Genomic DNA, 230,686 nt, shown 5'->3' with positions numbered 1-230,686 from the left:
AGTTGAGCAGCTGGGCGAAGCCGTGCGTAAAAGCGGCAAGGTTTTGCAAGTCGGCCACATGAAGCGCTTCGACCCCGGCATTGAAGCCGCGAAGGCTTTCATAGATCAGGAGATGGGGCAGCACCTGGCATTTAAGGCTTGGTACTGCGACAGCACTCATCGCTACACAATGACGGACGCCGTGCAGCCGCTGATCGTGACGAGCAAGAATGCGCGCAAGCCGGCCATCAATCCGAAGTCGGATCTGCGGCGCTATTACATGCTGGCGCATGGGAGCCATTTGCTCGATACGGCGCGGCATCTTTTCGGGCCGATCGAAGCTGTCGATGCGAGGCTGACCGAAAGGTTCGGCGCTTATTGCTGGTTCATGACCATTCATTTTGCCGACGGTGTTGTCGGCCATCTCGACCTGACTGTTTCGGTGCGCATGGACTGGCACGAAGGTTTTCAGATTTACGGCGAAAAGGGCAGCATCCTCGGGAAGACCTACAATCCTTGGTATTACAAATCGAGCGAGGTCGATATTTTCCGCGAGGCCGATGCGAGCTGGCATCGCGTGCTGGGCGCAGACGGTCATTTCTATCGCCGCCAGCTTGAGGGGCTGGCCAATGTCGTGCTCGACAACAAGCCTATGATTGGCGCGAATATCGATGATGGTATTGCGTCTGTTCGCGGCATGGTCGCGGTTGCGCGCTCCGTCGATAGTGGAAAGCCGGTTCGGTTGGACGAGGTTTCCGGGGCGTTGTGATGCAAGTCGGGATTTTCGCAAAGACCTTTCCGGAAATGGGTGCAGAACAGTCACTGCGTGCCGTGGCTGATGCGGGCTATGAGGTCGCCCAGTTCAATTTGGCCTGTTTGGGCCTTCCATCGATGCCGGACGCGCTGGACGAAAACATCGCCGCGCAGGTCGGCCAGGCGGCGAAGCGAATTGGCGTAGGCATCGCGGCAGTTTCTGCGACCTACAATATGATCCACCCGGATGTAGCGGTACGCAAGAAAGGAATGCAGCGTCTGGAAGTCATCATGCAGCGATGCGCTGCCATGGGTACATCGATGGTGTCGCTTTGCACGGGCACCCGAGACGCGGAAGATCAGTGGCGCTGGCACCCGGACAACGCATCAGAATCCGCGTGGTTCGATCTACGCAAAGAGATGGACTCGGCGGTGGTGCTGGCTGACCGCTATGACGTTGTACTGGGCGTCGAACCTGAATTGGCGAACGTAGTTTCTGATGCTCAATCCGCCCGGCGGTTGCTTGATGAAGTTGGCAGCGCGCGCATAAAGATAATCGTTGATCCAGCCAATCTGTTCGAGCGCGCAGATCGCGACGAACGGCGCAAGATCATAGAGCAGGCGGTGGATCTGCTCGCACAAGAAATTGCCATGGCACACGCGAAGGATCGCGACACGCAAGGCGGCTTTGTTGCCGCGGGCAAGGGCGTTGTCGAGTTCGATCATTTCCTGACCCGGCTGAAACGCGCAAACTTCAATGGTCCGCTGGTCACGCACGGCCTTGATGCCTCTGACGCGGCGGCCGTCGGAAGCTTCCTCCGCAAAACATTGAGCAAGGTGGAACAGTCGTGACGACTAGCGCGACCGTTTTTAGCGAAGGCGTGAACCTTGCCTACGATGACGAGGGAATCGGGCAGGCGTTTATTTTCCAGCACGGCCTTGGCGGCGACCGCAAGCAGGTAGCCGAGGCGTTCGGAGAACAACCTGGAACGCGGCGCATAACGCTTGAATGCCGCGGGCACGCTACATCGGATTACGGCCCGGCAAACGCACTTTCACTGGCGACATTTGCGCGGGACATCGAGCGGATGGCGACCAAACTGAAGGTAGATGCGCCCATTTTGGGCGGCATTTCAATGGGTGCGGCGCTGGCGCTCCGGCTCGCCGTCAAGGGAAATCTCCGCCCAAGCGCGCTTGTGCTTGCTCGTCCCGCATGGTTGTTCGAACCCGCGCCGCCAAACATGGCGGTGTATGCCGAAGTCGGTGAACTGCTGCTGTCGTACGAACCAGAAATTGCGCGAGAAATCTTCCTGCAAGGTCAAAGCGCAGGGCAGCTTCGTCGCGAGGCCCCCGACAATCTCGCCAGCCTTGTGGGCTTTTTCGAGCGTTCGAAACCGCGCGAGTTCGGCAATCTTCTGATGCGCATCGCGAATGACGACCCCGGCGTTAGTCGAGAGGAAGCCCAGCGTATCAATTGCCCGGTGCTGGTAATCGGACACGGGCACGACCTCGTCCATCCGCTTGCCTATGCGCGAGAACTGGCAGGCGTTTTCCCCAACGCAACTTTCTGCGAGATTACGGCGAAGGCGGTTGATCGCACGCGATATGTTAATGAGTTCCGCGCAGCACTCCATGATTTTCTGGAACGGCTGGCATGACATCGCCATCTGATCCCAGAACAATCGCGGTCGCAGAGATTGGCGGCACATCAGTCAAGGTCGGCTTCGCCCAAGGCGGATTGGTCGCGCCTTACAGCCGTACATTTTCAACCGAGCGACTGCGGCAAGCATTCCCGGTTAGCGAACTGGCATCGATCCTGCGCGAAGCGTGCGCGGAAGCTGGATTTAGTCCGAAGACGGTCGTGGCGACTGTTCCCGGCTTCCTTGCGGAAGATCAGGACACGGTGCTTAACACGGCAAACATTCCCGAGTTGAACGGCTTGCGGCTCGCATCGCTGCTCTCGAAGGAACTCGACGTCGATGTGAAGCTGGAACGGGACACGGTATTGCAACTGCTCGGCGAAAGCCATGCTGGCGCTGTTGTCGGTGCGCATGACGTTCTCGCCATTTATTTTGGCACTGGCATAGGCGCGGCATATCTAGGCACTGATGGCATATTTCGTGGCGGCGGCTGGGCGCTTGAGATCGGCCACATGCCGGTACATCGACCGGATATGCATCCAACGCCGCAGCGCGTGGAAGCGTTTGCGTCTGGCAAAGCGCTCGCACAACTTGCAGATCATCACCGTGTGAAGGTGTCAGACCTTTTCCGCAGTGACGCGACGTCCGCAGTGCGCGCGAGCATCGATGAATTTATCTGGACTCAAGCCTGCATTGCCGCTTCTGCGGTTGCCTTGCTTTCGCCGCGCATTTTGCTGTTGGGCGGTGGGGTGGTGGATGTTGGCGATTATCCGAGAGAGCTTTTGCAAGAGCGCATAGCGCAAGTGCTGCCGATCATTAGTGGCGTATACGCGCTCGACATTCGCTGGGCGAGTTTGGGCTGGCAGGCGGCGATTCATGGTGCGATGAGCCTGAGCGACGATGTTGCCCTAGCCGGAGTCTGATATGGCAAGACGATTGCGCCTTGGAATGGTCGGCGGCGGTATTGGCGGTTTCTTTGGAGCCGCGCATCGCATTGCCGCCCGCATAGACGACCGCTTTGAACTTGTCGCAGCGGCACTTTCCTCCTCGCCGGAGCGAGCCAAAGAAAGCGCCGCACAGGTGAACATTGCATCGTATCGCAGCTACGTTGATTTCGAAGAGATGGCGCAACAGGAGGCCGCGCGCAGCGATGGCATCGAAGCAGTTGGCATCGTGTTGCCGAACCATCTTCATTACAGCGCCGCGCGCGCCTTTGTGGAGGCGGGCATTCATGTGATGTGCGAAAAGCCGTTGGCAACGTCGCTTGCAGATGCCGAAGCGCTTGCAACGCTGGTCGCAAAGCAGTCCGTGGTGTTTGCTGTCGCGTATACCAATGCTGGTTTCGCAATGGTGCGCGAGGCGCGACGGCTGGTGAAGGCTGGCGCGATTGGCAAGGTCAGGGTCGTTCAGGTCGAATTTCCGCAAGAATGGCTGGCAAGCGATGTGGAAAGCACAGGCAACAAGCAGGCAACTTGGCGCACCGACCCACTACGTTCCGGCCGCGCCGGGTCGTTGGGCGATATTGGAACCCATGCGTTCCACCTTGCCGAATATGTGAGCGGACAGCATGTGGAATCGGTCGCGGCACAGCTCTCCACTTTTGTGAACGGCAGGCGCGTCGACGATGATGTCCAGATGCTGCTGCAATTTGAGGATGGCGCGAAGGGCATGCTGTGGGCAAGTCAGGTTGCAATCGGCCATAGCAATGGTCTTGCGCTTCGCGTCTATGGCGACGAAGGCTCGCTTTCATGGAGTGTTGTCGAGCCAAATCTGCTGAAGCTGGCAAGACCGGGCGAAGTCCGCATTATAGAGCGAGGGTCGGCTTCAACTGCGACGCCGGTTCGATTGCCTCCCGGACACCCCGAAGGATTTCTCGAAGCGCTCGCACAGCTCTACGCGGATTTTGCGGATGCCATTTCCGCGTATAAAAAGGGTACGCCGCAAAGCGCGAGCTTTCTGCCCGGTATCGCCGATGGTGTGAGGGGTATGCGCTTTATCGAGGCTGCGCTGAAATCGACCGCCGCGAACGCATCGATGCAAAAATTGGACTGACTTTAGCGGGGAAACAATCCTCTCAATCCTGTCTCGGATGCCTCCGCAATGCCGCGCTCCGTAATCAGCCCAGTGACGAGCCTAGCAGGTGTAACGTCAAAGGCTGGATTGGCCGCTTCAGTTGCATCCGGCGAAATCCGCACCTGCATGACCTTGCCGTCAGCGGTGCGACCCCAGACGAGCGAAACCTCGTCGCTGGAGCGTTCCTCGATTGGAATTTCCGCAACGCCGTCGCCCACGGTCCAATCGATGGTTGGTGAGGGCAGCGCGACATAAAAAGGCACCCCATTGTCGCGTGCAGCGAGCGCCTTCAGATAGGTGCCGATCTTGTTGCACACGTCGCCATTGCGCGTAGTACGATCCGTGCCGACAATGACCATATCGATCAGCCCGTGCTGCATCAAATGGCCGCCGGCATTGTCGACCACGAGCGTGTGGGGAACTTCCTGCCCCACCATCTCCCATGCGGTAAGTTGCGCACCCTGATTGCGGGGGCGCGTTTCATCCACATACACGTGAACCGGGATGCCCTCTTCGAGTGCCAGATATATCGGTGCAGTCGCGGTGCCGTAGTCGACCGTCGCCAGCCAGCCGGCGTTGCAGTGCGTCAGTATCCGCACAGGCTCGCCCTCCGGCTTGGAGGCTGCGATCTGGCGTATGATTGTCAGGCCGTGGCGGCCAATGCTGCGGTTTAATTCGACATCTTCTTCAGCAATTTCTGCGGCACGGGCGAAGGCGGCATCAGCGCGTTCTGCCGGGGGCAGAGGTCGCAAAAGATTGCGCATATCGTCAAGCGCCCAGCGCAGGTTGATGGCTGTGGGGCGCGTTTCGTGAAGATAATCCCAAGTGGAATCGAGCGCGGCGTCAGATGGGTCGCCAAGCATCGCGATGGCCACGCCATAGGCGGCGGTGACGCCAATCAGCGGCGCGCCACGCACCCACATGTCGCGGATCGCGGTTGCGACTTCATCGACTGTGGACAAAGGAACGACGCGAAATTCATGCGGCAGCCAGCGCTGATCGATGATTTCTATGGCGCGACCATCACTCGTTGGCCAAATGGTGCGGTAGTGGCGGTCCCCAACCTTCACGCGATAACTCCTGACTGCAGCCGCTCCGCGAGAGCGCGCACCTGTGAGAGCCCCTGAACAGCGGCCCGGTTGACGGCTATGTGGCGGCCGAATTTGAGTGCCTTGGTTTCGCAGGCAGCGCGCGTCGCGCGATCCTCGATCGTCTCGAAATCGGCATTGTGAGCGAGGCCAAGTATGCGCCGATGCACCTCAACGCCAGCGAAGCCGAGCAAGTCCACCCAAATATCGTGCAGCACTTCGTCAAGCGCCTGCTCCGCTCCGAGCGCGTCACCACGATCTTCAAACAGGCTGCGCTGATAGAGAATGCCGGTGCGTTCGGTGTGCCAAAGCCGCGAAAACTCCGCGCAGAAAACGCTCCAGCATTCTTCCACCGTATCCAGCAGGAAAGTGCGCATCAAATCGCGCTCTCCGTCTGCCTCGTGCCCATCCTGCGAGAAGAAGGCCATCCAGAAATTGGCGAACAACATGCCCACGTCGAACGCCATCGGGCCATAGAAGGCGAATTCGGGATCGATAACGCGCGTGTCATCGTCCGTGACCATGATCGAACCGGTGTGCAGGTCGCCATGAACCAAGGTTTCTGCCTTGGTCGCGAACAAGTGCTTCATGCGCTGTGCTGTCACTTTCATGTCGCGGTCGGCGCGCAGTTCGGCGACGATTGGATCAAGCTCCGGCGAGGTGTGAGCGTTCAGTTCAGCCTCGAAATAAGGATCGGAGAAGACGAGATTTTCAGTGATGTCGCACAGTTCTACATTGTCCGCGAACAGGGCGAGGTCGGCCTTGCGCTGCCGCGCTTCCATAGCAAGATCAGACCCACGAAAGAGAGTGCGCGCTACGAACAGCCCAAGATCCTTGCCGATCTTCGGCAGGATGCGACCTTGTATCAGCGCGCGCCGCAGAATGAGGTGCGGCGTCAGAAATTCCATAACGATGACCGATTGAGCCTCATCGAAATGCAGCACTTCCGGCACTCGGCCCGGATCGCGAGCGGCCTGCCGGATAAGCGTGTGATACTCAAAAAAGCTACGCTTGAGCGGCAATGGCCAGCTCTCGCCAACCAGTCGCACATAGGGAAGCGCCTGCTTTACGACGAGGCCGCTTTTGTCCGACTCGACGATAAACACAAGGTTCAAATTGCCGTCGCCCACCTCGCGCACGCGCCAACCTTTCGGGTCGCCCAGCACATCGCGCAGCGCAGCAACATCGCCGAGGCGCGCGGCAAGCGTTTCGATCTTGAGAGCCTCGTAAGCGGCACCTTTCATGATTCCTCCATTGGCGCGATGCCTCGCGCCAAACATCCCTCGTACAAAAGGCTAGTCCACCCTTTTGGCAAATGTCAATCGAGTTGACATTTGCGCATTGCCAGTCTTAGCTTTCGCCACTGGGAGGAGTTTGCCATCCATGGCTACCATGTTCCGCATTGACGGACTGGGGAAGTCGTTCGGCCCGAACAAGGTTCTGGACGGCGTTTCGCTCGACCTTTTCCCTGGTCAGATCACGGTGCTGATGGGTGCCAACGGAGCCGGCAAATCTACCCTCGTCAAAATTATGAGCGGCGTGCACGCACCAAGCGCGGGGGCCATGTCGCTCGCCGATCAGCCCTACGCGCCTTCCACACCGGCCGAGGCGATAAGGGCTGGCGTGGTCACGGTTCACCAGAACATCAATGATGGTGTGGTTAGTTCGCTCGATGTTGCGACCAATCTCACGCTCGACCGGCTGACAGGGAGGGGCGCGCACCTTTTTTTCAACCGCCGCCGCAACCGGAGAGAAGCCGCCGAGGTTGCCGCAGGGCTGGGCCTCGATGTTGACCTCAAGGCGGACATCGCCTCGCTGTCGCTCGCCGATCGCCAGATGGTTGGGATTGCGCGCGCAATGGCACACGCGCCGAAGGTGATGATCCTCGATGAGCCTACCTCGTCGCTTTCGAGCAGTGAGGCCGAGCGGCTTTTCGCCATCATTTCGAGATTGCGGGATGAGGGCGTTGCCATCCTCTATATATCGCACCGCATGTCCGACATTCGGCGTCTGGCAGACCGCATCGTGTCGCTCCGCGATGGACGGATCACTGGAACCTTCGAGCAAAAGCCGCTGGATTACGAAGGCGCAGTCAACGCCATGCTCGGCCGATCCGCCGAAGCGACAGCCGTTTCGGTGAGAGACGGCGGCAAGCCAATCCTTACCGTGAGCGATGTGCGGCTGAAGCCCCAAGCTGCCCCGTTTTCGTTGAAACTGCATGATGGCGAGGTTGTTGCGATCACAGGGCTGGTCGGCGTCGGCAAAACACAGTTTGCGGAGACACTGTTTGGCGCAAGGCGCGCGGTTTCCGGGGAAATGACGCTCGATGGGCAACGCTTTGCGCCGTCCAGTCCTGCAGACGCAATCCGGGCAGGGGTCTTCCTTGTTGCCAAGGATCGGGCTGAAAGCGGCATCGTGGCCGACTTCAATCTTGCCCGAAACATTTCTCTGCCGTTCCTCGACCGCTTCTCCTTTCTATCAGTGGTGCGCAAGCGCGCAGAACGCGAGGCGGCGCGCCGCCAGATTCAGAACCTCGCCATCGTCTGCCGCGGCGAACGCGATATGATGACCACGCTTTCCGGCGGCAATCAGCAGAAGGTGATGGTTGGGCGCTGGATGTCTCAACCTTCGCGCCTCTTCATTCTTGATGAGCCATTTCAGGGTGTGGACATAGCTGCGCGGCGCGATATTGCCGCCAAGCTGCGAGCCAATGCACAGGGCAGGGCGACGCTCGTTTTCTTGACCGAACTGGACGAGGCGCTGGAAACCGCCGACCGCATTCTGGTCATGTCCGAGCACACAATCGTCGGTGAACACCGCAATGAGCGGCTGGATATCGACCGCCTGCTGGCCGAAGTGGCGGCAGGCGCAATGAAAGGCGCTGCCTGATGGCAAACATTCTCATCCGCTACGGCTTTCTCGCGCTCCTCGTTGCGCTCGTCGTGTTCTTTTCTGTCGCAACGAGCGGCTTTGCGAGTCCGCAGGCAGCGGTGTTCATTTTTCAGTCCGTCGCCATCACCGGCATTCTTGCGCTGGGCGTAACGGCGACACTTGTGGTGGGCGGCTTCGATCTCTCGATCGGCTCGGTCGCGACGAGCGCGATGATGGCTGCTGCCTATGCGATGATCGTGCTGCAACAGAACGCGTTCGTTGCCGTTATTTTCTGCCTCGCCATCGGCGCGCTGGTCGGTCTCGTTAATGGACTTATCATCGTCTACATGCGCGTGCCGGACCTGCTCGCAACGCTTGGCATGATGTTTCTGCTGCTTGGTTTGCAGCGCATTCCAACGGAAGGACGCTCCATCGCGGCGGGCATGACAATGCCGGACGGATCAACCGCGCAAGGCACTTTCTCACCGGCGTTCATGGCCATCGGGCGCCATCGCTTCGACTTCTTTTTGCCAGACCTCGTGCCGGTTTCTGTGGTCGTGCTGCTTATCCTGGCAGTCCTGATCTGGTTCTTTCTGGAATATACGCGTTTTGGCCGCATGATGTACGCTGTAGGCTCAAATCCGCGTGCTGCTGAATTGGCTGGCGCGCCAGTAAAAGCCTACAAAATCTGGGCCTATATCATCTCCGGCGTGTTTGCCTCCATCGGCGGCATTCTGCTTGCGGCGCGCTTGGGGCGCGGAGACATCGCGTCAGGAAACAACCTTCTGCTCGACGCTGTCGCTGCGGCGCTGATCGGCTATGCCGTGCTTGGCGCTTCGAAGCCGAACGCGTTCGGCACCGCGATTGGTGCGCTTTTCGTCGGTGTGCTGTTGCAGGGCCTGACCATGATGAACGTACCTTATTACACGCAGGATTTCGTCAAGGGTGCGGTGCTTGTCATCGCTCTCATCTTTACGTTTTCGCTTTCGGGTCGGACCGCCCGATAGCCTCACCTCAACAACGGTTCCAGTCGGAGGAAATGGCATGATCACGCGCAGGACGTTAGGCAAATTCGGGTTGGCGCTTGCCGCCGGGACTGTCCTTTTTGCAGGGCCAGCTCTCGCGCAGGACAAGCCTGCTCCGTTCGATAAGCCCGGCGACGTCAAGATCGCGCTGGTGCGCTATCTGTCGACGGGTGACTTCTTCCAGGCCTATCTCGCGGGCGTTGAAGCGCAGGCAAAAGCACTTGGCGTGCAGCTTCAGGTTTTCGACAGCCGTCAGGATGCGGCCCTGCAGGCCGATATGGTGGATCAGGCCATCGCGCTTGGTGTGAAAGGTATCATTATCCAGCATGGCTTGACCGAATCCATGAAAGAAGCCGCGCAGCGCGCAGTGGACGCTGGCATCAAGGTCGTCGCGTTCGACGTCAATGTCGAAAACGATAAAATCCCGCAAGTCGAGCAGTCCGACCGCGACCTTGCTCGTCTGGCTCTGGAGCAGGCAATCAAGGATAATGGCGAGAGCTGGAAAGCGGGTTATGTTTACGTGGCCGGTATTGCGCCACTCGACCGTCGCGACGAAACCTGGCGCGAATTCAAGAAAAAATATCCGGGCATCGACGAAGTCGCCATGTTTGGCACGCTCGACAACCCGATTGCGAACTCGGTCGCCAACCAGGCGCGCTCCGTCGTGTCCGCGCATCCCGACATTCAGGTGATGTTTGCTCCCTACGATGAGTTCGCAAAGGGCGTGAAGATCGCCGTCGACGAGGCAGGTCTCTCCTCATCGATAAAGATCTATTCGGCCGACATTTCGACCGCCGATATTGCCGCAATGCGTGAGCCCGGCAGTGCTTGGGCCGCGACGGCCGCGACCAACCCGGCCGTGGTGGGTCAGGTATCGGTGCGTGCGCTCGCGCAATTGCTGGCAGGTGAAGATCCGGGCCACAATGTTATCGTTCCGCCGACGCTGATTACACAAAAAGATCTCAACGACAACGACATCAAGAACATGGAAGAACTGTCTGCAAAGATGCCTCAGTTTGCCCATGCCGACGTTGCCATGCCGGCCTGGATGCCGAACCCGAATAAATAAATGTGGTTGAGTTGCGGGGCGGCTGGTCCGTCCCGCATTCAAATTATCAAAGCATTGTCTTATAAATTGACATTTTCCAGTTGACCTGAATATTGTCAGATCAGGAGGATTGTCATGTCTTTGCGTCCCGGCGACCAGATCGTACACAAGGCCGCTTGGCTCTATTATACGCACGGGCTGCGGCAGGACGAGATCGCCAAACGGCTTGATATTTCGCGAGCGTCGGTTGCTATGTATTTGCGCCGCGCGCGGGAAACCGGCATCGTAACGATCACCGCCTCAACCGAGCTTTTCGCCTCGGATGTGCTGGCGCGCCAGCTGGAGGATCATTTTGGCCTCGAAGGCGTGTGGATCGCGGATGGTGATGCTTACCGCGAAGCGGAAGACGAAATACCGGTGCTTGCGGCTAATGTCTTTCAGGGAATGGTCAGTAATGGCCAGCGTGTAGGTATTGCCTGGGGCCGCACCGTATACGCTATCGCCGATGCGATGAGTTTCGCCGATTTGCGAGACGTTACGGTCGTTCAGCTTTGCGGCAACCTCGGAGCGCCATACTCGTATCGCCCAGACCAATGCACGATGGAGATCGCTCGCCGGTTGAACGCCAGGGGCCTTAATTTCTATGCTCCGCTCATCCTCTCGACAGAAGCGCTCGCCAGCGCGCTGCGCGCAGAGCCAGTTATCCGCGAGCAGTTGGCAGGCGTTGCAGAATGCGATGTGGCGCTGTTTTCAGCGGGTGTTGCGGATGAGGACGCGCATGTCGTGCGCTGCGGTGCGATAACGGCTGCCGAGGTGCGCGCGCTGCGTCGCAGCGGGGCCGCTGGTGTGATAGCTGGGCAGATGATCGATGCGGCAGGTGCGGCACTCGACTGCGATTATAATCGCCGCTGCATATCCGCCGACCTTGCAGATCTAAAGTCCATCCCGCGACGTTTGATGGTGGTGCAGGAGTCGGCAAAGCTGGAGCCGCTGCAAGCAGCACTTGCGGGGCGCTTTGCAACCCACCTGGTGCTGACGCGAGCAATGGCGCTGTCTCTCTCCGACCTCATGAGCATGGGGTCTGCATAGCCCATTAGACCAGCTATTGGCCTTCATCTGCTCAAGCTGCAATTTGCTATATCAAAATGTCGTTCGGATGAGCATCTGGGCTTGATAAAATCTGAAATTAAGTTCCATATATTCGCAGCGAGAGTTTTCGGTCGCTGGATTGTGCGAGACGGAATGTTGCTCCGGCGACCAATCCCGACCCAGTGAGGTCCGGACTACGGGTCAATCAATACGACGGACAAGAGAAGCCGTGACAACCCACCAGAGGAGAAGCATATGACTATACTATCCCGAATGTTCAGGCCGCGCGGCATACTGGTGTCGGCGGCTCTTGTTGCAGCGCTTGGCGGAGCGGCACATGCTGAAAGCCGCACGCTCGTTATCGCCCGCGACATGGACATTAATTCGCTCGATCCGCATCGCGCATGGTGCGATACCTGCCAGATTTTCAACTCTTCAGCTTATGAGTCCCTCGTCACGCTCGACAAGGACAACAAAATTATTCCGCTTCTGGCTAAAAGCTGGGAGGTAAACCCCGAGCAAACACAGATCACGCTGCATCTCGACCCGGCGGCCAAGTTCTCGGACGGTTCCGCTGTTGAGTCCAAGGACGTCAAATGGACCTTCGAGCGCTTGAAGAACATCAAGACCAGCTCGTCTTTCATGGCCGATCCTATCACCTCAATTGAGATACCGGATGCGCAGACTGTAGTGCTGAAGCTGGCATCGCCAAACTCGGAATATATTCAAATACTTGCAGCTTCATATATGGCTGTTATGAATAGCGATGTTGTTGCCGAGCACGGTGGTCTTGCAGATGCGACGGCAGTCGATAAGGACACTGCCGAAACATGGCTGTTGGCAAATTCCGCAGGCTCGGGAACGTTTGTGCTTTCAGGGTATGAGCCAAATGCCGAACTGCGGCTGAAGCGCAACGACACTTATTGGGGTGCCAACAAGGCGAAAGTGCCTGAAGTTGTGTTCCGTCAGGTGAAAGACGCCGTGGCTCAGGCGCAGATGCTGCAATCCGGCACGGTCGACATCGCCCAGCAGATCGATCCTGAAACGGCAAAGAGCCTCCAGGGTTCGGCCGCGAAGGTTGAAGAATTGCCTTCGCTGAACTTTGTCTATGTTGTTCTTTCGCCGGGTGCGAAAGGCAACAAGGTGCCGTTGACGCCACAAGTTCGCGAGGCGATTTCGAGCGCAATCGACCGCAAGGGGTTGATCGATCTTGTCGTTGGTGGTGCGGGCAGTGAGATCGCCGTTCCTGTTCCTCCCGGTTTTCCGGGTGCTGAGGGGCACAAGGTTCCAGAATACAACCCGGAACATGCGAAGAAGCTTTTGGCTGATGCAGGACATCCAGACGGGTTTGAGATTGAATCGATCTACCCTGACATGAATACCTATGGCGTCGATTTCAACCTCATGATGCAGAAGGTTCAGCAGGATCTGGCGCAGGTCGGCATCAAGGTAAAGCTGTCGCCGGTACCATTCTCGAACTGGCGCGATGCGGTGAATGGTGACGGCATCCCATTGAGCATGGTCTTCTATGCGCCGGACTTCTTCGGTACGTCGCAGTACATCGACTATTTCGGCCTTGCACCCGGAACGGTGTGGGCTAAGCGCGCTGGCGGGGAACGTGATCCGTCCATCGTAAACCACGAAATCCGTGGCGTTATGGATGCTGCGCTGGCTGCAAAAACGCCGGAAGAAGCTGCGAAAAAGTGGTTCGATGCGGCGGAAATGATCAAGAAGGCGGACATCATTCTACCGATGATCAATCCGTCCCTGGTTCTCGCCTACGGTCCAAACGTCAAGGGTGTGCGGTTCAGCCCGTGCTGCAACACGCCGCTCGCTGAAATATCAAACGACAATTGATCTGATACGCAGGGCGAAGCCAGCAACGGCTTCGCCCTTGATTTCAAGGAAATGCGATATGAATGTCAGTCTGCTCAACAGCCGGGATGCCGCTCTTCTTGGTCGTGCGCAACGCGTCGTACCCGGAGGCGTCTGGGGTCATATGGCAACGCGTGCAATCGGGCCGGGCTATCCGCAGTTTTTCGCGCGCTCGGAAGGCTGCCGCGTCTGGGATGTGGACGGAAATGAATATGTTGACTTCATGTGTGCATGGGGTCCCAATCTTCTTGGCTATCACCATCCGGTCGTGGACGCCGCAGCGCTTGAGCAAATGAAGGCGGCGGACATCGGCAACGGTCCCACTGAGAAGATGGTGGAACTGGCTGAGCTGATGGTCGACACAGTCGATGGCGCAGACTGGGCGCTCTTTCAGAAAAACGGCACCGACGCGACAACGGTCTGCGTGATGATTGCGCGTGCGCAAGCCGGAAAGCGGAAAATTCTAGTCGCTCGTGGCGCTTATCATGGCGCCGTGCCTTGGTGCACGCCGTCGGTCGTCGGTGTTACGGCGGAAGACAAGGCGCATCTGATACATTTTGATTTCAACGACGCAGCCAGCTTGCGCGCGGCTGCCGATCAGGCCGGAGATGATCTCGCCGGTATCATGATTACCGCATACCGGCATGATGTGCAGCGCGACCAGGAGATGACGGACCCGGCTTTTCTCGCTGAGGCGCGGGCAATCTGTGACCGCACCGGCGCAGCACTCATATTGGATGATGTGCGCGCCAGCTTCCGAATCCACTTGCGTGGAAGCTGGTTCCCGCACGGGGTCAAGCCAGACCTCGCAGCCATGTCAAAGTCGATAGCAAATGGCTGGCCCATCTCAGCGGTTGTTGGTGGCAATGCGTTTCGCGAGGCCGCAGCCAAGATTTTCACGACCGGGTCGTTTTGGTACGGCGGGGCGGCGATGGCCGCGGCGGTAGCTACGATCGGCATTTTGAAAGAGAGCAACGCAATCAGCCATACGATCGCGATGGGTGAGCGGTTGCGCGCGGGGCTTGATGAAGCGGCGCGCCGCAATGGCTTCCGTCTGCGCCAGACCGGACCTGCGCAGATGCCTATGCTGCTTTTTGACGACGACGCTGACCTGCGGATCGGCAATGCATTCGGTCTGGCTGCGTTGCGCCACGGAGCATACTTCCATCCGCGTCACAACATGTTCCTCTGCGCTGCGCATACCCCTGCCGATGTTGATCGCGGCATCGAAGCAGCAGACAACGCGATGAAGGATATTGCAGCCGCTGGCTACGTTCAGTCCTAAGGTGGTCGATGCAAGGAGCGGTGCTTATTCTTCGGCGCGCCGCTCAATTGCTATAGGCAGGCTACGCAATTGCGACATGAAATAGCCCGGTATCCATTCGGCAGCCGATTGTCCCGGACGCAAGCGCATGTTTCGCGCTTCTAAGCCTTCGAGCAGTATGCGCGTCAGCATTATTCCGACATATCTGCCGGGGCAAATATGGATGCCATTGCCAAAAACGGTCATTCCCTGATGGCGTCGATGCAGGTCGAACTCGTATGGTTCGGGAAACGCTTTCGGGTCCAGATTGCCCGCAGCCCACATCATAACAACTTGCGTTCCGCGCGGCACGATCATGCCGTCATACTCGAAATCTTCCAGCACATAGCGCCTGAGCAATAGAACTGGAGGTTCAAGCCTTAGAGATTCCGAGATTGCCTTTGCAAGCAATTGCGAAGAGCCGCGGACTTCATCCAGAACATGCGGATGGCGCGAAAGCGTGTAGCAGGTGTTGGCCGAAGCAAGTGCTGCCGTATGAAATCCGTCAATCAGGTTGCCGGAAAGCACCTCGCTGACGGTCCGCGGGTAAACACCAACCGAATTTATATCCTCCTCGAAATTCAACTCTTGAAGCTGTCGCTGAATTTCGAGCAGGTCCGCATTTCCATTTTCCAGCCCGCGCTTCGCGGCGTCATCGAGAACCTTGGCGTAGTCGTCAAAAGCGCGGTCAAGCGCTCTCAGGTCTTCCTCTGTTCGGTCGATGATAAACAGCCGGTTCATTTCTCTTGTTGCTTGGGTAATCCGCGCGATTTCGTCGGCGGTTAGATCAAGCAACTTGGACCAGAAGCCAATCGTCAAAGCCTCTGAAACGCTCGGCACGAAATCTACTTCTGTGCCGTTATCCATCGCATCGAGAATATTGTCGACGAGGTCACGAACAATCCCCTCCATGCCGGTAACTTGCTTCGGCCCGATCCAATTCAACAGGATTCGCCGGCTTGCGCCATGTATGGGCGGATTGGTTGTGAAGACCTGAGCCGACAGCACTTCGGCGATGCGTTTCCCCGGCGCGGCTTCGGCATCTGGCGGTGCATCCATAGTGCCGGGAAATAAAATTCCGGGAGGCACATTTCCTATCTGCGGCGCTGTGCCGAACGCCATGAGATCGGCGTGATTGAAAACTACAAGCGCGTCTGCCTTGGTTCGAAAATAGCGCGGCTGGCGGTCCGAAAAGATCGCTTTGCAGAATGCGTGAAAATTGTCTCGCCCGCCCGCGAAGCCAGCTTCGCTTAGCAAGGGCAGGTCGGATATTTTGATGATTTCCGGCATGTTTTTCCCTCTGACCGAAGTCGATCGACAGCACGGATGAAATATAATTTCACTTTCGAGACTATGTTGCAAGCTGTCGCCAGGCAAGACAATAGCTAAGACAAAAGCCGTGTCAGAAACAAATATGGAAATAAATTCCAATTTCTATTGTGCGAACAAAGCTCTGATGTAATTTGGAGTTGGCATCTCAATCAGCCACGGAGGAGGCGACATGATAAGAGACAGCCAATTGCTCGACCAATTGGTCACGACTGTGCGCCGCTTTGTGCGTGAACGCCTCATTCCGGCGGAGCCGGGCGTCGAACAGGAAAACGCCATTCCGGGGGCGATAATCGATGAGATGCGCGATCTGGGCTTGTTCGGGCTAACGATTCCCGAAGCTTATGGCGGGCTTGGTCTGACCATGGAAGAGGAGGTGATGGTTGCGCTGGAGCTTGGCTATACATCGCCAGCTTTTCGCTCGGTGATCGGCACCAATAATGGCATCGGCTCGCAAGGAATCATCGCGGACGGCACTGATGAGCAGAAGCAATATTGGCTTCCGCGTCTGGCCCGCGGCGAAGTTATTGGCTCATTTGCTCTTACCGAACCGGATGTGGGTTCGGACGCCGCTGCGATAAAGACCGCCGCACGGCGGCAGGGGAAAAACTATATCCTCAACGGCACCAAACGGTTCATCACAAACGCGCCGATTGCGGATGTTTTCACATTGATGGCGCGCACGGGAGGGGAGGGCGCGTCCGGCATCACGGCGTTTCTGGTTCCTCGCAACAGCCCCGGCCTTTCGCTCGGCAAAATAGATGAGAAAATGGGTCAGCGAGGCACCCGCACATGCGACGTAATTCTCGAAGATTGCGTGGTGCCTGCCGACGCGATTATCGGAGGCGTGGAAGGGCAGGGTTTCAAAACGGCGATGAAGGTTTTGAATCGCGGGCGACTGCACATCGCCGCCGTTTGCGTGGGTGCCGCACAGCGCCTTTGCGACGAGTCGGTTTCCTACGCGCGCGAGCGCAAGCAGTTCGGCAAGGCGATTGGTGAGCACCAACTCGTGCAGGCGATGCTTGCGGAAAGTGGTACGGAATGTTTTGCCGGACGCTGCATGGTCATAGAGGCGGCGCGGCGCATGGATAGCGGTGCGCGCATCATTCAGGAGGCGGCCAGTTGCAAGCTCTATTGCTCGGAAATGGTCGGGCGCGTAGCGGACCGCGCCGTGCAGATACATGGCGGATCGGGCTACATGCGCGACAGCGCGGTGGAGCATTTCTATCGTGACGTGCGCTTGTTCCGGCTCTACGAAGGCACGAGCCAAATTCAGCAGATCATTATCGCGCGCGAAATGCTCAACGCTTGAGGAGGGTGCATGACGGTCCGTCTGGGTATCATCGCCGATGACTTTACCGGGGCGCTGCTCGTTGCCGGAAAGTTGGAAGCGGCCGGACTTCGCTCGCCCGTCTTTTTCGACCCTCAAGCCATCACGGATGATCCGCATGGTGATGTTCTGATTTTTGCATCGCGAACACGCGTCATCCCTGTTGACGAGGCTGAGGCCATCATCGCGAGCGGTTCAACCGCGCTCGAAGCCGCTGGCTGCGCCCGGATCGCCTATAAGGCGTGCGCGAGTTTTGACTCCACGGAAAAGGGCAACATCGGGCTGGCTGCGGATTATCTCTCAGACCGCGCGGGTGGCGCGCCCGTGCTGATGAGCGCAGGCTTTCCGATCTACAATGTCACCGTGCATCAAGGATATATGTTCTACCGCTCGCGTCTCGTTTCGGAGTCCATCAAGCGCCTCGATCCGCTGACACCGATGACGGATCCCGATCTGGTGCGGTTCCTCTCGCATCAAACGCGCACGCCTGTCGCACTGCTCCCGCACAGCGTTCTGATACGAGGAATTGATCCCGCACGGCAGGAGTGGGAAAAGCTCGTGCAGTCGGGCGTGCGCCACGTTCTGGCAGATGCAAGCGATGATGGCGACGTTGACGTAACCGTCCAGCTTGCGGCCGAAAGTTCGGCGGTTGTCGTTGCCAGCGATCCGCTGATTATCGGCTTCGCTATTGCGCTTGCAGGGGAACGCGCAGACCATAAAGTGCATAAGGTCAAGCTGCCGGAAGGGCCGGGCGCGGTGCTTGTCGGCAGTGTAGGGCCTGTCGCAACAGAACAATTCGCGCAATTTTCCGCCCATTACCCCGGATTGACGCTTAACCCGCTGGACGAACGCGACGAGGCGGCAATCATCGCCTCGGCACTTGAATGGGCGTCCCCGCTGATTGGCTCGCAACCGGTCGGGATTTCAACGGACACGAGCGCGGCAGGAGTTGAGCAAGCGCAGAAAGCTATGGGCATCATTGGTGCTGCCCGCCGGGCAGAACGTTTGATCGCGGGAGTTGCGGCAGGATTGCGCGATCGCGGCGTACGCAGGATGGTTGTTTCCGGCGGTGAAACATCGGGGGCCGTGGTTGCAGCCTTGGGCATTCGCCGCGTGCATGCCTTGCCGGATGGTCCATTGGGCAGTGGATTCTGCGTCGCTGACGAGCCTGTACCGATGTCGCTGTTTCTGAAATCCGGCAAGCTTGGCACGCCAGACATTCTGCTCAAATCGCTGGAAGCGCTCAAGCCTTAGCAGCCGCGTTGGTTCTAAATTGCGTCAGGCCCGCAAACATGCGATTCGCCATAGACAATGGAGAAAGCGCAGAGCTTGGATCAAGAACCACAACCCGTCGAGATTGATCTTTCGCGCGACAGCCTGTCGGACCGCATCTATGCGCATTTGCGGCTCGAGTTGATGACGGGGCTGCACACACCCGGTTCACGCATCAGCATCCGCGGACTCGCTGCTTCGTTGAATACGTCCGCAACGCCGGTTCGCGAAGCGGTGTTCCAGCTGGTGCGCGAAGGCGCGCTGGAACTAAAACCCGGATACCAACCGCGCGTTCCAACGCTGGAAATTCCGGTTTATCTCAACATTCGCGAGACGCGCGTACCGCTTGAACGCCTGGCTGGCGAACTCGCCGCGGTACACATTACGCCCGACGAGATTGGAGCGCTGCGCGACCACCATCAAGGTTTTCAGGCAGGCGAAGCCAACGAAGATTGGCGCGCCGCGCTCTCCGCAAACCAGGCATTTCACTTCACTATCTATCGAGCTTCGAAAAACGACACGCTTGTGCGCGTCATTGAAAATCTTTGGTTGCTCGCCGGCCCATTTGTAAGTTCGCAATATCCTCACATTCGACAGGCGTCGTCGGAGGTGCATCCGCATCTTCTGATTATCGACGCGCTGGAGCGGCGGTCGCCTTCAGAAACAGGCGACTTACTTGTTCGCGATTTGCGCGAGGGCTCATATCGCATTCTTCGCCACCTCGAAGAAAAAGGCACCGAGAAGAAAAAGTCCAAGCGCTCGGCCCGCAAGCGCTAGGCCGTTTTCATCTGCGCCCGGCGCGCCTTCAATTTTTCCAGCCCTATCGGTTCATTGGCTTCCACATAAGCTCTCAACTGAACCGGATCGATCCCGAGTCTTTTGACGGCTTCTCCGCGTTCTGGCGGAATAAAAACTTCAACCGGCTTGCTGACCATCGCATCAAGAATCTGCTGCGCCACCAAATTGGCAGATACCGGCGTGCCGGAGAACGCCAGTGCGAGCGCATCGTCATTTGCCTCCTTGTCCAGCATCGGGGTTTCAGTCGCAGTTGGGTAGATCAGCGTAAAGTCGATTGGACCTGCTCGCTCCTCAAGTGCGACAGCCGCGTGAAACGCGCGCAGCGCATGCTTGGCGGCGGCGTAACTCGCGATGCCAGGATAGGGGATGAATGCATTCATCGACGAGACGGAAATCAGGTGCCCGGAACCTTGCACCTTCATGCGCGGCAGAGCAGTCATCATGCCGATCACTGCGCCGAAGAAGTTAGTGTCCATTGTTTGGCGATGTGCATCGAGTGTCAGGTCGCGCGCCCAGCCAGTATGCACGATGGCGGCATTGTTGATCAGAATGTCCAGCTTGCCTTCGCGCTGCCAAACCTGATCAAGCGCGGCGGTCCATTCCGTTTCTGAGCAGATATCAAGCTTTAGCGACCAGGCACCATTGCCAATTTTCTCGGCCATTTGGCGGCCTCGGTCCGCATCAATATCAGCGATCACAACGCGGTAGCCGGCATTGGCCGCGAGCTGCGCCGTTGCAGCACCAATGCCACTGGCAGCGCCGGTTATCATCACGATTTTGCTGTGTTGCATGCGCCAGTTCCCGTGTTGGAAAAAGCTTTCGGCCTGTCAGAAATAGGTGCGGAAGGACGCCGTGACCTGATAGTTCTCGTCGACCAGATGCATGACCCGCCACTTGTCAAAGGTGAGACAGGGGTGGGAAATGCCAAAGCCGATCATGTCACCCACCACGAGCGGAGAGTTTTCCGGTATTTCCAGATGGCAGTGCTGGTCGTTCAGCCTCAGCACTGTATGGCCGGTAGGCACTGTTGACGGTGCGGCCATACCCGGACGAAACCATTTCAGCGCTAAGGGCAAATCGTCATACGAGATGTCACGCTTGCCAAACCCGATTATCGCCTTGCCGGGCTCCGGTCTGGATTGAACATACGCCCAGATTTCCAGCGCCGCCTGCAATCCACCGCCAGCATTTGCCAGCGCAGGTTCGCGCACGCGCAGCGCCTCTTGAGCGCGTGCATAAAGCACGGAGTCGTGAGTGATGTAGCAGCCCGAACGGATCAGAACGCGCTTGGCGCGCGCAAGCTTCGCCGCGCCCAACTTACGCGCCACAACGTCATAATAGGCCGAGCCTCCCGCAGACAGCAGCACCTCATCGGCGCTGAAAAGTCCTTCGTTGTCTGCAGTTTCCGCCAGCGTCACCATGCCGTCGAGCAATTGGCCAACTTGAGCCAGCGCTTCCGGCGAGCCATCATTCTTGATGAGCCCTTCAAAGCCCTCAATGCCAGCGAGATCGAGCGCGTCGCGCATCGCATGAACCTTGCGCGCCAGCGCCAGAGCGCGCTCCACGGTGCGGCAACCGGTTCGTCCGCCAGCATATCCAAGTTCGACCAGCACATTGAGCGGACGTTTCGCATTTCCGGAGCGCACAGCTTGCGCGAGCGCCTCGGCATTGGACAGGTCATCCACAAGACAAAAGAACTCGATATCAGGATGGGCATTCAGCGTTTCAACGATGTCGGCCATAGCGCGGCGACCGATCACCTGATTGGCCATAAAGATGCGCTTGTAGCCAAACGCTGCCGCCACCTGAAACTGATGCGGCGTAGCAACGGTGATTCCCCATGCGCCATCGGCGATTTGGAGATCAAAAAGCGCCGGTGCCATTGTGGTCTTGCCGTGCGGTGCGATGAAGGCGCGGCTGTCATCAAGGAAATTGCGCATCCACTGGCTGTTGTGAAGCAATGCGTCCTGCCGGATCACCGCGGCGGGCAAAGGCAGATCCTCCGCAAGCACGTTCCATTTCTGTGCTGCGATTTCTGAGAGTGGCACAGGCGCAGCAAGCGCGGGTGCGCCCTTGTCGATAGACGTGAGCGGCGCTTCCCAGGGGCGGGGTGCGTGAACCGCATTGGCCTGTGGTTTTGTCATGATTGTCGTGCCGATAAGGTTGGATGGGATAGCCGGGCGAGCAAACTACAACTAGACGAAATTTCGATTTTTGATACATCAAAAATAGCACAAACTTGGAAATCGACCTAGGCCGAGTGGCTCCATTTGAGCGAAATAAACGAATGGCGGATGAAACGCTGACCTTTACCCGATGCATCGATTTTGAAACCCGCATCGGCGAAGGGCCGGTGTGGGATGAGCAACGCGGCGTTCTGTGGTTCGTGGACATATTGGCACCGGCCCTGTTTTCCTACGATCCCGCGCAGGGGCGTGTTCAGCGGTTCGATATGCCCGATCTGGTCACGAGCGTCGGCGTGACAATCGACGGTCGCTTGATCCTTTCGCTTCGCACATCAGTTCAATTTTTCGATCCGCTGAACGGCTCGCTGGAATTATTCGTTTCGCCCGATATGGGCGATCCCCTCAATCGCTTGAACGATGGAAAAGTCGGCCCGGATGGATGTTTTTGGGTTGGTTCGATGCATGACAAGCGCCCCGCCAAGCCGACTGGCGCACTCTACAGAATAACGCCAGCGGGTAAGTGTTCCGTGATTTTGCAGGGCATTCACGTGTCGAATGGCTTGGCCTGGGCCCCGGATGGTCGAACGATGTATCACGCCGATTCACGCGGGCCGTTCATCAAGAAATATGATTTCGATCCGACCACGGGCGCGATGTCCAATGCGCGCATAATCGCCGAGCCAGACGAAAGCACGGGCTTGCCGGACGGCGCGGCGGTGGATTGCGATGGCAATTATTGGAGCGCCGGCGTGACCTCAGGTCGCCTCAATGTATTCTCGCCAAACGGAGATTTGCTGCGAAAGATCGCAGTGCCGATGGCGGCTCCCACGATGCCCTGTTTTGGCGGGGCCGATTTGCGAACACTGTTTCTGACTGGACTCACGAAAGAGGTAGACGGAAAGATACTCTCGCGGGGGACATTGGTGTCGTGTCTCTCGCCGGTAAAGGGCATCGGGGTAAGCAAATTCGGACGACGCGATTCCCGTATTTGATATATGGTTTTTGCGCTTATTGATGCAGGTGCGTGTTTAGCGATAGTCTATCGCGAAGCTGAGCGCGGGATCGTAATGCGCGTCCCAATAGGCCTTCCAGAGCGTCTGGGTGATGGGGCCGACCTTCCCATCGCCGATCGGCTTGCCGTCCAGGTAGGTGATCGGCATTACGCCGCCAGCGGTCGTGACCATAAACAGTTCGTCGCAATCATAGACCATTTGCACCGGCACATCGTCCACCGTGCAGGGGAAGCCCAGTTGCTCCGCCAACTCCATCACGGTTTTTCGAGTGACGCCCTCAAGCACACCCTTGCGCGGCGTGTAAATCTTGCGGTCTTTGACCAGCATGACGTTGAAGCCGGAGCCTTCCGTGATGTTGGTGTCGCCGTCGGTCAGGATCGGATACACCGCGCCACGGTCGCGCGCCTCCAGTAGACCTCGCGTGAAATCACCCCATTGCAGGTTCTTCACAGTCGGGTCGATTGCTCCCGGCGGGGTGCGCCGTACGGTTCGAGCGATGATCGCCTGTCCTCCCGCCTTCTGCATTTCCAGGTCCATAACCCAGACATAGGGCGTGAGCATCAGATAGCAGAAATTCGTGCAGTCCTCCGGCGCATACTGACGCAAATAACGCAGGCCGCGCGTAACGACGATCATCACATAACCATCGCGAATGCCGCTCAATGCGGCCATTTCCACGAGCCGATTTTTGATCTCCTCCCGTGGCATCGGACTTTTGAGGCGCAGCAGCTCACAGCCTCGCTCAAGACGGTCGAGGTGATCGTCCAGCCTGAAGAACCGCCCATCCCAGATGGCAGGCACGTCATAGGTCAGGTCGGATTTCAGAAAGCCTTGATCGAGCAGCGGTATGCGCGCTTCGTAAACGGGCAGATATTCGCCGTCGACACAAGCAATGCCATCCGCAAGCGGGTTGTTACTCGCACGCAATTCATCGAACCGCCGACGATAGCCATTAGCGATATGATCGGTAAATGACATGCAGACCTCTCAATTCGTTGCGATTGTATGCCCGGCGATTTCCACCAGAGCGCTGCGAATATTCCCAACCGAGCCGAGTGCGGCGCGGTTCAGTACGGCGGAGACAGTTGGAGACGCCAACCCCCCGGTCACACGCAATATTTCATGGTCGAGATAGTCAAACAGCCGTTCCTGAATTTCAGCGGCCCACGTTCCACCCATCGAAAGGCGGCGCGCTGTCTGCTCCGCTATGATCACACGGTTTGTTTTCCTGATGGATTTGCCGATGGTTTCCCAGTCGATGCCAAAATGATCGAGACTGCGCAGGTCGATCACCTCCGCATCAATGCCCGCTTCTTCGGCGGCTGTAATCGCGTTCTGAACCATCACTGAAGTGGCCAGAACCGTGCAGGCGCGACCGGGTCGAACAACCCGCGCTTTGCCAAGTGGAATGCAGAAATCGCGGTCGCCTTTCGGCACTTCATAGCTGCGCTGGTAAAACTCGGAGTGCTCCAACAGCAGAACCGGATCATTGCAGATGAGTGCCGAATTCAGCAGGCCGATATAATCCATCGCTGTGGTGGGCGAAACGATGCGCCAACCGGGAAACATACCGAACAGCGCAGAAGGGTCGCATGAGTGCTGTGACCCATATCCGGTGTGCGGGGAAACGCGCACGCGCAGAACAATAGGCACCGGAAAGCCGTCGCCAAACATGTGGCGAATTTTGCCGACGCCATTGCCGATCTGATCGGCAGCGACAAAGCAAAAGTCCCCGAACATGATTTCAGCCACGGGGCGTAATCCGTTCAGCGCCGCGCCAAGCGCAACGCCTGTAAATCCGTTCTCCGAGATTGGCATTGGCAGAACGCGGTTAGCCGCCGCTTCCAGCGCACCGCGCGTGAACCCGCTCACACCGCCGCGCATCTGATGCGCGTCCTCGCCAAGCACGATGATCGTGGGATCACGCCGCATGGCCGCTCCCAGCGCGTCAGATGCGGCGGTTACGAATTTCGTTTCTTCCAGTTCAACTCCGTCGAGTTGATCATGATCGAGAAAGCGGCAACCGGCGAATTCCGACATGTCGCCGACAATGCCGTCATCGACAGTTGCGGGGTCGGGCCAGAGATTTGCAGGAATACGCAGATTGTTGCCGCCCGGCACCGGCTCGGTCAGGCGAGTTGCTGCAGAGGCAACGGCCTCGGTCACGGTCGAGTCGATGCGGGCAAAATCGGCGGCAGAAAGCAGCTTCATGGATTTCAGGCGCACCTGCGCTTGCGCTATGGGATCGCGCTTCATCCACTCGGCTTCTTCCTCCTTGGTGCGGTAGCCAAACTCACTGCCGGGGCGGCTGCCGGACTGGTGGAGATAGCGATAGCACATGGCCTCCACCACCACCGGCCCGCCGGTTTCGGCTATGATGCGCCGCGCTTCGAGCATCGCGCGATGAACCGCCACCACATCCATCCCATCGCATTCGATTGACGGAATGGCGAGCATTGCGCCACGCGAGGACATGCGTGTTTCCCGCGTGATCTCGCGAACATGCGTCGAGACGCCGTAGAGATTGTTTTCGATAAAGAAGATCACCGGCAGCGACTGCACAGCGGCGATGTTCATGGCCTCGTATGTGGCGCCGGCTTGCGTCGCGCCGTCGCCGAAGAAGGTGACGGATATGGCGTCACGCCCAAGCAACTTGTCCGCAAGCGCATAGCCAACAGCGTGAGGCGGATTGCCGCCAACAATGGCTGAACTGCCAACCACGCCAGCCTCATTGGCGCGCATATGCATCGATCCGCCGCGCCCGCCACAATAACCCGGCGCAAGGCCCATGATCTCGGCCATGAAGCGATAGATTGCATCGTTCATACCGGGATTGAACGCATCGGCGCGAATGTCAAAATTTTCCGGAACTTCCGGGTTGATCAGCTTCATCAAAACCTGATGGTGCGCGCGATGCGTGCCGTTGATCTTGTCGGCTGTGCCGAGAACAGACATTGCGCCGACAGCACCTGCTTCCTGGCCGATGCTGGCATGAGCCGGGCCGTGAATGAGTCCGGCTTTTTCGAGGTCAAGGAGCTTTTCCTCGAAGCGCCGGATGAGCAGCATTTGACCATACCAGTGGATGAGGTCACGCGCTTTTTCTGCGCGCCAATCTTCATCGGTAACGCTCAATCGGAACCAGGGAGCTGCGGGCGAAAGTGAAATCTTCTCAATCATTTTGCTTCCCCAATCCGCTCGCCATGAACATCGGGCCACCTCGCCAGCGCGGAAATCCGTAGCCATGCACTTCTACCAGGTCGATCTGCTCCGGCCCGGAGGCGATGCCTTCGCTCAAAATGCTTTTGCCTTCGTCTGCCATGGTCGAGACGAGGCGGGCAGATATTTCACGCGAATTCATGTCGCGAGGTGTGCCGAGCATCGGTGCGATTACGCGTAAAGCTTCGTCGGAGGGCCGGGGAGTTCTGTCTCCCACGGCATAGTCGTACCACCCGCCGCCGGTCTTCTGGCCTTTGCGGCCAGCCCGCACGAGAAGATCGCCGGGCATTTCTGGGATGTCCTGTCCATTCGCCCGCGCAGCTTCGCGGCGCATATATGAGATATCGAGCCCAGCCATATCCTGCATTTCGAATGGCCCCATCGCGAAGCCAAATTCGCGCATCGCAGCATCGATGGCGGAAATCGACACGCCATCAGCGAGCAACGCTATGGCCTCAGCGATGTAGCGACGAAGTATCCGATTGCCGATAAAGCCATCACAGATGCCGGAGCGTACCGGCAGCTTTTCAAGCTTGCGAGCAAGCGCAAAAGCTGTTGAGAGCACGTCCGGCTTTGTCTCCGGCAAGGGCACGATCTCGAGCAGTTTCATCACATGTGCGGGGCTGAAAAAGTGCATCCCAACGAAGCGACTGGTGTCGGCAATGCCCTCAGAAATCTGGCGTGGGTCCGTGTAGGATGTGTTGGTGGCAAGGATCGCGTCTGGCCGGCAGACACGCGCAATTTCCGCAAACGCCGCCTGTTTTACGGCCAGGTCTTCATACACGGCCTCGATCACCAGATCGCAATCGGCGAGCGCTCTGTAATCGGTGCCGCCTTCGATGCCCGCCATCCGCTCTTGCGCTTCGTCTTGCGTCAGCCTGCCCTTGGCGGCTGCGCCGCCGAAGATTTTTTCCAGATTGGAGAAACCGCGCGCAAGGCTGGCGTCATCGCGCTCAACCAGAACGACCGGAAGATGGGCGTTGCGAAGTGCAGCAGTGATGCCGACCCCCATTGTTCCGGCGCCTACCACCCCGATCTTTCGCAGTGGACGTGGAGCGATGTCGCGCAGGTCTTGCGGGCGCGGCGCTGCTCGCTCTGCAAAAAACAGATAGCGCAGCGCGGCGGATTCGCGAGATGCGCGCGCTTTCAGGAATACGGCTCGTTCGTTGGCCAGACCGGCCTCGATCCCGTTTTCGATTCCGAACCGCAGCGATCCCAACGCCAGAAGTTGGGCGGCCGCCCCTTTGGCAGCGCGCTTTGTTGAAGCTTCCGCGTCATGCCAGACTTCCGTTGCGGGCGCGATTACGGCGCGCTGTGAGGCGGGCACGGGCAATGGCGCGCCCGCAGCCTCATGCGCAAATGCGACAGCATCTGTAATCAGCTCATTCGTTGATATCCGATCAATCAAGCCAAGCTTTAGGGCCTTATCCACGCCGACGCGCTCCTGTGCGGTCACTATCGGGATAGATGCTTCCACTCCGATCAGGCGCGGCAGTCTTTGCGTTCCGCCTGCGCCGGGAATGAGGCCGAGCCCGGCTTCGGGTAGACCAAGCGTGGTTCCAGGCGCCGCAATTCGCAGATGGCATCCAAGCGCGAGTTCCAATCCGCCGCCGAGCGCAACACCATGTATCGCCGCGATCCAAGGCTTGTGCGCGCGCTCAATGGCGGTGATGACTTCAGGTAAACCCGGCTGCTCCACTGGCCGGTCGAACTCGGTGATGTCTGCACCACCGACGAAAAGCTTGCCCGCTCCATGCACAACGATAGCGGCGACGTTCGCATCCGCATCGAGCGACTGCACTGCATCAAGAAGCGCAATCCGCACGCCATGGCTGAGCGCATTGACAGGTGGGTTGTCGATCGTGACGACCGCAATTCCATTCAGCATTTCTGTCTTGATGGCCATTAACTTTCCTACGAACCGTCAGGCGGGCAGGGGGCTGGTAATTTCGCTGCAGGCGATTGCGCCTGCAGCGGCGAGTTCCGCGATACGCCGGTCATCCAGACCGAGCACGCGGCTCAAGACAGCGCGCGTATCCTCGCCGAGCAGCGGCGGAGCCTTCGGCGTATGGTTCGCCTGCGCGGCAAGACCGTGTGCAGAACGGATCAGGGAAACGGGTCCGAGTTGCGGATGTTGAAGTTTTTGAACGACGCCACGCTCGATAACACTGGGGCTTTGCAGCCCCTCGGCAACTGTTTTGACGCGACCCGCCGGAACAGCGGCGCGAAGACAGGCGTCAATCCAATGCTCGCAGGTTTGGCCGCTCAGGCAATCGGCAAGCAGCGGCAGGAGTTCGTCCCGGTTCAGCGCGCGCTCACGCGAGGTCGTAAACCTCGGATCGCGCGCAAGATCAGGTCGCTTGATCACCTGTTCGCAAAAGTCCACGAACATGCGGTCATTGCCTACTGCGAGCGCGAATGAACCGTTTGATGTCTCAAATACTTGATACGGCACCACCGTGGGGTGCGCGTTTCCATAACGTGTGGGTTCAACACCTCCATTCAAATAGCCGGTGCCGACATTGATGAGCAGGTTCAGTGTCGATTCCAGCAGGGAGATGTCCACAAACTGCCCAAGGCCAGTTTCTCGCCGCTCGTAAAGTGCAGCCAGAATGGATTGGGTCGCGACCATGCCGGCGACCACATCGGTAAAGGCCACGCCAAGCCGGTTCGGTGGGCCATCCTCCTCCCCGGTGATCGACATCAGACCGCTTTCGGCCTGCATGATGAAGTCGTAGCCGGGCCGGTCCCGCTCTGGGCCAGTCTGCCCATAGCCCGAAATGGAACAATAGATTATGCCCGGATTGCCCTCGCGCACTGTGTCGTATCCAAGGCCAAGCCGATCCGCCGTGCCGGGTCGGAAATTCTCGACGACAATGTCAGCGCGCTGCGCGAGTTGCTGCACAATGGCGCGGCCCTCCGGCGTCTTGAGGTCTACGGCGATACTTTCCTTGCCGCGATTGGCGCACAGATAGTAGGTGCTGACGCCTTTGTAGTTTGGCACCGACCACGCGCGCGTATCATCGCCGCCAATGACGTGCTCAATCTTCCAAACCTCAGCGCCCAGGTCCGCCAGGCTCATTGTCGCCCACGGTCCCGCCAGCACCCGCGAGAGGTCGAGAACGCGGATTCCTTCCAGCGGCAGCTTCGTTCGGCTCACGGTTTCCTCCCGGCCAATTTCAGGCGTGTCCAGCTAATCCCGTCGCTACTGCTCGCGGAAAATGGCAAGCGACGGAATGCCCTCCAGATTGTTCGACAAGCGGCGGCTCCACCTCGGCACAAATAGGCTGGGCGATGGGACAGCGCGTGCGGAAATGACAACCGGAAGGCGGGTTCAGTGGGCTGGGCACCTCACCTTTCAGCACGATCCTCGTGCGCGTTCGTTCGCGCTGCGGATCGGCAAGCGGCACCGCTGACATCAGCGCCTGCGTGTAGGGGTGCATCGGCATGCGATAGAGCTTGGCTTTGGGGGCGATCTCGACGACCTTGCCGAGATACATCACCGCTATTCGATCGCTTATGTGCTGTACCACTGAAAGATCGTGGGCAATAAAAATGTAGGCGGTGCCGTAGTCGCGCTGAATGTCTTTCAGCAGATTGAGTACGCCCGCCTGAACCGAGACATCAAGCGCCGAAACGGGCTCGTCCAATACGAGAAGCTCCGGCTTCAGTGCCAATGCGCGCGCGATCACCACACGCTGCCGTTGTCCACCCGAAAGCTCATGGGGGTAGCGCTTGCCATGCTCAGGATTGAGACGAACGAGGTCCAGCATCTCGGCAACGCGCGCTTTGCGCTGCGCGGGCGTCAGGTCGCTGATGCGTAGAGGTTCGGCGATATTTTCCGCAACTCGCATACGCGGATGCAAGGAGGCGTAGGGGTCTTGAAACACGATCTGGATGCTGCGCCGCAGCTTGCGCATTTCCTCAGGCGAAGCTTCATTTATATCGCGCCCACGGAATAGCGTCTGACCACTGGTCGGTTCGATCAACCGCAGGATACAGCGGCCGAGTGTTGACTTGCCGCAGCCGGATTCGCCCACAAGCCCAAGCGTCTCGCCCGGACCAACCTCGAACGATACGCCCGAAACTGCGTTCACATGAGCGACCGGCCTCTGGACCAGCAAGCCGCCCATAACGGGAAAACGCTTGACGATGTCGCGGACGGACAGAACCGCTGCGCTTTCGCTCATCGAGTGTCCTCCACGGTTCCGGCTGCAAAATGGCAAGCGGCTGTGTGATCGCCGAGGCGGTGGATTGGCGGAGCAAGCTGTCGACAAATATCCTGCGCTTCCACACAACGCGGATTGAAAGCGCAACCGCGTGGAAACTGACCGAGTGCTGGTGGCGTGCCCTCGATTGAAAAGAGACGCTCTTTCTCTTCCGCCATATTCGGGATGGAGGCGATCAGACCGCGTGTGTAGGGGTGGTTCGGGCGCGCGAAAAGATCATCCACCCCGGCCTGTTCGATAACCTGCCCCGAATAGACAACCGCCACCCTGTCTGCATGACCGGCCAACACGCCCAGATCGTGCGTTATCAGGATAAGCCCCAGCTTTAACCGCTCCTGCAGCTCGGCCAGAACCTCCATGATCTGCGCCTGCACGGTAACGTCCAACGCCGTTGTCGGCTCATCGGCAATGAGCAGGTCCGGATCGTTCGCCACTGCCATTGCGATCATTACGCGCTGACGCATACCGCCTGAAAACTCATGCGGATATTGCTGCAATCGACGGTCGGGCTGCGGAATCGCAACGAGCGCAAGCAAATCCTCTGCGCGGCGCATCGCCGCTTTCTTCGAGAGATCTTTGTTGTGCAGGAGTATGGCTTCAGAGAGTTGATTGCCAACGGTCATAACCGGATTGAGCGAAGACAGCGGGTCTTGAAAAATCATGGCGATGCGAGAACCCCGCAGCTTGCGCAACTCGCTGTTGGGAAGGCCGATCAATTCTCGGCCGCGAAAGCGTACAGAGCCGCTAACTCTCGCATTGCCGGATTGCAGGCCAATAGCAGCCAGCATCCCGACCGACTTGCCTGAGCCGGACTCGCCGACAATGCCAAGCACCTCGCCGGGATTGACCGACAGGCTGATGCCGCGCACCGCCTCGTGAAAATTCCCGTGCTTCCCGAAGGCGACACGCAAGTCGCGGACCTCAAAGAGCGGTTCGTCTTGCATCGTCCCGCTCATTTCGACCTCGGGTCAAAATAGTCGTGAAGGCCGTCACCGATGAAGTTGAAGCCGAGAACGATAGTGAGGATGGCGAGGCCGGGCCCAAACGCGACCCACCATGAATAGAACTGCGTTGCGCCATCTGAGATCATCGAGCCCCATTCCGGGGTTGGCGGCGTTGCGCCCAGTCCGATGAACGACAGCGATGCCGCCAGCAGAATGACCTGACCGAGGTCCATGGTTGCGCTGATAAGCACCGGCGTCCAACACAGGGGCAGAATGTGCTTGAACAAAATGCGCCCGCGACCAGCGCCCGCAGCAATTGCCGCTTCGACATGCTCGCGCTCGCGCACCTCCAGAACCTGCGCCCGCATCAGTCGGGCATAGATCGGCCACCACACGATCACCATTGCTATTGCTGCATTTTCAAGGCCGGGGCCCAGGGACGCGGCGACCGCCATCGCTAGCAGCATTGGCGGAAAGGAAAGCGTCACGTCCACCAGCCGCATGATGCCAGCGCCGGCAAATCCGCCGACATAGCCTGAGATCGCGCCAAGCAGCGATCCGATACTGACTGAGAGCGCAACGACGATAACCGCAATTGGCAACGAGTGGCGCGCGCCGTAAATCGTGCGGCTCAATACATCCCGGCCAAGCGCGTCTGTACCCAGCCAATGGCTCCAGCTTGGCGCCTGCAACCTTCGCGCTACAAGCTGCAGCGGATCATATGGCGCGATGAAATGCGCGAAAAGCGTAGCAATGATCCAGAACACCGCGATTGCGATTCCCAGAGCCAAAGGCAGTGACAACCAATGCAGCCGCGGAATTCGAAGCGTTGTTGCTACGCTCATCTCCCTATCCCAACCTCACGCGTGGATTGGCCACGACATAGGCAATGTCGGTCGCAAGATTGGTTAGAAGGAAGATCACGCCACCAACGATGGTCACGCCGATAATGGCAGGAAAATCGAGACCTCGCGCCGCATCCACGGCGTAAGATCCCATTCCGGGCCATGAGAAAATGGTCTCGGTCAGCACTGCACCAGTGAGTAGGTAGGCGAAGGAATAACCTATTACGGTAAGTGTAGGCACAAGCGTGTTGCGCAGCGCATGGCGGATCACGACGCGTAGCTCACCAGCACCTTTGGCGCGCGCGGTGAGAATGAATTCGCGGCCCATAACCTCGAGCATATTTGCGCGCACAAGGCGCGAAATCGTGCCCGCAACCGTCCAGCCCAACACGAGCGACGGCAGGATCAGATGCCAAAGTGCATCGACAAATATTTTGAAATTACCCGCCAGAAGCGCATCGATGGTAATAAACCCGGTAACAACGGGCGGAAGCGCCGCGCGCGCATCAACTCGGCCGGAACCCGGCAAAATTCCCCATTTCACTGAAGTCAGATAGAGCAGCGCGAGCCCCAGCCAGAAAACCGGGATTGAAGAACCGAACAGAGCGAAAAACCGTGCGGAATGGTCGATTGCAGTGTCTCGGAAATAGGCGGCTGTTACGCCGAGTGTGATTCCCACAACGGAGCCGATGAGCATCGCCGAAAGCACGAGTTCCATCGTTGCGGGCAAGCGATACATGACATCCTGCGCAACCGGGCGGCGCGTGATGAACGAGGTGCCCATATCGCCTTTGAGCAGGTTCGTGACATAGATCGCATAGCGTTCGGGCAGACTTTTATCCAACCCCCAGCGGGCCTTGGCGGCAGCAACGACCTCTGGATTATTCATCTGCCGCTCGGAAACGATGGCGCTGAGCGGGTCGCCCTTCACCACTGTTGTCAGCAGAAAAGCGAGCGTTACGATACCGAGGATGAGAAACGGCATCGCAATTAGTCGTCGCAGGATATAACTGAGCACCTGGGCTTGACCTTGGTTGTTCAAACAGCCTCAAAACCGATTATTGACAAGCGGCTTGGCTGACGTCAACAAAAATGAAATTATATTTCAGTTGCGCTTGGACGGGGACAAACGAGCGCGGCCGAGGGAGAGGATACATAGATGCGCAAGCGAACGAAGCGCGCCGAGGGTCACGACAATTCAGGAGCGGGAAACTCCGCCGCTACACTGACGCGCGGGCTGGAAATCCTGCGTGCGTTCAAAGCTGAAGATGCCACACTCGGCAATCAGGATCTCATTGAGCGCACGAGGCTGCCGAAGGCGACCATCTCCCGGCTGACCGCTACGCTCGTCAGTCTCGGTTATCTACATTACGACGACGATCTTGGTCGTTACAGCATCGGCCCCGCAACGGTTTCGCTGGGCTATTCCGCGTTGAGTTCAAGCGCGGTTGTCCATATGGCTCGCCCGCTGATGCAGGAGCTTGCTAACGAAACGGGGGCCGCCGTGGCGCTTGGCATGCGTGATGGCGCGGAGATGGTCTACGCTGCGAACTGCCGGTCGATGGCGCCGGTTTCTCTGCAACTCAACGTAGGTTCGCGGCTGCCGATCTGGCGAACGGCGATGGGCTTGGCCTATGTTGCGGACAGCGACCCCGCAACGCGCAAGCAACTGGTTGCGCAGATGGTGGCCGCCGAGCCTGCCAGGAAAGGCAAGATCATCGAGCTGGTAGATCAGGCAGTCGTCGACTTGGCCGAGCGCGGCTTTGTTTCGATTTTCGGTACCTGGTATAGCTACATCAATGCAGTCGGAGTTACCTTCAAGCCAACCGATGGCTCACCGCGCGTGGCGCTCACTTGCGGCGGCATCGTCGATATTGTGCCGCGAGAAGCTTGTCTCGAAGTCGTTGGTCCCAAACTCGTCAAGTTGGTCACGCGTCTCGGCGCAGTGCTCGAAGGTCGCCCGGCACCTTGAGGCGGAACTCGTTAAGCGCGAGCAATCGCTCCTATAAGGCATCGTTTGCGATGTACCTCAGCAGTGGGGCGTTTGTAGAATATTTCTCTACGTTCTATCGTACCGATCAGTCGCGGCTGCATTTCGCCATCAAGCCTGACGTCACCATACAAGGCAGCCTGGCGACCGGCTCTGAAACTTGACCCTCAATCGACAGCGGTCCCAAGCCTGCCTCAATATCTCAGTTTGACGCACCTCAAGATTGGGGGCAAATGTTTGACGGGAGAAAGCCCTGTCTGCGCTCCACGTTAATCCGGTGCAAACGACACGCGCCTCGTTCAAGGAGCCTGACATGCCGCATTTCACAAATTCCCGCGAGACACTCGTCACCGAGGCGATTGACGGCCTGCTGAGAGGCGCTGGCGGACGGCTCGCGAGGCTGGATGGCTATCCACACATCAAGGTCGTCGTGCGCACCGATTGGGACAAGTCGAAGGTCGCGCTCGTGTCAGGCGGCGGCTCCGGCCATGAGCCCGCGCACGCAGGCTTCGTCGGGCAGGGCATGCTCACCGCCGCCGTCTGCGGAGACGTGTTTGCCTCGCCTTCGGTGGATGCGGTGCTGGCCGCGATCCTGTCCGTTACGGGCGAGGCGGGATGTCTGCTCATCGTGAAAAACTACACCGGCGACCGTCTGAACTTCGGCCTCGCCGCAGAGCGTGCGCGCACCTTTGGGCTCAATGTCAGCATGGTGATCGTGGATGACGACATCGCCCTGCCTGATCTTCCGCAGGCGCGGGGTTTGGCTGGCGCGCTGTTTGTGCACAAGATCGCAGGCGCGGTCGCGGAAGCCGGTCAAGACCTTGAAAGCGTTACCGCCGTCGCAAAGCGTGTCATCGATGGCGCGGTGTCCATAGGAATGTCGCTCGACACCTGCACGATCCCCGGTTCGCCGAGAGAAACCCGCATTCCGCCGGGCTACGCCGAGCTTGGCCTGGGCGTACATGGCGAACCCGGTATTGAGCAGGTTGAGTTTAGAGGCGCGCGGCGGGCGGTGGAAATGATGATCGGCAAACTTGTGCCGCACATCAAGTCTGGTCCTCACGCCTTGCTGCTCAACAATCTCGGCGGCGCAAGCCAGCTTGAAATGGCGATATTGGCCGAAGACATCGCGCACAGCGAAATCGCGAGCCAGATCAAATGGATCGTTGGACCCGCAGCGATGATGACCTCGCTTAGCATGCAGGGCTTTTCCATCTCGCTGCTGCCATTAGCGAAAGACATTGAGCACGCGCTGCTTGCGCCTGCCGCGCCTGCTGCATGGTCGGGAACGAATCCCTTCGGTTCGGTCGAGATTTATCCCCTGCCGAATGGGCTCGCGCATATCCTGCCAATCCCTTCTGAAAACACAGAGCGCCGCGCGCTGATCGAACGCTGCTGCAATATTCTCATCGGGGCAGAGCAGCAACTGAACCTGCTCGATTCGAAATCTGGCGATGGCGACACGGGAACAACGCTGGCGACCGCAGCACGAGCGCTGAAATCCGCGCTCGACAGGTTACCGCTTGCGGACATGACGCAATTGTATCGCGCAATTGGAATGGAGCTTTCGCAAACTATGGGCGGATCCTCTGGCGTGCTGCTGGCGATCTTCTTCGCTGCGGCAGGCGATGCCTCCGCAAGCGGCAGCGACTGGGTTGATGGCCTGTCGGCCGGGCTCGACAGGATCCGTCAGGTCGGAGGTGCAAATCCCGGCGACCGAACGATGATCGACGCGCTCGTCCCGGCGCTGGCCAATCTGCGCAATGGGCTCGACGCTGCCGCCAAAGCCGCGCGGCAAGGCGCGAACCACACAGCGACAATCGGGCAGGCGAAAGCAGGGCGCGCGACCTATGTCGCCGAAGAAAAAATCCTTGGGCACAATGATCCGGGAGCTGAGGCTGTTGCGATCCTGTTTGAAAAGCTTAGCGCCAGCCGTCAGAACGGATGAAAAATGTTTGAGGATTTTCGCTGGCTTAACGAGCCGCCACACTGGAAGTCGTCAAACGACAGGCTTTCGCTGACAAGCGGCGACAAGACCGATTTCTGGCAAGAAACATTCTATGGTTTCCATCGCGATGATGGCCACGCCTTCTTGCGCTCGGTGGAATGTGATTTCACGATAGAAGCCACCATCATCGGCAAATATCAGGAACTATACGATCAGGCCGGTGTCATGCTGCGTCTGGACGAACGCAACTGGATCAAGACTGGAATAGAATTCACCGATGGCTTGATGCATTTCAGCGTCGTGGTCACGCGAGGAGTTTCAGATTGGTCGGTCATTCCTTTGCCGTACGCCAGCCCATCCGACGAAGTCAAAGTACGTGTAACCCGTCATGGCACCGCGGTCAGAGTTCAATATTCGATAGCCGGGCAGGCATGGCAGATGGCGCGGCTGGCGCCATTTTCTGATGCGCCTATAAATACTGGCGTCATGGCTTGCTCACCGCAGCGGGCGGGCTTTGAAGCGCAATTTCGCAATGTTGCAATCGGTCCGGCCATTTCTCGTCAGCTTCACGCGGACTGACTCTGCGGCTCGCTGCTGGCCGCAGGAACCGCAACACAGGAACTTCTGATCATCAGTCTCCCGCGCAACGTCAGGCGGCGTGGATCGGTGGGCGCATTGCCATTGATGCGATCCAGCAGCATCGCCACAGCCTGTTCGCCAATCGCTTCGACTGGCTGGCGCACCGTTGTCATTTGCGGCTGAAAAACATCCGCGAATGGAAAATCGTCAAAGCAGATCACAGACACGTCTTCGGGGCAGCGAAGGCCGAGATCGCGGATTGCCTTCATTGCGCCAACCACCATCGGATTGTTCGCGGAAAAAATCGCTGTTGGTCTATCAGGCAGGGTCATCAGCTGCATCGCTGCCGAGTAGCCGTCCTTCTCGTGAAAATCGCCGCGCCGCACCAGCAGCGGATCAAATGCGATACCGCGTGCCGCCAGCGCCGCGCGATAGCCCGCATCGCGCTCGCGCATCGTGGCAATATCCGTCTCGCCCGTAATATAGCCAATCCGTTTGTGGCCGAGCCGCGCCAGATATTCGATTGCCTCGAATACCGCCGCCTTATTGTCGAGAACGACCGCGTCGAGATCGATCCCGTCGCAAAGCCGGTCGATCAGCACGATGGGAACTTTAGCGGTGCGCACGATGTTGCCAAACGCCTCATCGTCACCCACTCGCGCGACAATCAACCCGTCCACCATGCGATCCAGCAATAGCCTGATCTGCTCATCCTGGTTGCTGAGATTTTCGTCCGTGCAGAACAGCATCACGGCATAGCCCGCGCGGTCGAACGCCTGCGTGATAACCGCCACCACCTCGGTGAAAAACGGGTTGGTGATATGCGGAACCGTAAGGCCGATCGTGTGGGTCTTGCCGAGCTTCAGGCTGCGCGCAACAGCGTTGCGCTGATAGCCCACCCGGCGGATAGCCGTTTCAATGCGGCCAGTGGTTCCGGGGCTCACGCGCGCCGTATTGTTTATGAACGCGGATACGGTCGCGACTGAAACGCCGGCCTCTCGCGCGACATCCAGCATGGTCGGCGCGCCAGACCTTCCAACTCCCTTCATTTCGCACCTTCAATGAAACGTTTCGACAGGTCGACTTCCGCATTTGCGCAAATAAAAGCCTTTTATTTAAGCGATATAGCAGATTTGCGAGGCAGTCACGGTAAATTTCATTCGCCTTGTGATTGACAGTTTCGAAACGTTTAGATTACCTAGAATTGTATCACCGACGGGGAAGGGAGGCCGCGTCACGATGCCTGCCCATGCCCCTGAAACTTCCACTGCTTATGTTCTTGAGGCCGTCAAGGTCAGCAAGAGTTTCGGCGGCATTGCGGCGCTGACGGATGTCGACTTCGCGCTTCGGCCCGGCGAAATTCATGCGTTGATGGGTGAAAACGGCGCGGGCAAATCCACGCTGATGAAGATCCTGTCGGGCGTTCACACATCGTATGAGGGTGAGATACGCATCAATGGTAGGCCGATGCAGTTTGCCAGCATTCGACAGGCCGAGCAGGCTGGCATCGCGATCATCCATCAAGAACTGAATCTCGTTCCCGAGCTCAGCGTTGCAGACAACATCTTTCTGGGTCGCGAGCCGCGCATTGCGGGTCTGATTGTCGATAAGCGCGCGGCGCGAAAAGCGGCCCGCGAATTGCTTGGCCGGCTTGGCATTGAGCTTGACCCCGACGCGCGCGTTGGCGGATTGCGAATGGGTGAGCAGCAACTCGTCGAAATCGCGAAGGCGCTATCGCTCTCCGCGCGCATCCTCATCATGGATGAGCCAACGTCCGCGCTTTCCCCTTCCGAATGTGAGCGGCTTTTCCGCATCGTCCGCCAGTTGGCTTCGCAGGGCGTGGCCATCGTCTACATTTCGCACCGACTGGACGAGGTGATGGAACTCGCGGATCGCGTGACGGTGTTTCGCGATGGTCGCCATGTGCTCACCCGCGACATGTCGGGAATGACGCAAGACGACATCATTGCCGCGATGGTCGGGCGCAATCTGCTCTCCGCCAACATAGGCAAAGCAGAGATTCACAAATCGCCCGTGCTTTCCGTGCGCGACCTCACGCTTTCAATCCCGCACCGGCGCGAATGGCGCGAAGTGCTGAAAGGCGTGAGCTTTGATCTGCACCCCGGCGAAATTCTGGGCATAGGCGGGTTGCTTGGTTCGGGCCGTACGGAAATTCTCGAATCCATTTTTGGCTCGACGGAAGGCCGTGTTGGCGGCGAGATTTTCGTTGACGGTGAACGCGTGCATTTTGCATCGCCGCGAGACGCCCGCCGCAAGGGACTAGCGCTGGTCACAGAGGACCGCAAATCCGAAGGCCTCCATCTGCATGCTTCGATCAAGGACAACGTCGCACTACCGGTTCTGGCCCGCTTATCGAAATTCGGACTGCGCGCTTTCGGCGAAGAGGCAAAGCTTGCGTCCGGCGCAGTCAAGTCGTTGGGTATTCGCTGCGCGGGAACGGATCAGCCTGCGGGCAGTTTGTCAGGCGGCAATCAGCAGAAGGTCGTGATCGGCAAATGGTTGGCAACCCGGCCGAGAATCCTTCTGTTGGATGAGCCAACCCGAGGCATAGATGTTGGCGCCAAACGCGAGATTTACGATTTGATCTTCCGCCTTGCCCGAGATGAGAAAATCGCAGTTGCGGTCGTCAGTTCGGAAATGCCCGAACTCCTGCTTTTGTCCGACAGGATATTGGTCATGGCGGAGGGGCGGCAGCGCGGCACGCTCACACGAGAAGACGCAACGGAACAACGTGTAATGCAGCTTGCCGCCCCTCACGCGTCGGGGAGGGCCGCGGCGTGAGCGCATTGCGCATGATCTCCCGCACCAAGCTCTATTGGGGGCTGATCGCGATATTCCTTGTCGGCGTGTTTCTGTCGCCGGTCAGTTCCAAGGGGAACAACATCTTCCTGTCCTCCGGTAACTTGCTGGACGTTCTCCGGCAGGTTTCAACCACGGGCCTCATCGCGACAGGCATGACTGCGGTCATCATAACGGGCGGCATAGACCTTTCCGTGGGTTCGATCATGGCGATTTGCTCGGTGGTCTGCGCAATGTTGCTGACCGTGCCGGGCGATACGCCTGCTGTCGCTTTCGGCCTGCCGATGGCGGGCATTGTCGCGCTCACCATTGGCTTCGCCATTACGCGCTTTGTGTTCACCAACCTTGAAAAGCAGCACATCGGCATTGATCCCGGTCGTGACGTCACGCTGGACCGCACGCGCGGCCTTATTGTCCCGCTTGTCGTCGGCTTGATTCTCGCGGCTCTGCTGCTTTGGTATTTGATACCGCAGATCCCCACGAAATTCGGCGTGCTCGGCGTATTGATCGTCGCGCCCTGCGTTGGTTTCTGCTTTGGCGCGATTAACGGCATCATCATCGTCGGCGGCAGGTTGCAGCCGTTCATCGTGACCCTGGCGATGATGGTAACCGCGCTCGGTATCGCGCGTCTAACCGCCGGGCAAAACAACGCCGTCCTGCCCGTTTACACGGGCAGCAACGCAGTTGCGGAATTCGACGTTCTGCGTTCGCTGGTGTTCGGTGTGGTGCCGATGCCGGGCCTGTTCTTCATCGCGGCCATCACGATTTATGCCGCCGCGCTGCGGTTCACGCCCTTTGGCCGATATGTCTATGCGATAGGTGGCAATGAGGAGGCTGCGCGGCTTTCCGGCATTGATGCAGGCAAGGTGAAAATCGCGACCTATGCCTTTTCCGGCCTGCTGGCTGGCATCGCCGCTGTCCTTTATGTCGCGCAATACCGGCAGGGTAAGCCCGATGCCGGCGCTGGCCTCGAACTGGACGCCATCGCGGCAGTTGTCATCGGCGGCACAAGCCTGATGGGTGGGCGCGGCTCGATGGCTGGCACGTTTTGCGGTGTGCTCATTTTCGGCCTGCTGTCGAACATCCTGCAACTGCACAACATCAATTCCAATCTTCAGCTCGTGCTGAAGGGCTTGATCATCGTGGGCACTGTCCTCGTTCAGGAGCGCAACGCCCTCGATATGCTCAGCTTCCTGCGCCCGGCACTCGGTTCGCCTGCGCGGAAAGACGTGTCCACAGACAGGGGCACGCAAGAACAAATACTTGCCCAAAAAACCGGAGGAAATGTCAAATGAAACGTCGTGACCTTATCGGACTTGCAGCCATTGCCGCATTGACGGCCACCACCGCGCTGACCGCCAGCCAGAACGCATTTGCGCAGGACAAGAAATTCAAGATCGGCTTCAGTCAGGCAACCACGATCGAGCCATGGCGCGCCCAATTCAACAAGGACATCATCGCAGAAGCGGCGAAGCACCCAGAGGTCGAGCTCATCATCACCGACGGCGAAGACAAGACAGAAAAGCAGGTTGCCGATGTCGAAAATCTCATTCGCCAAGAGGTCGACGCGCTGCTGATTTCGCCGAAGGAATCCGCTGGCCTCACGGGCGTGGTGCTTCAGGCAATCGACGCGAAAATCCCCGTATTCGTTCTCGACCGCAACGTCGAGACAGACAAGTACACGCAGTTCGTCGGCGGCGATAACAAGCTGATCGGTCGCGCGGCTGGCGAATATGCTGTCGAGCTTCTGGGTGGAGCCGGCAAGGCGCAGGGCAATGTCGTCGAAATCTGGGGTGGCATGGGCACGCAACCCGCGCATGACCGTCATGACGGCTTCCACGAATTTACCGACAAGGAACCCGGCATCAAGAATCTGCTTGACCAGCAGTCCGGCGACTGGAAGCAGGACCAAGCCTACAACATCATGGCCAACGCTCTGCGCAGCAATGAGAAGATCGACCTCGTCTATGGTCACAACGACCCGATGGCCTATGGCGCTTATCTGGCAGCGAAGGACGCCGGCCGTGAGAAGGAAATCAAGTTCATCGGTATTGATGCGCTTCCGGCCGAGGGCGTTACCTGGGTGAAGAATGGCGAGCTTACCGCCACCTTCCTCTATGCGACGCCGGGTGCTGAGGGCCTTCGTCAGGCCATCAAGTTCCTGAATGGCGAAAAGGTCGAAAAGACCATCACCTTGCCGACAGAGAAGGTGACTTCTGAAAACGCTGAAGCAATCCTGAAATCAAAGGGCATGTAGGCCTTTGCCGCGGGGCGCTCGAAAGGGCGCTCCGCTGCGCGGAGGGCAGGCAGGCACAACCGTTGGCGGGCGGGTGCCTGCCTGATTCCGGGAGGCGATATCGAACATGAACCCTGCCGAGTTGGTTCAATTAAGCAGCAAGCGACCTGTGCCGCTGACCCGTCTTGGGTTCGGCGGCGCGCCGCTCGGCAATCTCTATCGCAAGATAGATGATGCGGATGCGCACGCTGCCCTGCAAGCGGCGTGGGTGTCCGGCATCCGCTATTTCGATACGTCGCCCCAATATGGTCTGGGTCGCTCGGAAATGCGTATGGGCGAAGCATTCAAGCATTTTGAACGTTCAGAGCTTACGGTTTCGACGAAGGTTGGCCGGTTGCTGGAAGATTGCGACCCACAGGACGTTACGCCCGAAGCCTTTGTCGACGTGCCGCAAAAACGCATCGTCTACGACTATTCATACGACGGCGTCATGCGCAGCCACGCAGCAAGCCTCGAACGGCTGGGCCTTGAAGCGGTAGATATCCTGTTCGTTCACGATGTCGATTCCTTTACGCATGGTTCCCGCGCAGCCAGTGATGCGCGCGTTCGCGAACTCTTTGACCGCGGTGGCTATCGCGCGCTTGTCGAGCTTAGAGATTCAGGTGCCATCAAGGCGTTCGGAGCAGGGGTGAACGAGTGGCAGGTTTGTCAAACCCTGCTCGGCATGGGCGATTTCGACTGCTTCCTGCTGGCAGGTCGCTACACTCTGCTCGAACAGGATGCGCTCGAAAGTTTTCTGCCGGAATGCGTCAAGCGCGATGTCGGCATCATGCTTGGCGGGCCTTACAATTCGGGGATTTTGGCAACAGGTCCAGTCGAAGGCGCGCGCTATAATTATGCTCCCGCATCGCCTGAAATTCTGGAGCGCGTGCGCAGGCTGGAAACCGTGTGTAGGGAACACGGCGTGCGTCTCATCGAGGCTGCTCTACAATTCCCGGCGGGACATCCGGCGATCAAAACCATCATCCCCGGCGCCGCGAGCCGTGCGGAAGTATTCGCCAATGTCGAGCTATTTTCGCGCGAACTGCCGACAGGTCTTTGGGACGATCTCAAGCTGGCCGGGCTGATACGCAAGAACGCTCCGGTTCCGGGAGAAACCTGATGCTGCGTGGTATTGATCCGGTTCTTTCGCCCGAGTTGCTGCGCATTTTGCGCGCGATGGGCCATGGCGACGACATCGTCATCGCCGATGCAAATTTCCCCGCCGAATCCTGCGCTGCCGAACTTGTACGGCTCGATGGTTTGAGCGCGCCGCAAGTCACGCGTGCAATATTGAGCGTCATGCCGCTCGACGATTTCGTGGACGATCCCGTGTGCAGCATGGCGATTGTGGGCGACGCAAATACGCTGCCGCCCGTTGTTGCGCTTATGCAGAGCGTCATCGACGAAGTCGCGGACAAGCCTGCCGCCATCAAGCCGTTGGAACGCTTCGCGTTCTACGAGCGCGCGCGAGCCGCATTCGCTATCGTCCAGACCGGCGAAACGCGACATTACGGCAATTTGCTTCTCAAGAAGGGCGTTATCGCTTCGCCCGAGTAAGCGTTAAACCGCAACCGAATGGCGCGCGCCGCCCTTCGCGAAATAGGGATCGAAATGCGAAGCAACCAGACGTGTCATGGTCTGGTCCGTAATGGTGAAAAGGTCGCCATCCTGCCTCAACCCCGACATTGGCGATTGCGCTAAAATCGTCGCTTCTGCCAATAACGCCTGAGCAGGAGGGCCGAAGCGGTCGAGCAGCCCGCGCGTGCTGAGTGCAAAATCGCACATCAGTCGCTCGATTGCCCACCCACGCATCCGGTCATCGTCGGAAAATGCGATCCCGCGCGCCGCCGCCAACTCGCCATCTGAAACGACGCGGCAATAGTCTGCGGTGGCTACGATGTTCTGCGCATATCCATCGCGATAGCGGCTCACGGAGGAAGGTCCAAGACCGATCAGCGTCTCGCAACGATCGTCGGTATAACCCTGGAAATTGCGCCGCAGCCGCCCCTGGCGTGCGGCGATAGCGAGGCTGTCGCCGGGCAGGGCAAAGTGGTCGATGCCAATGGCCTCATATCCTTCAGCGACAACGCGCTGCGCGGCGGCGCGCGCCTGCGCCAGACGTTCAAGTCCCTTCGGCAAGGCCTCTTCATCAATCATCGTCTGGTGCTTTTTGAACCACGGCACATGTGCATAGCCGAACAGCGCAATCCTGTCTGGCCGTAGTGAAAGCGCCTGATCCAGAGTTGCAGCCAGCGTGTTCAGGGTCTGGTGCGGCAAGCCGTAAAGCAGATCGAGATTGACGGACCGCACGCCGCGTTCGCGCAATCCTTCCACAATTCCGGCCGTGAGTTCAAAGCTTTGGTCGCGATTGATTGCCTTCTGCACGCGTTCGTCAAAATCCTGCACGCCAAGGCTGGCGCGGTTCATCCCGATTTCGGCCAGCATATCCAGCCGCTCGTCCCCCATATCGTTGGGGTCGATCTCGATGCTGAATTCGACGTCCGGCGCAACAGCGAAGGCCTTGTCTATTTCCGCCCGCAGCGCCTTCATATCCTCCGGCTTCAGCATGGTTGGCGAACCGCCGCCCCAGTGGATCGCGCGCACGGCTGCACGTCCAGCAATGCGCGCACCGACCGTACGAATTTCTGCATGTAGTGCTTGCAGATATTCGCTCACCGGATCATAGCGCAGTGTCTGCTTCGTATGACACGCGCAAAACCAGCAGAGCCGGTCGCAATACGGAATGTGCAGGTAAAGCGAGAGCGCGTCGCCTTGCGGGATTGCATCCAGCCAGCCCGCAACTGTCCCTGCACCCACCCCCTTGTGAAAATGCGGTGCGGTTGGGTAACTCGTATAGCGCGGAACGTTGGTTTCAATCGCGCGGTGTGACGAAGCGGTCATGGCATTCCTCTGCGTTGCAGATGCCAGTCTTTGCCATGCGCGCTGCGTCTTGACGTTGATTCAGGTCAATCAATCGCCAGCACGTATAACGAGACGATTGAAGTCTTCGATAATGACGTGCCGATTGTTCTCGATGCGAATTATGTGCTCTGTGCGCAAACGCGTCATTTGTCGGCTAACGGTTTCGATGGTGAGCCCAAGAAAGTCTGCGATGTCGGCGCGCGAGAGCGGCAGATCGAAAGATGCGCTGTGGGCATCCGGGTCGGTACTGGGGCGGATATTGCGCGCGATCATCAGAAGAAAGCTGGCGACCTTCTCTGCAGCCGTCTTGCGCCCCAGCATCACCATCCAGTCGCGCGCCTGATCGAGTTCTTTCAGCGTTTGGTCGAGCAGGCGACGCTGCAGATCCGGCTGGTCGGCCATCATTTTTTCAACGACCCGACGTGGAAATGAGCACAGATCAACCTCTGTCGCCGCTTCTGCCGTAAGCACGCTTTCCGTCTTGAACGGCCTGCCGACGAAATCCGGTGCGAATTGCAGACCAACAATCTGCTGCCGACCGTCAGACAGGGTCTTGGTCAGCTTCACCACGCCGCCGAGAACATTGGAGTAGCGTTCGACGTCCTGAGCGTCGCCCACCAGCACTTCGCCCTCAGCCGTGCGGTGTATCGAAGAGGACTTCGCGAGTGTCAGAAGCTGCTCAGGGTTGAGCGCGCCGCAAACACCACGGTGGCGCGCTTCGCATGAAACGCAAAGCACCGGGATACCCGCCGTATGAACATCTTTCCGCACATTGCTCATATGGCGGGCGTATCACCACAGGCAAAATTGCGCCACTGCGCATTTTGTCCGCTTTTTTAGTCGCGATTATTCTCCAGAAGATGCCTGCGTTGGCGCAAATAATATCCGCGCAACTCTGGAATCTGTTCTTCCAGCCAATGCAGCCGCGCAATCGCCTTTTGAACCCGCCCTGCATAATTGTCCGACAAAAAGGCTTCATGCGCCTTTTTTACCTCTGCGGAAGGCGCAGCCGAAAGCACGGTCGAGACTGTAGCGAGTTCGGTTTTGCCCTTCACCGCGACGCGATCCAATTCGATTACCGGCATTTTTGCGCCGGCCAGTCTTGCCGTCTCTGAACCCAGCAATATGGAAACGCCGTAATTCTTGGTCTGGCCCTCCAGCCGCGAAGCCAGATTTACGGCATCCCCCAGCGCTGAATAATCGAAGCGTTTTTCTGAGCCCATATTCCCGACGACACAGTCGCCGGTGTTGATCCCGACGCCGATCTTCAGCGCCAGTGCTTGCTCTCCGCGTTCGGCAGCCTCGGCAGCCAGTTCGGCGTTCAACCTGTCCAGCGCCGTCAGCATCGCCAAAGCAGCCTGCACGGCGTGTGCGGCATGGTCGGGATCGTCGAGCGGCGCGTTCCAGAACGCCATGATGCAGTCACCAATATACTTGTCGATTGTGCCGCCCGCGTTCACCACCGCGTCGGAAAGCGGGTTCAAAAGTCGATTGACGAGCGCCGTCAGGCGCTCTGGGCTATCCTTCATCTGCTCGGAAATAGTTGTGAAGCCGCGCACGTCACAGAACAAAATGCTCAGCGTCCGCCGCTCGCCACCAAGCTTAAGCTTGCTCGGATCATGTGTAAGCTGCCTCACAAGTTCTGGCGAAAGATATTGCGAAAACGCGCGCGTGATCTCTCGGCGCAAGCGGCGTTCGGCGGCATAATCGCGGGCACCCTGCGCAAGCGATACCGCCGCAAAAGCAAATGCCGGTGCGGCCGGTGGCACGAAGATTCTGCCGAACCTGAGTAATATGAATGACCCGGCGATGAGGCCCGCAAATCCAGCTAACGCCACCACAAAGGTCCGCCAGCTTGTTCCTGGCCACGCCATCAATGCGGCGAGCGCAGCTGAGGCGAATGTAGCCGCGATTGCCGCCCACAACGGCGCGCTGCGGATGAACTGACCGCTCGCCAGATTGTCGAAAACCGTTGCCTGTATTTCCGCGCCCGAAACCAGCGTTCCGGTTCGGGCGCTCCACGAAGTTGCGTAGGCGTCGGCCCCGCCTGCATCCATCTTCGGAGCAGCCTGCATCGAAAGGCCAACTACAACCGTGCGTCCTCGAAAGAAATCCGGCGGCAGGAAAGATGCGGGGTCCAGCGCTTGATAATAGGAGACGGTGGGGTAGGTGCGCGCCGGACCATAGGTTTGAATCAGAGACGTGTCCGGCACGGTCCGATTTTGCCCCAGCAGCGTGTTCGCGAAACTATGGTCATAAGTCGGAATGCGCCGTATCGCGCCGTCGCGGTCGAGCACGATGGAGGCAACACCGGATCGCGCTCCGCCAGCGGTCAGCTCGGGCAGAGGTTCCGTTCGCAGCATCTGGCTGGCCTGCGGCGTTTCAAGAATTGTAATGTCCGACGCCAGCACCACATCTGGCCCCATTGCTGCAGCCAGTGCGCCATCAGCCTCCGGTGTGGAAGGCTCTGCGAAAATTATGTCCAGCCCAATCGCCTTTGCGCCCGCGCTTCGCAGCGCCGTCACCAGCTTGGCGTGAAGGTCGCGCGGCCACGGCCACTGCTTTCCGATTTCAGCCAGTGACGGCTCGTCAATCGCTACGATGATTGGTCCGTTGTCGGGCCGCTTGGGCGCAAGCGTCGTGGAAAGATAGTCGAAGCTGCGCTCATCAAGCAGCCGCCACGGACCGGTCTGCGAAACCAGCGCAATAATCAGTCCAGCCAGCAGTGCCGTCAGCCCCAGGCCGCGGCCCCGATTCTGTGCGGAAGGGCGGCCAGTCCGAAATCCGGCAAGCCGCGTCCACCAGGGGCGCGCTTCCATCAGAACCTGACCTTGAGTGTTCCCGTAAAGGTCTGTCCCCAGCCTGGCGTGTTGGGAGCGACAAGAAATTCCTCATCGAGCAAATTGTAACCCGCAAGTTGAAGCTCGAAGCGCTTGTCGAAAGGCTCCCACGTCAGGAACGCGTCCGCCGTCCAATAGCCGTCGAGATTATCGCCAGCCACCTGCGTTTCGCGCTCACCCACATAGCTTGCCGCGAGCGTTACCTTTACGTTGGCGGGATTGACCCATGTCACGCCTGCGCGCGCGGTCGTTTCAGGCACATAGGCCAGCCCGTCGCCATATCCGGCACTGTCGGGGTCTTCATTCTCCGAATCCGCATAAGACGCGGTGGCGAACACGCCAAAACCATGGCCGAGCCACAGATTTGCAGTCCCGCTCACGCGATCTATTCGTCCTTCCGTCACCGATAATGTTTGGATTGAACCTGGTATCGGGATCAGCAGGTCATGCATCGACTGATGCTGATAATCGACCGAAGTGAAAAATCTGCTGGTCCACTCCGCATCCCATCTGGCAGCGATCGTGTCCGAATAGCCACCAATGGCAAGCGGCGTCTGGTTGGATTGCAGCCCGACGACACCGATCGGCGCCAGCGTCATATTGTTGGCGGCCTCCGTCTCGCGGATATAACCGACGCGCAGCGAATGACCCGGCATGAAATCCCATGCGAATCCCGCGCGCGGCTCAAACCGCTCCACGTCCACAGAGCCGTTGGAAAACGTTCCGAATGCGCCACCTTCGAGCTTGAGATCAGGCGTGATCTGCATTGCCGCGTCGGCATAGATGCGTCCGAATGTTACGTCCGTATCGTCGCTGCGCGTGTCCGTCACGTTGCCTATGCCAAACGCTGGAAAGCCAACAGTTGTCGTGTAGGTCTGGGCCAGATTGAGCTGGCCGACATCCGCACCGTAGCGCCAGACAATGTCGTCTGCTTCAACGGTATGATTGATCGCACCGACATATGTGCGCTGATCTGTGGTCGTCACATCCTGTTGTGCTATCAGTGGTATAGTAGGCAGCAACGGCAGCAGGAAACCTTCGCTCAGCGTATCGCTGGTTTGCTTCACGTCATTGACGAAAAACGCTGTGTTCAGAACATTGTGGTAGCCGAATGTGTGGCTCCAGCCGACGCCGCCCGTGGTGGAGCGCGTTTTGACATCCCGATTGTAATCCGCCGCGTTGTAGAGCAGCGTCGGAATGGTGAAGTCGGCATGCCCGTCAGCATATTTTTCATCGACATTCTGAATATCGAGATAGGTGACAACCCGGTCATTCGGTGTGGGCCGCGCCGTCACATAAGCCGTGCCGGCAATGGTTTCGAAATCCAGCGTGAAATCCGTATAGGGAACCGTCGTGCCGGGAGCCAGATACTGCCGATATTCTTCTGAAGGCAGCCATTTGAAATTGCCGTAGAAGCTCCATGGGAAGGGTCCATGTTGAAACGATTGCAGTTCAGCTTCGCCTGTCGCTTTCCAGTCGGTGCCGGACTTTACAAACCCGCCGCCGATAGACCCCTCCACAAATGGGCGGCGAATTAGGTTGGCCGTGCGCGAGCGGCCGGAAATCATTTCCGGCGAGAACATCAACCCCTGAAACAGTGCGGAAAACCCTGCGTCATTGGTCGTCGGAACCACAACATTGCCGCCATAGGTAATGTCGCCAGCAAAGGGATCGGCACTACCGGTCACAGCCTGATCGACATAGGCAGCGCCAGAGAAGGCATCGAATGCGCTGTCCGAATAAAAGCGCCCCCATGCATCCAGTCCCTGCAAGCGGAAGGCTTCATTCAGCGTCGAGCCAGCATCGGTGTTTGCGCTCACCGGCGCATAGTCTCCACCCCGAGCGCGACTGCGGCGCAGCGCGTCCTGCGCACTCGCAATTGCGCGGTCGGAATCATAGGCGTCAATCGCAATTGCCGTCTCGAAATCGGCCGTCACCGGGTCGTTGGGATCAAGTCGGTTGGCGTTTTCAAGAGCCTGCTCGGCTGGCTCGCGCTGGCCGCTTTCATAATATCCTGCCGCCAGCAACAGCAGGCCCTGCGAATATGCGGGGCTGACGGTCGAGGCTGCCAGCAGATCGTTAACGGCCTTATCGAGTTCGCCCGTCTGCATATAGTAGCGACCGCGCGCTGTAAGCGCGATTTCAAAAGCGGGGTCGAGTTCAAGTGCCTTGTCGATCAATACTTTTGCTTCCGCCGCGCGGTCCTGATCGAGATATAGAATCGCGAGATTGGCATAGGATACCGGGTCCGTCGGCTCCAGCTCGATTGAGCGCTTGAAAGCGGCTTCCGCTTCGCGCGTTCCGCCGCGCGCACTGTGAATGTTGCCCATTGAATTCCAGGCCGAGGCGGAGCCAGGCGCGAGAGCAGTCGCGCGCTCGGTATCGGCCAGCGCGCCCTTCATGTCGCTTTGAATACCCGACCTGAAATAGGAGCGTGCTTCCAGCGCCGTCGGATTGTCCGGATCGATGGAAAGCGCGCGCGCAATCGCTTCTTCGACCTGTGCACGATCGTCGATCAGGATCGAAAGCTGTGCTCGATAAGCAGGTAATGAGGGATCGTCTGGATATTCCTTTTCCGCTTGGCGGATAACCTCGATGGCAGCCGGAATGTCCTTCAGGAAACCGGTCGTCCAGGCCTTTGCAAGCGCACCGTAAGGCCCGCTATGCGGCACATTCGGTTCGCGCTCCACCCGGTCGGGATCGGTGAGCGAGCGAGCGAAATAGCCACCATAAAGGGCGATTGCCCGGCGTTGCGGATCAAGGCCCCGTGACGCGCGTGCAAAAAGCTTCGCCGCGGCCTCGAAATCATGATTGGCGCCTACCGCCATTGCGTCGAGCAAATCGAGGCGCGCTTGTTGTGAGCGGGTCAAACGCTTGCCGCGGACGTTTTCCGCCGCAGCCATCGCAACGGCCTTCCCATCGTAATTGAGCGACGTCTCCGCCAGTGTCAGCCAATCGTCAACGCTGCGCGAGGCCGGTGGCTTTGCGTTCAGAACCTCGCGCTCCCGCCGCATTTCAGGGGAGGAGAGGGGAGATGCCGGCATCCAACCAAACGAGTTGCGCAGCGACAGATAATAAAGCATCTGCTGGCGGTCTTTCGGGGCGACGATCACAATCTTGGACGGCTTTTGGCCAATCGTCGCAACCGCAGCTTCACCTTCCGCAACATGCACGGAACCTTGCGGGTTGTAGAATTCGACCAGCCCTTCCAGAACGATGATGGAGGTCTTGTCGCCATCCACTGTCATCGTCCAATCCGTCCCGCGTATCGCCGCCGCTGCGGCTGGCGTCTCAACCGTCAGCCCTTGCCCGCCACGTTCTGCACGCGCCCAGATCGTACCGGATTCGAGGCTGAACTTCGTCTCGGAGGGCGTGCCAATTTGCTTGACCACCAGCGTCGTATTGCGGCCAAGGCGCACCTGTGTGCGGTCCGAAAACAGAACCGCGAGATTTCCGAGCGCATTCGTGCGCAGAATATCCCCCGGCAGCAAGTCTTGATTAACGTCTATACCGCGCCAGTTACTGACATCTATGAAACGAACTTCTTCGCCAACCTTACGCGCAATAACAGTTCCGGCAGCAGGCTGGCTGCGCGGCAAGACCTCAGCATTGGACGGCCACACGCAGCCAGAAACGGCCAGCGCGAGCAATACTCGCCTCAGTGCAGACATCGCTAAATATCGATGTTATTTCCCTCAATAAATCACACGTATACAAACGATTGATACTGTCAAGTTTTCGTTGCTGTGGAGCGATTGTTAGGGCATTGATCTCAAAAAGTTAGTTGCAGAAAATCGACAAATATAGAGCTTAATTCTTATGAGAGCGCCTAAGAAAGAAGCAAGTTCGGATAAAAAGGCAACCGACACACCGGCAATGGATCAGGAATATATAAAACATCTAATAAAGGTGAATGATATATTCTATGATCAGATATCGACCGCTGACCAGAAGGCCGCCTTCATATTCACTTTCATGATCGCGTTCCTCATCAGCTCGACCGAGGGCAAACAGGTTTTCAGTCTCGCGCGCTATCAGTCGGGCGAACCGGTCGCCATCATCCTGTCAGGCTTTATGGCCTTGGCGGTATTGGTTTCCGTTATCGCTGCGATACTTGTCGTGCTGCCGCGCCACGTCAAAACTTCTACATCGCTTTATTGGGCGGGCTGGTCGTCCAACCGCAAAAAAATTGCCGCTGCCTATGAAGGCAAGGACGAAGCCTTTCTGTTCAATGAATATCTGACAAATGCGGACACGCTCGCCATCATTGCGCGTGCAAAATATCGCTACGTATGGGTGGCCTTCCGCGGCCTGATGGTCAGCGTCATCGGTTATGTCCTGCTGTTGATTTGGCAGGTCGGCGCCACGTCGTCGCTCATCTCCCGTTGAGCGTGGTTTGAAAAGAAAAAGGCCCGCTCCTTGGGGAACGGGCCGACCGCTTGCGGGCTTGGGGCTTGGGGGGCAAGCGGGATGGGAGGCATATAACACCGTATGTTAATGTGCGCTAGCAAAATGTTTACTTTTTTGCCTCCCTCGCGTCACTTTCTATCTCAAACCCACTGTTGATTGTGCCAATAGTGTTTCTGGACCATTGAAAGGGCTTTTCGCAGCCTTGCGCCATCGAATTTCGCAGTCTACCCGCAACCTATGATCGCTGTTTCAAGCTCAACTTTGCGTCTGGCTTTTTCCGGAATGATTGGAATGGCTGTGGCGATGGGCATCGGGCGATTTGTTTTCACGCCGATTTTGCCCCTGATGATGGAAGGGCTTGGTCTTTCGCCAACCGATGCTGGCTGGATCGCCTCCGCAAATTATCTCGGATACCTGGTTGGCGCGTTCGCTGCTGCGGGTGCTTGGGGCGGTCAGCGTGAAAGGCAACTCATGCTGGCCGCGCTTGCGTCGAGTGCTGTGCTTGCTGCCGCCATGGGGTTGACCAACAGCCTGGCCATTTTTCTCATCGTGCGCTTTCTCGCGGGTGTCGCAAGCGCTTTCGTTATGGTTTTCCTTGCCTCTATTGTCTTTTCGCATCTCGCGGCAGCAGGGCAGACGCACCTTCAATCCATCCATTTCGCGGGCGTCGGTGTGGGCATTGCCGCGTCGTCACTCATGATGGCGTGGCTCTTGTCGATACAGGCTCCGTGGCAGGATGCTTGGTTTGGCGCGGCACTTCTTTCTGTTGCCGGGTTCTGCTTCGTGGGGTTGACGATCAAGTCCGGGCCCGTGCAGCAGGCGGGTGACAGCAGCGCGGAACCGCCGTTGCCGCGCGATCCGGCTCTGGTTCGCCTGATCATTGCCTATGGCCTGTTCGGCTTCGGCTATATCGTCACTGCCACTTTCCTCGTTGCGATCGTGCGTCAGGGCGATGGCGGCAGAATCTTTGAGGCGGTCGTGTGGTTGGTAACCGGCCTCGCAATTATTCCATCCATCCATTTATGGGGAAGGCTCGCCAGAACGAGAGGCGTAATCAGCGCCTATATTATTGGTTGCCTGGTCGAAGCGGTCGGGGTCGCGGCTAGCGTTTCGCTCGGTGGCCGGGTTGGGCCGATTCTCTCCGGTCTGTTGCTGGGCGGAACCTTCGTTGCAGTCACGGCCTATGGGTTGCAAGCTGGACGCTTGCTTGCGCCTCGCTCGCCTCGCCGCGCCCTGGCATTGATGACGGCGGCATTCGGTGTCGGGCAGATAATTGGGCCGATCGTGGCTGGCCGACTCGCGTATTCGACAGGCAGTTATCTGGCGCCATCCCTAATGGCTGCTTTCGTGCTTCTGGTCAGCGCGGCATTCGTCTGGCCCGACCGTCACGCAACTTCGTGACAATAATGTAATGCGGTAAAGCCAGCCCCAACCATTCCTTTGCCGCAAATTCTGTGACTTTATGCCGGCGATTTTTCACGCCCCGCGTCGCGGGGAGCAAGTCAAGGAAGCGCGGTCTTGTTCGTATCCTTCTTTCCGAAACCGAAATTGTTTTTCATTTCCGCCGTCGCATGGGCGCTTTTCGGCATATTGCTCTGGTTCTTTGGAGGAAGAGATCTTGGAGCTGTTTTTGGTTTGCCGCCTGCGCCAGCCGATCAGCCGCCGATACTTGGAGTTGCCGTTTTTATTTCGCCGCCCTTCTTGTGGTTTTACATATATTTTTGGGCATTTGTCCTGGCATTCTATTTTTTCTGGCTGCTTTACGCACCGCATCGCTGGCAAAATTGGTCAATACTCGGTTCGGCGCTCATTTTGTTTTCAACTTATATTTCAGTTGAAATATACGTAGCGGTAAACAATTGGCGTGGTCCGTTCTTCGATCTTTTCCAAAAGGCACTTACACCACCGCATTCTGTAACAGCTGCAGAGTTGTACAGTATGTTCTGGTACTACGTGTGGATTGGAACGATGTTCGTTACGAACTTTGTAGTCACTCGCTTTTTTGTTAGCCACTACATCTTCCGTTGGCGAACAGCGATGAATGATTTTTACATGACGCAGTGGCCGCGTTTACGTCAAATTGAGGGTGCTTCGCAGCGCGTTCAGGAAGACACAATGCGCTTTTCCAGCACAATGGAAGGGCTTGGTGTTGCGTTTGCCGACGCTATTCTAACGCTGATCGCCTTTCTACCGGTCTTGGCCAAATTGTCTGGGCACATCACGGAATTGCCGTTCGTCGGTGCGATTCCTTACTCACTTGTTGTCGCTTCGCTTGTGTGGGCAGTGTTCGGAACAGGACTTTTGGCTATAGTTGGTATAAAGCTACCCGGACTGGAATTCAGGAACCAGCGCGTCGAAGCGGCATATCGAAAAGAACTGGTCTACGGCGAAGATGACCCGAACCGAGCGCAGCCGCCAACCACGCGTGAATTGTTCGAAAATGTTCGAGAGAACTACTTCCGGCTTTATTTTCACTACGCTTATTTCAATGTGTTCCGCTCAGGCTTCGGGCAAGCAGACGCCATTTTTTCGAGTTTGATCCTTATTCCTACCATCGCGGCAGGGAAGATTACGCTCGGTATCTGGCAACAGATTTCGACAGCCTTTAATCAGGTATCGAGTTCATTTCAGTACCTTGTCAACGCGTGGCCAACGATTGTGGAACTGCTTTCAATTTACAAGCGTCTACGCGCATTCGAAGCAACGCTTGATGGGCAGGAACTGCCTGAGATCGATCGGCGCTATCTGGCACGCGGCGCCTCGAGTGATGCGCCAGCCTAACCTTGGCGGTCTGGCGCGCGTTTAAGGCCGAATCCTGCGCGCGCCAGATAGTCACGATAGCTGATGCAGGCGACATCGGGTTTCGTGCAAACCTCGGATGCAAAGCGCTCAAGCGCGCGCCAATACGCGCCGCCATTCATCAAAACAAAGTGAAAGCCAAGCTGTAGCGGCACACGCTCGCCATCATATTGCTTGTCGAATGCCGCCCGAAACGCGGCATAGCTCCGGTCTTCGAATTCCTTGGAGCGGGCGAGATTATCCTTGCCCGCAGAATGCCGGACATAAAGATTATAGTCCATTCCAAGCACACGCGCGCCCTTCGGCCCCTCTGGTATCAGCGGCAGGGAAAAACGCGCAATCGCGCCATCGAGATTGGGCTTTTCTGGTCCGCGCGAAATGCCGCTCGCATCATAGCTCAGCCCGGCATCCGCAATTGCCCTGTAGAGCGAAGGTCCGGTTGAAAGGTATGGCGCGCGTGCACCATCCACGCGTGCCGCAACGTTTTTCCAATCATCCGGCTCGGGTGCGATCTGATTGATGGAATAGGCGTTGCGCAAAATGTCGGCGAACGATGCGAATTCCTGTTTCCAGTCTGCGGCAGTCCAGTGGCCACCGTCAAAATGGCCGCAGGCATGGCTGGCTAGATCATGGCCTTCCGAAACGGCGAGCCTGATCTGGTATAGTCGCTGCTCGACTTCGGCGCGTGATTGCGCAAAACCGACATTCGAGCGCCCGGCTTTCATATGCGGCGGCTGATATGTCCCCTTCGTTTCGGGCGAAAGCAGAAAAACGCAGGACAGAAAATAGGTGAAATGTGCGCCGGTCTGCGCGGCCAGTGCGCGGCTGCGTCGCCATTGATTGAGATCGTGCGCACCGTCGAACGAAATGATCACAGTCTGCATCGGCTTTCGCGCCGCCATCGGCGGATCGGCCCGCACCGGAGAAACGCTCAGGCCCGCAGCCAGCAACACAAAGATACGCAAACGCAACATCATCACTCAATGCACGAGGGATTGTGAACAGGCGGTTGAGTGTTGCCGAACTCCGGCGCGAATATGGCGATTGCGAATTGATTTTTGCAAATGCCGGTCAAGAACCGTGCCTTTCCCCCTTCCCACGCCGCGAATAATCGCTAAAAGGCGCGCAACGGCCCTGCATGTGGGGCGCTCGGATCTGTTTCATGACGGACGACAGTTTCTTTCGAGAGGTTCAGGAAGAGATTCGCCAGGATAAGGCGAAGGCTCTGTGGGACCGCTATGGCGCTTTGATTATCGCGCTTGCCGTGGCCATCGTTCTAGGAACGGCTGCCTTCGGCGGGTATAAATATTGGGACGAGATGCGCTCCGGCACCGCTGGTGATGCGTTTGCCCAGGCGCTGCAATTGGCGCGCGATGGCAAGACCGACGAAGCGCTCGCCGCCTTCAAGCAGGTCGAAGACAATGCCCACGGCGCTTATCCCGTTCTGGCGCGCCTGCGTGGTGCGACGGTTCTGTCCGACAAGGGCGATGCCGCCGGCGCTGTAGCCGCGTTCGATGCGATCGCCGCAGACAGTTCTGCCGATATGTCGCTGCGCGATATCGCGCGCCTGCGCGCTGGCTATATTCTCGTCGATTCCGGTTCTTATAAAGACGTCGCTGATCGCGTTGAGCAGCTCGCCGCCGACACCAATCCAATGCGCGTTGCTGCGCGCGAAGCGCTCGGGCTTTCCGCTTGGAAAGAGGGCAAGGGTGATGACGCCATGAAGCTCTTCAAGCAAATCGCGGATGATGATGCAGCGCCGCAAGACGCCCAGCAGCGCGCAACGCTCATGATCGAGCTTCTGCGCGGCTCGGGCGTGAAGTCGTAAGCGTGCGATGGCTCTCACCATTGCCATCATAGGCCGACCCAATGTCGGCAAATCAACGCTTTTCAACCGGCTCGTTGGCCGCAAGTTGGCTCTTGTTGACGATACGCCGGGCGTAACGCGCGACCGGCGCATTCATGCCGCCCGCCTCTATGACCTTAATTTCGATGTGGTGGATACCGCTGGCTTCGAAGACGCTGCTGCGGCCACGCTGCAAGGCCGTATGCGTCAGCAGACGGAAATCGCGATTCGCGAGGCCGATCTGATCTTTTTCGTCGTCGATGCCAAATCGGGCATTCTGCCGGATGACCGCACCTTTGCCGAAATCGTCCGCCGTGCTGGCAAGCCCGTCATTCTCGTCGCAAACAAATCCGAGGCTCGCGGCTCGGACGCAGGCTATCTGGAATCGTTTGAGCTTGGCCTCGGCGAGCCTGTTCCGATTTCGGCGGAACACGGGCAGGGCATGCCGGATCTGCGCGACGCGATCATCGCTGCTGTCGGCGAGGAACGCGCCTTCGAAGATGACGAAGACGAAGCAGCAGAAGCCGAACCGCTGATCGGTGAAGACATCACCGATGCGGATGAAGAACCGGCATATGACGACACCAAGCCGCTGCGGATCGCTGTGGTTGGTCGCCCGAACGCTGGCAAATCCACGCTCATCAACGCCTTGATTGGCGAAGAGCGCCTTCTCACCGGGCCGGAAGCGGGCATCACTCGTGATTCGATTTCCGTGGATTGGAATTGGAAAGGCCGCCGCATCAAGCTGTTCGACACGGCTGGCATGCGCCGCAAGGCCAGAGTTCAGGAAAAGCTGGAAAAGCTTTCCGTTTCGGACGGCCTTCGCGCCATCCGCTTTGCTGAAGTCGTCATAATTGTACTCGACGCAACAATTCCCTTCGAGAAGCAGGATTTGCAAATCGCAGATCTCATCATCCGCGAGGGTCGCGCTCCGGTAATCGCCTTTTCCAAATGGGACCTGATCGAAAACCGTCAGGAAACGCTTGCGGAGCTCTATGAGAAAACCGCGCGGCTCCTGCCGCAAGTGCGCGGCCTGCTGGCGATTCCGCTCAGCGCGGAAACTGGGCGCGGGCTTGATCGCCTGATGGACGCGGTCCTGAAGGTGCATCAGGTCTGGAACCGCCGTGTTTCGACCGGTCGACTCAATCGGTGGCTCGAAGGCGTACTCGCGCACCATCCGCCTCCGGCGGTCGCCGGGCGGCGTCTCAAGATCAAATACATCACGCAGGCCAAAACGCGCCCGCCGGGCTTTGTGCTCTCGACGTCGCGGCCCGATGCGTTGCCGCAATCATACGTCCGCTATTTGGTGAACAGCCTGCGCGAAAGCTTTGACATGCCGGGCGTGCCGATTCGCATGGCGCTTCGCACGTCGGATAATCCGTTCGCGGATAAGGCAAAGAAGAAGCGCTAGAGCGTTTTCCGGTTAACAAGAACAAGCGCTAAGGCGGTCACGTTAACCGACCATCAAGGTTAATGCTTCATTTTTCCGAACCGTACAACTGTAGCGTGCGGTGAGGGTTTGTCGGTTGCGTCTGCGTGTCGATTCTTTGTTGCGGCTTGGCGCGTGCGCTTTAAAGCGCCGCATTCCTCTCAAAACGCCAGCACTCGTCGCGGTCGCCGTTCTGCTTGCTTTTCCGACTGTTGGCGGACGGCAGGACATTGCAGGCCTCATCGCGGGTGATGATTCTGGAACGGATAGCTGGGGCGGTTATGTTCAGAAGGCGGCGGCGGGCTCCGTGCATCAGGCCGAAATGCCATTTGGCGATTCGGGCCTGCTTTCGGGTGGTGGCGTAAAAGCGCCGGGTTTGGGTAAGGTCGCTTTTCGCGGCCACACCAAAGGCACCGAGAAAACGCCAGACGAAGTGCGCGTGAATAGCACGGAGAAAAAGGGCCGCATTGTGGGAATTGAGCGCGTTGCGCCGCCCAAGGCATTCAATGCGGGCACGGTTTTTGAGCGCACCTCCATGCTGCGCCCCAGCCTTGACACCAAAGAAAAGCTAACCTTCGCCAAGCCCGCCATCAAGGGCAAGGAGGTCGAGATTGCCTCTGCTTTCCATACCCGTGAGGTCGAGCAGAATGACCCCGGCATTCCGCGCTACCTCGCCGAACTGGTCAATAATCACCAGTCCGACATTCTCGCGACGGCATACGCATCCGCAGCGCCTGACTATGCTCAATCCTCGCCGTTTGAGAGCTTGCTCAACGAAGATCCCGATGGTGGTCGCTTCATTCCCCCTATGGGCCAGGGCGATCACGCGTGGCTTCAGCAACCGCTTCCGGCTTCCGTATTTTCGGGCGACGAGCAGGCGTGTCTCGCCAACGCGGTTTATTTCGAGGCGCGGGGCGAATCGCTGCGGGGGCAGGCAGCCGTCGCGCAGGTCGTGCTGAACCGCGTGCGCAATCCGGCCTATCCGAAAACGATTTGCGGCGTCGTATACCAGAATCGCAATTGGCGAAATGCCTGCCAATTTTCCTTTGCGTGCGATGGTCGCAAGGACGTCGTGACCAGCCCCGGTGTCTATCGAAAGGCGCAGGACGTCGCTCTGGCAGTCACGGCGGGCAAGATATTCATTCCCGAAGTCGGCTCGTCGACGCACTATTATGCGCAATATGTCAGCCCCGGCTGGGCGCGCTATATGAAGAAGATGACGAAGATCGGACTCCACATTTTCTACCGGACGAAAAATGGCGGCTGGAGCTGATTGTGTACCGGTCGGCGCATGATTCTTGCGCGGGACGTGCAGGGCACGATGTCGCATCAACGTAAGCAATTGAATATATTAATTAAATGAGCTTTGTGCAGAAGCCCTTACGCCGCTTGACGTGTGGAGCGCCCCTAACTATGTTGCGCGCGACTTTGGAGCGGCAATCCGATTGCGGATTTGCCGGGCAGGGAGGTCGCTATGGTACGAGGGAGCAAGCCGGGAAATACCGGAAAATCCGCTCCGCAAATGCCAGAGCAACCGGACCCGCGCGACCAAGAGCTGGAGCGCCGGCGGCGCGAACTTGATGCCTCACTTGCATCGAGACGCACCGAGGAGCAGGCCAGCGAGCAGGCAGCGAAGTCGAGCAGTGTTTCCGGGTTCGGCAACGCGCTGAAACTGTCCAGCGAGTTTATCGCGGGGGTGGTCGTCGGAGCGGGACTTGGTTGGTTGATAGACAGTTGGGCGGGAACCTCGCCCTGGGGACTGATTGTCTTCCTGCTGCTTGGGTTTGGTGCTGGTGTGTTGAATGTTATGCGTTCGGCTGGACTTGTTGCCAATGCTGGCATAAGGCAGCCAGACGAAACCGGGAAACCGGAATAAGCAATGACTGCGCTTCGGCGCGTGTTTAACGAGGGGTCACAGCGTGGCGAACGATCCGATCCATCAGTTCCAGATTTCTAAGTGGATTCCGATCGAAATCGGCGGCTATGATTTCTCTTTCACCAATTCTTCCGCCTTCATGGTGGCAACAGCGGTTGTCGCTGGCGCTTTTCTTTTCCTGACAACGTCGAGCCGCGGCATCGTCCCGGGCCGTCTGCAGTCGGTTGCAGAAATGTCGTATGAATTCGTCGCAAATATGTTGCGAGATGCTGCGGGTACGCAGGGCATGCGATTTTTCCCGTTTGTCTTTTCCCTGTTCATGTTTGTTCTGGTCGCAAACCTCATCGGACTGTTCCCTTATTTCTTCACCGTCACCAGCCACATCATTGTCACCTTCGCATTGGCGATTCTGGTTATTGGCACGGTCATCATCTACGGGTTCATGAAGCACGGGTTTGGCTTCCTGAAGCTTTTTGTTCCGCAAGGTGTACCGGGAATTCTGGTGCCGCTGGTGGTGCTGATCGAGGTTATTTCCTTCCTGTCGCGTCCCATCAGCCTCTCCGTTCGTCTCTTTGCGAACATGCTGGCCGGCCACATCACGCTTAAGGTCTTTGCAGGCTTTGTTACCTCGCTCACGGCGCTTGGCGCTGCTGGTGTTGCCGGTTCCATCCTGCCGCTCGGCATGGCTGTGGCCATCACCGCATTGGAATTCCTCGTCGCATTCCTGCAGGCCTATGTGTTTGCAGTGTTGACCTGCATGTATCTAAACGACGCAATTCATCCGGGTCACTAACCAAGACGCAGTTCCTGGAATTGCATCCCAAAAACGCATTTCGAATTTGAATCCAAAAGGAGTTGGACAATGGAAGTAGAAGCAGCAAAGGCAATCGGCGCTGGCATCGCATGCCTCGGCATGGGTGGCGCTGGCATCGGCCTCGGCACCATTTTCGGTAACTACCTGGCGGGCGCTCTGCGCAACCCGTCGGCTGCTGACGGTCAGTTCGGCCGCCTGATTTTCGGCTTCGCCGTTACCGAAGCTCTGGGCATTTTCTCCCTGCTCGTCGCGCTGCTCCTCCTCTTCGCATAAGAGCAGGCATAGTTCGCCCGGCCGCAATTTTGGCGGCCGGTCTGCAAGGGATTAGGGGATCGAGATGTTCGTGACATCGGCTTACGCCCAGGAGGCCCAACCGGCCGAAGGGGAATCGCACGCACCGGCAGGGGAAACCCATGCCGCACCGGCTGACGCTCAAGCGGGCGAGACGCATACCGAAACGGGCATTGAGCATGGCGGCGGTGCTTTCCCGCCCTTCGATCCCAGCAACTACCCGTCACAGCTCCTTTGGCTGGCGATCACTTTCGGCCTTTTCTACCTCTTCCTGAAGAAGGTCATCGTTCCGCGTATTGGCGGGATCCTTGAGGTGCGGCATGACCGCATCGCACAGGATCTCGATCAGGCGGCGCGCATGAAGGAAGATGCCGACGCAGCGGTCGCCGCCTACGAACAGGAACTTGCGGAAGCGCGGGCAAACGCCAACACGATCGGCCAGACCGCTCGTGATTCAGCCAAGGCCGATGCCGAAGTCGAGCGCAAGAAGGTCGAGGCCGAACTTGATGGCAAGATGGCCGAGGCAGAAAAGCGCATCGGTGGCATTAAGTCGAAGGCAATGGCCGAAGTTAGCAACATTGCCGAAGAAACAGCTACAGCGATTGTTCAGCAGCTGACTGGCACCAAGGTTGATAAACCGACCGTCGCCGCTGCCGTCAAAGCAGTGCGGAACTAGGAGGGACCGATGGACGCCACATTCTGGGCATTTGTCGCCCTCGTCATTTTCATCGCAATATCGATCTATTTCAAAGTGCCCGGTGCGCTTGGCTCTGCGCTGGATAAGCGCGCGGCCAAGATTGCAGGCGATCTTGAAGATGCGCGCCGGCTGCGCGAAGAAGCCCAGCAATTGCTGGCTGAATATCAGCGCAAGCGCAAGGAAGCCGAAAGCGAAGCCGCGAGCATCATTGAGGCTGCGAAGAATGAAGCGAGCCAGCTCGTTACCGAAGCGCGCCAGAAGACCGAGGAATTCGTCACCCGCCGCAGCGCAATGGCCGAGCAGAAAATTGCTCAGGCCGAGCGCGAAGCAGTCAATGAAGTCCGGTCGACCGCCGTTGACATCGCCACCGAAGCTGCCCGCAAGCTTATCGAGCTTAAGGTAGACGCGAAGGCAGGTGCCGATCTTTTCAAGGCATCGCTGAGCGATCTCAAGGCCAAGCTCAACTAATTTCCGGTCAATCAAAAATCTAAGGGCCGTCCGAAAATCGGGCGGCCTTTTTCTTTTGCGCGAATAGCAGTTTGATGGCGTGTCAGCTTACCGCCTGTTCGTAAGCATCCTGCTTGAAGCCGAAAAGCAATATCCTGCCGGTGTCCAACACCGGGCGCTTGATGAGATTTGTTTCCGCCAGAATCATTGTGCGTGCCTTGCCTGCATCCAGATGCGCTTTCTCGCTCTCGGGCAATTCCTTGAATGTGGTGCTGTTCTTGTTCAGAACCGCCTCCCAGCCCGCCCTCGCGAACCAGTCATCGAGGGTTTTCGGTTCAAGCTTCTCGACGCGGTAGTCGAAATACCGATAAGGCACGCCGCGATCATCCAGCCATTTGCGCGCCTTTTTCACTGTGTCGCAGGATTTGAAACCGTAAAGCGTAGTCATCAAACGTCCAATCTTCTGCCTCCGAAAAGCTTTATCACAAATGCAAACGGCATTGCGCATTGTGAGGAACTATCCCAAGCATTTCGTGCCCCTTGCGGCACTGTCACGCGGTCGCATAAAGAGACATTGCAACCGCGTGCTTCGGCAAGGAACAGCCAAATGGCGGAGAGATATGACGTGTTGGTGGTGGGGGCAGGGCACAATGGTCTTGTCTGCGCTTATTACCTCGCCGCGGCCGGCCTGCGCGTCAAAGTCATAGAACGTCGCGGCGTGGTTGGCGGTGCTGCCGTAACGGAGGAGTTCCACCCCGGCTTCCGCAACTCAGTCGCATCCTACACGGTCAGCCTCCTCAATCCCAAAATCATCCGCGATCTGAACCTGCCCGCCCACGGCCTGAAAATCGTCGAGCGGCGGCTTGGGAATTTCCTGCCCTTGCCTGATGGCAACTATCTCAAGGCAGGCGAGGGCCTAACGCACGGCGAAATAGCCCGGTACAGCGCGCGCGATGCCGAGCGCTATGACGCATATAACGCCGAGATCGACGCGATTGCCGATGTTTTGCGCGACCTGGTGCTACAGCAACCGCCAAATATGGTCAGCGGCGGCTGGCGCGAAACCATCGCGGAGGCTTGGCGCGCGCTGTCGAGTGGCAATCGCCTGCGCGGACTTGCGCCGGAGCGACGTCGCGCGCTGCTCGATCTGTTCACCAAATCCGCCGCTGATTACCTCGACGGCTGGTTCGAGACTGATGGCGTCAAGGCGCTGTTCGGATTTGATTCCATCGTCGGTAATTTTGCCAGCCCATACACGCCGAACACGGCCTATGTGTTGTTGCACCATGTGTTTGGCGAGGTGAACGGAAAGAAGGGTGCTTGGGGTCATGCTATCGGCGGCATGGGTGCCATCACGCAGGCGATGGCTAGTGCCTGCCGTGCGCGCGGTGTCGAAATCGAAACGGATGCGCCTGCGCAGGAAATTATCATCGAAAAAGGCCGTGCAGCGGGCGTTGTTCTCGAAGATGGACGCGCCATTCGTGCGGGCGCGGTTGTCAGCAATTTGAACCCACGCCTGCTGTTCGAGCGGCTCGTTCCGGCGGATGCCATGCCTGCTGAATTTCTGGAGCGCATGCGGCGCTGGAAATGCGGCTCAGGCACGTTCCGCATGAATGTTGCGCTGTCCGAGTTGCCAAGCTTTTCCTGCCTGCCGGGCCGCGAGCTTGCGGATCATCATACGTCTGGCATCGTGATCGCCCCTTCGCTTGCCTATATGGACCGTGCCTATCAGGACGCGCGCCAGCACGGCTGGAGCCGCGAGCCCATCGTCGAAATGCTTATTCCATCGACGCTGGATGATAGTCTTGCGCCCAAGGATGCGCATGTCGCCAGCCTGTTCTGTCAGCATGTGCAACCGGAGCTTTCTGGCGGTCGCTCATGGGATGACCACCGCGAGGAAGTCGCGGATTTGATGATCGCAACCGTGGACCGCTATGCGCCCGGCTTCAAGTCCAGCGTCGTCGGGCGCCAGATCATGAGCCCTCTCGATCTGGAGCGCACCTTCGGCCTCGTTGGCGGTGATATTTTCCACGGTGCGCTCAGCCTCGACCAGCTGTTCAGCGCGCGCCCCATGCTCGGTTACGCGGATTATCGCTCCCCGATTAGAGCGCTTTATCTTTGCGGCTCTGGCACGCACCCCGGTGGCGGCGTAACGGGCGCGCCGGGTCACAATGCCGCCCGCACGATGATTGCCGACCGTCGCACGATCTTCGCCGCCTGAAAGCGACTGGCTCAGCCATCAGCGCGTGACAATCGGGTGCTCAGCGCATTATGTGTGCGCCAAAGAATGAAAGGTTCGCCATGTCCGCTTCAAACAAAGCCCTTGTTGATCCCGAAAAGCTCGACCGTCTTGCGCAGGTTGCCGTCTCGGTCGGTCTCGGTCTTCAGGAGGGGCAAGATCTCGTCATGACCGCGCCCATTGTGGCCGCGCCGCTGGCGCGCCGCATTGCGGAGCACGCGTATAAGGCCGGGGCGGGCATCGTGACGACGCTTTTCTCGGATGAGGAATTGACGCTCGCCCGCTATCGTTATGCGCCGGATTTCAGTTTCGACCGCGCGACCGGCTGGCTTTATGACGGCATCGCAAAGGCGTTCAGCGAAAACGCAGCGCGCCTGGCCATCTATGCCGAAGACCCGATGCTGCTTGCGAATGAAGATCCGGACAAGGTTGGTCGCGCCAACAAGGCCAATTCGATTGCCTATACGCCTGTGCGCGAAAAGATCACGGGCTTTGATATCAACTGGACGATTCTTTCCTATCCAAATCCAACCTGGGCGAAAAAAATCTTCCCCAACGACGACGAGGACACGGCGGTCAAGAAGCTCGCGGATGCTATTTTTGCAGCCACGCGCGTCGATCAGGCTGATCCCGTCGCGGCGTGGAAAACCCACAACGCAAATCTGCACCGCAAGACCGCACAGCTTAACGGCCAGCGCTTCCATGCCTTGCATTTCACGGGACCGGGAACGGACTTGACGGTCGGCCTCGCAGACGGGCACGAGTGGAAGGGCGGGGCATCGCTCGCAAAGAACGGCACGACGTGCAATCCCAATCTGCCCAGCGAGGAAGTATTCACGACCCCGCACGCGATGCGCGTGGACGGCTATGTTCGCTCAACCAAGCCGCTATCACATCAGGGCACGTTGATTGACGGCATCGAGATGCGATTCAAGGCGGGCAAGATCATCGAAGCGCGCGCCACGCGCGGCGAGCAGGTGCTGCTCAAGGTGCTCGACACGGATGAGGGCTCGCGGCGGTTGGGCGAGGTGGCTCTGGTGCCGCATTCGTCGCCGATCTCAAAGAGCGGGCTGCTTTTCTACAACACGCTCTATGATGAAAATGCTGCCTGCCACATCGCGCTCGGCCAATGCTATTCGGATTGCTTCATCGACGGCGCGAAGCTGACTGTCGAAGAAATTACCGCGCGCGGCGGCAATCGCAGTTTCATCCATATCGATTGGATGATTGGCTCCGGCGAAATCGACGTCGATGGTTTGGATGCCAGCGGCAATCGCACGGCTGTCATGCGCAAGGGTGAATGGGTTTAAGAATACCGCCGGCAGGCGGATGAGGGGTAATTCCCCCTTGAGGGGTGAGGAATGGTCCGCGAAGCGGACGAAAAGCCCTGGAATGGGCTTTTCGAGCGATGATCTAGGGCCAAATGCCGGCAAGCAGGTTAGGGACAACGCGAACACTGCAAGGTCAGCTATGCCCCTCATCTGGCCCTTAGGGTCACCTTCTCCCCGCAGGCGTGTAGAAGAAAGAATGCTCCGACGTGGGCGTAAATCGCAGGCGTCACAGAAAGTGCGAGACGTCGCCCCATCTACCTTCTCCCCTTGAGGGAGAAGGGGGCGGCAGGCGGATGAGGGGTATTGTTAAACCTCCACCCTAACCCAGCGTCACGATTTCCGCCTCAAGCCGGAACGGCGCAAAGCTCATGCGGTGAAGTCGTGCCGCGGGGCCATGCATCTCGATTGCGGCGCGGTGGCGCTCGGTCGCATAACCCGCATGAACATGGAAGCCGTAGCGCTCGTTGCGATCCGCGCAGCACGACATCATTCTGTCGCGCATGACCTTGGCAATAATCGAGGCGGCGGCAATCGACTGTGAGCGCTGATCACCCTTAATCAAAGCGCGACCCTCGCAGGGCAGACCAGGCGGAATATCCCGCCCGTCAGCCAGCGCAAGCAGCGGCCGCAGCGGCAGCGCGCAAAGCGCGCGGCGCATGGCCTCCAAACTCGCGCGCAAAATGTTGATCCGGTCAATGCCTTCAGCCGCGACGGATGCAAAGGCGATGCCCGGCGCGGTCGCCACGATCTGCTCGAACAGCACCTCGCGCGCGTCGCGGCTCAAGCGCTTCGAATCGTCAAGCCCATCGGGAATATTGTCTGGGTCCAGAATAACCGCAGCGGCGACGACCGGCCCCGCGAGCGGTCCGCGTCCTGCTTCGTCCAGCCCGCAAACCGGCCAAACCCCGTTTGCCCGCGCCTTCGCCTCAATAGCGAAATCGGGCTTTTCGAGAATCTCAAACAAGGGCGGAGAATCGGTACGCGGTCGAGCCATAATCGGCGAGACTCGCACCCGTACTGATTCTCCGCAAGACCTTCCCGCTGAGGGGAACCGCGGGAAGGAAACAGCCGCTCGGGGGAGGAGCGCGCTGCATCTTGGCAAATTCGGCGACGCTTTGCCCGAACCTGATCTCAAATAAGCAGGGCCTCACTTCAAATAAGAATGAGCTGTTCGCCGCCCTTTTGGGTTTGCACGAAAAGGTCTGTGCGCAGCCTTTTACGCTCCAGATTCAGGCCCAACTTCTTCGAAGCAATCTCAAAGCGGCGACCGATCTGCCAGGCATATGGACCCGAACCACGCATGCGCTTGCCCCATTCGGCGTCGTAATCCTTGCCGTCGCGCATGGAGCGCACCAGAGACAGCACATGCCGGTAGCGGTCTGGATAGTGCCGCAGCAGCCACTCCTTAAAGATCGGCGCGACCTCCAGCGGCAGCCGCAGGATAACGTAACCGGCCTCACGAGCCCCTGCCGCCTGCGCGGAATCAAGTATGCGCTCGATCTCGCTGTCGTTCAGGCCGGGAATGATCGGAGCAACCATCACCGACACGGGAATGCCCGCCTCGCTCAACTGCTTCAGCGTTTCGAGACGCTTTGGCGGCGTCGCTGCGCGCGGCTCCATGCTGCGCGCCAGCTTGCGGTCCAGCGTGGTAATCGACATTGCCACCTTCGCCAGTCCGCGCTCGGCCATGCGCGAAAGAATGTCAACGTCCCGCGCTACCAGCGCTGATTTTGTAACGATCCCAACGGGATGGTTGCGCGCCTCCAGCACCTCCAGCACCTCGCGCATGATGCGATAGTGCTTTTCAATCGGCTGATACGGGTCCGTATTCGTGCCGATTGCAATCGTGCGCGGCTCGTAGCCCGACTTGGACAATTCCTTGTCGAGCAGCTTGGCGGCATCCGGCTTTGCAAACAGCTTGGACTCGAAATCCAGCCCCGGCGAAAGCCCCATATAGGCGTGGGTAGGGCGCGCGAAGCAGTAGATGCAGCCGTGCTCGCAGCCGCGATATGGATTGATCGAACGGTCGAACGAAATATCCGGCGACTCATTGCGCGTGATGATCTGGCGCGGCCTCTCGACCTGCACTTCCGTCTTGAACGGCGGCAGTTCGTCGATGGAATTCCACCCGTCATCAAACACATCGCGGCTGGTCGGCTCATAACGCCCGCTGGGGTTAACACCTGCACCGCGCCCGCGCCGACGCTCATGATTGATACGCAGACCACTTTCTTCAACAATGGCATTGGCCATGGATGAGCCTCCTTGGCTAAAGGCTGCAACATCCGCGCGTGAAATCTGTTCCATTTCCGTCGTCTCCGCTTGCCGCCCTGCAAACACGGGGCTTGTGCGACTCAGGTGAAAGATGAAACTATTCCTATGATCTTGATGCGAACAAAGCAAGAACAATTTGAACGCATGGATGTCTGGCCAATGCGTGCGCTTTCGGCTATTTGCCGAATATGCTTTCCGTTGTGATCGAAACCAAAAATGACGAGGAAGATTTGGCTCGCACGCTGGCGTCGCTGGTCAGCGCTGCGGTTGAGGGGATGGTCCGCGAGGTGATCGTTTGCGATCTCGGGTCCACGGATCGCACGCACCAGATTGCGGACGAAGCCGGCTGCGTCTGGCTTCCGAGCGGCGGCGCGGCAGAGGGTGTGCGTCGTGCCAAATCCGATTGGCTGCTTTTTCTTGAGCCCGGCGCCACGCTTGTAGACGGCTGGATGGATTCGGTCGCGCGTCATATTTCGCGCGTCACCATGGCAGGGCGCTTCTCGCGCGCCAGCAAGGCACGCACGCCGTTCAAGAAACGCATCTTCGCGGGAAATCGCGCGCTCGTCGAAGGTCTGCTTATAACCAGGCGTCAGGCGTCATCGCTCTCACGAAACGGGCAGGACGGTGAAGCAATTGCGCGTGGGCTGGCCACCAAGCGCCTTGATGGCGAGATCGTGCCCGCGTCCAGAAAGTAGCGCTGTCAGTCGCTCTTGCGACGTAGATGTTCATCGAGCCTCGGCATGATCTCCACGAAATTGCAGGGCATATGCCGGTAATCGAACTGCGCCTTGAGAATTCCATCCCAGGCATCGCGACATGCTCCGGGCGAGCCCGGCAGCACAAACACGTAGGTGGCGTTCAGCACGCCGCCGGTTGCCCGCGACTGGATGGTCGAAGTCCCGATCTTGTCATAGGAAATGCGATGAAAAACCGCTGAAAAGCCGTCCATACGCTTTTCGAAAATCGGCTCCAGCGCTTCGGGCGTCACGTCGCGCCCCGTAAAGCCGGTGCCGCCTGTCGTGATGACAACGTCCACACCTTCGTCGCGCGACCATTCCCGAACCTTCGCGCGGATTTTTTCCACGTCGTCGGTCACGATGTCTCGCGCGGCGAGAATATGCCCCGCAGCCTCGATGCGCTCGGCCAGCGTTTGCCCGGATTTGTCATCCGCAAGGCTGCGCGTATCGGAAACGGTTAGAACCGCGATGCGGACGGGAATGAACTGGCGCTCGGTCATGGCCGAAACATTAAGTCATTGTCGGTGTCGCGGCAACGAACCAGCCGGGTTGGCTCAATCGAATAGTCCGCGCGGCATTTTCTGCCGTCGATGCGCTCTCATAGATGCCGAAGCAGGTCGCCCCCGAGCCGGACATACGCGCAAAAGCCGGGCCGGTGTGCTGCAGCGCAGCCATCGTTTCGGTAATAGCCGGTGCAAGCCTTTCAGCAGTCGCTTGCAGGTCGTTGCGGCTTTCGCGCAACCATGCCACCAGCCGCGGCAAATCCAGCCGGTTCGGCAGCGGAGCCAGCGAAGCGTTTTGAATGGTTGCCAATCCGCGAAACACGTCAGGCGTTGCGACATGAACGCCGGGATTTACCAGGACCATCGCCAGTTCGGGCATGCCGGAAACGGGTGCCAGCATTTCGCCCACACCCTTTGCGATCAGCGGTTTTGCCGCGAGACACATGGGCACATCAGCGCCCAGCTTCGCGCCAATGCCAAACAAGTCGCCCGCAAAGCCAGACAGTCGTGCCAGCGCGCGCAATGTCGCCGACGCGTCACTTGAACCGCCACCAATGCCGGAAGCCAGCGGCAGGTTTTTCTCCAGCATAAGCTTCACCGAGGGTCTGGCCGGAAACGCATCCCGCGCCTTGATAACCAGATTGGACTCGTCGGCCCTCAGCCCGTGGCCAAACGGCCCGGAAATCTCGAAACAATCATGTCCGGGCGTCGCAGTCAGCCGGTCGCCGAGCCGCGTAAACACCACGAGGCTTTCGAGCAAATGATAGCCGTCCGGGCGTTTGCCGGTCACATGCAGGGCGAGGTTGATCTTGGCCGGTGCGTCCTCGACGACCGGAGAGGCTGTCTCAGGCAAGGATTGGGATCAATCCTTTGCCAGACGATATTCGCCCGTCGCCGGGTCCTTCACGAGCGTGCCATGCGTGCCGTCGGCGGCTTGCTGGCGTTCGCGCTTGATCTTTGCCGTGACGCGCTCTGCCTCACGAACGAAGGACCGGTATCCATAATAGGCCGCGATGCCAACGATGGCAAAAAAGAGAAGCTGCGGCATCTCCAAGTTTCCTTTCCCGGCTGAACCGCTCAGCCTCAAGGCGCACATGACTTTTTTATGGCAAAGTCAGTGTAAAGCCATTCACAAAACTTTCAAAGTCCGAACCTGCCCCAAATTGCACGTTCTTCGGCAGCATCCAGCGCGGCGTGAACCGCTTCGCCCGCCAATCCAGAAGCATTGCGTGATCCGAACAGGCCAAATCCGCGACTGAGCAGGCCGCGCGGCTGTGTGACGAGCTTCAGCTGGGTCTTTTCGCCGTAGCGCGCTTTGAGGAACGAGCGCATATCGCCGAGCGAGTCGATCAGGCCGAGTTCCAGCCCCTTTTTGCCGCTCCAGAACAGCCCGGTGAACAGTTCGCCATCGTCCTTCAGCTTGGCCCCGCGCCGTTCCTTCACCATGTCGATAAAGGTGTCATGCACTTCCAGTTGCAGCTCTTTCAGCCGTTCCACATCTTCCTTGCGCTCAGGGCGGAAGGGATCGAGCACGGCCTTGTTGTTGCCAGCCGTGTGTACGCGCCGCTCAACACCGATCTTCTTGATCAGTTCGGTGAAGCCGAAACCGGCGGAAACAACGCCGATGGAGCCAACAATCGACGACGGATCGGCGACAATCTCATCGCCCGCCAGCGAGATCATATAGCCGCCGGATGCAGCTACATCTTCCACGAACACGTAAACGTGTTTGTTCTTTTCGCGCGCGAGGTCGCGAATGCGCTTGTAGATGAGGCGTGACTGCACGGGCGAGCCGCCCGGCGAATTGATCGAAAACGCCACGGCAGGCGCGTCCTTCATCGCGAACGCCTTTTCGATCAACCCCGCCGTCGATGCCAACGAAAGCGTCGGGCGCAGGGAGCTTCCGCCGGAAGCAATCATGCCTTGCAGCCGCACCACGGGTATCGTCACGACGTTCGACCGCATTGATTTAGGCAAAAGGCGTGAAAGGGCTTGCTTGATGGCCACTCGTATCTCCGTGTTTTCCCCGCAGATGTAGGCGTTTGGCGCGCCTGCACAATCCCATTAGTCGCCGAAAAGTGACACCAGACCATTGTTGATTGCATCGGCCTTCGCGCAAAAGCGGTCCGATCCATGCTCGTGCAGAAACAGCGGTGGGCTAAGTTTCAACGCCGCGCGCGAGCCGCGAACCGCTCGCACGATGATGCGGATGGCCGCTTTGTCGTCGCGTGGATGGATCGGCATGATTTCCGCACCGCCAAATCGCCCGCTCATCGCGGAAAGCAGGTCTGGCAGCGCTTCGGGCCGAACGATGATGACTATCCCGCCTCTTGGGCGCACCACTGCCGCCGCGCTTCGTATCCAGCTTTCCAGCAAGCCGTCATGGCCAACATGCGCCGCGCGTTTGAGCGTGTCCGGCGTCGCCCGATCGTTCGCCGCGTTGAATGGCGGGTTCATCACAACATGGTCGAAGCTATTGTCCTCAAGACCGGCGGTATTGCGCGCGGCGCCGGTCAAGGAAACATCTGCATCGAGAATTGAAACGCGCCCTGCAACCTCTGCATTGCCAGCGTCAGCAAGCGTGCGCTCTGCGCAATCCAGCATTTCTGGCGCATTTTCGATCAATACGACTTGCGCGCCCCGAACGCGTGAGGCAACCGCCAGCCCGGCTGCACCTGCGCCAGCGCCGAAATCCGCCAGTCTCCCGCTAAAGCGGGCAGGCACCGCCGCCGCCAGCATCATGGCATCCATTCCGGCGCGATGGCCGGATTGCGTGGGCTGCACGAGCCAAAACCGCCCGCGATGAAACGCATCGCGAGAGAAATTGTGCAATTCCAGATGATTTGTATCAGCCTTCGCGGATTTCATTTCCGATTCCGGCGTCGGAAAGAATCTTTCGCGCTTCGTCAGCGTCGCCTTCCGGCACCATGATGCGGCGCGGCAGTACGCCGATTGAGCCGTCCAGCACGCTCATATTCTGGTCTGCCAGCAAACATTCTATTCCCGCGTCCTTCAAAAGTGACTGAACGAAGGAAAGAACGACGGCATCGTTTGTTCTGATGAGTTCGATCATTGCAAACAATTGGCACCTCGTGGCATGGCTGTAAACAGTGCCGCGCCAATTCGCCGCCTGTAATGGCGCGTGCACAGGTCATAAATTGCCGCAAGGCAGCGTGGAGAATAGACAGTGGGTGTTGTCGTCAATCTGGATAGCGGCAAGCGCGAAGCGACGATCAAGCCGTTGATCGACTTGACCAAGGCCGATATGGGCCGGGTCAACGAGCTTATTTTGTCGAAAGCCGGCTCAGATGTGGAAATGATCCCGGAAGTCGCGAACCATCTGATTTCGTCGGGTGGCAAGCGATTGCGCCCCATGATCACGCTCGCAGCTGCAACCATGTTCGGCTATGAGGGCGACGGCCACGTCAAACTCGCGACCAGCGTTGAGTTCATGCACACGGCAACCCTGCTGCATGATGATGTGGTTGACGAAAGCGACCTTCGGCGCGGCAAGAAAACCGCACGCATGATCTGGGGCAATCAGGCCAGCGTGCTGGTTGGCGATTTCCTGCTTGGGCAAGCTTTCCGCATGATGGTCGAAGTCGGCTCGCTGGAAGCGCTCGACATTCTCTCCTCTGCGGCTGCGATCATTGCTGAAGGCGAGGTTATGCAGCTTGCTGCCGCCAACAACCTCGAAACTACCGAAGATGAACATTTCGCCGTCATAAAGGCCAAGACCGCAGCGCTGTTTTCTGCGGCGGCCGAGGTCGGCCCAGTAATCGCAAACGCGACGCGCGCAGACCGCGCCGCCTTGAGATCCTACGGGATCAATCTCGGCCTTGCCTTCCAGCTTATCGACGATGCACTGGATTATGGCGGGTCGAGCGCTGACATGGGCAAAAATGTTGGTGACGATTTCCGCGAAGGCAAAATCACGCTGCCTGTCATTCTGAGCTATCGGCGCGGCACGCTGGACGAGCGCGAATTCTGGAAAAGTGCTATCGAGCAGGGCGCGAATGACGATGCGGCCCTTGAGCGCGCGATCAGCATCATGACGCGGCACGGTGCCGTTGCGGATACGATTTCGCGTGCGCGCCATTTTGGTGAAATCGCGCGCGATGCATTGGCTCCGCTGCCAAATACCCCGCAAAAGTCGGCGCTTATCGACGTCATAGATTTCTGTATTCGTCGGATTAATTAATCTATATTTCTTTTAGTATTTTGTACTATTCTTTAGCAGAAGAGATGCATATTGACATTATTTTTTGAAATTAAGGGTTCTGGAATTGCCGCGCATTTCGGTTGTGCTGCCTGTCTATAATGCAGAGAAATATATTCGAGAATGCATTGATTCTGTTTTAAATCAGACATTTACAGACATTGAACTGTTGGTGATCGACGATGGCTCGTTCGATGCAACGCCCTCCATCGTCCAGTCGGTAAGCGATCCGCGCCTTCGGTATTTTCGCTCGGAAAGAAACGCGGGAACCGCCTCGGCGGCCAGGTTCGGTTACGGGGTCGCGTCTGGCGAGTTCATAGCCAATATCGATGCTGATGATGTGGCACTGCCGGACCGGCTGGATCTGCAATATGCGTTTATGAAAAACTTCCCCGACATCACGGTCGTGGGTGGCGTATTGGAGCTATTTGGCGACGAAACCGGCTTTGCAGCGGCTCCCGCGGTCGATTCTCAAATCAAAATGCAACTGCTGCCGGGCACGGCGAACATTTACAACCCTACAGCGTTGATTCGTAAGGCGTTTTTGGACGAACACGCCATCGCCTGCGAGCCGGAACTGAAAGGCGCGTTTGATTGGGGCTTCTGGGTGAAAATCATGCTGCATGGCGGCAAGTTTGCAAATCTTGAACGTCCGCTTTTGAAATACAGATCTCATCCAGAGCAGCAATCTCGAAATGCCGAAATAATGCGGAGCGAGTTTGCTCAAGTTCGGTGTCGAGTTCTGGAAATATTCTATCCAGACCTGTCGGCAGCCGAGCGGGTGCTGGTCGAACCTTTGTTGCAATGGTTGGACCCACCGCCGATTTCCGTACATCAACTGATTGGCGGCGTCGAAATTCTGGACAAGATTCTCCGGTTCAAGGAAGTGTCGTTTGCAGGGGAAGATCGTGGTATGCTCCGTCGATACGTCACAAAGTGCAAAGCCGAATATGATGATGTGCTGGAACAAGTGCGTTCAGGAACAATTGTCGCGGCGAGCTAGGTAAAATCCGTTTGCTTTGGCCGGATAAATTGAGCCGGATTGAAGTTGCTTCGCAAAAAGGCCATGCTTTCCTGAAATATCGCCTGCGCGATTCTGGCCGGATGGGCGTTTCCGGCTTTTGTTGAAAGGACGAAGATGCAGCAGAAACGAGCCAGCTGGCTACTGGGCCTGGCGGCAATTGCGGCATTCGTGCCGGCGGGTGCGCCCGCTTTTGCAAAACAATCCGAGCCTCCCGTGGAAGTGCGGTCCTTCTCCGGTTCCTATCTGGCGGCGCGTGTAGCGGAGTCAGACGACGATCTGGACGATGCGATTGCCTATTATAAGCGCGCACTGTCGTTCCAGCCGGATGATGCTGAAATCAAGCAGAACCTGCTTCTCGCGCTGATTTCTACCGGTCGCTTCGATGAGGCGTTGCCTTACGCAAAGGCGCTCAAGACCGTGCCCGAGGCCGAGCGCTTTTCTCGTCTCGCATTGGCCATTGACGACATTCGCAAGAAGGATTTCGCCGGCGCGCAGAACATGATGAAGCTTGCGCTTCAGTCGGATGTGGATGCTCTTATCGCCGGGCTGATCACGGCGTGGTCGAAATACGGCGCGGGAGATGCGAAAGGCGCGGTCAGCTATCTCGAAACCTTGCAGGGCCCGGATTGGTACGCGCTTTTCACGTCCTATCATCAAGCTCTGATCGAAGAAGCGGCTGGCATGAAGCCGAAGGCCGACGAGACGTTCGGCCTGACTTTGGACAATGTGGAGCAGGGGCCGATTGCGCCCGGCACCTATTTGCGCGCAGCTGAGGCCTATGCGGGCTTTCTGGCCCGCGAAGGTCGCAAGGATGATGCGCTTGCCGCTCTTGACAAGGCAGACGCATTTGCGCCCGGTCGCCTCCCGATTGAGGCACTTCGCACGCAGATCAAGGAAGGCAAGGAAATCAGGCCGTTAGCGCCTACTGCCGCTGCGGGCATATCGGAAGCGCTGCTGAACATCGGCGCTGCGCTCGAGCGTGATGGAGGCGAGCCGCTTGTCCGACTTTATCTCCAATATGCGCTGGCGCTTTCGCCGGACAATGATCTGATCCTGATGCAGCTTGCTGAAGGTGCGGAGCAGAAGCAGGACGCGCAGGCGGCGATTGATCTCTATACCCGCGTTCCTGCAACCTCGCCGTTCAAGAAGCTGGCCGAAACGCAGGTCGCGCTGAACCTTGCCGATCTGGACAAGCAGGATGAGGCCGTTTCGCATCTCAAAAAGATTCTTGCGGATGATCCGAATGACATGCGCACCTATCTCGCGCTTGGCAGCGTTTACGCGTCGAAGGAAAATTTCCGCGATGCAGCCACGCTTTACGATCAGGCGGTCGAGCATCTGAAGAACCCGACGCGTGACGACTGGAGCATTTTCTATCAGCGCGGCATTGCCTATGAGCGCATCAAGGAATGGCCGAAGGCCGAGCCGAATTTCCGCAAGGCATTGGAATTATATCCAAATCAGCCGCAGGTGCTGAACTATCTCGGCTATTCCTGGATCGATATGGACATGAACCTTGAGGAAGGGCTGAACCTCATCCGCAAGGCGGTCGATCTGCGTCCAAGCGACGGTTACATCGTGGATTCGCTCGGCTGGGCTTATTACAAGCTTGGCCGTTATGAAGAGGCCGTAAACGAGCTTGAACGCGCCGTTTCGCTCAAGCCGGAAGATCCGGTCTTGAACGATCATCTCGGCGATGCCTATTGGCGTGCGGGTCGCCAGCTTGAGGCAACCTTCCAGTGGCGTCATGCACGCGACATGAAGCCGGAGCCGGATGTGCTCGCTTCGGTCGAAAAGAAGTTGCGCGAGGGCTTGCCGCCCATTGAAAACAAGGCTGCCGCAAACTCCAAGGATGCGCCGAAGCCTGTGGAGCAACCGGCCCCTGCGCCCGTGCCCGACAAGAAAACGGAAGCACCGGCGGCTCAACCGACTTTTCCTGCCACCAGCGCGCAATATGTCGTGCAGCCCGGCCAGTCACTTTGGTCAATTGCCGTGGACAAGCTTGGCAATGGTGAGCGCTATCGCGAGATTCTCAATCTCAACCCACAACTGCGCAATCCAGGTCAACTGACGCCGGGCCAGCAATTGATCCTGCCGATCGCCGACTGACGCTTTGGATGGCTGACTGATGCTGGTTGCGGTGGGTGAAATTACCCCCCAATACGCTTCGCGGACCATTCCGCACCTCACAGGTGGTAAGGGGACAGTTTAAACGCCTCGCTCGCTTTGCAACGCTTGCGATTGAAGTCAACGTAGACACTTTCCCATTCTCCCCTTGAGGGAGAAGGTGCCGTCAGGCGGATGAGGGGGCTCGCTCAGCGCCCAAAACACCCTAGGCCGCCCTCAGCTTTCGCGCTATTTTGCACGACCAATGGCGCGTGCTGAAAACCCAAGCCTGCATCCGGCGCTGCGGATATTTTCCGCAGGCGTCATCATTGTGCTTCTCGTCGGGGCGGGGCTTTTCTTCACGCCCGCTCTCGTGCGTCCGCGCTGGCCGTGGGATGTCGCGCCGTTCAACGCGCGCTTCCTCGGCAGTTTTTACACTGCAGAAATCGCAGTAATGCTGTTTCTGCTGGTCTGGAACCGCTGGTCGCCGGGGCGGTTGATCCTTTTCATGGCGTTCACCTTCACGCTCGTCGTCACCGCGACGTCGCTGGTGCACCACGGCATGTTTAATTTCGCGCGCAAGGCGCCGTGGATCTGGTACGCGGTCTATATCCTCTCGGTGATCGTATCCGGCTATGTTCTGTTCGCCAGCCGCAGCAAGCCCGTTGTGCACGGCCCCAGGCTCGCGCCATCCTTGCTCACCTGGCTCAATCTCGAATGGATGCTGCTCGCTTTATATGGCGCAGCGCTGCTTGCCTTGCCGTTGCAAAGCACCGCTTTCTGGCCGTGGCACATCGATATTTTCCATGCACAAACCTACAGCGCGATTTTCCTCAGTGGCGCGGCAGGCGTTTGGCTCCTCGCGCGCAATGGCACGCGCGAGGACTTCCTCGTCGTTGCCACTGCGGAAATCATGGTGGGCGCGCTCGCCATACTCGGCCTCGTACTCACAGACCTCGCCGTTCATCGCGTGACATGGGCCGCCCCCGGCACAATCGCATGGATTGCGCTCTTTGCGCTGATTGCAGCGAGCGGCATTCAGAAGCTTCTTCATGCGCGCCGGATGGCCACCATCGCTTGACGCATGGGAGCGCGCTCACTAGGACAAGCGCCACGAGTGCGACCTAGCGCGAGGCTTCCGTGTCCAACGCCATGAATCCGGCCCGTTCTTTTCAGGGCCTAATCCTGACCTTGCACGCCTATTGGGCGGCGCGCGGTTGCGCGATTCTGCAACCTTACGACATGGAAGTTGGCGCGGGCACGTTTCACCCGGCTACCACCCTGCGCGCGCTTGGCCCGAAACCGTGGAACGCAGCCTATGTGCAGCCGTCACGCCGTCCCAAGGATGGGCGTTATGGCGAAAATCCGAACCGCCTTCAGCACTATTATCAGTATCAGGTGATCCTGAAGCCGAATCCGTCAAACTTGCAGGAGCTTTATCTCGGCTCGTTGGAAGCAATTGGCATTGATCCGCTGCTGCACGACATCCGTTTCGTCGAGGACGATTGGGAAAGCCCGACGCTCGGCGCGTGGGGGCTCGGTTGGGAGTGCTGGTGCGACGGCATGGAAGTGTCGCAGTTCACCTATTTCCAGCAGGTCTGTGGCATTGAATGCGCGCCTGTCTCCGGCGAATTGACCTACGGCCTTGAGCGCCTCGCAATGTATGTGCAGGGCGTGGACAATGTTTACGACCTGAATTTCAACGGCGTCGAGGGCGAGGGCAAGGTCACTTACGGCGACGTGTTCCTGCAGGCTGAGCAGGAATATTCGCGGCACAATTTCGAGTTCGCCAACACGCAAGCGCTGCTGCGCCACTTTGTCGACGCGGAGGCGGAATGCCGCGCTCTGCTGGCCGCAGGCGCACCGCTGGCCGATGGCGAGCGTCACCGCATGGTGTTCCCGGCCTATGATCAGTGCATCAAGGCCAGCCACATCTTCAATCTGCTGGATGCGCGCGGCGTTATCTCCGTCACCGAGCGGCAAAGTTACATTCTGAAGGTGCGCGAACTGGCGAAAGCCTGCGGCGAAGCCTTCCTGCAAACCGAAGCGGGCGGTGCGCTGCTTCGCGCCGCTTGACCTGCACAAAGACATCAAGAGCCAGTCATGCCTGATCTTCTTCTTGAACTCCGCTCCGAGGAAATTCCCGCCCGCATGCAGCGCAAGGCGGCGGGCGACCTGCGGAAGATGGTCACTGATGGCCTTGTTGATGCCGGTCTGACCTACGAAGCCGCGCGCGAATACTGGACCCCGCGCCGTTTGACGCTGGACCTCCGCGGCGTGACGGCGCGCTCGCGCGACGTGCACGAGGAAATCAAAGGCCCGTCCACCACCGCGCCAGAGCAGGCCGTGCAAGGTTTTTTGCGCAAGGCGGGCCTGTTCGACATTTCGCAGGCCCATATCCACAACGATCCGAAGAAGGGCGATTTTTACGTCGCACACCTCTCCAGGCCTGGTCGTTCGGCGGAAGAAATCATCGCGGAGTTGATCCCCGCCATCATCCGCAGCTTCCCGTGGCCGAAGTCGATGCGTTGGGGCAAGGCGTCAGCCAAGCCGGGTGCGCTGCGTTGGGTGCGCCCGCTGCAATCCATCGTTTGCACCTTCGGCCCGGAAACCGAAGAGCCTGTCGTGGTGGATTTCGAGGTCGATGGCATCCGCTCCGGCAACATCACTTACGGCCACCGTTTTCATGCACCGGAAGACATCGTCGTGCGCCGCTTCGATGATTATGTCTCCAAGCTCGAAGCCGCGAAGGTCATTCTCGACGCCGAGCGCCGCAAGGAAATCATCCGCGCGGACGCTGTCAATCTCGCCTTCGCAAACGGTCTTGAGATGGTCGAGGACGAGGGCCTGCTGGAAGAAGTCTCCGGCCTTGTCGAATGGCCTGTCGTGCTGATGGGAACCTTCGAGAAGGAATTTCTCGCCATCCCCGCCGAGGTCATCCGGCTCACCATCCGAGCCAACCAGAAATGCTTTGTCACGCGTCCGGGCGATGCCGCAGGCGACGAAGCGAAGCTGTCGAACCATTTCCTTCTTACGTCGAACATCGACGCAAAGGACGGCGGCGTTGAAATCGCGCGTGGCAATGGCAAGGTCGTGCGCGCGCGCCTCTCCGATGCGCTCTATTTCTGGCAGACCGACCAGCACGATCTTCCCGATCTCGACACGCTGCAAGAATCCGCCGCAAGGTTCGATCTGGATCTTTCCAAGCCGCTGGATCAGCGCATGGCGCGGCTGGACAGGCTCGGCGTAACCTTCCACGCCAAAATCGGCACGCAGGGCGAACGGGTCGCGCGCATCGCGGCGCTTGCGGAAGAACTGGCTCTGCTCGTAGGTGCCGATCCAAAGCTCGCGCGCCGCGCTGCTGTGCTGGCGAAGGCCGATCTGCAAACCGAAGTCGTTGGCGAGTTTCCCGAACTGCAGGGCGCGATGGGCCGCAAATATGCGCTGCTGCAAGGCGAAAACGAATCCGTCGCCGCCGCGCTTGAGGATCACTATAAGCCGCAAGGCCCATCCGACCACATTCCGTCGGATACGGTCGCCATCGCCGTTGCGCTGGCCGACAAGCTGGACACGCTTGTCGGCTTCTGGGCCATCGACGAAAAGCCGACCGGCTCAAAAGACCCTTACGCGCTTCGCCGCGCCGCCCTCGGCGTCATTCGAACTTTGTTGGAAAGCGATCTACGCATACCAATCATCGAAGTCGCTTACCGTCAACGAAATCGTTGGGTTGACCAGCTTTTGGAACATGATGCTGGGAGTGGTGCTGGGGACCGTTTAAGTTCGAGTGACCACACTGATGACGGCAGAAGCGTTGCTCGCGACCTCCTCTCCTTCTTCCATGACCGTCTAAAGGTCTATCTCCGCGATCAGGGTGCGCGGCATGATCTTATCGACGCGGTGATCACGCCGCAGTCTGACGATCTGCTTGCAATCGTTCGCCGTGTGGAAGCGCTGGGCGCTTTCCTCGATAGCGAGGACGGCAAGAATCTGCTGGCTGGAACCAAGCGTGCGGCAAACATTCTTGCGGCGGAAGAGAAGAAAGGCACGCGCGTTGCGGATGCGGTCGATGCCTCGCTACTCAAGCAAGATGCCGAGAAAAAGCTGGCTGCGGCGGTGAATCAAGCTGAGAAGGATGCGGGCCAAGCGATTCAGAATGAAGACTTTTCCGGTGCCATGCGCGCGCTTAGCGTGTTGCGTGAACCAGTTGATTCATTCTTTGAAGCAGTGCTCGTAAACGATCCTGACGAGAATGTCCGCGCGAACCGTCTGGCGCTGCTGTCCCGCATTCGCGCGGCAACGGGTCAGGTGGCCGATTTCTCGAAAATCGCCGGTTAGCTGCCGGACTGCTGCGTTTCGGCTGGCTGGTCGACTGCGGGTTCCTGCGTCTCTGCCTGCGCGGGCAAAGGCTCGCCAAATTCAATCGCCTCGCGAACGGCGCGACGCTCATCGCGATCCTTTTTGCGCTGTTCGGGGCGGCTCAGCGGCTTCGGCTGTTCTTCCTCAACAACCGGCGCTGGCGTAGCGTCCCCGAACACGCCTCCGCGCAGCACTGTCGGTGCATTTCCAGAACTGATCGCTGCAACACGTTCGTTGCTTACGGCCGGTGGCTCGCCTATCGCGATGACGGACCGGCTCAACGGCGCCATGCCATTTGCTGAAAGCACATCGACGGATGTTGAATTTTGTGCTGGCTGGATGACCATCACAGAGCGCGAGGAATGCGCGCCACCGCTTTCGACCTCCAAGATTGAAGATGCCGCCGCCTCGCCAGCAAACAGACTGCCGACGACAATTATCGCAACTTGAATACGCATAGTTCCGCTCCGCTCACGCGGCTCTATTAATCAATGGCTCTTTCAGCCCGATTGAAGAAATAGACAGCAATTGAGCGATTGGCTTGCAGCCGGTCGCGCGCGGCGATAGCAAGCGCAGCATGGAAACACGCATCGCAAACGCAGTTTCGGCAACAGATGAGGCACTGGCCGTGCTTTCGCGCGGCGGCTTGGTCGCGCTGCCCACGGAAACGGTTTACGGGCTGGCGGCTGATGCCAGCAACGGCGCTGCGGTGGCGCGCATATTCGAGGCCAAGGGCAGGCCGCGTTTCAATCCGCTGATCGCTCATGTTTCGGATATGGATATGGCGCGCCGCATGGCCGCCTTCGACCCGCTTTCCGAAAAGCTCGCTGCTGCGTTTTGGCCCGGCCCGCTCACCATCGTTCTGCCCCTGCTTTCTGGCGCGCCGGTGCATGATCTGGTCACGGCAGGTCTGGATACGATTGCACTTAGAATGCCGAGAGGCTTTGCTTCTGGCCTTATTGCGCGGCTCGGCCGCCCCATCGCTGCCCCCAGCGCGAATAGTTCGGGCCGCATCAGCTCCACCACCGCGCAGGCTGTCGCGAATGATCTCGGCGGCAAGGTCGAATTGATCGTCGATGGCGGTCAAACACCCGTTGGCGTGGAATCCACCATCGTCAAGGTGGATAGCGGGCGCGTCTATCTGCTTCGCCCCGGTGGAGCATCTGCCGAAGACATCGAACGCATTGCCGGTATGCCGCTCACGCGCGAACATTCCGGTAAGGTTCAGGCGCCGGGCATGTTGCTGTCGCATTACGCACCCAATGCGCATATGCGCCTCAGTGTCAGTCGTTTGGAACCCGGCGAAGCGCTGCTCGCCTTCGGTCCCACCCGCGTCGAAAATACAGCCCACGCGTCGGCCATGCTCAACCTGTCGCCGTCCGGCGATCTGCGGCAGGCCGCGGCCAATCTCTTTGAATATATGCGGCAACTGGATGCCTCGGGCGCATCGGTGATTGCCGTCGAGCCTGTTCCGCTGGAAGGTCTGGGCGAGGCTATTAATGACCGCCTGAAGCGCGCTGCTGCGCCCCGCAATGGAGTTTGATGCATGGATGATGCTCTCATTGGCCGTTTCGCCGCCATTGTCGGTGAAAAATATGCCGTGCGCGCCGGGGCAGACATCGTGCCTTTCGTGTCGGAACCACGCGGCCTTTATGGTGGCGTAACGCCGCTCGTTCTGCGCCCCGGTTCGGTTGATGAAGTCAGCCGCATCATGGCGCTTGCCACCGAAACGCGCACGCCGGTCGTGCCACAGGGGGGCAACACCGGGCTGGTTGGCGGCCAGATGCCCGACAAATCCGGCGGCCAGATTGTGCTGTCGCTGTCGCGCCTTAACCGCATCCGCGAAATCGACACGCATTCCAACACCGCAACCGTCGATGCGGGTGTCATCCTCGAAACGCTGCAACAGGCGGCGGATCAGGCAGATCGGCTTTATCCCTTGGCGCTGGCCTCGCAGGGTTCGTGCGAAATCGGCGGCAATTTGTCTTCCAATGCGGGCGGTGTCGGCGCGTTGGCTTATGGCGTCGCGCGCGATTTGTGCCTTGGCCTCGAAGTCGTCTTGCCCACCGGGGAGGTGCTGGACGATCTGCGCAAGCTCAAGAAGGACAATACGGGTTATGACCTCAAAGACCTGTTCATCGGAGCGGAAGGCACGCTCGGTGTCATCACGGCGGCAGTGGTAAAGCTTTTTCCAAAGCCCAAAGGCCGCGAGATGGCCTGGATCGGCCTCGCCTCACCGGAAGCAGCGCTTGCCCTGTTTGGTCGCGCAAACGAGGCGGCGGGGGCAGGGCTCACAATGTTCGAACTGGCGCACCGCACACCGCTGGAGTTTGCCGCGCTGCACCTGCCATCGCCGCCATGCCCCATTCCGCTGGATTACGAATGGTATGTGCTGATGGAAATTTCCTCCGGTCGCTCCGGCGAAGATGCACGCGCGCTCATCGAATCCATCTTGGAATCCGCGCTGGAGGATGGCGTTATTGAAGACGCCGCCATTGCGGCAAACCTCTCGCAGGCGCGTGACTTCTGGCAGTTGCGCGAAAATCTGCCGGAAGCGCAGAAGCCGGAGGGTGCTTCCATCAAGCACGATATTTCCGTGCCGGTCGCGGCTATTCCTGCATTTATTGTCCGCGCGGCAAAGGCTGTGGAAAGCGTCAGCCCCGGCGCGCGCGTCTGTTGCTTCGGCCACATGGGCGACGGCAATCTGCACTACAATGTCAGCCAGCCTGTGGGGGCTAACCCCGAGGCGTTTCTGGCGCTCTACAAGCCGATGAACCACGCCGTGCATGATGTTGTGCGCGCGATGGATGGTTCCATTTCCGCCGAGCATGGCATCGGCGTTCTCAAGCGGGATGAGTTGATTGCCACCGCGCCGCCGGTCGCCATTGATCTCATGCGTCGCATCAAATCCTCGTTCGATCCGGCGGGCATCATGAACCCCGGCAAAGTCATATGAGACTGGACTAATTAACCTGAAAGCAATGTTTCCTTGGGGTTTCGCTAACCATCGAGCCCGATCAGACAAATTTAACCGAACTTGTTAAGCGGTCAGATAAGACCACCGCGATAGCCTTCCAGACATAAGAGGCCGGGAACACCGGCCCAGAGAAGACCGGAAAACCGGCTCTCAGGACTAACAGGAAGGCAACACTGATGAATACCAGACTGAAGCCGGTCTGGGCGGGGCGAACCATGCGCCTCGACCCGTTCCGTTTGGGCCAAACTGTCAGCTTCGAAACTGAAGACGAAGCCGGCGGGATTACCTATTCGATCAATTACAAGGGCGCGGTCATCCGCCGTGCGCTGGAACGCAGTGGTCTGCCAATGACGATTGCGCTGCCGGTGCGCGCATTCCTCGGCGTCGCTGCGCGAGCGCTTGAGGATGGCGAGGGCAATCTCACCGTCACGCTCGAACTCATGCACGAAGACCCGGCGCTGTCGGTGCCGCTGCTTGTTGCCCGCGATCTCGATGATGTCGCTGCTGATTGGCGCGCATGGGCCGTGGAATACAAGCTTCCCATGCTGCTCGTGGAGGCCGATGGCACGCCGCGCACGCTGGAGGAGTCGCTTGGCGGCGGCATTGTTGCCCGCACGCCGATCGAGCGCCGCAAGCGCCGCAGTCGCACGGCAAAACGCCGTCCGCGTTTCCTCATGCGCCGCAAGGCCGGATCACTGGGCGTGCGCCTCGTCGTCCGCGGCGAGGAAATCATCGCACGGGCTTGACCAAACCTTTCGACGTTCACGCTGCCTCTCACTTGCCAGTCGGCAGTCAGGGGCAGCGCAACCATGCGAATTATTGGCTAAAACGACCCCTCTTTTATTTTAGCATATTGTAGAATAAAGTCCCGCTCGAATCGGTCGTCTGGCCGGTTCTGGGGCTTAGAAACCCCATTTACAGCGGTCGATGTTGACCGTAACGACATCTCCTCGTCCTTATGGTCGGGGGAGCCTTGGCTATGTCCAGAGCCTTGCGGCTTAAAGGCCAAGGCGGTCGTCTGTAAACGGCTTTCTAATCCCCCGGTCACCAGAGGGGCGAACGAGAAAATACAGCCCCTCGGTGACTGTTTGCCCTGTTGCTCAAAACAGCGGCTTCACCGCCACCCATATGCCGCCGCCGACAAGGCCGAGGAAAATCAGCCAGCCCACGACACTGTTTGATTTGAACAGTTTCAGGCACTGGTCGGGATCATCAATATCGAGCGTACGGATCTGGCGATGCATATGCGCGCCCGCGGCCAACAGCCCTGCCAGCGCGGGCATTGGCACGATCGCATTCGCAAACGCTCCTGCAAAACAAGCGAGCGCCCCGCCATACAGGCCATACAGCCAAAGCTCAGTGTTCTTTCCAAACAGCCGCGCGGTAGAGCGTACACCGACAATTGCGTCGTCTTCCTTGTCCTGATGCGCGTAGATGGTGTCGTAGCCGATCACCCACAGGATCGAGCCCGCGTAGAGCAGCAGCGCGGGCACGTCCAGCGAGCCATATGTCGCCGCCCAACCCATCAACGCACCCCAGGAAAACGCAAGTCCCAGAACGAATTGGGGCCAGTTGGTGATTCTTTTCATAAACGGATAAATCGCCACCACGGCGAGCGACGCCAGGCCCAGCACCACCGTAAACCAGTTGAACTGCAGCAGCACGGCCAGCCCGACCAGCGCCTGCGCAACCAGAAAGCCCCACGCCTGTTTGCGCGTAACCTGGCCGGAGGGCAGGGGGCGCGAGCGGGTGCGTTCCACCTGGGCGTCAATGCCTTCGTCAATGAGATCGTTGTAGGTGCAGCCAGCGCCGCGCATCGCAATCGCGCCCACGAGAAACAGCGCGAGATGCCAAGGGTTCGGCAGCAATTCCAAAAGCGGTCGGCCCACAGTCGCGTGAGCGGTCGCGGCCAGCGCTGTTGACCACCAGCACGGCCAAAGCAGCAATATCCAGCCGATTGGCCTGTCCCATCGCGCCAGTTGCGCATAAGGCCAAAGGCCGCGCGGCAGGGCGCGGTAAACCCAGTGGCCGCTTGGCGCGTCGGCAACGCGACCTTGGCCGGATCGGGATTGTATCGTTTCCATGCCTAGGCCAGTGGCAGGGTGTGCATTGCGCGTCAAGACCTTGACCCGACGCGGCACGCACAATACCGGAACAGGGACAAACTGACTCAGGGATTAGCGATGAACGTCCTTCTTCTCGGCTCCGGCGGGCGCGAACATGCGCTTGCGTGGAAACTGGCGGCATCGCCCTTGCTGGGCAAGCTTTATGCTGCGCCGGGCAATCCGGGCATTGCCGATGAGGCCGAACTCGTCGCGCTCAACATCGACGACCACGCCGCCATTATCGCATTCTGCAAAGAACATGACATCGGCCTCGTTGTTGTCGGGCCGGAAGCGCCGCTCGTTGCGGGCATCGCCGACGCTCTGAGTGGCGCGGGCATCCGCGTCTTCGGTCCGTCGCAAAAAGCAGCGCAACTGGAAGGTTCAAAAGCCTTCACGAAAGAGCTCTGCGCGCGTTTCAACATCCCGACCGGCGCATTTGGTCGGTTCGACAATGCCGAGGCCGCCAAGGCTTACATCCGCCAGCACGGCGCGCCGATTGTCGTGAAGGCAGACGGTCTGGCCGCTGGCAAGGGCGTTACCGTCGCCATGATCGAATCCGAAGCGCTGGACGCCATTGACGCCTGTTTTTCTGGCGCATTCGGCGGGGCAGGGGCCGAAGTCGTTGTCGAGGAGTTCCTTGACGGCGAGGAAGCCAGCTTCTTTTGCCTCTGCGACGGCAAAACAGCGCTGCCGTTCGGCACGGCGCAGGATCACAAGCGCGTCGGCGATGGCGACACCGGCCCGAACACTGGCGGCATGGGCGCTTATTCGCCTGCGCCGGTCATGGATGCTGCAATGGTCGAGCGCACCATGCGCGAAATCATCGAGCCGACCATGCGCGGCATGGTCGAAATCGGCGCGCCCTTTGCGGGCATTCTGTTTGCCGGGCTGATGATAACGAAGGATGGCCCGAAGCTCATCGAATACAATGTGCGCTTTGGCGATCCCGAATGTCAGGTGCTGATGATGCGCCTCAAGGATGATCTTCTGGTGCTGCTGAACGCTGCAACCGACGGCCAGCTTGAACATACAAGCGTGCGCTGGCGCGACGATCCGGCGCTGACGGTGGTCATGGCCGCTAAGGGTTATCCCGGCACTCCGGAAAAAGGCAGCGTCATTCGTGGGCTGGATGCGGCAGGCAAAACCGGCGCGCAGATTTTCCATGCGGGCACTGCACTTCGGGACGGCCAAATCATCGCCAATGGCGGCCGCGTGCTCAACGTTACGGCCACCGGCAAAACGGTTGGCGAGGCGCAGGCTGCCGCCTACCGCGCCGTCGATGTTATCGACTGGCCGGGTGGCTTCTGCCGCCGGGACATTGGCTGGCGCGCTGTGGAGCGCGAAAAAGCGTAAAGTTATCCCTCATCCGCCTGCCGGATGAGGGGTACTTTTGAGGCTACAAGAGCGGATTAGAAAGCTGATTTCTTGGCCTGCGGCACGAGCAACTCCGAAAAATCGCTGCCGTCCGTCAACAAAAACACCGGCATGTCGCTGCGCCTGATCGACTCGGGCGCAATGGCAGCCGTTGCGGTCATATCCACGCCCGGCGCTCTCTTTCCCAGCCACCGCTCGATCGCGGCTTGCCCAGCGCTCACGGCCGTACCGAGATACGCCGCCGCAAAAGTAAACATCGTTTCTGGGTTTGGCGTCAGTTGCGCGACGGACACCTCGGCGGGCCAGTTCTCGCTCGCCGCCGGCAAATTCGATACCGCCGCGTAAATAATCTCCACCTCACCGGTCAGCGCCTTTTCGCGCGGAAATGGCACCGGCACGCTCGCCACCAACTCAACACGCTGCTGCACCAGCCCTCCAAACGGCCAGGCATCACGCAGTTCATCGGGCGACATGGTGGACACGTTCACGTCAATATCATTGCCCGCGCCTTTCACCCGGTATGGGCAAGCGCGCTTGTTGCAATTTACCTGTGAGGCAAATTGCCAGAGCGCGTAGCTATCCCAGTTCCCCTTGGGAAAATGCATTCCGATTTCGGGCTTGTAGCGCGCATACCAAAGCGGCAACCGCGAAAGCAGGCGATAGCGCCACGCATTGTCGGCGATATGTTTGGCGGTCGTCCCATTCGTGTAAAGCATCGGAAACCGCCCGGTGCGCCGGTTGATCTCGCGCACGAAAATCTCGGCATCGTCCAGCGACATCCATTGGGATGGATCGTTGTCCTCAATGTCCAGCGCCATCAAATCATCTGGTTCCGGCTCTGCAAAATCGAGAAAATTGCGCGCCTGCTCCAGCGGATTGCCGGGTCGCGCAAGATGATATGCGCCCCATTTCAGCCCTAACGCCTTTGCCAATGTTCGGCGCGTTTGGAATAATTCGCGCGCAACCGCGTGGCGTTTCCACAGTGCTTTGCACAGCTTATATTCCGTCTCCTGACCCGTGCAGAAATAGGGCGGCGGCAGGCCGTCTGACGCCTTGTTGATGAAGGCGACAATGCGCTTGTCCTGCGCCAGTTCGCGCCAATCCAGCTCATTATATTCGTAGGCATCCAGCACGAGCGCCCGGTCCGGCCGCGTCCAGGGCTTGGAAAATTCAGACGCGACTGCTGGCAAACTGACGCAGATCACCGCCAGAATTCCAATCACCCCGGCAATGACGCGCCTTGTTCCCACCACGCATTTTTCCTTCAATGCGGGATGGTGGCTCAAACATGGTTAACGAATTGACTCTGCCGCCAGCTTCGTGCGCCTTATACCAATCTCCATTTGACGCTTACGTAAGTGAGATGTAGGCCGTGACTACACAGGAGAACATCAATGACCTATCGCGCCCCCGTTGAGGAAATTGCATTCACGCTGAAGAATGTGGCTGGCCTTGATGCGGCGATGCATGATGGCCGCTTGGGCCACCTTTCCGGCGATCTGGTCGATGCGATCATCGAGGAAGCCGGGCGCTTTGCCACAGATGAAGTCGCGCCGCTCGCGGTCAATGGCGACAGGCAGGGCGCAGTTTATAAGGATGGCGCGGTCAAGACGCCGGATGGCTGGCGCGATCTTTATGCCCGTTGGCGCGAGGGCGGCTGGAACGCGCTGTCCGGCCCGGAAGAGTTTGGCGGGCAGGGCTTGCCCACCATGCTTGCCGTCGCCGCAACCGAAATGTGGAACTCTGCATCGATGGCCTTCGGCCTTGGCCCGATGCTGACGATGGGTGCCGTCGAGGCCATCGAAAAGCACGCTTCCGACGACCTCAAGCAGAAGTTTCTGGAAAAGCTGGTGTCCGGCGAATGGATGGGCACCATGAACCTGACCGAGCCGCAGGCCGGGTCAGACCTCAATGCACTTCGCTCCCGCGCCGAACGCGCTGGCGATGGCACATATCGCATCTTCGGCCAGAAGATTTTCATCACCTATGGCGAGCATGATTTTACCGAAAACATCGCCCATCTCGTGCTTGCGCGCCTGCCGGATGCGCCAGCGGGAACGCGCGGCATTTCCCTCTTTCTGGTGCCGAAATTCCTGGTGAATGAGGATGGGTCGCTCGGCGCGCGCAATGATGCGTTTTGCTCATCCATCGAACACAAGCTCGGCATTCACGGCTCGCCCACCTGCACGATGATCTTCGGTGATGGCTTCGTGAAAGATCGCGAGCCCGGCGCGGTCGGCTACCTCATTGGCGAGGAAAATCGCGGGCTGGCCTGCATGTTCACCATGATGAACAACGCCCGCCTGATGGTTGGCATGCAGGGTGTGGCTGTTGCCGAAGCTGCGTTCCAGAAAGCGATCTCCTACGCAAATGAGCGCCGTCAGGGCAAAGCCGCCGGCTATAAGGGCGAGGGCATGGCCCCCATCGCTTACCACCCGGACGTCCAGAGAAATCTTCTCACCATGCAGGTGCTCACCCGCGTTGCGCGCTCGATCAGCTATTGCTGCGCACATGCTGCTGATCTGTCGCGCGCAGGCGGCGATGACGCCGGGCATTGGCAGGAGCGCGTCAATCTTCTCACGCCGGTCGCCAAGGCTTTCTCCACCGATGTCGGCGTTGATGTCGCTTCCATCGGCGTGCAAATTCACGGCGGCATGGGCTTCATTGAGGAAACCGGCGCTGCCGCGTTTTATCGTGATGCCCGCATCGCGCCCATCTATGAGGGCACGAATGGCATTCAGGCCATCGATCTCGTAAACCGCAAGCTCCCGCAAAGCGGCGGCGCTCATGTTCGAGGTTACATTGATGAGCTTCGCGTTGAGGTTTCGCGGCTAAGGGATTCCAACCGCGACGGTTTTGGCGCTAGCGCTGACTTTATCGAGAATGCGTTGAACGATCTGCAAGAGGCGACCGACTTCCTGCTCGCGGCGCAGAAGGATGGTCGCATGGACGATGCGCTGTCTGGCGCAACACCCTATCTGCGCCTGTTCGCGCTGGCCGCTGGCGGCGCATATCTTGCCCGTGCCGCGCTGGCGAATGACAATGTCGCCCGCACTGCGCTCTGCCGCTTCTTTGCCGAAAATCTTATCGGCGAAACCGGAGCGTTAAAGTCGCGCGTCTTGTTGGGTTCGGCCAGTCTTCAGGCCGCGGCGTCAACGCTGATTTCGGCGTGAGATTTGCACATGAGTGAAAATATCCAGATCACACGTCAGGGTGCCGTTCAGATCATCCGCATCAGTCGTCCCGAGAAAAAGAACGCGCTCACGCGCTCCATGTATGCCGCCATGGCGGGCGCATTGCGCAGCGGCGATGCCGATCCAGACATTCGCTGCCATGTTTTTCTAGGGGTGCCCGGTGCGTTTTCAGCCGGAAACGATCTTGCCGACTTTCTGGTCATCGCCACCGGCGGTGAAGGGGGCTCCGAGGTATGGGATTTCCTCATGGCTCTGGCTTCCAGCGAAAAGCCGATGGTTTCAGGCGCGGATGGCATTGCTGTCGGCATAGGCACCACGCTGCATCTTCATTGCGACCTCACCTTCGCAACGCCGCGCACAAGCTTCCACACGCCTTTTACCGATCTCGGCCTCGTGCCGGAAGCAGGTTCCAGCCTCATTGCCCCGGCGCTTATTGGCCGTCAGCAGGCATTTGCCTTGCTTGCAATGGGCGAGCCCTTCCCGGCGCAAAAAGCGCTTGAGCTTGGCATTATCTATCGCGTCGTTGATGAAGCCGACCTTGAAACCGAAGTGCTTGCCGCCGCGCAGCGCATTGCGGCCAAGCCGCCGCAGGCGCTCAAAATCGCTCGCGACCTCATGCGCGCGCCGCAATCATCATTGCTGGAGCGTATTCAGGAAGAAAGCGCGCATTTCCGCGACCGCCTAAAGTCTGACGAGGCGCGGACGGCTCTCATGACTTTCATGAGCCGCAAAAAGTAAGGCCGGTCTCGAAAGACCGGCCTTGGCTGAGAGGTCCGCCAACACTAGCTCAGCTTATTGGCTCACCGATAAGGCGAGTAGCACTGCTGGCGCGGGCCATTATATGGCTGGAACGTATTGTCGTAGGCGCGATACGAACGATAGCGGTTGTAGCACCACTGAACGTGGGCATCGCTTCCGTATACGCGGCGTACAGGCTCACGATAGACCGGTGCCGGTGCTGGCGCTGCCAGCGCTCCGCCAAGCAGCGCACCTGCTACAAAAGCGCCAGCCGGGAACCAGAAGTCATTGTACCGGCGATAGCCCGGACGATAATCGCGATAGCCGCGATGGCCGTTGTAATAATAGCGTCCACGATCATGATAAAATCCCGGACGACCCGGAATACCACCGTGGCGCTGCCAAGCCGGAACTCGGCGATAGTTCCAGTCCTGCACCTGGATCACATCGCTACCCGGCGCTGCTTGCGCTGGCATAGGAATGATCGGAGCTGCAGCCACCGGAGCCGCTGTGGAAACTGCGGTGCCGATCGAAAGCGCGGCAGCGCAGAGGGATACGAGAAACTTACGCATTTCGAATTCCTTTCAGGTCAAGAACCCATGTTGGGCTTTTTGCCAGAACGCTCCTGAACGTAAGCTGAACGCAAGAATTGAAGAATGGTTGCCTGATACCCCTATGGATAAAGGCGCGTTTTAGACCAGCCATCCTCGTCATCGCGCGCGAAAACCACCCGGTCATGCAGGCGAAATGGCCGGTCATGCCAGAACTCGATGCTTTGGGGGATGATGCGAAAGCCCGACCAATAGGCCGGGCGTGGAATTTCACCGACCAGATGGCGCGCCGTATATTCCGCAACCGCCTTTTCCAGCGCAAATCGGCTTTCCAGAGCGCGCGATTGTTTTGAGGCCCAGGCACCAATGCGGCTGTTGCGTGGACGTGATTGGAAATATGCGTCCGCCTCTTCGTCGGTAACCACTTCCACAGGGCCGCGCACGCGCACCTGCCGCCGCAGCGATTTCCAGTGGAAACATAGCGCCGCTTTCATATTGCCGAGTATTTCGCGACCCTTGGCGCTCTCGAAGTTCGTGTAAAAAACAAAGCCGCGCTCATCGAGCCCCTTGAGCAAAACCATGCGCACATCGGGCAGACCGTCGGCATCGACTGTCGCAAGCGCCATCGCGTTGGGATCATTCAATTCGGTTGTTCCGGCCTCTTCCAGCCAGAGACGGAAAAGGCTAAAGGGATCAGACTCTTCCGTGAAGTCACTTCTTGTTAAGGATGGCTCGCTCATAAATAGCCCTTGAGGGATGTCGGTTTGGGAGTTTGCCTATTGGCGCGATTGGCGCAAGCACCACGCACCAAAAGCAATATAATGCCAGCGATGCGTCGGTCAGGCGCGGCGGCGTTTATGCTTTTTGGGCTGTTAACAGCTGGTTGCACCTCCACCATGCTCGGCGGCGGCAAGGATGTCGATCAAGGTATCGTCACCTCCACAGTGGCGCCTACGCCGCCTGCGCCAGATGCTGAAGCGCAATCAGATGCGCTGACGGTTCGCAACGCGGTTTCCTCGGCTGACCTTTCCACCCTCGATGGCGCGCCGCTCGCATGGGCCAATGCGGATACCGGTTCGCGGGGCGCTATAAGCGCGGTTACCGAAGACAGCCAGCAAGGGCAGGTCTGCCGCAAGTTCACCACCACGCGCGAAAGCTTCGACGGTATTTCGCTTTATCAGGGGCGGGCGTGCATGGTTGCGCCGGGCACCTGGCAGATGACGGCATTTGCCCCTTCATAATCGATAAACGCCACTGGAATTTCTGCGCTGTCGACCGCATATTAGATGGCGAGAATTCACGCTTCCGTGAAAGGTTGGAAAACTGACAGTGCGCGACCCCTATGAGGTTTTGGGTGTGGCCAGAACGGCGTCTGCGAAGGACATCAAGTCCGCGTTTCGCAAGCTGGCCAAGCAATATCACCCGGACCAGAACCCCAACGATCCCAAGGCGAAAGATCTTTTCGCTACGGCCAATCAGGCATACGAAATTCTGGGCGACGAAAAACAGCGCGCAGCGTTTGACCGTGGCGAAATCGGCCCGGATGGAAAGCCTGTGTTTCAAGGCTTCGAAAGTGCCGGTGGCGGCGATCCGTTTGCGGCGTTCCGCCAGCGCGGCGGCGATTCGCATTTCGACTTCCGTTCATCAGGCGGGCGTCCGTTCGGCGGCAATGCTGGCGGTGATGCGGATGACATCTTTAGCCAGATTTTCGGTGATGCCTTTGCGGGAGGCGGCGCTCGCCCCAATGCGCGCCAGCGGCGCGTGCCGCGAGGTGAGGATGTTTCCGTCACGCTTGATATTTCTGTGGAAGAAATGGCCACCGCCGCCAAGGTCAGCGCGCAATTTCCCGATGGCCGCAAGCTCGCGGTAAAGTTGCCCGCCTTCGTCGAGGACGGCCAGACCATCCGCCTGAAAGGGCAGGGTATGCATGGTCCGGGCGGCGCTGGTGATGCGCTGGTCAAGATCAGGTTGCGCACCCATTCGCGCTATCGTGTCGATGGGCGCGACCTTCATGTCGACCTTCCCGTATCGCTGCGGGACGCCGTGCTGGGCGCAACCGCGCCGGTCGAAACACCAACTGGCAGGCTTGGCATAAAGGTTCCGGCTTGGTCCAGTTCAGACAAGATCATGCGCCTCAAGGGCAAAGGCTTGCCGCTCAAAAGCGGTGGTCACGGCGACCTTTACGTGCATGTTCGCATAATGTTGCCCACGGGCGGTGACCCGGCGCTGGAAGAGTTGCTGCGCAAAACGGCATCGTAATCGATTGAAGTTGCGCGCTTGATGGTCGCGTGCGCCTGTGCGATAGGCTCGCTGATCCAAAATTCAGTCTGGAGTCTCTCAAAATGGCAGCAGGACAGGGCTTGATGGCCGGCAAGCGCGGCCTCATCCTAGGCGTCGCGAATAACCGTTCCATCGCCTATGGCATCGCGAAGGCCTGTGTTGCACAGGGCGCGGAAATCGCGCTCACCTATCAGGGTGAGCAATTCAGGAAGCGTGTCGAGCCGCTTGCGGAAGAACTCGGCGCTGAACTGGCGGGCCATTGCGACGTCACTGACGAATCAAGCCTCGACGCCGTGTTCGATGGCATCAAGTCGAAGTGGGGCAAGCTCGATTTCCTCGTTCACGCCATCGCCTTTTCCAACAAGGATGAGCTTGACGGTCGTTATGTTGATACGACGCGTGACAATTTCCTCATGACGATGGACATCTCGGTGTTTTCCTTCACCACCATCGCCAAGCGCGCCGAAGAGCTGATGACCGATGGCGGTTCGCTGCTCACGCTCACCTATTACGGCGCTGAAAAAGTCATGCCGCATTATAACGTCATGGGTGTTGCCAAGGCCGCGCTTGAAGCAAGCGTCCGCTATCTGGCCGTGGATCTTGGCTCCAAGAACATCCGCGTCAATGCTATTTCCGCCGGTCCCATCAAGACGCTGGCCGCTTCCGGCATTGGCGATTTCCGCTACATCCTGAAATGGAACGAGTACAACGCGCCGCTCAAGCGCACCGTTTCTGTCGAGGAAGTGGGTGACGCTGGCCTGTATCTTCTGTCAGACCTGTCCCGAGGTGTGACTGGCGAGGTTCATCACGTCGATTCCGGCTATCACGTCGTCGGCATGAAAGCCGTCGATGCGCCGGACATTTCGGTGGTCAAGGAATAAGGAAGCCCGCGCCAAAGTGCCTGACCTCCCGAAGCCGCTGGTCTATTTCGTTCGCCACGGTCAGACCGACTGGAACGCCGAGGGACGCTTTCAAGGGCAGAACGAAGTCGATCTGAATGCGATCGGGCATATGCAGGCCGAGCGCAACGGTAGACTCCTGCGCGATCTCATCTCGCATCCGGAAACCGTCGATTTTGTCGCCAGCCCCATGCGCCGCACGGTGGAAACCATGCAGATCGTACGGCGTGAAATGGGGTTGGATGTGGATGATTTCCGCACTGATCCTCGCTTGGTCGAGGTGCATTTTGGCGATTGGCAAGGCCAGCGCCTGGCCGACCTAAAGGGTTCCGCGCCGGACATGTTTCGGCGTCGTCGCGCCGACAAATGGAACATGGTGCCACCGGGTGAGGGCGGCGAGAGCTATCAAATGCTGCTGACGCGTATGCGTCCGTGGTTTGATTCGATCAGCCAGCCGACAGTTTGCGTCGCGCATGGCGGCATATTGCGTGCGATTTTCCGGCTGGCGAGCGGCGTGAGCGAGTCCGAAGCTGCCGACCTCGCGATCCCGCAAGATCGCGTTCTGCGGTTGGAAAACGGCGCTCTTAACTGGCTCTAGTTCCCTCATCCGCTTGGCGGCACCTTCTCCCTCAAGGGGGAGGGTGCCGGCAGGTGGATGAGGGGTATTGATCAGCCCGCGCCAAATCTACCTGATGGACAGCAACACCGCTCCGGCACCGCTCAATCCGGCAGTTGCATATCGGCGATGAGGTTTTCGCCATCCACCTTGTCATAGGAGATGACGATATCCATTCCCTCTTTGAGCGAGGCGACGTCGAACTCGCCGGGTAGCTTGTAGGTCTTGCCGTCGCTGAGTGTGATCGTCCCCTTGTCGGCATCGATTTTCTTGATCTCGCCCTCGGTATCGGCCGCGAAGGCAGTGGTAACGGACACAAGAGCGGCGGCGAGGGTCAACACAAAGCGCATCTGCTTCTCTTATCTTTTTCTTGTCGACGTGAATGATGGCGAATAGCTAATATTATAAATGTGTCAGAAATTATGAGCCAAGCCAATCATGCGCACATACACACTCGTTTGACCGCGGTGGAAAACCCCAATAGAAGGCGGGAAGCATTGCTCATTCGGCCAAGAAAACTCCATGTCTCACAACACGTTCGGCCATCTCTTCCGCGTGACCACCTGGGGCGAAAGCCACGGCGCGGCTTTGGGTTGCGTTGTCGATGGCTGCCCTCCGGGCATCCGGTTCACGCGCGCGGAAATACAGGCGGATCTGGATCGCCGTCGTCCGGGCCAGTCGCGATTCGTCACGCAGCGGCGCGAACCTGACGAAGTCAAAATCCTGTCCGGCTTCATCATGGATGATGACGGCGAGACGATGATAACGACCGGCACGCCGGTTTCGATGATGATCGAAAATGTCGATCAGCGCTCGAAGGATTATGGCGAAATCGCGCGGCAATATCGTCCCGGCCATGCGGACTATGCCTATGACGTGAAATATGGCGTGCGTGATTTTCGCGGTGGCGGGCGTTCGTCGGCGCGGGAAACTGCGGCTCGCGTGGCTGCTGGCGCGCTGGCGCGAAAAGTCGTGCCGGGCCTCGCCATACGTGGCGCGCTCATTTCAATGGGCAAAAAATCCATCGACCGGGCGAATTGGAATTGGGATTTCGTGCGCGACGGCGAAAACCCATTCTTCACGCCGGACCCGGCTTCTGTCGCGGTTTTCACCACCTATCTGGATGGCATTCGCAAGTCGGGATCATCCGTTGGCGCGGTCATCGAGATTGTTGCGGATGGCGTTCCGGCGGGCCTCGGCGCGCCGATTTACGCCAAGCTGGATCAGGATATCGCCAGCAATCTGATGTCGATAAACGCCGTGAAGGGCGTGGAAATCGGCAACGGCTTTGAGGCCGCGCGCATCACCGGCGAGCAGAACGCCGACGAAATGCGCATAGGCAACGACGGCCAGCCGGTCTTTTTGTCAAACAATGCGGGCGGCATTCTGGGCGGCATCTCGACCGGCCAGCCGGTTGTGGCCCGCTTTGCTGTAAAGCCCACATCGTCGATCCTCACTCCGCGCCGCTCCATTGATAGGGACGGCAACGAAGTTGAGGTTGTCACCAAGGGTCGTCACGACCCTTGCGTCGGCATCCGTGCGGTGCCAATCGGCGAAGCGATGGTCGCCTGTGCCATCGCAGATCACTATCTGCGCCATCGCGGCCAGACCGGCCGCGTGTAAACTTTCGGAAAGCCCATGTCCTACGATCAGAAGAAAATCGTTGAAGCTCTGCGCGCTTTCGAGCGCGGCGAGATTGTTGTCGTCATGGATGATGATGGGCGCGAAAACGAAGGTGATCTTATCGTCGCTGCGGTCCACTGCACGCCGGAGAAAATGGCGTTCATCGTGCGCCACACGTCGGGCATCGTGTGTACTCCCATGACCCGCGACGACGCGCGCCGCCTGAACCTTGCGCCGATGGTTGCGGACAATGATTCCGCCCACACTACCGCCTTCACAGTCAGCGTCGATTTCAAACACGGAACCACAACCGGCATTTCTGCCGACGACCGCACGCTGACGGTTCGCAACCTCGCAAACGGCAATGTCGGCGCGAGCGATTTCGTGCGCCCCGGCCACATCTTCCCGCTCATCGCCCGCGAGGGCGGCGTGTTGATGCGCTCGGGCCATACCGAAGCCGCCGTCGATCTTTGCAAGCTGGCCGGCCTGCCCGCCGTCGGCGTTATCTGCGAGCTGGTGAACGACGACGGTACGGTCACGCGCGGGCCGCAGGTCGTCGATTTCGCCCAAAAGCATGGCCTGAAACTTGTTTCCGTCGCAGACCTGATTGCCTATCGCCAACGTCAGGAAACGCTGGTTGAACGCGTGGCGTGTTTCGACATTGAAACGCCTGCGGGCAAGGCAAAGGCTTACACATACACGTTGCCGTGGGACCCCATGCAGCACCTCGCCATCGTGTTCGGCGATGTTCGCGACGGTGAAGACGTCCCGGTCCGCCTGCACCCGGAAAATGTCGTGGCAGATGTGTTCGGCACGGTTCCGCGGCTGGACACCATCATGCAAGCCATCGCTGCCAAGGGCAGGGGCGTCATTGTTTATCTCCGCGAGGGCTCGGTCGGCGTCGGCCATAGCAAGCGCTCGCGCCTTGCAACCGATGGTGAGAGCCATGAGGAAGCACTTCGCCGCGAAAGCGAATGGCGTGAAATCGGCCTCGGCGCGCAAATCCTGAAAGATCTTGGCATTGGCTCCATTGAGTTGATCGCCTCGCGTGAGCGCCACTATGTCGGTCTGGAAGGCTTTGGCATTCGGATTTTGCGCACTGAAATTCTCTGAGTAAATCGCCGCTTTTGCGTGGCGGGAAGGGCCGCATCGCCCTATGTTAGCCGTATGACAACCCGCCTCTACACGCACCCGATCTTTCTGGAGCATCTAACGCCTTCCGGCCACCCGGAAAGGCCGGATCGCATTCGCGCCATCGAGGCGCATCTGGAAGACATCGGCTATGAGCATCTCGACCGCAAGAAAGCGCCAATGGGCGATGAGGCGTCCATCCTGCTCGCCCACCCGGAATCTCACGTCGAGAATCAACGCAGCAAGATACCAGAGGAAGGCATCGTCCAGATTGAGTCGGACACCTATGTCAGCCCCAAAAGCTGGGAGGCGGCGCTAACTGCGGTCGGCGCGGCTACCGCTGCCGTGGACGATGTTTTTACCGGTCAGGCCGACAATGTTTTCGTCGCTGCGCGTCCGCCAGGCCACCACGCGGAAAAAACCACGGCGATGGGCTTTTGCCTGTTCAACAATGCCGCCATCGCCGCCCGCCATGCGCAAAAGAAACACGGCATTTCGCGCGTCGCGATCATGGATTGGGACGTTCATCACGGTAACGGCACGCAGGATATTTTCTGGGACGACCCGTCCGTGCTCTATCTCTCCACGCACCAGATTCCGCTTTATCCCGGCACTGGCGCGAAGGACGAGACGGGCCTGAAAAACAACATCGTCAACGCCCCGCTTTCGCCTGACAGCGGCAGCGATCTGTTCCGCGAGGCCATGCGTTCGCGCGTATTTCCGGCCATTCGCAATTTCGCCCCGGACCTGCTGATAATCTCCGCCGGATTCGATGCGCATCACCGCGACCCACTCGCGCAGATCAATCTCACGGAAGACGATTTTGATTGGGCGACCGGCCAGTTGATGGACATTGCCGAGCGCCACAGCAACAACCGCTTGGTCAGCCTGCTGGAAGGCGGCTACGATTTGCAGGGATTGGCCTTTTCGGTCGGTGCGCACGTAAAGCGGCTCATGAAGGGATAGGGAATGACGCAGGACGCAAATCAGGACATCGCCGCCATGAGCTTCGAGCAGGCGCTTGAGGCGCTTGAGAAGATCGTGGACGATCTGGAGCGCGGCGAAGTTCCGCTGGATCAGTCCATCCGCATTTATGAGCGCGGCGAATTGTTAAAGGCGCATTGCGCCAGGCTGCTCAAGGCCGCTGAGGATAAGGTTGAGAAAATCCGGCTTTCGCGTGATGGCAAACCTGCCGGCACCGAACCACTGGACGCGGAGTAGATTTCCCTCAATTGGAGTAAGGGAGAAGTCGCATGAGTTTCTTTCCGGGAAATGATCCGAATCCGGGTGACGCCTTCGCCTGTGACCAGATTGAACTGATGCTGATCCCCCGTTCGCACGATGTCGGCGGGCTTATCGTGCGGCGTGCGCTTCCCTCAGCCAAGCGCCGCATGGTCGGCCCCTTCATCTTTTTCGACCGCATGGGGCCGGCGGTTTTGCGCGGCGATCAGGCGCTGGATGTGCGCCCGCATCCGCATATCGGCCTGTCCACCGTCACCTATCTATTTGACGGAAACATTCGCCACCGCGATTCGCTGGGCACCGAAATGGTCATCCAGCCCGGCGACGTCAATCTCATGACCGCCGGTCGCGGAATTGTGCATTCGGAACGTTCGCCGGAAGAATTGCGCGGCAGTCCGCAAGCAATATCCGGTTTGCAAACATGGCTCGCTCTGCCGGAGGCAAAGGAAGAAATCGCCCCAGGATTTGAGCATACAACGCGCGACAAGCTGCCGACTTTCCAAACGGACGGCGCGCAAGGTCGGCTGATCCTCGGTGAGCTGGAAGGGCTGAAGGCGCCTGTCACAACCCATCACGATACGCTGTATGCGGATGTTTCTCTGGATGCTGGCGGTTCGTTCCGTATTCCTGCCGTTGCCGAAGAACGCGCGATCTACACGCTGGACGGAGAGGTTTCGATTGCGGGCGACGTATTCGCGCCCGACCAGCTTCTTGTTTTCCGGCCCGGTGATGAGATCGTCGTTTCGTCCGAGCGCGGCGCGCATTTCATGCTTTTCGGTGGCGCTACGATGGGTTCTCCACGATATATTTGGTGGAATTTCGTTTCGTCATCAAAAGAACGCATAGAGCAGGCCAAGAACGAGTGGAAGACGGGCAGTTTCGACATTGTTCCGGGCGATGAGGAAGAGTTCATCCCATTGCCGGAAAGCTGAAGCGGCAACGCCGCACATTTACTTTGAGTGAAACGACGATTATCTCCTTATGACTTCTATTGAAAAGACACCGAACTAAGTGAAATCGCCACCCAATACCCCGCTGCTGGACCGGGTTCAAACCCCCGCAGACCTTCGCAAGCTGAATGAAAGCGAGCTTCCGCAGCTTGCCGAGGAGTTGCGTGCTGAGCTGATCGACATCGTCTCGCACACGGGCGGCCATCTTGGCGCGGGGCTTGGCGTCGTCGAACTCACGGTTGCCTTGCATCATGTTTTCAACACACCGGCAGATCGGCTGATCTGGGATGTCGGCCATCAAGCCTATCCGCACAAGATTTTGACGGGTCGCCGCGACCGCATGCGCACGCTGCGTCAGGAAGACGGCCTTTCCGGTTTCACGAAGCGCGCCGAAAGCGAATATGATCCGTTTGGCGCGGCGCACTCATCAACTTCGATTTCGGCTGGTCTTGGCATGGCCGCCGCGCGCGATCTGCAGGGCGGCAGCAACAATGTCATCGCCGTCATTGGCGATGGTGCGATGTCGGCTGGCATGGCCTTTGAGGCTTTGAACAATGCCGGCGCACTTGGCTCGCGCCTGATCGTCATTCTCAACGACAATGATATGTCGATTGCACCGCCGACTGGCGCGTTGAGCGGCTATCTCGCGCGTCTTGCTGTGGGCAAAACCTATCTCAGCATCCGCGATTTCGGCAAAAAGCTCACCGCTTATCTCGGCAAGCGCATGGACCGCGCCATCACCCGCGCTGTCGAGCACGCGCGGGGCTATGTCACCGGTGGCACAATGTTCGAGGAATTGGGGTTCTTCCATGTCGGGCCGATTGATGGTCACAATCTGGAACACCTCGTACCGGTCTTGAAAAACGTCCGCGACAATCATGACGGCCCGGTTATCGTTCATGTGGTTACGCAAAAGGGCAAGGGTTACGGCCCCGCCGAGGAATCCGCCGACAAGTATCACGGCGTCAACAAGTTCGATGTTGTCACCGGCACGCAGGCCAAGGCTCCCGCCAACGCGCCCGCTTACACCAAGGTTTTTGCCGAAAGCCTGATCGAAGAAGCGCGGCACGACGACAAGATCGTCGCCATCACCGCTGCTATGCCGTCCGGCACGGGACTCGACCTCTTTGGCGAGGTTTTCCCGAACCGCACGTTCGATGTTGGCATTGCCGAGCAACATGCGGTTACGTTCGCGGCGGGGCTTGCCAGCGAGGGTTACAAGCCATTCGCCGCGATTTACTCGACCTTCCTGCAACGCGCTTACGATCAGGTCGTGCATGATGTCGCGATCCAGAAACTGCCGGTCCGCTTCCCGATTGACCGCGCGGGCTTTGTCGGCGCGGATGGCCCGACCCATTGCGGTGCGTTCGACACAACCTATCTCGCCTCGCTGCCGGGCTTTGTCGTCATGGCCGCTGCGGATGAGGCAGAGTTGCGCCACATGGTTCGCACCGCCGCCGCCTATGATGAAGGTCCGATTGCCTTCCGTTACCCGCGCGGCAACGGTGTCGGCGTCGATATGCCCGAGCGCGGCGCCGTGCTGGAAATCGGCAAGGGCCGCATCATTAAGCAGGGAACGAAAGTCGCGCTGCTGAGCTTCGGCACCCGCCTTTCGGATTGCGTCGCAGCTGCCGAGGAATTGGACGCCGCCGGTTTGTCCACCACCGTGGCCGATGCCCGTTTCGCCAAGCCGCTGGATGAGGATCTCGTCCGCCGCCTCGCGCGCGAGCACGAAGTGCTGATTACGGTCGAAGAAGGCTCTATAGGCGGCTTCGCCAGCCAGGTGCTGCACTATCTCGCCACCAATGGCATGTTGGAGCATGGCTTGAAAGTTCGCCCGCTCGTGCTGCCGGACGAGTTTACCGATCAGGCCAAGCCCGAAAAAATGTATGCCAATGCGGGGCTTGATGCGGCGGGCATCGTTCGCACGGTATTCAACGCCTTGGGGCAGGTTGAACAGGCCGCTCGCGCCTGAATCAAAAGCTCAGGCTGATTCCGCAAATCATTGGTCCGTAAGGCACATTCGTGGTCCACGCTTCCGAAAATCGCCTGCGTCTGGATGAACTTCTCGTTCAGCGCGGCCTCTTTGCCAGTCGCTCGCGCGCGGCAGATGCGATCAAGCGCGGCACCGTCACCGTGGAAGGCGAACCCGCGCGCAAGCCGGGGCAGGGTGTTGCGCAAAGCGCGCAAATCGCGGTCAGCGATCCGGCCTTGCCCTATGTTTCGCGCGCCGCTTTGAAGCTTGTCGCGGGGCTCGATGCGTTCAATTTCGATCCCGCAAACTCGACCGCGCTGGACATTGGCGCATCCACGGGTGGCTTCACGCAGGTGCTTCTGGAGCGCGGCGCGCGCCACGTCTGCGCCATTGATGTCGGCCACGGCCAACTCGCTGAGCCCATCCGCAACGATCCGCGCGTCACCGTGCGCGAAGGGCTGAACGCGCGCGACCTCGCGCTTGCCGATCTTGAAAGCCAAAACCCGGATTTCATCGTCAGCGATGTGAGTTTCATTTCGCTGAAACTGGCGCTGCCGCCTGCATTGGCGCTCGCAGTTCCCGGCGCGCGGGGCGTGTTTCTCGTCAAGCCGCAATTCGAGGCGGGCCGCGATGCGATAGGCAAGGGCGGCTTGCTGAAGAATGAGTCGGACGGCCCACGCATTGCCCAAGACCTTCGACAATGGCTCGATGGCGTCCCCGGCTGGCGCTCGGTCGGGTTGATGGTATCACCACTCGAAGGCGGCGACGGCAACCGCGAATTTCTGCTCGGCGGGATCAAGGAAAAATGAGCACGCGCTTCACCATTTCACGGCTCGGCGCACAAGGCGACGGCATTGCCCAGACCGAAACCGGGGCGGTTTTCATTCCATTCACGTTGCCTGGCGAGACGGTCACTGCGGCGCGCGAAAAAGACCGCGCGACGCTCATCGCAGTCTTGGAGCCATCGCCGCAGCGTGTCGATCCCGTTTGCCGTTACTTTGGCGAGTGTGGCGGCTGCGCGCTGCAACATCTCGAAGAAGGTGCGTATCGTGCGTGGAAGCGCGAAAAGGTCGTGGATGCGCTGCGCGCCAAAAGCATCGACACTACGGTTGGCGATCTGATTCCTTGCCCGCCGCGCTCTCGCCGCCGTGCGGTTTTCTCGGCGCGCCGCACGATCAATGGCGCAGTTCTGGGCTATAACCGAGCGCTGTCTCATCACATCATCGACATTGAGGAATGCCCGGTCGTTTTGCCGGAAATCGAAAGCGCGCTGCCCATGCTGCGCGACCTCGCCGCCCAGTTCGAGGAAGCCACCCAAGCCTTTCACCTCACCGTCACGCGTACGGCCAGCGGGCTGGATGTCTGCGCTTCCGGCGTCGGCAAAATCACCGACAAAAGGCGCGGTGCGTTGAGCGCATTCGCGCTCAGCAAGCGCCTCGCACGCTTGTCCATTGATGATGAGATCATCGTCGAGCCCAGCAAGCCGGTGATTCACTTTGGCGATACCTCCGTCACACCGCCGCCCGGCAGCTTCTTGCAGGCGGTTGCGGAAGCCGAAAACGCGATGGTCGAACTGGTGCTGCAGCACATACAGCGCGCGAAGAAGGTCGCCGATCTTTTCGCCGGAGCGGGCGCTTTTGCGCTGCGCCTCGCGCGCAAATCGGAAGTCCTCGCAGTCGAAGGCGATGCTGCTGCGCTCGCAGCGCTTGATCGTGGATTTCGCTTTGCAAGCGGATTGAAGCGCGTCACGACCGAACGTCGTGACCTGCACCGCCGTCCGTTGATGTTCAAGGAGTTGAACGCCTTTGACGGCGTGGTGTTCGATCCGCCGCGCGCTGGCGCTGAAGATCAGTCCAAGCAGATTGCGCGTTCGGACGTGCCGTTCGTCGCGGCGGTTTCGTGCAATCCGCTGACCTTGGCGCGCGATCTTCGCATCCTGATCGACGGCGGCTATCGGCTCACTTCGGTAACGCCGATCGACCAGTTTTTATGGTCGCCACATGTCGAGGCCGTTGCACTTCTGGAAAAGCCAAAGCGTCGACGTTAACGCCCGCCTCCAAAATTTTCTCACCCCTCATCCGGATGAGGGGTATTTGAGTCTGATCCCATACCCCTGTTCCTTGCGGGGATGGATATTTTAAAACCCTACAACCCCATCAAAATGCGCTCGACATAATCCGGCACGATTTTCGTTGCCTTGCCATGAATCGCATCGTGAAAAACGCTGTGCCCTTCGGATGGCTCCAGATTCAATTCCACCGTATGCGCGCCGTGCGCACGCGCAAAATCCACAAATCCAGCCGCGGGATAGACATTTCCGCTCGTGCCAATGGATAGAAACAGATCGCACCCGGCGAGGCTCTCGTGGATGCGGTCCATTTGATAGGGCATCTCGCCGAACCATACGACATCGGGCCGCAAATAACCGACCGTCCCACACGCCGGACAGGATGAACCCTGTTCCATATCGTCGGGCCAGTCGCTTCTGCATTCGCACACCTTGCACAGGGCGCTGTCCAGTTCACCATGCATATGAATCAAATTCCGCGAACCGGCGCGCTCGTGCAAATTGTCGATGTTCTGCGTAACCAGCAGAAACGCTCCCGAAAACTCCTGTTCTAGCCGCGCGAGCGCCTCGTGCGCGGCATTCGGCTTGACCTTCGCCAATCCGCGCCTGCGCATATTGTAAAAGTCGAACACCATTTTCGGGTTGCGGACGAACCCTTCCGGCGTCGCCACGTCGCGATAATCATATTTCGACCAGATGCCGTCCTTATCGCGAAACGTATCCACGCCAGATTCGGCAGAAATTCCCGCGCCAGTCAAAATGACGATGGATTGCGTTCGCGCCATCAGGTGCGCGTGCCACCGACGGTGATCTGATTCATGCGCAGGTGTGGCTGCCCGACACCGACCGGCACGCCTTGACCGCCCTTGCCGCACATGCCGATGCCGGTGTCCAGCTTGAGGTCGTTGCCCACCATCGTCACGCGATGCATGGCGTCCGGCCCGTTGCCGATCAGCATTGCGCCCTTGATCGGCTGCGTAACCTTGCCGTCCTCGATCATGTAGGCTTCGGTGCAGCCGAACACGAACTTGCCGCTGGTAATGTCCACCTGTCCGCCGCCGAACGAGACGGCATAGATGCCGTTTTTCACAGAGGCGATAATCTCCTCCGGCGAGTGATCGCCCGCCGTCATGTAGGTGTTCGTCATGCGCGGCATGGGTTGATGCGCATAGGATTCGCGCCGCCCGTTGCCGGTCGGCTCCATGCCCATCAGTCGCGCATTCTGCCGGTCCTGCATATAGCCGACCAGCTTGCCGTCCTCGATCAGCACATTATAGCCCGAGGGCGTGCCCTCATCGTCGATGGTCAACGAACCGCGCCGTTCCGCAATCGTGCCATCATCGACCACGGTAACGCCTTTAGCGGCCACCTGCTGACCCAACAGGCCTGCGAACGCAGACGTTTTCTTGCGATTGAAATCGCCTTCCAGCCCGTGGCCGACTGCTTCGTGCAGCATAACACCCGGCCAGCCGCTCGAAAGCACGATGTCGAATGTACCCGCCGGGGCAGGGATGGCATCCAGATTCACCAGCGCTTGCCTCAGCGCTTCATCGGCCGCGAATTTCCAGCTCTCTTCAGTCAGAAATTCCCCGAACGCCTTGCGGCCGCCCATGCCGTGCGAACCCGATTCTTGCCGGTCGCCTTCGCCAACCACGACGGCGATATTGATTCTCACCAGCGGACGAATATCGCTGACGAGTTGACCGTCGCCGCGCAGAATTTCGACATGCTGCCATGATGCCGCGAGCGAAGCCGTAACCTGCCGCACGCGCGGGTCTTTCGCGCGCACCCATGCATCGATCTCGTGCAAGAGTTTGGCCTTGTCGGCAAAGCCCGGCTCCGCAATCGGATTTTCCTCGCCATAGAGGTGGCGGTTCGTGCGCTGCGGTGCTGCGGCCAGCGTGCCGGAATATCCGGTTTTCACAGCAGACACCGCGTCGGCGGCGCGCAACAGTGCGGCTTCGGACAATTCACCCGAATGCCCGTAGCCGCTGGCCTCGCCGGCAATTGCACGCAGGCCAAATCCTTGGGACGTATTGAAATTGGCGGTTTTCAGTCGGCCATTGTCAAAGACGAGCGCCTCGCCTTCGGATTGCTCCAGAAAAAGCTCGCCATCATCCGCGTCGCGAATCGTATCGGCCACGATCCGCTTGAGGCGATCTTCGGACACATCGAATTGTTGCAGCAGAGATTTGGCCATGACGCGCCTCGCGGAATTGAACTTACCGCCCATGTAAGCCCGCGCCGCGCGTCAATCCAGAGGCCATCTTATGGCAGTTGCGCAAAACCTTCGCCGAAGCCCTTGAGATCGACAGGAATGCCGATTCCCTCTTCGGGCGTCTGGAACACGATAAAGGTAGCCGATTTGCCGGTCTTGAGCGTGTCCAGCAGCGGCTTTTCCAGTATTACCTCGGCATAGCAGCCGTCCTGGAAGCAGCGCACGAAATAGGCGCGGCCAATATCCTTGCCGTCAACATTGAGCCCAAGACCGTTAGGCAGCAATACGCCGAGCGGCGCAAGCACGCGCAGAATTTCCGCTTTATTATCTGCTGTGCGCAGCACGACGACCGAAAGCCCCACTTCCGGGCGATCCTCAGCCACGACATTCTGCATCATCGCGCATTGTTCTGCGGTTGCGCCCGCTGGCGTGTCGCACACGATGGACCACGAACCGTGCGTGGATTTGACGGTTCCCTTGGGCGGCTGTTGGGCCTGCGCGACCGCGGGCATGAGCAGGATAAGCGTCATGGCGGCCTGCGGCAGGAGTTTTAAAAGCCTGAATTTCATGACAGCTCCGTTGCCGAATCACTGCGAGCAGGTTGGTATGAGAGCCCAATAAAGGACGCATCACTGTCGTCAACCGCAGCATGATACGTAGTGATGATTTATAGTGAAATTTGCCGGAATTAGGGCTTTTTCATAGAGCTTTGCCAAACCGTGGGCAGCTTCAACAGAAGCGCGGCAGTCCACAGCGCGCAAAAATGCCGCATAGGGCGCGCGGTGTCTTTCTTGCGGATGGGATCGGAGTATGGTTTGAACCGCGTTAGAAGGTCGAGGATTCCGGCCGGGATGCTTTTTGCTTTTTGCATCGCCGGGATAAGACCTGGAGAATGGGAGACACGTTCACGATGAGAAGGTTTCTGGCGGGCCTGATGGCCAGCGGTGCATTGCTCTTCACCGGCCTTGCACATGCGGATCAGCCACATCCTTGGCAGATGCGGATGCAGGAACCGGCAACGGGCATCATGCGGCAAATCGAGTGGTTTGAGGCCTACACGCTGTGGTTCATCATTCCGATTACGTCGCTTGTGCTCCTTCTGCTGGCCTATTGTATCTTCAAGTTCCGCGCCAGCGCGAACCCGACCCCGTCACGCACGAGCCATAACACGCTCATCGAGGTCATCTGGACCGTCGGGCCGGTCATTGTTCTGCTCTTTATTGCGGTACCGTCCTTCCAGTTGCTGACGGCGCAGTACACGCCGGAAGAAGAGCCCGCCTTGACCATCAAGGCCACAGGTAACCAGTGGAACTGGGATTACGAATATCAGGTCGAAGATCCGCTTTCGTTCAACTCGGCACTGCTGCAGGACAGTGATCGCGAGGCTGCCGGCAAGTCCGACAAGGCTCGGTATCCGCGCCTTCTGGCTGTCGACAATGAAGTCGTCGTTCCGGTGAACGTAACGACCCGCGTGCTGGTCACTGCGGCGGATGTTATCCACGCGTTTGCAATGCCTGCATTCGGTGTGAAGACCGACGCTGTTCCGGGCCGCATCAACGAAACCTGGTTCAAGCCGGAGAAGGAAGGGCTGTATTACGGCCAGTGTTCCGAACTTTGCGGCAAGGATCACGCTTTTATGCCGATCGCGATCCGCGTGGTCAGCCAACAACAATATGACACATGGCTGGTAGCGGCCAAAACCGATCTGGGCGGTGCTAACAAGGCGCTGATGGCAGCGGTGGACGGCGCTAGCAAGCTGGCTTCGGCTCAGTAGCAGTTGTAGCAGAAAGAATAAGGTAAGGAGCGGAACATGGCAGGCGCTGCAGCAGCTCATGACCATCATGACGATCACAAGCCCAAGGGCTGGGTCCGCTGGGTCTATTCGACCAACCATAAAGATATCGGTACGCTGTACCTGATCTTTGCCATCGTGGCAGGCTGCATTGGCGGCTTCCTCTCGGTGATGATGCGCTGGGAACTGGCTGAGCCGGGCATCCAGATTTTCACCGGTCTTGCCCAGATGGTTTACGGGCTTCAAGGAGACGCCGCCATCGACGGTGGCAAGCAGATGTTCAACGTGTTCACCACCGCTCACGCGCTGGTCATGATCTTCTTCATGGTCATGCCCGCGCTCATCGGTGGGTTCGCCAACTGGATGGTGCCGATCATGATCGGTGCGCCGGATATGGCATTCCCGCGCATGAACAACATTTCCTTCTGGCTTCTGCCTCCGGCTCTCGGCCTCCTGTTGCTTTCGATCTTCATGCCGGGTCCGACCGGAAGCTACGGCGTCGGTGGTGGCTGGACCATGTATCCGCCGCTCTCCACCCAGTCGCCCGGACCGGCTGTCGATCTTGCGATCCTGTCGCTGCACATTGCTGGTGCATCTTCGATCCTCGGCGCGATCAACTTCATCACCACCATCTTCAACATGCGCGCGCCGGGCATGACCCTGCACAAGATGCCGCTGTTTGCCTGGTCGGTGCTGATCACCGCGTTCCTGCTGTTGCTGTCGCTGCCGGTTCTGGCAGGTGGCATCACCATGCTTCTGACTGACCGCAATTTCGGCACCACCTTCTTCCAGCCGGATGGCGGTGGCGACCCGATCCTGTTCCAGCATCTGTTCTGGTTCTTTGGTCATCCGGAAGTGTACATTCTGATCCTGCCGGGCTTCGGCATCGTCAGCCACATCGTGTCCACCTTCTCGCGCAAGCCGGTGTTCGGGTATCTCGGCATGGCTTATGCGATGGTGGCAATCGGTGCGGTCGGCTTCATCGTGTGGGCACATCACATGTACACGACAGGCCTGACGCTCGACACGCAGCGCTATTTCGTGTTCGCCACGATGGTGATTGCAGTTCCGACCGGCGTGAAGATCTTCTCGTGGATCGCCACGATGTGGGGTGGTTCTATTTCGATGCGCACGCCGATGCTGTGGGCAATCGGGTTCATCTTCCTCTTCACGATTGGTGGCGTCACGGGCGTTCAGCTCGCCAATGCTGGCCTTGATCGCTCTCTGCATGACACCTACTACGTCGTGGCGCACTTCCACTACGTTCTGTCACTTGGTGCGGTGTTCGCTATCTTCGCTGGCTGGTATTACTGGTTCCCGAAGATGACCGGCTACATGTATTCGCCGTTTATTGCGCGCACGCACTTCTGGGTAACGTTCGTCGGCGTGAACCTGATTTTCTTCCCGCAACACTTCCTTGGTCTGGCGGGCATGCCGCGCCGCTATATCGACTATCCGGATGCGTTCGCTGGCTGGAACCTGGTCTCGTCGTACGGTTCGTACATCTCGTTCATCGGCGTGTTCATCTTCCTCTATGGCATTTTCGATGCCTTCTCGAAGAAGCGCGTTGCGGGTGCAAATCCGTGGGGTGAAGGCGCTACGACGCTGGAGTGGCAGCTTCCGTCGCCGCCGCCCTACCATCAGTGGGAACAGTTGCCCCGCATCAAGTAAGCGGGAACTGAAGATGAAGCCGTCGGTCAGTCCGGCGGCTTCTGCCAAACGGAGCGGTTTGAGTACGCATGGCATTGCTTGAAAAGGACAGTTACGAAGCGTCGGGCTTCCAGCTTTCGGAAGCGACGGCTTCGGACTATCTCGCGCTTTTGAAGCCGCGGGTGATGTCGCTTGTCGTGTTCACGGCGTTCGTCGGCATGCTTGCCGCGCCCGTTCCGCTCAATCCAATGACCGCGATCACCGCAATCATATCCATCGCGATTGGGGCAGGCGCCTCTGGCGCTTTGAACATGTGGTACGACGCGGACATTGATGCGGTCATGACCCGCACCAGCACGCGACCAATTCCTGCGGGCAAGGTTAAGCCGGGCGAAGCTCTCGCATTCGGCCTGGTATTGTCGGCACTTTCCGTGCTCACCCTGGGCGTTTTCGTGAACTGGATCGCCGGCGGGTTGCTGGCTTTCACGATCTTCTTCTATGCCGTCATCTACACAATGTGGTTGAAGCGGTGGACGCCGCAGAACATCGTCATCGGTGGTGCGGCGGGCTCGTTTCCGCCGATGATTGGTTGGGCCGCAGCCACGGGCAATATCAGCCTCGAAAGCGTCATCCTGTTTCTCATCATTTTCCTTTGGACCCCGCCGCATTTCTGGGCGCTCGCGCTGTTCAAGTCAGGCGACTATGAGCGCGCAGGGATCCCGATGATGCCGAACGTCGCTGGTGAAGAATCTACCCGCAAGCAGATTTTCGCATACGCGTTGCTGGTCGCAATCGTCGGTGTGCTGCCTTGGTATTTTGGCTTCGCCAGCGCTGCCTATGGTTTGGTCGCGGTGTTACTCGGCGCGGGCTTTGTCTGGTATTCCTGGCAGGTTCTGCGCATGTCGCCGGACGACCGCAAGATGAAGCCGGCCAAGGCGCTGTTTGGATACTCGCTGCTTTATTTGTTCGGTCTGTTCGCAGCCTATCTTGCTGACAGCATCGTCGAACGTGCAATGACGGCGGCGGGAGCATAATGGCGGTGGACAAGCTCGAAACCATCACGCCGACCGAAGCGCAGCTCAAAGCGCGTCGCAACCGCAACATCGCTATCGGCGTTGCATTGGCGCTGTTCGTAATCCTCGTTTACGTCGCGTCCATCGTCCGGCTCGGCCCGGCGATCCTGAACCGGTCAATGTGAGATAGACAATGGCCGAAGCTCCCCAGATCAGCCAGCAAAGCCAGCGCAGAATGCGGACCACCGCATTGATTTGCGGCGCGGTTTTCTTTGGGATGATAGGGTTGGCTTATGCGTCCGTGCCGCTTTACGCGATGTTCTGTCAGATCACTGGTTATGGCGGCACGACGCAGCGTGTGGATCAATATTCGGACCGTATTTTGGACCGTCAGATCACCGTACGGTTCGACGCCAACAAGATGGGCGGTCTGCCATGGACGTTCGAGCCGTCGCAGCGCGCGATCACCATGCGCATCGGCGAAACCGTGAAGGCCGAATATAAGGCGAGCAACTGGTCGAAGCATACGGCCAGCGGTCGCGCGACCTTCAATGTCACTCCGGAACTCGCCGGGGCATATTTCAATAAGGTCGAGTGCTTCTGCTTCACGGATACGACGTTGAAGCCTGGCGAAGCGATCGACATGCCTGTTGTATTCTATGTGGATCCGGCCATCGTGGATGTGCCGGAACTCAAGGATATTCGCACAATTACTCTTTCATACACATTCTTCCCCATTGACGCGAAGCCGTTGGCTGCTGCACCCAATGCGGAAGAGGAATCGACGAAGCTCGGGGGTTGAAATGGCTGAAGCGCACGCCAAACATCACGACTATCACATTATCGACCCCAGCCCGTGGCCCGCGCTGGCCTCGCTTGGCGCGCTTATCATGGCGCTCGGTGGCGTCATGTGGATGCAGTATATGCGCGGCGGAAACGTTCCGATCTTCGGATATAACGTCGCCAATCCCTGGTTCTTCTTCATCGGCCTGTTGATTGTTCTCTACACCATGTTTGCCTGGTGGTCGGACACGATCAAGGAAGGCAAGGAAGGTCATCACACGCGCGTCGTTTCGCTGCATCTGCGCTACGGCATGATCATGTTCATCGCGTCTGAAGTGATGTTCTTCGTCGCGTGGTTCTGGGCTTTCTTCGACGCCAGCCTTTTCCCCGGCGAGGCCGTTCAGTACGCCCGCACCACCTTTACCGGTGGCGTTTGGCCTCCGAAGGGCATCGAAGTTCTCGATCCTTTCCACCTGCCGCTCTACAACACGGTCATCCTGTTGCTGTCCGGCACGACTGTAACCTGGGCGCACCACGCGCTTCTGGAAAACGATCGCAAGGGCTTGGTCTGGGGTCTTGCACTCACCGTCGGCCTCGGCGTTCTGTTCAGCTTCGTGCAGGCCTATGAATACATTCACGCTCCGTTCGGCTTCAAAGACTCGATCTATGGCGCGACCTTCTTCATGGCCACAGGCTTCCACGGCTTCCACGTCATCATCGGAACGATCTTCCTGACCGTCTGCCTCATCCGTGCGATGAAGGGTGACTTCACGCCGAAGCATCATTTCGGCTTCGAAGCTGCGGCTTGGTACTGGCACTTCGTTGACGTCGTCTGGCTGTTCCTCTTCGCGTCCATCTATGTCTGGGCGTCGCATGGCGCAGTTATCGCGCACGGACATTGATCGAACTGCAAAAAAATTATGGGCGGTCGCCTTGCGCGGCCGCCCATTGCATTTCAAAGCTCGCCCCTGCGATTATCCTGATCCGGAGTCGGTTATGAGCACACATGAAGATAAGGCGCATTGGCCACCGGTCGAGCCGATCAATGCCGGGCTGAGAGGTCGCTGTCCACGCTGTGGCGAGGGGCATCTGTTTTCCGGACTGCTCACCGTGAAACCACGTTGCGGTATTTGCGGGCTGGATTATTCCTTCGCTGACGCGGGTGATGGCCCCGCAGTTTTCGTCATTCTCATCATCGGCTTTCTGGTTGTTGGTTTGGCGCTCTGGCTGGAAACATCTTATGGTCCGCCGCTCTGGGTACACTTTCTGCTCTGGATACCGCTAACGCTTGTGCTAAGCCTCGCCGCGCTCAGGCTCATCAAGGGCGTGCTCATTACGCTGCAATATGCCAACAAGGCGTCTGAAGGTCGGATCGACCAAGGCAAATGACCGAAATCACCACCTCGACCGCGAAGCGGGCACCGCGCAAGCTGCCGGTGCTTCTCGCCAGCGCTATCGCGTTTGCAATTCTTGTTGGCCTTGGCACGTGGCAGGTGCAGCGCCTTCACTGGAAAGAGGCGCTGATTGAAAGCATCGAAAGCCGCACCACATCTGCGCCGAAGCCGCTGCAGGAAATCGAAAGCCAACTCGCCGAAACGGGTGACGTCGATTATCAGCCGGTCATCGTCAAAGGCACGTTCGAGCATTCCGGCGAGCGCCATTTCTTCACGACATGGGATGGCGATAGCGGCTTCAACGTCTACACGCCGCTGCGGCTGGAAGACGGTCGCTATATTTTCGTCAATCGTGGCTTTGTGCCCTATGATATGAAAGACCCCGCCAAGCGCGCGGAAGGGCAGGTCGCAGGGCCGGTCGAGATCACGGGTCTGGCCCGCAACCGCCTCCACGCCAAGCCCGGCTCGTTTGTTCCTGAGAATGATATCGCGAAGAACATTTTCTACTGGAAGGATCTGGACGCAATGGCCGCCAGTTCCGGCTTGCCCGCGGACACCAACGTCCTCCAGTTTTTCATAGATGCAAACGACGCGCCGAATCCAGGCGGCTGGCCTCATGGCGGCGTCACAATCATCGACCTGCCGAACAGCCACCTGCAATACGCGGTCACATGGTATGGGCTGGCGGCGGCTCTCGCTGGGGTTGTGGGTGTGTGGCTTTATCGACAACGCGCCGCGCGCTCTTGACAGGCAGGGCGTCTGCCCCCCATGTCCCGCCTGACCATGACAGATGCCATGCACAACCAAAAACGAAACGCGCTGACGATCCGCCTTTGCGGTCCTCGCGGCTTTTGCGCGGGTGTTGATCGCGCAATCCAGATCGTGGTGCTCGCGCTGAAGAAATATGGCGCGCCGGTCTATGTCCGTCACGAGATCGTGCACAATCGCTATGTCGTTGAAGGGCTGCAAAACCTCGGCGCGGTCTTCATCGAAGAGCTTCATGAAATTCCATCGGACCATCGCGACGCGCCGGTTGTGTTCTCTGCACATGGCGTTCCGAAATCCGTCCCGGCAGATGCGCAAGCGCGTAATCTTTTTTACCTCGACGCGACCTGTCCGTTGGTGTCCAAGGTCCACAAGCAGGCGCTTCGCCATCAGCGGCTCGGTCGCCACGTTCTGCTCATCGGTCATGCCGGACACCCCGAAGTCATTGGCACAATGGGCCAACTCGCGGAAAGCTCCGTCACGTTGATCGAGACACTTGAAGACGTCCGCGAGTTCCAGCCGGAAAACCCTGCTGCGCTGGGTTTTGTCTCGCAAACCACACTGTCGGTCGAAGACACCGCCCATTTGATCGAAGCGCTCGAACAGCGTTTTCCGCTGCTTCATGCGCCTGCGGCGGAGTCCATCTGTTACGCCACGACCAATCGGCAGGAAGCTGTCAAGGTGGCCGCACCCGGCACGGATTTGTTCCTCATCGTCGGTGCGCCGAATTCTTCCAACTCGCGGCGATTGGTCGAGGTTGCCGAGCGAGCAGGTGCGCGCATGTCGCTGCTGGTCCAGCGCGCCGCCGATATCCCGTGGCATGAAATCGGCGACATATCGGTGCTCGGTCTTTCCGCAGGCGCGTCGGCCCCGGAAATTCTGGTGGATGAGATCATTGCCGGCTTCCGCCAGCGTTTCGATGTGCGGTTGGAACTCGCCATAACGGCGGAGGAAACCGAAGATTTTCCGGTCATGCGCGTGTTGCGTGATGTTGAACTCACGGCCCAGGACATGGCATTCGTCAATGGCGCGTAATTCCGCTCGCTTCGTTCACCGGACAATGAACTGATGGCCGTCTACACCGATATTTCGGAAGTCGAACTTGCGGAATTCCTCAAGGATTACGACATCGGCGAGTTGCTGTCCTACAAGGGCATCGCGGAAGGCGTCGAAAACTCGAATTTCCTCGTGCATGCTGCCAGCGGCGCATACATCCTCACCCTTTACGAAAAGCGCGTGAACCCGAATGATCTGCCTTTTTTCCTGGGGTTGATGCAGCATCTCAGCGACAAGGGAATCCGCTGCCCGTTGCCGGTCAAGCAGCGCAGCGGCGCCATGATTGGGGAGCTTGCAGGCCGTCCGGGTGCGCTGGTCACATTCCTTGAAGGTATGTGGATGCGTCGCCCCACGGTCGAGCATTGCCGCGAACTTGGTGCTGGCCTCGCCGCCATGCATCTGGCCGGCGCGGACTTCCCGATGAGGCGACGCAACGGCCTGACGGTCGATGCCTGGCGTCCGCTGTGGAACCGCGCGGCGGAGCGTGCGGATGAGGTGGAGCCGGGGCTTGGCGCGGAGGTCGAGGCTGATCTGGCTGACCTTGAGGCGCATTGGCCGAAAGGCCTGCCTGTCGGCGTCATCCATGCCGACCTTTTTCCGGACAACGTTTTCTTCCTCGGCAAGCGACTGTCGGGCCTGATCGATTTCTATTTCGCCTGCACGGATATTCTGGCTTACGACGTCGCCACCTGCCTGAATGCGTGGTGCTTCGAGAAAGACAATTCCTTCAATCTAACCAAGGCGATGGCGTTGCTGAACGCTTACACGGCCATCCGCCCGCTATCCTCGGCAGAGGCTGAAGCGTTGCCTCTGCTCGCGCGCGGGTCTGCGTTGCGCTTCATGCTGACAAGACTTTATGACTGGTTGAATACGCCGGAAGGCAGCCTTGTCGTGAAGAAGGACCCGCTTGAATATCTACGGAAAATGCGCTTCCACCGCTCGATCAAATCTGCTGATGAATATGGTCTGAAACTGTGAAGCGCGTTGAAATTTTCACCGATGGCGCCTGTTCAGGCAATCCGGGGCCGGGCGGTTGGGGCGCGATCCTGCGCTTCAATGGCGCGGTGAAGGAAATGAAGGGTGGCGAGGCCGAAACCACCAACAATCGCATGGAGTTGATGGCGGCAATCTCTGCGCTCAGCGCGCTGAAGCAGCCCTGTGCCGTCGATCTTTATACGGATAGCGAATATGTCCGAAATGGTATTTCCGGCTGGATAGAGGGCTGGAAGCGCAATGGCTGGAAAACAGCGGCGAAGAAGCCGGTGAAGAACGCTGAACTCTGGCAGGCGCTGGACGAAGCCAGAAAGAGCCATCAAGTCACGTGGCACTGGGTGAAGGGCCACGCCGGCCATCCGGAAAACGAACGTGCGGACGAGCTTGCGCGCGAGGGCATGGCTCCTTTCAAGACCCGCGTCGGCTCCTGAAATCAGTCGCGCTGCCGGGCGGCCTGCTGCACGGCATCTGCAATCGTCAGAAGCTGCTCGGCAAGCGGCGTGCTCTTGCGCCACACCATTCCCACCGTCCGCTTTGGCGTAGGTTCGGCCAGCCGCGCGAGCGACACGGAAGCCGAGCGCGTCTCCACCGGCACCGCCATTTCGGGGATCAGCGTCACCCCGATGCCCGCGCTCACCATTTGCACGAGCGTGGAAAGCGAGCTGCCCTCCATCAGCGTGCGCGAGGTAAATGGCGGCAATTTGCAGAAGGAAATGGCCTGCTCGCGAAAACAATGGCCCTCTGCCAGAAGCAGCAGCCCTTGCTCGTGAAGCTCGTCCGGGCGCGGCACTGGTTTCGTGGCATGGGCAGCAGGTCGCACCAGCACAAACTCTTCCTGAAAAAGCGCTATCTCGGTCAGTGAATGCTCCGAAATCGGCAGCGCCACGATTGCCGCGTCGAGCCGCGCTTCCATCAGGTCTTCCACCAGTTCGCGGGTAACTGTTTCGCGCGGTCGAATGTCCAGCGCCGGAAACCGGTCTGTCAGATCGCTGATTACGCGCGGCAGCAGATAGGGCGCGACAGTTGGAATCACTCCGATGCGCAGCCGCCCTGTCAGCGGTCCTTTTGAAGCGCGTGCAAGGTCATGCAACTCATCGACGGAGCGCAGAATATCGCGTGCGCGCCGCGCGAATTCTTCGCCCAATCCGGTCAGCCGCGTTTGTCGTGCTCCACGTTCGACAAGTCGCGCGCCGATCAACTCTTCCAGCTCGCGGATCTGCACGGAAAGCGCCGGTTGTGTGATCGAACGGTCTTCCGCAGCCCGTCCAAAATGGCCTTGTCTGGCCAGTGCATCAAAATAGCGCAGATGTTTCATCGATATTGCGTTCATAAGATAAAATTATCGCATCGGTTATGAAATGCAATTATACATTATCGCCGAAATTCTGATATTAATCTCCTTGAGCAGGGCAGCGACTCGTCAGCCCGCGCGCCCAATCCAAGCCACGAATACGCAGCTATCGGAGTTATGAAATGGACGTAAGTGACGTGAAAGCGGGCAAATGCCCCGTGATGCACGGCGGTAATACCGCTTTGAACAGTTCGGTAATGAGCTGGTGGCCCAACGCGCTGAACCTCGACATTCTTCATCAGCATGACACCAAGACCAACCCGATGGGCAAGAACTTCAACTATCGCGAAGAGCTGAAGAAGCTGGATGTCGAAGCGCTGAAGCAGGACGTTCGCGCTCTGATGACCGACAGTCAGGAGTGGTGGCCCGCGGATTGGGGCAGCTATGTCGGCATGTTCGCGCGCGTTGCCTGGCACGCGGCGGGTTCATATCGTCTTGCTGATGGCCGCGGCGGTGCGGGAACGGGCAACCAGCGTTTTGCCCCGCTGAATTCCTGGCCGGATAACGTCAACACGGATAAGGGTCGCCGCCTGCTGTGGCCGATCAAGAAGAAATACGGCAACAAGATCAGCTGGGCCGATCTCATCGTGCTGTCCGGCACGATTGCCTATGAGGTTGCGGGCCTGAAAACCTTCGGCTTCGCCTTTGGCCGCGAGGATATCTGGGCGCCGGAGATAGACACGTATTGGGGCGCCGAGAAAGAATGGCTCGCGCCAAGTGATGGCCGTTATGGAGATGTTGGCGCGCCGGCGACGCTGGAGAACCCGCTTGCTGCCGTGCAGATGGGCCTCATTTACGTCAACCCGGAGGGCGTAAACGGCAAGTCCGACCCGCTGGCGACGGCTGCTCAAATGCGCGAAACCTTCGCCCGCATGGCGATGAACGACGAAGAAACGGTCGCGCTCACGGCAGGCGGTCACACCGTCGGCAAGTGCCACGGCAATGGCTTGGCGTCAGACCTCAGCCCCAATCCGGAAGCCGCCGGTCCCGAATATCAGGGCCTTGGCTGGCTGAACATGCATGGTCGCGGAATTGGTCGCAACACGGTCGTCAGCGGTCTTGAGGGCGCGTGGACGACTCACCCGACCAAGTGGGACAATGGCTATTTCAAAATGCTGTTCGAGCATGAGTGGCATCATGTCAAAAGCCCGGCGGGCGGCAACCAGTGGGAGCCGATCTCGATTGCGGATCAGGACAAGCCGGTGGATGTCGAAGACCCGTCCATCCGCGTCAATCCGATGATGACGGATGCCGACATGGCGCTGCGTGTTGACCCGATCTACCGCGAGATTTCCCTGCGTTTCAAAGACGATCAGGACTATTTCTCTGAGGTTTTCGCTCGCGCGTGGTTCAAGCTCACCCATCGCGATATGGGACCGAAGACACGTTACATCGGGCCCGATGTGCCGTCTGATGAATTGGTCTGGCAAGATCCCGTTCCGGCAGGCAACACCAGCTATGACGTGGCGGCGGTGAAGGCGAAAATCGCCGCGTCCGGTCTGTCGAATGCCGATCTCATCGCAACGGCATGGGACAGCGCCCGTACCTTCCGTGGCTCGGATATGCGTGGCGGCGCAAATGGCGCGCGCATTCGTCTGGCCCCGCAGAAGGATTGGGAAGGCAACGAGCCTGCGCGTCTGGCGCGTGTGCTTTCGGTGCTCGAGCCAATTGCGGCGCAAACAGGCGCTTCGATCGCGGATGTGATCGTGATCGGCGGAAATTACGGCGTCGAGCAGGCCGCGAAAGCTGCTGGTTTCGATATTGCCGTGCCGTTCTCGCCGGGGCGCGGCGACTCTTCGGACGCGCAGACCGATGCGGAATCCTTCAATGTTCTGGAGCCGCTGGCGGACGGATACCGCAATTGGCTCAAGCAGGATTATGTCGTGAGCCCGGAGGAACTGCTTCTCGACCGCACCCAACTCATGGGGCTGACGGCATCGGAGATGACCGTTCTGGTGGGCGGCATGCGCGTTCTCGGCGCGAACCACGGTGGTAAGAAGCACGGCGTGTTCACGGCGCGTGAGGGTGCGCTAACGCCGGATTTCTTCGTGAACCTCACCGACATGGCGAACACCTGGAAGCCGCTGCATGACGGCACGTACGAAATCGTCGACCGCAAGACCGGTGCGGTCAAGTGGACTGCCACGCGTGTCGATCTGGTTTTCGGGTCGAACTCGATCTTGCGCTCCTACGCGGAGGTCTACGCGCAGGACGACAATGCACAGAAGTTCGTTTCGGATTTCGTGGCCGCTTGGACCAAGGTCATGAACGCCGACCGTTACGATCTCTTGTCGTAAAAGGCATTAACGACTAGGCGGGCAATTAGTCCGCCCATTCCACTATGCTCGGGCTTTGTCCCGAGCATTTTGCTTTATGAACCCCTGGCATCGCCACAGCCCGCCTCTCCCCGTAAACGCGGAGAAGGGGATAATTGAGATGTCTCGCGCGCTCTGCGACGTTGGTGATTGAAACCAGCGGCAAAACAGCTCAGCCAAGCTGTTCCAAAATCTTTGCGGCGCCGGACTCAACAGCTTTGCCCGGTGAATCTTCAATATTCAGTGTGGTCACTACGCCATTGTCGACAATCATCGAGAAGCGCTTGAAGCGTTCGCCCAAACCGCCCGCCGAGAGATCGATATTCAGCCCCGTCGCCTTTGCGAAGGCGCCGTTTCCGTCTGCGAGATAGAGAATCTTGCCCTCGCCGCCGGTGAAGGTCGCCCAGGCGCGCATTACGTGGTGATCGTTTGCTGCAACGACTGCGATCTGATCGACACCGCGCGCCAGAATCGCGTCGTGATTTTCGAGATAACCGGGCAGGTGATTGTTGCTGCATGTGGGCGTGAAAGCGCCAGGCACGCCGAACAGCACCACCTTCTTGCCATCGAAAACATCGGCAGTTGTCAGGTCTTTTGCGCCGTCGGCTGTAATTACCTTGAACGTCGCTTGTGGCAGCTTGTCGCCGACAGAAATGGTCATGTGAACCTCTCGCAATGAATAGAGGAGAGCGTCGTACAAGCTTCGCGACGCAATCTCAACGGCCTAAAAAGGCAGCGTTCCGCTGGCGGCGCGCGTTGGCGTCTTGAGCGTATAGAAGATGGTCGCGCTCTTTGGCTTGGCCTTCAAATAGCTGGTCACTTTTGCCGAGAATGAAAGCTTGCCATTCTGCACCACCGGCTTGGGGCGCGAAAACGCGAAACCGTCGCTTCCCGCCAGAAAAAGCTCAGCATCGGCACCCGAATAGCCGGTGATTGAGAATGTCGCCTGCTCGCCGTTCACCTGAATATTGGTCACGCCGAAGGCTGCAGAGGCTGGCTCGGGCAATAGCGCCTGCGCTCCCGTAAGCGTCAGCGAATCCGATGGATTGTCAGGGTCAGATTCGGGGTCCAGCGCAAGATCCGCTTTCAATGGAATGCAGATCGTCTTGCACAGCCCAAGAAACGCAGTCGCTTGCAGTGCGCCGCTGTGTTCGGGCGGAACGGTCAGCACCACCGGCAGCAGCACCGAGCTTGCGTAACCTGCCCAATCATAGGTGCCATCATGGTGCCATTCGGGGGCAGGGTAGAGAATTTGCGCGGTGCCGCCGTTAAGCTCCAAAGTCGGCGGCACGCCGGCATCGCCTGGCTCGCGCCAATATGTTTTCCAGCCGGGATCGAGTTGTATGTCCAGCACACCATTCAACTGGCCATTGGCATCTGGCTCGCCCACCGTAACGAGCCGCACGCGCCCGCCTTCCGTTTCATGCCATGTGCTGGATGAGGCAAAAGCTGGCGCTGCAAACAACAGGCCGATGCAAAGGGACACAAATCTCATACGCCTTCCTTTGCGGATTTCAGGCACAGCCACAATGACGATTATTAAGCGCCTACTCATTTTTGCGTGACGCGTGGCTTTAAAGCGAACCGGAAAAGCGTTACCTTCCGATTATGGACCTTTTACGGAACAAGAAGCGCCCCGTGGGTCGTTCCGGGTTTTTGGACGACCAATTTCTCATCGCCATGCCGGGCATGAAGGATGATCGCTTTGCGCGCTCAGTGATTTACATTTGCGCCCACAGCGAAGAGGGCGCGATGGGCATCATCGTAAACCAGGCCCAGCAAATGATGTTCCCCGACCTGTTGGTGCAGCTTGGATTGCTGAAAGACGAGGAGGCGATCCGCTTGCCGTCATCGGCGCGCGATTTTGTAATCCGCAATGGTGGTCCGGTCGATCGCAGCCGCGGCTTCGTGCTGCATTCCGATGATTATGTGGTGGAATCTTCGCTGCCGATTTCCGAGCAGATCTGCCTCACCGCGACCGTAGACATTCTGCGTGCCATATCGGTCGGGCGTGGTCCGCGCCGCGCGCTCATGGCGCTTGGCTATTCGAGTTGGGCGCCCGGCCAGCTCGAAAATGAAATCGCCGAGAATGGTTGGCTGACATGCCCCGCCGAGACGGAAATGCTGTTCGATCAGGACATTGAGCGCAAATACGACCGGCTCATGGCGTCAATGGGCGTCGATCCGAGCCGCTTGAGTCAGTTCGCCGGTCACGCCTGAGCGGCGGCCGCCGCATTCTGTTCCTTCAGCAGCTTGAACGCCGCTTCAGGTTTCATTGGCGGGCCAGTCAGGAAGCTTTGCACGAACTCGCAGCCCATCTGTCGAAGTTGCAGCGCGTCGCTTTCATCTGAAACGCCCTCCGCCACCACCGACATGCCCATTTCATGCGCCATGTTGATCATGGATTTCAGCAGCACGGAGCGCTTGGGCGCATTGTCGTCAACGAAGCTCTTGTCGATCTTGATCGTGTCGAACGGGAAGCGCGTGAGATAGGACAGCGACGAATAGCCGGTGCCGAAATCATCCAGCGAAAGGCCGATACCAAGCTGTTTCAGCTTGTTCAGCACATGCGCACTCTGCTCGGGATTGTCCATCACCAGCGATTCCGTCAGCTCCAGTCGGAAGCATCGCGGCTTAAGGTTGGCGCGCGCCACTACGGAGCGCACGTCGCTGACCAGATCGCGACGCAAAAGCTGCCTGCTGGAAAGGTTCACCGACATCGAAAGCGGCATGTCGCCAAGCTGCGATTGCCACTCCGACAAATCTTCCGCCGCCTTCTGCATCGCAAACAGGCCAAGCTGAACGATCAAGCCGCAGCTTTCCGCAACCGGTACAAAATCCGATGGCGGTATCATGCCGCGGCGAGGGTGATCCCAGCGCAACAGCGCCTCAAACCCGGCAATGGTCCGGTCTTCCAGCCGCACGATGGGTTGATAGGCCAGCGTAAATTCGCGGCGCTCGATGGCGCGGCGCATATCGGATTCGATCTGCAACCGGTCAGTGCCAACCGCGCGGAAGGCGGGGCGGAACGGCTCGATGCGGTCGCCGCCAAAGCGCTTGGCCTGATACATGGCAAGCTCGGCGTCCTTCACCATGTCCTCGGCGGAACCATGATTATTGTTCCACGTAATCAGCCCGATGGAGGCGGTCAGCACGATCTCGCGCTTGGCAAATGAAATCGGCGCCTGGATCGCCCGCTTGATTGCCTCGGCAACGCTGGCAATCCGCGTCGGGTCTTCCTCGGAAAGCAGCATCAGCGCGAACTGGTCGCCCGTGAAGCGCGACAGAGAATCCTTCGGCTTGAGCAGGCGGTGCAGGCGCCGCGCAACCGTCAGCAAAATCGTGTCGCCAGCCGAAATTCCGAGCCCTTCATTGACTTTCTTGAAGCGGTCGATGTCGATCAGGAACACCGTCGGGCGAATTTTCTCGTCGGTCTTGGCGATGGAGATAATCGCCTCAAGCCGGTTCATGAAAAGCTCGCGATTGGAAAGCCCGGTCAAATTGTCATGCACGGCGTCGTGCAGCAGCCGTTCTTCGGACTTCTTCTGGTCCGTCACGTCAACCAGCGTGCCGACGCAGCGCAGCACTTCGCCATCCGTACCGACGAGCGGGCGCGCGCGCAGCGAAAACCAGTGATAGTGCCCATCAGCACCGCGCAGGCGAAACTCATGCGAGATGCGGCCGCGACGGTGTTCGAGAATGACGTCCAGCAGCGTTCGGAATGTGTCGCGGTCGTCGGCGTGCAGGATCGGCAGCCAGGTGCGCGCCGGTCCGCCGAGGCTTCCCGGTTCAAGGCCAAGTTGCAAGGCAACGTCGGGGCGCGTCGTCACCTTGTCGCGCATCACGTCCCAATCCCAGACCGTATCGCCGGAAGCAGCCAGCGCCAGCGCGCGCCGCTCCATGTCGCTGAACAGGCCCTGATTGAGAGCACCGCCCGCGAAGGCGTGCTGCATGACGGTGAAGCCGATCAGCAGCACCACGAGAATGAGGCCGCCGCCAAGCGCGGGCTGGATAATGTCATTGTCCAGCCTGCCGGTTATCGCCATCCAGAATGCGGTTATCCATAGCAGCAGCATCACCCAACTGGGCACGAGCATGATCGCGCGGTCATACCCCCTGATGCCGAGAAACACGATCAGCACCGCGCCGAGCACCGCTGTCACGGCGAAAGACATGCGCGCGAGGCCGGATGCAATCGCCGGATTGTAGATCGCCAGCGCAGCAATCGCGCCAAGGCCAAGCACCCACGCCACGGCGCCATAGCTGAAGTGCCCGTGCCATCGGTTCAGGTTGAGATAGGCGAACAGGAACACGACCAGTGTTGCCGCAAGCGCAACCTCCGTGCCCGCGCGCCAGATCTGCTCATTGCCAGGAGTAATCGCGATGACTTTGCTGAGGAAGCCGAAATCCACGCAGACATAGGCCAGCACAGCCCACGCAAGCGCAGATGTCGCGGGAAACATCGACGTTCCCTTGACCACGAAAAGAATAGTCAGAAACAGCGCCATCAGGCCCGCAATGCCGATAACAATGCCGCGGAAAAGCGTGTAGGCGTTGACCGTGTCCTTATAGGTGTCGGGATTCCACAGATAGACCTGCGGCAGCTTTTGAGCGGTCATTTCCGCGACAAACGTCACGACAGCGCCGGGGTCGAGCGTAACCCGGAACACGTCCGCATCCGGGCTTTGCTGGCGGTCCAGTGCAAATCCTTCGCTCGGCGTGATGGCGGCAATGCGCGACGAGCCGAGATCAGGCCAGATCAGCCCGGAATCGACCAGCCGGAAATGCGGCACGACAATCAACCTGTCGATTTGCTGGTCGGTGGTGTTGGCAAGTGCGAACACCGCCCAGTTGGACGATTTGCCCGGCTCTTTGGATTCCACCTGAATGCGCCGCACGATGCCGTCCTGGGTGGGGGCGGTGGAAACCTGAAAATCCTCGCCCTGATTGAGCGAAATTTCGACCGCGCCGGTCAGGTCGAGCGCATTGTCGTCGCGCGAAATCTTGATTGCCTCAACCGCAAACGCCGCCGATGCCGCTGAAAGCAGCACGGTCAAGGTCAGCAACATCGCCGCAAATGCGGCCCCAAGTCTTCTCACAAGGCTCAGCCTTTTTTCTTCGCCGGAGTCAGGTCATTCGCCACGATTGCGTACAAGCTGTGGTCCTGCCAAACCCCGTTTATCTTGAGATAAGAGCGCGCCACCCCCTCGCGCTGAAATCCGGCTTTTTCAAGCACACGCACAGAACGCGTGTTGGTTGGAATACAGGCGGCTTCAACCCGGTGCAACCGCAGGCCGTCAAATGCGTGTTCCACGACCAGCCTCACAGCCTCCTGCATGAAACCCTGCCCCGCATACCGCGCCCCAATCCAGTAGCCCAGACTGCCCGTTTGCGCTACGCCGCGCCGGATATTGGAGAGAGTTATCCCGCCGTAAAGTTTGTCGCCAATCGTGCTGAACAGGAAAAAGGGTATGCCGCTGCCCTGCGCGATGTCCTCGCGATAGCGCCCGATGCGCAGCCGCCACGCGCTGTAGTCCAGCTCGTCAGGCGACCAGCTCGGCTCCCACGGTTCCAGAAACGACCGGCTTTCGCTGCGCAGGCTGGTCCACTGCCGAAAATCACCGAGCGCGGGGGCGCGCAGCCGCACACGTTCGCCGACAAGCACGGGAAGGTCTCGTCGGAAAAACGGCAACGCGAACATCGTGTCAGGAAGCGGCCCGCCTCAACCCGTTATGTGCTCCGGGCAGGGCATCGACGACATTGTCATAGGCAGGCAGCGAGCCAATCGGACCAACCGCCGCCAGTGTCGGGCGCGTTGAAAACAGCCGACTGGAAAGGTCGGTCAGCCGCTCCACCGTCAGCGCATTCAGGCGTTCCATCAACTCGTCTCGCCCCACCGGCCGCCCGAACAGCAGAAGCTGCCGCGCGATCTGCGAGGCGCGCGACGCCGGGCTTTCAGCAGACATGATAAGACCGGCGCGATACTGCGCGCGGGCGCGATCCAGCTCTTCCTGCCCGATCGACTCGGAGGTGCGGTGCAGTTCCTGCGCAATTACCGGCAGCAGTTTGCGGATGTCGCCTTCGCCAGTTGCTGCATGTACGCCGAAAATGCCGGTATCGGAAAAGCCCCAGTGGAATGCGTAGATCGAGTAGCACAGGCCGCGCTTTTCGCGCACTTCCTGAAACAGCCTCGAAGACATGCCGCCGCCAAGGATCATCGAAAGCACCTGCGAGGCGTAGAAGTCGCGCACATGATAGGCACGGCCTTCGAAGCCGAGCACAATCTGCGCGTCCATCAGGTCGCGGCCCTCGCGAAAATCACCGCCGACATAATGCGCGTACTGCGGAATCGTGCTGTCTGACTTGGCGCGGAACGTGCCGAGCTTCTTTTCCACTTCGCGCACGAAAGCGTCGTGCTTCACATCGCCCGCGGCAACCACCACCATGCGCTCGCCGCCATATTGCCGCTCCATGAACGCATGAAGCTGCTGCGACGTGAATGATTTGACCGTCTCCGGCGTGCCGAGAATTGAGCGCCCAAGCGCCTGATGCCGAAAGGCCGTTTCAGTGAAGCGGTCGAAAACCACGTCGTCGGGCGTATCGTGCGCCGCACCAATCTCCTGCAGGATAACATGTTGTTCGCGCTGCAATTCTTCGGGGTCGAATGTCGAGTCCTGCAGAATGTCCGCCAGCAAATCCACCGCCAGCGGCACATCGTCAGCCAACACGCGCGCATAAAATGAGGTGGTTTCAACGCTGGTGGCCGCGTTTATCTCGCCACCCACATTCTCGATCTGCGCGGCAATGTCGAATGCACTTCGCGAGGATGTGCCCTTGAAGGCCATGTGTTCGAGCAGATGGGCAATTCCGTGCTCGTCGTCGCGTTCGTTTCGTGCGCCTGATTTTACCCAAACACCCAGCGCAACAGACTCAACACCGGGTAACGTTTCCGTGGCGACAGTCATTCCGTTCGCCAGCCGGCTAACCTCAACGGCCATATAGGTACTTCTCCCTAAGAAACCGCGACTGCATACTACGAAACGGCTCGCGCGCGGCTTGCCACATAATCTTCCACCATTTTCAAGTCTGATGGAAGCACCGTGAAACGTTCTTTCCGATCCATTAGCCCAGAGAGCCAGTCCGGCAGTTCGGCTGTCTTGCCGCAAGCCGCTTTCACCGCATCGGGGAACTTGGCCGGGTGGGCGGTAGAAAGCAGCACCATCGGCACGTCTGACTTGGGCAATTTGTGCGCCACATAAACGCCGGACGCCGTATGCGGATCGAGCAGATAGCCGCTCTCTTTCAGCGTTTCCGAAATCGTCTGGGCTGCTTCCGCGCTCGATGCGCGCCCCGCGTCAAACTCGGCGCGAATGCGCTGCAGCGGCGCAGCTTCAATCGTGAACGCTCCGGACTGCTTCAATCCAGCCATGTAGCGACGAACCACCGAGGCATCGCGGCCCGCCGATTCAAACAGCAGGCGCTCGAAATTCGATGAAATCTGAATGTCCATTGATGGCGAAGTGGTCGGAACCACGCCAGTCATGCGATATTCCCCTGTCGCCAGTGTGCGCGCGAGAATGTCATTGTCGTTGGTCGCGATCACCAGCCGTTCGATGGGCAAGCCCATACGCTTGGCCGCGTAGCCTGCAAAAATATCGCCGAAATTGCCGGTCGGGACCGTAAAGGAAACCGGACGGTCGGGCGCACCAAGCGATAGCGCGGATGAGAAATAATAGACGATTTGAGCCATGATCCGCGCCCAATTGATCGAGTTTACGCCCGAAAGCATTACGCGGTCACGGAATGCGTGGTCGTTGAACATGTCCTTCAACATGCCTTGGCAGTCGTCGAAATTGCCTTCAATCGCGAGCGCATGAACATTGCCCGCGTCGGAAGTCGTCATCTGCCGCTGCTGCACAGCAGACACGCGCCCATGCGGAAACAGGATGAAAACATCCGTCCTTTCGCGGCCCGCAAAGGCCTCGATAGCCGCGCCGCCTGTGTCACCGGAGGTCGCGCCCACAATCGTTGCGCGCTGGCCGCGTTCGGTCAAAACATGGTCCATCAGCCGCGCCAGCAATTGCATCGCCACGTCTTTGAAAGCCAGCGTCGGCCCGTGGAACAGTTCGAGAATGAACTCGTTCGGGCGGGTCTGCACGATGGGGCAAACCGCCGGATGCCGGAAGGTGGCGTAGGCTTCGCGCACGATGCGTTCGAAGTCACGCGCCTTGATTTCCGCGTTCAGGAAAGGCGTCAGCAGTTCCACCGCGAGATCCGCGTATGGCTTGCCGCGCATTTTGCGAATTGCGTCTGCGGAAAAATGCGGCCAGCTTTCCGGCACATAGAGCCCGCCGTCGCGCGCAAGTCCGGTCATCATCGTGTCGGCAAAGCCGAGAGCAGGGGCTTCGCCGCGGGTGCTTACATAGCGCATGATTGGAAGCTCCCGGGAAGGCACGCAACAGGCTGTAAGCACATGGTTCGGAAAATAGTCCAGATTAGTCGCATTTTGGTTGGGTCATTGGTATAGACCGCCTTGGACGAGAGAGGAAAGCAGAATCCATGTTGCGCATAAATTGGACTCGAATGAAGCCCGCTTTTGCTCCCCTGTGCCTGGTTTTGGCGCTTGCTGGGTGCCAATCCAACGAGGGGCCCACCGGCGAATCCATGAGCACAAACGATCTTGCTGGCAAGCAGCCCAAGATCAGCCAGAACGAGCTTGAGGCATTTTGCCCGCCGGTTCGCGTGCGTCAGGGCACAGCGTCGCTCAGCCGATATGCGCGTGGTGGCGATGGCGATCCATCCAAGCTGGCGTTTCAGGCCTCCCTCGGCGAAACCAGCCGCGCATGCTCGCGGGCCGATGGCAATTTGACCATCAACGTGGCTGCCGCCGGTCGCGTTATCGCTGGCCCGGCAGGCGCACCGGCCTCAGCCGTTTTGCCGATCCGCATTGCCGTCACACGTGGCGACGAAGTTCTCTATTCGCAACTGCAGAAGCAGGAAGTCGCGATCAACGCTCAACAGGCCACGCAGTTCATCTTCAAGGATCCGAACATCGTGATCCCGATCCCCGCCGAGCGTAACGTCATGGTTCAACTAGGCTTCGACGACGGTGCGAAGTAGCCACATCATCTGGCGAAATTTGCCTCCACTTCGTCATCCCAGGATCTGCGGCGGTACAGGCACTAGTTCCTGACAGGCTGTAGATTCTCGGGACAAGTCCGAGAATGACGCCTTTGAGGGTCTGGTTGGGGCAAGAGGGGTGGAGCGCGGCGCCGAAGATAGAGCTAGGTAGAACTTCGTTCTTCTCCGTCATCCTAGGGCTTGCTTTTCCATCATCCTAGGGCTTGCTTCTCCGTCATCCTAGGGCTTGTCCCTAGGATCTGCGGCGGTACAGGCGCTAGCTTCTGATAGGGCGCAGATTCTCGGGAAAAGCCCGAGAATGATGGCTTTGAGGGTCTGGTTGGGGCAAGAGGGGTGGAGCGCGCCGCCGAAGATCGAGCTAGGTAGAACTTCCTTCTTCTCCGTCATCCTAGGGCTTGCTTCTCCATCATCCTAGGGCTTGCTTCTCCATCATCCTAGGGCTTGCTTCTCCATCATCCTAGGGCTTGCTTCTCCGTCATCCTAGGGCCTGTCCCTAGGATCTGCGGCGGTACCGGCACCAGTTCCTGACAGGCTGTAGATTCTCAGGAAAAGCCCGAGAATGACGGCTGAAAGGGGTCTGGTTGGGGCAAGAGGGGTGGAGCGCCGCGCCGAAGATATAGCTAGGTAGAACTTCCTTCTTTTCCGTCATCCTAGGGCTTGCTTCTCCGTCATCCTAGGGCTTGCTTTTCCGTCATCCTAGGGCTTGTCCCTAGGATCTGCGGCGGTACAGGCACTAGTTCCTGACAGGCTGTAGATTCTCAGGAAAAGCCCGAGAATGACGGCTGAAAGGGGCGGGGCGTCCAGAAAAATTACCCCTCATCCGTCTGCCGGCACCTCCTCGCACAAGGGGAGAAGGGCTAAAACGGTTATGTCCTGCACTTTCTGCGACGTCCGCGATTGAAACCTACGTTGCGATTGCTCCCCTCTCCCCTTGTGGGAGGAGGTTGCCGGCAGGCGGATGAGGGGGTAAATCGCGCCGCGCTTGAGAGCTACTTAAGCCTCTGCCCATTCGGAAAGCGCATCGAGCACCGGCACGAGGTCGCGCCAGCGATTGATAACGGTCTCGGCGCCTGCCTCGGTCAAAATATCGGAGTGGCTGGGGTAGCTATGCGCGCCGCCGGTGAAGCCGATTACGCGCATTCCGGCAGCAATTGCGCCATGAATGCCATGCACGGAATCCTCCACGACGAACGTATTCGCCGGATTCGCCTTCATCTGGCCGGCGGCATACAAAAACACATCTGGCGCGGGCTTTGGCTTGCCGTCGGGAATTGAAAGTGCGGAATAAACGCGATCGACGAAAAAGCGATCAAGCCCGGTCAAACCAAGCGTCATTTTCAATCTTTCCGCGCTGGAATTTGAGCAAATGCAACGCGGCACCTTCACGGCAGCGACGGCCTGCGTCACGCCTTCAATCGCGCGCACATCCTTGAGTCGCTTGTCGATAATTGCGTCTGCCCGATCGATGAGTGATGCCTGCAAGGGAATTTGCGCGACCTTTTCGACGCGCAGCAGAATTTCGCTGAAGTTCAGCCCCGAATAAAGCGCGGCAATCTCTTCAGGCGAAATTTCATATCCGGCCTCTGTCAGCACTTCAGCTTCCACTCGGGCGGCAATGATTTCGGAGTCAATCAGGACGCCGTCGCAGTCGAAAATAACAAGATCAGGTTGAGGCATGGAAATCCCGCAATCAATAGGGGTGCGCGGCGGGCGCTTTACAGTATCGAGGCCAATCGCGCAAATCCGGCGTCGATTTCATTAAATCTTTACCGAGTTCAGTAACCATAACACCCAGTAAATAGTTCAGCGTAACCGGGTTTTCCATGTCGGCAGTGCGTTCTCTGCAATCAATCCGTCCGGGCGACCAGTCCGTCTGGCTCAATTCGATTCTCAAAGGCGATTGCGTGGCGGCGCTCAATGCGCTGCCGGACAAATGCGTCGACCTGATTTTCGCCGATCCACCGTACAATCTCCAGCTTGAAGGCGAGCTTCACCGGCCCGACCAATCCAAGGTCGATGCGGTGAACGACCATTGGGACCAGTTCGACAGTTTTGAAGCCTATGACGCGTTTACCCGCGCTTGGCTGCTAGCTGCGCGCCGGGTGTTGAAGCCGGGCGGTACGATCTGGGTAATTGGTTCATATCACAACATTTTCCGCGTTGGCGCGAAGATGCAGGACCTTGGCTACTGGATCCTGAACGATGTGATCTGGCGCAAGACGAACCCGATGCCGAACTTCCGTGGTCGCCGCTTCCAGAACGCGCACGAAACGCTGATCTGGGCCGCAAAAGACCAGAAAGACAAGGGTTACACCTTCAATTACGAGGCAATGAAGGCCGCAAACGACGATGTCCAGATGCGGTCGGATTGGCTATTCCCGATCTGCACCGGAGCCGAGCGGCTAAAGGACGACAATGGCGAAAAGGTTCATCCGACCCAGAAGCCGGAAGCGCTGCTTGCCCGCATTTTGATGGCCTCTACCAAGCCCGGCGATATCGTTCTGGACCCATTTTTTGGCTCCGGCACCACAGGAGCCGTCGCCAAGCGTCTGGGTCGAAATTTCGTAGGCGTAGAGCGCGAGGACAGCTATATCGACGCCGCAACGGCGCGCATAGCGGCGGTTCAACCTCTTGAATTAAATGAGCTTTCGACGCTGACCGGTAAGCGCGCCGAGCCGCGCGTCGCATTCGTCAGCCTGATCGACAGCGGGCTGATAACACCCGGCACTACGCTGTATGATTCTCGCAAGCGTTGGAGCGCAAAGGTTAGGGCGGACGGCACAATCGCTACCGCCGAAATGGCCGGATCAATCCACAAGGTTGGCGCAACGGTGCAGGGTCTGGACGCCTGCAATGGCTGGACTTTCTGGCACTATGAGCGTGCTGGTGGACTGACCGCCATCGACGAACTGAGGCGCATCGCACGCCTCAGCGTAGAGCAAGCCGGCGGCTGATTAGTCTTAAATTACAACGCCATAGGATACGAGGTCGCGCAGCAGCGTCGGCGCATCCTTATAGCGGACAGCCTGCCAGCCGAAATCTTGCGCGGCCTCCACATTGGCAGGGTTGTCGTCAATGAACAGCGTTGCGGCAGGCTCCAATTTGAAGTCGGACGTGTGACGGTCGTAGATTTTACGGTCGGGCTTGATGAGCTTGACCTCGCCCGAAACAGTTACGCCGCGCGGCTGATTTAGAAAGCCGAATTTCTGCCGCGCTTCAATGAACGTATCAGCTGCGAAATTCGTCAGCATAGTTACGTCATAGTCTTTCTCGATCAGGCCAAGCATAATAGCGACAGTATCGTCGTAGGAATGCGAAACCATTTCATTCCAGTTTCCACGAAACGCCCGGATGTTGGTTTCATGATCGGGAAACTGTTCTATTAGAAGCGCTTCCGCATCTTCCCATGCGCGGCCACGGTCCTGCTCTATATTCCATTCCGATGTGCAGACATTCTGGAAGAACCAGCGGCGCTCTTGCTCGTCCGGGATGATGCGCGAAAACGGCAGATTCGGGTCGTAATGAATCAGAACGCTGCCGATGTCGAAAACAATATGCCGGATGGGAGTCATGCAAACCGCCTGCGCTTGGAAATATCTGGAAGGGCGGTTTCGATAACCTTTTTCATGACCGTAGGCAAAGCCTCAGCCATTACGTCACTCGACCAGAAGTAGTTGTCAGGTTGCGAAAAGCCTTCAATTCCTGCCGAATAAACCTCCAATTCCAGCGCAAAATGCGTGAAAATGTGAGAAATACGCCCGCAAAACTTCCAATTTGCGTCGAACGGCGCTGCTTTTGCGCCCGTTTCGCCGTCCTTTCGCGCGGTCCAGGCTGTGGTCGGCGGCTCGGTCATACCACCCAGCAGACCCTTCTCAGGCCGCTTGCGAAGCAGTACAGCGCCATCGCTCAAACGCACCGCGACGAAGGCCGCACCTCGGCGCGATGGCTTTTCCATTTTGGGCGGACGCAAGGGGAACCGTTCAGGGTCGCCATTGGCCAGAGCGTCACAATATTCATTGACCGGGCAGAGCATGCAACGGGGACGTTTCGGCGAGCAGATCGTCGCGCCAAGGTCCATCATGGCTTGCGCGAAATCACCGGGCCGGTCATGCGGCAAAATTTCCGTAACGATCTGACGAATTTGCACTTTTGCGACGGGTAGCGGCGTCTCGACGGCGAATAGGCGCGAAATAACGCGCTCCACATTGCCATCCACAACGGCGGCAGGCTGGTTGAACGCAATCGCCGCAATCGCAGCCGCGGTGTAAGGGCCGACGCCGGGCAAATTGAGCAACCCCGATTCTGTATCGGGAAAAGCACCGCCATGCGCGACAATATGATCGGCACAAGCCTTGAGATTGCGCGCGCGGGAATAATAGCCGAGCCCGGCCCACGCCTTCATAACGTCGTCGTTTTCAGCGCCGGCAAGATCTGAAACGTGCGGCCAGCGCTCCTTAAACCGTTGAAAATACGGCTTAACTGCTTCCACAGTGGTTTGCTGAAGCATGATCTCCGAAAGCCAGATATGATAGGGATCAGGCACCGCACCTGCGGCACGAGCCGAAGGCGAAATGCGCCAGGGCAGTTCACGGTGATGCCGGTCGTACCAGTCGAGCAGGCGATTGCTCAACGAAGCCTTGCCCGCGCTTTCAGCCGGTGCCATTGGTGAGTTTGAAACGTTCATCGGACATGGACATGGCAGGGAAAAGATTTTCCGGCAATCCCGTTCCCGTCGCAGACCTGGCAGGAGAAATTCTGGACCCGGTTTTGCGCAAGCGGGCAGGGCTGTCGGTAGCGCTGGTGCAAAGCTGGGACGAAATCGTCGGGCCGCGAATAGCGGTTTCCTCAAGGCCGGAAAAGATTCAATGGGGCCGCAGGCGAGACGAAAACGATCCGTTTGAACCAGCGGTTCTGGTCATTGCATGTGAGGGTTTGGCCGCGCTGCACATTCAGCACGAGGCCGATGAAATCGTCGGTCGGGTCAACAGTTTCCTGGGTTATATGGCGATTGGCCGGATTCGAATCGTTCAAAAGCCGGTCAGGCAGGAGCGGCCAGAGCGGCCAAAGCTTCGGGAACTGAACGCCGACGAACGCGCCCGCATCAAAGGCGTTGTTTCAGGCATAGAAGATGATGGCTTGCGCGAGTCGCTGGAGCGATTGGGAGCGTCCGTCAGGGCGAGCAAGAAGCAGTAGCTCAAAGTTCACCGTCGCGGATTCGTGATGCCAGCGACAAAATTCTGCTTTGTGTTGGGGACCAGTTTGCCTTAATTCGCGCGAACTCTCGCTTTTGTTGGATATTCCAACGCACAATTCCATACAACTCAGGTGATTCGCATGATGAGCTTCGTTCAGCGCCGGACCGTTTTAACCGCGCTTGCTGCCGTTTCTGGCGCGGCCTTGCTGGCTGCATGTTCGGATTCGGGCGAGCAAAAAAAGGCGGAGGCAACGCCCGCGCCAGCAGAGCCAACCGCGACGCCGGCGACAACGACAGCGCCCGCAACGCCAGCACCTGCTGAACCGGCGGCACCCGCAAAGGCGGTGGAAGCACCGAAGGCCGCTGGCACGGTGGATGTTGCGAAACTGATGGAGCCGGGGCCGCTGCCCGAAATGGTGCTCGGCAAGGCCGATGCGCCTGTAACCATTGTAGAATATGCGTCCATGACTTGCCCGCATTGCGCGCATTTCCACGAAACGACGCTGCCGACGCTGACGAGCAAATATATCGACACGGGCAAGGTGCGGTTGGTGTTCCGCGAGTTCCCGTTCGATCCGCGCGCGGAAGGCGCGTTCATGCTGGCGCGCTGCTCCAAGGACAAATATTTCCAGATGGTAAGCGTGCTTTTCCAGCAGCAACAGAACTGGGCGGCTGTGGATAACGCGAAAGACGCCTTGCTTCAGCTTGCGAAACTTGCCGGATTCTCGCAGCAAACGTTTGAGGCCTGCCTGACCGACCAGAAGTTGTTGGAAGACATCAGGGCCGTGCGGGAACGGGCCTCCAAGGATTTCGGTGTGGATTCCACGCCAACCTTCTTTATCAACGGATCGAAATATCCGGGGGCAATGTCGATTGAGGAAATGTCGGCCATCATCGACCCACTGCTTTAAGGCAGTAGCGGCAGGGAGGGGCGCGCGATCTGAGCGCGCCTTTGGCCGCGCGTGAAATTTACCAAGCTGCGCCTTCTGGGCTTCAAGTCCTTCGTCGAACCCTCCGATTTCGTGATCGAACGCGGGCTGACGGGAATTGTTGGACCGAATGGCTGCGGCAAGTCCAATCTCGTCGAGGCGCTGCGCTGGGTGATGGGCGAAAGCTCATACAAGAACATGCGCGCTTCCGGCATGGACGATGTGATCTTTTCGGGATCATCAACGCGGCCTTCGCGCAACACAGCGGAGGTTACGCTTTTCCTCGACAATGTGGATCGCTCCGCCCCCCCGAGCTTCAACGAAGCGGATGAATTGCAGGTTTCGCGGCGCATCGAGCGCGAAGCCGGTTCGGTCTACCGGATCAATGGCAAGGAGGCGCGCGCCAAGGATGTGCAGCTTCTGTTTGCAGACCAATCGACGGGCGCGCGATCGCCCTCGATGGTGGGGCAGGGGCGCATTGGCGAGCTGATCCAGGCCAAGCCGCAGGCGCGGCGTCAGCTTCTGGAAGAGGCGGCGGGCGTTTCGGGCCTGCACACACGCCGTCATGAAGCGGAGTTGCGGCTGCGCGCTGCAGAGCAAAATCTGGAACGGCTGGACGATGTGACCGGCGAACTGGGCGCGCAGATCGAAAGCCTGAAACGCCAGGCGCGGCAGGCAACGCGCTTCAAGAACCTGTCGGCGGATATTCGCAAGGCGGAAGCCATTTTGCTGCATTTGCGCTGGATCGCGGCTAAGGCGCAGGAAGCAGAGGCCAAATCGGCACTTGCGCACGCAACCACGCTGGTGGGCGACCGTGCCGCGCAGCAGATGGAAGCGGCGAAGCAGCAGGCGGTAGGCGCGCATCGTTTGCCGGAACTGCGGGATGCGGCGGCGGCTGCCGCTGCGGCGCTGCAGCGGCTGACAATAGCCAAAGCGCAGATCGAGGAAGAAGAACAGCGCATCAAGAACCGTCAGGCGGAACTTGATCGCCGGGTCGAACAGCTCGCGGCGGATATTGAGCGCGAAAACCAGATGGTTCGAGACAATGCCGATATTCTGGCGCGGCTGACGGATGAAGAAGCTGCGTTGCGCGCGGACGAAGCGGGCTCGGCGGAGCGTGAGGTTTCCACGCGGGCGGAATTTGAGCAGGCAAGCGCCACGCTGGCTTTGAGCGAAGGCGCGCTGGCTAAGCTGACAGCCGAGCGCGCGGAAGCCGCCGCACAGCGCAACCAGACGGAGCGGGCGCTTCGCGATGCAACGGAGCGGCGCGAGCGGATCGGGCGGCAACTGGCCGATGTGGACCGCGAATTGCAAGGCATTGTCGCGCAGATTTCGGCTTTGCCCGATCCTGCTGAAAAGCGGGTGTTGGTTGACGAGGCGCAAAAGCGCGTTGTCGAGGCGGAAGCGGCGGCAGTCGCGGCGGAAAAGGCAGTTGCCGAGGCGCGGCAGGCGGAGACGGCGGCACGCCCGCCCTTGCAGGAAGCGCGCGCGGCATTGCAACGCGTCGAGACGGAAGCGCGCACGCTGGCAAAGGTGTTGAGCGCGGGCTCCAATGATTTGTTCCCGGCTGTGCTGGAGCAATTGGGCGTTGATCGCGGCTTTGAAACAGCGCTGGGCGCGGCGCTGGGTGATGATCTCGAACTGCCGCTGGATCGCGCAGCGGCGGCGCATTGGGGCGATATGGAGCCGCAGAGCGGTGATCCAAAATTGCCGGAAGGCGCGCGCAGTCTTGGCGAGTTTGTGCGCGCGCCGAGACAATTGGCGCGGCGTTTGGTGCAGGTCGGCGTGGTGGATGCCGCAGATGGCGCGCGGCTGCAAAAGCTGCTGGCACCCGGCCAAAGGCTGGTAAGCCGTGACGGCGCGCTGTGGCGTTGGGACGGTGTGACCGCAAGCGCGGAAGCGCCGACGCCTGCGGCGATGCGGCTGGCGCAGAAGAACCGGCTGAAGGAACTCGACGCGGAAGCTGTCGAGGCGACGCGCACGGTGCGCGGCGCGGAAGAAAGGCTGGCGACGGCTGAGCAGTCCGTGCGCTCGTTGACTGAGGCGGAACGGGTCGCGCGGCAGAACTGGCGTGACGCGCAACATGCGGTGAGTCTGGCGCGGGATGCGCTGGAAAAGGCGGAAAAGGCATCGGGCGAACTGGTCAAGCGCCGGGCCGCGCTGGATGAGGCGCGCAAGCGCTTGTCTGAAACCGCGCAGGAAGCACAGACGAGTTTTAGCGATGCGGAGGCTCAACTGGCTGCCGCGCCGGACCTTGCAGATTTGCAGATTCGATTTGATCGCCTTTCGGCTGATGTTTTGCGCGAGCGGGCAACACTGGCGGATGCGCGCGCTGTGCATGAGGGGCTGCGTCGAGAGGCGGAAGCACGGACGCGGCGGCTGACGGCGATTGAAGGCGAGCGCACAAGCTGGATGCAGCGCGCTGACAATGCGGCAAAGCAGATTGCGCTGCTGACCGAACGCCGCACGGAAGCCGATACCGAACGAATGCGCATTGCCGATGCGCCGGACGATATTGACCAGCGGCGGCGGGCGCTGCTTTCGCAGCTTTCGCAGTCGGAAGCGACGAGCAGGGAAGCTTCGGACAGGCTACAGGAATCGGAAAACCGGCAGGCTGAACTCGATAAGGCGGCGACTGCGGCGATCACCGCGCTTTCGGAATCACGCGAGGCGCGTGTTCGTGCCGAGGAGCGCTTGACAGCGGCAGATGAGCGGCGCGCAGAGGTGGAGGCGCGCATTCAGGAAACGCTGAATGTGCCGCCGCATCTGGTGATCCAGCATACAGGGCTAGAGGCCGACCAGCCGGTGCCGGACATTGGTGAGACGGAGCGTTCGCTGGAACGCTTGAAGATCGAGCGCGAGCGGCTGGGCGCGGTGAATTTGCGCGCGGAAGAAGAGCAGCGCGAGCTTTCCGAACGGCTGGAAACGATTGTTTCCGAGCGCGAGGACGTCGTGGAGGCGATCCGCAAGCTGCGGCAGGCAATCCAGAGCCTGAACAAGGAAGGGCGCGAACGCCTGCTGGCGGCTTTCGACGTGGTGAACGGCCATTTCCAGCGGCTGTTTACACACCTGTTCGGCGGTGGCACGGCTGAATTGCAGTTGATCGAGTCGGAAGATCCGCTCGATGCCGGGCTCGAAATCATGGCGCGGCCACCCGGCAAGAAGCCGCAGACCATGACGCTGCTTTCGGGCGGCGAGCAGGCGCTGACCGCAATGGCACTGATTTTCGCGGTGTTCCTGACCAATCCGGCGCCGATCTGCGTGCTCGACGAGGTTGACGCACCGCTGGACGACCACAATGTCGAGCGGTTCTGCAATTTGATGGATGAGATGGCGCGCACGACCGAAACACGGTTCGTGATCATCACTCACAACCCGATCACCATGGCGCGCATGAACCGCCTGTTCGGGGTGACCATGGCAGAGCAGGGCGTAAGCCAACTCGTCTCCGTCGATCTGGAAACGGCCGAGCGCATGCGCGAGGCAGTTTGAATTCCGACCGCCCGATGAAGTTGATGGACTTGCTGGCTGCGTTTGCGGCCGGTGGCCTGCTGACGCTGATGGTGCACTTCAACGGCGAGCTTGGCCGATATGGCGGGGCGCTATTTTCCTCATGGACCGCCCACGGAACCGGCACCATTGCCGCGCTGATATTCATTCTGATCTTGCGCAGCCGGTGGCGTGCTGAGGGAAATATTGGTCTGGCGATTCCGTGGTGGGCCTATCTGGGCGGATTGTCCGGTGCGCTGACGGTTATGGTCACAACCAGCGCGGTTAACTCGCCGCTGGCGCTGTCGGGTACGCTCGCGCTCGGGCTGGGCGGTCAGGTGGTGTTTTCGCTCGCGGCTGATCATTGGGGGCTGTTTGGTATGCCCAAACGTCGCCCAAGCCTGCGCGACCTCTGCGCTTTGGGATTGGTGATGGCCGGCAGCGCCGTGATTATTTTGTTCGGGTTGGGGTGATGAAAAGAGCGTTCATCGCAATTACCCCTCATCCGGCTGCCGCCACCTTGTCCCTCAAGCGGAGAAGGCGGAAGTGGCAGCGACGGTTGCAATCACCGGTGTCGTGGAACGAGCGAGACATCTCAGTTTTCTGCCTTCGCCCCTTGAGGGGGCGCGCCGGCGGGCGGATGAGGGGTAGAATGACTGCAGCGGAAAAACCGACATGACCATCAACGTATTGCTCGCAATATTTGCCGGGATTCTTGTGGGCGTCAGCCGCCAGTTGAACGGACGGCTGAGCCTTTCCACCTCGCCGCTGGTTGCATCCTTCTGGAACCACATCGTCGGGTTTACCGCGTTGACTGTGCTTGGTCTTGCAATCGGTGGGCTTGTGCCCGAAGGCCCGCGCAACGTGCCGTGGTTCGATTATATTGGCGGGCCGATTGGCGTGGTTTTTGTCGCCGCAGGAAGTTGGTTGCTGTTGCGGATAGGAGCGGCAAATACGGCCCTGCTGATCGTCGGCGGGCAGATGGTTTCAGGCGTGCTGCTGGACTGGTTTTTAGCCGACTCATTTTCGCCGGCGCCAAGCGCAATCGGGGTGGCTTTGATCCTCGGCGGAATGGCTCTGATGCATAAGCGGGCATAACACTAGCTCTTTTGAGCTAAGAGCTTAAAAACCTTTTGTAAATTCCTGATGCTTAAATCAACATTTGGTTGTGTTGTAAGGTGGCTGGGGTTTTCAATGGTGGCGGTCGGCTCCACGACGGCAGAAATAGCTGCTGCCGTGCCCATTGTGGGGCCCGAGGATATTGCTCGTCATGTGTGCGAATTCTGGCAGGCCTATGGCCTGTTCGACCGCCCGAAAGTGGAATGGTATCCGCGAACGAATCTTGCCGCCCTGCCGTTGATTGAACGAATATTCAAAGTAACGCATGACGGCAATATCGACGCGGTGGTTTTTGCCGGGGCCGCGGGCGGCGATTTGCACAAGCTGCGCGATGCGGTGGGCGTCAATCTGGTGCCGATCATCGATGTCGGCAGAAGCGCGGGCGATTTTGCCGATGTGCGGTTCGATCCGTTCAACCGCGACACATGGGCCGAAACCGCGCGCTGCATCGTCGACTTTCGCTCTCGCCGCCAGCGGATCGAGCTGGCGCTGCGCGAACAGCACGGGCCGGAACTTGAACTGATTGCGCATATTTTCGTATCGGGCCGACCTCTTACGGCGAAACGTCTGGTCACCACGCCGGAAGCCGTTTGCTATCCAGGCTTTCCGTCAGCGCCGGTGACTGTGCCGATGGCTGAGGCGATGGCGCGGCGCGGCTTCCTGCATCGCACTTTCTTCGACCGGATGCATGAATGCAGCAATTGCAGCTCGCGACGGCTTTAAGTGCGCGAGGAATGCCCGAAATGTCGCTCGGCGGATTTGCGCGAAGTTTCGTTGGTGCATCATTATCGCTGCGCGGCACTGGAGCCGGAGGATTCATTCCGGCAGGGCGGGGCGCTGGTGTGCCCCAAATGCAGTCACCATCTGCGCAACTACGGCAAGGATTACGATAAGCCGGGGCAGGTGCAGCTTTGCCAGACGTGCTCCTCAACGACCTCTGAACCGGAGGTCGGGTTCATGTGCCTTGACTGCGGCGGGCGCACCGATGGCGAGCGCATAACGCGCCTCGATATTTGTTCCTACACGCTGACCGAAGCGGGTGTCGCGATGCTGAACCGGCGCGTTCAGCGCACCGTAGCCGAGCATTTTCCGGCTTCGCTGAAAAGCGCGGTGGAGCGCGAGCGCAATGCCGGGCAGACGCGGCCAACCGTCGTTGAAGTGAGCTATCGCAACAAGGACGCGCTGGTGGCGGCAGGCGGCCTGCTGCGCTTCGAGAAGCTGCGGACGCTTTTTCTTGAATGCCTGGCCAATGGCATGGGCACGCAGGCGAGCGTGCATGTGGGCGAGCAGGAAGACTATGTGCTGCTTGGCCGACGTGACAGGCAGATAGCGGACTTGCTCAAAGAGCAGATAAGGGCGGCGGAGTCTGTGCTTTCTGATCCGGTTGGGCCGGCGCTGCAACTGTTGGGCATGAACGGGCGGGCCGAACCTTGAGCGACATCCAACTCGGCTTCGCATTTCTGTTCGCGCAAACGCCGTCGAGTGTGATCGTGCTTTTCTGGTACACGGTGATTTTCGAACTGCCGCGCTACATCATGCCGTTCGTGGCGGCCGCGATGACCATGCGCGACAGGCCGGAAGAAGACGATGTCAAGGCAAAAATCCTGCAGGTATTTCCGTCGGTTAGCGTTATTCTCATAGGTCACAATGAAGAGGACGCACTGGACGCGTGCATCCGCTCGCTGCACGAGCAGTCTTTCAACAAATTCGAGATCGTGATTGTCAGCGACGGCTCGACCGATCGTATGTCGGCGGTGGCGCGCTCGCTGGTTGCGCGCGGGCTTGCGACCAAGATCGTTACGACCGATCTGCGCGGCGGCAAGTCCAGCGGCATCAATCTGGCCTGTAAATCCGCCAGCGGCGAGATCATCATCAATGTGGATTGCGATTGCTCGTTTGACCGCTATGCCGTGGAGCGGTTGTTGGAGCCGTTTGACGACCCCTCCGTGGGTGTGGTTTGCGGCGATGTTGCACCTCGCAACAGCAGCGCAAGTTTGATCGCGCAGTTTCAGGAGATTGAATATCTCCAGTCGATTTCGGTGGGCAAGCGCATCGCCAACGCAATCGATCAGGTTGTGTGCGCATCCGGCGCGTTCAGCGCTTTTCGGCGCACAGCGCTGGATTCGGTGCGCGGCTTTGATGTCGGCGGTGGCGAAGACCTGGATGCGACACTGCGGATGCGCTTGAAGGGCTGGCGGATTGTCTACGCGCCAGAGGCGATTTGCTACACCGATGTTCCGACCAGCGCCTTCCAATACATCCGGCAGCGATTGCGTTGGGAGCGGGATGCAATCTGGCTTAGATATCGCAAACACAGACGGCTGATGAACCCGTTCGATCCTGCTTTCCAGCCCGCCGAAGCATTTCATCAATGGGATTTCCTGCTGTTCAACGTGCTGGGGGCAGCAATTTTCCCACTCTATATTCTGTGGCTTTTCCTTTCATTTGGTTCCTTCGCGATTGCCATTCTGATCGGCATGCAACTGGGCCTGATGGTGCTGGATATCATCGTGCTGGCAATCGGCGCATGGACGACCGGCAGGAAGGTTTTCTGGTCGAACCTGCCTTTCCTGCCGGGCTATTCAGCATTCATGACGTTCGTGATGCGGCCAGTGCGAATGATCGCCTATATCGACGAATGGGCGCTGCGCGGCTCACATCGCGACAACTATACGCCGAACAAGGTGCGGCTGGAGCGACCGTGGTAAGCACATGAAAAAGCTTCGCAATACGATCCGTATTGACAACCTTGGCAAGCAGCAGCGCGCGGCTTCCGCCAAGTGGGGGCGCCGCGTTTATCTCACGATGATTGCGGGCTTTGTCACTTCGCTGCTCTACTATCTGTTCGGGAGCATTTTCGTGCTGTCGGCGGATGGTATCATCCTCACGAGCATGCGCGCGGTCGACGCCAGCTATACGGGCAAAATCGTGGACGTTTATGTACAGGAGGGCGATCTCGTCGAGGAAGGCATGCCGCTGCTGAAACTCGAATCCTTCGAGATGGTGAAGGAGATTGCCGAGCTCGCGTTGCGCGATGGCGAACTGGCCGTGCGCGAGAGCCAGTTGCGCGGGCAACTCGACGTGGTCGAGGCAATCGCGCCGCTGGCCGCCCGCAACGCGCGCGAATCCACCAAGACCGTTTCGAGCTTCGACAAGGTTTCGGACCGCGGCGTGATTTCGGTGCTCTCGCGTGACAGCGCCCTGCAAAGCAGCTTCGCCGCCGCGCAGAAAGTGGCCGAGCTGACCGCACAAAAATCTTCAGCGCAAGACGAGCTGGAGCAGGTCGGCAAATCGCGCCAGACCTCGCGCGAAGCGATGGAAAAGCTGAAAGCGATATTCGACGACGGCAATATCCGCGCCAGCGGTCCTGGCGTGATCGGCGTCAAGGTTCCGGTGCCGGGGCAGGTGGTGAAGCCGGGCGACGAGCTCTTGCAGATCAATGGCGGCAAGATCTACGTGCTGGCCTATCTGCCCGACGAATATATGTTCGCCATCCGCAAGGGCATGACCGTCAATCTGCGCAGCGGCGGCGAGACAGCCAAGGGCCGCATTGACAGCGTGCTTGCCGTTGCGGATGCCTTGCCCGACGAGTTTCAAAACCTCTTCCGCCCCCGCGATCGCTCACGCCTGTTTCGCGTAGTCCTGACCTCGCAAAATCCATTTGCCGTGACCCAGAAAGTGACAGTCACGGGGTGCGCCTTCGGCTTCTGCTGGGCGGGGTGAAATTCAGATGGATTCAGATGAGCGCGGCTGCAAATGTCGTTTTTTCTCCGCTTCCGGTGCTCATCTACGAAAAGTACACTCCGCTCCGGTTCTCGAAGATCACCATTTTCGCTCCACGCTGATCTGAATCCGAGCGTTTGATTTTGCGATGGTGGGTAAATTTACCCCTCATCCGCACGCTGGCATCTTCCCGCCCTCCGGCGCGGGTGGGCTGCGCTAATCGTCCAACCGCATCCATTCTGGCGGGCCCTTCACTTTTCGCCGCGCAGAGCCACGTAAATTGCCGGGATCACCAGCACGGTGAGCAGGGTTGATGAGGCAAGGCCGAACAACAGCGAAATTGCAAGGCCCTGAAAGATCGGATCCGTCAGAATAACGGCAGCACCGATCATTGCCGCGATGGCCGTCAACAGGATCGGCTTGAAACGGATTTCCCCCGCTTCCAGCAACACGTCAACAAGCGGCCGGCCGGGCTGTCGTGTATGGCGGATGAAATCCACCAGCAGGATCGAATTGCGCACAATGATACCCGCGAGCGCGATGAATCCAATCATCGACGTTGCCGAGAACGGTGCGTGAAAAGCCCAATGACCAAGCATGATGCCAATGAGCGTCAGCGGAATAGGCGTAAGGATTACCAACGGCAACTTGAACGAACCGAATTGCGCAACGACGAGAATATAAATGCCAATAATGGCAACCATGAAAGCCGCGCCCATGTCGCGGAACGTGACCCAGGTGACTTCCCATTCGCCATCCCACAGCAGGGTGGGCTTGCTCTCATCATCAGGCTGACCGTGCAGCGATATGACAGGCTTGGGCAGCTCGCCCCAATCGGCCTTATCGATGGCTTCGTTCACCGCCAGCATTCCGTAGATTGGAGCCTCAAAATCTCCGGCAAGTTCTGCCATGACCATTTCGGTGGGGCGTCCATTGTGACGGAACACCGGGAAGGATGCGGGCTCGTGCGTAGCCGTGACCACATCACCCAGCTCAACAACATCGCGCGCGCCAGGAAGTGCATTCGCCGCGACGGGCGTTGACAGCGCGCGTTCGTTCACAACGCGGCTACCTTTGCTCAGCGCGATGCGGATAGGGATTGGCTGGCGTCCTTCGCCACGATGCGAATAACCAACCGTTGCGCCGCCATAGAGATAAGTCAGCGTATCGTAGACGTCGGACTGCTCGACCTTGTGATACTCAACCTTGTCCTGATCGATGGACAGACGCATGCGGTCCGGCTGGTTGTGGAAACTGTCATCCACATCCACGATGTAAGGAACCGATGAGAATATTTCGCGCACCTTCGTTGACACCGCGCGGCGCGTCTCGGCATCAGGCCCATAGATTTCCGCCAGCAGGGTGCCCAAGACCGGCGGTCCGGGTGGCGGCTCAACCACTTTGACAATCGTGCCGGAGGGCAATTTCAGCCCCTTGATGCGCTGGCGAATATCCAGTGCGATGGCGTGGCTTGCACGGTCACGCTCACTCTTGCTGACCAGATTGACGGCGATGTCGCCCTGTTCGGGTGCCGCGCGCAGATAATAATGGCGCACCAGGCCGTTGAAATTGAAAGGTGCAGACGCGCCCGCATAGGTCTGGAACGAAACAATCTCAGGAACGTCGGCAAGACTATCGACAATGGTTTGCAGCGTGCGGTTCGTATCCTCGACGGACGATGATTTCGGCAGATCCACAACCACCTGCAGTTCAGACTTGTTGTCGAACGGCAGCAGCTTGACTGTTACGTGCCTGGTGTAGATCAACCCCAGTGAAGCCAGCGTCGCGATGCCCACGGCGATGAGAAACATCCATGCGCGCTTGCGGGATTGCAGGATTGGCCGTGCAACCGAGACATAGGCGCGGCCAAGCATGCCGCCTTTCGCAGTCGAGCTATCCGCATGGTGCGACGGCGTATTGCCTGCAAACTTCACCATGAGCCACGGCGTGAGCATGACTGCGACGAAAAATGAAAACAGCATCGCCGCAGACGCGTTAACCGGGATCGGGCTCATGTAAGGCCCCATCATTCCCGACACGAACAGCATCGGCAAAAGTGCCGCCACGACGGTGAGGGTGGCGACAATGGTCGGGTTGCCAACCTCCGCGACGGCATCGACAGCCGCCTGCGTGCGCGAGCGCCCATCCTTCATGGCCCAATGGCGCGCGATGTTTTCGATCACGACGATGGCGTCATCGACAAGAATGCCGATGGAAAAGATGAGCGCGAACAGGCTGACGCGATTGAGCGTGTACCCCATTACGCGCGAGGCGAAGAGCGTGAGCAGGATGGTCGTGGGGATGACCACGGCGACGACAAGCGCCTCGCGCCAGCCAATCGCAAGCGCAACGAGCACGACGATCGAAACGGTGGCCAGCCCAAGGTGAAAGAGCAGCTCATTCGCCTTTTCATTTGCGGTTTCGCCGTAATCGCGCGTGACGGACATCTCGACATCTTTGGGGAATATCTGGCCACGAACTTCGTCCAGCCGATGAACGATATTTTCCGCGATAGCTACGGCGTTCGTTCCCGGACGCTTCGCAATGGCCAGCGAAACCGCGGGCGCGCGCTGCAAGCCAGCGTCAGTCTTCGTGACGTTGAAAACCCGGTTTTCTGCAGGGGCGGTTGCCAGAATGGTGGTCGCGACATCGCGGACATAGACCGGCCTGCCATCACGCGCGGTGAGCAACAGATTGCCAATATCGACCGCCGATTGCAGCGTTTGGCCCGCAACAAGCACGCGTTGACTGCCAGCATCTCGTACATTCCCGATCTGAAATGAACGGTTTGCGCCCGTGATTTTCGCCGTCAGCTGCTGAAGCGTTATGCCATAGAGCGACAGCTTTTCCGGATCTGGCTCGACCTGGATCTCGTCCGCCTGCTCACCGACAATATAAGTCAGGCCAATATCCGGCAGCTTCGAAACCTCGGTCTGCAACTCGCGCGCCAGCCGCGTCAGGTCTGCCGGTGAATAGCGCGCTGCCGCTTCCGGCGTTGGCGTCAGCGTGACTACGACGATTGCAACATCGTCGATACCCCGCCCGACAATGAGCGGCTCGGGGACGCCGACCGGAATGCGGTCCATATTGGCGCGTAGCTTTTCATGCACACGCAGGACTGCGGCATCAGAACTCGTGCCGACGTCGAAGCGTGCCGTGACCAGCGCACCATCATCCGACGTCTGCGAGTAAACATGCTCGACACCTGCAATGCTCTTGACGATTGTTTCGAGCGGCTCGGTGACCAACTTTACGGCGTCATCCGCTTTCATGCCGTTTGCGGCGACATGAATGTCCACCATCGGCACCGAGATTTGCGGCTCTTCCTCGCGCGGCAAGGTGAGCAGCGCGACAAGCCCCAACGCCAACGCTGCCAGCAGGAAAAGCGGCGTGAGCGGAGACGCTATGAAGGCGCGGGTCAGCCCCCCGGCAAGACCGGCCTTCATCGCGTGACAACCTCATCCTGCGCGGAGAGCCCGGTCAAAACTTCAATCATTTCCTTGCCGTCGATTTCGACGCGCTCACCCGTAACGACGGCAACTTCCAGCGTGCCCTGCAAGGATTTCAGTGTGACGTAATCAATGCCGTGAACGGTTCGGATCGCCTGCGGCGGCACCGCGAGAATTGTGCGTCGGCCAACGGGAATGGAAACCAGCGTGCGCTCATTGATGAAGTAATTGCCGATATCGGACACTTCGACATCCGCGATGACGCGGCCGTTTTGAATTTCAGGATAGACCTTCGCGATGCGGCCCTGCCGGGGTTGCTCGGCGTTGCTTCGCCCGCCGATCACCACCGTTGCGCCTTCCGATATCTCAGCGGCGTGGCGTTCCGGCAATGACAGACGCAGATAATATCGACCCGATGCAACGCGCGCGACGGGCTCGCCGGCCATTATCACCGAACCGGCCGTGACGGGCACGGTGAGGACGCGACCATCCGCCGGCGAAAGGACATCTCCCTCGCGCGCGCTCTGTTCGATAACCGCCTTGTCGGCCACTGCTGCTGTAAGCTGGCTCGTCAAAACATCGAGCTGGACCTTCGCCGCATCGACGCGCGCCTGCGCGGTTGCGCCGGTGCGCAGCAAATCCTGCGCGCGCGTCAACTCTGTCTGGGCATTCGTCATTTGCGAATTGAGCGCGGCGACGCGAGCCCCGGCAGCTCGAAGCTGAAGAGCCAGCTTCTCGTCCTCAATGCTGGCAACTACCGCGCCCTTACGAACTTCCTGCCCTTCGGTGACGCGCACATCCACGACCGTGCCGGAAATGCGTGCCCGCGCGGGCACGATATTGACAGTTTCGACCTCCCCATACACCGCCTTCCATTCGGTAACAGTGGCCGGCGCGACGCGAAAATCATTGGCCGAAGCAGTAAACGGCATCACGCCGAATGCACAGACGAGGGCGGCTGCAAATGCGTAGGCACTAGCGTGTTTCATGACGGGTTTCCGTAGGTGCGCGGCGGTGCTTATTTAAACACGACGCCAACCTTGCAGCCCGCACGCTTGAATATCATCGCCGCCGGACAAAAGCCGGTAACCGACGCCTGAATCATATTCACGCCCACAAATGCCGTGAGCAGAAACCAATAGGGCGAAAAATATAGCCCGAGCGAGAGGGATAGCAGGACCATGAAACCAGCGAACATAAGCACTGCCTTGTCGATCGTCATTGAATTGTCTCCCGGTTGAGTCTTAGTTGTCGAAAGCTGGACTTGCACGTAACATTCAAAGAGTTTAAATTCAAGAGTATGAATGTAGAAAAGATGATACCGGCCTCCGGCCACGCGGCTGAACTGCTGCGGAGCCTCTCGCATCCACAGCGATTGCTTGTGCTTTGCGCACTCGGCGGCGACGAGATGTCCGTCGGCCAGTTGCGCGAATTGCTCAACATAGAACAGGTGCCCATGTCGCAGCAGCTAATGCGGTTGCGCGCAGACGGTCTGGTCGAATCGCGCCGGGAAGGCACCACGGTGTACTACCGGATCGCGCGGCCAGAGGTGCAATCCGTTGTGCAGGCGTTGCACGACGCATTCTGCCCGAAATAGCGAGACTTGGCTGGGGCGCCAGGATTCGAACCTGGGAATGTCGGTACCAAAAACCGATGCCTTACCACTTGGCGACGCCCCAATACCGACAAAGTGTCGGCTCGAAGTGAGCCGCCTTATAGGCACCGAATTCTGATTAGGCAATCGCGCAAAGCCACTAAATTCAACTGAATTTTGCGAGCAGCGCCAGCGTGGTTGGTGGTCATCGATCCCGGTAGCTGAGTTCATTTGCTGCGCTGTATATAAAATGCATTCACCTCGCGCCGGGAATTGTTAAAATTGGAGCCAAAATTCCATCGCTGACCCGCTCGGCGGCTTGGAGAGCACCGCTCATAGCTGTGATTTCGTTTGTATATTTGTTTCATTAGCGAAAATCCATATTGCAATATGTTCTATTTTTGTTCTATATGCATTTTATCGAATATGCAAGGAGATTAACGGTGAAAAAAGTCTAACCGATTGTAATTGCGGGGATGGACGCAAGGGGCGTTGCCTTTCGCAGCGCAGCATCTTATCGGTCGAATAGAGTGCGCCGGTCTCGCGGCGCCCGGTCTAACGGGGAATTTGTGACATGACCAAATGGGTCTACACATTCGGCGATGGCTCAGCGGAGGGCAGCGCCAAGGACCGCAACCTTCTCGGCGGGAAGGGAGCGAATCTTGCGGAGATGTGCAATCTGGGCCTGCCCGTTCCGCCGGGGTTCACGATCACAACCGAGGCTTGCAATTGGTACTACGCAAACGGGCGTGACTATCCCGCAGAACTGGAATCGCAGGTGGATGCGGCGCTGAAACATGTTGCGAAAATAACCGGGCGCGCTTTCGGTGACCCAGAAAAGCTGCTGCTGGTATCGGTTCGCTCAGGCGCGCGGGCTTCGATGCCTGGCATGATGGATACAGTGCTGAATCTTGGCCTGAACGACGAGACTGTGGAAGCTCTGGCTGCTGATTCCGGCGATTCTCGCTTCGCGTATGACAGCTACAGACGCTTTATCCAGATGTATTCGGATGTCGTGCTTGGCCTCGATCATGAAGTGTTTGACGAAATTCTAGAGGACGAAAAAGCCAAAAGAGGCGTTGAACTCGACACCGAGCTTTCAGCAACTGATTGGCAGGCGATAATCGTGCTTTATAAGGCGCGCATTGAAGAGGAGCTGGGCAGCTCATTTCCGCAATCGCCCAAAGAACAGCTGTGGGGCGCGATAGGTGCGGTCTTCTCAAGCTGGATGAACCATCGCGCGATCACCTATCGTCGGTTGCATGACATCCCGGAAAGCTGGGGCACCGCCGTAAATGTTCAAGCCATGGTTTTCGGCAATATGGGTGAGACATCTGCGACGGGTGTGGCATTCACGCGCAATCCCTCGACAGGCGAGAAAAAGCTCTACGGCGAATTCCTTGTGAATGCTCAGGGCGAGGATGTCGTTGCGGGTATTCGTACGCCGCAAAATATCACGGAAGCAGCGCGCATTGCCGCGGGTTCGGACAAGCCTTCGCTGGAAAAGGTGATGCCGGAGGCTTTCGCAGCTTTCGTGGATATTTCGGGGCGGCTCGAAAAGCACTACCGCGATATGCAGGACCTCGAATTCACGATCGAGCGCGGCAAGCTTTGGATGCTCCAGACGCGGTCGGGCAAGCGTACGGCGAAAGCGGCGCTCAAGATCGCCGTAGAAATGGCAGAAGAAGGATTGATCACCGAGCGGGAAGCGGTTCTGCGCATCGATCCGTCCTCGCTTGACCAATTGTTGCATCCAACAATCGACCCTAAAGCGCGACGCGATGTGATCGGGGTAGGGCTTCCGGCTTCGCCCGGCGCGGCAACTGGCGAAATCGTATTCTCCTCCGACGAGGCGGAAGAAATGAAGTCTGTCGGGCGCAAGGTGATCCTCGTGCGTGTCGAGACAAGCCCGGAAGATATTCACGGCATGCATGCAGCGGAGGGGATTTTGACGACGCGCGGCGGCATGACGAGCCACGCGGCGGTGGTGGCGCGCGGCATGGGCAAACCTTGCGTGTCGGGCGCGGGATCATTGCGCGTCGATACGAAAACCGGAACGTTGCTGGCTCTCGGCCAGGCCTTCAAAAAGGGTGATGTGATCACCATTGATGGATCGAACGGGCAGGTTCTTAAAGGCGCGGTTGCAATGCTCCAGCCTGAACTGTCGGGGGATTTCGCGGCAGTGATGAAATGGGCTGACGCAGCGCGCCGCATGAAGGTGCGTACCAATGCGGAAACGCCGGCGGATGCGCGCATGGCTCATTCATTTGGTGCGGAAGGCATCGGCCTTTGCCGCACAGAACATATGTTCTTCGAGGGACAGCGTATCGTTGCAATGCGCGAGATGATTTTGGCTGACACGGAGAAGGATCGTCGCGCCGCGCTCGCTAAACTCTTGCCGATGCAGCGCTCGGACTTCCTCGAACTGTTCGAAATTATGGCTGGACTACCCGTGACGATCCGTTTGCTGGATCCGCCATTGCATGAGTTTCTGCCTAAGACCGAGTCCGAAATCGCAGAAGTTGCGGGTGCAATGAACGTTTCTGCTGAGAAGCTTCGGCTTCGCACGGAGGCGCTTCACGAATTCAACCCCATGCTCGGCCATCGCGGCTGCAGGCTCGCCGTTTCCTATCCCGAGATAGCAGAAATGCAGGCACGGGCTGTTTTCGAAGCAGCGGTGCAGGCCGGTGCAAAAACGGGCAAGCCTGTGGTGCCGGAAATCATGGTGCCGCTCGTCGGCATCATGAAGGAGTTGGACTACGTGAAAGAGCGAATCGATCAGGTAGCCAATGCGGTCATGGGAGAAACGGGAACGACTATCGAATATCTTACCGGTACAATGATCGAACTCCCGCGCGCTGCCATTCGTGCACATGTGATTGCGGAGGCTGCCGAATTTTTCTCTTTCGGCACGAATGATTTGACGCAAACGACCTTCGGCATTTCGCGTGATGATGCGTCGAGCTTCCTCGAAACCTATCGTCAGAAGGGCATCATCGAGCAGGATCCATTTGTTTCACTGGATATCGACGGTGTGGGCGAACTCGTCAGGATCGCTGCGGAGAAGGGGCGCCAGACTCGGCCGGGTATGAAGATGGGTATTTGCGGCGAGCATGGAGGCGATCCCGCGTCGATCGGATTCTGCGAGGAAGTAGGGTTGGACTATGTGTCTTGTTCGCCATTCCGCGTGCCTATTGCACGCCTCGCTGCTGCTCAATCTGCAATCCGCTCGAAGCAGAAGAGCTAGGGGAAAAAGCTGCCGTGCGGGCAGGCAGGCGGTCGCTTGCTGGATCGAGTTGGCTTAACCGGGAGGCGGTTGCATTTCATCAACGGCCAGATGGTGATCTGGCTCGAGGGTTTGCGCCGGTCCCTTGCTCTACGCTCATGCGGCGCGTTCGGCGCGATGGCATCTGATGTAAAAGTCAGGTGTTGAAACATTTTTCAGGGCGACATTGGTCGCGCGCCTTCATGTGGTGCATGAGGCTGGTTAGCTTGGGTTGTCAGACAATGAATATGGAAAGCATTTCAGATGTTCGCGTGGCCGGTATGGACCTCTGTGCAATGAGTGCAGAAAAAGCGAACACTAACGTTGACGTTGCTTGCGCATCCCGCGCGTGAGAATATCCCTGCTCCAGTGGTGAAATCATTTCAATGAAGCAGATAACGGGGCTGTTGGCCGATAAACCACGAGTCAACCGTGTGTTCACGCTGCTGTGCTTCGCTGCGCCGCCGGCAGCGGGAAGCGTGGTCAGCTTCCTGTTCAACGGAGGCGGACTGGCCTGCTTTGCAAATGTCCTGACTGGCAGGGTCGCGCTGTCCAAGCTGCGCGACGTCCGTATTATTTCGCTCCTTTTTCTCGGCTATGTTGCGTGCTGCCTGTTGGCGGCACTTATGAACGGCAGCGCCTTTCGCAAACCGACGGAACTGCTATCGCTCGCGACCTTTGCCTTCTTTCCGTTTTCATACGCGTATTGGTCGATATCGGTCAAAAAAGACGTCATTTCGTCGATTGTTTGGGGGTCGGCAATCGCCTGCGTCAGCGGCTTGGCCGTCGCTGTTGCCCAGGCGGTCATGCATCCGGGAATTCGCGTTGAAGGGGGCGCGGGCAACGCTTTGGTTTTCGCCACTGTTACCGTCATTGCGATCAGTGTGGTGCTGGCAGGTATTATGCTTGGCGGAAATAGCAGGCGCCCGATTCTGGGTGGCTTCGCCTTTTGCGGAGTGCTCGCTCTGGTCCTTTCCCAATCACGCTCGCCGCTCTTGATGTTGGCGGTGAATGCATTGATGCTGATGATTGTGTTCGGCGGTGCGCGCTGGTTGCGCAGATTGTGGCTGCCTGTCACGGCTGTCGTCCTTCTGCTGGCCGCAATGCTCGCGAGCGGTGTTGATCTGCCGTTCATTTCCCCCCGTTTTCACGAGGTCATTACAAACTGGAAGCAAGTGCGCGATCAGGGCAACTATGACAGTTCGGCTGGCCTACGGCTCGCGATTTGGGAAATCGGCTTTGAAATGTGGAAGGAGGCGCCGTGGTTCGGCCATGGTCGACAATTTGCGGCGGAGGAAATGGGTCGCCGTCTTGTCGAGATATACGGTATCGACCGCTCGTTCACGCACTTCCATAATTTCCTACTGCAGGCACTCGTTCAAAACGGAGTTTTAGGATTGCTGAGCCTGCTCGCATTGCTGGGTTTCGGGGGATGGCTGGCGTTCAAGACACTCAAGACCAGCCAAGATGATGAACGGCGTTTCGGAGCGGCGCTAATGCTGATTGTGCTGGTGACCTATATCGGTGCGGGCATCACCAACATTATGTTCGGACACGACATTCTCGACGCGGTATTCATGATTTGCATGGTGCCGGGCGTCTATCTGGCGGTTGGCCGCAGCATGGCGGTTCCTTAGGGCACCAATCGCCTTACCCCGAAAGGCCAGGAACGCGCTGGCGCATCGCGTCGGTCGCTGGTGAGCGCACGATAAACTTCAGTAGGCTGGACAAGCCCGGCTAGAGCGCTGAAATTGGGTTGAGTAGCAGGGAGGAAGAGACATGCTCGGGTTGATGCAGAAATGGCCGCTGCTGTGCCACAAGGTTCTCGACTATGCGGCTGCTAACCATGCCGCCCGTGAAGTCGTTTCGCGCTCGGTAGAGGGGCCGATTGTAAGCACGACTTTTGCGAATATTCACGAGCGCGCGTTGAAGGTCTCGGAATTACTTGACCGCGAGGGTTACAAAGAGGGCGACCGCATTGCCACGCTGGCGTGGAATACGGCGCGGCATCTGGAAGCCTGGTACGGCATTATGGGCATCGGCGCGGTGTATCACACGCTGAACCCACGGCTTTTTCCAGACCAGATCGCCTGGATCATGAATCACGCGGAAGATCGGGCTTTGTTTGTCGATCTGACGTTCATGCCGATTGTCGAGAAAATAGCGCCGTCGGTTAAGTCGCTGAAGAAAATCATCGTCCTGACGGATAAGGCGCATTTGCCGGAAACGAAGCTCGAAATTGTGACCTACGAGGACTGGCTCGCGGAGGCGAAGGGTGGGTTTCAATGGAAGTCGCTCGACGAGGATGCCGCGGCGGGTATGTGTTACACATCTGGCACGACGGGGGATCCAAAGGGCGTCGTCTATAGCCATCGATCAAACGTGCTGCACGCGATGATCGCGGCCATGCCGGATGCGATGGGTATTTCCTGCCGCGATGTCATCATGCCGGTCGTGCCTATGTTTCACGCGAATGCCTGGGGACTTGGGCAGTCTGTGCCGATGGTTGGTGCCAAGCTTGTGATGCCCGGCGGCAAGATGGACGGCGCTTCGATTTATGAGTTGCTGGACACGGAGAAGGTGTCGTTCACGGCTGCGGTTCCGACGGTATGGCTCATGCTGCTGCAATATCTCGAAGAGACAGGAAAGCAGCTTCCTTACTTGAACAAGGTTGTGATCGGCGGCGCGGCCTGCCCGCGTGCGGTGACGAGAAAATTCGAGGAGGTGTATGGGGTCGAGGTGATCCACGCCTGGGGTATGACGGAGATGTCGCCGTTGGGGACATTGTGCACGATCAAGCCCGAATATCGCAATTTGCAGGACGATGCGCTGCTGAACATCAAGGATAAGCAGGGCGTTGCGCCGTTCGGTGTGGAAATGAAGGTGACTGACGATGAAAATGTCGAGCGCCCGCGCGACGGCAAGACATTTGGCCGGTTGAAGGTGCGGGGGCCGGCGGTCGCGCGTGCGTATTACGGCGGGGCAGGCAAGGAGCAGTTCGACGACGACAATTGGTTCGATACGGGAGATGTCGCGCATATCGACAAGTATGGATATATGCAGATCACGGACCGCGCGAAGGACGTTATCAAGTCTGGCGGCGAGTGGATTTCCACCATCGATCTGGAGAATCTCGCGGTCGGGCATCCGGATGTGGCCGAGGCGGCCGTGATCGGCATTCGCCATTCGCGGTGGGATGAACGGCCTCTGCTCGTGGTTGTGAAAAAGCCGGGCAAAGACCCGAAGAAGGAGGACCTGCTGGCGTTTATGAACGGGAAGATCGCGAAATGGTGGATGCCGGACGATGTCGCGTTTGTGGAGGAAATTCCGCACACCGCGACGGGCAAGATTCAGAAGATGACGCTACGCGAGCAGTTCAAGGAATACCGCTTTCCCAACGATGCATAAGGAAATGGTAATTTATAAGGTTTGACAATCTTTGTATATTGGCGGCTCGTGGAAAGGATGTGCCGATGCACGTCTCATTGACCGAAAAGCTCGATGAATATGTCCGGGAGAAGGTCGCTTCGGGACTATATAACAACGCCTCTGAGGTGATCCGTGAGGCATTGCGCCTCAAGATCGCGGCCGAAGCAGCAGATGATGTAAAACTGCAGCGATTGCGCGACGCGATGGATGCCGGTTTGCAGCAAGCAGGGCGGGCAGAGTTTGCCAATTATTCGCTCAAAAAATCTCTGTCGCGATTGAGGTCGGATAAATGAAGGCTCGATTTCGCCTGACGGTTCTGGCGGAAGCCGATTTTGACGAGGCTGGCGGTTACACATTGGAGACATGGGGCGACGAGCAGGCAGATCGCTATCTAACGCAGTTTAACGAGACTTTCGCTATGCTCGCAAATACTCCGAGCTTGGGAGAGATCAGCGCAATTTAGGCTCGGATGTGATGTAGCACCCTGCAACCGGCATGTGATCTTCTTCCGCCGGGATGTGAAGGGCGACGTTGAGATCCTGCGCATTTTGCACGAGCGAATGGATTTTACGCACCATTTTTGATGCGCAATCTCTGTGTGGCGGCAAAAACTACCGTTGGTAGAGTGCTCTTATGCGAATCATAGAGGAAACGCGCGCTTCATGGAGCGCGCCTTGGGCGCGTAGACTGGCCGTGCTGGCGCTGGCGGTGGTGTTTGTCGCAACGGCGGCGCATTGGCTGCTGCTTCTGGAAACGCCGGCGTTTTTCTGGAGTCTCGTCACGGCCGCAGGGCTCGCGCTTCTCGCGGTGCTGCTTGCAGGCATAGGGCTGCCCCGCGTCTGGTATTATGGCTATCGGGGCGGGCGCGACCTTGGCAAAGCCTTCGTGATTGGCGGGTTGGTGCTGGTACCGTTCTGCTTCGCTGTGTTTCTGGCGCTGACCACGCCGAAGCTCGCCGATGTCTCAACCGACCTCACTGAGCCGCCGACCTTTGCCGAGGCGCTGGCTGAACGAGGTCGCGGGACAAACGCCATTCAGGGGGCAAACGAGGACTGGAAAGCGCTGCAAAGCAGTGAATACCCAGAGGTCGCGGGGCGGCGATACGATGTGCCAATCGAGAATGTGCGCGCGGCGGTGGAAGCCACAATGAAAGAATATGGCTGGGAGATATTGGGGCCGAAAATGATCGGCACCGGCAGCCGGTTCAATATTGAAACGCTGGTATATTCGCCCGTGCTGGCGCTGCCTTCTGACGTGGTGGTCAGGCTGGTGGAGGAGGGCGATTCGACCTACGTGGATATGCGCGCCGCGTCGCGATACGGCGACAGAGATTTTGGCATTAATGCAGGGCTGGTTGGCCCGTTCTTGAAAGATCTCGACGCGCAGGTTGCGACACTGACGCCCGCTGCGCCTGAATAGGCACGGCTTCGGAGCGCAATCCTACCGATAAAACACGCCATCTATTGCGACATCGTCCTCTGCGCGCACTTGCCCGCGGGCGACAAGGTCTTCCAGATGCGCCAGCACTGACAGACCGGCAGCGCCGTGCAGGCGCGGATCGGTGTCGCGATAGATTGCGGATACGATTTCCGGGATCGTCCTGTCGCCTGAGACTATACGCTCCAGCACGGCGCGCTCGCGCATTTTGCGATGCGCCTTGAGGCCGCGCACAAAGCTATGCGGCGACTTCACCGGACCGCCATGGCCCGGAAAATATATGCGATCCTTGCGCGCGAGCAGCTTGTCCAGCGAGGTCATGTAGTCGACCATTGCGCCATCCGGCGGCGCGACGATCGAGGTGGCCCACGCCATTACGTGATCGGCCGAGAACAGGATGCCGGTATCCTCCAGCGCAAAGGCGGCGTGGTTGGCGCAGTGGCCGGGCGTAAGCACGGTCCGGATCGCCCAGCCATCGCCCTCAATCCGCTGCCCATCGGCAAGCGTAATGTCGGGCATGAAATCATGATCGGCGCTGGCGTCGAGCGCGTTTACTTCGCCGATGCGCAACGGGCGCGCGGGCCGGTGGGGACCTTCGGCAAGCGTCGGCGCGCCGGTAAGCGCCTTGAGCCGCGCGACGAGCAGGGAATGATCGCGATGGGTATGGCTGACAAAAATATGCGACACAGGGCGCCCATTAATGGCGCGCACGAGCGTGTCGAAATGCAATTCATCATCCGGTCCGGGATCAATGACCGCCAGCGAATCCCTGCCGACGATGTAGCTGTTGGTTCCGTGGAAGGTGAATGGACCAGGATTCGGAGCGGTCACGCGCAGCAGGCCGGAAGCGATTTCCACAGGCTCGCCATAGCGTGGCTCGAAATTTGTATCGAAATCCATTGTCAACAACTCCGAATTCAAAAGCGTTTGCCGCTTAGCATGGAAGCTAATATAAGCACCCCGAACTACATTGGCTTCAGGAGGGAAATTAATGTCCGCAGCCGCTACCCAGTCCAGCTCACTTGTTTCGCTGGCGCTCCCTAAAAATAACGTTACGCGCCTCGTTTCGCAGATTTTGCTGGCGCTCGCAGGCAGCGCATTGCTGGCGCTTTCGGCCAAGACCAAGGTTGTTCTCGGCCCGGTCGATCTGTCGTTGCAGAGCCTTGTCGTGCTGCTGATCGGCGCAGCCTATGGCTGGCGTCTGGGCGTTGCGACCGTGCTGCTCTATCTCGCTGAAGGCGCGTATGGCCTTCCCGTGTTTCAGGGTACGCCTGAAAAGGGAATTGGACTGGCGTACATGGTGGGACCGACAGGGGGCTATCTTGCTGGTTTTGTCGTGATGGCGGCGATTGCCGGCTGGGCAGCAGACCGCGGGCTGGATCGCAACCCCGTCAAGTTCTTCGGCGCGCTGCTGACCGGCGAAGTGATCATGATGGCTATGGGCTTTGCCTGGCTCGCGGTGCTGATCGGCGTTGACAAGTCCTGGCAGTTCGGCGTTGCGCCGTTCATCGTGCCGGACCTGATAAAGGTTGCGCTGGCCGCCTGCCTCGTTCCGGCTGTGTGGCAGGTGATCGCGCGTTTTCGCGGCAATGTTTGACTAGAATAGAATTTCGCGAAAAAGCCGGTGCGGAAACGCACCGGCTTTTTTTGTGACTACCGCTCATGCGGGGTGATTTTTTTGCTGACTTGAAGCCGAAAGCACCGAAAATCTCACGCTGCGGAAAACAATTCCAACAGGTGGCGGATGCGCGAAATGCCCGCCCACCATTCGTTGCGCCTTTGGCATGGGCATTCTTGGGTAGCGGATGCGGCTGCATTAAACACGGTCAAGCATACTCAATTTGACCGACATGCCGGCTTTGCCGACGGGTCATACCCAAAAGGCAACGGCAATGCTCGCGCGACTTTCACATCTCGACCGCCTTGAAGCGGAAGCGATTCATATTTTTCGCGAGGTTGCAGCCACCTTCACCAAGCCGGTGATGCTGTACTCTGTCGGCAAGGACTCGTCCGTCCTGCTGCATCTGGCGATGAAAGCGTTCTATCCCGCCAAGCCGCCATTTCCATTTCTGCATGTCGACACGACATGGAAATTTCACGAGATGATCGAGTTTCGCGACCGCATGGCGCGCGAACATGGATTCGACCTGCTGGTGCACATCAATGAAGATGGCGTGCGCGACGGCATCAACCCGTTCGACCACGGCTCGAACACGCACACGCATGTGATGAAGACTGTTGCGCTGCGGCAGGCGCTGGACGAATACGGCTTCGATGCGGCCTTTGGCGGCGCGCGGCGCGACGAGGAAAAGTCTCGCGCCAAGGAGCGCATTTTCTCATTCCGCAACGCGCAGCACGCATGGGACCCCAAGCACCAGCGCCCGGAAATGTGGAAGACCTTCAACACGCGCGTTTCGCCGGGCGAATCGATCCGCGTATTTCCGCTTTCGAATTGGACCGAGCTGGATATCTGGCAGTACATTTTGCGCGAGAACATTCCGATTGTTCCGCTTTATTTTGCGGCGCGCCGCCCGGTGGTGGAGCGCGACGGAATGCTGATCATGCGCGACGACGAGCGCATGAAGCTGCATGAGGGCGAAGTGGTCGAAAACCGGCTGGTGCGCTTTCGCACGCTGGGTTGCTACCCGCTGACGGGCGCAATCGACTCCGACGCGGAAACGCTTGAAGAGATCGTCAGCGAAATGCTGGTGGCGCGCACCTCGGAGCGGCAGGGCCGGTTGATCGACAAGGACGAAGCCGGATCAATGGAAAAGAAAAAGCGCGAGGGATATTTCTGACCATGCGCCAGAACACTGCACTGGCCGTCGAGCCGGACTATGACGTTCGCGCCTGGCTGGCCGAACAGGAACACAAATCGCTGCTGCGGTTTCTCACCTGCGGTTCTGTAGATGACGGCAAGTCGACGCTGATCGGGCGTTTGCTATACGACACCAAGCTGATCTTCGAGGACCAGCTTGCGGCGCTGGAGCGGGACTCCCGCAAACACGGAACGACCGGCGAAGACATCGATCTGGCGCTGCTGGTAGACGGGCTTGAGGCGGAGCGTGAGCAGGGCATCACGATCGACGTTGCGTATCGGTTTTTCGCAACCGCCAAGCGCAAGTTCATCGTGGCGGATACGCCGGGGCATGAGCAATATACGCGCAACATGGCGACGGGCGCCTCGACGGCGGACCTCGCCGTAGTGCTGGTCGATGCGCGGCAGGGTGTGCTGACCCAGACGCGCCGCCATTCGATTATCGCTTCGCTGCTCGGCATCCGCAGAATTGTTGTGGCGATCAACAAGATCGATCTGATCGATTATGATCAGGCAACGTATCAGCGAATTGTCGAAGATTATCAGAAGTTTGCAGCCGATCTCGGATTCAGTTCGATAGAAGCTATCCCCATGTCTGCGCGCTACGGCGACAACGTCACGCGGCGCTCTGAAAACATGGGCTGGTATCAGGGGCCGACGCTACTTGAATATCTGGAATCCGTGCCCTTGGATGAGGCTGCCGATGCACGGCCTTTCCGGTTTCCCGTGCAATATGTGAACCGCCCGAACCTCGATTTCAGAGGGTTCGCGGGGACGATTGCGGCAGGCTCGATTTCGCCCGGCGATGCCGTTGTGGTTGCCAAGTCTGGCCGCGCGAGCAAGGTGAAGCGCATTGTAACCCAGGATGGCGACCTGCCGGTGGCGGTTGCCGGGCAGGCGGTGACGCTGGTTCTGGAGGACGAAATCGAAGTTTCGCGCGGCAACATGCTGGTTGCGCCGAACGGACGCCCGCATGTGGCAGACCAGTTTGCCGCGCAACTCGTGTGGTTCGATGAGCAGGCGCTGAGGCCGGGGCGCTCGTATATTCTGCGGACGGAAACGGACCAATCGCCCGCGACGGTGACGGACCTGCGCTATCGCATCAACGTCAATAATTTCGCGCAGGAGGCGGCGAAATCTCTGGCGATGAACGAAGTTGCGCTGGTGAATGTGTCCACGCAGACGCCGATTGCTTTCGACAGCTTTGCCGAAAATCGCGCGACGGGTTCTTTCATCATCATCGACCGGATCAGCAATGCGACGGTGGGCGCGGGCATGATCGTCAACCCGCTGCGCCGTGCGGCCAACATCCATTGGCAGGCGCTGGAAGTGGACGCCAAGGCCCGCGCGGCGCAGAAGCACCAGAAGCCCGCGGTGATCTGGTTCACTGGCTTGTCGGGCTCCGGCAAATCCACCATTGCGGGGCTGCTGGACAAGAAGCTGCATCTTTCCGGTCGGCACACTTATGTGTTGGACGGCGACAATGTGCGGCACGGGCTCAACCGTGACCTTGGGTTCACCGAACAGGACCGCGTGGAGAATATTCGCCGCGTGGCCGAGGTGGCGAAGCTGATGGCGGATGCCGGGTTGATCGTGCTGGTGTCGTTTATCTCGCCGTTCCGGGCGGAGCGGCAGTTGGCGCGCGACCTGTTGCCCAAGGGTGATTTCATCGAGATTTTTGTCGACACGCCGCTGGAAGAATGCGCGCGGCGCGACCCAAAGGGTCTCTATGCGCGCGCTGCGGCTGGCGAGATCAAGAACTTCACGGGCATCGACTCGCCTTACGAAGCGCCGGAGGCACCCGAGATTCATCTTGAAACCGCCGGCAAATCGCCCGAAGAGATGGTTGACGCCATCGAGAAGTGGCTGACCGAGCGCGATACGGCTGAGCAGGAATATGACGACGGGGGCGGAATCTGAATACGCTGAAACGCAATCCCTTTTCGAGCAACTGGCAATCGATGCCGGTCGCCGGATCATGGATGTGTTTCGCCGGGACTTTTCCGTCCTCGAAAAGGATGATTGCTCACCCGTAACCGAGGCGGATCATGCTGCGGAAAAGGTGATACTCGCGGGCTTGCGCGCGGCCTTTCCGCATATTCCCTGCGTGGCGGAGGAAGAGTGCGCGGCAGGGCGCGCGGTGCCCGAACTGGGCGGTGCGTTCTTCATTGTCGATCCGCTCGACGGGACGAAGGAATTCGTCAAGCGACATCAGGATTTTACGGTGAACATTGCGCTGGTGCGCGAGGGTACGCCCGTGGTGGGTGTAGTGCTGGCGCCATGCAGCGGCAGGCTGTTTTCAGGCAGGCCGGGCCACGCCGAGGCGATGAAGGTTTCGGAAGACGGCGAGGTGAGCGAGCGACACCGCATAACGGTGCGCCCGAAACAGGAGCCGCTGACGATCGTCGCCAGCAGGTCGCATTTTTCGCCCGAGACGGAAGCGTTTATTCGCAGCATCGGCACGGCGGAGCTGGTGTCGGTGGGGTCATCGCTGAAGTTTTGCCTGCTGGCGTGTGGCGAGGCGGATCTCTATCCGCGATTTACGCGAACGATGGAGTGGGACACCGCCGCTGGCGATGCCGTGCTACGCGCTGCCGGTGGCATGACGCGGACATTGGATGGCGCTGCGCTGCGCTACGGCAAGCGCAATCAGGCACATGACAGCGATTTCGCCAACCCGAATTTCATCGCGAGTACGAGTTAGGGAAAAGCCTAAGCGTCAACGTTTATGCTGCCCCTCACCCTCTCCCCGTTTTGACGGGGAGAGTGGGAATTGAAACGTTGGCGCCGATTCAAAAATTGAAAATTGCCTACCACGGAATGGTCCTACCGCATTTCTTCGCGGGTGGGTGGGTTTGCGCCAGCGCGGGAGACTGTGAAGGCGGCGGCTTTGGCGCTGAAGCGCAAGACAGCTTCGATCTGGCCGGGAGTCAGCGCTGCGATGGCAGCCTTGGTCAGCAGCGTTTGATCGCGAAGCGAGCACAATATGCCAGCGTTGATAGTGTCGCCAGCGCCGACCGTATCCACAACCTGCACGCGCTCGGCTGGCACAGTTATGTGATGATCCTTGCTGTAGGCAACCAATCCGCTCGCGCCCTTGGTGATGACGATGAGCTTGGGACCGAGCGTTAGCCAACGGGCGGCGATTTCCTGCGTCGTGCCCGGTTCGCCGAACCAATCGAGATCCTCGTCGGACAGCTTTACGATGTCGGCCATTGCGACCATGCGCTTCATGCGCGCGACATGGGAAGCTTTGTCCTTGATGAAATTCTTGCGGATGTTCGGGTCAAACATCATGACGCGCTTGCTGCTTTCGCGCCGCATCAGCGCTTCATACGTGCCGCCGCAAGGTTCGGGAATGAGGCTGATGCAACTGAAATGCATGGCCTCGACATGATCGCCAATATCGGGAAGGTCGCTCTCGTAGAGCATGCGCCCGGCGGTTTGTTCATCATAGAAGAGGTAGGAGGCATGGCCGTTTTCAAGCCGCACGAAGGCCATCGTCGTAGGCAGATCGGAGAACTTGACGAGGCTCAGGTCAACATTGCTGGCGGCAAGCGTGTCGCGCAGCATATCGCCGAAGAAATCCGTAGAAATGCCACTGAAAAAGCCGGTCGGAACCTCAAGACGGCCCAGCGCGATGGCGGTGTTGAACACCGCGCCACCGACATAGGGCGCGAAGGCGGTTTCGCCAAGCGTGGTGGTGCGAGGCAGCATGTCGATCAGCGCTTCGCCACAGCAAACGATCACTTTTTCTCTCCTTACGGGTAGATCACGCCCTTGCGAACGATGACGTTTGCATAGAGGCGCGGTTCGCTGGTGGCAACTACGGTGTGGGCCGATTTTACGCGCGCGTAAAACTCCGCCCCCGCAAGCGGCGTGACGGAGCGCCCCGGCGCACGGCGCGCGCAGATCGCCTGAATCTCGGCGTGGACCGGATCGGAAAGCGCGGGGTCGCCTTTGACGGATGAGCGGAAAATCGCCTCATCAACGAAGTCATCGACGGGGGTAACTTGCAGCACCGCATCAAGCACGCTGAGAAGGTCATGTCCGTCGGCGCGGATGAGGCGGCGCGCATGTTCGAGGGCAGGGTAGTTGCCATCCACCAGCGCGATTTCATCCGTGTGCCCCATCGCGCGCAACGTGGCGAGCAACTCCGGGCCGAGAATTGGGGGAATGCCGATCAACATCAAGTTGCTCCGAAGGACAATGCGTTAGAGCCGACAAGAAAGCGCTCGGAAAGCGGCAGGCTGGCCGCACCGATTGCGCGGGCGTGATGCCCCACCGAGCCTTCGCGGATTTCGGGAACTTTCAGACCCTCGACGTCAATGCGCGCCAGCGCGGCGCGGACCGAGTTTGTGAGGCGCGCGCGTATTTCCGGCGGCATCCAGCCTTCGATTATCGCGGCTTCGAAATCGATTACCGAAGTGGCGGAAACGACGGAATAGGCAAGCGCGTTGGCGGCGTCAGTGATCCACTGATCGGCCACGGCTCCGGCATCCTGCCAATTGCGCAACTCTGTCCAGCGATTTGCGACGGTGCTGCCTGCTGCTTTAAGGCGCTTTTCCAGAACGCCGAGTGAGGCGATGTCGATGAGCTGGGCGGGCCTGCCCGCCGGACCCGGCACCGGCATGGAGCCGAGCGCGCCAGCATTGCCGGTGGGGCCGGAATAGAGCCGACCGTTCAGGACGACACCACCACCTGCAAACGCGCCGATAAAGAAATAGACGAAATCGCGAAGGTCGTTAACGCGACCGAAAACGAGTTCGGCGCCGCAGGCCGATGTTGCGTCGTTCTGCAAGAATACGGGGAAGGGGAGTTCGTTCTGGATTTCGGCGCGGATGTCGCGGTCGCGCCACCGGTCCATCAGCTCACGCGGCGCGCCGGCGATTTCCGCCCAGCTCCAAAGCTCGAATGGCATGGCAATGCCGAGCCCGGCGATAAGCCCTTGCTGCGCGGGTGCTATGGAGGCGCGAATTTCGCGCAGAGCACTCAACAAAAAGCGCTTGGTTTCATCGGGTGTGGGGTAAATGTAGGATTGTTCGCGCTGAGCGCGCACATTGCCGAGAAAATCGGTCATGACCAGATCGGCGCTGCGCCGCCCGACCTTGAGGCCGAGGAAAAAGGCACCATCGGGATTGAGCGACATGGGAACAGAAGGCTGACCGATGCGGCCACGCTGCGGTTCGCCTTTCACCAGAAGGCCATCAGCCTCCAACGCGCGCATGATGACGGAAACAGTCTGCGCGGAAAGGCCGGTCATACGCGCAATGTCGCTCTTGGCCAGCCCCCCATGCAGACGCACGAGCGAGAGCACTACGCGCTCGTTTGAATCGCGCATGCCGGACTGGTTCGTTCCACGATGCAAAGCCATCGAAACAGGCTCGGGCGAACCAAGCCTGATTTGCGCATCTGCCAAAGATACCTCCCTCGTGCCGCTATGCGACACAAATCGAGAATGGCGCTCACGGCATTAAGTGTCAATAATAAATAAGAGTGATTTATTTATTGACAGTGAACTCGAAAGGCCGCATTGTTGTTTACGCAGGACGGGAGACCTGCGGGCGAGCGATCGCTTTTCATCGAATTTCACTGGGAGGAGTATCCGTGAAAACCACCATTCTCAAAACGACCCTGTTTGCAGCTATGGCTTCGGCAGCCATCGGCTTTGCGATGCCCGCATCGGCGGAAGGCGTGGGCGCCTGCCTCATCACCAAAACGGACACCAACCCGTTCTTCGTGAAGATGAAGGAAGGCGCGACGGCAAAGGCCGCCGAGCTTGGCGTTACGCTGAAGAGCTATGCAGGCAAGATCGACGGCGACAGCGAAAGCCAGGTTGCGGCGATTGAATCCTGCATCGCGGACGGCGCGAAAGGCATTCTGATCACCGCTTCCGACACGAAAGGCATTGTGCCGACCGTTCAGAAGGCGCGTGATGCCGGGCTTCTGGTTATCGCACTCGACACGCCGCTTGATCCCATCGATGCGGCAGACGCGACTTTCGCGACGGACAACCTCGAAGCTGGCAAGCTGATCGGCGCATGGGCCGCGGCCACGATGGGCGACAAGGCGAAGGATGCGAAGATCGGCTTCCTCGACCTCACGCCATCCCAGCCATCGGTAGATGTGCTGCGCGATCAAGGGTTTATGATCGGTTTCGGAATCGATCCGAAAGATCCGAACAAGATCGGTGACGAAGACGATCCGCGTATCGTTGGCCACGATGTGACCAATGGTAACGAAGAGGGTGGCCGCAAGGCGATGGAAAACCTTCTCCAGAAGGACAACACCATCAACGTCATCCACACGATCAACGAACCGGCTGCAGTTGGTGCCTATCAGGCGCTGAAGGCGGTGGGCCTTGAAGGGCAGGTGCTGATCGTTTCGGTCGACGGTGGTTGCCCCGGCGTGAAGTCGGTTGCCGATGGCGTCATCGGTGCGACCTCGCAGCAATATCCGCTGCAGATGGCTGCGCTCGGCATCGAAGCGATTGCGGCGTTTGCAAAAGATGGCACCAAGCCGAAGCCAACCGAAGGCAAGACATTCTTCGACACGGGCGTGAACCTCGTGACGGACAAGCCGGTGGAAGGCGTGAAGTCTATCGACACCAAGGAAGGCACGGCTAAGTGCTGGGGGTGAAATGACGGTTCGCTGAAAGCGAATTGGAAGGTCCGGTGGACCTTCCAAAGTCATTGAACGCCGGGGAACTGCCGGAGGCAGCGGACCCCCGGCAGGGACGCGCTGGTGGCGGGTGCAACGTGTTGGCGCTGCGCTGACGGTTTGTGCATTACCCCTCATCCACCTGCCCGCACCGCCCTCCGCCATGGCTCCGGGCGTTCATCATTCGAAAAGCCCATTTGGGGGCTTTTCGTCCACTGCGTGGACCATTCTTCACCCCACAAGGGGAGAAGGGGACTGATGGGAAGGTCGGCGGAGGATGAGCAGCGTTGGAGCTGCCTGACAATTTTGGATTACCCGCGCGCGAGTGGCGATAGCGGGCCTCGACGGTGGTGCGAGGCGCGGAGCATTTGCTCGCGCTGACCGACAACCACTTGATTGCACCCTGAATTCGGCGGACGATGATGCTCCGCGTTCTGGGGAGAATGCGCGGAAAGGGAGGAAAAATGGCCGGAGCACAGGAATTCGAGAAAGTTCTCGACCAGAGCGACCGCAATGTAGCGGCGTTTGACCATCAGGGCGTGCCGCTGATCAAGCGGGCGCAGCATTTTCTGCATTCGACGCCAGCAGCGGTGCCGCTGATCGTTCTGGTGATGTCGATTATCATATTCGGGATCACGATTGGCGGGCGGTTCTTCTCGTCCTACACACTGACGCTGATCCTGCAGCAAATCGCGATTGTCGGCATTCTGGGTGCAGCGCAAACGCTGGTGATCCTGACAGCGGGCATCGATCTTTCCATCGGCGTTATCATGGTGATTTCGGCAGTGGTGATGGGCAATTGCGCGGTGGTGTACGGAATACCCGCGTTCATTGCCGTGCTGATCGGGCTTGGCGTAGGCACTTTGTGCGGATTGCTGAACGGCTTTCTTGTGGCGGTGATGAAGCTGCCGCCGTTCATCGTGACGCTGGGAACGTGGAACATCGTCATGGCGACGAATTTCATCTACTCGGCGAATGAGACGATCCGCGATGCGGACGTGGCATCGACGGCTCCGCTGCTGCATCTGTTTGGCGCGAGCTTCAAGGTGGGCACGGCGGTGCTGACGCTGGGTGTTATCGCCATGGTGCTGCTGGTGCTGGTGCTTTGGTACGTGCTGAACCACACGGCGTGGGGCAGGCATGTCTATGCGGTGGGCGATGACCCGGAAGCGGCGAAGCTCTCCGGTATTCAAACGCGCAGGGTGCTGTTTTCAGTCTACGGTCTGGCCGGATTGATCGCAGCTTTTGCGGCTTGGGTTTCGATTGGCCGCAACGGTTCGATTTCGCCGTCGGCGGCGGTCACGGACTATAATTTGCAGGCGATTACGGCCGCTGTGATTGGCGGTATTTCTCTGTTCGGCGGGCGAGGGTCGATCCTCGGCACGCTGTTCGGCGCGATGATCGTGGGCGTCGTCTCGATGGGCCTGAACATGCTCGGCGCAGACCCGCAATGGAAAGTGCTGCTGACCGGCGTGCTGATTATCGGCGCAGTCGCAATCGACCAGTGGATCAGAAAGGTTTCGGTATGAACACCTCAGTCCAACCCATCCTTTCAGCGCGGGGACTTGTTAAGCGCTACGGCCGCGTGACCGCTCTCGACAATGCGGATTTCGACCTCTATCCGGGCGAAATTCTCGCAGTGATCGGCGACAATGGCGCGGGAAAGTCCTCGCTCATCAAGGCGATTTCGGGTGCGGTTATTCCCGACGAGGGCGAAATCAAACTCGAAGGCCAACAGGTGCAGTTTCGCTCGCCAATGGAGGCGCGCGAAGCTGGCATCGAGACAGTGTACCAGAACCTCGCGCTTTCGCCGGCGCTTTCGATCGCGGACAATATGTTTCTTGGCCGCGAACTCAGGAAGCCCGGCATTATGGGCCAATGGTTCCGAATGCTGGACCGGCCCGCAATGGAAAAGCGAGCGCGTGAGAAGTTGAACGAACTTGGTCTGATGACGATTCAGAATATCAGCCAGGCGGTGGAAACACTGTCCGGTGGTCAACGGCAGGGCGTGGCGGTGGCACGCGCAGCCGCGTTCGGGTCGAAGGTCGTGATTATGGACGAGCCGACGGCGGCGCTGGGCGTGAAGGAATCCCGGCGCGTGCTGGAGCTTATTCTGGACGTGAAAAAGCGCGGCCTGCCGATCGTGCTGATTTCGCACAACATGCCGCATGTGTTTGAGGTGGCGGACCGGATTCACATTCACCGGCTCGGGCGGCGATTGTGCGTGGTCGATCCCAAGCTGATCTCGATGTCTGATGCCGTGGCGCTGATGACAGGAGCGAAAAAGCCGCCGGAGGATGCGCTGGCTGCGTGATCTGCGGTATTTCACCCCGCCCGACCCTGCGGGCCACCCTCCCCATCGAGGGAAGTGAGACCCGCAGGGCCGGGTGGGGTGAGTTTCCGAGGCGCGGACGCATCTTTCTCTCGTCCGTGCGTATTGCGCTTGACGCCGGATTGGCGGATTGCTCAAATCGATTAAAGCGATTGGTAGAACGGCGTCTTGCGGCCGGTTGGCAATGGCTTATGGGAGGGTCCAGGGTTCAAATGTCAACGGAGCCAGAATGACATCTGCCATTAAGTCCAAAGCCAAAGTAGTCGCCCCCATGCCGCTGGATGTCACGCCACGCGAACTGGCGGACGAAATTCTGAAGGACCTGCGCTATCGCGTCGGCAAGGACGCATCTGTAGCGACCTCGTATGACTGGCTGGCGGCCTCGATCAAAGCGGTGCGCGACCGAATTGTGGACCGTTGGATCAATTCGACCAAACAGGCCTATGAGGCGCAAGCGAAGCGCGTCTACTACCTTTCGCTGGAGTTTCTGATCGGTCGGCTGATGCGTGATGCGTTCTCCAATCTTGGCATGATGGAGACAATACGCGAAGCGCTGGAACTGCTCGACGTCGATCTGGACGTGATTGCGCAACTCGAGCCGGACGCTGCGCTAGGCAATGGTGGCCTTGGGCGGCTGGCCGCGTGCTTCATGGAAAGCATGGCAACAGTGGGTGTGCCGTCACATGGCTACGGCATTCGCTACGTAAACGGTATGTTCCGGCAGGAGATTTCAGACGGCCAGCAGGTGGAGCTTCCGGAGACGTGGCTGGACCATGGCAATCCGTGGGAGTTTGAACGGCGCGAACGGTCCTTCGAGATTGGGTTCGGCGGTTCGGTGGAGGCGGCTGAGGTTCAAGATGGGCTGGTGGAACGCCATGTGTGGAAACCATCGGAGCACGTGCTAGCGGTGGCATATGACACACCGGTGGTGGGCTGGCGTGGCAATCGCGTGAATACGCTAAGACTGTGGTCGTCCATGCCGGTCGATCCGATCCTGCTCGACAAGTTCAATGCGGGCGACCATGTGGGCGCGCTGGAAGAGAGCAACAAGGCGGATGCGCTTTCGCGCGTGCTGTACCCGGCGGACTCGCACAAGGCGGGGCAGGAACTGCGGCTGCGGCAGGAATATTTCTTCTCGTCGGCCTCGCTGCAAGACATTTTGCAACGGCACCTCTCGCAATATGGCGAACTGCGCTCACTGCCTGACAAGGCGGCAATCCATCTGAACGATACGCACCCGGCTGTTTCGGTGGTCGAATTGATGCGCCTTTTGATCGATGTACACGGCATCGAGTTCGACGAAGCCTGGGACATGACCAAGCGGACATTTGCTTACACCAACCACACGCTGCTGCCGGAAGCGCTGGAAAGCTGGCCGGTGCCGCTCTTTGAAAGGCTGCTGCCGCGCCACATGCAGCTTGTGTATGAAATCAATGCGCAAATTCTGCTGGAAGCGCGCGCGACGGGCAATTTCGACGACGGGCAGATCAGCCGGATTTCGCTGATTCAGGAAGATGGCGAGCGGCGCGTGCGCATGGGCAATCTGGCGTTTGTGGGATCGCATTCCATTAATGGCGTCTCGGCACTGCACACCGACCTGATGAAGGAAACGGTGTTCGCTGATTTGCACAAGCTTTACCCCGACCGCATCAACAACAAGACGAACGGCATTACACCCCGGCGCTGGCTGTTCCAGTGCAATGAGGGGCTGACCGGGCTGGTGCGCGAGGCCATTGGCGCCAGGTTCCTTGACGATTTCGAGGCGCTGGCGGAACTCGACAAGTTCGCGAGCGACAAAGCATTCGTGGAAAAGTTCGCGGCGGCGAAGCGGGTCAACAAGCAGCGGCTGGCGCAGGTTGCGGCTGAACGGTTGGGCGTGAAGGTCGATCCGTCGGCCCTGTTCGACATCCAGATCAAGCGCATCCATGAATACAAGCGGCAGCTTCTGAACATTATCGAAGCGGTGGCGCTCTATGACCAGATCCGCTCGCATCCCGAGCGGGACTGGGTGCCGCGCGTTAAGTTCTTCGGCGGCAAGGCAGCGCCGAGCTATTACAACGCCAAGCTTATCATCCGCCTGATCAACGATGTGGCGAAGGTTGTGAACCGCGACCCGTCGGTGCGCGGGCTGCTGAAGATTGCGTTCATGCCGAACTACAATGTCAGCCTGGCTGAGATCATGATGCCGGCGGCGGATTTGTCGGAGCAGATTTCAACGGCAGGCATGGAAGCCTCCGGCACGGGCAATATGAAGTTCGCGCTGAACGGCGCGCTGACCATCGGTACGCTCGACGGCGCGAATGTCGAAATGCAGGAACATGTCGGGGAGGACAATATCCTGATTTTCGGCCTGACCGCACAGGAAGTCGCCGAGCGGCGCGCCAATGGCTACAAGCCGCGCGACGTGATCGAGAGTTCGCCGGAACTTTCGCAGGCGCTTTCAGCGATTTCGTCCGGTGTGTTTTCGCCGCATGAGCCGGGGCGCTATCGCGAGCTAATCGACGGAATCTACAATTCCGACTGGTTCATGGTCGCGGCGGATTTCGACTCCTACGCGGCAACGCAGCGCAAGGCGGATGTGTGGTGGACAGACAGTCCGCTCTGGTACACCAAGGCAATCCACAATGTGGCGCGCATGGCATGGTTCTCGTCCGACCGCACCATTCGGGAATATGCGCGGGAGATCTGGAACGTTCGCGTTTGACGGGTGGAAGAACCGGGAGGAGATTCAGGATGGACGTATTTGCACACCACCCGGCCCATCGGGCGGCGTCAATTACCGCTCATCCGCAAGCTGGCCTTCGGTGGGGAGGGTTCGGAGCATGAAAAAGGCTGGTCGCGCTGCGAAATCCACCCCGGCAAAGGGTGCCAAGACCGATACCGAACCTGCTGAATCCGCAAAGAAAAAGGCGGTTAAGGCAAAGCCAGCGTCTACCAGGAAGAAGCTGCCGGCAGCGCGGGCCAGCGAGGGCGCGATAAAGGCAATTGTCGCTGGCACGCATGGCGATCCGTTCGGCGTGCTGGGTGTGCATGAAACCGATGCGGGGATGGTGGCGCGATGCTTCATTCCCGGCGCGGATTTCGTGACCGTGTACGACCTCGATGGCGGTGAAATCGGAACGCTCGAAAGGCGCAACGAGGCAGGGTTTTTCGAGGGGCCGCTGACGGTGGATCGTCGCCAACCGGTGCGCTATCTGGCGCGCAATGAAGGCGGCGAATGGTCGGTGCTGGACCCGTATTCATTCGGGCCGGTGCTGGGGCCGATGGATGATTACTACATTGCCGAGGGCTCGCATCTGAGGCTGTTCGACAAGCTCGGCGCACATCTTATCCATCACGAAGGCGCAGACGGCGTGCATTTCGCCGTGTGGGCACCGAATGCCAAGCGCGTTTCGGTGGTGGGCGATTTCAATGATTGGGACGGTCGGCGGTTACCGATGCGGTTTCGTCAGGACACCGGCATATGGGAAATTTTCGCGCCGGGTATCGGCGCAGGGCGGACCTACAAATTCGAGATCATCGGTGCGCAGGGCGCAGTGCTGCCGCTGAAGGCCGATCCGTTCGCGTTCAAGTCTGAACTGCGTCCCGAAACGGCATCAGTGACGGCGGAGCCGTTTCATCATGAGTGGGGCGACGAAGCGCATCGCGAATATTGGCGCAAGGCGCAGCCGCGACGCGACGCGATCTCAATTTATGAGGTGCATGCCGGCTCGTGGCAGCGCAAGGAGGATGGTTCGTTCCTGACTTGGGATGAACTGGCCGAACAACTCATTCCATATGTGGTGGACACGGGCTTTACGCATATCGAGTTCCTGCCGATCTCGGAGCATCCATTCGATCCGTCATGGGGATATCAGACGACCGGGCTCTACGCGCCGACGGCACGCTTCGGCGACCCGGATGGTTTCGCGCGTTTCGTGGATGGCGCGCATCGCGCGGGCGTTGGCGTAATTCTGGACTGGGTGCCTGCGCATTTCCCGACGGACGAGTTTGGTTTGGCGCGTTTTGACGGCACCGCGCTTTATGAGCACGAAGACCCGCGCAAAGGCTTCCACCCCGACTGGAACACGCTGATCTATAATTTCGGGCGGCGTGAGGTGCTATCGTTCCTCATCAACAACGCGCTGTACTGGGCCGAGAAATACCATGTCGACGGGCTGCGCGTGGATGCGGTCGCGTCAATGCTTTACCTCGACTACTCGCGCAAGCAGGGCGAGTGGATACCCAACGAAAAGGGCGGGCGCGAGAATCTGGAGGCCGTTAAGTTTCTGCAGGAGATGAATGCGCGGCTTTACGGCACGCATCCCGGCGTGATGACCATAGCCGAGGAATCGACATCGTGGCCGAAAGTCTCGCAGCCGACCGACCAAGGCGGGCTGGGCTTCGGGTTCAAGTGGAACATGGGGTTCATGCACGACACGCTGGAATACATGGCGCGTGAGCCTATCCACCGGAAATTCCACCACAGCGATCTGACCTTCGGCCTGCTCTATGCGTTTTCGGAAAACTTCGTGCTGCCGCTGAGCCATGACGAAGTGGTGCATGGCAAGGGCACGCTACTGCACAAAATGTCTGGCGATGACTGGCAGAAATTCGCGAATTTGCGCGCCTATTACGGTTTCATGTGGGGGTATCCCGGCAAGAAGCTGCTGTTCATGGGGCAGGAATTTGCCCAGCGCCGCGAATGGAGCGAAGCACGCGCACTCGACTGGGATTTGCTGGCGCACCCGCCACACGCAGGAATGCGCAAACTGGTGCGCGACCTGAACTATGCGTATCGCTCGCGGCCCGCGCTGCACGCACGCGATTGCGAGCCGGACGGCTTTACGTGGCTGATCGTGGACGATCAGGAAAACTCGGTTTTTGCCTGGCTGCGCACCGCGCCGGGGGAAAATCCCGTAGCGGTGATTTCCAGTTTCACGCCGGTCGTTCGCAACAATTACGGGCTACCATTGCCGAAGGCCGGAAAGTGGCGCGAGATCATCAACACCGATGCTGCGGAGTATGGCGGCACCGGGGTTGGGAATGACGGTGTTGTGGAAGCATTTGCGACATCCGACGGGAAGGCGCACGCCAGATTGCGCTTGCCCCCGCTGGCCACGCTGATGCTTGAACTGGTTGAGGAAGAGCCGGAGGCGGTTTCGCCAACGGAGGAGAACGCCGAAACGGTGGAGGTTGTGCCATCATGAGTGGGGAGGGAGTTCATGGCTGATTTGAAACGGACGCAGCCGCTTGCGCGCGAAGCTATGGCCTATGTGCTGGCGGGCGGAAGAGGCAGTCGCCTCAAGGAACTGACGGACCGACGCGCCAAGCCCGCCGTGCATTTTGGCGGCAAGACGCGCATCATCGATTTCGCGCTTTCGAACGCGATCAATTCGGGTATTCGCCGCATCGGCGTTGCCACGCAATACAAGGCGCATTCGCTGATCCGCCACCTGCAACGCGGCTGGAACTTCATGCGGCCGGAGCGTAACGAAAGCTTTGATATTCTGCCCGCCTCACAGCGCGTTTCCGAAACGCAATGGTATGAGGGCACGGCTGACGCGGTGTTTCAGAACACGGATATTATCGAGAGCTACAACCCGGAATTCATGGTCATTCTGGCGGGCGACCACATCTATAAGATGGATTACGAGCTGATGCTGCGTCAGCACGTTGACCAGAACGCCGACGTGACGGTGGGCTGCCTCGTGGTGCCGCGCATGGAAGCGACGGGTTTCGGCGTGATGCATGTCGATGAAAACGACAAGATCATTGCGTTTGTCGAGAAGCCTTCCGATCCGCCAGCAATTCCGGACAAGCCGGATTTCGCGCTGGCCTCGATGGGCATTTATGTGTTCCGCACCAAGTTTTTGATGGACCTGCTGCGCAAGGATGCATCTGACCCGGATTCAAGTCGTGACTTCGGCAAGGACATCATTCCCTACATTGTGGAACACGGGAAAGCAGTGGCGCATCGCTTTGCGCAATCCTGCGTGCGCTCGTCCATGGAGGCCGAGCCTTATTGGCGCGATGTCGGAACCATCGATGCCTATTGGGAAGCCAATATCGACCTGACGGATGTGACGCCCGAACTCGACATTTATGATCGCGACTGGCCGATCTGGACTTATGCCGAATTGAAGCCGCCGGCCAAATTCGTGCATGACGAGGATGGGCGTCGCGGCATGGCCGTGTCGTCAGTGATTGCAGGCGATTGCATCGTGTCGGGCGCTTCGTTGAAACGGAGTCTGGTGTTTACCGGCGCGCGCATCAACTCGTTCACCAAGCTGAAAGAGGTGGTGATGCTGCCCGACTGCACGGTGGGCCGCAATGTGAGGCTGACGCGCTGCGTGATAGACTCGGGCGTTCACATTCCCGAAGGGCTGGTTGTCGGCGAGGACGCAAAGGCCGATGCCAAGCGATTCCGCGTGAGCGAAAAGGGAATTGTGCTGATTACGCAGGAAATGATCAGCCGGTTAGGGTGAATGTGGACGTGCGCTCGTGCTGCCCCTCACCCTTACCCTCTCACTGTTTTCGGGGGAGAGGGTAAGGGTGAGGGGCAGCGAAGTTCGACAAAAAATTTTGCACTGAGACGTATTGCATGAAAGTTCTATCTGTAACCTCTGAACTTTACCCGTTGATCAAGACCGGCGGGTTGGCCGATGTGGCAGGCGCGCTGCCGCTGGCGCTGGCGGAGCATGGCGTCGAAATGCGTTCGCTGCTGCCCGGCTATCCGGTGGTCATAAAGGCGCTGAAAAGCACCGAAGCAGTCTACCACTACGACAATCTGTTCGGTGGACCGGCGGCGCTGCTCGCCACGAAGATCGCGGGACTGGACCTGTATGTGATCGACGCGCCGCATCTCTATGACCGCAATGGCGGTGCCTATGGCGATCCGAACGGCAATGACTGGCCCGACAACTGGCAGCGCTTTGCAGCGTTGAGCAGGGTGGGCGCGGACATCGCCGAGGGCAAGCTGGCGGGCTTCAAGCCGGATCTCGTCCACGCGCATGATTGGCAAGCGGCGCTGACAATTGCATATATGCGCTTCGGCCCTGCCAACAATGTGCCGAGCGTTATGACGGTGCATAATCTCGCGTTTCAGGGGCGCTTTCCCGCAGGCATTTTCGGCGGGCTTGGACTTGCGGGCGAGGCGATGACCGTCGATGGCGTCGAATATTACGGCGGCGTCGGGTTCCTGAAAGCAGGGCTGCAATCGGCATGGGCGGTGACGACTGTCAGCCCGACCTATGCGCAGGAAATTCGCACGCCGGAATTCGGCATGGGGCTGGACGGGCTGATCAACAGACGCGCGCCGGACCTCTATGGCATCGTGAACGGCATCGACGATGATGTGTGGAATCCGGCCACCGACAAGCACCTTGCGGCGTCATACAAAGCGGAAGCGCTGGACAAGCGCGCGGCGAACCGCGCCGCAATAGAGGAGCGGTTTGGGCTGGAGCACGACGACACGCCGATCTTCTGCGTGGTGAGCCGCCTGACGTGGCAGAAGGGCGTGGACCTGCTGGTGGAGATCGCAGACCCATTGGTGGCGATGGGCGCACGGCTGGCGGTGCTGGGCTCCGGCGATAGTGGACTTGAGGGGCAGCTTCTGGCCGCCGCGGCACGCCACCGCGGGCGCATCGGCGTGGTGATCGGCTATGACGAAGCACTCTCGCACCTGATGCAGGGCGGCGCCGACGCCATTCTCATACCGTCGCGTTTTGAGCCGTGCGGCCTGACGCAGCTTTACGGGCTGCGCTATGGTTGCGTGCCGGTGGTGGCGCGCACGGGCGGCCTTGCCGATACCGTGATTGATGCCAATGAGGCGGCGGTTACAGCGGGCGTGGCGACCGGATTTGTGCATGACGCTGCCGACGCGCGCGCGCTGCTCAATGCCGTGCAGCAGGCGGTGGAGTTGCATCGCGACACGCAGATCTGGGCATCGCTGCAGAAGCAGGGCATGAAAAGCGATGTCTCGTGGACACGCAGCGCCAAGAAATACGCCGATCTTTACAGCAACCTTCTTGCCAGAAAGCCGGGTCAGCAAATGAGCACGCAAGCGACTATCAAGACAGTTCAGACCAAGCCGTATGACGACCAGAAGCCGGGCACCTCCGGCCTGCGCAAGAAAGTGCCGGTGTTTGAGCAGCCGAACTATGCGGAGAATTTCATCCAATCCGTTTTCAATTCGCTGGATGGGTTTGAAGGCAAGACGCTGGTGATCGGCGGTGATGGCCGCTACCTCAACCGCGAGGTTATCCAGAAGGCCATTGCGATGGCGGCGGCCAACGGCTTCGGCAAGGTGATGGTGGGGCAGGGCGGCATTCTGTCCACGCCCGCCGCGTCGAACATCATTCGCAAATACAAGGCATTCGGCGGACTGGTGCTTTCGGCCAGCCACAACCCCGGCGGTCCGCATGAGGATTTCGGCATCAAGTACAATATCGGCAATGGCGGACCAGCGCCCGAAAAGATAACCGACGCGATTTTCGCCAACAGCAAGACGATCAGCGAATACAAGATCGCGGAGATTGGCGCGGTTGATCTGGACGTGGTTGGCAGTTTCAACGTGGGCGGCATGGTGGTCGAGATCATCGACCCTGTGAAAGACTATGCCGAACTGATGAATAGCCTGTTCGATTTCGACGCCATCCGCGCGATGTTCAAGGGTGGCTTCCGCATGGCGATGGACTCGATGCACGCCGTGACCGGTCCCTATGCGAAGGAAATTCTGGAAGGGATGCTGGGCGCGCCGAAAGGCACGGCACGCAATTTCCACCCGCTGCCGGATTTTGGCGGGCATCATCCCGACCCGAACCTCGTGCACGCAAAAAAGCTCTACGACGATGTGATGAGCGCAAAGGGGCCGGATTTCGGCGCGGCCTCCGACGGCGACGGCGACCGCAACATGATCGTTGGCAAGGGCATGTTCGTGACACCTTCCGACAGCCTCGCGCTGATTGCTGCGAACGCGACTTTGGCGCCGGGATACAAGCGCGGGCTGGCAGGCATTGCGCGCTCCATGCCGACAAGTGCAGCGGCGGACAGGGTCGCCGAAAAGCTCGGCATCGGCATGTATGAAACGCCGACCGGCTGGAAATTCTTCGGCAATTTGCTGGATGCGGGCATGGCGACGATTTGTGGTGAGGAAAGCTTCGGCACCGGCTCCGACCATGTGCGCGAAAAAGATGGGCTTTGGGCCGTGCTGTTCTGGCTCAACATTCTGGCCGCGCGCAAGCAGAGCGTGAAGGACATCGTTGAGGCACACTGGAAGGAATATGGCCGCAATTATTATTCGCGGCATGATTATGAGGAAGTCGAGAGCGACAAGGCGAATGCACTGATCGAAGCGCTGCGTGAAAGCCTGCCGAAGCTGCCCGGCAAAAAGGTTCAGGGCATGACCATCGAGGCAGCCGATGATTTTGCCTATCACGATCCGGTCGATGGCTCAGTGTCGAAAAATCAGGGCATCCGCGTGCTGTTCAAGGGCGGCTCGCGCGTGGTGTTCCGGTTGTCGGGAACGGGTACATCGGGCGCGACATTGCGCGTGTATTTCGAGCGGTATGAGCCCGATGCGAAGAAACAGAATGTCGAGACGCAGAAGGCACTTGCGGATTTGATCAAGGCCGCAGATGAAATTGCCGGAATCGTGAAGTTTACCGGGCGCAAAAAGCCAACGGTGATTACTTGAGATTACCGTGTGCGAGAATACCCTTCATCCGCCTGCCGTCACCTTCTCCCTCAAGGGGAGAAGGGGGATATCAGCAAGGCCCCTCACGCTTTGCAACGCCGGAGATTTTTGCAACGCCGGAGATTAAAGCCAGCGCATCTCAAATCTCCCTTCTCTCCTTGAGGGAGAAGGTGCGCGCAGGCGGATGAGGGGAGATGCAAGGCGAAACGCTTAAGCAAGTTGACCTCGGCGCGAACGTTCAAGACGGCGGGGTGCTGTTTGCCGTGTGGTCGGGAACGGCGAAAGCCATATGGCTCTGCCTGTTTGATGCCAAGGGCAGCGAGGCGCGCGTGGAAATGCTGCGCGGCGAGCAAGGCGTGTTTTCGGCTTTCGTTGCGGGCGCTCGTGAGGGACAGCGCTATGGTTTTCGAGCTGATGGAGATTATGCACCGCTGCGGGGACTCTGGTTCGATCCCGACAAGCTGCTGATCGACCCTTATGCTGTCGAACTGGACGGTGCTTATAGCTACGATCCAAACCTCGCGCTGGCACGCGGAAGCGGGATAGACACCGCGCCGCTGCTGCCAAAGGCAATTGTGAGGCGATTGCCGGAAGCGATTCAAACGACTCCGTTTTTTCATCCAGGCGGGCTGATCTACGAATTGCAGATGCGGGCGTTCACCAAGCTGCACCCGGATATTCCAGAACGGGTGCGCGGCACGGTTGGCGCGCTGGCGCATCCGGCGATCATAGAGCATTTGAAAAAGCTGCATGTGTCGGCGGTGGAACTCATGCCGATCACGGCGTGGATGGATGAGCGCCATTTGCCGCCGCTCGGACTGCACAATGCGTGGGGGTATAACCCCGTTTCGTTTATGGCGCTGGACCCGCGTTTGTGTCCGGGCGGCGTGAAGGAACTGCGCGAAACGGTAGCCGCGCTGCACAAGGCCGGCATCGGCGTGATCCTCGATCTGGTGTTCAACCATACAGCCGAAAGCGACATACACGGCCCGACGCTTTCGCTGCGCGGGCTGGATGCGCAGACTTATTATCGCAGCCGCGACGGCAGGCTGGCGAACGACACCGGCACGGGCAATACGGTCGCGTGTGATCGTCCGGTGGTGCAGCGGCTGGTGCTGGATTCGCTGAGGCACTTTGTGCGCCACGCGGGTGTGGATGGGTTCAGGTTCGACCTCGCACCCATTCTCGGACGCGATGACAACGGCTTTGACGCGCGGGCCGCGCTGCTGCGCGCGATGCGCGACGACCCGCTGCTGGGCGACCGCGTGCTGATCGCGGAGCCGTGGGACATTGGCCGCGACGGCTATCAGCTTGGCAATTTCGGCGATCCGTTTCTGGAATGGAACGACAGGGCGCGTGACGATTTCCGCCGGTTCTGGCGGGGGGATGCCGCAATGGTTGGCGCGCTGGCGACAGCGCTGGCGGGTTCGTCGGACGTGTTTCAACGCGACGGGCAGGACAGCACGCGCACGGTGAATTTCATTGCTGCGCATGACGGGTTGACGCTGACCGATCTGGTGAGCGTGGAGCGCAAGCACAACGAGGCCAATGGCGAAAACAATCGCGACGGCCACGACGAAAATTATTCGTGGAACAACGGCGTTGAAGGCGGCACTGACGACGCCAAAATTCTGGCGGCGAGAGCGCGGGACTTGCGGGCGCTGCTGGCGACGCTGTTTGCCTCGCGCGGCGCGATAATGCTAACGGCGGGCGATGAATTCGGGCACACGCAGCACGGCAACAACAACGCCTATTGTCAGGACAACGAACTGACCTGGCTGGATTGGGCGGGCCGCGACCGGGAGTTGGAAGGTTATGCGTTTCGGATCAGCGGGGCGAGGGCGGATTTCCCCCTTTTTGGCGAAACGCATTTTCTGACCGGCAGCGATGTGGAATGGTTGACCGAGGCTGGCGACGCCATGAGCACTGCGGACTGGGAAGACCCGGCGAGGCGAAGGCTCTGCATGGTGCTGAACGCCGGCGGCGCACGGCTGGCGGTGCTGGTGAATGGCGACCGGCGCAAGGTGAATTTCGGCCTGCCTGAGCGTGATGGCTATCGCTGGCGGGCGGTTGTCGGGACGGGCGAATTGGTCGAGGGAAGGTCGGTGGCCTTCCTGCGTGAGGTGGCGGATGACGGCAAGTGACTGGTGGCGCGGCTGCGCGATTTATCAGGTCTATCCACGCTCGTTTCAGGACAGCAATGGCGATGGCATCGGCGATTTGCCGGGCATCATCGAGCGGTTGCCATATATTGCCTCGCTGGGCGTGGACGCGATCTGGCTGTCGCCGTTCTTCAAATCGCCACAGGCCGATATGGGCTACGACGTGTCGGATTATTGCGCGGTCGATCCCATGTTCGGGACAATGGACGATTTCGAGCGGATGGTCAGCGAGGCGCACCGGCTGGGGCTGAAGATCATTATCGATCAGGTGCTGGCGCATACGTCCGACAAGCATCCGTGGTTCGTCGAAAGCCGGATGAGCCGCGCCAATGCCAGGGCGGACTGGTTTGTGTGGGCCAATGCAAAGCCCGATGGCACGGCGCCGAACAACTGGCTTTCGGTGTTTGGCGGCTCGGCGTGGGAATGGGAATCCACGCGCAAGCAATATTACCTGCATAACTTTCTGGTCTCGCAGCCCGCGCTGAATTTTCACAATCCGGCAGTGCAGGATGCGCTGCTGGATTCGGTGCGGTTCTGGCTGGAAAAAGGCGTGGACGGGTTCCGGCTGGACACGGTGAACTACTATTTTCAGGATGCGGAATTGCGGATGAATCCGCCGCTGCCGAAGCGCAAACGCGAGGCGCTGAATCCGTCAAATCCATATCTGCTGCAGCATCATCTGTACGACAAGACGAGGCCGGAAAACGTCAGCTTTCTCAGGCGATTCAGAGCGCTTCTGGATTCATTTGGAGAGCGGACCTCGGTGGGCGAAGTGGGCGACGAAGATCGCTCGCTGGACACGGTCGCGGCCTATACCGAAGGCGGCGACAAGCTGCACATGTGCTACACGTTCGACATGCTGGGCGATGAGTTTTCGCCCGCGCATTTTCGCGGCTGCGTGGAGCGCTTTTTCGACAAGGTGCGCGATGGCTGGGTGTGCTGGGCGTTTTCCAATCATGACGTAAAGCGGCATGTCAGCCGCTGGGTGAAGCCGGGGCAAAACAGCGATGACGTCGCGCGGTTCGCGATTTCGCTGCTGGCCTGTTTGCCGGGTTCGATCTGCCTGTATGAAGGCGAGGAGCTTGGCATGGAGGAGGCGGAACTGACGTTCGAGCAGTTGCGCGATCCATATGGGATACGGTTCTGGCCGGGGTTCAAAGGCAGGGACGGATGCCGCACGCCGATGGTGTGGGAAGCGGCGCAGAAGAATGCCGGGTTTTCGACCGGCGTGACATGGCTGCCGGTGTCGGCGGAATCTGCTGCGCGCGCAGTCGATGTGCAGGAGCGCGACGGTGGCTCGGTGCTGGCGCACTATCGTGCCGTATTGGCGGCGCGGAAGGCCGAACGCGCGTTGGTTGAGGGTGGCTTCGCCTTTCTCTATAGCGGCAGGGATGTGCTGGCGTTTGTGCGCGAGAGCAAAGGCCGGCGGGTGCTGAGCGTTTTCAATTTCTCCGAACAGCCCGTGAAGTGGAAACTGCCGCGCGGGGTGGAGGTTGGCACTGCGGTGTTGCCGGGGACGGGCAGGGTTGACCGCGGCGTGGTTATGCTGCCCCCGCTTGGAAGTTTGGTCGCGGGGTTGAAGTAGCATGTCTTCCTTCGCCCCGCTTACGGGGAGAAGGCGGCCCGAAGGGCCGGATGAGGGACGGCGGGCGTTTCGTCGAAAACGCGCATTTCCACATGACGCGACGTCAACTGCATCACGCTGTTGTGTTGGTTGAATGCTCTGCTAGTCTCGCAACCACGGCGAGTGGAAAAATCCACCGCATGGGAACAGGCGCGATTAGCGTCGTACATCTTGACCGCCATAAATCAGGCGGCAAACAGGGAGTAGTCCAATGATCCACACTCTTCTGCGTTCAACCATATTCGCAACCTCGCTCGTGCTGGCGGGTGGCGCGCTCATGAGCCCGGCCTTCGCCGAGGTGGTTTATAATCGCGGCAGCGCCGCCGAACCGGAAACGGTCGACCCGCACAAGACCTCGACAGTTTATGAAGCGCATGTGCTGCGCGACCTGTTCGAAGGTTTGGTGATGCAGGACGCCAAGGCTGGACTGATACCCGGCGCGGCCGAAAGCTGGACGATTTCGGATGACGGCAAGACCTACACGTTCAAGCTGCGCGCCGACGCTGTTTGGTCCGATGGCAGCCCGGTGACGGCTGATGATTTCGTCTATTCGTTCCGCCGCCTGGAAGACCCGGCAACGGGCGCTGAATATGCATCGATGCTCTATCCGATTGTAAACGCTGAAGAAGTGAACACCAGCAAGGCCAAGCCCGAAGAAATGGGCGTGAAAGCGGTGGACCCGCACACGCTGGAGATCACCCTGAAAGCACCGACGCCGTATTTCCTTGAAATGCTGACGCACCAGGCGGCCTATCCGGTCAACAAGGCGTCCATCGACAAGGATGGCGCGGACTGGATCAAGCCGGGCAAGCTGGTTTCGAACGGCGCGTTCACGCTGACCGAATGGGTTCCGAACGACCATCTGAAAATGGTCAAGAATCCGAAATTCCACGATGCGGCGAATGTGAAGATCGACGTTATCAACTTCATTCCGACCGAAGACCGCTCGTCGGCGATGAAGCGTTATGAAGCGGGCGAACTCGACAGCTATGACGATTTGCCGACCGAGCAGCTTGCCGATTTGAAGGCGAAATTCGGCGACCAGATCCGCGTCGCACCCTATCTCGGCACATATTATTACGCCATCAAGACGGACAAGGCTCCGTGGGACAATGTGGAACTGCGCAACGCAATTTCCGAAGCAATAGATCGCGACTTCCTTGCCGAAAAGGTTTGGAACAATTCAATGTTCCCAGGCTATTCGATGGTGCCGCCCGGCATCGAGGGCTACAAATCCGCGATGGCAAAATTTGCGGACAAATCGCAGATTGATCGTGAGGATGAAGCCAAGGCGGTGCTGGAAAAGCTCGGCTATACGCCGGAAAAGCCGCTGAAAATGGAAATTCGGTACAACACGTCCGAGAACCACAAGAACACGGCAGTGGCGATTCAGGAGCAATTGAAGCCGCTCGGCATCGAGGTGACGTTGCTGAATACCGACACCAAGACGCATTATGCGCATCTTGAACAGAAGGGCGATTTCGACGTGGCCCGCGCAGGCTGGATCGCGGACTATCAAGACCCGGAAACCTTCCTTGGCATTTCGCGCAAGGCCAGCGGGAACAATTATTCCAACTACGATAGCCCGAAGTTTGAAGAACTGATGGACAAGGCCGCTGCAGCAGGCGGCAACCCCGAAGAGCGGTTCAAACTGCTCGGCGAAGCAGAGCGGGTGCTGATTGATGATGTCGGCCAGATCCCGCTGCTTTACTACAGCTTCCACAACATCGTGTCGCCAAAGCTGACCGGTTTTGATGACAACGTCATGGACGTTCACCCGACAAGGTTCATCAGCAAGGCTGAGTGATTGACGCAGATGCGCGTTCCAGGCGCGCAGACGTGAAGCGCTGCCCCAACCTTACCCTCTCCCCGTAAACAGGGAGAGGGTAAGGGTGATGGGCAGCACGAGCATCCCGATATACTGGTTCAGGGGGCAGCGATCATGCTCTTATACCTGATACGCCGATTGCTGACGGCGATACCGACGCTATTCGTAATCGTGACGATTTCGTTTTTCCTGATACGGGTCGCGCCGGGTGGTCCGTTCAATCAGGAGCGAGGGCTGAGCCCTGAAATCAAGGCCAATCTGGAAGCGCAATTCGGACTGAACGACCCGCTGTGGCTGCAATATTGGCACTATCTCAAGAACCTGCTGCACGGAAATTTCGGCCCAAGTTACAATCTGCCCGACTTCACTGTGACGGAGCTTTTCCGCGAAGGGCTGCCGATTTCGATCCAGCTTGGCGCTTCGGCGCTGGTGCTGGCGCTGCTGGTTGGCGGAACGCTCGGCATTATCGCAGCGCTGAACCAGAACCGGGCGGCGGACTATGCGGTGATCGCGACGGCGACGGCCGGCAGCACAATACCGACCTTCGTGATCGCGCCGATCATCCAGCTAGTGTTTGCACTGTCGTGGAAACTGCTGCCGGTGGGTGGCTGGGGCGATGGCGCGCTGCTGAACAAGATTGGCCCGGTGCTGACGCTGGCGCTGCCGCAGATGGCAATCGTGGCGCGCCTGATGCGCGGCTCGATGATTGAATCGCTGCGCTCGCACCATATTCGCACGGCCCGCGCGATGGGGCTTTCGGACTGGTCGGTGGTGGTGAAGCACGCGCTGCGCGGTGCGCTGCTGCCGATCATCTCCTATGCCGGCCCGGCGGCGGCGGCGCTGCTGACAGGCTCGATCATCGTGGAAACGATTTTCGCGATACCTGGCGTGGGGCGCTATTTCGTGCAGGCCGCGCTGAACCGCGACTATACGCTGGTGATGGGCACGGTGGTGGTAATCGCGATTTTCACCATCATATTCAACCTGATCGTAGACCTGCTCTACGCGGTGGTGGACCCGAGGGTGCGCTATGACTGAGCTCGCCGACGCCCAAGCTGCGCCCGACCCGGAAGCGCTTGGCCGCTCACTGTGGGGCGATGCGTGGCTGCGCCTGAAGGCCAACAAGGCGGCGATGTTCAGCCTGTTTTATCTGGTGGCCATGACGCTGGTTTGCGTGTTCGGGCCTTTCTTCTCGCCGCACGCCTACACAACGATCTACCCTGATTATGTGCGCACGCCGCCGAGCCTTTCGCCCTATCCGCAACAGGAGATGATTCAGGGCGCGCTGGCCGATGTGACGCGCAGAATGCGCGTGGACATGAAGGAGATGAAGCAGGAGGACGGGCGCGTGGTGTTCACGGTGACATCCACAAAGCCCTTCGATGACCGGAATCTGCGCTATATCGACCGCTCCGATACGTTTGACGATGCACGGGTGGAGAGCAAATCGCCGGACGGGCTGGAGACGGTGATAAGCGCTGCGACAATGCAGAAATATTTCCTGTTCGGCACTGACAATGTGGGTCGCGACCTGTTTACGCGAACGCTGGTGGCGGGGCGCATTTCGCTCTCGATTGGCCTGCTGGCGGGACTGGTGGCTGTGACCATCGGTGTGGTCTACGGCGCGACGGCGGGCTTTGCAGGCGGCAAGACGGATGAAGTGATGATGCGCATTGTCGATGTGCTTTACTCGCTGCCGTTCATCTTCTTCGTCATCATGCTGGTGGTGTTTTTCGGGCGAAACTTCGTGCTGATGTTTCTGGCTGTGGGGGCGGTTCTGTGGCTGGACATGGCGCGCATCGTGCGCGGGCAGGCGCTTTCGATCCGACGACAGGAATATGTGCAGGCTGCGGAGGCGATGGGTGTTTCGCAAGCCGGCATTCTAATGCGGCATGTGATCCCCAATCTGCTGGGGCCGGTGGTGATCTACATGACGCTGCTGGTGCCGCAGGTGATTTTGCTTGAAAGCTTCCTGTCGTTTCTGGGCCTTGGCGTTCAGGAACCGATGACGAGTTGGGGCGTGCTGATTTCGGCAGGCGCGGCGAATATCGGCAGCGCCAACTGGATGCTGCTTTATCCCGCGTTTTTCCTCGTCTCGACACTGTTCGCGCTGAATTTCATTGGCGACGGGCTGCGCGACGCACTCGACCCGAAGGACCGCTGACATGGCAGAGACGGTTCTTGAAGTGAGAAATCTGCGGGTGACGTTCAGGACGCTGGACGGGACGGTTGAGGCCGTGAAGGGCATCGATCTCGTTGTGAAGGCAGGCGAGACGGTGGCGATTGTTGGCGAATCCGGTTCGGGCAAAAGCCAGACCATGATGGCGGCAATGCGCCTGCTGGCCTCCAACGGCGAGGCGACAGGCGCGGTTGAATATCGCGGGCGCAATTTGCTGGAGCTGCCGAAATCGGAGCTGAACAAGGTGCGTGGCGCGAAGATCAGCATGATTTTCCAGGAGCCGATGACATCGCTGGATCCGCTCTACACAATCGGGAACCAGCTAATCGAGCCGATCATGCGCCATCGCAGGCTGGGTGCGAAAGATGCGAAGGCCGAGGCGCTGCGCTTGCTCAAGCTGGTGCACATTCCCGACCCGGAGCGGCGCATGGGTTCCTACCCGCACGAAATGTCGGGCGGGCAGCGGCAACGCGTGATGATAGCCATGGCGCTGGCGAACGACCCTGACGTGCTGATTGCCGACGAGCCAACGACTGCGCTGGACGTGACGATTCAAGCGCAGATTTTGGTGCTGCTGGCGGAACTTCAGAAGAAGCTCGGGACGGCGATCGTGTTCATCACGCATGATCTGGGCATCGTGCGCAGGTTGGCCGACCGCGTTTATGTGATGCGGCGCGGCGAAGTGGTGGAGAGCGGGCCGACGGAGCAGATTTTCACGACGCCGCAGCATGACTACACCAGAATGCTGCTGTCGGCGGAGCCGACCGGACGCAAGGCACCCCCCGCGCCGAACGCACCAATAATGCTTGATGGGCGCAATGTTGAGGTGACATTCAGGATAGGCGGCGGGTTTCTGGCAGGACCGCCGATGCTGTTGCGTGCGGTGGACCGCATCAATGTGATCCTGAAGGAGCGCCAGACAATCGGGATTGTCGGGGAGTCTGGATCGGGAAAATCGACGCTGGGGCGCGCGCTGCTGAGGCTGTTGCCGAGCGAAGGGCGCATCCGTTTCGAGGGGCGCGATATTTCGACGGCAACCAAGGACCAGATGCGGCCGCTACGGCACGAAATGCAGCTTGTGTTTCAAGATCCGTTCGGCTCGCTTTCGCCGCGCATGACTGTGGGGCAAATCATCACCGAGGGCTTGCGCGTTCACGAGCCGAACCTGACGCGCAAGGAGCGCGACCAACGCGCGAAGGAAGCGCTGCGCGAGGTGGGTTTGGACCCGGTGATGCGCAATCGCTATCCGCACGAGTTTTCAGGCGGGCAAAGGCAGCGCATCGCTATTGCGCGGGCAATGATTCTGAAGCCGAAAGTGGTGGTGCTGGATGAGCCGACTTCTGCGCTGGATCGTTCTGTGCAAAAGCAGATCGTGGAGCTTTTGCGCAAACTGCAGGCTGACAATGATTTGTCGTATTTGTTCATCAGTCATGATCTGGCGGTGGTGCGCGCGATGGCCGACTACATCATCGTCATGAAACAAGGGAAGATCGTGGAAGAGGGGCCTACTGACGAGATTTTCGACGATCCGCGCGAGGCCTACACACAAACGCTGATGGCCGCCGCACTGGACGCAACGCGGTTTCGCGCAGAAGTTTAGATTTCAACAGACCTCATGAGGATTCGTGATGAAATTGTATTATGCACCGGGCACATGCGCTCTCGCCTGCTGGATTGCACTGAAATGGGCGAAGGCTGATTTCGAGGTTCAAAAGGCGGATTACGCCTCGGCTGAGTTCAAGAAGGTGAACCCGCTGGCGCAAGTTCCGGCGCTCGACATTGGCGGCAAGCGCGCGATGACACAGGCTGACGCAATATTCGGCTACATCGTGGAGAAGCACCCGGAGGCCAATCTCGGTGCGGACGATAATATTCTGGGCCGCTTCGAATATGCCGAAACAATGTCGTTCCTGACCGGCGATTTCCATCCTGCATACTGGCCGTTCTTCGGACCGCAGCGCTATACGGTCGATCACAGCGAGACGGCCCTGGACAACGTGCGCAAGGCGTCGTTCGCGCGCATCGACCGCGTGATGACCTATCTGGACGAGCTGATCGGTGACAGCGAACACGTTTACCGGAATCGCCGGACGGTCGCGGATGCCTATGCATTCATCATGTCGCGCTGGTCTGTCCGCACGCCGAAATCATGGAAGGAATATCCGAACATTGCGCGACTTTTCGCCAGCATGGAAAAGGACGCAGACGTGCAGGCGGTGCTGCGTGAATCAGCGGCGTAAAGACTTTTGAAGGATTTTCCACATGGAACCGTCCACGAGGCGGGCGAAGACCTTCAGAAGGCGCTGCGCTCGGACCCGGAATTATTCGGGCTTTGGGAAAAGCTGACGCCGATTGGCCGGAACGAATTCATCTGCTGGGTGGAAGACGCGAAACAGCCAAAGACGCGCGAGCGCCGCATTTTGCGGACATGCGAGGAACTGATCGAGGGCAAAAAGCGCCCTTGTTGCTGGGTGGGTTGTATCCACCGAACCGACAAAGCGCCGAGCGCGTGGCAACAGGCTGTGCTGATCGACAAGAAAGCGAAGAGCTGACGACAGGGATTTGGCGCTAACTATGTTACGTGCAGCGGTAGGCCCGGTCCGCGGAAGCCGACGACTACTGGGCCGATTTTTCTTAGCCCAGACGGGTGGGAAGAGACAATTGCACTGACTAGAGGCGCTTGGAACAGCCCAAGAATCATCGCATGCGCTGTGCATGGTACCAAGTCTCAGGATACAGCGTTGACTAATCACCTTATCACCCTCCAGAAGATCCGCGATCACTCGCCATGCGGGGAGGGTTTGGCGAAGCTTTTGAATGCTTTTGTCTACCCGCCCGACATGTCAGTGAAAGTTAGTTTTGGCGACATAGCCGAGGCCAGCGGCGCACAAGATACCCTATTGGCGACACCGTGCATTGGTGATCGTCGGTTTGTCGTTTCACTGGTTATGCCGGCTGTCAAACGGGCTTCCAAGCACATAGCAGACCAGCGCGTCCACGCCAGCACTGCCAGACGCGTCCACGCCAGCGCTGCCGCGATTGAGCAATGGTTGGCTGGTGACGATACGGTTGAATTGCATGAAGCCACCCTTACCGCGCGCGTAGCCCGCGCCGCCGCCTATCGTGACGCCGATTCCGCCACCGATTTCGCCGATGTTGCCGCCTATAAAGCGGCCCATGCCGCCTCCGAAGCAGTCGTCAATATTGCCTTTGCTGCCGCCGCCGCTCATGCCCTCGCTGCCGCCGCCCATGCCGCAGCTACCGCCGCTCATACCGCCGCTGCGGCCGCTTATGCCGCCGCTGCTGCCCGTACTGCCGACGATGCCGCCGTCTACTCTGTCGCTGCCCACCGCGCCGAACGTCAACAACAGGTAGCGGATATCATTGCTCGATCGCCTCTCCATGCTTTGAAGGAAATGAGCAATCCTAAAACCCATCACGACGAACCTGAAGACTTTGCCGAGTTTTGGGAAGAAAGAATCCTAAATCGAAGAATGAGCGAGCCGTTTAGTGAGAAGTCTTCTATTGCGCGGTGGTTTCGAAATGCTCAAAAAAAGTCTCAAGTCTCGTGGGACGCCTAGACGGAAAATCGTCGGCGCGCAGATGAGAGCGATAAAGCTTTGATTTTTCTGGTCGGAGTAGCAGGATTCGAACCTGCGACCCCCTCGTCCCGAACGAGGTGCGCTACCAGGCTGCGCTACACTCCGCGACCAGATGGCGGGCTTATATCCGCCACATTGCGACCCCGCAAGGGAGAAGATTGTTCTCTTGCGGGAAAAATCTGTACAGCCCTAAGGGCTCGAAATTCAAAGCCGCCGATACGCTTTATCAAAATGACGCGACCACATCGCCGGTTTCGACGTAGACCGATTTGAGCTGCGAATAGTGGGCGAGGGCGGCCATGCCGTTTTCGCGCCCAATGCCGGATTGCTTGTAGCCGCCGAACGGCATTTCAACGGGCGTGAGATTGTAATTGTTGATCCAGCAGGTGCCTGCCTGCAGCTGCCCGATGACGCGATGCGCGCGCGGAAGGTCACGCGTGAAAACTCCAGCCGAAAGGCCGAACGGCGTGTCGTTGGCGCGGGTAACGGCTTCGTCCTCATCGCGGAAGGACAGCACGCTCATGACCGGGCCGAAGATTTCCTCACGCGCGATGCGCATATCGTCCTGAACGTCCGAGAATATGGTCGGCTCGACGAAATAGCCATTTTCGAAGCCCTGCAATTTGGGCACGCCGCCGCCATAATGCAGGGTTGCGCCATCGGCCTTGCCGATCTCGATATAGCCGAGCACCTTGTCGTATTGCATCTTGTTGATGAGCGGTCCCATCTGCGTTTCAGGATCGAGCGGGTCGCCGATGCGGATGGCCTTGGTGCGTTCCGTGAGACGGTCGAGGAACTTGCCCTGAATGGCTTCGTGAACGAAGACGCGCGTGCCGTTCGAGCAGACCTGTCCGGTAGAGTAGAAATTCGCCATCATCGCGCCGCCAACGGCGTTTTCAATGTCGGCGTCTTCAAAGATGATGAGCGGCGACTTGCCGCCAAGCTCCATCGTGGCGTGCTTCATGTGCGAACCGGCAAGCGCCAGCACTTTCTTGCCCGTTGGCACGGAGCCGGTGAAGGAGATTTTCGCAACGAGATCATGGCTGGCAAGTGCAGAGCCAACCGGGCCGCGCCCCTGAATGACGTTGAACAGGCCATCCGGCAAACCGGCTTCCGTGTAGAGTTCGGCCAATGCGAGGGCGGAGAGCGGCGCGGCTTCTGACGGCTTGAACACCATCGCATTGCCCATCGCCAGGGCAGGGCCGGACTTCCAGCCCGCGCCCTGTATCGGATAGTTCCACGCGCCTATGCCCGCGCAAACGCCGAGCGCTTCGCGGCGGGTGTAGCCGAACGGGCCGCCAAGATCGAAAAACTCGCCATTGAAGGTGGCGACGGCGCCTGCGAAAAACTCCAGCGCATCGGCGACGGAAGCGGAGTCGGCTACCAGCGTTTCCTGAATAGCGCGGCCCGTGTTCAGGGTTTCAATACGGGCAAGCTCGTCGTTTTTAGCGCGCAGAAGATCGGCGGCACGGCGCAGAATGCGGCCACGGTCAACGGGCTTGAGGCGCGCCCATTCGGCCTGTGCCTTATGCGCGGCTTCCAGCGCCTGCTGGATGATGGCGGGCGTGGCCGCATGAAGACGGGCGATAGTCTCGCCGGTCGCGGCGTAGACCAAATCTATCGGGTCGCCCGCAGTGTCTTCGACATAACGACCGTTGATGTAGTGCGAGCCTTTGGGCTGTGCCTTCATCGCTTCCTCCTATCGGTCCGACTCGCGCCAGCGCGGATTGATCCATGGTTCCTGATTTGACGGTGCGAGCATGGCGCGTCCAAGAATGTGGTCGGCGGCTTTCTCACCGGTCATTATGGACGGCGCGTTCAGATTGCCATTGGTGACGCGCGGAAAGATAGACGAGTCCGCGACACGCAGACCCTCAACGCCTATGACGCGGCACTCGGGATCGACAACTGCCATCGGGTCACTCGCGCGCCCCATCTTGCAGGTGCCGCAAGGGTGAAACGCGCTTTCAGCATGTTCGCGAATGAAGGTGTCGAGCTGGGCGTCGGTCTGGACATCCGGGCCAGGGGAAATCTCGCGTCCGCGATAAGCGTCGAACGCCTGCTGGCCGAAGATCTCACGCGTGAGCCGGATGCAATGGCGGAACTCCGTCCAGTCATCCGGATGCGACATATAGTTGAAGCGAATGACTGGCTTTTCCCAGGGATCGGGCGAGCGCAGCGTGATGGAGCCGCGCGACTTTGATCGCATTGGGCCGACATGCGCCTGAAAACCATGCGAATTGGCTGCGGCCTTGCCATCGTAGCGAATGGCGGCAGGCAGGAAATGATACTGAATGTCTGGATATTCCACGCCCGGCGCGGAACGCACAAAGGCGGCAGCTTCGAAATGGTTGGTTGCGCCGAGTCCGGTTTTGAAGAACAGCCATTGCGCGCCGATGAGCGCCTTGGAGAACGGATTCAGCACCGAATAGAGGGTGATCGGCTGGGTGGATTCCTGCTGTATGTACAGCTCCAGATGGTCCTGCAAATTCTGTCCGACGCCGGGGCGATCTGCGACGACATCAATGCCATGTTCACGCAAATGCGCGGCGGGGCCAATGCCCGACAGCATGAGCAGCTTGGGCGAATTGATGGACGAGGCGGCAAGCACGACTTCACGTTTTGCACGAACAAGTTGAATCTGTTTGCGAACGTCGATCTCGACGCCGATTGCGCGTTGATTCTCCACCACTACGCGCCGCGCGAAACCGCTGACAAGACTCACATTTTTGCGCTTGAGCGCAGGCCGCAAATAGGCACTGGCCACAGACCACCGGCGACCGCCGTGGATGGTTTGCTCCATCGGACCGAAGCCTTCCTGCTTCGCGCCGTTGTAGTCTGGGGTGACTTCGAAGCCCGCCTCTTGGCCCGCATCAATGAACGCCTGATAGAGCGGATTTTGCCGCGCGCCGCGCTGCACATAAAGCGGGCCGCTCGTGCCGCGCCAACCGTCTTCGCCACCGGCGGCATGTTCCATGCGCTTGAAGTAAGGCAATACGTCCGAAAAGCTCCAGCCGGTTGCGCCTTCGTCGGCCCAATGGTCGAAATCGCGCGCGTGGCCGCGCACATAGACCATGCCGTTGATGGAAGATGAACCGCCGATCACCTTGCCGCGCGGCGTGACCAATCTGCGCCCGCCAAGGTTCGGTTCGGGCTCGGTGCCGAGGCCCCAATCATATCGGCTCATATTCATGGGGAAGGACAGCGCCGAGGGCATCTGGATGAACGGGCCGATGTCACTGCCGCCATATTCGATTACAATGACCGAGTAGCGCCCGTCTTCCGACAGGCGATAGGCCATTGCCGACCCGGCAGAACCGGAGCCGACAATCACGTAATCAGCTTCGATGGCAGGCAGGGTCATGCAGGCTGGCTCGACAAACAGGCTTTCACATAGTGCTCAATGACGGCTGCCGCGCCGCGCGGGTTCGGCAGGCCATCCTTGAGCGCACGACGGATGTAAAAACCGTCGATCAGGGCTGCGATGCCTTCGCTCATAATGTCTGCCTGATTGCGCGAAACCAGCGGGGTGAGGCCGCTCATGAGGTTGGATCTCAGACGGCGAACATAGATGCGCAGCAAGCGGCGAAGCGGAGGGGAACGCTGGGCCTCGACATAAAATGCCAGCCAAGCGGCGACCACTTCCGGGCGGAACTGGCCGACCGAAAAGTTGACGTTCACGATGGCGGAGATGCGCTCGCGCGGCGAGGCGGCACGGCCGAGCGCCTGCTGCATTTCAACAGTCAGGTCTGCCAATAGCTGGCGCATCGTGGCTTGCAAAAGCTCATCTTTCGCACCGAAATAATGATGCGCAAGCGCAGACGACACACCGGCGCGACCGGCAATATCCGTCATGGTTACATCGAGCGTTCCGCGCTCTCCGATGGTCAGGATAGCGGCGTCAATCAATTCCTTGCGCCTGAGCGGCGGCATACCAAGCTTGGGCATGAGCGACCTCCTCAGCCGTTCTAGCTTTTTATTGACTGATCAATCAATAAAAAATCGCGGTGTATGATTTTCCGCGTTGCGACGGGGTACATTGCACTGGACCGCGCATCACAACGGCGCTAGGGCACAGCGCAGGAAACGTGTCCGAGGTTTTAGAATGAGTGATCCGGTATTGCTGGAAGTGACGCGCGGCGATTTTGTCGAAAGCCGTCATCGCGGCGCGATTGCGATCTATGATTTCGACGGCAAGCCGGTGGTTGAAATCGGCGATGTGGACCGCCTGCTGTTTCCGCGCTCGGCGGTGAAATCCATGCAGGCGCTGCCGCTGATCGAGACTGGCGCGGCGGATGCGCTCGGCTTTCAGGACGCCGATCTGGCAATGGCCTGCGCGTCGCATGTCGGCGAGCCGGCGCATGTGGAACGCGCGGCGGCAATGCTGGCGAAACTCGGACTGGATGAAAGCGCGCTGGAATGCGGCACGCACTGGCCTTCCGACCACGCGTCGGAAATCGCGCTGGCGCGCGCCGGCGGTGCGCCGAACCAGTTGCACAATAATTGTTCCGGCAAGCATTCGGGGTTCCTGGGCGTGTGTGTCCATTGCGGGATGGACCATCACGGCTATGTCGGGTTTGGGCATCCATTCCAGCAGATGATCCGCGAAACGATGCAGGACGTGACCGGCATCGCGCATGACAGCGAGAATGCCGCCGTGGATGGCTGCGCGATTCCGACCTATGCAGTGCCGCTGCGAAGCCTGGCGCTCGGCTTTTCGCGAATGGGCGGTGGCAAGGGACTTTCGGCGGATCGCGCAGCGGCCGCAAAGCGGCTGATGAACGCCGCGATGCACAATCCGTTTTATGTTTCCGGCACAGACAAGGCGGATACGCTGATGATGCAGGCTGCGCCGGGCCGGATTTTCGTAAAGGGCGGCGCGGAAGGCGTGTTCTGCGGCGTTATTCCCGAACGCGGGCTGGCCATCGCAGTGAAGTGCAATGACGGGGCAGGGCGCGGCGCAGATGCGATAGGCGCAAACATTGTGGCGCAGCTTTTTGCCGACGAACCAGATGTCGCGACGCGTATCGAACCTGTGGCGCTGCCGCCGATCCGCAATCGCAACGGCGCAATCGTTGGTGGAATACGACCGGCTGATATACTCGCAGAATTGCAAATCTAGCTTGCCGAGCGCGAGTTTCGTGCCTACGTTGATGGAATGAGCAGAGCTTTTACCAAAGAAGATGACGACGAATTTGCACTGGCGGATATCGGCGAAAGGCCGGTTAGCCAGGAGCGAAATCTTGTAACGGAAGAAGGGCTTGCGCAGATCGACAAGCACCTGTCGCACCTGCGCGACGAGCTGGGCCGCGCGGAAAAGGCAGGAGAGCGCGAGCAGATGGCGCTGGCCTATCGCGACTTGCGCTATTGGAGCGCGCGGCGCGAAAACGCCGAGCTTTCAATTCCCGAGCCGGATGAAACGGTTGTACGCTTCGGCATGACGGTGAAAATCGTCAACGAGGAAGGCAAGGAAGCCGTCTGGAAGATCGTTGGCGAGGACGAAGCCGACGCGGCAAAGGGCCGAATTTCCCATGTTTCGCCCATGGCGAAGGCTCTGTTCGGCAAGGCTGTTGGCGATGTCGCTGTTGTAAATGACAGCGAATGGGAAATCGTGAAGCTGAACACGAAATAGCGCCACGAATGCTCGGGACAAGCCCGAGCATGACTGAGTGGTGGTTATTCCAACGGAACGGTGAAGTCGCCGAAGAAGGCGGTCGCGCCGTCTTCGTCAATTTCACCAGCGGCGGGTGAGTAAAGGAGCAACCGCGAGAGGCGGAATTCCTTACATCAGCCGGTCGATGAGGCGTTCGGCGGCGTCGGGAATGACCGTGCCGGGCGGGAAAATTTCCACCGCGCCAGCGGCGTAGACAGCATCGTAATCCTGCGGAGGAATGACGCCACCTGCGACCACGAGAACATTCTCACGGCCGAGCTTTTTCAGAGCAGCCTTGAGTTCCGGCACCAGCGTCAGGTGACCGGCGGCGAGCGACGACGCGCCGACGACGTGGACATCGCGCTCGACGGCGAGCTTGGCGATTTCTTCCGGTGTCTGGAACATTGCGCCGACAGTGACGTCGAAGCCCAGATCGGCAAAGGCGGTGGCGATGACTTTCTGCCCGCGATCGTGGCCGTCCTGTCCCATCTTGGCGACAAGAATGCGCGGCTTGGTGCCATGACGCTTTTCGAAGGCCGCAACCTTTTCATGCACGCGGTCGACTACGTCGCTTTCGCCCAGCGCCTTGCGGTAAACGCCGGAAATTGTGCGGATTTCAGCTACGTGACGACCAAAGACGCGCTCAAGTGCGGTCGAGATTTCGCCGACAGTCGCCTTTGCGCGCGCGGCCTTGACGGCAAAGTCCAGCAGATTGCCGTCGCCCTTTGCGGCGTTCGTCAGCGCGGCGAGCGCGGATTCCACCGCGCCAACGTCACGCGTGCCCTTGAGCTGCTGGAGCTTGGCAAGCTGGCGGGCGCGAACTTCGGCATTATCCACCTTGAGAACATCTATTTCGATGTCGTTCTCGGGCTTGTATGCGTTGACGCCGACAAGGTCCTGCTCGCCGGAATCAATGCGCGCCTGCGTGCGGGCCGCAGCCTCTTCAATGCGCAGCTTGGGGATGCCTTTTTCAGTGGCGGCGGCCATACCGCCGAGACTCTCGACTTCCTCGATATGGGTGAGGGCGCGGGCGGCAAGATCATGCGTGAGGCGCTCGACATAGGCCGAACCACCCCACGGGTCGATGATGCGCGTAGTGCCGGATTCCTTTTGCAGGATGATCTGCGTGTTGCGCGCGATGCGGGCCGAATGGTCGGTGGGCAGCGCCAAAGCCTCGTCGAAGGAGTTAGTGTGCAGCGATTGCGTGTGGCCCTGCGTCGCGGCCATCGCCTCAATCATGGTGCGGGCGACGTTGTTGTAGGGATCCTGCGCGGTGAGCGACCAGCCGGATGTCTGCGAGTGCGTGCGCAACGAGAGCGAACGTGCATCCTTGGGCGAGAAGTTCTTCTGCATGAGCGCCGCCCATAGCAGGCGCGCGGCGCGCATCTTGGCGACTTCCATGAAGAAGTTCATGCCAATGGCCCAGAAGAAGGAGAGGCGCGGCGCGAATTTATCGATGTCCAGCCCGGCAGTGACGCCAGCGCGGGCATATTCGATGCCGTCGGCGATGGTGTAGGCGAGTTCGAGATCTGCCGTCGCACCGGCTTCCTGCATGTGATAGCCGGAAATCGAGATGGAATTGAATTTCGGCATTCGCTGCGATGTGTAGCTGAAAATATCCGAAATAATCCGCATCGAGGGCTTTGGCGGGTAGATGTAGGTGTTGCGGACCATGAACTCCTTCAGAATGTCGTTCTGAATGGTTCCGGCGAGGTCTTTTTCCGCAACGCCCTGTTCTTCCGCGGCCACGATGTAAAGCGCCATGATGGGCAGCACCGCGCCGTTCATGGTCATGGACACGGTCATCTGATCGAGCGGAATGCCGTCGAATAATTGGCGCATGTCGAGGATCGAATCGATAGCCACGCCAGCCATGCCGACATCGCCCGCAACGCGCGGGTGGTCGCTATCATAACCGCGATGGGTCGCAAGATCGAAAGCGATGGAAAGGCCCTTCTGGCCCGCAGCGAGGTTGCGGCGGTAGAAGGCGTTGGATTCCTCTGCTGTGGAGAAGCCCGCATATTGCCGGATGGTCCAGGGCTGCTGCACATACATTGTGGGGTAGGGGCCGCGAATGAAAGGCGCAGCGCCCGGCCAACTGTCGAGAAAGCGCAACCCATCAAGATCGCTCTCGCCGTACAGATGCTTGACCGGAATACCCTCTGGCGTGTGCCAGAGCTCAGCGGTGCGCTCGCTGCGTTCGCGTGCGCCTTCGCGCCATTCGAGCTTGGTGAAATCCGGGATCATGATGCGACTTCCAGCGACTCGTCGATGCGCACGGGATCGATGCGGCTACAGACGATTTTTGCGTGATTTGCGGTGGGCTCGACCAGCGGGCGGCGCTCCGCACGCAGTGTTTCCACGGGGCGCTCTTTCGGCGCGGGGAAGATGGTGGTGCCGACGATGGCGCGGCCATTGCGATAGGCGTCTGCACGGCGCTCACGCGAGGCAAGCACGCGTGCCTGAATCTTGCCTTCGGCGAGACTGTTCAAGGCACCGCCCTCGTTTTCGATCTGCTGGAACTCCTTCCATGCAGCTTCGCAAAGCTCGTCGGTCAGCGCTTCGATGCCGCCAGCACCGCGAGCAGGATCGGCCACGAAATCAATGTGGCTTTCGCCGGTGAGAATGAGCTGCTGGTTGCGCGCGATGCGCCGCGCGAATGCATCCGGCAGGCCGCGCGCGACCGTGTGCGGCAGGATAGAGATGGAATCGGCACCGCCCACCGCAGCAGCGAAAGCGGCGATTGTGGTGCGCAGAATGTTGGTTTCGGGGTCTTTCACGGTCATCATGCGATAAGAGGTTTCGGCATGAACAGTGGCCCATGAGGGCGGAATGGAACACATTTCCGCAATGCGCGACCAAAGCTTACGCAACGCCCTTATCTTCGCGATCGACATGAACTGATCCTGATCGACGCTGAGCGCGAAGCCGATATGCGGCGCGGCATAGACCAGCGCCTGTCTCGCCTCCTCAAACATCCGCAGGTGCGAGGTGGCGTTTGAAAGAACAATGCCGAGTTCCTGCGCCTCTGTTGCGCCCGCGTTGTGGAACACACGGCCATCCGCTTCGAGCAGCACGCCGGGCAGACCGAGCGAGAAGAAATGCGCGAGCGACTGCGGCATGGACGCCTTCAGCGCCTCGATGGACATGCGCAGATAGCCAGCACTGGCGAAGATCGCGGCGGCGTCTATGCCGAAGGAAAGGCTGAGCTTGCTGGGATCGACACGGCGCTTGGAGAGCAGCGCCAGCATCCATTCCGCCATGCCGCGGCTGCCTGGGTGAACATCGACGCGGACATGGGTTTTGTTGAGCTGGATGCCATCAAGCGCGCGTTCCAGCGCTTCCCTGGTGTTTGGCAGGCCGTAGCCGAAGGAGTTCGGTGCGTGCTCGAACACCAGCGAAAGGCCGGTTGCGCCGTTCTCGACATCTTCCAGCGCCTGGGCGTTGGCGCGCGCCGGATCGGTGTCGTCAACGCGCTGCACGATGTGCCACGGCATGTCGGGCCGCTTGCGGGGCAGGGCCTGTGCATCAACGGCGCGCTCATATATCGGCTCGATGCGCAGTCCGTCATCGGTGTGTGAAACCAATGTTTCTTCAAAAGGAGAACCGGCGAGGGCCTTTTCGGCGAGCTTCAGCCAGCGCTCCTTGTCGGCGGGGGCGAACTCGGCTTCCTTGAGCAACGACTTAACATTCATAGAGCACGATCCATTAGCAGATATGGGGATGCCAAAGCGCATCCTTCCATGCAAGCTGAAAAACGTCACAGGCGCTTTGCGCCAAAAGGTTTGTTGCACACCGTGCGGCCTAGTATAGCAAGGCAAATTGTGACGTCGCTTCGACAGGTGGAGAATAATATATGGCGGCTGAAGACAGCATTTTTCTCGGAGCAAGCCGCAAGCCGGACGACCGCTATCAACGGCCTGAGAAACTATTGCTGCGCTATGGCAACCGCCACGGCATTGTGACAGGCGCGACGGGCACAGGCAAAACCGTGACGTTGCAAATTCTTGCTGAAGGATTTTCGAACGCCGGGGTGCCGGTGTTTTGTGCTGACATCAAGGGCGATCTTTCCGGCATTGCGATGAAGGGCGAGCCGAAGGATTTCCTGATAAAGCGCGCCGAACAGGTGAAGCTCAAGCCCTATGAGTTTCAGGAATTTCCGGTGATTTTCTGGGATCTGTTCGGGCAGCAGGGCCACCCCATTCGCGCGACCGTTTCCGAAATGGGGCCGCTGCTGCTTTCGCGGTTGATGAACCTCACGGATGCGCAGGAAGGGGTGCTGAACATCGCGTTTCGCATTGCGGACGAGGAAGGTCTGCTGCTGCTGGACATGAAGGATTTGCAGGCGCTGCTTGCCAATATTGCCGACCGGGCAAAGGAAATCGGCACGCGATACGGCAATGTAACCAAGCCATCCGTAGGCGCGATCCAGCGTTCACTGCTGGTGTTGGAACAACAGGGCGGCAATCATTTTTTCGGCGAACCGGCGCTGCAGATTTCGGATTTCATGCGCACAACGCGCGACGGGCGCGGCGCAATCAGCGTGCTGGCCGCCGACAAGCTCATGATGAATCCACGTCTTTATGCGACGTTCCTGCTGTGGCTGATGTCCGAGCTTTTCGAGCAATTGCCGGAAGTGGGCGACCCCGACAAGCCGAGGCTCGTTTTCTTCTTCGATGAGGCGCATCTGCTTTTCGACGAAGCGCCGAAAGCGCTGATCGATCGGGTGGAGCAAGTGGTGCGGCTTATCCGATCCAAGGGCGTTGGCGTTTATTTCGTGACGCAGAACCCGCTGGACGTGCCGGAGACAATTCTCGCGCAGCTTGGCAACCGCATTCAGCACGCGCTACGAGCGTATAGCCCGCGCGAACAAAAAGCCGTGAAGGTGGCGGCAGATACGTTCCGGCCAAATCCGGATTTCGATTGCTTCAAGGCAATTACGGAGCTTGGCACCGGCGAGGCATTGGTTTCTACGCTTGAAGATAAGGGCGTGCCGGGAATAGTGCAGCGGACGCTGATCCGCCCGCCATCGTCTCGGTTGGGACCAATCACGCCGCAGGAGCGGCAGGCCGTGATAAATCAGAGCCCCGTTTCCGGGCAGTATGACCGCACGGTCGATCGGGAATCAGCGTTTGAAATGCTGCAAAAGCGCGCCGCGCAGAGCAGGCAGCCAGAAGCCGAGCAGGACGCTGGTACAGGCTGGACAATCCCCGGAATGGGTGGGGACGACAAGCCCACAAGGCGCGGTCGCGCGCCGAGGGCGTCGAACCGTCAGAGTGTGACGGAGGCGGCGATCAAATCCGTCGTGCGGTCAGTGGGCACATCAGTCGGCCGCGCCATCGTGCGCGGGATACTTGGGAGTTTGACGAGAAGGTAGGTTTTTTTAGACCACTCAACCGCCAGCAGGCGGATGAGTGGTAGTCGCGCGAGCCTGTGCGTCAGTTGCCCTAAGCTGGGCCGATGAGCGTTGACCCCACTGGCACGCCGCTATCGATAGGCATCGAGCTTGGCAGGCGGTCTTCGACGATAGGCGAGCCAAGGCCGTTGACCACCACGATCGGTGTCTTGTTCGGAACGCGCTCGTAAAGATCGATGACGTCCTGATTGATCATGCGCACGCAGCCGGACGAAACCGACTTGCCGATGGATTTCCATTCGGGCGTGCCGTGGACGCGGAACAGCGTGTCTTCGCCGTTCTGGAAAATATAGAGCGCACGCGCGCCGAGCGGGTTCTTGAGGCCGCCGGGCTGGCCGCCATTGCGAACGCTGAACTTTTCCAGCTTGGGATCGCGCGCGATCATCTCATCTGGCGGCGTCCATTTGGGCCACTTCTGCTTCCACTGGATCACGCCTGCGCCAGCCCATTCGAAGCCAGCGCGACCAAGGCCGACGCCATAGCGCACGGCCTGTCCGCCGGGCAGGGTGAAATAGAGATTGTGGCCGAGCGTATCCACAACGATGGTGCCGGGCTTCTGACCGGTGGTGTTGGCAACAACCTGTCGCAAGAATTGCTGATCGATCTGCGTGTAAGGAACGGCAGGAATCTGAAAACCACCATCTTCCAGCGGCCCGTACATCAAGGAATATTCCTCGAAGGTGGGTGGAGGCGGAAGCGGCGTAGGCGCCGGGCCATCCGGATACATCGGGCCTGTCGCGCAGCCGGCAAGAGCTACGCTCGAAACGCCGAGAGCAGTGAAGGAAAGGAAGCGCCGTCGATCCATGGAAGCAGTAAAAAGTTTGGTCATCAATATTCTCAACTCAATTATTCGCGTGCAAACATTTCAACGACGGGCCCCGCGCCCGGTTGCATCGATGCTGGACAAGGCCGTTCATATTCTGACGAAAGCAAGGCAGGAAATTGCTTGATGCGCACACTGTTGCGGCGGCGCAACAGTTAGTTCATTGGGCCAGATGCCTCTGGCACGGCTTTCGTTCTTGCGCTGACCGGGGCAACTGCGGCAAAGCTATCCCCCTGTCAAAACGCAATAGAGAATGACCATGAGCCTTTCTGTCGCTGCGCAAAGCAAAACATGGACCTACGTTGATGGTGACTGGCACGAGGGCAATGTCGCGGTGATTGGGCCGCGCAGCCACGCGATGTGGCTTGGCACAAGCGTTTTCGATGGCGGCAGATGGTTTGAAAACGTGTCGCCCGACATCGACTTGCACGCCGCGCGCGTGAACGCATCCGCGATTGCGCTTGGCCTGCACCCAACCATGAAAGCAGATGAAATCGCCGGATTGGCATGGGACGGTTTCAAGAAATTCGACGGGCAGACGGCGGTGTATGTGCGGCCGATGTATTGGGCAGAGCATGGCGGATATATGGGTGTGCCAGCCGATCCGGCATCGAGCCGGTTCTGCCTGTGCCTTTATGAGGCGCCAATGATGCCGCCCACAGGCTTCTCGATCGGCGTGTCGCCATTCCGGCGACCTTCGCTCGAAACCATGCCGACGAACGCGAAGGCCGGATGCCTTTACCCGAACAATGGCCGCGCAATTCTCGAAGCGAAAATGCGCGGGTTCGACAACGCGCTGGTGCTGGACATGCTGGGCAATGTCGCGGAAACCGCCTCTTCCAACGTTTTCATGGTAAAAGATGGCGTCGTTTACACGCCGGTCGCAAATGGATGCTTCCTTTCGGGGATTACGCGCAAGCGGGTTCTTGGATTGCTGGAGGATGCGGGTGTAAAGGTGGTGGAGAAGACCTTGTCGGTTCGCGAGTTTCGCGAGGCAGACGAGATTTTCTCGACGGGCAACCATTCCAAGGTGGTTCCGGTGACGCGAATTGAAGATCGTGATCTGCAGCCCGGACCAGTAGCCAAGAAAGCGCGGGAACTCTATTGGGAGTGGGCGCATTCTGCATAGGACGGAGTGGTCGCTCACCGGCTGGCGCGCGGAAATTTGAATTCGGCTCAGGCCGCAAACATGAAAGAGGAGTTACAACAATGGCTTTCGTATTGCCGGAACTTCCATACGATTATGAGGCTCTCCAGCCCTACATGTCGAAGGAAACGCTGGAATATCACCACGACAAGCACCACAAGGCATATGTCGACAACGGCAACAAGCTGGCCGCAGAAGCGGGCATGAGCGATCTGCCGGTGGAAGAAGTCGTATTGAAGTCGTTTGGCAAGAATCCGGGCCTCTTCAACAATGCCGCGCAACACTACAACCACATCCTGTTCTGGAAGTGGATGAAGAAGGGTGGCGGCGGCAACAAGCTGCCAGCCAAGTTGCAGAAAGCTATCGATAGTGACCTCGGCGGCTACGACAAGTTCAAGGCTGACTTCATCGCCGCCGGCACGACACAGTTTGGCTCCGGCTGGGCATGGGTATCGGTGAAGGACGGCAAGCTGGAAATTTCCAAGACGCCGAACGGCGAAAACCCGCTGGTGCATGGCGCCAAGCCGATCCTCGGCGTCGATGTGTGGGAACACTCCTATTACATCGACTATCGCAACGCGCGCCCGAAATATCTGGAAGCGTATGTTGACAGCCTGATCAATTGGGATTCGGTTCTGGAACTCTACGAAAAGGCGTGATTTGCGCCGACGAACAGGAAGGCCCCGCTTCGGCGGGGCTTTTTTTTGGGATAACGCAAGATTGACATAATACGCGGGAAAAAATCGTGCAGGTTTAGCGTTACATCCACGTGCGCGCTCGCGCATTCAATCGATAGCCCAGGCAGCCAAAAGCAACCGGAGGTATAAATGCGCAAATTACTTCTCGCCCTTTCCGCCATAGCCCTGACCGCTGGCGCGGTTCACGCCGATCCGAAGGACGATCGCGAAGCACTCATGAAAGAGCGTGGAAAAATCGTGGGTGGCCTCGTCAAAATGGTGAAAGGGGAGACGCCGTTCGACGCCGCGGCAACGCTTGCTGCCTTGCAAACACTTGATGCAAACGCTGAAAAAGGGCTGAACGTGGATGCTCTTTGGCCTGCTGGTTCAAACACCGACGAAACCTCGCCCAAGATTTGGGAAGATAACGCCGCGTTCAAGGCCGAAGCAGCGAAGTTCAAAACGGTAGCCGATGCAGCAGTTGCTTCGCCGCCCGCCGATCTTGCCGCGTTGCAGGCAACGGTCGGCACGATCGGCAAGGAATGCTCGGCCTGCCACGAGGTCTATCGCATCAAGAAATAAGGGCCGCTTGCCGTGCGTTTTGCGAAAGCCGCAGGACTGGCAGTCGTCATCGCTGGCGTGGTGGGCGCGGCGGCGTTTTGGTTTTTGACCGAGCCGCAACGGCTGGATGCACAGACGGTGGCACTGCTCGACAAGGGTGACGCGACGCGCGGCGAACGCATTTTCTGGGCGGGCGGGTGTACCTCGTGCCATGCCCGCCCAAAATCCGAAGGCGATGCGCGGCTGGAACTGGCGGGCGGTCTTGAGTTGAAGACGCCATTTGGAACATTCGTGCCGCCCAATATTTCCAGCGATCCGAATGATGGGATCGGGAAGTGGTCGGCTGCGGATTTCGGCAATGCGATGCTGAGGGGCGTATCGCCAGACGGACAGCATTTTTATCCGGCGTTCCCCTATGCTTCGTATATTCGCATGAAGCCGGAGGATATTGCCGACCTCTACGCGTTTATGAAGACGCTGCCCGCCGTGCAGGGCAAGGCGGCGGAAAATCAACTGTCATTTCCGTTTAGCGTGCGGAGAGGGTTGGGGTTGTGGAAGTTGCTCTTCCTCAGCCCCAATCCCGCAATCGCGCTGCCCGCCGACGCGCCGGAGGCGGCACATGCCGGGCAATATCTGGTCGAAGGGCCGGGCCATTGCGGCGAGTGCCACACGCCGCGCAATCTGGCAGGCGGGTCGGATAAGGGCCGCTGGCTGGCTGGTGCAGTGGCGGCGGAAGGCAATGGCAAAGTGCCGAATATTACGCCAAGCGAGCAGGGCATCGGCTCATGGTCGGCGGGCGATATTGTGACCTATCTCGAAACGGGCTTTACGCCGGAGTTCGATTCAGTCGGCGGCGCGATGGTGGCAGTACAGAAGAATATGGCACAGCTGCCCGCCGCAGATCGCGAGGCAATCGCAGCGTATTTGAAGGCCGTGCCCGCTCAGGCAAACGGGTATTGAGGCGCCGGGATGCTTGCCGGTTTCAATCTCGAACGCTGAAGAAGTTGCGAGGCGCTGCCCCTCACCCGATCCTTCGGGCCACAGCCCTTCGCCATGGCTGCGGGGCGTTCATCGCTCGAAAAGCCCATTCTGGGGCTTTTCGTTTGCTGCGCTAAGCACTCTTCACCCCACGTAAACGGGGAAGGAAGAATGCGTTGAGCCTTACAACTCCGCTTTCCCGGTCGTCTTCAACGCAAATGCATAATTGAACGCGACTTCTTCCAGCCGTGAGAAGCGGCCGGAGGCGCCGGCGTGCCCGGCGTCCATGTTGATTTTCAGCAGCACGGGATTGTCGCTCATTTTGCGCGCGCGCAGGCGGGCGACCCATTTGGCCGGCTCCCAATAGGTCACACGCGGGTCGGTGAGCCCGGCAACCGCGAGGATCGGCGGATAAGGATGACCGGCCACGTTGTCGTAAGGCGAGTAGGCGGCGATTGTCTTGTAATCCTTCTTCGACTTGATCGGATTGCCCCATTCCGGCCATTCGGGCGGGGTGAGCGGCAACGTGTCATCAAGCATGGTGGTGAGTACGTCCACGAACGGCACTTCCGCGATGATCGCGCCAAACGCGTCGGGGGCCATGTTGGCGATTGCGCCCATCAACATGCCGCCCGCCGAACCGCCCTGCGCAACGATACGATCATGCGAGGTGAATTTCTCGGTGACGAGATGCTTCGCGACGGCGATGAAATCGTGGAAGGTGTTCTCCTTCTTGTCGCGCTTGCCGTCCTCATACCATTGATAGCCGCGATCCTTGCCGCCGCGCACATGAGCGATAGCGTAGACGAAACCGCGATCCACCAGCGACAGGGCATTGGTGTTGAACGAGGCGGGAATGCTCATGCCATACGCACCGTAGCCGTAGAGCAGGCAAGGCGCGGAGCCATCGAGCTTGAGGCCGCGACGGTGCAGGATCGAGACAGGCACCTGCACGCCATCCGGCGCGGTGGCCATAAGGCGGCGGGTCACGTAGTCGCGGATTTTGTGGCCGGAGGGCACCTCCTGCGTCTTGCGCAGCTTCCGCTTGCGCGTGCGCATGTCGTAGTCGAACACCTGTGTCGGCGTCGTCATGGACGAATAGGTGAAGCGCAGCGTGTCGGTGTCGTATTCGTAAGAACCGCCAAGACCGAGCGAATAGGCTTCCTCGTCAAACGCGATGGTGTGTTCTTCGCCGCTGGCGCGGTCGCGAATGACGATGCGCGGCAGGCCATCCTTGCGTTCGAGACGGACCATGAAATTGGCAAAGCCGGTAACGGACAGGATCAAACGGCCCGGTTCATGCGGAATGAGTTCCTTCCAATTCGCTTGAATCGGATCCTCAACCGGCGCGGTCATGATCTTGAAATCCTTGGCGCCATCGGCGTTGGTGAGGATGAAGAAAATGTCGCCGCCTTCCTCAAGATCATATTGCACGCCGGTCTTGCGGCGCACGACGAGCCTGGGCTTCGAGCTGGGCTTACGGGCATCGAGAAGGCGGTATTCGGTCGTCTCGTGATCGTTGACAGAAATCATGATCCAGTCGTTGCGGCGCGTGCCGCCCACGCTCGCGAAATAACCGGGGTCTTTCTCTTCGTAAACGAGCCAGTCCTCGGATTCGGGCGTGCCGAGCGCGTGATAAAAGATTTTCGAAGGGCGGTGATTGGCATCGACGCGGGTGTAGAAAAAGCCATTGTCGTTTGCATCCCACGTGCCGCCGCCGCCCGTGTCGCTGACTGTTTCCGGGCTGTCCTTGCCGGTAGCGAGGTCGCGCACGCGTAGGGCGAAGAACTCCGAGCCCTTGTCGTCGAACGCCCAGAGCAGGCTCTTGTGATCATTGGAGTGACCGACGCCGCCGATGCGGAAATAAGGCTTCTTGCGAGCTTCCTTGTCGCCGTCGAGAATGATTTCTTCCTTGCCGCCCTTGCGCGGCTTGCGGAAATAACGCGGCTGCTGGCCGCCGGTGACGTAAGACGTGCCGTAGGCGAACGGGCCATCTTCCATCGGGACGGAGGAATCGTCTTCCTTGATGCGGCCCTTCATATCGGCGAACAGCGCCTTTTGCAGCGCCCGCGTGTCGCGCATGAGCTTGGCCTGATAGGCGTTTTCCGCCTCCAGATGCGTGCGGATCTCGGGGTCGAGAACGGAGGGATCACGGAATACTTCCTGCCAATTGTCAGCGCGCATCCATGCAAATTCATCGACGCGGGTGATGCCGTGGCGCGTGTCTTCGACGCGGCGCTCGACTGCCAGAGGTGGCTTGGCTTTGGAAAAAATCGACTTCTTGGCCATGATATCTCGCAAAATAGGATTCAGTAACGGGATATACCGTCAGAGACGGTCGAGGAAGCGTTGGGCGATGGTAGTGTAATCGCCGTCGAAATGGTGGCCGCCATCGGTTTCGATGACAGTGGACTTTGCAATGGCTGGATCGGTGCAGGCAGTCTCGTCAGCGTCGTCCTTGCCGTAAATGCATGTGACTTTGTCTTTGGGCAATGCGGCGATTGCGGGGGCAATGCGACGGTCACTGTCGTCAATTCCCAGCCAGCCGGAAATCGTTACCTGAAACGAGGTTGAGAGGCTCGGCGCGAGCAGCGCCAGAACTTTGGTGCGGTCCTGAAGGTCGGCGGAAAGCAGCGGCCACGCGAACGGAATGACATCCGCGCCGAAGGAATAGCCAATCAGCATGACCGGCAGCTTTTGGGTCGGGTCGGCGTCCTTCACCAACGCGGCTATGTCGGTGGCAAGTTCTTCCGGCTTGCGCTTTGACCAGAAGTAATGCAGCGAATCGAGGCCGACGACGTGCACGCCCTGTGTCGAGAGCCATTCGCCCATCGTCTTGTCGAGGTCACGCCAGCCGCCATCGCCGGAAATGAGAATCGCGACGGCTTTCGGTTTCGTGGTTGCGGGGAGATCGACGGCGGGCAGCTTGCCGAAAGGTTCAAGGTTGTCGGCCAGATTGTTCACAGCATCGACGATCTGGTTTTCCGGCGTGTCGATGTCGAGTGCGTCGACGGTGATCTGATCCTGCTTTTCGGCTGCTGCCTGTATGGCATCGACCTGATCTTCGGGCACATAGATGGTGGCGGCTTCAGGCATGGTAATGTCGAAGGCATAGGAAAACGACTTGCCATCCGCCGTTTTTGTCGCGGTCGAGCCGGGGCAGAAGGGCAGGCGGGTCGTCAGGCGATTGGCGAAACCGGACGCGACCGCGCCGCCGAGCGTATTTGGCGGTGCATCGGCCAGCGCTGCATAGGCGAAGGTCGCACCCTCGCCGATGCCAACCAGAATGGGCGGCAGATAGGTCTGAATATCGAGCGTGCGCTGTGCGACTTGCGCGAGATCGGTCAACTCGCCCACGACGTAGAGGCATTCGCCATCGGACTTGTCCAGCGCGGCGGCATATACGCCGAGATCCACGCCGAGCACGACGTCGCCATCGTCACGCAGGGTGCTGACGATGGTGTCGTCCTTGCTCGTCCAGCCGGAACTGTCGGAGAAATAGATGACCATCGCCTTCGGGTCGTCTTGCGGGGCGAGGAGACGCACGTTCTCAAGGCGACCGCTGGAAACGGCGGTGTCATTTGCTTGTGCTGCGATAGGCATGATGGCCGCGAGCCCCATGAAAATAGCCAATTTCAACTTCATCTCTTGAAGATTCCCATAGGGCCGCCGGAGATCAGCGTTGTCACGTCGAGCAGGACTTGGGGCATGGCAAGGCCACGAGGGCAAGCCATATATTGCGGGGTCCAGACCGGATCGAACTTTTGCTTGAAGGCACGCAGCCCCTCGAAATTGTAGAATTCGTCGCCGCGCTTGTAGATGAACGTGCCGACGCGATTCCACGTTGACGCAAGAGGATGGTCGGAAAGTCCGGCGAGCGGGGCGGCGCCAAGGTTAAACCATTTATAGCCTTCGTCCCGACCATAAAGCAGCAGATGCGCGAAGAAGGCTTCCATCAGGACTTTCGAGGTGCCGGATTTATAGCGCATCAGATCGACGGAAAATTCGTCATGATCGCCACTGCGCCAGAGATTGGCGAAAGCGACGATCTTGTCGTCTTTCTTTAGAACGGCGCAATCGAACTCGCTCATATAGGCGTCGTCGAAATAGCCCAGCGAGAAGCCTTTTTCTTTGCCCTGCTTTTGTTCAAGCCATTCGTCGGACACCGCGCGCAGCTCCGGCAGGGCTGCAGGGACGTCTGCCTTCGGAATGACCGAATAGACCAGACCTTCACGCGTAGCGCGACCCTCGGCATAACGCAGCGGCTGACGCGCAGCACCAGCCAGCGAAAAGTCGGTGAGGGGGATGCGGGCATTTTCGCCGATTTTTAGAATGGCGAGGTTCATGTCCAGATAGGTGGTGAGATATTCCGGCTGGACAGAATAAAAGACGGGACGAGCGCCAGCACGATCTGCGGCTTCGACAAAGCGCCAAAGCAGGCCACGACTGGGGCCGGGATCGCCGACCGGATCGCCCATCGTGATCCAGCTGCGGCCTGACACGGCATACATCAGGAAGGCTGTGCCGTTTGGCGAAACCATGAAGGACTTATCGCCAAGCAGCGCGACGCAGCCATTGGTGCCCGCCGATGTTTCCAGCACGGTGCGCACCGCATCCGGGACGGGCTGCGTGATGTTTTTCGGCGCAGGCGCGGGGCGGTGCATAAGCGCATCGACGGCGATGGCAGCTGCTACGATTGCGATTGCGACGGTGGCGCGCATGAAGCGCGGGGCGTCTGCATCCCAGGCGAAATCCCACCACATGTCCGACTGGTATTCGACGTGACGATAGGCAAGGAAGCCGACCAGCGTGAACGCGCCGACCACGATTGCCATCAAGGCGAGCCAGGTGATGTCCGGCCGGAAGGAACGCCAGTCACCCTTGCGATAAAAGGCGCTGCGGTAGGCGTAAAGAATGGCAGCGACGGCGCTCAAAATAAGGGCTTCTTCCCAATCCAGACCCTTGAGCAGCGAGAAGGCCGCGCCGGACAACAACAGCACGATGGCCGCGATGCGAGCCAAAGCGAGACGCCGAAACAGCCCGCGCGCTATGACAATGAGCAGAACGCCGGTGATGCTGGCGAGAAGGTGTGACGCTTCTGCAAAGGGCAGGGGGAGAATGTCGCTCAGAATGTCTGTGCGGTCGCCGATGGCGGGCGTGCTGCCGGAAAACAGCAGCACCATGCCGCCGCCGAGAACGAGCGTTGTCGCGATAGGGGGAACTATTCGGCGCGTGAGCCGAAAGGTGCGCCCCGCAAGGGTCGAGACTGTCGAGCGCGCGCGATACGTCTCGAACGTCAGCAATGCGATGGCCGAGAGCGAGAGCGGCAGCAGATAGTAAATGATGCGATAGACCACCAGAGCGGCGACGACATCAGGACGCGCACCGGCGCCAAGGCCGAGCAGGATGGTCGCTTCCATGACGCCCAGGCCGCCGGGTGCGTGGCTGATGATCGTGGCAAGTATTGCCGCAACGAACAGCACGAGGAATACGACGAAACTGGGCACGACATCCGACGGCAGCAGAATGTAAAGCGCGGCCGCTGCGGCAGCTATATCCAACGCGCCGATGAGGATTTGCGCAAGCGCGCTGCCAGCCGATGGCAAGGGAAAGCGCCAGCCCAACAGCGAGACGTTGTGCAAGCCGCGGGATAACCAGAAAAGGCAGATGGCTAGAAAGGCGAGAATAGCGCCGCCCAACACACGATCCGCAACGGGCGTGAGCATTTGAAGCGCAGGCACGCCTGTTGGATCGAGCAGGAGCGCAACGCCGAGAACCGTCAGCAGACCGCCAGTGAATGTGATGAGCGATGTGCCGACGATTCGCCCCACATCAGAGGCATCCAGACCGGCGGCCTGATAAATGCGATAGCGCACCGGGCCGCCGACAAAAACATGGAAGCCGATGGCATTTGAAAAGCCGTAGCCGACCATGCCCGCCATGACCGCGATTTTGGCGGGGACGCGCCCCGGCGCAATGCGGCGCACGGCCAGCACATCGTAAAGCGCCAGCGCACCGAACGAAATCATGGTGAAAAACAGCGCCGGAATGACGGTTTCGGCGGAAGTGGCTGCGATGGCCTCGCCAATATGATTCAGGTGAATCTTGCCGCTGATTTCGTGGATCACGAAAAGCGCGATGGCAACCGCGATAGTGCCTATAACCGGCCCAAGAATTTGGGGTTCCAATATGCGGTCGATGGCGCGCGCAAAGGCATTGCCGACCGGCTGGTGCTCGATGTCGATTTCTGTTTCGTTCATGATTTTTGAAAGTGGTTAGCTACTAGCTTTCTGGAAAGCGTTGGTGAATTTTACGCCGCCGAACTCATCGAAAGCCTGGCCCAGAACGACCGAGAAGCGTTTGGCTTCCAGTTCGGCCAGCGCAAAGCCACCTTTGAAGGAGGCAATCGGCTTGAACAAGTCGATGTTGCCAGTGCGGTAGATCATAGGTGTGTCGTGTTCATGGCCGTGGAAGATGCCAATGACATTTGCACCGGTAATCGTATCTAGCAGCGCCTGCTGCTCTTGCTGTGTCCACCAATGGGGCTTGCCGTGTCCCGTATCGTCGAAGGTGGATTTAGCTGGATCCCAACGCTCGGTGGAGAAGGGATCCCAGCCATAATGCTGGAATAGCACGACCGGCTTGCCGTTGGCGGCATTGGTCGCAAGATCCTGCTTGAGCCAGGGCAGGGCGCTGACCGCGCCTTTGCGCGTGTCGCCGCCGAAACGATGCAATTGCACGAGGTGCAGCGGCCCCCAATCCCATGAGTAGCAATCGCTGAGCGGGTCGAAATTCGCCGCAGGCACGGGCGGTTTGAAAAACACGCTGTTTTCGTGATTGAACCGCACATAATCGCGCAATTCGTCGCGATACCACTCAGTGTCTGGCGGGCGGCCATCCTGATCGAGATCATGATTGCCCAGGCCGGAATAGACCGGCACGTGCACCATATCCGGCCCTGTACCTTCGCGGTAACGATGGCTGAACTGAAGTATCTGCGTTCCTTCATCGCGCTCGGCCGTCTGGCCGCCGCCATCGTCAGTCATATCGCCGCCGACAACCACACCGCGCGGTCTACCGATAAGCTTGCCAGCATTGGCAAGCCCTGTCGGATTGCCATCGATGACCTCGGGCCAATGCTTGTATTCCAGATCGTTCAGCGCGCGAATGTGTCGCAACAGATTCGCATCGGTCTTGCCTTCCTGCTGACAATTTGGGCTCAATCCCGCACCCATGCGGCAAGCGTGAACATCCGCAATGAAGATGAAAGTGACTTTTTCGTCTGCCGCGCGGGAGGCACTGGACGGCCGCAAAAGTAGAAACGCACCGCTGCCAGCCATGAAAACACGGCGAGAAATGGGGAATCGGGTCGTTGAACCTGAGCGGTCGGGCATGAACGCCGCGCCTCACTGTATTTATATTGGTACGGCGCTGATTTGCGCCACGAATGGTGAGTTATTCAAACTATCTGAATTTGGACGTTTTTTGACAACGAGAACGGCTCCGGGCGGGTTTGCGGATTTTGCGAAGGAGCTAGTGCCGCGCGAATCCGCTCGCAAGTTAATTTCATGTAATTTGCAAATAAGCTTCGCCACCCTTTCTAGTTCGACACTCTGTTGATAGAAGCACCTTCGAAAGAGAGGTCGATTGTTGGCTTTTGCACAAAGAAGACAGGTCGCGTTTGCGCTCGTCGCAGCGATTGTTTTCGTGCTCCAGACACTGGGAAGTGCCTGGGCCGACCACTCGATTCCGATGCTCGATGCTTTCGGCAACCCGCTATGCCTCAACAATGATGTTGCCAGCGGCGGGCAGCACGACAGCGACCACAGCAAGCAATCCGACTGTTGCACGGCTGCGTGCAGCAGCTGGGTGGCCCCGGCGCTCGATCCGCAAAGTGCCTCGGAAGTTCTGGTCCATTTTCGCGAGATAGCCGCACCGTTTGGCGATGACCGAAATATCAGGACCAATTTGCTTGCGAACAATGAGCAGGCGAATCCGCGTGCGCCTCCACTGGCAATCTGAATGCAGCAGCGCGCAAGCGCGTTTTTCAGATTTCGCCCTGATGGGCACCAGATTGGAGCAAATAAATGCAACACTATTCACGCGGCGCAGCGCGCCATTTTCTATTTTACTCTCGCTTAACTCAGCAGATTTTCGGCGTCGTTGCGGTGACGGCAATGCTGCTGTTTGTGGCGGTGCAGGAGCTTTCTGCACATGAATACAAGGCCGGGACGATCAACATTCATCATCCGTGGTCGCGAGCAACGCCTGCGGGCGCAAAGGTGGCGGTCGGATATCTGACGCTGAAGAATGAGGGCAGCGAAGCCGACCGGCTCGTTTCAGTGGAAGCCGAAATTGCACCCAAAGGCGAAATCCATGAGATGTCCGTCGATTCAAATGGCGTGATGACGATGCGCGGCCTGCCGGACGGCGTCGAAATTCCAGCTGGTGCATCGGTCGAGCTCAAGCCCGGCGGATACCATCTGATGTTTATGGGTATCACGCAGCCAGTGAAGGAAGGCACGCGATTCAAGGGTAGCCTGACCTTTGAAAAGGCCGGCAAGGTTGATGTCGAGTTCGCTGTGGAGGCGATGGGCGAAACCATGGATCACAACGCACACGGCGGCTAGTTCCATGCGCGGTTGGGCAGCGCTACGCACGCTGCCCAATCGTTGGCGCACGCAACAGTTGCGAATTAGGTTGTGCAGGTAGTGTCTATTTTCAGATTACTTTGCGCATCTGCAAGACATTGCAACTGTTGTAACGATGATTCAATTAGTATTTGTGAATACGTGAAAACTGATAAACAACTTCGTGTTCCGGCAAAGTAGAACATTGATCCCCTTGATATTTTAGCGTAACGGGGAACTACGAGGTTGAAGATGCGATTCGACATAATCTCGGGCAAATGTCTGACGGCCATGGCCATCAGATTAACTGAAACGTATCTCGTGAACTAAACAGGAAATCTGAACAATGGAACATTCAGATGCTTCGTCTCGTGGCGGCGAGATGTTGATTGAATTAACGGCTGATGTGGTGTCGGCTTATGTAAGTAATAATTCGGTGCCAGCTTCGGAACTGCCTGCGCTTATCGCGGAAGTTCATGCGGCGCTCGGCCGGGTAGGGACGCTTCCCGAACCGCAGATCGCAGTGGACAAGCAGAAGCCGGCGGTGAACCCCAAGCGCTCGGTGCATGATGAATATATCATCTGCCTTGAGGATGGTAAGAAGTTCAAGTCGCTCAAGCGCCACATCATGACTCACTATAGTCTGACGCCTGAACAGTATCGGGAAAAGTGGGGTCTGGACGCGAATTATCCGATGGTTGCCCCGAACTACGCCGCAGCTCGTTCGCAGCTTGCGAAGAAGATGGGGTTGGGCCGCAAGCGGAAGAGTCGCAGCAGAAGCTAATTTGCGCCGCGCCTTCGAGGCGTAACGCAAACCCATTTGCGAGGATTGAAAGCGCCGTATCATGCGGCGCTTTTGTCATTTTAGGCGGTATCGCGAAGCCGGTCCAACGCTTGCTTCAGCGCGATGTGGCGATTGAGATCGTAGCTCCAATGGCGCTTGAGGCCCTTCAGGCGCTCGACCTTCAAAGCTCTTTCAAGTCGTTGCATGAGCGCGGCGTGTTGGTCGCCTGACGCGGCCAAAGCTTCGTCAAAATTTATGCCGCACAGAATCTGCAACGCCACGCGCTGCTGCGCGTCCGCAATTGCCACCGTATTCTTCGCACTAAAAGCGTGTGCTTCCTTCGCAAGTTCCTGCATCTGATCGCCTCCTTTTGCGGAAGCGCAGAGTGGCGGTGCGCCGAAGGGTGTGGAAAACTTTGGCTTTCAACCAGTAGATGCGTCAAAAAAGTTACGTAAAAACAAAGCGATACAAAAGTTCCACACAGCATTTTTGCCGCGCTTCTCCACATGTGACGATTACCTAATATAAGAACGAATTCCTATATTGAGGGTAACGGAATGAAGAGCCTCGCCATCCAACAAACGTTGTTTCAGCCCACTGAGAGCTTTGAACTGGACAGCTTTCTGAAAGACATCGGGCAAAGACGATTGCGCCGATCACAGGAGCGCGCAATCGAGCTTTGCGGCAATATTATCGAGATTATTTCGGCGCTGTTCAACGTGCCGAGCAAAGAACTGCGCTCGCCGCACCGGACCAGCCAGTCGATCGCGCAGGTTCGACAGATCGCCATGTATGTGGCGCATGTCGTGATGCGGCTTTCGATGAAGGAGGTCGGGCTTGGTTTCGACCGCGAACGCACGACGGTGCTTTATGCTTGCCACCAGGTTGAGGACCAGCGCGACGATATCGAGTTCGATCAAATGATCGTGCGCGCCGAGCGAGTGACTGCTGCGGCTCTGGCCGACAGGCTGGAGGGCTGAGCTTGGACAGAGCAGGTGATCGGTTTGGCGCGCAGCATCGCGACATTGAGATGCGAGCCGGCGCGGATGGCGAACTAGCGATAAACCTCAATGAATCGCCATTGGGCCAAATTGCCAAGCGCAAGGACAAGCAGGGCAAAAGCTTCCTGAATGAGATCGAGGTGCGCGCGGGCGAGCGGCTGCGCAGTGACTACACGCGCGGGCAGATGATGCCTCGGCTGGGTGCGAATTGGGAGGCGCGTGTTTCGTCGGGACGGCGTGGCGGCGGTGTTGCGGAACTCACCGAGACGGCGCTTGCGGCGCGAATGCGGGTGGAAAAAGCAATCGTGGCGGTGGGCCCTGAATTGTCGGGCGTGCTCATCGATGTGTGCTGTTTCCTGAAAGGGCTTGAAGTGGTGGAAGCGGAACGGCTGTGGCCCGCGCGATCCGCAAAGATTGTGCTCAAGGCAGCGCTCGGTGCGCTGTCGCGACACTATGAGCCGCCACGGACGCGCCCGACGGGGAACATCCAGCATTGGGGCGCGGCTGGTTACAAGCCGTCGATTGCGGGCTGATTTTTCAGCCTGCTTTGGCCAAGGCGAGTTCGGCGTCTCGTTTGATGCGTCGAACCATCGAGCGCAATCCGTTGGAGCGCTGCGGGGTCAGGTGCTCGTCCAGCCCAAGGTCGCGCAGCAGGGCTTCGGCGTCGGTAGCCATAATTTCGCTGGCATGTTTACCGGAGAAAGCGGCGAGCAAAATTGCGACAAGGCCGCGCACGATATGCGCGTCGGACGTGCCGGTGTAGGTGATTTCGGGATCGTTGCCGTTGCCGAATTCAGTGAGAAGCCAGACCTGGCTGACACAACCCGGAACCTTGTTCGCGTCAGTCTGGGCGGCGGTCGGAAAATCCGGCAGGGCTTCGCCAAGTTCGATGACATAACGATAGCGGTCCTCCCACTCGTCGAGGAAGGTAAAATCGTCACGGATGGCTTCGATGCTCGTCATGCGCACGATATAGGGTGGGCGCGTGCGCCAGTCACGGCCTAATTTGCTTCGGCCTCTCGGTTGGGATTGGAACTACCGGCGCATCCGGGCGGGGATGATTTTCAGGGGTCACGGTTTTGCGGGTCTGCTCGCTGACAACGCTAAGCGCGTTGGTGCCCATGTTGCACAGGTCGGGGTTGCGGCTGCACAAGCCCACAATGTCCTTGACGGTCTTGCCGGATTCCTTGGTGGCTTCGCTGATATTGATGGTGTGGCCGCGATAGGTCAGTTGCACACCAATGGGCAGGAAATACAGCACGAGCGCGAACCAGAACAAAAGGCGCAACAGGAAAAACATCACCGAACTCCAACTGCCGCAAACAGGTCGCAGCGCAAGACCCGACAATTTTCAACGAATTTTCTTAAGAGAATCATTCGAGGCGAGAAACAGGTGAGACATCTCAGTTTTCTGCCTTCCCCCTTGCGGGAGAAGGTGCCGGCAGGTGGATGAGCGGGAGCTTGCACGCAGGCGATTTGCACACGGTCCGTTTACCATGTGGGGCGAAGTGGTGGGGCTGCAGTAATTCTCGCCGAAAACGAGGATCACAAGGTCGCGAAACTGCGCTCGCTTTATCCTTTCCTTAAACCCCGAATGCGAGTGTCACGGCAAATAAACGATCCGCAAAGTCGGACAAGGTTGCGTTGCGTTGAATAGCGTATTGGTAAAACTCAGGGCGTTGTGCGCCTCCGCCACGGAAGGGTGCCGCAGGCTGGTCGATACCGCAGGGCTGACTGCGGAAGGCGTCGGCGTGCGCCTGCGCATGACCCAAACGCTTATCGCAGCACCGGCAGTGGCCGTTAGCGCCACAGCGCTGACGCTTTCGCAGGTCGATGGCCCGGCTACTCTGGCCGTTGCGAATTTCCTGATTTTCGGAGCTTGCTGGCTGGCCGGGCTTTTCGTTGCTTCTTACGGCAAGGAAAAGCTGATCGGCGCGCTGTCGCTTGCGGGTGCGGCGGTTCTGGCTGGCGGATTGATCGCGCTTGGTGGCGGACTTGCTTCGCCAATGGCCGTGCTGGCGCTGGCGCTGGTGTTTGAGCCCTGGTGGGTGTGGCGCAGCGAGCGTGCGATTCTTGTCGGTGTAATTGCGGCAGTCGGTGCGGTTGTAGCTTCAACATTGGTGCCGGTGGCTGGAGCAGGCGGCGCGAGCGCGACGCTGTGGCTGCCGGTCATGATCTACGGAATGACCATTGCGGCGCGGCTGATGAAATCGGAAAGCAGCGAGAGCAACGGCGCGACAAGCTTCGAGCTTGCCGAAGCGCTGGACGCGGCCGTGCTGCGCCTGACGGTGACGGGCGAGGTTTCGGATGTTACGGAAAAGACGCGCGACCTGATGCGCTTGCCGCCGGAACTGCTGTTGCAGCAGGGGCTGTTTGATCGAGTGCATGTTGCAGATCGGGTTGCCTATATGTGCGCGCTGTCGGACCTGCGCAACGGCGCGAAGAACCGTCAACTGGATATGCGCGTGCGCCTGCCAGCCGAAAACAGCGAATCGCTTGCGGGCGTTTATGAGTGGTTCAGCGCGGAATTTGTGCGGCTGCCCAGCGACGAGACGGGCGTGATCGCGATTTTCCGCGAGGCGCAGGACGTGAGCGAACTGAACGCCCGCGTCGAGTTGAGCGAAGAGCGCGCGGCGCAGGCCGAACTTTCCAAGGCGAGTTTCCTCGCGGCGGTGAGCCACGAGCTGCGCACACCGCTGAATGCTATCATCGGCTTTTCCGACATGCTGACGCATGAGCTTTACGGGCGCTTTGCCGACCCGCGGCAAAAGGAACACGTTGCGCTGATTAGCGAAGCGGGAAATCATCTGCTCGGTGTGGTGAACGCGATCCTCGACGTTTCCAAGATCGAGCTTGGCGCCTATTCGATTATCCGCGAGCCATTCAATCTGGGCGCGACGGTGAGCACCTCGCTTTCGATGATTTCGGTGCAAGCAGAACGCAAGGATATTGCCATCGATGTGCAGATCGATCCGGCGATTGGCGAGATTGACGCCGATGTGCGGGCGATCCGGCAGATCCTCATCAACCTGCTTTCCAATGCGGTGAAGTTTACGCCGGAAGGCGGCACGGTTGCGATTGGCGCATCTGACGATGGGAGCGCCGTGCGCATCTGGGTCAAGGATACGGGCGTTGGCATCGCGCCCCAGGACATTGCGCGTCTGGGGCAGGCTTTCGTGCAGGCGGGCGATGACTATGCGCGGCGCGGCGACGGCACCGGGCTGGGTCTTGCGCTCGTCAAGGGTCTTGCGCAGCTGCATGGCGGTTCCCTAACTATTGAAAGCGAAGTCGGGGCGGGTACGACTGCTATCGTGAGCATTCCGAAGACGCATCAGGCAGGAGAGCCGGGGCAGGCCGAAGTGCAGATTTTGAGAAACGGGTTGGATCATGGCGCGTTCCGCAAAACCGCGTAAGAAGCGCGCAGCAGCCCCGCATGACGGCGTTGTCGTTCAGGGCATGCAGGCTGTTGGCAGCTTCATGTCGAATAACCCGGCACTGGTTGGCGGCACGACCGCGTTCCTGATTGCACTGTCATTCGTTTCGGCCAATGCGCTTTGGTATCAGCCGCATGCGCATACTTCGCCGCTGTTTTCCACGCGTTCGTTCGATAGTTTCGTTGTAAGTAGCCGCAATCAGACGAACGAGCCGGAGACGACTATTCGTCTTGAGCGGCCGGAAACGCCGCTGCCACAAGCGCGGCCAGCGGATGTGCCGCGCAGTGTGCCGAAAGGCGATGCGCAGTTGCAGTCTGTGCAGGCAGTGCTGAAGCAGCTCGGATATTATCAAGGCGATGTCGATGGTTTGGCGGGGCCGAATACATCGGCGGCGATCTCGGCCTATCAGCAGAAAATGGGCTTTACGGTTTCCGGGCACGTTGATGAAAAACTGCTGAAAGAACTCGGCATTGCCGACATTACCGGCTCGATCGAGCCGCCAGCGCCTGCGCCGGACGCGACGGCGCTGCTGGCAAGAATTCAGACGGGCCTGAAGGCATTCGGCAATGAGGGTATCGATGCCGATGGCCGCATGGGCGCAAAGACGCGGGCGGGAATCAAGGAATTTCAGGCGCTGTTCGGCCTACCGCAAACGGGCGAGCCGGATGAGGCTGTTTATCGCAAGATGAAGGCCGAACATCTGATCGACTGACCGCTTTGCTTCGCCTATGAGCGGCATATGAGAATTACTTCAGAACTGTGGGTTGCCGCTGTTGTGCGGCGAGTGTTCAGCGCTGGTGGCTTTGCTGCCGTGCTGAAACGCGGCGCAACGGAAGCGGGCGCGATTTTCGTGGTTACGCGCAACCGGATGGGGGAGGCGGCACTTTATGGCCCCGCGCCGCAAGCCAGCTATGACACGGGCAAGCCGCAAGACCGTCGGTTCCAGCTTGTCCTGCAGGACAGCGCAGAAAAGATCGAAGCGCGGATTGCGAAGGAGGAGCGTTTCGACCCTGACCTATGGGTGGTCGAACTGGAGCCGGGCAAGAAAGACGCTTCCGAATTTATACTGATCGAGCAGATCTGAGCGCAGGCGTGGTCTGCCAGCGTTCAAGCCGACGACCTGCCGAATCGAGCGTCGAATCGCGATAGTGCTCCAGAAATTCGGCAATGTGCTCGGCATCTGGAAAGCGCTGTGGAAGCAGCGCCGATAGCAATAGGTAGGCGCGCTCTTCGGAAAGGCCGATGGCGCGAAACGCCATTGCGAGCTTTTCGCCGCTGGCGTCGGTAGCGATGATCCATGCCGTTTCGCGGCTGACGCCGAGGCTGTCGGAAAGCACCGCAACGAATCGCGTACCGCCACCCTTGAGGACCGTGTCGCGCAGCTTTTCATAGCTTAGCTTGATGTCCGCTTCGGTAGCGGTGGGCCACGTTCCTGCGGCGAGCATGATGAGGCGCAGCTTTTCGCGCGCTTGCTCCAGACGTTCGGCGGTCGTTGATTGAGGCTTTTCGGGCACGGGCTCAGCCGGGCTGGTCTTTGCTGTCGAAGGATGGCGCATCTCGATTAACCGGATCAGCTGAGAAATGGACGGGTGAAGACTGCTGCGCCGTGCAATGGCGCGTGCGTGACCGATGCCATGCGCGCCGATCAGAATGATGAGGTCTGTATCGGTGAGGCTCGTGGAATGGGTGAGCAGCGGAGCGGCGATGTCGATGGACATGCGGGCAAGCTCGCGCACCAGTTCCGGCGGCTCAGTCTCGCATTTTGACAGCGCGGCAGCGACGTAGCGCAAGGTTTCACGCGAGGCGCGGCCAATGAGCGGAAGCGCAAGATCCTGAAGCTGTTGCGCGTCGAATTTACGCGGACGCGTGAGCGCGCAATAGCCGGACACCGCCGCGCGCAGCAGACGGTCCGCACGCGACATCTGCGCATGCGCGAATGGCCTTAGATCGGAGGAGGAAGACTGCACCCGGAATACGCCCGATCACGAACTCAAAACTCAACCGGACAGATGCCGGTACACAAAATTCAAAATAGGTCGAATTTGTTAGCACTGTGTTAACCGAGTTTGCTGCTGAATTGGAAAAGGAGGCGTTGCGTAAAGTGCTCCGTATCTTTGAAGATCGGATAACGCATCATGGGCATGGTACTCTCATTCGTGCCGAGGACTTCGGCATCCAGTCAGCGCCAGAAAGCTGGCGAACTCGCTCCGGTGATCATTTTTCCCGGCGTACGCTACGAGCGGATCAAAGCGGAAGACAAAACAGACGAAACGCAGTGCGCAGCGGTGCAAAAACCCGCGCATTGAGGTTGTTGGGTACGGCGAATGGTTGTGCGCCAAAATCCATTCTCTGCCGTCATCCTCGGGCTTGTCCCGAGGATCTGCAGGTTATCAAATTCGATCGTAGCAGACCCTCGGGACAAGCTCGAGGGTGACGAAAGGGTATGAGGCTACGAGGGGCCGACAGGCCGCTGGGCAGCGCAGGCGGCAGACAAAATAGACGAAACGCAGTGCGCAGCGGTGCAAAAACCCGCGCATTGAGGTTGTTGGGTTCGGCGAATGGTTGTGCGCCAAAATCCATTCTCTGCCGTCATCCTCGGGCTTGTCCCGAGGATCTGCAGGTTATCAAATTCGATCGTAGCAGACCCTCGGGACAAGCTCGAGGGTGACGAAAGAGTATGAGGCTGCAAGGGGTAGTCCGAGAATGATGAAGAGACGTTGCGTTGAGGCGCGCTACTGCGGTTGGCAGCGGAGCGAATCAAGGAATGCGTCGACGGACGGTCCCCAACTCTCGTCGGGAATGAATGCGCGGATTACCGTGACGCCTTCCTCTTCCGAAGATTCGACAAAGACGGACTGGCCGAGCTCTTCAGGCACTTCCTTGCGCACTTCGAGCATTTGCGCGGGCGTGAGCACCACAATGTCCAGCGCCTTGTCGCGGGCGCTGCGGTCGTTGAAGCTGTAGAGATTCTTGCCCGCGCGGTCATAGACCGACGCAGACCAATACGGCACAGCGCCGGCAGCTTGCACGCGCAGCAGGCCATCAGTCAGATCGAACCGGCAGGCAACGGAGCGAAAGAGAGGATCGCGATTTGCGTCGCGCGCCGTGCCGGGCAGATTGTTGCGCAGGGGGAGCGGCTGATAAAGATCAGCGGCCTCGGCCATGCGCGACCATGCGCTTCGGTTAGAGATTTCCGGCAATAGCAACAGAATGATGATGTGCAGGATCGCCGCGCCCAAAAGGCCGAGCAGGACGGCATGACCGATGCGGAAAGCTGCTGCCTTACCCATTGCAGGCAACCTGCGTGATGGACGGCATTTGCATGGTTTCCGCCATCGGCCCACCCTGAGTGAGCGAGTCGTAAATGGTCAGCACCAGACGCGTGCGGCCTTCGCCTTCGGTGCGCAGCCAGTTGCCCGGCGCGGGCTTGGGGCCGATGGTAATCTCGATGTTGTTGTCTTCGCCACGAATGACGGAACGCGATTGTAAGGTGCCGTGCGCCGGAGCGGTGGCCACGCGAATTGCGTCGAGATATTCGTAAGGTTCCGAGCGGAGCGTCCAGAATCGCGCCAGCGGTGTTTCGCCGGTGAGACGATAGACACACTCTGCGCGCAATGCGTTGCCGTTATCGTCGCTCTGTGCGGAAAAGCTGAGTCCTTCCGAGCGCCCGAGCGACAGAGTGCCTTCGACGGCAGCTTCCGCCAGCGCATAAGGATCGGCGGTGACAGAGCCTGAGTCAGGATAGGCGGTCCACGAGCCGACGCGGGCAGCGCCGAGTTTGATGTCTCGATCCATAACGAATGCAACGCTTGCTGCACCGCCACAAATGGCGACTGCCAATGTCAGCAGAATAAGCAACGCGGTGCGGATCATAAACGACCCTAAAGCGCGGTGAGAGCCGCAGGGGCGGGCGCTTCAAGCTGCTCGGCGCCCGCGAAGCGGTCCGCCATCTGGCGCAGCACGCGCGCCGTGTCGGCGGACAGGACGCGGGGGGCGTCGAGGTCTGGCGCGGGCGGGCCGTCCGCCGTTTCGGTGTGAGCCGCTTCCTCCTTCGCCTTGGCGATGATTGCCGGATCGACAAACGGATTTTCCAGGCCGGGGATAGGCTTCAGGTCGATGTTCTGGTGGATGTGAGTCATCAGCCGGTTCCATGTCATGGCGGGCAGGGAGCCGCCCGTCATCTCCTTGGTCGGCGTGAAGTCATCATTGCCGAGCCAGACGGCGGCTGTGTAATTGCCCGTGAAGCCAACATACCACGCATCGCGATAGGATTGAGTAGTGCCGGTTTTACCAGCGGAGCGGATCAACGGCATGGAGGCGCGGCGACCTGTTCCCGCATCATTTACGCCCGCAAGCATACTGTTCATGTAAGCCACGGATTGATCGGTGAGAACGCGGCGCGGGGCAGGCGCATCGCGTCCGTGATCGTAAAACACGTCGCCGGAGCGCGTGCGCAATTGCGTGATGCCGTAGCGCACGCCGGAATAGCCACCATCAGCGAAGGTGTTATAGCCGGTCGCCTGATCCATAACCGTCATGCCCGACGTGCCAAGCACCATCGTCTTATGCTCATTTAGCTTTGATTCCACGCCCATGTCGTAAGTGAGCTTCACTATGGGATCAATGCCGAGCTTTTCCTTGGCGAGCCGCACAGGGACCGTATTGATAGACCGCGCAAGCGCGCTGGCCAGCGTGACGCGACCTGAGAAGGAGCGTCCGTAGTTCTTCGGCGTCCAGTTGCCCCAGGAGACAGGACCATCCGACACCACCGTTTCAGGGGTCATGCCCGCTTCCATCGCCGCGGCATAGACATAAGGCTTGAAGGAGGAGCCGACCTGCCGCTCGGCCTTGGTGGCGCGGTTGAACTGGCTCGCGCCATAATCCCGCCCGCCGACAATGGCGCGAACAGCGCCGTTCGTTTCCATGACCACGACGGCGCCTTCGGTGACGCGGTAGTCCTTGCCATATTGGCGAAGGTGAAACTCAACCGCTTCTTCGGCGGCGCGCTGGATGTTGATGTCGGCAGTGGTGCGCGCGACCATCGAGTGAATGCCGTATTTTTGGGCGATGCGCTTGGCTTCATCAAACGCCCAATCGAGGAAATAATCCGGTGCTTTCAGGTCGCCGCGGTCGATGATGTCGGCAGGGTGGAGGCGCGCCGAAAGCACCTGGCCTTCGGTGAGGAATCCGCCCTGAACCATGTTGGTCAGCACTTCATTGGCGCGGGCGCGCGCTGCCGGAAGGTTTATGTGCGGCGCATATTTCGCCGGAGCCTTGAACAGACCCGCAAGCATGGCGGCCTCAGCCAGCGTGAGATCCTTGACCTGCTTGCTGAAATAGAAATCTGCCGCTGCGGTGATGCCGAACGTGCCACCGCCCATATAGGCGCGGTCGAGATAGAGCTGGAGAATCTCCTTCTTGGAGAGGTTCATCTCAAGCCAGACCGACAGGAAAGCTTCCTTCACCTTGCGCTCGACGGTGCGCTCATTGCTGAGGAAGAGATTCTTCGCAAGCTGCTGGGTCAGCGTGGAGCCGCCCTGAACAACTGAGTTCGCGCGAACGTTTTCGTTCATGGCGCGTGCAAGGCCGATGAAATCAATGCCGTAATGATCGAAGAAGCGGCGGTCCTCCGTGGCCAGCACAGCGTTGACGACGAAGCCCGGCATTTTGTCGACAGGCACCGAATCACGCTGGATGATTCCGCGCTGGCCGATCTCATTGCCGTAGCGGTCAGTGAAGGTGACGGCGAAGTCGCCGTGATTGCGCCAGTCGCCCTTGGTTTCCTCAAAGGCAGGCATGGCAAGCGCCAGCATAACGATAGCGCCACCGGCACCCATCGTCATGGCCTCGGAGCCAAGCTCGACAAGCGCCCGCCGCCAACCGCGCACGCGGAAACGGCGGAAGAAAATCGTGATACTTTCCCAGAAATCGCGAAGGCGGAAACCGACCGAATAGACAGCCGAATCAAGCCAAGCATCAACCGCCAGCGCCAGACCAGCACGCGGCGCTTTAAGCTTGGTCTTTCCCTCCCGTCTGAACATAACTCCGGCATCCCCCGCCAAGGGCCGCTAATGGATATAGGCTGAATGCGCCCGCAAACCAAACCAAAAAGACCGAAGAGCCTTTAACAATTCGTGTGTGACGGGGCGTTGTCGAGCAATGAAAAAATAATAGGAAAATAATCCTTGACACCGTGACGGTGGTTTGGTAGGATTTATCTATCGTCAGAAAAGTGTGAGCGGCGCGGGCCGAATGCGCAATCTACAGCGTCTCCGGATGGTGTGGATTGAATGCCGCTATGGCTTTCACTCATTACCTTTCATCCGCCTGCCTGCACCTTCTCCCCTCGCGGTAGAAGGTGCAGGCAGGCGGATGAGGAGTGTCAGCGCAAGCTGGCCGACGCAACAAACCTACATTAATCGGAGATGGCATTGCCACAATGGAACCGCGCGCGAGAGCGAGCGCAGCGCCAGCTTGTCGAGTTTAATGGCGTTTCGCTCGAACAATTGGCCGATGCGACGGGTCGTTCGCTGAACTCCATCCGCAAGCAGGCGCAACTCCACGGATGGAGGTTGTCCGGGGAGGATGATCGCACCGTCGCAAAATTGAGAAAGGCTTCGGCCTCTATCGCGCGGCGCGTGGAAGAAATGCTGCGCATCTCAGAACATGGCGACGCGCTGGATAAATCCGAGATGGATGCACTCAATTCGGCAGTGCGCGTCACCGAAAAACTGATCGAGATTTTGAGCCCAGATGAACTCATCCGAGACAACGCCTTGCGGCAGAACGAAGACCTCGCGCAGATGCTCGACCGGATCAACAGACGGATCGTCAGCCTTGCCAAAGAACTCGCAGCTGACATGGCTGCGGGCAAATCTGGGGGAAACGGCGAACGCAATCGAAAATGAATGGCTGATGACCTGCCTGCCGGGGCGCTATCGTGCGCTCGGCGTGCCGGACAACTGGCTCGTGCTGGGCGGGCGCGGTTCAGGCAAGACGCGGCTCGGCGCGGAATGGACTATCGCGCAGGCCTGCGGGCTTCCGCCAATCGCAGAAGCGGGAAGGCCGAATGGACGCATTGCGCTGGTGGGGGAAACGCTGGGCGACGTGCGCGAAGTGATGATCGACGGGCCGTCTGGGATACGCTCTGTCGCGCGATGTGACCGCCCGCGATATGAGCCGACACGGCGGCGGCTTTTATGGGCGTCGGGCGCGGTGGCTTATGTGTTTTCGTCGGAAGACCCGGAGAGTTTGCGCGGGCCGCAATTCATGGCCGCGTGGTGCGACGAGGCTGCGAAGTGGAAGAATGCCGAACATTGCTTCGACATGCTGCAATTCGGCCTGAGGCTGGGCCAGAGGCCGAAGCAACTGATTACAACGACGCCGAAGCCGACTTCGCTGATCAAGCGGCTGATGGGTGATCCGGCATTTGAGGTGGATCGCTATTCGACGCGGGACAATGCGGAGAATTTGGCAGAAGGGTTCATTGCAGCGCTGGAAGGGCGATATGCCGGGACGCGGCTGGGACGGCAGGAGCTTGACGGCGAACTTATCGAAGATCGCGAGGACGCGCTGTGGACGCGCGCGGGCATCGAGGGCGCATATCTGGCAGACATGCCGGAATTGCAAAGGATCGTGGTGGCGGTCGATCCGCCTGCGGGTTCGCGCAAAACGTCTGACGCGTGTGGAATCGTGGCGGCAGGAATTGCGGATGGCGGTCGCGTTGTCGTGCTGGCGGATGAAAGCGTGCGCGGACTGAAGCCGACCGAATGGGCGGCGCGCGCGGTTGCGCTTTATCATCGGCTGGCAGCGGATTGCATCGTGGCGGAGGTCAATCAAGGCGGCGATATGGTCGCGGCGGTGATCCGCACGGTCGATGCAAGTGTTGCGGTGAAGGATGTGCGGGCGCAGCGCGGAAAATGGCTGCGGGCCGAGCCGGTGGCAGCACTTTATGCGCAAGGGCTGGTGCGCCATGCGGGGCGCTTTCCCGAACTGGAAGACGAGATGTGCGATTTCGGCCCGAACGGGCTTTCGGATGGGCATTCGCCGGACAGGCTGGATGCGCTGGTGTGGGCCGTGACCGATCTTTTGCCACGCGCATTGGGCGAACCGCGCATTCGCGATTTCGGCTGATCGACATATTCAAGAGGATTGCTGATGGATTGGAAATGGCCCTGGTCGCGGGGGAATCGCGCGCGCCTTGAACGTAAGGACGCGTATGGATTTGTGACGCTGCAAACGCAAGGAGAGGCGCGGTGGACACGCCGGGATTATGCCTCGCTGGCGCGCGCGGGGTTCATGGGAAATCCGGTGGCGCATCGCGCAGTGCGGATGATCTGCGAGGCGGTGGCAGCGGTGCCGTTGCTGGCGTTTGAAGGCGAGGCGGAACTGAACGCGCACCCGCTGCTGGACCTGCTCGCGCGGCCAAATCCGCGACAGGCGGGCGGGACGTTTTTCGAGGCGCTTTACGGGCATTTGCTGCTTTCAGGAAATGCTTATCTGGAATTGATCGAGGTCGGGCCGCAAGCGCGCGAACTGCATTTGCTGCGGCCCGACCGGGTTATGGTGATCTCGGATTCCAGCGGCTGGCCAACCGCGCTTGAACATCGCGAAGGCGCGAAGAAGCGCCGCGTTTCGCTCGGGCTCGATCCGGGCGGCGGGGCGGTGCATTTGAGCCTGTTTCACCCGCTCGACGATCACTATGGATTTGCGCCACTTGAGGCTGCGCTGGTCGCGCTGGATACTCATGCCGCGGCGGCGCGCTGGAACAAGGGGCTGCTCGACAATTCGGCACGGCCTTCCGGCGCATTGGTGTATGCGCCGAAGGATGGCGGCAATCTTTCCGGGGAGCAGTTCGACCGGCTGAAAACGGAGCTGGAAGAGGGCTATTCCGGCCCGGCGCGCGCGGGCAGGCCGTTGCTGCTGGAAGGCGGGCTGGACTGGAAGCCCATGGCACTGACGCCGAAAGACATGGACTTCGTCGAGGCGAAACATTCGGCCAGCCGGGATATCGCGCTGGCGTTTGGTGTTCCGCCCATGCTGCTGGGTATTCCCGGCGACAGCACATATTCCAACTATCAGGAAGCCAATCGCGCGTTTTATCGGCTGACGATTCTGCCACTGATAGCGCGGACAATGCGTGATCTATCGGCTTGGCTCGCGCCGCTCTACGGCGACAATGTGCGGCTCTGGTTCGATGCCGATGGCATCGAAGGACTGGCCGCCGAACGCGATGCGCTGTGGGCGCGCGTAAGCGCTGCGGATTTTCTGACCGACGACGAGAAGCGCACGGCGGTTGGATACGGCGTGAGCGGATAGCCGCTCTATTTCAAGGAAAAAATCGAAATGCAGCAAATGCCTGACGCGGCTCTGGAATGGGCCGTGAAAGGAGCCGGCGCTGTGGCTGGCTCCGCAATCTCGCTCGCCTACATTCTGCCGCGCGGACGGCGCGAGGCGGCGCTGAGGTTCTTCGTTGGCGTGGCGTGCGGGCTGGTGTTCGGCGGGACGGTGGGCGTGAAACTCGCCGACGAACTGGGCGTTGGCGCGCTGCTTGGCGCGAACGAAACAATGCTGACGGGCGCAGCCGTCGCAAGCCTTTGCGCGTGGTGGGGGCTCGGCCTGACACTGCGCTTTTTCCAGGCCGAAATCGGTAAGAAGGAAGATTGAACAATGAACAGTAGGGCCTTGGCGCGCCTGCTCGACACAAAGCGCGTGGAGCTTGCACTGGCGCGCGTGGATGAGCGCGGCGAATTCAGCGGCTATGCAAGCCTGTTTGGCGAGACGGATCTGGCGCAGGACGTGGTGGAGCGCGGTGCTTTCGCACGCTCGCTGGCAAGGCGCGGGGCCAATGGCATCCGCATGCTGTTTCAGCACGACCCGAACCAGCCCATCGGCGTGTGGACACACATTGCCGAGGACACGCGCGGGCTGTTTGTGAAGGGCAAGCTGACGGAGGGCGTGGGGCGCGCGGCGGAAGTGCTGAGCCTGATGCGGGCGGGCGCGCTGGACGGGCTTTCCATCGGCTTCCGCACGGTGCGGGCAAACCCGGACAAGACGAGGGGCGTGCGCCGGATTCTGGAAGCCGACCTCTGGGAAATATCGGTGGTGACGTTTCCGATGCTGCCGAACGCACGCGTTTCGGTGGTGAAAGGGCGCGACGGCGCGCCCGACGAAAAACAATTGGCGGCGCAGATGCGCGCAGCCTCCCGCATGTTCAACGAAAGGAACGGACAAGCATGGCAATAAACCAGACGGAACGAGCGCCGGAAAACAAGGGCGGTGAACTGGCCGATGCGTTCGGCACGTTCATGACGTCATTCGAAAGCTTCAAGCAGGCAAATGACGAGCGGCTTGCACAGCTTGAAACGCGCTCCGGCGCGGATGTGCTGACGACCGAAAAGGTGGATCGCATTTCACGAGCGCTGGATGAGCAGAAACGCGCGCTGGATGCGTTGACGATGAAGGGCCTGCGTCCCGGTTTGGGTGGTGCAGGGGCGGTTCAGCCGGACGAGCACAAGGAAGCCTTCGAGGCGTATATGCGCTCCGGCGACGACCGCCAGATCCGCGCGCTGGACGCCAAGGCGATGTCCTACGGTTCCGGTCAGGATGGCGGCTATCTGGTGCCTGCACAGACCGAAGCAGAAGTGAGCAAACGACTGGCAGACCTATCGCCGATCCGCTCGATTGCGGCTGTGCGGCAGGTTTCGGCAGCAGTGCTGAAAAAGCCGTTCGCGGTGGGTGGACCTGCGGTCGGCTGGGTCGCTGAAACGGCAGCGCGCCCGCAGACCAATACGCCAACGCTGGCTGAGTTGCAGTTTCCGACAATGGAACTTTACGCAATGCCCGCGGCGACCTCGGCGCTGCTTGAGGACTCGGTTGTCGATCTCGACCAGTGGATCGCAAGCGAGGTGGATGCAGCTTTTGCGGCGCAGGAAGGCGCGGCCTTCGTCAATGGTGACGGGACCAACAAGCCGCGCGGTCTGCTGAACTACGATCAGGTTGCAGAAAGCGCCTGGGAGTGGGGCAAGGTGGGCTATATCGCTTCGGGCGCGGCGGGTGCGTTCCCGGCAAGCAATCCGTCGGACAAGCTCATCGACCTCGTTTACGCGTTGAAGGCGGGATACCGCCAGAATTCAAGCTGGGTGATGAACCGCAAGACGCAGGCGCTGATCCGCAAATTCAAGGACGCGGACGGCAATTATCTGTGGGCGCCGCCAGCGGTTGCAGGACAGCGCGCGACGATGCTGGGCTTTCCGCTCGTCGAGGCCGAAGACATGCCGGATGTGGCGGCGAATTCCGCGTCGATTGCGTTCGGCGATTTCAGCCGCGGCTATCTGGTGGTTGACCGCACGGGCGTGCGCGTGCTGCGCGATCCGTATTCCGCCAAGCCCTATGTGCTGTTCTACACGACCAAGCGCGTGGGCGGCGGCGTGCAGGATTTCGATGCGATCAAGCTAATGAAATTCGCAGCTTCCTGACGGTTTCACTGTCGGGATTTCACGCGGCCTCGGCGCACCTCCCGCCGGGGCTGTTTTCTTTTCCAAACGGGTGAGCAATCGTGACTTCTATCCGAACAGGTGAGCCGGGTGCCGAGCCCGTTACGCTCGCCGAACTCAAACAATATTTGCGGCTTGGACACGCCAGCGAAGACGATTTTCTGGTCGGGCTGATCCGGGCGGCGCGCGAAGATCTGGAACGCGCGACAGGGCTGGCGCTGATCGAGCAGGATTGGCGGTTGGTGCTGGACCGCGTTCCGTCGAACGGCATTGTGCTTCTGCCGCGCCATCCGGTGCGGGAGGTTGCAGCGGTGACTTTCTACGATGCGGATGGCGCGGCGCACGTCTTATCTGCCGATGAGTATCAAGCCGATACGGTCTCGCGCCCGGCGCGGATTGTCATTGCAACCAGGCTTAACGGCCTGCGCGTGATGAATGGGCTGGAGATCGACTTTGCCTGCGGCTTCGGTGAGGCGGGGCCGGACGTGCCGGATATTCTGCGCCGCGCAATCACACTGCTGGCGGCGCATTGGTACGAATTCCGCACGAGCTACGGCCCGTCCGAGCAGCCCGTTTCCTACCCGGCAGGGTATGACCGAATGATTTCAGCCTATGTCGAAAGGCGGCTTTGATGACCACATTGAACATTGATCCAGGAGCGTTTCGTGAGGAGCTTTCCCTGCAGGAATGCCAGACCGTTTAT

General features: G+C 59.1%; 206 protein-coding genes, 2 tRNA genes and 2 pseudogenes (2 of these 210 cut by a window edge). 137 read left to right on the top strand and 73 right to left on the bottom strand.

The genetic code is table 11. The annotated features are described in order from the left end of the window. The 5 genes in view from DY251_RS04775 to DY251_RS04755 are tightly spaced (at most 1 nt apart) and all read left to right on the top strand, a layout consistent with a single transcriptional unit that may run on beyond the window. Positions 1–748, top strand: partial view of a Gfo/Idh/MocA family protein gene (locus tag DY251_RS04775; protein WP_116622706.1) — the 3' portion only. 329 nt of this gene lie to the left of the window's left edge; 748 of the gene's 1,077 nt are visible here — the last part of the coding sequence; the start codon falls outside the window, past its left edge; its stop codon occupies positions 746–748. Continuing rightward, complete coding sequence (locus DY251_RS04770) at positions 748–1,584, top strand: sugar phosphate isomerase/epimerase family protein (protein WP_116622705.1); 837 nt, start codon at positions 748–750, stop codon at positions 1,582–1,584. Before DY251_RS04775 ends, DY251_RS04770 begins: the two co-directional genes overlap by 1 nt. Next, on the top strand, positions 1,581–2,390 hold the full coding sequence (locus DY251_RS04765; RefSeq protein ID WP_158553220.1) for an alpha/beta fold hydrolase: 810 nt from the start codon (positions 1,581–1,583) through the stop codon (positions 2,388–2,390). The genes DY251_RS04770 and DY251_RS04765 overlap by 4 nt, the downstream gene beginning before the upstream one ends. Beyond that, positions 2,387–3,295 (top strand): ROK family protein, encoded by a 909-nt coding sequence (locus DY251_RS04760; protein ID WP_116622703.1) that lies wholly within the window; start codon positions 2,387–2,389, stop codon positions 3,293–3,295. Before DY251_RS04765 ends, DY251_RS04760 begins: the two co-directional genes overlap by 4 nt. A 1-nt stretch (position 3,296) precedes the next feature. Then, positions 3,297–4,424, top strand: coding sequence for a Gfo/Idh/MocA family protein (locus tag DY251_RS04755; protein WP_116622702.1), 1,128 nt, complete (start codon positions 3,297–3,299; stop codon positions 4,422–4,424). A 2-nt stretch (positions 4,425–4,426) separates the two neighbouring features. Here DY251_RS04755 and mtnA read toward each other — a convergent pair whose 3' ends face one another. Then, positions 4,427–5,515, bottom strand: a complete 1,089-nt coding sequence (gene mtnA, locus DY251_RS04750; protein WP_116622701.1) for an S-methyl-5-thioribose-1-phosphate isomerase — start codon at positions 5,513–5,515, stop codon at positions 4,427–4,429. Further along, positions 5,512–6,777, bottom strand: a complete 1,266-nt coding sequence (gene mtnK / locus DY251_RS04745) for an S-methyl-5-thioribose kinase (protein WP_116622771.1) — start codon at positions 6,775–6,777, stop codon at positions 5,512–5,514. Before mtnK ends, mtnA begins: the two co-directional genes overlap by 4 nt. A gap of 139 nt (positions 6,778–6,916) precedes the next feature. Here mtnK and DY251_RS04740 point away from each other — a divergent pair, with 139 nt between their 5' ends. The 6 genes from DY251_RS04740 to DY251_RS04715 all read left to right on the top strand — a co-directional run bounded on the left by DY251_RS04740 (position 6,917) and on the right by DY251_RS04715 (position 14,726). Further along, on the top strand, positions 6,917–8,422 hold the full coding sequence (locus DY251_RS04740; protein ID WP_116622700.1) for a sugar ABC transporter ATP-binding protein: 1,506 nt from the start codon (positions 6,917–6,919) through the stop codon (positions 8,420–8,422). Continuing rightward, complete coding sequence (locus DY251_RS04735) at positions 8,422–9,411, top strand: ABC transporter permease (protein ID WP_116622699.1); 990 nt, start codon at positions 8,422–8,424, stop codon at positions 9,409–9,411. The genes DY251_RS04740 and DY251_RS04735 overlap by 1 nt, the downstream gene beginning before the upstream one ends. A gap of 37 nt (positions 9,412–9,448) precedes the next feature. Further along, on the top strand, positions 9,449–10,498 hold the full coding sequence (locus DY251_RS04730; RefSeq protein WP_116622698.1) for a substrate-binding domain-containing protein: 1,050 nt from the start codon (positions 9,449–9,451) through the stop codon (positions 10,496–10,498). Between the two features lie 114 nt (positions 10,499–10,612). Continuing rightward, entirely contained in the window at positions 10,613–11,566 is a 954-nt protein-coding gene (locus DY251_RS04725; RefSeq protein WP_116622697.1) for a sugar-binding transcriptional regulator, read from the top strand. A 255-nt stretch (positions 11,567–11,821) separates the two neighbouring features. Then, positions 11,822–13,423: an ABC transporter substrate-binding protein gene (locus DY251_RS04720; RefSeq protein WP_245415856.1), complete on the top strand. Its 1,602-nt coding sequence runs from the start codon at positions 11,822–11,824 to the stop codon at positions 13,421–13,423. Between the two features lie 58 nt (positions 13,424–13,481). Beyond that, entirely contained in the window at positions 13,482–14,726 is a 1,245-nt protein-coding gene (locus DY251_RS04715) for an aminotransferase class III-fold pyridoxal phosphate-dependent enzyme (RefSeq protein ID WP_116622695.1), read from the top strand. Between the two features lie 24 nt (positions 14,727–14,750). Here DY251_RS04715 and DY251_RS04710 read toward each other — a convergent pair whose 3' ends face one another. Beyond that, on the bottom strand, positions 14,751–16,034 hold the full coding sequence (locus DY251_RS04710) for a cytochrome P450 (RefSeq protein ID WP_116622694.1): 1,284 nt from the start codon (positions 16,032–16,034) through the stop codon (positions 14,751–14,753). 211 nt (positions 16,035–16,245) lie between these two features. Here DY251_RS04710 and DY251_RS04705 point away from each other — a divergent pair, with 211 nt between their 5' ends. The 3 genes from DY251_RS04705 (at position 16,246) to DY251_RS04695 (ending at position 19,452) form a co-directional block, all read left to right on the top strand. Continuing rightward, positions 16,246–17,385, top strand: a complete 1,140-nt coding sequence (locus DY251_RS04705; protein ID WP_116622693.1) for an acyl-CoA dehydrogenase family protein — start codon at positions 16,246–16,248, stop codon at positions 17,383–17,385. 9 nt (positions 17,386–17,394) lie between these two features. After that, entirely contained in the window at positions 17,395–18,657 is a 1,263-nt protein-coding gene (locus DY251_RS04700) for a four-carbon acid sugar kinase family protein (RefSeq protein WP_116622692.1), read from the top strand. Positions 18,658–18,732: 75 nt separating this feature from the next. After that, positions 18,733–19,452 (top strand): GntR family transcriptional regulator, encoded by a 720-nt coding sequence (locus tag DY251_RS04695; RefSeq protein ID WP_158553219.1) that lies wholly within the window; start codon positions 18,733–18,735, stop codon positions 19,450–19,452. Here the strand turns inward: DY251_RS04695 and DY251_RS04690 are convergent. After that, positions 19,449–20,264 carry an SDR family NAD(P)-dependent oxidoreductase gene (locus DY251_RS04690; protein WP_116622690.1) on the bottom strand — a complete coding sequence of 272 codons (816 nt, stop codon included), beginning with the start codon at positions 20,262–20,264 and terminating at the stop codon, positions 19,449–19,451. The two genes, DY251_RS04695 and DY251_RS04690, sit on opposite strands and share 4 nt — an antisense overlap. 36 nt (positions 20,265–20,300) lie before the next feature. After that, complete coding sequence (locus DY251_RS04685; RefSeq protein ID WP_116622689.1) at positions 20,301–21,617, bottom strand: amino acid deaminase; 1,317 nt, start codon at positions 21,615–21,617, stop codon at positions 20,301–20,303. Positions 21,618–21,760: 143 nt separating this feature from the next. On the opposite strand from DY251_RS04685, the gene DY251_RS04680 reads away from it, so the two are divergent. Continuing rightward, positions 21,761–22,651, top strand: a complete 891-nt coding sequence (locus DY251_RS04680; protein WP_116622688.1) for an SMP-30/gluconolactonase/LRE family protein — start codon at positions 21,761–21,763, stop codon at positions 22,649–22,651. A 36-nt stretch (positions 22,652–22,687) separates the two neighbouring features. On the opposite strand, the gene DY251_RS04675 is transcribed toward DY251_RS04680, so the two are convergent. From DY251_RS04675 to DY251_RS04640, 8 genes are read right to left on the bottom strand one after another with little or no spacing between them, the layout of a single operon-like run. Continuing rightward, the gene (locus DY251_RS04675) at positions 22,688–23,650 is read right to left on the bottom strand and encodes an aminotransferase class IV (RefSeq protein WP_116622687.1); all 963 of its coding nucleotides are present in this window, start codon (positions 23,648–23,650) and stop codon (positions 22,688–22,690) included. Positions 23,651–23,659: 9 nt separating this feature from the next. Then, positions 23,660–25,849: an alpha-ketoacid dehydrogenase subunit alpha/beta gene (locus DY251_RS04670; RefSeq protein WP_116622686.1), complete on the bottom strand. Its 2,190-nt coding sequence runs from the start codon at positions 25,847–25,849 to the stop codon at positions 23,660–23,662. Further along, positions 25,842–27,794, bottom strand: a complete 1,953-nt coding sequence (locus tag DY251_RS04665) for a 3-hydroxyacyl-CoA dehydrogenase NAD-binding domain-containing protein (RefSeq protein WP_116622685.1) — start codon at positions 27,792–27,794, stop codon at positions 25,842–25,844. The genes DY251_RS04670 and DY251_RS04665 overlap by 8 nt, the downstream gene beginning before the upstream one ends. An 18-nt stretch (positions 27,795–27,812) precedes the next feature. Then, a complete protein-coding gene (locus DY251_RS04660; RefSeq protein ID WP_245415855.1) occupies positions 27,813–29,048 on the bottom strand; it encodes a CaiB/BaiF CoA transferase family protein in 1,236 nt (411 codons plus the stop codon). A 19-nt stretch (positions 29,049–29,067) separates the two neighbouring features. Continuing rightward, positions 29,068–30,078, bottom strand: a complete 1,011-nt coding sequence (locus tag DY251_RS04655) for an ABC transporter ATP-binding protein (RefSeq protein ID WP_116622683.1) — start codon at positions 30,076–30,078, stop codon at positions 29,068–29,070. Further along, positions 30,075–31,073, bottom strand: a complete 999-nt coding sequence (locus tag DY251_RS04650; protein ID WP_116622682.1) for an ABC transporter ATP-binding protein — start codon at positions 31,071–31,073, stop codon at positions 30,075–30,077. The genes DY251_RS04655 and DY251_RS04650 overlap by 4 nt, the downstream gene beginning before the upstream one ends. Then, complete coding sequence (locus DY251_RS04645; RefSeq protein ID WP_116622681.1) at positions 31,070–31,906, bottom strand: ABC transporter permease; 837 nt, start codon at positions 31,904–31,906, stop codon at positions 31,070–31,072. Before DY251_RS04645 ends, DY251_RS04650 begins: the two co-directional genes overlap by 4 nt. Before the next feature lie 4 nt (positions 31,907–31,910). Then, on the bottom strand, positions 31,911–32,924 hold the full coding sequence (locus DY251_RS04640; protein ID WP_116622680.1) for an ABC transporter permease: 1,014 nt from the start codon (positions 32,922–32,924) through the stop codon (positions 31,911–31,913). Positions 32,925–33,065: 141 nt separating this feature from the next. Between DY251_RS04640 and DY251_RS04635 the strand changes: the two genes are divergently transcribed. From DY251_RS04635 to DY251_RS04625, 3 genes are all read left to right on the top strand, one after another. Then, positions 33,066–33,878 (top strand): IclR family transcriptional regulator, encoded by an 813-nt coding sequence (locus tag DY251_RS04635; protein WP_116622679.1) that lies wholly within the window; start codon positions 33,066–33,068, stop codon positions 33,876–33,878. Positions 33,879–34,209: 331 nt separating this feature from the next. Further along, positions 34,210–35,844 (top strand): dihydroxyacetone kinase subunit DhaK, encoded by a 1,635-nt coding sequence (locus DY251_RS04630; protein ID WP_116622770.1) that lies wholly within the window; start codon positions 34,210–34,212, stop codon positions 35,842–35,844. A gap of 3 nt (positions 35,845–35,847) precedes the next feature. Further along, a complete protein-coding gene (locus DY251_RS04625) occupies positions 35,848–36,423 on the top strand; it encodes a DUF1349 domain-containing protein (RefSeq protein ID WP_116622678.1) in 576 nt (191 codons plus the stop codon). Here DY251_RS04625 and DY251_RS04620 read toward each other — a convergent pair. Further along, positions 36,411–37,439, bottom strand: coding sequence for a LacI family DNA-binding transcriptional regulator (locus DY251_RS04620; RefSeq protein WP_116622677.1), 1,029 nt, complete (start codon positions 37,437–37,439; stop codon positions 36,411–36,413). The genes DY251_RS04625 and DY251_RS04620 overlap by 13 nt on opposite strands. Positions 37,440–37,662: 223 nt before the next feature. On the opposite strand from DY251_RS04620, the gene DY251_RS04615 reads away from it, so the two are divergent. The 5 genes from DY251_RS04615 to DY251_RS04595 all read left to right on the top strand — a co-directional run bounded on the left by DY251_RS04615 (position 37,663) and on the right by DY251_RS04595 (position 43,078). Next, positions 37,663–39,225, top strand: a complete 1,563-nt coding sequence (locus DY251_RS04615) for a sugar ABC transporter ATP-binding protein (RefSeq protein ID WP_116622676.1) — start codon at positions 37,663–37,665, stop codon at positions 39,223–39,225. Then, a complete protein-coding gene (locus DY251_RS04610; protein ID WP_116622675.1) occupies positions 39,222–40,538 on the top strand; it encodes an ABC transporter permease in 1,317 nt (438 codons plus the stop codon). Before DY251_RS04615 ends, DY251_RS04610 begins: the two co-directional genes overlap by 4 nt. Beyond that, on the top strand, positions 40,535–41,500 hold the full coding sequence (locus tag DY251_RS04605) for a substrate-binding domain-containing protein (protein WP_116622674.1): 966 nt from the start codon (positions 40,535–40,537) through the stop codon (positions 41,498–41,500). Before DY251_RS04610 ends, DY251_RS04605 begins: the two co-directional genes overlap by 4 nt. A gap of 106 nt (positions 41,501–41,606) precedes the next feature. Next, on the top strand, positions 41,607–42,641 hold the full coding sequence (locus DY251_RS04600) for an aldo/keto reductase (RefSeq protein WP_116622673.1): 1,035 nt from the start codon (positions 41,607–41,609) through the stop codon (positions 42,639–42,641). After that, positions 42,641–43,078, top strand: coding sequence for an RbsD/FucU family protein (locus DY251_RS04595; RefSeq protein WP_116622672.1), 438 nt, complete (start codon positions 42,641–42,643; stop codon positions 43,076–43,078). The genes DY251_RS04600 and DY251_RS04595 overlap by 1 nt, the downstream gene beginning before the upstream one ends. Positions 43,079–43,081: 3 nt before the next feature. Here DY251_RS04595 and hemN read toward each other — a convergent pair whose 3' ends face one another. From hemN to DY251_RS04575, 4 genes are all read right to left on the bottom strand, one after another. Further along, positions 43,082–44,422, bottom strand: coding sequence for an oxygen-independent coproporphyrinogen III oxidase (gene hemN, locus DY251_RS04590; protein WP_116622671.1), 1,341 nt, complete (start codon positions 44,420–44,422; stop codon positions 43,082–43,084). A 69-nt stretch (positions 44,423–44,491) separates the two neighbouring features. Then, positions 44,492–45,223 carry a Crp/Fnr family transcriptional regulator gene (locus DY251_RS04585; RefSeq protein ID WP_116622670.1) on the bottom strand — a complete coding sequence of 244 codons (732 nt, stop codon included), beginning with the start codon at positions 45,221–45,223 and terminating at the stop codon, positions 44,492–44,494. A gap of 56 nt (positions 45,224–45,279) precedes the next feature. After that, a complete protein-coding gene (locus tag DY251_RS04580) occupies positions 45,280–47,262 on the bottom strand; it encodes a CHASE2 domain-containing protein (RefSeq protein ID WP_116622669.1) in 1,983 nt (660 codons plus the stop codon). Next, entirely contained in the window at positions 47,262–50,954 is a 3,693-nt protein-coding gene (locus DY251_RS04575) for a TonB-dependent receptor domain-containing protein (RefSeq protein ID WP_116622668.1), read from the bottom strand. The genes DY251_RS04580 and DY251_RS04575 overlap by 1 nt, the downstream gene beginning before the upstream one ends. Positions 50,955–51,192: 238 nt before the next feature. Here DY251_RS04575 and DY251_RS04570 point away from each other — a divergent pair, with 238 nt between their 5' ends. From DY251_RS04570 to sbmA, 3 genes are all read left to right on the top strand, one after another. Further along, positions 51,193–51,672: a Pycsar system effector family protein gene (locus DY251_RS04570; protein WP_245415854.1), complete on the top strand. Its 480-nt coding sequence runs from the start codon at positions 51,193–51,195 to the stop codon at positions 51,670–51,672. A gap of 258 nt (positions 51,673–51,930) precedes the next feature. Further along, positions 51,931–53,094: a YbfB/YjiJ family MFS transporter gene (locus tag DY251_RS04565; RefSeq protein WP_116622667.1), complete on the top strand. Its 1,164-nt coding sequence runs from the start codon at positions 51,931–51,933 to the stop codon at positions 53,092–53,094. 117 nt (positions 53,095–53,211) lie between these two features. After that, positions 53,212–54,474: a peptide antibiotic transporter SbmA gene (gene sbmA / locus DY251_RS04560; protein ID WP_116622666.1), complete on the top strand. Its 1,263-nt coding sequence runs from the start codon at positions 53,212–53,214 to the stop codon at positions 54,472–54,474. On the opposite strand, the gene DY251_RS04555 is transcribed toward sbmA, so the two are convergent. Then, the gene (locus DY251_RS04555; protein WP_116622665.1) at positions 54,471–55,469 is read right to left on the bottom strand and encodes a polysaccharide deacetylase family protein; all 999 of its coding nucleotides are present in this window, start codon (positions 55,467–55,469) and stop codon (positions 54,471–54,473) included. The genes sbmA and DY251_RS04555 overlap by 4 nt on opposite strands. Positions 55,470–55,654: 185 nt before the next feature. Here DY251_RS04555 and DY251_RS04550 point away from each other — a divergent pair, with 185 nt between their 5' ends. From DY251_RS04550 to DY251_RS04515, 8 genes are all read left to right on the top strand, one after another. Next, positions 55,655–56,320: a tetratricopeptide repeat protein gene (locus DY251_RS04550; RefSeq protein ID WP_116622664.1), complete on the top strand. Its 666-nt coding sequence runs from the start codon at positions 55,655–55,657 to the stop codon at positions 56,318–56,320. A 7-nt stretch (positions 56,321–56,327) separates the two neighbouring features. After that, the gene (der, locus tag DY251_RS04545; RefSeq protein WP_116622663.1) at positions 56,328–57,749 is read left to right on the top strand and encodes a ribosome biogenesis GTPase Der; all 1,422 of its coding nucleotides are present in this window, start codon (positions 56,328–56,330) and stop codon (positions 57,747–57,749) included. 136 nt (positions 57,750–57,885) lie between these two features. Then, positions 57,886–59,040, top strand: a complete 1,155-nt coding sequence (locus tag DY251_RS04540; RefSeq protein WP_425373279.1) for a cell wall hydrolase — start codon at positions 57,886–57,888, stop codon at positions 59,038–59,040. 201 nt (positions 59,041–59,241) lie between these two features. After that, positions 59,242–59,643, top strand: a complete 402-nt coding sequence (locus tag DY251_RS04535; RefSeq protein WP_116622661.1) for an AtpZ/AtpI family protein — start codon at positions 59,242–59,244, stop codon at positions 59,641–59,643. A gap of 43 nt (positions 59,644–59,686) precedes the next feature. Then, complete coding sequence (locus DY251_RS04530) at positions 59,687–60,436, top strand: F0F1 ATP synthase subunit A (RefSeq protein WP_116622660.1); 750 nt, start codon at positions 59,687–59,689, stop codon at positions 60,434–60,436. Positions 60,437–60,505: 69 nt separating this feature from the next. After that, complete coding sequence (locus tag DY251_RS04525; protein ID WP_116622659.1) at positions 60,506–60,730, top strand: F0F1 ATP synthase subunit C; 225 nt, start codon at positions 60,506–60,508, stop codon at positions 60,728–60,730. A gap of 64 nt (positions 60,731–60,794) precedes the next feature. Further along, the gene (locus DY251_RS04520; RefSeq protein WP_116622658.1) at positions 60,795–61,424 is read left to right on the top strand and encodes a F0F1 ATP synthase subunit B; all 630 of its coding nucleotides are present in this window, start codon (positions 60,795–60,797) and stop codon (positions 61,422–61,424) included. A gap of 9 nt (positions 61,425–61,433) precedes the next feature. Further along, positions 61,434–61,913 (top strand): F0F1 ATP synthase subunit B, encoded by a 480-nt coding sequence (locus DY251_RS04515; RefSeq protein WP_116622657.1) that lies wholly within the window; start codon positions 61,434–61,436, stop codon positions 61,911–61,913. A gap of 82 nt (positions 61,914–61,995) precedes the next feature. Here DY251_RS04515 and DY251_RS04510 read toward each other — a convergent pair whose 3' ends face one another. Continuing rightward, positions 61,996–62,340, bottom strand: coding sequence for a Spx/MgsR family RNA polymerase-binding regulatory protein (locus DY251_RS04510; RefSeq protein ID WP_342633551.1), 345 nt, complete (start codon positions 62,338–62,340; stop codon positions 61,996–61,998). 159 nt (positions 62,341–62,499) lie between these two features. Between DY251_RS04510 and DY251_RS04505 the strand changes: the two genes are divergently transcribed. Then, positions 62,500–64,113, top strand: a complete 1,614-nt coding sequence (locus tag DY251_RS04505; protein WP_116622656.1) for a phytoene desaturase family protein — start codon at positions 62,500–62,502, stop codon at positions 64,111–64,113. Between the two features lie 80 nt (positions 64,114–64,193). After that, entirely contained in the window at positions 64,194–65,441 is a 1,248-nt protein-coding gene (locus tag DY251_RS04500; protein WP_116622767.1) for an aminopeptidase, read from the top strand. 340 nt (positions 65,442–65,781) lie between these two features. Here the strand turns inward: DY251_RS04500 and DY251_RS04495 are convergent, their stop codons facing one another. Together DY251_RS04495 and DY251_RS04490 are read right to left on the bottom strand one after the other, a co-directional pair. Beyond that, positions 65,782–66,456, bottom strand: a complete 675-nt coding sequence (locus DY251_RS04495) for a ribonuclease HII (protein ID WP_116622655.1) — start codon at positions 66,454–66,456, stop codon at positions 65,782–65,784. A 158-nt stretch (positions 66,457–66,614) separates the two neighbouring features. Then, complete coding sequence (locus DY251_RS04490; protein ID WP_116622766.1) at positions 66,615–67,769, bottom strand: PA0069 family radical SAM protein; 1,155 nt, start codon at positions 67,767–67,769, stop codon at positions 66,615–66,617. Between the two features lie 155 nt (positions 67,770–67,924). On the opposite strand from DY251_RS04490, the gene DY251_RS04485 reads away from it, so the two are divergent. Next, positions 67,925–68,431, top strand: a complete 507-nt coding sequence (locus tag DY251_RS04485; RefSeq protein ID WP_116622654.1) for a glycosyltransferase — start codon at positions 67,925–67,927, stop codon at positions 68,429–68,431. A 5-nt stretch (positions 68,432–68,436) separates the two neighbouring features. Here the strand turns inward: DY251_RS04485 and moaB are convergent, their stop codons facing one another. From moaB to DY251_RS04455, 6 genes are all read right to left on the bottom strand, one after another. Further along, a complete protein-coding gene (moaB, locus tag DY251_RS04480) occupies positions 68,437–68,973 on the bottom strand; it encodes a molybdenum cofactor biosynthesis protein B (protein WP_116622653.1) in 537 nt (178 codons plus the stop codon). 10 nt (positions 68,974–68,983) lie between these two features. Beyond that, entirely contained in the window at positions 68,984–69,829 is an 846-nt protein-coding gene (locus DY251_RS04475; protein WP_116622652.1) for a 4-(cytidine 5'-diphospho)-2-C-methyl-D-erythritol kinase, read from the bottom strand. Positions 69,830–69,838: 9 nt separating this feature from the next. Next, positions 69,839–70,024 (bottom strand): NfeD family protein, encoded by a 186-nt coding sequence (locus DY251_RS04470; protein ID WP_116622765.1) that lies wholly within the window; start codon positions 70,022–70,024, stop codon positions 69,839–69,841. 92 nt (positions 70,025–70,116) lie between these two features. Continuing rightward, entirely contained in the window at positions 70,117–70,941 is an 825-nt protein-coding gene (locus tag DY251_RS04465; protein ID WP_425373278.1) for a S49 family peptidase, read from the bottom strand. A gap of 99 nt (positions 70,942–71,040) precedes the next feature. Further along, positions 71,041–71,844: a tRNA1(Val) (adenine(37)-N6)-methyltransferase gene (locus DY251_RS04460; RefSeq protein ID WP_116622651.1), complete on the bottom strand. Its 804-nt coding sequence runs from the start codon at positions 71,842–71,844 to the stop codon at positions 71,041–71,043. Continuing rightward, on the bottom strand, positions 71,825–72,049 hold the full coding sequence (locus DY251_RS04455; protein ID WP_116622650.1) for a putative signal transducing protein: 225 nt from the start codon (positions 72,047–72,049) through the stop codon (positions 71,825–71,827). Before DY251_RS04455 ends, DY251_RS04460 begins: the two co-directional genes overlap by 20 nt. Positions 72,050–72,163: 114 nt before the next feature. On the opposite strand from DY251_RS04455, the gene DY251_RS04450 reads away from it, so the two are divergent. The 6 genes from DY251_RS04450 to glyS all read left to right on the top strand — a co-directional run bounded on the left by DY251_RS04450 (position 72,164) and on the right by glyS (position 80,660). Next, on the top strand, positions 72,164–73,177 hold the full coding sequence (locus DY251_RS04450; protein WP_116622649.1) for a polyprenyl synthetase family protein: 1,014 nt from the start codon (positions 72,164–72,166) through the stop codon (positions 73,175–73,177). 85 nt (positions 73,178–73,262) lie between these two features. Next, a complete protein-coding gene (locus DY251_RS04445) occupies positions 73,263–74,198 on the top strand; it encodes a glycosyltransferase family 2 protein (RefSeq protein ID WP_158553218.1) in 936 nt (311 codons plus the stop codon). A 135-nt stretch (positions 74,199–74,333) separates the two neighbouring features. Continuing rightward, positions 74,334–76,328 (top strand): tetratricopeptide repeat protein, encoded by a 1,995-nt coding sequence (locus DY251_RS04440; protein ID WP_116622647.1) that lies wholly within the window; start codon positions 74,334–74,336, stop codon positions 76,326–76,328. A gap of 262 nt (positions 76,329–76,590) precedes the next feature. After that, positions 76,591–77,406, top strand: coding sequence for a hypothetical protein (locus tag DY251_RS04435; RefSeq protein ID WP_116622646.1), 816 nt, complete (start codon positions 76,591–76,593; stop codon positions 77,404–77,406). Between the two features lie 71 nt (positions 77,407–77,477). Further along, positions 77,478–78,401, top strand: a complete 924-nt coding sequence (locus DY251_RS04430; RefSeq protein WP_116622645.1) for a glycine--tRNA ligase subunit alpha — start codon at positions 77,478–77,480, stop codon at positions 78,399–78,401. A 27-nt stretch (positions 78,402–78,428) separates the two neighbouring features. Beyond that, positions 78,429–80,660 (top strand): glycine--tRNA ligase subunit beta, encoded by a 2,232-nt coding sequence (glyS, locus tag DY251_RS04425; protein WP_116622644.1) that lies wholly within the window; start codon positions 78,429–78,431, stop codon positions 80,658–80,660. Here the strand turns inward: glyS and DY251_RS04420 are convergent. Continuing rightward, positions 80,657–81,139, bottom strand: a complete 483-nt coding sequence (locus DY251_RS04420) for a hypothetical protein (RefSeq protein WP_116622643.1) — start codon at positions 81,137–81,139, stop codon at positions 80,657–80,659. The two genes, glyS and DY251_RS04420, sit on opposite strands and share 4 nt — an antisense overlap. Positions 81,140–81,258: 119 nt before the next feature. On the opposite strand from DY251_RS04420, the gene DY251_RS04415 reads away from it, so the two are divergent. The 3 genes from DY251_RS04415 (at position 81,259) to DY251_RS04405 (ending at position 84,404) form a co-directional block, all read left to right on the top strand. Then, positions 81,259–82,224, top strand: a complete 966-nt coding sequence (locus tag DY251_RS04415) for an L-threonylcarbamoyladenylate synthase (RefSeq protein ID WP_116622763.1) — start codon at positions 81,259–81,261, stop codon at positions 82,222–82,224. 3 nt (positions 82,225–82,227) lie between these two features. Beyond that, the gene (locus DY251_RS04410; protein WP_116622642.1) at positions 82,228–83,637 is read left to right on the top strand and encodes an FAD-binding oxidoreductase; all 1,410 of its coding nucleotides are present in this window, start codon (positions 82,228–82,230) and stop codon (positions 83,635–83,637) included. Positions 83,638–83,834: 197 nt separating this feature from the next. Then, a complete protein-coding gene (locus tag DY251_RS04405) occupies positions 83,835–84,404 on the top strand; it encodes a DUF6101 family protein (protein ID WP_116622641.1) in 570 nt (189 codons plus the stop codon). Between the two features lie 354 nt (positions 84,405–84,758). Here DY251_RS04405 and ubiA read toward each other — a convergent pair whose 3' ends face one another. Continuing rightward, complete coding sequence (ubiA, locus tag DY251_RS04400) at positions 84,759–85,742, bottom strand: 4-hydroxybenzoate octaprenyltransferase (protein WP_116622640.1); 984 nt, start codon at positions 85,740–85,742, stop codon at positions 84,759–84,761. 99 nt (positions 85,743–85,841) lie between these two features. On the opposite strand from ubiA, the gene purD reads away from it, so the two are divergent. After that, positions 85,842–87,116, top strand: coding sequence for a phosphoribosylamine--glycine ligase (purD, locus tag DY251_RS04395; protein ID WP_116622639.1), 1,275 nt, complete (start codon positions 85,842–85,844; stop codon positions 87,114–87,116). A 56-nt stretch (positions 87,117–87,172) separates the two neighbouring features. Here the strand turns inward: purD and DY251_RS04390 are convergent, their stop codons facing one another. Then, positions 87,173–88,390, bottom strand: coding sequence for a glycoside hydrolase family 25 protein (locus tag DY251_RS04390; RefSeq protein ID WP_245415853.1), 1,218 nt, complete (start codon positions 88,388–88,390; stop codon positions 87,173–87,175). 141 nt (positions 88,391–88,531) lie between these two features. On the opposite strand from DY251_RS04390, the gene DY251_RS04385 reads away from it, so the two are divergent. Further along, entirely contained in the window at positions 88,532–90,310 is a 1,779-nt protein-coding gene (locus DY251_RS04385) for an acyl-CoA dehydrogenase family protein (RefSeq protein WP_116622638.1), read from the top strand. A gap of 9 nt (positions 90,311–90,319) precedes the next feature. Continuing rightward, positions 90,320–91,069, top strand: a complete 750-nt coding sequence (locus tag DY251_RS04380; protein WP_116622637.1) for a crotonase/enoyl-CoA hydratase family protein — start codon at positions 90,320–90,322, stop codon at positions 91,067–91,069. Positions 91,070–91,131: 62 nt separating this feature from the next. On the opposite strand, the gene DY251_RS04375 is transcribed toward DY251_RS04380, so the two are convergent. Both DY251_RS04375 and pdxH read right to left on the bottom strand, forming a co-directional pair. Next, positions 91,132–91,641 carry a BA14K family protein gene (locus DY251_RS04375; protein ID WP_116622636.1) on the bottom strand — a complete coding sequence of 170 codons (510 nt, stop codon included), beginning with the start codon at positions 91,639–91,641 and terminating at the stop codon, positions 91,132–91,134. A 101-nt stretch (positions 91,642–91,742) separates the two neighbouring features. Beyond that, positions 91,743–92,360, bottom strand: a complete 618-nt coding sequence (gene pdxH / locus DY251_RS04370; protein ID WP_116622635.1) for a pyridoxamine 5'-phosphate oxidase — start codon at positions 92,358–92,360, stop codon at positions 91,743–91,745. 117 nt (positions 92,361–92,477) lie between these two features. On the opposite strand from pdxH, the gene DY251_RS04365 reads away from it, so the two are divergent. The 4 genes from DY251_RS04365 to DY251_RS04350 all read left to right on the top strand — a co-directional run bounded on the left by DY251_RS04365 (position 92,478) and on the right by DY251_RS04350 (position 95,397). Then, entirely contained in the window at positions 92,478–92,861 is a 384-nt protein-coding gene (locus DY251_RS04365; RefSeq protein WP_116622761.1) for an RT0821/Lpp0805 family surface protein, read from the top strand. Positions 92,862–92,949: 88 nt separating this feature from the next. Continuing rightward, a complete protein-coding gene (locus tag DY251_RS04360) occupies positions 92,950–93,879 on the top strand; it encodes a DnaJ C-terminal domain-containing protein (protein WP_116622634.1) in 930 nt (309 codons plus the stop codon). Between the two features lie 83 nt (positions 93,880–93,962). Then, positions 93,963–94,781, top strand: a complete 819-nt coding sequence (gene fabI, locus DY251_RS04355; RefSeq protein ID WP_116622633.1) for an enoyl-ACP reductase FabI — start codon at positions 93,963–93,965, stop codon at positions 94,779–94,781. A gap of 16 nt (positions 94,782–94,797) precedes the next feature. Beyond that, the gene (locus tag DY251_RS04350; RefSeq protein ID WP_245415852.1) at positions 94,798–95,397 is read left to right on the top strand and encodes a histidine phosphatase family protein; all 600 of its coding nucleotides are present in this window, start codon (positions 94,798–94,800) and stop codon (positions 95,395–95,397) included. A gap of 122 nt (positions 95,398–95,519) precedes the next feature. On the opposite strand, the gene DY251_RS04345 is transcribed toward DY251_RS04350, so the two are convergent. Beyond that, positions 95,520–95,765 (bottom strand): DUF1344 domain-containing protein, encoded by a 246-nt coding sequence (locus DY251_RS04345; RefSeq protein ID WP_116622631.1) that lies wholly within the window; start codon positions 95,763–95,765, stop codon positions 95,520–95,522. Positions 95,766–95,937: 172 nt separating this feature from the next. Between DY251_RS04345 and aroC the strand changes: the two genes are divergently transcribed. The 8 genes from aroC (at position 95,938) to DY251_RS04305 (ending at position 104,383) form a co-directional block, all read left to right on the top strand. Next, positions 95,938–97,038 (top strand): chorismate synthase, encoded by a 1,101-nt coding sequence (aroC, locus tag DY251_RS04340; RefSeq protein WP_116622630.1) that lies wholly within the window; start codon positions 95,938–95,940, stop codon positions 97,036–97,038. A gap of 15 nt (positions 97,039–97,053) precedes the next feature. After that, a complete protein-coding gene (gene ribB / locus DY251_RS04335; protein ID WP_116622629.1) occupies positions 97,054–98,151 on the top strand; it encodes a 3,4-dihydroxy-2-butanone-4-phosphate synthase in 1,098 nt (365 codons plus the stop codon). A gap of 54 nt (positions 98,152–98,205) precedes the next feature. Further along, positions 98,206–99,135: a histone deacetylase family protein gene (locus DY251_RS04330; protein ID WP_116622628.1), complete on the top strand. Its 930-nt coding sequence runs from the start codon at positions 98,206–98,208 to the stop codon at positions 99,133–99,135. Positions 99,136–99,138: 3 nt separating this feature from the next. Further along, entirely contained in the window at positions 99,139–99,390 is a 252-nt protein-coding gene (locus tag DY251_RS04325; protein WP_116622627.1) for an exodeoxyribonuclease VII small subunit, read from the top strand. Positions 99,391–99,422: 32 nt separating this feature from the next. Beyond that, positions 99,423–100,343: a pirin family protein gene (locus DY251_RS04320; protein WP_116622626.1), complete on the top strand. Its 921-nt coding sequence runs from the start codon at positions 99,423–99,425 to the stop codon at positions 100,341–100,343. A gap of 79 nt (positions 100,344–100,422) precedes the next feature. Further along, on the top strand, positions 100,423–102,336 hold the full coding sequence (gene dxs, locus DY251_RS04315) for a 1-deoxy-D-xylulose-5-phosphate synthase (protein ID WP_116622625.1): 1,914 nt from the start codon (positions 100,423–100,425) through the stop codon (positions 102,334–102,336). 50 nt (positions 102,337–102,386) lie between these two features. Beyond that, the gene (locus DY251_RS04310) at positions 102,387–103,145 is read left to right on the top strand and encodes a TlyA family RNA methyltransferase (RefSeq protein WP_245415851.1); all 759 of its coding nucleotides are present in this window, start codon (positions 102,387–102,389) and stop codon (positions 103,143–103,145) included. Continuing rightward, entirely contained in the window at positions 103,142–104,383 is a 1,242-nt protein-coding gene (locus tag DY251_RS04305; protein ID WP_116622624.1) for a class I SAM-dependent RNA methyltransferase, read from the top strand. Before DY251_RS04310 ends, DY251_RS04305 begins: the two co-directional genes overlap by 4 nt. A gap of 98 nt (positions 104,384–104,481) precedes the next feature. On the opposite strand, the gene DY251_RS04300 is transcribed toward DY251_RS04305, so the two are convergent. The 3 genes from DY251_RS04300 to DY251_RS04290 all read right to left on the bottom strand — a co-directional run bounded on the left by DY251_RS04300 (position 104,482) and on the right by DY251_RS04290 (position 107,152). Beyond that, complete coding sequence (locus DY251_RS04300) at positions 104,482–105,189, bottom strand: NAD-dependent deacylase (RefSeq protein WP_116622623.1); 708 nt, start codon at positions 105,187–105,189, stop codon at positions 104,482–104,484. Beyond that, positions 105,189–106,604, bottom strand: coding sequence for a metalloprotease TldD (gene tldD / locus DY251_RS04295; protein WP_116622759.1), 1,416 nt, complete (start codon positions 106,602–106,604; stop codon positions 105,189–105,191). The genes DY251_RS04300 and tldD overlap by 1 nt, the downstream gene beginning before the upstream one ends. Before the next feature lie 68 nt (positions 106,605–106,672). Next, positions 106,673–107,152: an invasion associated locus B family protein gene (locus tag DY251_RS04290; RefSeq protein ID WP_245415864.1), complete on the bottom strand. Its 480-nt coding sequence runs from the start codon at positions 107,150–107,152 to the stop codon at positions 106,673–106,675. 380 nt (positions 107,153–107,532) lie between these two features. Here DY251_RS04290 and coxB point away from each other — a divergent pair, with 380 nt between their 5' ends. From coxB to rnhA, 11 genes are all read left to right on the top strand, one after another. After that, on the top strand, positions 107,533–108,396 hold the full coding sequence (coxB, locus tag DY251_RS04280) for a cytochrome c oxidase subunit II (RefSeq protein WP_116622758.1): 864 nt from the start codon (positions 107,533–107,535) through the stop codon (positions 108,394–108,396). A 36-nt stretch (positions 108,397–108,432) separates the two neighbouring features. Beyond that, positions 108,433–110,085, top strand: coding sequence for a cytochrome c oxidase subunit I (gene ctaD, locus DY251_RS04275; protein WP_116622620.1), 1,653 nt, complete (start codon positions 108,433–108,435; stop codon positions 110,083–110,085). Between the two features lie 68 nt (positions 110,086–110,153). Beyond that, positions 110,154–111,098, top strand: coding sequence for a heme o synthase (locus DY251_RS04270; protein WP_116622619.1), 945 nt, complete (start codon positions 110,154–110,156; stop codon positions 111,096–111,098). Next, positions 111,098–111,262 (top strand): hypothetical protein, encoded by a 165-nt coding sequence (locus tag DY251_RS21595; protein WP_170971305.1) that lies wholly within the window; start codon positions 111,098–111,100, stop codon positions 111,260–111,262. Before DY251_RS04270 ends, DY251_RS21595 begins: the two co-directional genes overlap by 1 nt. Positions 111,263–111,270: 8 nt before the next feature. After that, a complete protein-coding gene (locus DY251_RS04265; RefSeq protein ID WP_116622618.1) occupies positions 111,271–111,879 on the top strand; it encodes a cytochrome c oxidase assembly protein in 609 nt (202 codons plus the stop codon). A 1-nt stretch (position 111,880) separates the two neighbouring features. Further along, on the top strand, positions 111,881–112,762 hold the full coding sequence (locus DY251_RS04260; RefSeq protein WP_116622617.1) for a cytochrome c oxidase subunit 3: 882 nt from the start codon (positions 111,881–111,883) through the stop codon (positions 112,760–112,762). A gap of 94 nt (positions 112,763–112,856) precedes the next feature. Then, positions 112,857–113,249 carry a DUF983 domain-containing protein gene (locus DY251_RS04255; protein ID WP_116622757.1) on the top strand — a complete coding sequence of 131 codons (393 nt, stop codon included), beginning with the start codon at positions 112,857–112,859 and terminating at the stop codon, positions 113,247–113,249. Beyond that, a complete protein-coding gene (locus tag DY251_RS04250; protein ID WP_116622616.1) occupies positions 113,246–114,001 on the top strand; it encodes an SURF1 family protein in 756 nt (251 codons plus the stop codon). Before DY251_RS04255 ends, DY251_RS04250 begins: the two co-directional genes overlap by 4 nt. 48 nt (positions 114,002–114,049) lie before the next feature. Further along, positions 114,050–115,054, top strand: a complete 1,005-nt coding sequence (gene ispH / locus DY251_RS04245; protein WP_116622756.1) for a 4-hydroxy-3-methylbut-2-enyl diphosphate reductase — start codon at positions 114,050–114,052, stop codon at positions 115,052–115,054. Between the two features lie 33 nt (positions 115,055–115,087). Continuing rightward, positions 115,088–116,053: a homoserine kinase gene (locus DY251_RS04240; RefSeq protein WP_116622615.1), complete on the top strand. Its 966-nt coding sequence runs from the start codon at positions 115,088–115,090 to the stop codon at positions 116,051–116,053. Then, complete coding sequence (rnhA, locus tag DY251_RS04235; RefSeq protein WP_116622614.1) at positions 116,050–116,499, top strand: ribonuclease HI; 450 nt, start codon at positions 116,050–116,052, stop codon at positions 116,497–116,499. Before DY251_RS04240 ends, rnhA begins: the two co-directional genes overlap by 4 nt. Positions 116,500–116,501: 2 nt before the next feature. Here rnhA and DY251_RS04230 read toward each other — a convergent pair whose 3' ends face one another. Then, the gene (locus tag DY251_RS04230; protein WP_116622613.1) at positions 116,502–117,398 is read right to left on the bottom strand and encodes a hydrogen peroxide-inducible genes activator; all 897 of its coding nucleotides are present in this window, start codon (positions 117,396–117,398) and stop codon (positions 116,502–116,504) included. 143 nt (positions 117,399–117,541) lie between these two features. On the opposite strand from DY251_RS04230, the gene katG reads away from it, so the two are divergent. Further along, a complete protein-coding gene (gene katG / locus DY251_RS04225; protein WP_116622612.1) occupies positions 117,542–119,716 on the top strand; it encodes a catalase/peroxidase HPI in 2,175 nt (724 codons plus the stop codon). Positions 119,717–119,906: 190 nt separating this feature from the next. Here katG and DY251_RS04220 read toward each other — a convergent pair whose 3' ends face one another. After that, on the bottom strand, positions 119,907–120,395 hold the full coding sequence (locus DY251_RS04220) for a peroxiredoxin (protein WP_116622611.1): 489 nt from the start codon (positions 120,393–120,395) through the stop codon (positions 119,907–119,909). 63 nt (positions 120,396–120,458) lie between these two features. Next, positions 120,459–121,229: a protein-disulfide reductase DsbD domain-containing protein gene (locus DY251_RS04215; RefSeq protein WP_158553217.1), complete on the bottom strand. Its 771-nt coding sequence runs from the start codon at positions 121,227–121,229 to the stop codon at positions 120,459–120,461. A 113-nt stretch (positions 121,230–121,342) separates the two neighbouring features. Here DY251_RS04215 and DY251_RS04210 point away from each other — a divergent pair, with 113 nt between their 5' ends. After that, on the top strand, positions 121,343–121,954 hold the full coding sequence (locus DY251_RS04210; RefSeq protein ID WP_116622609.1) for a YqgE/AlgH family protein: 612 nt from the start codon (positions 121,343–121,345) through the stop codon (positions 121,952–121,954). Here DY251_RS04210 and DY251_RS04205 read toward each other — a convergent pair. From DY251_RS04205 to thrC, 4 genes are read right to left on the bottom strand one after another with little or no spacing between them, the layout of a single operon-like run. After that, on the bottom strand, positions 121,945–124,803 hold the full coding sequence (locus DY251_RS04205) for an EAL domain-containing protein (protein ID WP_116622608.1): 2,859 nt from the start codon (positions 124,801–124,803) through the stop codon (positions 121,945–121,947). The two genes, DY251_RS04210 and DY251_RS04205, sit on opposite strands and share 10 nt — an antisense overlap. 35 nt (positions 124,804–124,838) lie before the next feature. Continuing rightward, positions 124,839–125,435 carry a GNAT family N-acetyltransferase gene (locus DY251_RS04200; RefSeq protein WP_116622607.1) on the bottom strand — a complete coding sequence of 199 codons (597 nt, stop codon included), beginning with the start codon at positions 125,433–125,435 and terminating at the stop codon, positions 124,839–124,841. 4 nt (positions 125,436–125,439) lie between these two features. Then, on the bottom strand, positions 125,440–126,732 hold the full coding sequence (locus DY251_RS04195; protein WP_116622606.1) for a M16 family metallopeptidase: 1,293 nt from the start codon (positions 126,730–126,732) through the stop codon (positions 125,440–125,442). 35 nt (positions 126,733–126,767) lie between these two features. Next, positions 126,768–128,165 (bottom strand): threonine synthase, encoded by a 1,398-nt coding sequence (thrC, locus tag DY251_RS04190; protein WP_116622605.1) that lies wholly within the window; start codon positions 128,163–128,165, stop codon positions 126,768–126,770. 233 nt (positions 128,166–128,398) lie between these two features. Between thrC and DY251_RS04185 the strand changes: the two genes are divergently transcribed. Next, positions 128,399–128,854 carry a hypothetical protein gene (locus tag DY251_RS04185; RefSeq protein WP_245415850.1) on the top strand — a complete coding sequence of 152 codons (456 nt, stop codon included), beginning with the start codon at positions 128,399–128,401 and terminating at the stop codon, positions 128,852–128,854. Positions 128,855–129,868: 1,014 nt separating this feature from the next. Here DY251_RS04185 and DY251_RS04180 read toward each other — a convergent pair. Then, positions 129,869–130,552 carry an HAD family hydrolase gene (locus tag DY251_RS04180; protein WP_116622603.1) on the bottom strand — a complete coding sequence of 228 codons (684 nt, stop codon included), beginning with the start codon at positions 130,550–130,552 and terminating at the stop codon, positions 129,869–129,871. 146 nt (positions 130,553–130,698) lie between these two features. Between DY251_RS04180 and DY251_RS04175 the strand changes: the two genes are divergently transcribed. Next, a complete protein-coding gene (locus DY251_RS04175; protein WP_116622602.1) occupies positions 130,699–131,829 on the top strand; it encodes a site-specific DNA-methyltransferase in 1,131 nt (376 codons plus the stop codon). A gap of 6 nt (positions 131,830–131,835) precedes the next feature. Here the strand turns inward: DY251_RS04175 and DY251_RS04170 are convergent, their stop codons facing one another. Together DY251_RS04170 and mutY are read right to left on the bottom strand one after the other, a co-directional pair. Next, a complete protein-coding gene (locus DY251_RS04170; protein WP_116622601.1) occupies positions 131,836–132,447 on the bottom strand; it encodes an HAD family hydrolase in 612 nt (203 codons plus the stop codon). After that, positions 132,444–133,538, bottom strand: coding sequence for an A/G-specific adenine glycosylase (gene mutY, locus DY251_RS04165; RefSeq protein ID WP_245415849.1), 1,095 nt, complete (start codon positions 133,536–133,538; stop codon positions 132,444–132,446). Before mutY ends, DY251_RS04170 begins: the two co-directional genes overlap by 4 nt. A gap of 32 nt (positions 133,539–133,570) precedes the next feature. Here mutY and DY251_RS04160 point away from each other — a divergent pair, with 32 nt between their 5' ends. The 9 genes from DY251_RS04160 (at position 133,571) to DY251_RS04120 (ending at position 143,329) form a co-directional block, all read left to right on the top strand. After that, complete coding sequence (locus tag DY251_RS04160; protein ID WP_116622755.1) at positions 133,571–134,068, top strand: DUF721 domain-containing protein; 498 nt, start codon at positions 133,571–133,573, stop codon at positions 134,066–134,068. A 141-nt stretch (positions 134,069–134,209) separates the two neighbouring features. Beyond that, positions 134,210–134,980 carry a DsbA family protein gene (locus tag DY251_RS04155; protein ID WP_116622599.1) on the top strand — a complete coding sequence of 257 codons (771 nt, stop codon included), beginning with the start codon at positions 134,210–134,212 and terminating at the stop codon, positions 134,978–134,980. A gap of 51 nt (positions 134,981–135,031) precedes the next feature. Further along, a complete protein-coding gene (gene smc / locus DY251_RS04150; protein WP_116622598.1) occupies positions 135,032–138,490 on the top strand; it encodes a chromosome segregation protein SMC in 3,459 nt (1,152 codons plus the stop codon). A gap of 14 nt (positions 138,491–138,504) precedes the next feature. Further along, a complete protein-coding gene (locus tag DY251_RS04145) occupies positions 138,505–138,960 on the top strand; it encodes a DMT family transporter (protein WP_116622597.1) in 456 nt (151 codons plus the stop codon). 202 nt (positions 138,961–139,162) lie between these two features. After that, positions 139,163–139,585, top strand: coding sequence for a DMT family transporter (locus tag DY251_RS04140; protein WP_116622596.1), 423 nt, complete (start codon positions 139,163–139,165; stop codon positions 139,583–139,585). 96 nt (positions 139,586–139,681) lie between these two features. After that, entirely contained in the window at positions 139,682–140,329 is a 648-nt protein-coding gene (locus DY251_RS04135) for a hypothetical protein (RefSeq protein WP_116622595.1), read from the top strand. Further along, positions 140,330–141,040, top strand: a complete 711-nt coding sequence (locus DY251_RS04130; RefSeq protein ID WP_116622594.1) for a TackOD1 domain-containing metal-binding protein — start codon at positions 140,330–140,332, stop codon at positions 141,038–141,040. After that, a complete protein-coding gene (locus tag DY251_RS04125; RefSeq protein ID WP_116622593.1) occupies positions 141,037–142,314 on the top strand; it encodes a glycosyltransferase family 2 protein in 1,278 nt (425 codons plus the stop codon). The genes DY251_RS04130 and DY251_RS04125 overlap by 4 nt, the downstream gene beginning before the upstream one ends. A gap of 4 nt (positions 142,315–142,318) precedes the next feature. Beyond that, entirely contained in the window at positions 142,319–143,329 is a 1,011-nt protein-coding gene (locus DY251_RS04120; protein ID WP_116622592.1) for an HlyD family secretion protein, read from the top strand. 251 nt (positions 143,330–143,580) lie between these two features. Here DY251_RS04120 and DY251_RS04115 read toward each other — a convergent pair whose 3' ends face one another. Genes DY251_RS04115 through DY251_RS04105 form a run of 3 tightly spaced genes read right to left on the bottom strand, consistent with a single transcriptional unit; the run spans position 143,581 to position 148,000 of the window. Continuing rightward, on the bottom strand, positions 143,581–146,775 hold the full coding sequence (locus DY251_RS04115; RefSeq protein WP_116622591.1) for an efflux RND transporter permease subunit: 3,195 nt from the start codon (positions 146,773–146,775) through the stop codon (positions 143,581–143,583). After that, positions 146,772–147,767: an efflux RND transporter periplasmic adaptor subunit gene (locus tag DY251_RS04110; protein ID WP_245415848.1), complete on the bottom strand. Its 996-nt coding sequence runs from the start codon at positions 147,765–147,767 to the stop codon at positions 146,772–146,774. Before DY251_RS04110 ends, DY251_RS04115 begins: the two co-directional genes overlap by 4 nt. Positions 147,768–147,796: 29 nt before the next feature. Further along, a complete protein-coding gene (locus DY251_RS04105) occupies positions 147,797–148,000 on the bottom strand; it encodes a YgaP family membrane protein (protein WP_116622589.1) in 204 nt (67 codons plus the stop codon). A gap of 78 nt (positions 148,001–148,078) precedes the next feature. Between DY251_RS04105 and DY251_RS04100 the strand changes: the two genes are divergently transcribed. Next, positions 148,079–148,375: an ArsR/SmtB family transcription factor gene (locus DY251_RS04100; protein ID WP_116622588.1), complete on the top strand. Its 297-nt coding sequence runs from the start codon at positions 148,079–148,081 to the stop codon at positions 148,373–148,375. 7 nt (positions 148,376–148,382) lie between these two features. Here the strand turns inward: DY251_RS04100 and DY251_RS04095 are convergent. Beyond that, positions 148,383–148,457, bottom strand: a tRNA-Gln gene (locus DY251_RS04095). 489 nt (positions 148,458–148,946) lie between these two features. Here DY251_RS04095 and ppdK point away from each other — a divergent pair. The 6 genes and pseudogenes from ppdK (at position 148,947) to DY251_RS04065 (ending at position 156,485) form a co-directional block, all read left to right on the top strand. Then, the gene (ppdK, locus tag DY251_RS04090; protein WP_116622587.1) at positions 148,947–151,619 is read left to right on the top strand and encodes a pyruvate, phosphate dikinase; all 2,673 of its coding nucleotides are present in this window, start codon (positions 148,947–148,949) and stop codon (positions 151,617–151,619) included. A 404-nt stretch (positions 151,620–152,023) separates the two neighbouring features. Next, positions 152,024–153,274, top strand: a complete 1,251-nt coding sequence (locus tag DY251_RS04085) for an O-antigen ligase family protein (RefSeq protein WP_116622586.1) — start codon at positions 152,024–152,026, stop codon at positions 153,272–153,274. A 142-nt stretch (positions 153,275–153,416) separates the two neighbouring features. Continuing rightward, positions 153,417–155,045, top strand: a complete 1,629-nt coding sequence (locus DY251_RS04080) for a long-chain-fatty-acid--CoA ligase (RefSeq protein WP_116622585.1) — start codon at positions 153,417–153,419, stop codon at positions 155,043–155,045. Between the two features lie 77 nt (positions 155,046–155,122). After that, positions 155,123–155,359: a type II toxin-antitoxin system ParD family antitoxin gene (locus tag DY251_RS04075; protein ID WP_199498785.1), complete on the top strand. Its 237-nt coding sequence runs from the start codon at positions 155,123–155,125 to the stop codon at positions 155,357–155,359. Further along, positions 155,356–155,650, top strand: a pseudogene (locus DY251_RS21930) (type II toxin-antitoxin system RelE/ParE family toxin). The gene DY251_RS04075 and the pseudogene DY251_RS21930 overlap by 4 nt, the downstream one beginning before the upstream one ends. Positions 155,651–155,699: 49 nt before the next feature. Further along, positions 155,700–156,485: a DUF1499 domain-containing protein gene (locus DY251_RS04065; protein ID WP_116622584.1), complete on the top strand. Its 786-nt coding sequence runs from the start codon at positions 155,700–155,702 to the stop codon at positions 156,483–156,485. A 21-nt stretch (positions 156,486–156,506) separates the two neighbouring features. On the opposite strand, the gene DY251_RS04060 is transcribed toward DY251_RS04065, so the two are convergent. Next, a complete protein-coding gene (locus DY251_RS04060; protein WP_116622753.1) occupies positions 156,507–157,409 on the bottom strand; it encodes an MBL fold metallo-hydrolase in 903 nt (300 codons plus the stop codon). Positions 157,410–157,494: 85 nt separating this feature from the next. On the opposite strand from DY251_RS04060, the gene DY251_RS04055 reads away from it, so the two are divergent. The 4 genes from DY251_RS04055 to cysQ all read left to right on the top strand — a co-directional run bounded on the left by DY251_RS04055 (position 157,495) and on the right by cysQ (position 162,025). Then, the gene (locus tag DY251_RS04055) at positions 157,495–158,100 is read left to right on the top strand and encodes a biotin transporter BioY (protein WP_116622583.1); all 606 of its coding nucleotides are present in this window, start codon (positions 157,495–157,497) and stop codon (positions 158,098–158,100) included. A 253-nt stretch (positions 158,101–158,353) separates the two neighbouring features. Further along, positions 158,354–159,301, top strand: coding sequence for a sulfate adenylyltransferase subunit CysD (gene cysD, locus DY251_RS04050; protein WP_116622582.1), 948 nt, complete (start codon positions 158,354–158,356; stop codon positions 159,299–159,301). 2 nt (positions 159,302–159,303) lie between these two features. Next, positions 159,304–161,241, top strand: a complete 1,938-nt coding sequence (gene cysN, locus DY251_RS04045) for a sulfate adenylyltransferase subunit CysN (RefSeq protein WP_116622581.1) — start codon at positions 159,304–159,306, stop codon at positions 161,239–161,241. Next, complete coding sequence (gene cysQ, locus DY251_RS04040) at positions 161,219–162,025, top strand: 3'(2'),5'-bisphosphate nucleotidase CysQ (RefSeq protein WP_116622580.1); 807 nt, start codon at positions 161,219–161,221, stop codon at positions 162,023–162,025. Before cysN ends, cysQ begins: the two co-directional genes overlap by 23 nt. 122 nt (positions 162,026–162,147) lie before the next feature. On the opposite strand, the gene DY251_RS04035 is transcribed toward cysQ, so the two are convergent. The 3 genes from DY251_RS04035 to DY251_RS04025 are packed head-to-tail and all read right to left on the bottom strand — an operon-like array spanning position 162,148 to position 164,695. Continuing rightward, positions 162,148–163,071, bottom strand: a complete 924-nt coding sequence (locus DY251_RS04035) for a carbohydrate kinase family protein (protein ID WP_116622579.1) — start codon at positions 163,069–163,071, stop codon at positions 162,148–162,150. A gap of 11 nt (positions 163,072–163,082) precedes the next feature. Next, positions 163,083–163,511, bottom strand: a complete 429-nt coding sequence (locus DY251_RS04030; protein WP_116622578.1) for an RbsD/FucU family protein — start codon at positions 163,509–163,511, stop codon at positions 163,083–163,085. Then, a complete protein-coding gene (locus tag DY251_RS04025) occupies positions 163,511–164,695 on the bottom strand; it encodes an ROK family transcriptional regulator (RefSeq protein ID WP_245415863.1) in 1,185 nt (394 codons plus the stop codon). The genes DY251_RS04030 and DY251_RS04025 overlap by 1 nt, the downstream gene beginning before the upstream one ends. Positions 164,696–164,967: 272 nt before the next feature. Here DY251_RS04025 and DY251_RS04020 point away from each other — a divergent pair, with 272 nt between their 5' ends. From DY251_RS04020 to DY251_RS21230, 17 genes and pseudogenes are all read left to right on the top strand, one after another. Beyond that, entirely contained in the window at positions 164,968–165,960 is a 993-nt protein-coding gene (locus DY251_RS04020; RefSeq protein ID WP_116622751.1) for a sugar ABC transporter substrate-binding protein, read from the top strand. 485 nt (positions 165,961–166,445) lie between these two features. Further along, entirely contained in the window at positions 166,446–167,510 is a 1,065-nt protein-coding gene (locus tag DY251_RS04015) for an ABC transporter permease (RefSeq protein WP_116622750.1), read from the top strand. After that, the gene (locus tag DY251_RS04010; protein WP_116622577.1) at positions 167,507–168,295 is read left to right on the top strand and encodes an ATP-binding cassette domain-containing protein; all 789 of its coding nucleotides are present in this window, start codon (positions 167,507–167,509) and stop codon (positions 168,293–168,295) included. The genes DY251_RS04015 and DY251_RS04010 overlap by 4 nt, the downstream gene beginning before the upstream one ends. Before the next feature lie 247 nt (positions 168,296–168,542). Next, entirely contained in the window at positions 168,543–171,017 is a 2,475-nt protein-coding gene (locus tag DY251_RS04005; RefSeq protein WP_116622576.1) for a glycogen/starch/alpha-glucan phosphorylase, read from the top strand. A gap of 118 nt (positions 171,018–171,135) precedes the next feature. Continuing rightward, on the top strand, positions 171,136–173,502 hold the full coding sequence (gene glgB, locus DY251_RS04000) for a 1,4-alpha-glucan branching protein GlgB (protein ID WP_116622575.1): 2,367 nt from the start codon (positions 171,136–171,138) through the stop codon (positions 173,500–173,502). A gap of 15 nt (positions 173,503–173,517) precedes the next feature. After that, entirely contained in the window at positions 173,518–174,780 is a 1,263-nt protein-coding gene (glgC, locus tag DY251_RS03995) for a glucose-1-phosphate adenylyltransferase (protein ID WP_116622574.1), read from the top strand. 116 nt (positions 174,781–174,896) lie between these two features. After that, positions 174,897–176,330 (top strand): annotated as a pseudogene (gene glgA, locus DY251_RS21580) (glycogen synthase GlgA); the annotation flags it as partial. 15 nt (positions 176,331–176,345) lie between these two features. Continuing rightward, positions 176,346–177,989 (top strand): alpha-D-glucose phosphate-specific phosphoglucomutase, encoded by a 1,644-nt coding sequence (locus DY251_RS21575; protein WP_170971315.1) that lies wholly within the window; start codon positions 176,346–176,348, stop codon positions 177,987–177,989. A gap of 194 nt (positions 177,990–178,183) precedes the next feature. Continuing rightward, positions 178,184–180,133 (top strand): glycogen debranching protein GlgX, encoded by a 1,950-nt coding sequence (glgX, locus tag DY251_RS03985; protein WP_116622572.1) that lies wholly within the window; start codon positions 178,184–178,186, stop codon positions 180,131–180,133. After that, positions 180,120–181,736 (top strand): beta-galactosidase BglA, encoded by a 1,617-nt coding sequence (gene bglA / locus DY251_RS03980; RefSeq protein ID WP_116622571.1) that lies wholly within the window; start codon positions 180,120–180,122, stop codon positions 181,734–181,736. Before glgX ends, bglA begins: the two co-directional genes overlap by 14 nt. A gap of 250 nt (positions 181,737–181,986) precedes the next feature. Continuing rightward, positions 181,987–183,582 (top strand): peptide ABC transporter substrate-binding protein, encoded by a 1,596-nt coding sequence (locus DY251_RS03975; protein ID WP_116622570.1) that lies wholly within the window; start codon positions 181,987–181,989, stop codon positions 183,580–183,582. A 135-nt stretch (positions 183,583–183,717) separates the two neighbouring features. Further along, a complete protein-coding gene (locus DY251_RS03970) occupies positions 183,718–184,641 on the top strand; it encodes an ABC transporter permease (protein WP_116622569.1) in 924 nt (307 codons plus the stop codon). Next, positions 184,634–185,767 (top strand): ABC transporter permease, encoded by a 1,134-nt coding sequence (locus tag DY251_RS03965; RefSeq protein WP_116622568.1) that lies wholly within the window; start codon positions 184,634–184,636, stop codon positions 185,765–185,767. Before DY251_RS03970 ends, DY251_RS03965 begins: the two co-directional genes overlap by 8 nt. Before the next feature lies 1 nt (position 185,768). After that, positions 185,769–187,382 (top strand): ABC transporter ATP-binding protein, encoded by a 1,614-nt coding sequence (locus DY251_RS03960; RefSeq protein WP_116622567.1) that lies wholly within the window; start codon positions 185,769–185,771, stop codon positions 187,380–187,382. A 28-nt stretch (positions 187,383–187,410) separates the two neighbouring features. Next, on the top strand, positions 187,411–188,022 hold the full coding sequence (locus DY251_RS03955; protein ID WP_116622566.1) for a glutathione S-transferase family protein: 612 nt from the start codon (positions 187,411–187,413) through the stop codon (positions 188,020–188,022). A gap of 6 nt (positions 188,023–188,028) precedes the next feature. Next, on the top strand, positions 188,029–188,334 hold the full coding sequence (locus DY251_RS03950; RefSeq protein WP_116622565.1) for a YdeI/OmpD-associated family protein: 306 nt from the start codon (positions 188,029–188,031) through the stop codon (positions 188,332–188,334). Between the two features lie 249 nt (positions 188,335–188,583). Next, positions 188,584–189,363, top strand: coding sequence for a hypothetical protein (locus tag DY251_RS21230; RefSeq protein ID WP_137113448.1), 780 nt, complete (start codon positions 188,584–188,586; stop codon positions 189,361–189,363). 49 nt (positions 189,364–189,412) lie between these two features. On the opposite strand, the gene DY251_RS03940 is transcribed toward DY251_RS21230, so the two are convergent. The 4 genes from DY251_RS03940 to betI form a co-directional block, all read right to left on the bottom strand. Beyond that, positions 189,413–189,489: transfer RNA gene (locus DY251_RS03940), tRNA-Pro, on the bottom strand. Between the two features lie 121 nt (positions 189,490–189,610). Beyond that, positions 189,611–191,074 (bottom strand): betaine-aldehyde dehydrogenase, encoded by a 1,464-nt coding sequence (gene betB, locus DY251_RS03935; RefSeq protein WP_116622563.1) that lies wholly within the window; start codon positions 191,072–191,074, stop codon positions 189,611–189,613. A 9-nt stretch (positions 191,075–191,083) separates the two neighbouring features. After that, positions 191,084–192,733, bottom strand: coding sequence for a choline dehydrogenase (gene betA / locus DY251_RS03930; protein ID WP_170971316.1), 1,650 nt, complete (start codon positions 192,731–192,733; stop codon positions 191,084–191,086). Positions 192,734–192,744: 11 nt separating this feature from the next. Next, the gene (gene betI, locus DY251_RS03925; RefSeq protein ID WP_116622561.1) at positions 192,745–193,332 is read right to left on the bottom strand and encodes a choline-binding transcriptional repressor BetI; all 588 of its coding nucleotides are present in this window, start codon (positions 193,330–193,332) and stop codon (positions 192,745–192,747) included. A 157-nt stretch (positions 193,333–193,489) separates the two neighbouring features. On the opposite strand from betI, the gene DY251_RS03920 reads away from it, so the two are divergent. Together DY251_RS03920 and DY251_RS03915 are read left to right on the top strand one after the other, a co-directional pair. After that, positions 193,490–194,506: an asparaginase gene (locus DY251_RS03920; protein ID WP_116622560.1), complete on the top strand. Its 1,017-nt coding sequence runs from the start codon at positions 193,490–193,492 to the stop codon at positions 194,504–194,506. Between the two features lie 36 nt (positions 194,507–194,542). Beyond that, positions 194,543–195,016, top strand: a complete 474-nt coding sequence (locus DY251_RS03915) for a GreA/GreB family elongation factor (RefSeq protein ID WP_116622559.1) — start codon at positions 194,543–194,545, stop codon at positions 195,014–195,016. A 150-nt stretch (positions 195,017–195,166) separates the two neighbouring features. On the opposite strand, the gene scpA is transcribed toward DY251_RS03915, so the two are convergent. Both scpA and DY251_RS03905 read right to left on the bottom strand, forming a co-directional pair. Next, positions 195,167–197,284, bottom strand: a complete 2,118-nt coding sequence (gene scpA, locus DY251_RS03910; RefSeq protein WP_116622558.1) for a methylmalonyl-CoA mutase — start codon at positions 197,282–197,284, stop codon at positions 195,167–195,169. Next, positions 197,281–198,732: a methylmalonyl-CoA mutase subunit beta gene (locus DY251_RS03905; protein WP_116622557.1), complete on the bottom strand. Its 1,452-nt coding sequence runs from the start codon at positions 198,730–198,732 to the stop codon at positions 197,281–197,283. The genes scpA and DY251_RS03905 overlap by 4 nt, the downstream gene beginning before the upstream one ends. 161 nt (positions 198,733–198,893) lie before the next feature. Between DY251_RS03905 and DY251_RS03900 the strand changes: the two genes are divergently transcribed. Continuing rightward, entirely contained in the window at positions 198,894–200,414 is a 1,521-nt protein-coding gene (locus DY251_RS03900; protein ID WP_116622556.1) for a helicase HerA-like C-terminal domain-containing protein, read from the top strand. Positions 200,415–200,484: 70 nt separating this feature from the next. Here DY251_RS03900 and DY251_RS03895 read toward each other — a convergent pair whose 3' ends face one another. Continuing rightward, entirely contained in the window at positions 200,485–201,288 is an 804-nt protein-coding gene (locus DY251_RS03895; RefSeq protein ID WP_425373277.1) for a L,D-transpeptidase, read from the bottom strand. Positions 201,289–201,535: 247 nt separating this feature from the next. Here DY251_RS03895 and DY251_RS03890 point away from each other — a divergent pair, with 247 nt between their 5' ends. The 4 genes from DY251_RS03890 to DY251_RS03875 all read left to right on the top strand — a co-directional run bounded on the left by DY251_RS03890 (position 201,536) and on the right by DY251_RS03875 (position 204,621). Then, positions 201,536–202,405 (top strand): branched-chain amino acid aminotransferase, encoded by an 870-nt coding sequence (locus DY251_RS03890; RefSeq protein ID WP_116622749.1) that lies wholly within the window; start codon positions 201,536–201,538, stop codon positions 202,403–202,405. 80 nt (positions 202,406–202,485) lie between these two features. Next, positions 202,486–203,082: a superoxide dismutase gene (locus tag DY251_RS03885; RefSeq protein ID WP_116622554.1), complete on the top strand. Its 597-nt coding sequence runs from the start codon at positions 202,486–202,488 to the stop codon at positions 203,080–203,082. Positions 203,083–203,250: 168 nt separating this feature from the next. Then, positions 203,251–203,682 (top strand): c-type cytochrome, encoded by a 432-nt coding sequence (locus tag DY251_RS03880; RefSeq protein ID WP_116622553.1) that lies wholly within the window; start codon positions 203,251–203,253, stop codon positions 203,680–203,682. A gap of 12 nt (positions 203,683–203,694) precedes the next feature. Further along, entirely contained in the window at positions 203,695–204,621 is a 927-nt protein-coding gene (locus tag DY251_RS03875; RefSeq protein WP_116622552.1) for a cytochrome c, read from the top strand. Between the two features lie 201 nt (positions 204,622–204,822). Here DY251_RS03875 and DY251_RS03870 read toward each other — a convergent pair whose 3' ends face one another. Genes DY251_RS03870 through DY251_RS03855 form a run of 4 tightly spaced genes read right to left on the bottom strand, consistent with a single transcriptional unit; the run spans position 204,823 to position 211,979 of the window. Next, positions 204,823–206,928: a S9 family peptidase gene (locus DY251_RS03870; RefSeq protein ID WP_116622551.1), complete on the bottom strand. Its 2,106-nt coding sequence runs from the start codon at positions 206,926–206,928 to the stop codon at positions 204,823–204,825. Between the two features lie 39 nt (positions 206,929–206,967). Then, positions 206,968–208,284 (bottom strand): virulence factor family protein, encoded by a 1,317-nt coding sequence (locus DY251_RS03865; RefSeq protein ID WP_116622550.1) that lies wholly within the window; start codon positions 208,282–208,284, stop codon positions 206,968–206,970. Beyond that, the gene (mprF, locus tag DY251_RS03860) at positions 208,281–210,899 is read right to left on the bottom strand and encodes a bifunctional lysylphosphatidylglycerol flippase/synthetase MprF (protein WP_116622549.1); all 2,619 of its coding nucleotides are present in this window, start codon (positions 210,897–210,899) and stop codon (positions 208,281–208,283) included. Before mprF ends, DY251_RS03865 begins: the two co-directional genes overlap by 4 nt. 15 nt (positions 210,900–210,914) lie before the next feature. Further along, on the bottom strand, positions 210,915–211,979 hold the full coding sequence (locus tag DY251_RS03855; RefSeq protein WP_245415846.1) for a metallophosphoesterase: 1,065 nt from the start codon (positions 211,977–211,979) through the stop codon (positions 210,915–210,917). A gap of 310 nt (positions 211,980–212,289) precedes the next feature. Between DY251_RS03855 and DY251_RS03850 the strand changes: the two genes are divergently transcribed. The 3 genes from DY251_RS03850 to DY251_RS03840 all read left to right on the top strand — a co-directional run bounded on the left by DY251_RS03850 (position 212,290) and on the right by DY251_RS03840 (position 214,053). Continuing rightward, positions 212,290–212,661, top strand: a complete 372-nt coding sequence (locus DY251_RS03850; RefSeq protein WP_116622547.1) for a hypothetical protein — start codon at positions 212,290–212,292, stop codon at positions 212,659–212,661. A 65-nt stretch (positions 212,662–212,726) separates the two neighbouring features. After that, positions 212,727–213,269, top strand: coding sequence for a copper chaperone PCu(A)C (locus DY251_RS03845; protein WP_170971306.1), 543 nt, complete (start codon positions 212,727–212,729; stop codon positions 213,267–213,269). Positions 213,270–213,615: 346 nt separating this feature from the next. Beyond that, on the top strand, positions 213,616–214,053 hold the full coding sequence (locus DY251_RS03840) for a Ros/MucR family transcriptional regulator (protein ID WP_116622546.1): 438 nt from the start codon (positions 213,616–213,618) through the stop codon (positions 214,051–214,053). 80 nt (positions 214,054–214,133) lie between these two features. On the opposite strand, the gene DY251_RS03835 is transcribed toward DY251_RS03840, so the two are convergent. Then, a complete protein-coding gene (locus DY251_RS03835) occupies positions 214,134–214,409 on the bottom strand; it encodes a cytoplasmic protein (RefSeq protein WP_116622545.1) in 276 nt (91 codons plus the stop codon). A gap of 201 nt (positions 214,410–214,610) precedes the next feature. Here DY251_RS03835 and DY251_RS03830 point away from each other — a divergent pair, with 201 nt between their 5' ends. Beyond that, positions 214,611–215,033, top strand: a complete 423-nt coding sequence (locus DY251_RS03830; protein WP_116622544.1) for a helix-turn-helix domain-containing protein — start codon at positions 214,611–214,613, stop codon at positions 215,031–215,033. Between the two features lie 2 nt (positions 215,034–215,035). Next, complete coding sequence (locus DY251_RS03825) at positions 215,036–215,587, top strand: DUF6456 domain-containing protein (RefSeq protein WP_199498781.1); 552 nt, start codon at positions 215,036–215,038, stop codon at positions 215,585–215,587. 4 nt (positions 215,588–215,591) lie between these two features. On the opposite strand, the gene DY251_RS03820 is transcribed toward DY251_RS03825, so the two are convergent. Both DY251_RS03820 and DY251_RS03815 read right to left on the bottom strand, forming a co-directional pair. Next, entirely contained in the window at positions 215,592–216,017 is a 426-nt protein-coding gene (locus tag DY251_RS03820; protein WP_116622543.1) for a SufE family protein, read from the bottom strand. Between the two features lie 31 nt (positions 216,018–216,048). Further along, complete coding sequence (locus DY251_RS03815) at positions 216,049–216,354, bottom strand: DUF5330 domain-containing protein (RefSeq protein WP_116622542.1); 306 nt, start codon at positions 216,352–216,354, stop codon at positions 216,049–216,051. Positions 216,355–216,715: 361 nt separating this feature from the next. Between DY251_RS03815 and DY251_RS03810 the strand changes: the two genes are divergently transcribed. Genes DY251_RS03810 through DY251_RS03800 form a run of 3 tightly spaced genes read left to right on the top strand, consistent with a single transcriptional unit; the run spans position 216,716 to position 219,572 of the window. Next, entirely contained in the window at positions 216,716–218,467 is a 1,752-nt protein-coding gene (locus tag DY251_RS03810) for a sensor histidine kinase (RefSeq protein ID WP_137113450.1), read from the top strand. Continuing rightward, positions 218,442–219,200, top strand: coding sequence for a peptidoglycan-binding domain-containing protein (locus DY251_RS03805; RefSeq protein ID WP_116622540.1), 759 nt, complete (start codon positions 218,442–218,444; stop codon positions 219,198–219,200). The genes DY251_RS03810 and DY251_RS03805 overlap by 26 nt, the downstream gene beginning before the upstream one ends. Positions 219,201–219,227: 27 nt before the next feature. Next, positions 219,228–219,572 carry a DUF1491 family protein gene (locus DY251_RS03800; RefSeq protein WP_116622539.1) on the top strand — a complete coding sequence of 115 codons (345 nt, stop codon included), beginning with the start codon at positions 219,228–219,230 and terminating at the stop codon, positions 219,570–219,572. Here DY251_RS03800 and DY251_RS03795 read toward each other — a convergent pair. Next, positions 219,550–220,410 carry a DUF2336 domain-containing protein gene (locus DY251_RS03795; RefSeq protein WP_116622538.1) on the bottom strand — a complete coding sequence of 287 codons (861 nt, stop codon included), beginning with the start codon at positions 220,408–220,410 and terminating at the stop codon, positions 219,550–219,552. The two genes, DY251_RS03800 and DY251_RS03795, sit on opposite strands and share 23 nt — an antisense overlap. 213 nt (positions 220,411–220,623) lie before the next feature. On the opposite strand from DY251_RS03795, the gene DY251_RS21420 reads away from it, so the two are divergent. Next, positions 220,624–220,794: a hypothetical protein gene (locus DY251_RS21420; RefSeq protein WP_158553216.1), complete on the top strand. Its 171-nt coding sequence runs from the start codon at positions 220,624–220,626 to the stop codon at positions 220,792–220,794. 426 nt (positions 220,795–221,220) lie between these two features. On the opposite strand, the gene DY251_RS03790 is transcribed toward DY251_RS21420, so the two are convergent. Genes DY251_RS03790 through DY251_RS03780 form a run of 3 tightly spaced genes read right to left on the bottom strand, consistent with a single transcriptional unit; the run spans position 221,221 to position 224,529 of the window. Beyond that, complete coding sequence (locus DY251_RS03790; protein WP_116622537.1) at positions 221,221–221,778, bottom strand: DUF1254 domain-containing protein; 558 nt, start codon at positions 221,776–221,778, stop codon at positions 221,221–221,223. Next, entirely contained in the window at positions 221,771–222,361 is a 591-nt protein-coding gene (locus DY251_RS03785; RefSeq protein WP_116622536.1) for a DUF1214 domain-containing protein, read from the bottom strand. The genes DY251_RS03790 and DY251_RS03785 overlap by 8 nt, the downstream gene beginning before the upstream one ends. A gap of 8 nt (positions 222,362–222,369) precedes the next feature. Beyond that, the gene (locus DY251_RS03780; protein WP_116622535.1) at positions 222,370–224,529 is read right to left on the bottom strand and encodes a transglycosylase domain-containing protein; all 2,160 of its coding nucleotides are present in this window, start codon (positions 224,527–224,529) and stop codon (positions 222,370–222,372) included. Positions 224,530–224,919: 390 nt separating this feature from the next. Between DY251_RS03780 and DY251_RS03775 the strand changes: the two genes are divergently transcribed. From DY251_RS03775 to DY251_RS03740, 8 genes are all read left to right on the top strand, one after another. Continuing rightward, positions 224,920–225,396, top strand: coding sequence for a hypothetical protein (locus tag DY251_RS03775; RefSeq protein ID WP_137113451.1), 477 nt, complete (start codon positions 224,920–224,922; stop codon positions 225,394–225,396). 7 nt (positions 225,397–225,403) lie between these two features. Beyond that, positions 225,404–226,621, top strand: coding sequence for a DNA-packaging protein (locus DY251_RS03770; RefSeq protein WP_116622533.1), 1,218 nt, complete (start codon positions 225,404–225,406; stop codon positions 226,619–226,621). Between the two features lie 24 nt (positions 226,622–226,645). Beyond that, a complete protein-coding gene (locus DY251_RS03765) occupies positions 226,646–227,806 on the top strand; it encodes a phage portal protein (RefSeq protein ID WP_116622532.1) in 1,161 nt (386 codons plus the stop codon). A gap of 27 nt (positions 227,807–227,833) precedes the next feature. Then, positions 227,834–228,154 carry a DUF6107 family protein gene (locus tag DY251_RS03760; RefSeq protein ID WP_116622531.1) on the top strand — a complete coding sequence of 107 codons (321 nt, stop codon included), beginning with the start codon at positions 227,834–227,836 and terminating at the stop codon, positions 228,152–228,154. A gap of 18 nt (positions 228,155–228,172) precedes the next feature. Beyond that, the gene (locus DY251_RS03755; RefSeq protein WP_425373276.1) at positions 228,173–228,733 is read left to right on the top strand and encodes an HK97 family phage prohead protease; all 561 of its coding nucleotides are present in this window, start codon (positions 228,173–228,175) and stop codon (positions 228,731–228,733) included. Beyond that, complete coding sequence (locus DY251_RS03750; protein ID WP_116622529.1) at positions 228,724–229,965, top strand: phage major capsid protein; 1,242 nt, start codon at positions 228,724–228,726, stop codon at positions 229,963–229,965. Before DY251_RS03755 ends, DY251_RS03750 begins: the two co-directional genes overlap by 10 nt. Positions 229,966–230,045: 80 nt before the next feature. After that, on the top strand, positions 230,046–230,615 hold the full coding sequence (locus tag DY251_RS03745; RefSeq protein WP_116622528.1) for a head-tail connector protein: 570 nt from the start codon (positions 230,046–230,048) through the stop codon (positions 230,613–230,615). After that, positions 230,615–230,686, top strand: partial view of a phage head closure protein gene (locus DY251_RS03740; RefSeq protein ID WP_116622527.1) — the 5' end (the start) only. 264 nt of this gene lie beyond the right edge of the window; the window shows 72 of its 336 coding nt (coding positions 1–72); it begins with the start codon at positions 230,615–230,617; its stop codon lies beyond the right edge, outside the window. Before DY251_RS03745 ends, DY251_RS03740 begins: the two co-directional genes overlap by 1 nt.

Origin of the sequence: Mesorhizobium denitrificans (assembly GCF_003403035.1) — a bacterium.
GTDB lineage: Bacteria > Pseudomonadota > Alphaproteobacteria > Rhizobiales > Rhizobiaceae > Mesorhizobium_G > Mesorhizobium_G denitrificans.
Note: the sequence above shows the minus strand (reverse complement) of the source record. Positions and strands in the feature narration are given on the sequence as shown.

Bases quoted from the DNA above. Each gene is read 5' to 3' on its own strand.
- DY251_RS03965 (WP_116622568.1), top strand. From the start codon at position 184,634: ATGACTGAGCTCGCCGACGCCCAAGCTGCGCCCGACCCGGAAGCGCTT.
- DY251_RS04290 (WP_245415864.1), bottom strand. From the start codon at position 107,152: ATGACGCTTATCCTGCTCATGCCCGCGGTCGCGCAGGCCCAACAGCCG.
- DY251_RS04325 (WP_116622627.1), top strand. From the start codon at position 99,139: ATGACGCAGGACGCAAATCAGGACATCGCCGCCATGAGCTTCGAGCAG.
- DY251_RS04385 (WP_116622638.1), top strand. From the start codon at position 88,532: ATGACCTATCGCGCCCCCGTTGAGGAAATTGCATTCACGCTGAAGAAT.
- DY251_RS04055 (WP_116622583.1), top strand. From the start codon at position 157,495: ATGTCCGCAGCCGCTACCCAGTCCAGCTCACTTGTTTCGCTGGCGCTC.
- DY251_RS21420 (WP_158553216.1), top strand. From the start codon at position 220,624: ATGGGCATGGTACTCTCATTCGTGCCGAGGACTTCGGCATCCAGTCAG.
- betB (WP_116622563.1), bottom strand. From the start codon at position 191,074: ATGAAGGCACAGCCCAAAGGCTCGCACTACATCAACGGTCGTTATGTC.
- cysQ (WP_116622580.1), top strand. From the start codon at position 161,219: ATGACGACGGGGGCGGAATCTGAATACGCTGAAACGCAATCCCTTTTC.
- DY251_RS04520 (WP_116622658.1), top strand. From the start codon at position 60,795: ATGTTCGTGACATCGGCTTACGCCCAGGAGGCCCAACCGGCCGAAGGG.
- DY251_RS04595 (WP_116622672.1), top strand. From the start codon at position 42,641: ATGCTGCGTGGTATTGATCCGGTTCTTTCGCCCGAGTTGCTGCGCATT.
- DY251_RS03885 (WP_116622554.1), top strand. From the start codon at position 202,486: ATGGCTTTCGTATTGCCGGAACTTCCATACGATTATGAGGCTCTCCAG.
- mutY (WP_245415849.1), bottom strand. From the start codon at position 133,538: ATGGCACCGGCTGAAAGCGCGGGCAAGGCTTCGTTGAGCAATCGCCTG.
- ppdK (WP_116622587.1), top strand. From the start codon at position 148,947: ATGACCAAATGGGTCTACACATTCGGCGATGGCTCAGCGGAGGGCAGC.
- mprF (WP_116622549.1), bottom strand. From the start codon at position 210,899: ATGAACGAAACAGAAATCGACATCGAGCACCAGCCGGTCGGCAATGCC.
- DY251_RS04085 (WP_116622586.1), top strand. From the start codon at position 152,024: ATGAAGCAGATAACGGGGCTGTTGGCCGATAAACCACGAGTCAACCGT.
- DY251_RS04180 (WP_116622603.1), bottom strand. From the start codon at position 130,552: ATGCCTCAACCTGATCTTGTTATTTTCGACTGCGACGGCGTCCTGATT.
- DY251_RS03880 (WP_116622553.1), top strand. From the start codon at position 203,251: ATGCGCAAATTACTTCTCGCCCTTTCCGCCATAGCCCTGACCGCTGGC.
- DY251_RS04655 (WP_116622683.1), bottom strand. From the start codon at position 30,078: ATGAGCGAAAGCGCAGCGGTTCTGTCCGTCCGCGACATCGTCAAGCGT.
- DY251_RS03805 (WP_116622540.1), top strand. From the start codon at position 218,442: ATGGCGCGTTCCGCAAAACCGCGTAAGAAGCGCGCAGCAGCCCCGCAT.
- DY251_RS03855 (WP_245415846.1), bottom strand. From the start codon at position 211,979: ATGGCTGGCAGCGGTGCGTTTCTACTTTTGCGGCCGTCCAGTGCCTCC.
- mtnK (WP_116622771.1), bottom strand. From the start codon at position 6,777: ATGAAAGGTGCCGCTTACGAGGCTCTCAAGATCGAAACGCTTGCCGCG.
- glgB (WP_116622575.1), top strand. From the start codon at position 171,136: ATGAAAAAGGCTGGTCGCGCTGCGAAATCCACCCCGGCAAAGGGTGCC.
- pdxH (WP_116622635.1), bottom strand. From the start codon at position 92,360: ATGAGCGAGCCATCCTTAACAAGAAGTGACTTCACGGAAGAGTCTGAT.
- DY251_RS04460 (WP_116622651.1), bottom strand. From the start codon at position 71,844: ATGAAATCCGCGAAGGCTGATACAAATCATCTGGAATTGCACAATTTC.
- DY251_RS04500 (WP_116622767.1), top strand. From the start codon at position 64,194: ATGTCCGCTTCAAACAAAGCCCTTGTTGATCCCGAAAAGCTCGACCGT.
- ribB (WP_116622629.1), top strand. From the start codon at position 97,054: ATGTCCTACGATCAGAAGAAAATCGTTGAAGCTCTGCGCGCTTTCGAG.
- DY251_RS21595 (WP_170971305.1), top strand. From the start codon at position 111,098: ATGGCGGTGGACAAGCTCGAAACCATCACGCCGACCGAAGCGCAGCTC.
- DY251_RS04375 (WP_116622636.1), bottom strand. From the start codon at position 91,641: ATGCGTAAGTTTCTCGTATCCCTCTGCGCTGCCGCGCTTTCGATCGGC.
- DY251_RS04625 (WP_116622678.1), top strand. From the start codon at position 35,848: ATGTTTGAGGATTTTCGCTGGCTTAACGAGCCGCCACACTGGAAGTCG.
- DY251_RS04555 (WP_116622665.1), bottom strand. From the start codon at position 55,469: ATGATGTTGCGTTTGCGTATCTTTGTGTTGCTGGCTGCGGGCCTGAGC.
- DY251_RS04365 (WP_116622761.1), top strand. From the start codon at position 92,478: ATGCTTTTTGGGCTGTTAACAGCTGGTTGCACCTCCACCATGCTCGGC.
- DY251_RS04215 (WP_158553217.1), bottom strand. From the start codon at position 121,229: ATGAGATTTGTGTCCCTTTGCATCGGCCTGTTGTTTGCAGCGCCAGCT.
- DY251_RS04550 (WP_116622664.1), top strand. From the start codon at position 55,655: ATGACGGACGACAGTTTCTTTCGAGAGGTTCAGGAAGAGATTCGCCAG.
- ispH (WP_116622756.1), top strand. From the start codon at position 114,050: ATGCACAACCAAAAACGAAACGCGCTGACGATCCGCCTTTGCGGTCCT.
- DY251_RS04715 (WP_116622695.1), top strand. From the start codon at position 13,482: ATGAATGTCAGTCTGCTCAACAGCCGGGATGCCGCTCTTCTTGGTCGT.
- thrC (WP_116622605.1), bottom strand. From the start codon at position 128,165: ATGCGCTATGTAAGCACCCGCGGCGAAGCCCCTGCTCTCGGCTTTGCC.
- DY251_RS03975 (WP_116622570.1), top strand. From the start codon at position 181,987: ATGATCCACACTCTTCTGCGTTCAACCATATTCGCAACCTCGCTCGTG.
- DY251_RS04670 (WP_116622686.1), bottom strand. From the start codon at position 25,849: ATGATTGAGAAGATTTCACTTTCGCCCGCAGCTCCCTGGTTCCGATTG.
- DY251_RS03770 (WP_116622533.1), top strand. From the start codon at position 225,404: ATGACCTGCCTGCCGGGGCGCTATCGTGCGCTCGGCGTGCCGGACAAC.
- DY251_RS04015 (WP_116622750.1), top strand. From the start codon at position 166,446: ATGGCCGGAGCACAGGAATTCGAGAAAGTTCTCGACCAGAGCGACCGC.
- DY251_RS04505 (WP_116622656.1), top strand. From the start codon at position 62,500: ATGGCGGAGAGATATGACGTGTTGGTGGTGGGGGCAGGGCACAATGGT.
- DY251_RS04770 (WP_116622705.1), top strand. From the start codon at position 748: ATGCAAGTCGGGATTTTCGCAAAGACCTTTCCGGAAATGGGTGCAGAA.
- DY251_RS04440 (WP_116622647.1), top strand. From the start codon at position 74,334: ATGCAGCAGAAACGAGCCAGCTGGCTACTGGGCCTGGCGGCAATTGCG.
- DY251_RS04195 (WP_116622606.1), bottom strand. From the start codon at position 126,732: ATGGCCGTTGAGGTTAGCCGGCTGGCGAACGGAATGACTGTCGCCACG.
- DY251_RS04430 (WP_116622645.1), top strand. From the start codon at position 77,478: ATGAATCCGGCCCGTTCTTTTCAGGGCCTAATCCTGACCTTGCACGCC.
- DY251_RS04455 (WP_116622650.1), bottom strand. From the start codon at position 72,049: ATGATCGAACTCATCAGAACAAACGATGCCGTCGTTCTTTCCTTCGTT.
- DY251_RS03830 (WP_116622544.1), top strand. From the start codon at position 214,611: ATGAAGAGCCTCGCCATCCAACAAACGTTGTTTCAGCCCACTGAGAGC.
- DY251_RS04495 (WP_116622655.1), bottom strand. From the start codon at position 66,456: ATGGCTCGACCGCGTACCGATTCTCCGCCCTTGTTTGAGATTCTCGAA.
- DY251_RS03815 (WP_116622542.1), bottom strand. From the start codon at position 216,354: ATGTTTTTCCTGTTGCGCCTTTTGTTCTGGTTCGCGCTCGTGCTGTAT.
- DY251_RS04650 (WP_116622682.1), bottom strand. From the start codon at position 31,073: ATGAGCGGGACGATGCAAGACGAACCGCTCTTTGAGGTCCGCGACTTG.
- coxB (WP_116622758.1), top strand. From the start codon at position 107,533: ATGAGAAGGTTTCTGGCGGGCCTGATGGCCAGCGGTGCATTGCTCTTC.
- DY251_RS04635 (WP_116622679.1), top strand. From the start codon at position 33,066: ATGCGCAAGCGAACGAAGCGCGCCGAGGGTCACGACAATTCAGGAGCG.
- DY251_RS04665 (WP_116622685.1), bottom strand. From the start codon at position 27,794: ATGGCCATCAAGACAGAAATGCTGAATGGAATTGCGGTCGTCACGATC.
- DY251_RS04260 (WP_116622617.1), top strand. From the start codon at position 111,881: ATGGCTGAAGCGCACGCCAAACATCACGACTATCACATTATCGACCCC.
- DY251_RS03900 (WP_116622556.1), top strand. From the start codon at position 198,894: ATGGCGGCTGAAGACAGCATTTTTCTCGGAGCAAGCCGCAAGCCGGAC.
- DY251_RS04185 (WP_245415850.1), top strand. From the start codon at position 128,399: ATGAGCACAAACGATCTTGCTGGCAAGCAGCCCAAGATCAGCCAGAAC.
- DY251_RS03750 (WP_116622529.1), top strand. From the start codon at position 228,724: ATGGCAATAAACCAGACGGAACGAGCGCCGGAAAACAAGGGCGGTGAA.
- DY251_RS04030 (WP_116622578.1), bottom strand. From the start codon at position 163,511: ATGTTGATCGGCATTCCCCCAATTCTCGGCCCGGAGTTGCTCGCCACG.
- DY251_RS03780 (WP_116622535.1), bottom strand. From the start codon at position 224,529: ATGTTCAGACGGGAGGGAAAGACCAAGCTTAAAGCGCCGCGTGCTGGT.
- DY251_RS04210 (WP_116622609.1), top strand. From the start codon at position 121,343: ATGGACCTTTTACGGAACAAGAAGCGCCCCGTGGGTCGTTCCGGGTTT.
- ctaD (WP_116622620.1), top strand. From the start codon at position 108,433: ATGGCAGGCGCTGCAGCAGCTCATGACCATCATGACGATCACAAGCCC.
- DY251_RS04255 (WP_116622757.1), top strand. From the start codon at position 112,857: ATGAGCACACATGAAGATAAGGCGCATTGGCCACCGGTCGAGCCGATC.
- DY251_RS04470 (WP_116622765.1), bottom strand. From the start codon at position 70,024: ATGCCGCAGCTTCTCTTTTTTGCCATCGTTGGCATCGCGGCCTATTAT.
- fabI (WP_116622633.1), top strand. From the start codon at position 93,963: ATGGCAGCAGGACAGGGCTTGATGGCCGGCAAGCGCGGCCTCATCCTA.
- DY251_RS03905 (WP_116622557.1), bottom strand. From the start codon at position 198,732: ATGAATGTTAAGTCGTTGCTCAAGGAAGCCGAGTTCGCCCCCGCCGAC.
- DY251_RS04485 (WP_116622654.1), top strand. From the start codon at position 67,925: ATGCTTTCCGTTGTGATCGAAACCAAAAATGACGAGGAAGATTTGGCT.
- DY251_RS04725 (WP_116622697.1), top strand. From the start codon at position 10,613: ATGTCTTTGCGTCCCGGCGACCAGATCGTACACAAGGCCGCTTGGCTC.
- DY251_RS04230 (WP_116622613.1), bottom strand. From the start codon at position 117,398: ATGAACGCAATATCGATGAAACATCTGCGCTATTTTGATGCACTGGCC.
- DY251_RS04515 (WP_116622657.1), top strand. From the start codon at position 61,434: ATGGACGCCACATTCTGGGCATTTGTCGCCCTCGTCATTTTCATCGCA.
- glgX (WP_116622572.1), top strand. From the start codon at position 178,184: ATGCAAGGCGAAACGCTTAAGCAAGTTGACCTCGGCGCGAACGTTCAA.
- cysD (WP_116622582.1), top strand. From the start codon at position 158,354: ATGCCGGCTTTGCCGACGGGTCATACCCAAAAGGCAACGGCAATGCTC.
- DY251_RS04010 (WP_116622577.1), top strand. From the start codon at position 167,507: ATGAACACCTCAGTCCAACCCATCCTTTCAGCGCGGGGACTTGTTAAG.
- DY251_RS04465 (WP_425373278.1), bottom strand. From the start codon at position 70,941: ATGCGGTCGAACGTCGTGACGATACCCGTGGTGCGGCTGCAAGGCATG.
- DY251_RS03890 (WP_116622749.1), top strand. From the start codon at position 201,536: ATGAGCCTTTCTGTCGCTGCGCAAAGCAAAACATGGACCTACGTTGAT.
- scpA (WP_116622558.1), bottom strand. From the start codon at position 197,284: ATGATCCCGGATTTCACCAAGCTCGAATGGCGCGAAGGCGCACGCGAA.
- DY251_RS04140 (WP_116622596.1), top strand. From the start codon at position 139,163: ATGACCATCAACGTATTGCTCGCAATATTTGCCGGGATTCTTGTGGGC.
- DY251_RS04205 (WP_116622608.1), bottom strand. From the start codon at position 124,803: ATGTTGCTGACCTTGACCGTGCTGCTTTCAGCGGCATCGGCGGCGTTT.
- DY251_RS04680 (WP_116622688.1), top strand. From the start codon at position 21,761: ATGGCGGATGAAACGCTGACCTTTACCCGATGCATCGATTTTGAAACC.
- DY251_RS04600 (WP_116622673.1), top strand. From the start codon at position 41,607: ATGAACCCTGCCGAGTTGGTTCAATTAAGCAGCAAGCGACCTGTGCCG.
- DY251_RS04720 (WP_245415856.1), top strand. From the start codon at position 11,822: ATGACTATACTATCCCGAATGTTCAGGCCGCGCGGCATACTGGTGTCG.
- DY251_RS04320 (WP_116622626.1), top strand. From the start codon at position 99,423: ATGAGTTTCTTTCCGGGAAATGATCCGAATCCGGGTGACGCCTTCGCC.
- DY251_RS04510 (WP_342633551.1), bottom strand. From the start codon at position 62,340: ATGACTACGCTTTACGGTTTCAAATCCTGCGACACAGTGAAAAAGGCG.
- glgC (WP_116622574.1), top strand. From the start codon at position 173,518: ATGGCTGATTTGAAACGGACGCAGCCGCTTGCGCGCGAAGCTATGGCC.
- katG (WP_116622612.1), top strand. From the start codon at position 117,542: ATGGACGTAAGTGACGTGAAAGCGGGCAAATGCCCCGTGATGCACGGC.
- DY251_RS03970 (WP_116622569.1), top strand. From the start codon at position 183,718: ATGCTCTTATACCTGATACGCCGATTGCTGACGGCGATACCGACGCTA.
- DY251_RS04585 (WP_116622670.1), bottom strand. From the start codon at position 45,223: ATGAGCAATGTGCGGAAAGATGTTCATACGGCGGGTATCCCGGTGCTT.
- DY251_RS03765 (WP_116622532.1), top strand. From the start codon at position 226,646: ATGGATTGGAAATGGCCCTGGTCGCGGGGGAATCGCGCGCGCCTTGAA.
- DY251_RS04580 (WP_116622669.1), bottom strand. From the start codon at position 47,262: ATGGAAGCGCGCCCCTGGTGGACGCGGCTTGCCGGATTTCGGACTGGC.
- DY251_RS03920 (WP_116622560.1), top strand. From the start codon at position 193,490: ATGAGTGATCCGGTATTGCTGGAAGTGACGCGCGGCGATTTTGTCGAA.
- DY251_RS04630 (WP_116622770.1), top strand. From the start codon at position 34,210: ATGCCGCATTTCACAAATTCCCGCGAGACACTCGTCACCGAGGCGATT.
- DY251_RS03835 (WP_116622545.1), bottom strand. From the start codon at position 214,409: ATGCAGGAACTTGCGAAGGAAGCACACGCTTTTAGTGCGAAGAATACG.
- DY251_RS04435 (WP_116622646.1), top strand. From the start codon at position 76,591: ATGGCGCGTGCTGAAAACCCAAGCCTGCATCCGGCGCTGCGGATATTT.
- DY251_RS04330 (WP_116622628.1), top strand. From the start codon at position 98,206: ATGACAACCCGCCTCTACACGCACCCGATCTTTCTGGAGCATCTAACG.
- DY251_RS04710 (WP_116622694.1), bottom strand. From the start codon at position 16,034: ATGCCGGAAATCATCAAAATATCCGACCTGCCCTTGCTAAGCGAAGCT.
- DY251_RS21575 (WP_170971315.1), top strand. From the start codon at position 176,346: ATGAGCACGCAAGCGACTATCAAGACAGTTCAGACCAAGCCGTATGAC.
- DY251_RS04605 (WP_116622674.1), top strand. From the start codon at position 40,535: ATGAAACGTCGTGACCTTATCGGACTTGCAGCCATTGCCGCATTGACG.
- DY251_RS04170 (WP_116622601.1), bottom strand. From the start codon at position 132,447: ATGACTCCCATCCGGCATATTGTTTTCGACATCGGCAGCGTTCTGATT.
- DY251_RS04105 (WP_116622589.1), bottom strand. From the start codon at position 148,000: ATGACGATCGACAAGGCAGTGCTTATGTTCGCTGGTTTCATGGTCCTG.
- DY251_RS04410 (WP_116622642.1), top strand. From the start codon at position 82,228: ATGGATGATGCTCTCATTGGCCGTTTCGCCGCCATTGTCGGTGAAAAA.
- DY251_RS04685 (WP_116622689.1), bottom strand. From the start codon at position 21,617: ATGACAAAACCACAGGCCAATGCGGTTCACGCACCCCGCCCCTGGGAA.
- DY251_RS04145 (WP_116622597.1), top strand. From the start codon at position 138,505: ATGAAGTTGATGGACTTGCTGGCTGCGTTTGCGGCCGGTGGCCTGCTG.
- DY251_RS04615 (WP_116622676.1), top strand. From the start codon at position 37,663: ATGCCTGCCCATGCCCCTGAAACTTCCACTGCTTATGTTCTTGAGGCC.
- DY251_RS04005 (WP_116622576.1), top strand. From the start codon at position 168,543: ATGACATCTGCCATTAAGTCCAAAGCCAAAGTAGTCGCCCCCATGCCG.
- DY251_RS03955 (WP_116622566.1), top strand. From the start codon at position 187,411: ATGAAATTGTATTATGCACCGGGCACATGCGCTCTCGCCTGCTGGATT.
- DY251_RS04690 (WP_116622690.1), bottom strand. From the start codon at position 20,264: ATGCAACACAGCAAAATCGTGATGATAACCGGCGCTGCCAGTGGCATT.
- DY251_RS04120 (WP_116622592.1), top strand. From the start codon at position 142,319: ATGAAAAAGCTTCGCAATACGATCCGTATTGACAACCTTGGCAAGCAG.
- DY251_RS04490 (WP_116622766.1), bottom strand. From the start codon at position 67,769: ATGGAACAGATTTCACGCGCGGATGTTGCAGCCTTTAGCCAAGGAGGC.
- DY251_RS04575 (WP_116622668.1), bottom strand. From the start codon at position 50,954: ATGTCTGCACTGAGGCGAGTATTGCTCGCGCTGGCCGTTTCTGGCTGC.
- aroC (WP_116622630.1), top strand. From the start codon at position 95,938: ATGTCTCACAACACGTTCGGCCATCTCTTCCGCGTGACCACCTGGGGC.
- DY251_RS04535 (WP_116622661.1), top strand. From the start codon at position 59,242: ATGGTACGAGGGAGCAAGCCGGGAAATACCGGAAAATCCGCTCCGCAA.
- DY251_RS04420 (WP_116622643.1), bottom strand. From the start codon at position 81,139: ATGCGTATTCAAGTTGCGATAATTGTCGTCGGCAGTCTGTTTGCTGGC.
- DY251_RS04565 (WP_116622667.1), top strand. From the start codon at position 51,931: ATGATCGCTGTTTCAAGCTCAACTTTGCGTCTGGCTTTTTCCGGAATG.
- DY251_RS04200 (WP_116622607.1), bottom strand. From the start codon at position 125,435: ATGTTCGCGTTGCCGTTTTTCCGACGAGACCTTCCCGTGCTTGTCGGC.
- DY251_RS04675 (WP_116622687.1), bottom strand. From the start codon at position 23,650: ATGTCATTTACCGATCATATCGCTAATGGCTATCGTCGGCGGTTCGAT.
- DY251_RS04305 (WP_116622624.1), top strand. From the start codon at position 103,142: ATGAGCACGCGCTTCACCATTTCACGGCTCGGCGCACAAGGCGACGGC.
- moaB (WP_116622653.1), bottom strand. From the start codon at position 68,973: ATGACCGAGCGCCAGTTCATTCCCGTCCGCATCGCGGTTCTAACCGTT.
- DY251_RS04380 (WP_116622637.1), top strand. From the start codon at position 90,320: ATGAGTGAAAATATCCAGATCACACGTCAGGGTGCCGTTCAGATCATC.
- hemN (WP_116622671.1), bottom strand. From the start codon at position 44,422: ATGACCGCTTCGTCACACCGCGCGATTGAAACCAACGTTCCGCGCTAT.
- betI (WP_116622561.1), bottom strand. From the start codon at position 193,332: ATGCCCAAGCTTGGTATGCCGCCGCTCAGGCGCAAGGAATTGATTGAC.
- DY251_RS04740 (WP_116622700.1), top strand. From the start codon at position 6,917: ATGGCTACCATGTTCCGCATTGACGGACTGGGGAAGTCGTTCGGCCCG.
- bglA (WP_116622571.1), top strand. From the start codon at position 180,120: ATGACGGCAAGTGACTGGTGGCGCGGCTGCGCGATTTATCAGGTCTAT.
- DY251_RS03760 (WP_116622531.1), top strand. From the start codon at position 227,834: ATGCAGCAAATGCCTGACGCGGCTCTGGAATGGGCCGTGAAAGGAGCC.
- DY251_RS03785 (WP_116622536.1), bottom strand. From the start codon at position 222,361: ATGATCCGCACCGCGTTGCTTATTCTGCTGACATTGGCAGTCGCCATT.
- DY251_RS04345 (WP_116622631.1), bottom strand. From the start codon at position 95,765: ATGCGCTTTGTGTTGACCCTCGCCGCCGCTCTTGTGTCCGTTACCACT.
- DY251_RS03960 (WP_116622567.1), top strand. From the start codon at position 185,769: ATGGCAGAGACGGTTCTTGAAGTGAGAAATCTGCGGGTGACGTTCAGG.
- DY251_RS04155 (WP_116622599.1), top strand. From the start codon at position 134,210: ATGATGAGCTTCGTTCAGCGCCGGACCGTTTTAACCGCGCTTGCTGCC.
- DY251_RS04160 (WP_116622755.1), top strand. From the start codon at position 133,571: ATGGCAGGGAAAAGATTTTCCGGCAATCCCGTTCCCGTCGCAGACCTG.
- DY251_RS03795 (WP_116622538.1), bottom strand. From the start codon at position 220,410: ATGTCGCGTGCGGACCGTCTGCTGCGCGCGGCGGTGTCCGGCTATTGC.
- DY251_RS03790 (WP_116622537.1), bottom strand. From the start codon at position 221,778: ATGGGTAAGGCAGCAGCTTTCCGCATCGGTCATGCCGTCCTGCTCGGC.
- DY251_RS04220 (WP_116622611.1), bottom strand. From the start codon at position 120,395: ATGACCATTTCTGTCGGCGACAAGCTGCCACAAGCGACGTTCAAGGTA.
- DY251_RS04110 (WP_245415848.1), bottom strand. From the start codon at position 147,767: ATGAAACACGCTAGTGCCTACGCATTTGCAGCCGCCCTCGTCTGTGCA.
- DY251_RS04250 (WP_116622616.1), top strand. From the start codon at position 113,246: ATGACCGAAATCACCACCTCGACCGCGAAGCGGGCACCGCGCAAGCTG.
- DY251_RS04525 (WP_116622659.1), top strand. From the start codon at position 60,506: ATGGAAGTAGAAGCAGCAAAGGCAATCGGCGCTGGCATCGCATGCCTC.
- DY251_RS03800 (WP_116622539.1), top strand. From the start codon at position 219,228: ATGAGAATTACTTCAGAACTGTGGGTTGCCGCTGTTGTGCGGCGAGTG.
- DY251_RS04405 (WP_116622641.1), top strand. From the start codon at position 83,835: ATGAATACCAGACTGAAGCCGGTCTGGGCGGGGCGAACCATGCGCCTC.
- DY251_RS04175 (WP_116622602.1), top strand. From the start codon at position 130,699: ATGTCGGCAGTGCGTTCTCTGCAATCAATCCGTCCGGGCGACCAGTCC.
- DY251_RS03915 (WP_116622559.1), top strand. From the start codon at position 194,543: ATGAGCAGAGCTTTTACCAAAGAAGATGACGACGAATTTGCACTGGCG.
- tldD (WP_116622759.1), bottom strand. From the start codon at position 106,604: ATGGCCAAATCTCTGCTGCAACAATTCGATGTGTCCGAAGATCGCCTC.
- cysN (WP_116622581.1), top strand. From the start codon at position 159,304: ATGCGCCAGAACACTGCACTGGCCGTCGAGCCGGACTATGACGTTCGC.
- DY251_RS04730 (WP_116622698.1), top strand. From the start codon at position 9,449: ATGATCACGCGCAGGACGTTAGGCAAATTCGGGTTGGCGCTTGCCGCC.
- DY251_RS04735 (WP_116622699.1), top strand. From the start codon at position 8,422: ATGGCAAACATTCTCATCCGCTACGGCTTTCTCGCGCTCCTCGTTGCG.
- DY251_RS03840 (WP_116622546.1), top strand. From the start codon at position 213,616: ATGGAACATTCAGATGCTTCGTCTCGTGGCGGCGAGATGTTGATTGAA.
- purD (WP_116622639.1), top strand. From the start codon at position 85,842: ATGAACGTCCTTCTTCTCGGCTCCGGCGGGCGCGAACATGCGCTTGCG.
- DY251_RS03845 (WP_170971306.1), top strand. From the start codon at position 212,727: ATGCAACACTATTCACGCGGCGCAGCGCGCCATTTTCTATTTTACTCT.
- glyS (WP_116622644.1), top strand. From the start codon at position 78,429: ATGCCTGATCTTCTTCTTGAACTCCGCTCCGAGGAAATTCCCGCCCGC.
- DY251_RS04415 (WP_116622763.1), top strand. From the start codon at position 81,259: ATGGAAACACGCATCGCAAACGCAGTTTCGGCAACAGATGAGGCACTG.
- DY251_RS03865 (WP_116622550.1), bottom strand. From the start codon at position 208,284: ATGAAGTTGAAATTGGCTATTTTCATGGGGCTCGCGGCCATCATGCCT.
- DY251_RS04065 (WP_116622584.1), top strand. From the start codon at position 155,700: ATGCGAATCATAGAGGAAACGCGCGCTTCATGGAGCGCGCCTTGGGCG.
- DY251_RS04240 (WP_116622615.1), top strand. From the start codon at position 115,088: ATGGCCGTCTACACCGATATTTCGGAAGTCGAACTTGCGGAATTCCTC.
- DY251_RS03820 (WP_116622543.1), bottom strand. From the start codon at position 216,017: ATGACGAGCATCGAAGCCATCCGTGACGATTTTACCTTCCTCGACGAG.
- DY251_RS03870 (WP_116622551.1), bottom strand. From the start codon at position 206,928: ATGGCCAAGAAGTCGATTTTTTCCAAAGCCAAGCCACCTCTGGCAGTC.
- DY251_RS04020 (WP_116622751.1), top strand. From the start codon at position 164,968: ATGGCTTCGGCAGCCATCGGCTTTGCGATGCCCGCATCGGCGGAAGGC.
- DY251_RS04760 (WP_116622703.1), top strand. From the start codon at position 2,387: ATGACATCGCCATCTGATCCCAGAACAATCGCGGTCGCAGAGATTGGC.
- der (WP_116622663.1), top strand. From the start codon at position 56,328: ATGGCTCTCACCATTGCCATCATAGGCCGACCCAATGTCGGCAAATCA.
- ubiA (WP_116622640.1), bottom strand. From the start codon at position 85,742: ATGGAAACGATACAATCCCGATCCGGCCAAGGTCGCGTTGCCGACGCG.
- DY251_RS04100 (WP_116622588.1), top strand. From the start codon at position 148,079: ATGAATGTAGAAAAGATGATACCGGCCTCCGGCCACGCGGCTGAACTG.
- DY251_RS04755 (WP_116622702.1), top strand. From the start codon at position 3,297: ATGGCAAGACGATTGCGCCTTGGAATGGTCGGCGGCGGTATTGGCGGT.
- DY251_RS04115 (WP_116622591.1), bottom strand. From the start codon at position 146,775: ATGAAGGCCGGTCTTGCCGGGGGGCTGACCCGCGCCTTCATAGCGTCT.
- DY251_RS04700 (WP_116622692.1), top strand. From the start codon at position 17,395: ATGACGGTCCGTCTGGGTATCATCGCCGATGACTTTACCGGGGCGCTG.
- DY251_RS04025 (WP_245415863.1), bottom strand. From the start codon at position 164,695: ATGGCTTTGCATCGTGGAACGAACCAGTCCGGCATGCGCGATTCAAAC.
- DY251_RS04620 (WP_116622677.1), bottom strand. From the start codon at position 37,439: ATGCTGGATGTCGCGCGAGAGGCCGGCGTTTCAGTCGCGACCGTATCC.
- DY251_RS04265 (WP_116622618.1), top strand. From the start codon at position 111,271: ATGGCCGAAGCTCCCCAGATCAGCCAGCAAAGCCAGCGCAGAATGCGG.
- DY251_RS04705 (WP_116622693.1), top strand. From the start codon at position 16,246: ATGATAAGAGACAGCCAATTGCTCGACCAATTGGTCACGACTGTGCGC.
- DY251_RS04300 (WP_116622623.1), bottom strand. From the start codon at position 105,189: ATGGCGCGAACGCAATCCATCGTCATTTTGACTGGCGCGGGAATTTCT.
- DY251_RS04135 (WP_116622595.1), top strand. From the start codon at position 139,682: ATGGTGGCGGTCGGCTCCACGACGGCAGAAATAGCTGCTGCCGTGCCC.
- DY251_RS04270 (WP_116622619.1), top strand. From the start codon at position 110,154: ATGGCATTGCTTGAAAAGGACAGTTACGAAGCGTCGGGCTTCCAGCTT.
- DY251_RS04080 (WP_116622585.1), top strand. From the start codon at position 153,417: ATGCTCGGGTTGATGCAGAAATGGCCGCTGCTGTGCCACAAGGTTCTC.
- DY251_RS04645 (WP_116622681.1), bottom strand. From the start codon at position 31,906: ATGAGCGTAGCAACAACGCTTCGAATTCCGCGGCTGCATTGGTTGTCA.